General features: G+C 65.9%; 205 protein-coding genes, 1 tRNA gene and 3 pseudogenes (2 of these 209 cut by a window edge). 107 read left to right on the top strand and 102 right to left on the bottom strand.

The genetic code is table 11. The features are described from left to right. Window positions 1-1,049 carry the 5' portion of a tyrosine-type recombinase/integrase gene (locus ACZK5G_RS06460; protein ID WP_478465719.1) on the bottom strand. Its footprint begins 682 nt before the window's first position, so only the first 1,049 of its 1,731 coding nucleotides appear in the window; the start codon lies at window positions 1,047-1,049; the stop codon falls past the left edge of the window. A gap of 177 nt (window positions 1,050-1,226) precedes the next feature. Between ACZK5G_RS06460 and mutS the strand changes: the two genes are divergently transcribed. The 3 genes from mutS to ACZK5G_RS06445 all read left to right on the top strand — a co-directional run bounded on the left by mutS (window position 1,227) and on the right by ACZK5G_RS06445 (window position 6,398). Beyond that, window positions 1,227-3,842 carry a DNA mismatch repair protein MutS gene (gene mutS, locus ACZK5G_RS06455; protein ID WP_478465717.1) on the top strand — a complete coding sequence of 872 codons (2,616 nt, stop codon included), beginning with the start codon at window positions 1,227-1,229 and terminating at the stop codon, window positions 3,840-3,842. 195 nt (window positions 3,843-4,037) lie between these two features. Then, the gene (locus ACZK5G_RS06450) at window positions 4,038-5,681 is read left to right on the top strand and encodes a catalase (protein ID WP_049399631.1); all 1,644 of its coding nucleotides are present in this window, start codon (window positions 4,038-4,040) and stop codon (window positions 5,679-5,681) included. A 108-nt stretch (window positions 5,682-5,789) separates the two neighbouring features. Further along, on the top strand, window positions 5,790-6,398 hold the full coding sequence (locus tag ACZK5G_RS06445; RefSeq protein WP_478465715.1) for a DUF937 domain-containing protein: 609 nt from the start codon (window positions 5,790-5,792) through the stop codon (window positions 6,396-6,398). Between the two features lie 72 nt (window positions 6,399-6,470). Here ACZK5G_RS06445 and ACZK5G_RS06440 read toward each other — a convergent pair whose 3' ends face one another. The 3 genes from ACZK5G_RS06440 to ACZK5G_RS06430 all read right to left on the bottom strand — a co-directional run bounded on the left by ACZK5G_RS06440 (window position 6,471) and on the right by ACZK5G_RS06430 (window position 8,428). Beyond that, the gene (locus tag ACZK5G_RS06440; RefSeq protein WP_478465714.1) at window positions 6,471-7,658 is read right to left on the bottom strand and encodes a glycoside hydrolase family 5 protein; all 1,188 of its coding nucleotides are present in this window, start codon (window positions 7,656-7,658) and stop codon (window positions 6,471-6,473) included. 113 nt (window positions 7,659-7,771) lie between these two features. Continuing rightward, window positions 7,772-8,179, bottom strand: coding sequence for an RNA-binding S4 domain-containing protein (locus ACZK5G_RS06435; RefSeq protein ID WP_004149153.1), 408 nt, complete (start codon window positions 8,177-8,179; stop codon window positions 7,772-7,774). A 9-nt stretch (window positions 8,180-8,188) separates the two neighbouring features. Then, window positions 8,189-8,428: a hypothetical protein gene (locus ACZK5G_RS06430; protein ID WP_478465712.1), complete on the bottom strand. Its 240-nt coding sequence runs from the start codon at window positions 8,426-8,428 to the stop codon at window positions 8,189-8,191. A 62-nt stretch (window positions 8,429-8,490) separates the two neighbouring features. Here ACZK5G_RS06430 and ACZK5G_RS06425 point away from each other — a divergent pair, with 62 nt between their 5' ends. Then, window positions 8,491-9,951 (top strand): MATE family efflux transporter, encoded by a 1,461-nt coding sequence (locus ACZK5G_RS06425; protein WP_478465710.1) that lies wholly within the window; start codon window positions 8,491-8,493, stop codon window positions 9,949-9,951. A gap of 107 nt (window positions 9,952-10,058) precedes the next feature. Further along, complete coding sequence (locus ACZK5G_RS06420; RefSeq protein WP_478465708.1) at window positions 10,059-10,817, top strand: hypothetical protein; 759 nt, start codon at window positions 10,059-10,061, stop codon at window positions 10,815-10,817. 177 nt (window positions 10,818-10,994) lie between these two features. Here ACZK5G_RS06420 and ACZK5G_RS06415 read toward each other — a convergent pair whose 3' ends face one another. From ACZK5G_RS06415 to ffh, 10 genes are all read right to left on the bottom strand, one after another. Then, on the bottom strand, window positions 10,995-11,405 hold the full coding sequence (locus ACZK5G_RS06415) for a DUF1801 domain-containing protein (RefSeq protein ID WP_478465707.1): 411 nt from the start codon (window positions 11,403-11,405) through the stop codon (window positions 10,995-10,997). Window positions 11,406-11,443: 38 nt separating this feature from the next. Next, a complete protein-coding gene (locus tag ACZK5G_RS06410; protein ID WP_478465706.1) occupies window positions 11,444-11,878 on the bottom strand; it encodes a DUF1801 domain-containing protein in 435 nt (144 codons plus the stop codon). Between the two features lie 79 nt (window positions 11,879-11,957). Further along, window positions 11,958-12,338, bottom strand: coding sequence for a DUF6404 family protein (locus ACZK5G_RS06405; protein WP_125894521.1), 381 nt, complete (start codon window positions 12,336-12,338; stop codon window positions 11,958-11,960). Between the two features lie 82 nt (window positions 12,339-12,420). Beyond that, window positions 12,421-12,822 carry a 50S ribosomal protein L19 gene (gene rplS / locus ACZK5G_RS06400; protein WP_005408597.1) on the bottom strand — a complete coding sequence of 134 codons (402 nt, stop codon included), beginning with the start codon at window positions 12,820-12,822 and terminating at the stop codon, window positions 12,421-12,423. 154 nt (window positions 12,823-12,976) lie between these two features. Then, complete coding sequence (trmD, locus tag ACZK5G_RS06395) at window positions 12,977-13,735, bottom strand: tRNA (guanosine(37)-N1)-methyltransferase TrmD (protein ID WP_049462346.1); 759 nt, start codon at window positions 13,733-13,735, stop codon at window positions 12,977-12,979. 8 nt (window positions 13,736-13,743) lie between these two features. After that, complete coding sequence (gene rimM, locus ACZK5G_RS06390) at window positions 13,744-14,256, bottom strand: ribosome maturation factor RimM (RefSeq protein ID WP_010483256.1); 513 nt, start codon at window positions 14,254-14,256, stop codon at window positions 13,744-13,746. Between the two features lie 44 nt (window positions 14,257-14,300). Further along, window positions 14,301-14,561: a 30S ribosomal protein S16 gene (gene rpsP, locus ACZK5G_RS06385; RefSeq protein ID WP_005415733.1), complete on the bottom strand. Its 261-nt coding sequence runs from the start codon at window positions 14,559-14,561 to the stop codon at window positions 14,301-14,303. A 131-nt stretch (window positions 14,562-14,692) separates the two neighbouring features. Then, complete coding sequence (locus ACZK5G_RS06380) at window positions 14,693-15,475, bottom strand: aminotransferase class IV family protein (RefSeq protein ID WP_478465704.1); 783 nt, start codon at window positions 15,473-15,475, stop codon at window positions 14,693-14,695. After that, window positions 15,472-16,554 (bottom strand): NAD(P)H-dependent flavin oxidoreductase, encoded by a 1,083-nt coding sequence (locus tag ACZK5G_RS06375; protein ID WP_478465702.1) that lies wholly within the window; start codon window positions 16,552-16,554, stop codon window positions 15,472-15,474. Before ACZK5G_RS06375 ends, ACZK5G_RS06380 begins: the two co-directional genes overlap by 4 nt. A 148-nt stretch (window positions 16,555-16,702) precedes the next feature. Next, a complete protein-coding gene (gene ffh / locus ACZK5G_RS06370) occupies window positions 16,703-18,079 on the bottom strand; it encodes a signal recognition particle protein (RefSeq protein WP_005408591.1) in 1,377 nt (458 codons plus the stop codon). Window positions 18,080-18,201: 122 nt separating this feature from the next. Here ffh and ACZK5G_RS06365 point away from each other — a divergent pair, with 122 nt between their 5' ends. Further along, complete coding sequence (locus tag ACZK5G_RS06365) at window positions 18,202-18,996, top strand: cytochrome C assembly family protein (RefSeq protein ID WP_032127560.1); 795 nt, start codon at window positions 18,202-18,204, stop codon at window positions 18,994-18,996. A 90-nt stretch (window positions 18,997-19,086) separates the two neighbouring features. On the opposite strand, the gene ACZK5G_RS06360 is transcribed toward ACZK5G_RS06365, so the two are convergent. The 4 genes from ACZK5G_RS06360 to radA form a co-directional block, all read right to left on the bottom strand. Continuing rightward, complete coding sequence (locus ACZK5G_RS06360) at window positions 19,087-19,551, bottom strand: YqhG/Tai3 family protein (RefSeq protein ID WP_125894531.1); 465 nt, start codon at window positions 19,549-19,551, stop codon at window positions 19,087-19,089. Between the two features lie 92 nt (window positions 19,552-19,643). Further along, window positions 19,644-21,950 carry a tetratricopeptide repeat protein gene (locus ACZK5G_RS06355; protein ID WP_478465700.1) on the bottom strand — a complete coding sequence of 769 codons (2,307 nt, stop codon included), beginning with the start codon at window positions 21,948-21,950 and terminating at the stop codon, window positions 19,644-19,646. A 48-nt stretch (window positions 21,951-21,998) separates the two neighbouring features. After that, window positions 21,999-23,855, bottom strand: coding sequence for an ATP-binding protein (locus tag ACZK5G_RS06350; protein WP_329893048.1), 1,857 nt, complete (start codon window positions 23,853-23,855; stop codon window positions 21,999-22,001). 144 nt (window positions 23,856-23,999) lie between these two features. Next, window positions 24,000-25,376 (bottom strand): DNA repair protein RadA, encoded by a 1,377-nt coding sequence (gene radA / locus ACZK5G_RS06345; protein WP_014646395.1) that lies wholly within the window; start codon window positions 25,374-25,376, stop codon window positions 24,000-24,002. 149 nt (window positions 25,377-25,525) lie between these two features. On the opposite strand from radA, the gene ACZK5G_RS06340 reads away from it, so the two are divergent. Next, the gene (locus tag ACZK5G_RS06340) at window positions 25,526-27,586 is read left to right on the top strand and encodes a putative bifunctional diguanylate cyclase/phosphodiesterase (RefSeq protein ID WP_478465698.1); all 2,061 of its coding nucleotides are present in this window, start codon (window positions 25,526-25,528) and stop codon (window positions 27,584-27,586) included. A gap of 119 nt (window positions 27,587-27,705) precedes the next feature. Here the strand turns inward: ACZK5G_RS06340 and cyoD are convergent, their stop codons facing one another. From cyoD to cyoA, 4 genes are read right to left on the bottom strand one after another with little or no spacing between them, the layout of a single operon-like run. Next, window positions 27,706-28,047 carry a cytochrome o ubiquinol oxidase subunit IV gene (gene cyoD / locus ACZK5G_RS06335; RefSeq protein ID WP_005408584.1) on the bottom strand — a complete coding sequence of 114 codons (342 nt, stop codon included), beginning with the start codon at window positions 28,045-28,047 and terminating at the stop codon, window positions 27,706-27,708. Continuing rightward, on the bottom strand, window positions 28,047-28,685 hold the full coding sequence (gene cyoC / locus ACZK5G_RS06330; protein WP_012510428.1) for a cytochrome o ubiquinol oxidase subunit III: 639 nt from the start codon (window positions 28,683-28,685) through the stop codon (window positions 28,047-28,049). The genes cyoD and cyoC overlap by 1 nt, the downstream gene beginning before the upstream one ends. Then, a complete protein-coding gene (gene cyoB / locus ACZK5G_RS06325; RefSeq protein WP_049462341.1) occupies window positions 28,682-30,679 on the bottom strand; it encodes a cytochrome o ubiquinol oxidase subunit I in 1,998 nt (665 codons plus the stop codon). The genes cyoC and cyoB overlap by 4 nt, the downstream gene beginning before the upstream one ends. A 2-nt stretch (window positions 30,680-30,681) precedes the next feature. Then, window positions 30,682-31,722, bottom strand: a complete 1,041-nt coding sequence (gene cyoA / locus ACZK5G_RS06320) for a ubiquinol oxidase subunit II (protein WP_032127566.1) — start codon at window positions 31,720-31,722, stop codon at window positions 30,682-30,684. Window positions 31,723-32,073: 351 nt separating this feature from the next. On the opposite strand from cyoA, the gene ACZK5G_RS06315 reads away from it, so the two are divergent. Beyond that, entirely contained in the window at window positions 32,074-32,694 is a 621-nt protein-coding gene (locus ACZK5G_RS06315) for a GyrI-like domain-containing protein (RefSeq protein WP_478465696.1), read from the top strand. 28 nt (window positions 32,695-32,722) lie between these two features. Beyond that, window positions 32,723-33,055, top strand: coding sequence for a hypothetical protein (locus tag ACZK5G_RS06310; protein ID WP_049398952.1), 333 nt, complete (start codon window positions 32,723-32,725; stop codon window positions 33,053-33,055). 96 nt (window positions 33,056-33,151) lie between these two features. Here the strand turns inward: ACZK5G_RS06310 and ACZK5G_RS06305 are convergent. Together ACZK5G_RS06305 and ACZK5G_RS06300 are read right to left on the bottom strand one after the other, a co-directional pair. Further along, a tRNA-Thr gene (locus ACZK5G_RS06305) sits at window positions 33,152-33,227 on the bottom strand. 498 nt (window positions 33,228-33,725) lie between these two features. Then, window positions 33,726-34,882, bottom strand: a protein-coding gene (locus ACZK5G_RS06300; protein WP_430369994.1) for an IS3 family transposase whose coding sequence is annotated in 2 segments (ribosomal slippage) — window positions 33,726-34,642 and window positions 34,642-34,882 — 1,158 coding nt in all. Because the reading frame shifts where the segments join, the coding sequence is not laid out codon by codon here. Between the two features lie 77 nt (window positions 34,883-34,959). On the opposite strand from ACZK5G_RS06300, the gene ACZK5G_RS06295 reads away from it, so the two are divergent. From ACZK5G_RS06295 to ACZK5G_RS06280, 4 genes are all read left to right on the top strand, one after another. Further along, a complete protein-coding gene (locus ACZK5G_RS06295; protein WP_478465694.1) occupies window positions 34,960-35,442 on the top strand; it encodes a hypothetical protein in 483 nt (160 codons plus the stop codon). 61 nt (window positions 35,443-35,503) lie between these two features. Continuing rightward, window positions 35,504-35,989, top strand: a complete 486-nt coding sequence (locus tag ACZK5G_RS06290; RefSeq protein ID WP_478465692.1) for a hypothetical protein — start codon at window positions 35,504-35,506, stop codon at window positions 35,987-35,989. A gap of 309 nt (window positions 35,990-36,298) precedes the next feature. Continuing rightward, window positions 36,299-37,516, top strand: a complete 1,218-nt coding sequence (locus tag ACZK5G_RS06285; protein WP_065427824.1) for a chymotrypsin family serine protease — start codon at window positions 36,299-36,301, stop codon at window positions 37,514-37,516. A gap of 97 nt (window positions 37,517-37,613) precedes the next feature. After that, on the top strand, window positions 37,614-37,916 hold the full coding sequence (locus ACZK5G_RS06280; RefSeq protein WP_478465690.1) for an OB-fold protein: 303 nt from the start codon (window positions 37,614-37,616) through the stop codon (window positions 37,914-37,916). A 133-nt stretch (window positions 37,917-38,049) separates the two neighbouring features. On the opposite strand, the pseudogene ACZK5G_RS06275 reads toward ACZK5G_RS06280, so the two are convergent. The 3 genes and pseudogenes from ACZK5G_RS06275 to ACZK5G_RS06265 all read right to left on the bottom strand — a co-directional run. Then, window positions 38,050-38,729 (bottom strand): annotated as a pseudogene (locus ACZK5G_RS06275) (integrase core domain-containing protein); the annotation flags it as partial. A 413-nt stretch (window positions 38,730-39,142) separates the two neighbouring features. Further along, window positions 39,143-40,147: a 2-hydroxyacid dehydrogenase gene (locus ACZK5G_RS06270; RefSeq protein ID WP_478465689.1), complete on the bottom strand. Its 1,005-nt coding sequence runs from the start codon at window positions 40,145-40,147 to the stop codon at window positions 39,143-39,145. Window positions 40,148-40,244: 97 nt separating this feature from the next. Then, entirely contained in the window at window positions 40,245-43,118 is a 2,874-nt protein-coding gene (locus ACZK5G_RS06265) for an autotransporter domain-containing protein (protein WP_478465688.1), read from the bottom strand. 286 nt (window positions 43,119-43,404) lie between these two features. Here ACZK5G_RS06265 and ACZK5G_RS06260 point away from each other — a divergent pair, with 286 nt between their 5' ends. The 5 genes and pseudogenes from ACZK5G_RS06260 to ACZK5G_RS06240 all read left to right on the top strand — a co-directional run bounded on the left by ACZK5G_RS06260 (window position 43,405) and on the right by ACZK5G_RS06240 (window position 49,377). Then, window positions 43,405-43,884: an RNA polymerase sigma factor gene (locus tag ACZK5G_RS06260; protein ID WP_229301228.1), complete on the top strand. Its 480-nt coding sequence runs from the start codon at window positions 43,405-43,407 to the stop codon at window positions 43,882-43,884. After that, a pseudogene (locus ACZK5G_RS06255) lies at window positions 43,881-44,848 on the top strand (FecR family protein). Before ACZK5G_RS06260 ends, ACZK5G_RS06255 begins: the two are co-directional and overlap by 4 nt. A gap of 11 nt (window positions 44,849-44,859) precedes the next feature. Then, window positions 44,860-47,658, top strand: a complete 2,799-nt coding sequence (locus ACZK5G_RS06250) for a TonB-dependent receptor plug domain-containing protein (RefSeq protein ID WP_478465686.1) — start codon at window positions 44,860-44,862, stop codon at window positions 47,656-47,658. Between the two features lie 46 nt (window positions 47,659-47,704). Further along, window positions 47,705-48,661 carry a hypothetical protein gene (locus tag ACZK5G_RS06245; protein ID WP_478465685.1) on the top strand — a complete coding sequence of 319 codons (957 nt, stop codon included), beginning with the start codon at window positions 47,705-47,707 and terminating at the stop codon, window positions 48,659-48,661. Beyond that, complete coding sequence (locus ACZK5G_RS06240; RefSeq protein WP_032127576.1) at window positions 48,658-49,377, top strand: hypothetical protein; 720 nt, start codon at window positions 48,658-48,660, stop codon at window positions 49,375-49,377. Before ACZK5G_RS06245 ends, ACZK5G_RS06240 begins: the two co-directional genes overlap by 4 nt. 83 nt (window positions 49,378-49,460) lie before the next feature. On the opposite strand, the gene ACZK5G_RS06235 is transcribed toward ACZK5G_RS06240, so the two are convergent. The 7 genes from ACZK5G_RS06235 to murJ all read right to left on the bottom strand — a co-directional run bounded on the left by ACZK5G_RS06235 (window position 49,461) and on the right by murJ (window position 59,165). Next, the gene (locus tag ACZK5G_RS06235) at window positions 49,461-50,126 is read right to left on the bottom strand and encodes a lysoplasmalogenase (protein ID WP_478465684.1); all 666 of its coding nucleotides are present in this window, start codon (window positions 50,124-50,126) and stop codon (window positions 49,461-49,463) included. Next, window positions 50,123-52,006 (bottom strand): M61 family metallopeptidase, encoded by a 1,884-nt coding sequence (locus ACZK5G_RS06230; protein WP_478465683.1) that lies wholly within the window; start codon window positions 52,004-52,006, stop codon window positions 50,123-50,125. Before ACZK5G_RS06230 ends, ACZK5G_RS06235 begins: the two co-directional genes overlap by 4 nt. A gap of 201 nt (window positions 52,007-52,207) precedes the next feature. After that, entirely contained in the window at window positions 52,208-53,158 is a 951-nt protein-coding gene (gene ispH / locus ACZK5G_RS06225; protein ID WP_049428543.1) for a 4-hydroxy-3-methylbut-2-enyl diphosphate reductase, read from the bottom strand. 27 nt (window positions 53,159-53,185) lie between these two features. After that, window positions 53,186-53,710, bottom strand: coding sequence for a signal peptidase II (gene lspA / locus ACZK5G_RS06220; protein ID WP_032127580.1), 525 nt, complete (start codon window positions 53,708-53,710; stop codon window positions 53,186-53,188). Next, window positions 53,710-56,541, bottom strand: a complete 2,832-nt coding sequence (gene ileS, locus ACZK5G_RS06215) for an isoleucine--tRNA ligase (RefSeq protein ID WP_478465681.1) — start codon at window positions 56,539-56,541, stop codon at window positions 53,710-53,712. Before ileS ends, lspA begins: the two co-directional genes overlap by 1 nt. Beyond that, complete coding sequence (locus ACZK5G_RS06210) at window positions 56,538-57,485, bottom strand: bifunctional riboflavin kinase/FAD synthetase (RefSeq protein WP_032127582.1); 948 nt, start codon at window positions 57,483-57,485, stop codon at window positions 56,538-56,540. The genes ileS and ACZK5G_RS06210 overlap by 4 nt, the downstream gene beginning before the upstream one ends. Window positions 57,486-57,560: 75 nt before the next feature. Further along, window positions 57,561-59,165, bottom strand: coding sequence for a murein biosynthesis integral membrane protein MurJ (gene murJ, locus ACZK5G_RS06205; protein WP_478466493.1), 1,605 nt, complete (start codon window positions 59,163-59,165; stop codon window positions 57,561-57,563). Between the two features lie 117 nt (window positions 59,166-59,282). Here murJ and rpsT point away from each other — a divergent pair, with 117 nt between their 5' ends. Next, complete coding sequence (rpsT, locus tag ACZK5G_RS06200) at window positions 59,283-59,552, top strand: 30S ribosomal protein S20 (RefSeq protein WP_005408560.1); 270 nt, start codon at window positions 59,283-59,285, stop codon at window positions 59,550-59,552. A gap of 206 nt (window positions 59,553-59,758) precedes the next feature. Here the strand turns inward: rpsT and cgtA are convergent, their stop codons facing one another. The 3 genes from cgtA to rplU all read right to left on the bottom strand — a co-directional run bounded on the left by cgtA (window position 59,759) and on the right by rplU (window position 61,579). Continuing rightward, window positions 59,759-60,811: an Obg family GTPase CgtA gene (gene cgtA, locus ACZK5G_RS06195; RefSeq protein WP_032127584.1), complete on the bottom strand. Its 1,053-nt coding sequence runs from the start codon at window positions 60,809-60,811 to the stop codon at window positions 59,759-59,761. A gap of 177 nt (window positions 60,812-60,988) precedes the next feature. Further along, window positions 60,989-61,252 (bottom strand): 50S ribosomal protein L27, encoded by a 264-nt coding sequence (gene rpmA / locus ACZK5G_RS06190; RefSeq protein ID WP_005415704.1) that lies wholly within the window; start codon window positions 61,250-61,252, stop codon window positions 60,989-60,991. Window positions 61,253-61,270: 18 nt separating this feature from the next. Continuing rightward, on the bottom strand, window positions 61,271-61,579 hold the full coding sequence (gene rplU / locus ACZK5G_RS06185) for a 50S ribosomal protein L21 (RefSeq protein ID WP_005408557.1): 309 nt from the start codon (window positions 61,577-61,579) through the stop codon (window positions 61,271-61,273). Between the two features lie 317 nt (window positions 61,580-61,896). On the opposite strand from rplU, the gene uvrA reads away from it, so the two are divergent. The 3 genes from uvrA to ACZK5G_RS06170 all read left to right on the top strand — a co-directional run bounded on the left by uvrA (window position 61,897) and on the right by ACZK5G_RS06170 (window position 66,130). After that, entirely contained in the window at window positions 61,897-64,899 is a 3,003-nt protein-coding gene (gene uvrA, locus ACZK5G_RS06180; protein WP_121503917.1) for an excinuclease ABC subunit UvrA, read from the top strand. Next, window positions 64,899-65,306, top strand: coding sequence for an acyl-CoA thioesterase (locus tag ACZK5G_RS06175; protein WP_006424673.1), 408 nt, complete (start codon window positions 64,899-64,901; stop codon window positions 65,304-65,306). The genes uvrA and ACZK5G_RS06175 overlap by 1 nt, the downstream gene beginning before the upstream one ends. 98 nt (window positions 65,307-65,404) lie before the next feature. Beyond that, entirely contained in the window at window positions 65,405-66,130 is a 726-nt protein-coding gene (locus tag ACZK5G_RS06170) for an enolase (RefSeq protein WP_478465679.1), read from the top strand. A 373-nt stretch (window positions 66,131-66,503) separates the two neighbouring features. On the opposite strand, the gene ACZK5G_RS06165 is transcribed toward ACZK5G_RS06170, so the two are convergent. Beyond that, window positions 66,504-66,950 (bottom strand): copper chaperone PCu(A)C, encoded by a 447-nt coding sequence (locus ACZK5G_RS06165; RefSeq protein ID WP_478465678.1) that lies wholly within the window; start codon window positions 66,948-66,950, stop codon window positions 66,504-66,506. A gap of 34 nt (window positions 66,951-66,984) precedes the next feature. Between ACZK5G_RS06165 and ACZK5G_RS06160 the strand changes: the two genes are divergently transcribed. The 4 genes from ACZK5G_RS06160 (at window position 66,985) to ACZK5G_RS06145 (ending at window position 70,747) form a co-directional block, all read left to right on the top strand. Further along, window positions 66,985-67,761 carry an enoyl-CoA hydratase/isomerase family protein gene (locus ACZK5G_RS06160; RefSeq protein ID WP_049462328.1) on the top strand — a complete coding sequence of 259 codons (777 nt, stop codon included), beginning with the start codon at window positions 66,985-66,987 and terminating at the stop codon, window positions 67,759-67,761. Between the two features lie 127 nt (window positions 67,762-67,888). Beyond that, a complete protein-coding gene (tesB, locus tag ACZK5G_RS06155) occupies window positions 67,889-68,809 on the top strand; it encodes an acyl-CoA thioesterase II (protein WP_004148214.1) in 921 nt (306 codons plus the stop codon). A gap of 4 nt (window positions 68,810-68,813) precedes the next feature. Beyond that, on the top strand, window positions 68,814-69,323 hold the full coding sequence (locus ACZK5G_RS06150; protein WP_478465677.1) for a pathogenicity-like protein: 510 nt from the start codon (window positions 68,814-68,816) through the stop codon (window positions 69,321-69,323). 206 nt (window positions 69,324-69,529) lie between these two features. Then, a complete protein-coding gene (locus tag ACZK5G_RS06145; protein WP_478465675.1) occupies window positions 69,530-70,747 on the top strand; it encodes an RNA polymerase sigma factor in 1,218 nt (405 codons plus the stop codon). A gap of 51 nt (window positions 70,748-70,798) precedes the next feature. Here ACZK5G_RS06145 and ACZK5G_RS06140 read toward each other — a convergent pair whose 3' ends face one another. Further along, window positions 70,799-71,362 carry an EF-hand domain-containing protein gene (locus ACZK5G_RS06140; protein WP_012510406.1) on the bottom strand — a complete coding sequence of 188 codons (564 nt, stop codon included), beginning with the start codon at window positions 71,360-71,362 and terminating at the stop codon, window positions 70,799-70,801. 156 nt (window positions 71,363-71,518) lie between these two features. Between ACZK5G_RS06140 and ACZK5G_RS06135 the strand changes: the two genes are divergently transcribed. After that, window positions 71,519-72,274, top strand: coding sequence for an arginyltransferase (locus ACZK5G_RS06135; RefSeq protein WP_279913048.1), 756 nt, complete (start codon window positions 71,519-71,521; stop codon window positions 72,272-72,274). A 38-nt stretch (window positions 72,275-72,312) separates the two neighbouring features. Further along, the gene (locus tag ACZK5G_RS06130; protein ID WP_478465673.1) at window positions 72,313-73,518 is read left to right on the top strand and encodes an endonuclease/exonuclease/phosphatase family protein; all 1,206 of its coding nucleotides are present in this window, start codon (window positions 72,313-72,315) and stop codon (window positions 73,516-73,518) included. Between the two features lie 71 nt (window positions 73,519-73,589). Here the strand turns inward: ACZK5G_RS06130 and purT are convergent, their stop codons facing one another. Next, on the bottom strand, window positions 73,590-74,777 hold the full coding sequence (gene purT / locus ACZK5G_RS06125; protein WP_478465672.1) for a formate-dependent phosphoribosylglycinamide formyltransferase: 1,188 nt from the start codon (window positions 74,775-74,777) through the stop codon (window positions 73,590-73,592). 137 nt (window positions 74,778-74,914) lie between these two features. Here purT and ACZK5G_RS06120 point away from each other — a divergent pair, with 137 nt between their 5' ends. Genes ACZK5G_RS06120 through ACZK5G_RS06095 form a run of 6 tightly spaced genes read left to right on the top strand, consistent with a single transcriptional unit; the run spans window position 74,915 to window position 77,937 of the window. Then, a complete protein-coding gene (locus ACZK5G_RS06120) occupies window positions 74,915-75,796 on the top strand; it encodes an SPFH domain-containing protein (RefSeq protein WP_100437534.1) in 882 nt (293 codons plus the stop codon). A gap of 45 nt (window positions 75,797-75,841) precedes the next feature. After that, entirely contained in the window at window positions 75,842-76,021 is a 180-nt protein-coding gene (locus ACZK5G_RS06115) for a type II toxin-antitoxin system antitoxin (RefSeq protein WP_004148134.1), read from the top strand. Beyond that, the gene (locus tag ACZK5G_RS06110; RefSeq protein WP_032127598.1) at window positions 76,018-76,197 is read left to right on the top strand and encodes a DUF4177 domain-containing protein; all 180 of its coding nucleotides are present in this window, start codon (window positions 76,018-76,020) and stop codon (window positions 76,195-76,197) included. Before ACZK5G_RS06115 ends, ACZK5G_RS06110 begins: the two co-directional genes overlap by 4 nt. A gap of 3 nt (window positions 76,198-76,200) precedes the next feature. After that, window positions 76,201-76,794 (top strand): PH domain-containing protein, encoded by a 594-nt coding sequence (locus ACZK5G_RS06105; protein WP_478465670.1) that lies wholly within the window; start codon window positions 76,201-76,203, stop codon window positions 76,792-76,794. 9 nt (window positions 76,795-76,803) lie between these two features. Then, entirely contained in the window at window positions 76,804-77,613 is an 810-nt protein-coding gene (locus ACZK5G_RS06100; protein ID WP_478465668.1) for a M15 family metallopeptidase, read from the top strand. Window positions 77,614-77,643: 30 nt separating this feature from the next. Continuing rightward, window positions 77,644-77,937 carry a hypothetical protein gene (locus ACZK5G_RS06095; protein ID WP_478465667.1) on the top strand — a complete coding sequence of 98 codons (294 nt, stop codon included), beginning with the start codon at window positions 77,644-77,646 and terminating at the stop codon, window positions 77,935-77,937. A gap of 57 nt (window positions 77,938-77,994) precedes the next feature. Here ACZK5G_RS06095 and ACZK5G_RS06090 read toward each other — a convergent pair whose 3' ends face one another. From ACZK5G_RS06090 to ACZK5G_RS06075, 4 genes are all read right to left on the bottom strand, one after another. Then, window positions 77,995-78,366: a DUF423 domain-containing protein gene (locus tag ACZK5G_RS06090; protein WP_478465665.1), complete on the bottom strand. Its 372-nt coding sequence runs from the start codon at window positions 78,364-78,366 to the stop codon at window positions 77,995-77,997. 103 nt (window positions 78,367-78,469) lie between these two features. Then, window positions 78,470-79,543, bottom strand: a complete 1,074-nt coding sequence (locus tag ACZK5G_RS06085) for a polyketide cyclase (protein WP_032127602.1) — start codon at window positions 79,541-79,543, stop codon at window positions 78,470-78,472. 234 nt (window positions 79,544-79,777) lie between these two features. Continuing rightward, the gene (locus tag ACZK5G_RS06080; protein ID WP_006424175.1) at window positions 79,778-80,419 is read right to left on the bottom strand and encodes a response regulator; all 642 of its coding nucleotides are present in this window, start codon (window positions 80,417-80,419) and stop codon (window positions 79,778-79,780) included. Next, on the bottom strand, window positions 80,419-81,627 hold the full coding sequence (locus ACZK5G_RS06075) for a sensor histidine kinase (RefSeq protein WP_478465663.1): 1,209 nt from the start codon (window positions 81,625-81,627) through the stop codon (window positions 80,419-80,421). The genes ACZK5G_RS06080 and ACZK5G_RS06075 overlap by 1 nt, the downstream gene beginning before the upstream one ends. A 151-nt stretch (window positions 81,628-81,778) precedes the next feature. Between ACZK5G_RS06075 and ACZK5G_RS06070 the strand changes: the two genes are divergently transcribed. From ACZK5G_RS06070 to ACZK5G_RS06050, 5 genes are read left to right on the top strand one after another with little or no spacing between them, the layout of a single operon-like run. Further along, window positions 81,779-82,375 (top strand): GNAT family N-acetyltransferase, encoded by a 597-nt coding sequence (locus ACZK5G_RS06070; RefSeq protein ID WP_032127604.1) that lies wholly within the window; start codon window positions 81,779-81,781, stop codon window positions 82,373-82,375. Next, on the top strand, window positions 82,321-83,169 hold the full coding sequence (gene minC / locus ACZK5G_RS06065; protein ID WP_050509775.1) for a septum site-determining protein MinC: 849 nt from the start codon (window positions 82,321-82,323) through the stop codon (window positions 83,167-83,169). Before ACZK5G_RS06070 ends, minC begins: the two co-directional genes overlap by 55 nt. A 35-nt stretch (window positions 83,170-83,204) precedes the next feature. Next, complete coding sequence (gene minD / locus ACZK5G_RS06060) at window positions 83,205-84,014, top strand: septum site-determining protein MinD (RefSeq protein WP_010483375.1); 810 nt, start codon at window positions 83,205-83,207, stop codon at window positions 84,012-84,014. A gap of 2 nt (window positions 84,015-84,016) precedes the next feature. Next, window positions 84,017-84,277 carry a cell division topological specificity factor MinE gene (gene minE, locus ACZK5G_RS06055; protein WP_004148073.1) on the top strand — a complete coding sequence of 87 codons (261 nt, stop codon included), beginning with the start codon at window positions 84,017-84,019 and terminating at the stop codon, window positions 84,275-84,277. A 46-nt stretch (window positions 84,278-84,323) separates the two neighbouring features. Continuing rightward, window positions 84,324-84,803 carry a hypothetical protein gene (locus ACZK5G_RS06050; protein ID WP_197615745.1) on the top strand — a complete coding sequence of 160 codons (480 nt, stop codon included), beginning with the start codon at window positions 84,324-84,326 and terminating at the stop codon, window positions 84,801-84,803. An 87-nt stretch (window positions 84,804-84,890) separates the two neighbouring features. Here ACZK5G_RS06050 and ACZK5G_RS06045 read toward each other — a convergent pair whose 3' ends face one another. The 3 genes from ACZK5G_RS06045 to ACZK5G_RS06035 form a co-directional block, all read right to left on the bottom strand. Beyond that, complete coding sequence (locus ACZK5G_RS06045) at window positions 84,891-86,135, bottom strand: DUF819 family protein (RefSeq protein ID WP_478465661.1); 1,245 nt, start codon at window positions 86,133-86,135, stop codon at window positions 84,891-84,893. 141 nt (window positions 86,136-86,276) lie between these two features. Further along, window positions 86,277-88,355, bottom strand: a complete 2,079-nt coding sequence (locus tag ACZK5G_RS06040) for a S9 family peptidase (protein ID WP_478465659.1) — start codon at window positions 88,353-88,355, stop codon at window positions 86,277-86,279. Between the two features lie 214 nt (window positions 88,356-88,569). Next, window positions 88,570-90,534 carry an OPT family oligopeptide transporter gene (locus ACZK5G_RS06035; RefSeq protein ID WP_125893769.1) on the bottom strand — a complete coding sequence of 655 codons (1,965 nt, stop codon included), beginning with the start codon at window positions 90,532-90,534 and terminating at the stop codon, window positions 88,570-88,572. Window positions 90,535-90,842: 308 nt separating this feature from the next. On the opposite strand from ACZK5G_RS06035, the gene ACZK5G_RS06030 reads away from it, so the two are divergent. The 3 genes from ACZK5G_RS06030 to ACZK5G_RS06020 all read left to right on the top strand — a co-directional run bounded on the left by ACZK5G_RS06030 (window position 90,843) and on the right by ACZK5G_RS06020 (window position 94,394). After that, a complete protein-coding gene (locus ACZK5G_RS06030) occupies window positions 90,843-91,358 on the top strand; it encodes a hypothetical protein (protein ID WP_478465658.1) in 516 nt (171 codons plus the stop codon). A gap of 110 nt (window positions 91,359-91,468) precedes the next feature. Next, window positions 91,469-92,560 carry an acetyltransferase domain-containing protein gene (locus ACZK5G_RS06025; protein WP_478466491.1) on the top strand — a complete coding sequence of 364 codons (1,092 nt, stop codon included), beginning with the start codon at window positions 91,469-91,471 and terminating at the stop codon, window positions 92,558-92,560. 79 nt (window positions 92,561-92,639) lie between these two features. Further along, window positions 92,640-94,394: a peptide MFS transporter gene (locus tag ACZK5G_RS06020; RefSeq protein ID WP_032127610.1), complete on the top strand. Its 1,755-nt coding sequence runs from the start codon at window positions 92,640-92,642 to the stop codon at window positions 94,392-94,394. A gap of 58 nt (window positions 94,395-94,452) precedes the next feature. Here the strand turns inward: ACZK5G_RS06020 and ACZK5G_RS06015 are convergent, their stop codons facing one another. Both ACZK5G_RS06015 and ACZK5G_RS06010 read right to left on the bottom strand, forming a co-directional pair. Beyond that, window positions 94,453-96,435 (bottom strand): alpha/beta hydrolase family protein, encoded by a 1,983-nt coding sequence (locus tag ACZK5G_RS06015; RefSeq protein WP_478465657.1) that lies wholly within the window; start codon window positions 96,433-96,435, stop codon window positions 94,453-94,455. 167 nt (window positions 96,436-96,602) lie between these two features. Beyond that, a complete protein-coding gene (locus ACZK5G_RS06010) occupies window positions 96,603-97,238 on the bottom strand; it encodes a LysE/ArgO family amino acid transporter (protein WP_005408523.1) in 636 nt (211 codons plus the stop codon). A 138-nt stretch (window positions 97,239-97,376) separates the two neighbouring features. Between ACZK5G_RS06010 and ACZK5G_RS06005 the strand changes: the two genes are divergently transcribed. The 13 genes from ACZK5G_RS06005 to ACZK5G_RS05945 all read left to right on the top strand — a co-directional run bounded on the left by ACZK5G_RS06005 (window position 97,377) and on the right by ACZK5G_RS05945 (window position 111,828). Next, the gene (locus tag ACZK5G_RS06005) at window positions 97,377-98,282 is read left to right on the top strand and encodes a LysR family transcriptional regulator ArgP (RefSeq protein WP_010483397.1); all 906 of its coding nucleotides are present in this window, start codon (window positions 97,377-97,379) and stop codon (window positions 98,280-98,282) included. Window positions 98,283-98,465: 183 nt separating this feature from the next. Next, window positions 98,466-98,912: a GNAT family N-acetyltransferase gene (locus ACZK5G_RS06000; protein WP_285303398.1), complete on the top strand. Its 447-nt coding sequence runs from the start codon at window positions 98,466-98,468 to the stop codon at window positions 98,910-98,912. Between the two features lie 228 nt (window positions 98,913-99,140). Beyond that, a complete protein-coding gene (mqo, locus tag ACZK5G_RS05995; RefSeq protein WP_032127613.1) occupies window positions 99,141-100,841 on the top strand; it encodes a malate dehydrogenase (quinone) in 1,701 nt (566 codons plus the stop codon). Between the two features lie 268 nt (window positions 100,842-101,109). After that, a complete protein-coding gene (locus ACZK5G_RS05990) occupies window positions 101,110-103,317 on the top strand; it encodes a TonB-dependent siderophore receptor (RefSeq protein ID WP_478465656.1) in 2,208 nt (735 codons plus the stop codon). Between the two features lie 222 nt (window positions 103,318-103,539). Beyond that, on the top strand, window positions 103,540-105,183 hold the full coding sequence (mdcA, locus tag ACZK5G_RS05985) for a malonate decarboxylase subunit alpha (RefSeq protein ID WP_478465655.1): 1,644 nt from the start codon (window positions 103,540-103,542) through the stop codon (window positions 105,181-105,183). Window positions 105,184-105,193: 10 nt separating this feature from the next. Beyond that, the gene (gene mdcC, locus ACZK5G_RS05980; protein ID WP_049398883.1) at window positions 105,194-105,514 is read left to right on the top strand and encodes a malonate decarboxylase acyl carrier protein; all 321 of its coding nucleotides are present in this window, start codon (window positions 105,194-105,196) and stop codon (window positions 105,512-105,514) included. Continuing rightward, the gene (locus tag ACZK5G_RS05975) at window positions 105,511-106,419 is read left to right on the top strand and encodes a biotin-independent malonate decarboxylase subunit beta (protein WP_478465653.1); all 909 of its coding nucleotides are present in this window, start codon (window positions 105,511-105,513) and stop codon (window positions 106,417-106,419) included. Before mdcC ends, ACZK5G_RS05975 begins: the two co-directional genes overlap by 4 nt. Before the next feature lie 2 nt (window positions 106,420-106,421). Continuing rightward, entirely contained in the window at window positions 106,422-107,126 is a 705-nt protein-coding gene (gene mdcE, locus ACZK5G_RS05970; RefSeq protein WP_478466489.1) for a biotin-independent malonate decarboxylase subunit gamma, read from the top strand. Then, the gene (gene mdcG / locus ACZK5G_RS05965; RefSeq protein ID WP_478465652.1) at window positions 107,119-107,760 is read left to right on the top strand and encodes a malonate decarboxylase holo-[acyl-carrier-protein] synthase; all 642 of its coding nucleotides are present in this window, start codon (window positions 107,119-107,121) and stop codon (window positions 107,758-107,760) included. Before mdcE ends, mdcG begins: the two co-directional genes overlap by 8 nt. After that, window positions 107,757-108,614 (top strand): triphosphoribosyl-dephospho-CoA synthase MdcB, encoded by an 858-nt coding sequence (mdcB, locus tag ACZK5G_RS05960; RefSeq protein ID WP_478465651.1) that lies wholly within the window; start codon window positions 107,757-107,759, stop codon window positions 108,612-108,614. Before mdcG ends, mdcB begins: the two co-directional genes overlap by 4 nt. Further along, the gene (gene mdcH, locus ACZK5G_RS05955; RefSeq protein ID WP_478465649.1) at window positions 108,611-109,531 is read left to right on the top strand and encodes a malonate decarboxylase subunit epsilon; all 921 of its coding nucleotides are present in this window, start codon (window positions 108,611-108,613) and stop codon (window positions 109,529-109,531) included. The genes mdcB and mdcH overlap by 4 nt, the downstream gene beginning before the upstream one ends. 104 nt (window positions 109,532-109,635) lie before the next feature. Continuing rightward, on the top strand, window positions 109,636-111,003 hold the full coding sequence (locus ACZK5G_RS05950; RefSeq protein WP_032127621.1) for an SLC13 family permease: 1,368 nt from the start codon (window positions 109,636-109,638) through the stop codon (window positions 111,001-111,003). A 105-nt stretch (window positions 111,004-111,108) separates the two neighbouring features. Continuing rightward, complete coding sequence (locus tag ACZK5G_RS05945; protein ID WP_012510388.1) at window positions 111,109-111,828, top strand: GntR family transcriptional regulator; 720 nt, start codon at window positions 111,109-111,111, stop codon at window positions 111,826-111,828. A gap of 216 nt (window positions 111,829-112,044) precedes the next feature. On the opposite strand, the gene ACZK5G_RS05940 is transcribed toward ACZK5G_RS05945, so the two are convergent. After that, window positions 112,045-112,371, bottom strand: coding sequence for a hypothetical protein (locus ACZK5G_RS05940; protein ID WP_478465648.1), 327 nt, complete (start codon window positions 112,369-112,371; stop codon window positions 112,045-112,047). Window positions 112,372-112,522: 151 nt separating this feature from the next. Between ACZK5G_RS05940 and ACZK5G_RS05935 the strand changes: the two genes are divergently transcribed. Further along, window positions 112,523-113,470: a nucleoside hydrolase gene (locus ACZK5G_RS05935; protein ID WP_478465646.1), complete on the top strand. Its 948-nt coding sequence runs from the start codon at window positions 112,523-112,525 to the stop codon at window positions 113,468-113,470. A 4-nt stretch (window positions 113,471-113,474) separates the two neighbouring features. Here ACZK5G_RS05935 and ACZK5G_RS05930 read toward each other — a convergent pair whose 3' ends face one another. The 4 genes from ACZK5G_RS05930 to ACZK5G_RS05915 form a co-directional block, all read right to left on the bottom strand. Beyond that, window positions 113,475-114,734 (bottom strand): MFS transporter, encoded by a 1,260-nt coding sequence (locus ACZK5G_RS05930; RefSeq protein ID WP_478465644.1) that lies wholly within the window; start codon window positions 114,732-114,734, stop codon window positions 113,475-113,477. A gap of 77 nt (window positions 114,735-114,811) precedes the next feature. Then, entirely contained in the window at window positions 114,812-115,825 is a 1,014-nt protein-coding gene (locus ACZK5G_RS05925; RefSeq protein WP_478465642.1) for a hypothetical protein, read from the bottom strand. A 92-nt stretch (window positions 115,826-115,917) separates the two neighbouring features. Continuing rightward, window positions 115,918-116,328 (bottom strand): hypothetical protein, encoded by a 411-nt coding sequence (locus ACZK5G_RS05920; protein WP_478465641.1) that lies wholly within the window; start codon window positions 116,326-116,328, stop codon window positions 115,918-115,920. Window positions 116,329-116,355: 27 nt separating this feature from the next. Then, window positions 116,356-117,492 (bottom strand): metallophosphoesterase, encoded by a 1,137-nt coding sequence (locus tag ACZK5G_RS05915; RefSeq protein WP_478465640.1) that lies wholly within the window; start codon window positions 117,490-117,492, stop codon window positions 116,356-116,358. Between the two features lie 322 nt (window positions 117,493-117,814). On the opposite strand from ACZK5G_RS05915, the gene ACZK5G_RS05910 reads away from it, so the two are divergent. Then, on the top strand, window positions 117,815-118,777 hold the full coding sequence (locus tag ACZK5G_RS05910) for an IS110 family transposase (protein WP_132808894.1): 963 nt from the start codon (window positions 117,815-117,817) through the stop codon (window positions 118,775-118,777). 22 nt (window positions 118,778-118,799) lie between these two features. On the opposite strand, the gene ACZK5G_RS05905 is transcribed toward ACZK5G_RS05910, so the two are convergent. The 7 genes from ACZK5G_RS05905 to ACZK5G_RS05875 form a co-directional block, all read right to left on the bottom strand. Further along, window positions 118,800-120,338, bottom strand: coding sequence for a TerC family protein (locus ACZK5G_RS05905; RefSeq protein WP_478465638.1), 1,539 nt, complete (start codon window positions 120,336-120,338; stop codon window positions 118,800-118,802). Between the two features lie 43 nt (window positions 120,339-120,381). Continuing rightward, window positions 120,382-120,606 carry a helix-turn-helix domain-containing protein gene (locus ACZK5G_RS05900; protein ID WP_032127628.1) on the bottom strand — a complete coding sequence of 75 codons (225 nt, stop codon included), beginning with the start codon at window positions 120,604-120,606 and terminating at the stop codon, window positions 120,382-120,384. Further along, window positions 120,606-121,073 carry a DUF2975 domain-containing protein gene (locus ACZK5G_RS05895; RefSeq protein ID WP_032127655.1) on the bottom strand — a complete coding sequence of 156 codons (468 nt, stop codon included), beginning with the start codon at window positions 121,071-121,073 and terminating at the stop codon, window positions 120,606-120,608. The genes ACZK5G_RS05900 and ACZK5G_RS05895 overlap by 1 nt, the downstream gene beginning before the upstream one ends. Window positions 121,074-121,255: 182 nt before the next feature. Further along, window positions 121,256-121,837 carry an NMCC_0638 family (lipo)protein gene (locus ACZK5G_RS05890; RefSeq protein ID WP_032127629.1) on the bottom strand — a complete coding sequence of 194 codons (582 nt, stop codon included), beginning with the start codon at window positions 121,835-121,837 and terminating at the stop codon, window positions 121,256-121,258. 128 nt (window positions 121,838-121,965) lie between these two features. Next, window positions 121,966-122,469, bottom strand: coding sequence for a GNAT family N-acetyltransferase (locus ACZK5G_RS05885; RefSeq protein WP_134950924.1), 504 nt, complete (start codon window positions 122,467-122,469; stop codon window positions 121,966-121,968). A gap of 14 nt (window positions 122,470-122,483) precedes the next feature. Next, window positions 122,484-122,921, bottom strand: coding sequence for a hypothetical protein (locus ACZK5G_RS05880; RefSeq protein ID WP_032127634.1), 438 nt, complete (start codon window positions 122,919-122,921; stop codon window positions 122,484-122,486). A gap of 72 nt (window positions 122,922-122,993) precedes the next feature. After that, entirely contained in the window at window positions 122,994-124,652 is a 1,659-nt protein-coding gene (locus ACZK5G_RS05875; protein WP_478465637.1) for a GGDEF domain-containing protein, read from the bottom strand. Between ACZK5G_RS05875 and ACZK5G_RS05870 the strand changes: the two genes are divergently transcribed. Continuing rightward, complete coding sequence (locus ACZK5G_RS05870) at window positions 124,645-124,812, top strand: hypothetical protein (RefSeq protein ID WP_478465635.1); 168 nt, start codon at window positions 124,645-124,647, stop codon at window positions 124,810-124,812. The genes ACZK5G_RS05875 and ACZK5G_RS05870 overlap by 8 nt on opposite strands. A gap of 85 nt (window positions 124,813-124,897) precedes the next feature. Here ACZK5G_RS05870 and ACZK5G_RS05865 read toward each other — a convergent pair whose 3' ends face one another. Then, entirely contained in the window at window positions 124,898-125,923 is a 1,026-nt protein-coding gene (locus ACZK5G_RS05865) for an AI-2E family transporter (RefSeq protein WP_012510371.1), read from the bottom strand. 135 nt (window positions 125,924-126,058) lie between these two features. Beyond that, window positions 126,059-126,907 (bottom strand): isocitrate lyase/PEP mutase family protein, encoded by an 849-nt coding sequence (locus tag ACZK5G_RS05860; protein ID WP_478465634.1) that lies wholly within the window; start codon window positions 126,905-126,907, stop codon window positions 126,059-126,061. 108 nt (window positions 126,908-127,015) lie between these two features. On the opposite strand from ACZK5G_RS05860, the gene ACZK5G_RS05855 reads away from it, so the two are divergent. Further along, window positions 127,016-127,912 carry a LysR family transcriptional regulator gene (locus tag ACZK5G_RS05855; protein ID WP_478465633.1) on the top strand — a complete coding sequence of 299 codons (897 nt, stop codon included), beginning with the start codon at window positions 127,016-127,018 and terminating at the stop codon, window positions 127,910-127,912. On the opposite strand, the gene ACZK5G_RS05850 is transcribed toward ACZK5G_RS05855, so the two are convergent. Both ACZK5G_RS05850 and ACZK5G_RS05845 read right to left on the bottom strand, forming a co-directional pair. Next, window positions 127,900-128,952, bottom strand: a complete 1,053-nt coding sequence (locus ACZK5G_RS05850; protein ID WP_032127639.1) for a sensor domain-containing diguanylate cyclase — start codon at window positions 128,950-128,952, stop codon at window positions 127,900-127,902. The two genes, ACZK5G_RS05855 and ACZK5G_RS05850, sit on opposite strands and share 13 nt — an antisense overlap. Window positions 128,953-129,056: 104 nt before the next feature. Further along, window positions 129,057-130,064, bottom strand: coding sequence for a LacI family DNA-binding transcriptional regulator (locus ACZK5G_RS05845; protein WP_478465632.1), 1,008 nt, complete (start codon window positions 130,062-130,064; stop codon window positions 129,057-129,059). Window positions 130,065-130,159: 95 nt separating this feature from the next. On the opposite strand from ACZK5G_RS05845, the gene ACZK5G_RS05840 reads away from it, so the two are divergent. The 5 genes from ACZK5G_RS05840 to ACZK5G_RS05820 are packed head-to-tail and all read left to right on the top strand — an operon-like array spanning window position 130,160 to window position 134,792. Beyond that, on the top strand, window positions 130,160-131,212 hold the full coding sequence (locus ACZK5G_RS05840; RefSeq protein ID WP_478465630.1) for a sugar phosphate isomerase/epimerase family protein: 1,053 nt from the start codon (window positions 130,160-130,162) through the stop codon (window positions 131,210-131,212). A 27-nt stretch (window positions 131,213-131,239) separates the two neighbouring features. Continuing rightward, a complete protein-coding gene (locus tag ACZK5G_RS05835) occupies window positions 131,240-132,457 on the top strand; it encodes a nucleoside permease (RefSeq protein ID WP_478465629.1) in 1,218 nt (405 codons plus the stop codon). 12 nt (window positions 132,458-132,469) lie between these two features. Beyond that, window positions 132,470-133,594: a Gfo/Idh/MocA family protein gene (locus ACZK5G_RS05830; RefSeq protein WP_478465628.1), complete on the top strand. Its 1,125-nt coding sequence runs from the start codon at window positions 132,470-132,472 to the stop codon at window positions 133,592-133,594. 19 nt (window positions 133,595-133,613) lie between these two features. After that, a complete protein-coding gene (locus ACZK5G_RS05825; RefSeq protein ID WP_478465626.1) occupies window positions 133,614-134,477 on the top strand; it encodes a sugar phosphate isomerase/epimerase family protein in 864 nt (287 codons plus the stop codon). An 18-nt stretch (window positions 134,478-134,495) separates the two neighbouring features. Continuing rightward, window positions 134,496-134,792: a c-type cytochrome gene (locus tag ACZK5G_RS05820; protein ID WP_478465624.1), complete on the top strand. Its 297-nt coding sequence runs from the start codon at window positions 134,496-134,498 to the stop codon at window positions 134,790-134,792. Between the two features lie 30 nt (window positions 134,793-134,822). On the opposite strand, the gene ACZK5G_RS05815 is transcribed toward ACZK5G_RS05820, so the two are convergent. The 6 genes from ACZK5G_RS05815 to ACZK5G_RS05790 form a co-directional block, all read right to left on the bottom strand. Then, window positions 134,823-135,566: a 3-keto-disaccharide hydrolase gene (locus ACZK5G_RS05815; protein WP_478465622.1), complete on the bottom strand. Its 744-nt coding sequence runs from the start codon at window positions 135,564-135,566 to the stop codon at window positions 134,823-134,825. Window positions 135,567-135,580: 14 nt separating this feature from the next. Continuing rightward, the gene (locus ACZK5G_RS05810) at window positions 135,581-136,156 is read right to left on the bottom strand and encodes a gluconate 2-dehydrogenase subunit 3 family protein (RefSeq protein ID WP_032127647.1); all 576 of its coding nucleotides are present in this window, start codon (window positions 136,154-136,156) and stop codon (window positions 135,581-135,583) included. Further along, a complete protein-coding gene (locus tag ACZK5G_RS05805) occupies window positions 136,156-137,841 on the bottom strand; it encodes a GMC oxidoreductase (protein ID WP_478465620.1) in 1,686 nt (561 codons plus the stop codon). The genes ACZK5G_RS05810 and ACZK5G_RS05805 overlap by 1 nt, the downstream gene beginning before the upstream one ends. A 27-nt stretch (window positions 137,842-137,868) precedes the next feature. Beyond that, window positions 137,869-138,765 carry a hydroxypyruvate isomerase family protein gene (locus ACZK5G_RS05800; RefSeq protein ID WP_478465619.1) on the bottom strand — a complete coding sequence of 299 codons (897 nt, stop codon included), beginning with the start codon at window positions 138,763-138,765 and terminating at the stop codon, window positions 137,869-137,871. Window positions 138,766-138,966: 201 nt separating this feature from the next. Continuing rightward, complete coding sequence (locus tag ACZK5G_RS05795) at window positions 138,967-139,536, bottom strand: single-stranded DNA-binding protein (RefSeq protein ID WP_369353423.1); 570 nt, start codon at window positions 139,534-139,536, stop codon at window positions 138,967-138,969. Window positions 139,537-139,706: 170 nt separating this feature from the next. Further along, a complete protein-coding gene (locus ACZK5G_RS05790) occupies window positions 139,707-140,102 on the bottom strand; it encodes a hypothetical protein (RefSeq protein WP_478465617.1) in 396 nt (131 codons plus the stop codon). 138 nt (window positions 140,103-140,240) lie between these two features. On the opposite strand from ACZK5G_RS05790, the gene ACZK5G_RS05785 reads away from it, so the two are divergent. From ACZK5G_RS05785 to ACZK5G_RS05775, 3 genes are all read left to right on the top strand, one after another. Further along, window positions 140,241-141,272: a substrate-binding domain-containing protein gene (locus tag ACZK5G_RS05785; RefSeq protein ID WP_279912121.1), complete on the top strand. Its 1,032-nt coding sequence runs from the start codon at window positions 140,241-140,243 to the stop codon at window positions 141,270-141,272. A gap of 132 nt (window positions 141,273-141,404) precedes the next feature. Then, on the top strand, window positions 141,405-142,307 hold the full coding sequence (locus ACZK5G_RS05780; RefSeq protein ID WP_134950937.1) for an ABC transporter ATP-binding protein: 903 nt from the start codon (window positions 141,405-141,407) through the stop codon (window positions 142,305-142,307). A 12-nt stretch (window positions 142,308-142,319) separates the two neighbouring features. Continuing rightward, window positions 142,320-145,904, top strand: a complete 3,585-nt coding sequence (locus ACZK5G_RS05775) for an ABC transporter permease/M1 family aminopeptidase (RefSeq protein ID WP_478465614.1) — start codon at window positions 142,320-142,322, stop codon at window positions 145,902-145,904. 115 nt (window positions 145,905-146,019) lie between these two features. Here ACZK5G_RS05775 and ACZK5G_RS05770 read toward each other — a convergent pair whose 3' ends face one another. Continuing rightward, window positions 146,020-146,307 carry a hypothetical protein gene (locus ACZK5G_RS05770; protein ID WP_478465613.1) on the bottom strand — a complete coding sequence of 96 codons (288 nt, stop codon included), beginning with the start codon at window positions 146,305-146,307 and terminating at the stop codon, window positions 146,020-146,022. A 236-nt stretch (window positions 146,308-146,543) separates the two neighbouring features. Between ACZK5G_RS05770 and ACZK5G_RS05765 the strand changes: the two genes are divergently transcribed. Both ACZK5G_RS05765 and ACZK5G_RS05760 read left to right on the top strand, forming a co-directional pair. Further along, window positions 146,544-147,443 carry a hypothetical protein gene (locus ACZK5G_RS05765; protein ID WP_152905240.1) on the top strand — a complete coding sequence of 300 codons (900 nt, stop codon included), beginning with the start codon at window positions 146,544-146,546 and terminating at the stop codon, window positions 147,441-147,443. A gap of 10 nt (window positions 147,444-147,453) precedes the next feature. After that, a complete protein-coding gene (locus tag ACZK5G_RS05760) occupies window positions 147,454-147,828 on the top strand; it encodes a hypothetical protein (protein WP_049422733.1) in 375 nt (124 codons plus the stop codon). Window positions 147,829-147,923: 95 nt separating this feature from the next. On the opposite strand, the gene ACZK5G_RS05755 is transcribed toward ACZK5G_RS05760, so the two are convergent. The 5 genes from ACZK5G_RS05755 to ACZK5G_RS05735 all read right to left on the bottom strand — a co-directional run bounded on the left by ACZK5G_RS05755 (window position 147,924) and on the right by ACZK5G_RS05735 (window position 154,462). Further along, a complete protein-coding gene (locus ACZK5G_RS05755) occupies window positions 147,924-148,415 on the bottom strand; it encodes a GNAT family N-acetyltransferase (RefSeq protein ID WP_478465611.1) in 492 nt (163 codons plus the stop codon). Between the two features lie 115 nt (window positions 148,416-148,530). Further along, window positions 148,531-148,917 carry an SseB family protein gene (locus tag ACZK5G_RS05750; RefSeq protein ID WP_071227802.1) on the bottom strand — a complete coding sequence of 129 codons (387 nt, stop codon included), beginning with the start codon at window positions 148,915-148,917 and terminating at the stop codon, window positions 148,531-148,533. 141 nt (window positions 148,918-149,058) lie between these two features. Then, window positions 149,059-150,774 carry an alpha-amylase family glycosyl hydrolase gene (locus tag ACZK5G_RS05745; protein WP_478465608.1) on the bottom strand — a complete coding sequence of 572 codons (1,716 nt, stop codon included), beginning with the start codon at window positions 150,772-150,774 and terminating at the stop codon, window positions 149,059-149,061. Beyond that, window positions 150,774-152,261, bottom strand: coding sequence for an MFS transporter (locus ACZK5G_RS05740; protein ID WP_478465607.1), 1,488 nt, complete (start codon window positions 152,259-152,261; stop codon window positions 150,774-150,776). The genes ACZK5G_RS05745 and ACZK5G_RS05740 overlap by 1 nt, the downstream gene beginning before the upstream one ends. Next, window positions 152,258-154,462 carry a glucosidase family protein gene (locus ACZK5G_RS05735; protein ID WP_478465605.1) on the bottom strand — a complete coding sequence of 735 codons (2,205 nt, stop codon included), beginning with the start codon at window positions 154,460-154,462 and terminating at the stop codon, window positions 152,258-152,260. The genes ACZK5G_RS05740 and ACZK5G_RS05735 overlap by 4 nt, the downstream gene beginning before the upstream one ends. A 237-nt stretch (window positions 154,463-154,699) precedes the next feature. On the opposite strand from ACZK5G_RS05735, the gene ACZK5G_RS05730 reads away from it, so the two are divergent. Further along, on the top strand, window positions 154,700-156,751 hold the full coding sequence (locus ACZK5G_RS05730) for a glycoside hydrolase family 97 protein (protein WP_478465603.1): 2,052 nt from the start codon (window positions 154,700-154,702) through the stop codon (window positions 156,749-156,751). Window positions 156,752-157,002: 251 nt separating this feature from the next. Beyond that, a complete protein-coding gene (locus ACZK5G_RS05725) occupies window positions 157,003-159,771 on the top strand; it encodes a TonB-dependent receptor (protein ID WP_478465602.1) in 2,769 nt (922 codons plus the stop codon). A 211-nt stretch (window positions 159,772-159,982) separates the two neighbouring features. Here ACZK5G_RS05725 and ACZK5G_RS05720 read toward each other — a convergent pair whose 3' ends face one another. Beyond that, window positions 159,983-161,596 carry an alpha-glucosidase family protein gene (locus ACZK5G_RS05720; RefSeq protein ID WP_478465601.1) on the bottom strand — a complete coding sequence of 538 codons (1,614 nt, stop codon included), beginning with the start codon at window positions 161,594-161,596 and terminating at the stop codon, window positions 159,983-159,985. Window positions 161,597-161,810: 214 nt separating this feature from the next. Between ACZK5G_RS05720 and ACZK5G_RS05715 the strand changes: the two genes are divergently transcribed. Continuing rightward, complete coding sequence (locus ACZK5G_RS05715; protein WP_478465600.1) at window positions 161,811-162,809, top strand: polyprenyl synthetase family protein; 999 nt, start codon at window positions 161,811-161,813, stop codon at window positions 162,807-162,809. Between the two features lie 203 nt (window positions 162,810-163,012). On the opposite strand, the gene ACZK5G_RS05710 is transcribed toward ACZK5G_RS05715, so the two are convergent. Then, complete coding sequence (locus tag ACZK5G_RS05710) at window positions 163,013-163,804, bottom strand: dienelactone hydrolase family protein (RefSeq protein ID WP_478465598.1); 792 nt, start codon at window positions 163,802-163,804, stop codon at window positions 163,013-163,015. Between the two features lie 133 nt (window positions 163,805-163,937). Here ACZK5G_RS05710 and ACZK5G_RS05705 point away from each other — a divergent pair, with 133 nt between their 5' ends. Further along, window positions 163,938-164,525 carry an SMI1/KNR4 family protein gene (locus ACZK5G_RS05705; protein ID WP_285302803.1) on the top strand — a complete coding sequence of 196 codons (588 nt, stop codon included), beginning with the start codon at window positions 163,938-163,940 and terminating at the stop codon, window positions 164,523-164,525. 60 nt (window positions 164,526-164,585) lie between these two features. Here the strand turns inward: ACZK5G_RS05705 and murD are convergent, their stop codons facing one another. The 3 genes from murD to ACZK5G_RS05690 all read right to left on the bottom strand — a co-directional run bounded on the left by murD (window position 164,586) and on the right by ACZK5G_RS05690 (window position 169,999). After that, complete coding sequence (gene murD, locus ACZK5G_RS05700; protein WP_478465597.1) at window positions 164,586-165,995, bottom strand: UDP-N-acetylmuramoyl-L-alanine--D-glutamate ligase; 1,410 nt, start codon at window positions 165,993-165,995, stop codon at window positions 164,586-164,588. After that, window positions 165,976-167,328 (bottom strand): UDP-N-acetyl-alpha-D-muramoyl-L-alanyl-L-glutamate epimerase, encoded by a 1,353-nt coding sequence (gene murL, locus ACZK5G_RS05695; protein ID WP_478465596.1) that lies wholly within the window; start codon window positions 167,326-167,328, stop codon window positions 165,976-165,978. The genes murD and murL overlap by 20 nt, the downstream gene beginning before the upstream one ends. Window positions 167,329-167,404: 76 nt before the next feature. Further along, window positions 167,405-169,999 carry a bifunctional aspartate kinase/diaminopimelate decarboxylase gene (locus ACZK5G_RS05690; protein WP_478465594.1) on the bottom strand — a complete coding sequence of 865 codons (2,595 nt, stop codon included), beginning with the start codon at window positions 169,997-169,999 and terminating at the stop codon, window positions 167,405-167,407. A 75-nt stretch (window positions 170,000-170,074) separates the two neighbouring features. Here ACZK5G_RS05690 and ACZK5G_RS05685 point away from each other — a divergent pair, with 75 nt between their 5' ends. After that, complete coding sequence (locus ACZK5G_RS05685) at window positions 170,075-170,947, top strand: PhzF family phenazine biosynthesis protein (protein ID WP_478465593.1); 873 nt, start codon at window positions 170,075-170,077, stop codon at window positions 170,945-170,947. A 131-nt stretch (window positions 170,948-171,078) separates the two neighbouring features. Then, window positions 171,079-171,957 carry a PhzF family phenazine biosynthesis protein gene (locus ACZK5G_RS05680; RefSeq protein ID WP_180838142.1) on the top strand — a complete coding sequence of 293 codons (879 nt, stop codon included), beginning with the start codon at window positions 171,079-171,081 and terminating at the stop codon, window positions 171,955-171,957. Window positions 171,958-172,119: 162 nt separating this feature from the next. Here the strand turns inward: ACZK5G_RS05680 and ACZK5G_RS05675 are convergent, their stop codons facing one another. Next, a complete protein-coding gene (locus tag ACZK5G_RS05675; protein ID WP_005408443.1) occupies window positions 172,120-172,551 on the bottom strand; it encodes an OsmC family protein in 432 nt (143 codons plus the stop codon). 371 nt (window positions 172,552-172,922) lie between these two features. On the opposite strand from ACZK5G_RS05675, the gene ACZK5G_RS05670 reads away from it, so the two are divergent. The 4 genes from ACZK5G_RS05670 to ACZK5G_RS05655 all read left to right on the top strand — a co-directional run bounded on the left by ACZK5G_RS05670 (window position 172,923) and on the right by ACZK5G_RS05655 (window position 175,166). After that, window positions 172,923-173,321 (top strand): HU family DNA-binding protein, encoded by a 399-nt coding sequence (locus ACZK5G_RS05670; RefSeq protein ID WP_010483539.1) that lies wholly within the window; start codon window positions 172,923-172,925, stop codon window positions 173,319-173,321. Window positions 173,322-173,575: 254 nt separating this feature from the next. After that, a complete protein-coding gene (locus ACZK5G_RS05665) occupies window positions 173,576-173,884 on the top strand; it encodes a DUF3861 family protein (RefSeq protein WP_032129232.1) in 309 nt (102 codons plus the stop codon). A 55-nt stretch (window positions 173,885-173,939) separates the two neighbouring features. Then, window positions 173,940-174,488 carry a hypothetical protein gene (locus ACZK5G_RS05660; protein WP_478465591.1) on the top strand — a complete coding sequence of 183 codons (549 nt, stop codon included), beginning with the start codon at window positions 173,940-173,942 and terminating at the stop codon, window positions 174,486-174,488. An 81-nt stretch (window positions 174,489-174,569) separates the two neighbouring features. Continuing rightward, window positions 174,570-175,166, top strand: a complete 597-nt coding sequence (locus tag ACZK5G_RS05655) for a YceB family lipoprotein (RefSeq protein WP_012510326.1) — start codon at window positions 174,570-174,572, stop codon at window positions 175,164-175,166. A gap of 72 nt (window positions 175,167-175,238) precedes the next feature. Here ACZK5G_RS05655 and ACZK5G_RS05650 read toward each other — a convergent pair whose 3' ends face one another. Then, window positions 175,239-175,706 (bottom strand): SET domain-containing protein, encoded by a 468-nt coding sequence (locus ACZK5G_RS05650; RefSeq protein WP_012479369.1) that lies wholly within the window; start codon window positions 175,704-175,706, stop codon window positions 175,239-175,241. A gap of 209 nt (window positions 175,707-175,915) precedes the next feature. Between ACZK5G_RS05650 and ACZK5G_RS05645 the strand changes: the two genes are divergently transcribed. The 5 genes from ACZK5G_RS05645 to ACZK5G_RS05625 all read left to right on the top strand — a co-directional run bounded on the left by ACZK5G_RS05645 (window position 175,916) and on the right by ACZK5G_RS05625 (window position 181,218). Then, entirely contained in the window at window positions 175,916-176,371 is a 456-nt protein-coding gene (locus ACZK5G_RS05645) for an SUF system Fe-S cluster assembly regulator (RefSeq protein WP_005408436.1), read from the top strand. Window positions 176,372-176,388: 17 nt separating this feature from the next. Continuing rightward, window positions 176,389-177,864 (top strand): Fe-S cluster assembly protein SufB, encoded by a 1,476-nt coding sequence (gene sufB, locus ACZK5G_RS05640; RefSeq protein ID WP_043396952.1) that lies wholly within the window; start codon window positions 176,389-176,391, stop codon window positions 177,862-177,864. A 74-nt stretch (window positions 177,865-177,938) separates the two neighbouring features. Next, window positions 177,939-178,703: a Fe-S cluster assembly ATPase SufC gene (gene sufC / locus ACZK5G_RS05635; protein ID WP_019337095.1), complete on the top strand. Its 765-nt coding sequence runs from the start codon at window positions 177,939-177,941 to the stop codon at window positions 178,701-178,703. Further along, window positions 178,703-179,965 carry a Fe-S cluster assembly protein SufD gene (sufD, locus tag ACZK5G_RS05630; RefSeq protein WP_478465590.1) on the top strand — a complete coding sequence of 421 codons (1,263 nt, stop codon included), beginning with the start codon at window positions 178,703-178,705 and terminating at the stop codon, window positions 179,963-179,965. The genes sufC and sufD overlap by 1 nt, the downstream gene beginning before the upstream one ends. Further along, window positions 179,962-181,218 carry a cysteine desulfurase gene (locus ACZK5G_RS05625; RefSeq protein ID WP_005408431.1) on the top strand — a complete coding sequence of 419 codons (1,257 nt, stop codon included), beginning with the start codon at window positions 179,962-179,964 and terminating at the stop codon, window positions 181,216-181,218. The genes sufD and ACZK5G_RS05625 overlap by 4 nt, the downstream gene beginning before the upstream one ends. Window positions 181,219-181,767: 549 nt before the next feature. Here the strand turns inward: ACZK5G_RS05625 and ACZK5G_RS05620 are convergent. From ACZK5G_RS05620 to ACZK5G_RS05610, 3 genes are all read right to left on the bottom strand, one after another. Continuing rightward, complete coding sequence (locus ACZK5G_RS05620; RefSeq protein WP_478465588.1) at window positions 181,768-182,301, bottom strand: hypothetical protein; 534 nt, start codon at window positions 182,299-182,301, stop codon at window positions 181,768-181,770. Between the two features lie 17 nt (window positions 182,302-182,318). Continuing rightward, window positions 182,319-182,582, bottom strand: a complete 264-nt coding sequence (locus ACZK5G_RS05615) for a hypothetical protein (protein ID WP_478465586.1) — start codon at window positions 182,580-182,582, stop codon at window positions 182,319-182,321. Window positions 182,583-182,890: 308 nt separating this feature from the next. Next, window positions 182,891-183,559, bottom strand: a complete 669-nt coding sequence (locus ACZK5G_RS05610; RefSeq protein ID WP_478465584.1) for a hypothetical protein — start codon at window positions 183,557-183,559, stop codon at window positions 182,891-182,893. A 1,174-nt stretch (window positions 183,560-184,733) separates the two neighbouring features. Between ACZK5G_RS05610 and ACZK5G_RS05605 the strand changes: the two are divergent. Beyond that, a pseudogene (locus tag ACZK5G_RS05605) lies at window positions 184,734-185,702 on the top strand (IS5 family transposase). A gap of 207 nt (window positions 185,703-185,909) precedes the next feature. On the opposite strand, the gene ACZK5G_RS05600 reads toward ACZK5G_RS05605, so the two are convergent. The 6 genes from ACZK5G_RS05600 to ACZK5G_RS05575 all read right to left on the bottom strand — a co-directional run bounded on the left by ACZK5G_RS05600 (window position 185,910) and on the right by ACZK5G_RS05575 (window position 195,262). Next, window positions 185,910-186,365 (bottom strand): hypothetical protein, encoded by a 456-nt coding sequence (locus ACZK5G_RS05600; RefSeq protein WP_478465582.1) that lies wholly within the window; start codon window positions 186,363-186,365, stop codon window positions 185,910-185,912. Between the two features lie 62 nt (window positions 186,366-186,427). Then, the gene (locus ACZK5G_RS05595) at window positions 186,428-187,276 is read right to left on the bottom strand and encodes an RHS repeat-associated core domain-containing protein (RefSeq protein ID WP_478465581.1); all 849 of its coding nucleotides are present in this window, start codon (window positions 187,274-187,276) and stop codon (window positions 186,428-186,430) included. A gap of 3 nt (window positions 187,277-187,279) precedes the next feature. After that, window positions 187,280-187,840, bottom strand: coding sequence for a hypothetical protein (locus tag ACZK5G_RS05590; protein WP_478465580.1), 561 nt, complete (start codon window positions 187,838-187,840; stop codon window positions 187,280-187,282). A gap of 607 nt (window positions 187,841-188,447) precedes the next feature. After that, a complete protein-coding gene (locus tag ACZK5G_RS05585) occupies window positions 188,448-188,783 on the bottom strand; it encodes a hypothetical protein (protein ID WP_197616834.1) in 336 nt (111 codons plus the stop codon). A 143-nt stretch (window positions 188,784-188,926) separates the two neighbouring features. After that, on the bottom strand, window positions 188,927-189,940 hold the full coding sequence (locus ACZK5G_RS05580) for an RHS repeat domain-containing protein (protein WP_478465578.1): 1,014 nt from the start codon (window positions 189,938-189,940) through the stop codon (window positions 188,927-188,929). A gap of 3 nt (window positions 189,941-189,943) precedes the next feature. Further along, complete coding sequence (locus tag ACZK5G_RS05575) at window positions 189,944-195,262, bottom strand: wall-associated protein (RefSeq protein ID WP_478465577.1); 5,319 nt, start codon at window positions 195,260-195,262, stop codon at window positions 189,944-189,946. Window positions 195,263-195,503: 241 nt separating this feature from the next. On the opposite strand from ACZK5G_RS05575, the gene ACZK5G_RS05570 reads away from it, so the two are divergent. From ACZK5G_RS05570 to ACZK5G_RS05520, 11 genes are all read left to right on the top strand, one after another. Beyond that, window positions 195,504-196,043: a GNAT family N-acetyltransferase gene (locus ACZK5G_RS05570; RefSeq protein WP_478465575.1), complete on the top strand. Its 540-nt coding sequence runs from the start codon at window positions 195,504-195,506 to the stop codon at window positions 196,041-196,043. After that, on the top strand, window positions 196,040-196,372 hold the full coding sequence (locus ACZK5G_RS05565; protein ID WP_100437470.1) for a non-heme iron oxygenase ferredoxin subunit: 333 nt from the start codon (window positions 196,040-196,042) through the stop codon (window positions 196,370-196,372). Before ACZK5G_RS05570 ends, ACZK5G_RS05565 begins: the two co-directional genes overlap by 4 nt. 708 nt (window positions 196,373-197,080) lie before the next feature. Beyond that, window positions 197,081-199,405: a catecholate siderophore receptor Fiu gene (locus ACZK5G_RS05560; protein ID WP_478465573.1), complete on the top strand. Its 2,325-nt coding sequence runs from the start codon at window positions 197,081-197,083 to the stop codon at window positions 199,403-199,405. Window positions 199,406-199,453: 48 nt separating this feature from the next. Further along, window positions 199,454-200,131, top strand: coding sequence for a Fe2+-dependent dioxygenase (locus ACZK5G_RS05555; protein WP_478465571.1), 678 nt, complete (start codon window positions 199,454-199,456; stop codon window positions 200,129-200,131). A 164-nt stretch (window positions 200,132-200,295) separates the two neighbouring features. Further along, on the top strand, window positions 200,296-200,697 hold the full coding sequence (locus tag ACZK5G_RS05550) for a hypothetical protein (protein WP_049463139.1): 402 nt from the start codon (window positions 200,296-200,298) through the stop codon (window positions 200,695-200,697). A 146-nt stretch (window positions 200,698-200,843) separates the two neighbouring features. Next, the gene (locus ACZK5G_RS05545) at window positions 200,844-203,264 is read left to right on the top strand and encodes a TonB-dependent receptor domain-containing protein (protein ID WP_329914004.1); all 2,421 of its coding nucleotides are present in this window, start codon (window positions 200,844-200,846) and stop codon (window positions 203,262-203,264) included. A 209-nt stretch (window positions 203,265-203,473) separates the two neighbouring features. Beyond that, window positions 203,474-204,112 (top strand): PepSY-associated TM helix domain-containing protein, encoded by a 639-nt coding sequence (locus tag ACZK5G_RS05540; protein WP_071228079.1) that lies wholly within the window; start codon window positions 203,474-203,476, stop codon window positions 204,110-204,112. 26 nt (window positions 204,113-204,138) lie between these two features. Beyond that, window positions 204,139-204,657, top strand: a complete 519-nt coding sequence (locus ACZK5G_RS05535; protein WP_004147429.1) for a DUF2271 domain-containing protein — start codon at window positions 204,139-204,141, stop codon at window positions 204,655-204,657. A gap of 76 nt (window positions 204,658-204,733) precedes the next feature. Next, a complete protein-coding gene (locus ACZK5G_RS05530; protein ID WP_049398797.1) occupies window positions 204,734-205,537 on the top strand; it encodes a DUF4198 domain-containing protein in 804 nt (267 codons plus the stop codon). A gap of 55 nt (window positions 205,538-205,592) precedes the next feature. Beyond that, entirely contained in the window at window positions 205,593-206,564 is a 972-nt protein-coding gene (locus ACZK5G_RS05525; RefSeq protein ID WP_478465569.1) for an FAD:protein FMN transferase, read from the top strand. Next, entirely contained in the window at window positions 206,561-208,165 is a 1,605-nt protein-coding gene (locus ACZK5G_RS05520; protein ID WP_478465567.1) for a sulfite reductase subunit alpha, read from the top strand. Before ACZK5G_RS05525 ends, ACZK5G_RS05520 begins: the two co-directional genes overlap by 4 nt. 210 nt (window positions 208,166-208,375) lie before the next feature. Here the strand turns inward: ACZK5G_RS05520 and ACZK5G_RS05515 are convergent, their stop codons facing one another. From ACZK5G_RS05515 to ACZK5G_RS05500, 4 genes are all read right to left on the bottom strand, one after another. After that, window positions 208,376-208,984 (bottom strand): HutD/Ves family protein, encoded by a 609-nt coding sequence (locus ACZK5G_RS05515; RefSeq protein ID WP_478465566.1) that lies wholly within the window; start codon window positions 208,982-208,984, stop codon window positions 208,376-208,378. 34 nt (window positions 208,985-209,018) lie between these two features. Beyond that, window positions 209,019-209,744, bottom strand: coding sequence for a murein L,D-transpeptidase catalytic domain family protein (locus ACZK5G_RS05510; RefSeq protein ID WP_004147404.1), 726 nt, complete (start codon window positions 209,742-209,744; stop codon window positions 209,019-209,021). Between the two features lie 17 nt (window positions 209,745-209,761). After that, a complete protein-coding gene (locus ACZK5G_RS05505) occupies window positions 209,762-210,847 on the bottom strand; it encodes a L,D-transpeptidase (protein ID WP_478465564.1) in 1,086 nt (361 codons plus the stop codon). A 352-nt stretch (window positions 210,848-211,199) separates the two neighbouring features. Continuing rightward, a complete protein-coding gene (locus ACZK5G_RS05500) occupies window positions 211,200-211,526 on the bottom strand; it encodes a ComEA family DNA-binding protein (protein WP_012510302.1) in 327 nt (108 codons plus the stop codon). A 199-nt stretch (window positions 211,527-211,725) separates the two neighbouring features. On the opposite strand from ACZK5G_RS05500, the gene ACZK5G_RS05495 reads away from it, so the two are divergent. The 4 genes from ACZK5G_RS05495 (at window position 211,726) to murU (ending at window position 215,356) form a co-directional block, all read left to right on the top strand. Continuing rightward, a complete protein-coding gene (locus tag ACZK5G_RS05495) occupies window positions 211,726-213,219 on the top strand; it encodes a M20 family metallopeptidase (RefSeq protein WP_010483606.1) in 1,494 nt (497 codons plus the stop codon). Window positions 213,220-213,289: 70 nt separating this feature from the next. After that, complete coding sequence (locus ACZK5G_RS05490) at window positions 213,290-213,559, top strand: GlsB/YeaQ/YmgE family stress response membrane protein (RefSeq protein WP_049398791.1); 270 nt, start codon at window positions 213,290-213,292, stop codon at window positions 213,557-213,559. Between the two features lie 64 nt (window positions 213,560-213,623). Next, on the top strand, window positions 213,624-214,649 hold the full coding sequence (locus ACZK5G_RS05485; RefSeq protein ID WP_478465562.1) for an aminoglycoside phosphotransferase family protein: 1,026 nt from the start codon (window positions 213,624-213,626) through the stop codon (window positions 214,647-214,649). After that, entirely contained in the window at window positions 214,646-215,356 is a 711-nt protein-coding gene (gene murU, locus ACZK5G_RS05480) for an N-acetylmuramate alpha-1-phosphate uridylyltransferase MurU (protein WP_478465561.1), read from the top strand. Before ACZK5G_RS05485 ends, murU begins: the two co-directional genes overlap by 4 nt. Before the next feature lie 644 nt (window positions 215,357-216,000). On the opposite strand, the gene hda is transcribed toward murU, so the two are convergent. The 3 genes from hda to ACZK5G_RS05465 are packed head-to-tail and all read right to left on the bottom strand — an operon-like array spanning window position 216,001 to window position 219,013. Then, window positions 216,001-216,708 carry a DnaA regulatory inactivator Hda gene (gene hda / locus ACZK5G_RS05475; RefSeq protein ID WP_032130359.1) on the bottom strand — a complete coding sequence of 236 codons (708 nt, stop codon included), beginning with the start codon at window positions 216,706-216,708 and terminating at the stop codon, window positions 216,001-216,003. After that, window positions 216,708-217,877 (bottom strand): AI-2E family transporter, encoded by a 1,170-nt coding sequence (locus tag ACZK5G_RS05470; protein ID WP_032130360.1) that lies wholly within the window; start codon window positions 217,875-217,877, stop codon window positions 216,708-216,710. Before ACZK5G_RS05470 ends, hda begins: the two co-directional genes overlap by 1 nt. Next, entirely contained in the window at window positions 217,874-219,013 is a 1,140-nt protein-coding gene (locus ACZK5G_RS05465; protein WP_032130361.1) for a DUF2066 domain-containing protein, read from the bottom strand. The genes ACZK5G_RS05470 and ACZK5G_RS05465 overlap by 4 nt, the downstream gene beginning before the upstream one ends. Before the next feature lie 99 nt (window positions 219,014-219,112). On the opposite strand from ACZK5G_RS05465, the gene purM reads away from it, so the two are divergent. The 7 genes from purM (at window position 219,113) to ACZK5G_RS05430 (ending at window position 224,039) form a co-directional block, all read left to right on the top strand. Further along, window positions 219,113-220,171, top strand: coding sequence for a phosphoribosylformylglycinamidine cyclo-ligase (purM, locus tag ACZK5G_RS05460; protein ID WP_478465560.1), 1,059 nt, complete (start codon window positions 219,113-219,115; stop codon window positions 220,169-220,171). 22 nt (window positions 220,172-220,193) lie between these two features. Beyond that, window positions 220,194-220,682 (top strand): hypothetical protein, encoded by a 489-nt coding sequence (locus ACZK5G_RS05455; RefSeq protein ID WP_478465559.1) that lies wholly within the window; start codon window positions 220,194-220,196, stop codon window positions 220,680-220,682. Next, complete coding sequence (locus ACZK5G_RS05450; RefSeq protein WP_032130364.1) at window positions 220,679-221,101, top strand: hypothetical protein; 423 nt, start codon at window positions 220,679-220,681, stop codon at window positions 221,099-221,101. Before ACZK5G_RS05455 ends, ACZK5G_RS05450 begins: the two co-directional genes overlap by 4 nt. Window positions 221,102-221,142: 41 nt before the next feature. Continuing rightward, on the top strand, window positions 221,143-221,805 hold the full coding sequence (locus tag ACZK5G_RS05445; RefSeq protein ID WP_049398166.1) for a DUF2238 domain-containing protein: 663 nt from the start codon (window positions 221,143-221,145) through the stop codon (window positions 221,803-221,805). After that, window positions 221,802-222,461, top strand: a complete 660-nt coding sequence (gene purN, locus ACZK5G_RS05440; protein WP_049398165.1) for a phosphoribosylglycinamide formyltransferase — start codon at window positions 221,802-221,804, stop codon at window positions 222,459-222,461. Before ACZK5G_RS05445 ends, purN begins: the two co-directional genes overlap by 4 nt. Before the next feature lie 67 nt (window positions 222,462-222,528). Further along, window positions 222,529-223,353 (top strand): DUF3108 domain-containing protein, encoded by an 825-nt coding sequence (locus tag ACZK5G_RS05435; RefSeq protein WP_049462886.1) that lies wholly within the window; start codon window positions 222,529-222,531, stop codon window positions 223,351-223,353. Between the two features lie 2 nt (window positions 223,354-223,355). After that, window positions 223,356-224,039 carry a DUF3108 domain-containing protein gene (locus ACZK5G_RS05430; RefSeq protein WP_010483632.1) on the top strand — a complete coding sequence of 228 codons (684 nt, stop codon included), beginning with the start codon at window positions 223,356-223,358 and terminating at the stop codon, window positions 224,037-224,039. Window positions 224,040-224,161: 122 nt separating this feature from the next. Here the strand turns inward: ACZK5G_RS05430 and ACZK5G_RS05425 are convergent, their stop codons facing one another. Then, on the bottom strand, window positions 224,162-224,491 hold the full coding sequence (locus ACZK5G_RS05425) for a hypothetical protein (protein WP_032130368.1): 330 nt from the start codon (window positions 224,489-224,491) through the stop codon (window positions 224,162-224,164). Next, on the bottom strand, window positions 224,488-224,696 hold the 3' end of the coding sequence (murA, locus tag ACZK5G_RS05420; RefSeq protein WP_032130369.1) for a UDP-N-acetylglucosamine 1-carboxyvinyltransferase. 1,063 nt of this gene lie beyond the right edge of the window; 209 of the gene's 1,272 nt are visible here — the last part of the coding sequence; the start codon falls outside the window, past its right edge; it ends in the stop codon at window positions 224,488-224,490. The genes ACZK5G_RS05425 and murA overlap by 4 nt, the downstream gene beginning before the upstream one ends.

Raw genomic sequence — 224,696 nt, 5'->3', positions numbered from 1 at the left:
AAGAGCGTTGAGAGCAGGTAATAGACTCCGCTCTCGTTCTGGCCTCGCTGAGCCAAGCGCCGGCTCCAGAGGTAGTCAATAGCTGCGCCGAGTGTTCCATCCGCCTCGCCCAACGGATTGCGAACGCGAGCTTTAACGTAGTAGCTGTGAAGCGCCCTGGCATCCCGCATTCGCCCCTCTTCCCACAGGACCTGGAAATCATTTCCAAAAATAATTGGATTGCGCCCAGCCTTTTTAGCCTGCCGCTTCTCTTTGTCGATCACGTAGCGAACAGCGCGCGATGCAGCTGCAAAGGTCTGTTCTGCGGCGCTTACGCCTGCCGCCTTAATTCGAACCCTCATGGCTTCGCTAGTGATACCAAGCCTATCAAGCTCTTCCTTGGTCAAATTGACCCGCCCCACGCTCTCCATAAAGGTTTTAATTTCGGGCGTGAGCCTATTTGAGTGCAAGGCTGCGGAGAGCCAGGTTGCATTAAAAGCCTTTAGAACATCCTCTTCTGTGATGTGCCTTATTTGCTTGGTTCCAAAATTGACCTCATCACGATCTAGGCGCGCAATTGTATTATTGAGCATCTTGATGGTGCCCTCAGCCGCAGGCGGCGTGCGCCTGATAAGCATGTCGCGATAGAGCGTAATTGCTCCATTGACTGTCAGCTGCCTCATTTCCTCAATTGAGGTCTCTGCGCGCTCATTGACCTTGGGGTGAGCACCCGTTTCCTTTGACTCCTGGAACTTGTGGCGGGCCAGCCTATGGGCTTCTTCAAGTGACAGATCCCGCGTGTCACCCACTGTGAAGCGCATCACCTTGCCGTTAATTTTGCGCTGAACCTCGTAGCTGGCCTTTGTCTTGCCCACATAGACACCAAAGCCCGTGGGAGCCTCCTTGGTTGCGTCGAGGAACCTCCAGGCCTTCCCGTCAGGATTGGGTTCAAGAACGGCGTAGCCGCCTCTGGTGGAGGCTACGGGACTACCGCTCTTGTCTAGCGCTGGGCGCACAGTGCTGCGAAGCTGTCGCAGTTGCTCTTCATTGAACTTCAAGCGAAGCGCCATCTAGTGTTCCTCCTGGATCTGGCTACCGCTGGAGCCCCGCACGGCCCCGGTAGCCAAATTCTGCCACCTTTTTGTGCCCTGCAGTGTTTTGGCTACCCTCTGGCTACCTTTTGCGCTGTCAAAGCCTTCCACAGCGTTCCACTTGCTCGCACTCCCGCATCTGCAGAACCGCTATAAATGACTGATATTGTTGCAAAACCCAAGAAGTCAAAGGCATCCGAAGACCACACACCTTTGATGAAGCAGTTCTTCGCGGCCAAGTCCGATTACCCGGACCTGCTGCTGTTCTTCCGCATGGGTGACTTCTACGAACTGTTCTATGACGACGCCCGCAAGGCGGCGCGCCTGCTCGACATCACCCTGACCCAGCGCGGCAGCTCCGGCGGCGCACCGATCCCGATGGCCGGCGTGCCGGTACATGCCTATGAAGGCTACCTGGCACGGCTGGTGGCGCTGGGCGAGTCGGTGGCGATCTGCGAGCAGATCGGTGACCCGGCGCTGGCCAAGGGCCTGGTCGAGCGCAAGGTGGTGCGCATCGTCACCCCCGGCACGGTCACCGACGAGGCGCTGCTGGATGAACGCCGCGACACCCTGCTGATGGCCCTGTCGCGCAGCAAGCAGGGCTACGGCCTGGCCTGGGCCGACCTGGCCGGTGGCCGCTTCCTCGTCAACGAAGTCGAGACCGACGACGCGCTGGAAGCCGAACTGGCCCGACTGGAGCCGGCCGAGCTGCTGGTGCCCGACGAGGAGAACTGGCCCGACTTCCTGCGCCAGCGCACCGGCGTGCGCCGCCGTGCGCCGTGGCTGTTCGACGCCGACAGCGGCCGCCGCCAGCTGCTGAACTTCTTCAAGCTGCATGACCTGAGCGGCTTCGGCATCGATGACAAGCCGCGTGCAACCGCTGCCGCGGGTGCCCTGCTCGGCTATGTCGAGGAAACCCAGAAGCAGCGCCTGCCGCACCTGACCTCGATCGCGATGGAAACCGCCGGCGAGGCGATCGCGATGAACGCCGCCACCCGCCGCCACCTGGAACTGGATACGCGCGTCGACGGCGACACCCGCAATACCCTGCTGGGCGTGCTCGACAGCACGGTTACACCGATGGGGGGGCGCCTGCTGCGGCGCTGGCTGCACCGCCCGCTGCGTCTGCGCGAGGTGCTGGTACAGCGCCACCATGCGGTGGAAACCCTGATCGACCGCGGCAGCGACGCCGACATCCGCGAACAGTTCCGCCGTCTCGGTGACCTGGAACGCATTCTCACCCGCGTCGCGCTGCGTTCGGCGCGGCCGCGCGATTTCTCCACCCTGCGCGACGGCCTGGGCCTGCTGCCGGCGGTGCGCGAGGTGCTGGCACCACTGGATTCGCCGCGCCTGCAGACGCTGCATGCGGCGCTGGGCGAACACGACGAGTGCGCGCAGCTGCTGGCCAGCGCCATCGCCGAAATGCCGCCGCTGAAACTGAGCGACGGCGGCGTGCTGGCCGATGGCTTCGATGAAGAGCTGGACGAACTGCGCCGCCTGTCCACCCACGCCGACCAGTTCCTGGTCGACCTGGAACAGCGCGAGCGCGAAAGCAGCGGCATTCCCACCCTGAAGGTGGGCTACAACCGCGTGCACGGCTACTACATCGAAATCAGCAAGGGCCAGTCCGACCGCGCGCCGGTGCACTACACCCGCCGCCAGACGCTGACCAATGCCGAGCGCTACATCACCGAGGAACTGAAGGCGTTCGAGGACAAGGTGCTGTCCGCGCGCGACCGTTCGCTGTCGCGCGAGAAGTACCTGTACGAGCAGCTGCTGGACACCCTCGGCGGCCAACTGGAACCGCTGAAGCAATGCGCCGCCGCGCTGAGCGAACTGGACGTACTGGCGGCCTTCGCCGAACGCGCGCAGGCGCTGGACTGGGCGCGCCCGGAGCTGCAGGCCGAGCCGTGCCTGAAGATCGAGCGTGGCCGCCACCCGGTGGTCGAGGCGGTGCGCGAGCAGCCGTTCGAACCCAATGATCTGGATCTGCATCCGGACCGTCGCATGCTGGTCATCACCGGCCCGAACATGGGCGGTAAATCGACCTACATGCGGCAGAACGCGCTGATCGTACTGCTGGCCCACATCGGCAGCTTCGTGCCGGCCAGCCGTGCGCTGATCGGCCCGATCGACCGCATCCTGACCCGCATCGGCGCCGGCGACGACCTTGCCCGCGGGCAGTCGACCTTCATGGTCGAGATGGCCGAAACCAGCTACATCCTGCATCACGCCACCGCCCATTCGCTGGTGCTGATGGACGAGATCGGCCGTGGCACCTCCACCTACGATGGCCTGGCGCTGGCCGACGCGGTGGCCCGTCACCTGGCCTACCAGAACCGCTGCTACACGCTGTTCGCCACCCACTACTTCGAGCTGACCGCGCTGGCCGACGAGCAGCACGAGGGTGGCCGCAGCGGCATCGCCAACGTGCACCTGGATGCCGTCGAGCACGGTGAGGCGCTGGTGTTCATGCACGCGGTAAAGGATGGCCCGGCGAACCGCAGCTTCGGCCTGCAGGTGGCGGCACTGGCCGGCCTGCCGCGCGCCACCGTGGCACAGGCACGGCGTCGCCTGGCCGAGCTGGAACAGCGCGGTGGTGAGAGCCATGCCGCCGAGTTGGCGCCGCAGGCGTTGGTTGCACCGCAGCAGTTCGGCCTGTTCGCGGCACCGTCGAGCAAGGCACAGGACGCGCTGGCTGCAATCGACCCGGACGAACTGACGCCGAAGCAGGCGCTGGAAGCCCTGTACCGATTGAAGGCACTGCTGTAGCCGCAGCGCACGCCCATGGCCTCCCGCTCGCCTTGCGGGAGGCCTATTGAAAGACTGTGCAAATCCGATTCTGCGTTTCAATTGACAGAATCTATCAACCTGAATGGATCATTCGATTATTCATTTCATCTGGCCATAGCTAAAGTCGAGTGAAGATGTTTCTCCCACGTCTTCACCGCCACCAGGAGCCAGCCGATGAGCCAGTCCGACAACAACAACGCCAAGTGCCCGTATCACACCGCCCCGTCGCCGGAGCAGGGCGCCGAGCAGCAGCGCGAGCTCAGCACCACGCCCAAGCAGAAGCATGGCGATGATCCGGTCACGCCGATGACCACGGCCTTCGGCGCACCGGTGGTGGACAACCAGAACAGCAAGACCGCCGGCCCGCGTGGCCCGCTGCTGATGGAAGACGTCTGGCTGCTGGAAAAGCTGGCCAACCTCAACCGCGAGATCATTCCCGAGCGCCGCATGCACGCGAAGGGCTCGGGCGCGTTCGGCACCTTCACCGTCACCCACGACATCAGCAAGTACACCCGCGCCAAGCTGTTCGAAAAGGTCGGCAAGCAGACCGAGATGTTCGCCCGCTTCACCACGGTGGCCGGCGAGCGTGGCGCCGCCGACGCCGAGCGTGACATCCGCGGCTTCGCGCTGAAGTTCTACACCGAAGAAGGCAACTGGGACCTGGTCGGCAACAACACCCCGGTGTTCTTCCTGCGCGACCCGCGCAAGTTCGCCGACCTCAACAAGGCCGTGAAGCGCGACCCGCATACCAACCTGCGCAGCGCGCGCAACAACTGGGATTTCTGGACCCTGCTGCCCGAAGCCCTGCTGCAGGTGACCGTGGTGATGAGCGACCGCGGCATTCCGCGCAGCTTCCGCCACATGCACGGCTTCGGCTCGCATACCTACAGCTTCACCAATGCCGACAGCGAACGCTTCTGGGTGAAGTTCCACTTCGTCAGCCAGCAGGGCATCGAATCGCTGACCGACGCGCAGGCGCAGATCCTGGTCGGCCATGACCGCGAAAGCCACGGCCGCGACCTGTTCGCCGCGATCGAGAAGGGCGACTTCCCGAAGTGGAAGCTGTTCATCCAGGTCATGCCGGAGCTGGACGCGGAAACCTACCGCGTGCATCCGTTCGACCTGACCAAGGTGTGGCCGAAGAGCGACTACCCGCTGATCGAAGTGGGCCAGTTCGAACTGAACCGCAATCCGGTCAACTGGTACCAGGACGTGGAGCAGTCGGCGTTCGCGCCGAGCAACCTGGTGCCGGGCATCGGCCCATCGCCGGACAAGATGCTGCAGGCGCGCCTGTTCGCCTATTCCGATGCGCAGCGCTACCGCCTGGGCGTGAACCATCACCAGATTCCGGTGAACGCAGCGCGCTGCCCGGTGCACAGCAACCACCGCGATGGTGCGATGCGCGTGGACGGCAACTACGGCGGCCTGCCGCACTACGAGCCGAACAGCTACGGCCAGTGGCAGGAGCAGCCGCAGTACCGCGAGCCGCCGATGAAGATCCGCGGCGACGCCGACTTCTGGAATTTCCGCGAGGACGACGCCGACTATTTCAGCCAGCCCGGTGCGCTGTTCCGCAGCTATAACCAGGCACAGAAGGACCGCCTGTTCGCCAACACCGCCCGCGCCCTGGGCGATGCGCCGGACTTCATCAAGCAGCGCCACATCGACAACTGCAGCAAGGCCGACCCGGCCTACGGTGCCGGTGTTGCCGCGGCGCTGAAGGCGCTGGCCAGCCAGCCGTCGGATCCGTTCAAGCCGGCGCAGCCGGAAGCGGACTTCCCCACCGCCACCCCGGGCGCCGAAGACATCGAGCTCTGATCGCCCTCCCCCGTGAACGGCACGCCGCCTCCCCGTGAGGCGGCGTCGCCGTTTTAACGGTCCGCGTCGTACCTTCTGCACGCCCAACCCCAATCAAGGATTCCGCAGATGAGCCTGACCGATGAACTTCTCGCCAAATTGCAGGGCGCCCCGCTGCAGCAGGTGTCGCAGCAGCTCGGCATCAGCGATACCCAGGCTTCCGGCGCGATCAGTGCCGCGCTGCCGGTACTGATGGGCGCGCTGGGCAACAACGCCTCGCAGCCACAGGGCGCGCAGGCACTGCTCGGCGCCTTGCAGAACAACCACAGCGGCCTGGACCTGGGCGGCGTGCTCGGTTCGGTGCTGGGCGGCGGTGGCGCCAGCGGTGGCGCTGCCAGCGATGGCGCCGGCATCCTCGGCCACATCTTCGGCGGCAGCCAGCAGAAGGTGGAAACCGGCCTGGCCCAGGCCACCCAACTCGACAGCGGCCGCACCAGCCAGCTACTGCAGATCCTCGCGCCGATCGTGATGGCCTTCCTCGCCCAGCGCCTGGGTGGCGGCCAGGCCGATGCCAGCTCGCTCAGCCAGGCCCTCGGCCAGGAAAAGCAGCAGGTGCAGCAGCAGGGCGGTCTTGCCGGTGGCCTGCTCGGCAGCCTGCTGGACCAGGATGGTGATGGTCAGCTGGGCGTGGGCGATCTGCTCAAGCTGGGCGGCAATCTGCTCGGCGACAAGCGCTGAGGGAAAGCCTGGCCGGACATGGGCCGGCGCTACCGGCATCACCATGGGTAGCGCCGGGCCAGGCCCGGCGGCTTACCGGTTGCCCGCCTTCAAACGCTGCAGGATCGGTGCGAACAAGGGCGCCTGCATCGAGCGCGGCGGCTCGACATGGCCGCCCTTTTCCTGCGCCTGCCAGTACGACCACGGCAGCGGCTTGTCGCCCAGTTCGTAGTCCATGCCGTCCCAGCCATCCTCGCGGAAGGCGTAGAAGGCCCAGTGCACCTTGTCCTGCTCAAGCACCTGCAGCACATCCTGCAGGTAGCGGCTGCAGTCCGGCCACCGCCGCATGCAGCCGAATTCGGCCACCACCATGCGGTTGGCACCGACGCCATGCGAGGCGGCCCACGTCATCGGCTGCTGCAGGTAACGGCGTACACGCGCCGCATCCCAATGCTCGTTGCCTGCACCGAACGGCACCTGCGCCGGATAGCGCCAGGGTTTGGCACGCGTCTGGTTCGGTGCACTGGTTGCTGCATACGGCTCGTACATGTGCACGCTGTACAGCAGCTTCGAATCCGCCAGCGGTGCCGGCCAGTAGTTGAAACCGTCGGCGGCGGCATACCAGCCCGCATCCAGCATCAGCGGCATCGCGGTGTCGACCTCGCGGATGCTGGCGATCAGTTCCGAGTAGAAGCGGCGCAGATCGCGTGGGCCGTCCTGCACACCGGCATACCACCGCTGCATCGCCTCAGTGGACGCATGCTCGGCCAGGCCTGCACCGTACTCGGGCACCGGCTCATTGATGAGGTTGTAGGCGGCCAAGGCAGGATGACCCTTCAGCGCCGTGGCCAGCTCATGCCAGAAGCGACGGGCCGGCACATGGTTGTCGAAGGACTGCCACAGGCGCTGGTCGACCACATCGCCGTTGTGCTGCTTCCAGCGCAGCAACGGCAGCGACAGCGGCGTCAGCACCACTTTCAGTCCGGCCGCATCGGCGTCATCCAGCACCCGCCGCAGCGTGGCCAGGTCGGCCGGAACCAGTCCGCGATAGTCATCGGCGTTGCCGATCAGGAAGTCACGACCGCCCTGCCCCTTCCACTTGTCCGGCACCAGCCGCACCCAGGTCGCACCGGTCGCACGCAGCGCCTCGAAGTATTTCCGGTCCGGAGGCGACATGTTCATGCTGTTGCCACCGCGTTGCGGAACGTCCCAGAAGGTGATGTCGGCAGCGTGCAGTGGCGCAGCAGCAAGCAGGGACAGGCATAACAGCAGACGACGCATGGGCAGGCCTTCGATAGGTGAAAAACCAGCCTGCCCAGCGCAATCCGAACGCACCGTGACCGGCGCTTTGTTTCGCACCGCGATAGGAACAATCCGTTGGAATCAGGATTTCGCTAGAGCGCGTCGATGTCACCCAAGGCCCGGATCAAACGCCGCGCGCGCTTGTCCGGCTTGTGTTCCGGCGGCTGGAAGCCATCGCGTGCGGCAATGCGCAGTGCACGCTGTTCGGCACGGCGCGCCTTCGAAGCCTCGCTCTCGGCATACAGCTGCTGTGCCGTTGGCGCCGGCCCGCGCTGGTCGCTCAGGCCCAGCACCTGGATCTCGAAATGCTCCTCGCCACGATCCACCTGCAGCTGCTCACCCACGCGCACCGCGCGCGAGGACTTCGGGCGCTGCCCGGCGACGCTGACCTTGCCGGTTTCGATGGCCTGCTTGGCCAGGCTGCGGGTCTTGAAGAAACGGGCCGCCCACAACCAGATGTCCAGGCGGACACTGGGCGACAGCGGGGAAAGCTCGGGCATTGGTGCGTGCTACTCCGGTGGCTTGTTCAGGGGGCGCGGGTTATCGGGGTCGGTGCGGCAACCGCTGCCCCCGATCAGGGTGGGAACGCCGGCGGAAAGATCCTGGCGCTGGCTGCCGACCAGGCACTCGGGGCGGTCGGTTGGCCGCACCTGGGTATCGCCCAGCCGGTCACCTGTCGAACATGCGGCCAGTGCGGCGCCGATCAAGGCCATCGCCAGGCTCCATTTCACCTGCAGTCGTTGATGCATTGCCACATCCTGCAAACCGGCTTGGTGCTAGTGTGCGCCTCCCGGGAATCGATCACCACTCCATGGCCAAAGCGCCGCTTGACCTGACCTCCGGCCCGATCGGCCGCAACCTTCTGCTGTTCTCCCTGCCGATCCTGGCGGGCAACATCGCGCAGTCGCTGAACGGTTCGGTGAATGCGGTCTGGGTGGGGCGCTTCCTCGGCGAGGCGGCATTGACCGCCACCGCGAACGCCAACAACATCATGTTCTTCCTGATCGGCTCGGTGTTCGGCTTCGGCATGGCCTCGACCATCCTGATCGGCCAGGCGATCGGTGCGCGCGACATCGCGCAGGCACGGCGCGTGGTCGGTACCAGCGCCACCTTCTTCATCGGCCTGTCGGTGATCATCGCCATCGCCGGCTGGTTCATGGCCCATCCGCTGCTGGCGGCGATGGGCACGCCGGCCGCCTCGCTGCCGTTGGCCGAGGCCTACCTGCAGATCATCTTCCTGGCGATGCCGACGCTGTACGCGTTCGCCTTCCTCACCGCCGCGCTGCGCGGTGCCGGTGATTCACGCACGCCGTTCCGTTTCCTGATGGTGTCGGTGGCGCTGGACATCGTGCTGAACCCGGTGCTGATCTTCGGCATGGGGCCGTTCCCGGTGCTGGGCATTGCCGGTTCGGCCTGGGCCACGCTGGTCGCGCAGACGCTGTCGCTGGCCGGCCTGCTGCTGTACATGCGGCACAAGCGCCACACCCTGTGGCTGGGCCGCGCCGACATGCGCCTGTTCAAGCTCGACCTGACCATCCTCAAGGCGCTGGTCATCAAGGGCGTGCCGATGGGCCTGCAGATGGTGCTGATCTCGCTGTCGGTGATCCTGCTGATGACCATGGTCAACCAGTACGGCACCGACACCGGCGCCGGTTACGGCGCTGCCCTGCAGCTGTGGAACTACCTGCAGATGCCGGCGATGGCGATCGGTGCGGCGTGTTCTTCGATGGCGGCACAGAACGTCGGTGCGCAGCGCTGGGATCGCGTGCGCGGCACCGCGCGCCAGGGCGTGCTGTTCAACTTCCTGTTGACCGGCGCGCCGATCCTGCCGCTGGTGGTGTTCGATCGCCAGCTGCTGGCACTGTTCCTGCCACCGGCCAGCCAGGCGCTGGACATCGCCCGCCATCTCAACCACGTGGTGATCGGCTCGTTCCTGTTCTTCGGCGTCAGCTTCGTGATCTCCGGCGTGGTGCGCTCCACCGGCGCAGTGATTCCGCCGCTGCTGATCCTGGCCGGTTCGCTGTGGGGCGTACGCGTGCCGTTCGCCGAACTGCTGCAGCCGTACTGGGGCGCCGACGCGATCTGGTGGAGCTTCCCGGTCAGCTCGCTGGTGTCGATGCTGCTGTCGCTGGCCTATTACCGCTGGGGCGGCTGGCGCAAGGCGAAGATGATGGGCAAGCCCTCGCACGCCGAGGAACTGGCCACGCCGTCGGAGATTCCGGCCTGCCCGCCGTCGCCAGTGGCCGACCCGGATGCCGCGCCACTGCGGTAGTGCCGGCCGCTGGCCGGCAACCTCAAGCCCCTCCGGAAGCATCGCGCAACAGCCGGCCAGCGGCCGGCTCTACCGCTTCTTCTTCGCCGCCGGTCATTACCACGGTAGTGCCGGCCGCTGGCCGGCAACCTCAAACCCCTCCGGGGGCATCGCAAAACAGCCGGCCAGCGGCCGGCTCTACCGCTTCTTCTTCGCCGCCGGTCATTACCACGGGTAGTGCCGGCCGCTGGCCGGCAACCTCAAACCCCTCCGGAAGCATCGCGCAACAGCCGGCCAGCGGCCGGCTCTACCGCTTCTTCTTCGCCGCCGGTGATTATCACGGTAGTGCCGGCCGCTGGCCGGCAACCTCAAACTCCTCCGGAAGCATCGCGCAACAGCCGGCCAGCGGCCGGCTCTACCGTTTCTTCTTCGCCGCCGGTCATTACCACGGTAGTGCCGGCCGCTGGCCGGCAACCTCAAACCCCTCCGGGGGCATCGCAAAACAGCCGGCCAGCGGCCGGCTCTACCGCTTCTTCTTCGCCGCCGGTCATTACCACGGTAGTGCCGGCCGCTGGCCGGCAACCTCAAGCCCCTCCGGAAGCATCGCGCAACAGCCGGCCAGCGGCCGGCTCTACCGCTTCTTCTTCGCCGCCGGTGATTATCACGGTAGTGCCGGCCGCTGGCCGGCAACCTCAAACTCCTCCGGAAGCATCGCGCAACAGCCGGCCAGCGGCCGGCTCTACCGTTTCTTCTTCGCCGCCGGTCATTACCACGGTAGTGCCGGCCGCTGGCCGGCAACCTCAAACCCCTCCGGGGGCATCGCGCAACAGCCGGCCAGCGGCCGGCTCTACCGCTTCTTCTTCGCCGCCGGTCATTACCACGGGTAGTGCCGGCCGCTGGCCGGCAACCTCAAACCCCTCCGGAAGCATCGCGCAACAGCCGGCCAGCGGCCGGCTCTACCGCTTCTTCTTCGCCGCCGGTGATTATCACGGTAGTGCCGGCCGCTGGCCGGCAACCTCAAACTCCTCCGGAAGCATCGCGCAACAGCCGGCCAGCGGCCGGCTCTACCGTTTCTTCTTTTTGGCAGCGTTGAACGTGGCCGCCGCGCGCAGCAGTGCCTTCAACGCCGCGGCATCCGGCATCGCGCCTTCATGGATGTCGATCGCACGTCGCGTGTTGCCTTCCAGGCTGGCGTTGAACAGGCCCTTCGGGTCCGCCAGCGCGGCACCGTTGGCAAAGGTCAGCTTCACCGCCTGCTTGTAGGTCTCACCGGTGCACAGGATGCCGTTGTGCTCCCACACCGGTGTACCGCGCCACTTCCAGGTTTCCTGCACGTCCGGCAGCGCCTCATGGATCAGCGCGCGCACGTGTGCCAGCGCTTCGCCACGCCAATCCCCCAGCTCGGCGATGCGTGCATCGATCAGTTCAGCGGCCGGGGTTCCGGCATCGGCAGGGTTCGGTGCATGCGTGGCCATCAGCGGTTCTCGTCGGCAGGGAGATCGGAACGATGCACTTACATGCGCTCGCCGGGCAATGCCGCGGCCTGGCACACCCAGTCGAGGAACTGCGCCTCATCCAACGCACCCTCCTGCTGGATGTGCAGGTAGCGCGTATCAGCACTCTTCGACGGCTCCGGCGGCACCGGCTTCAGCGCAGCGCCACGGAAGAACGCCACCTTGATGTAGCGGGTGAAGCAGTGGAAGCTGAGAAACCAGCCTTCGCCCGGCGCAACCGCATACATCGGCGAATTCCACTTCACTGCCTTGTGCACACCGGGTACAGCCTGTTCGATCAGCGCGTCCAGCTGTGCTCCGATCGGCCGCTTCCAGTCCGGCATCGCCGCGATATAGGCCTGCACCGGCGCATCGCCCTCGCCCTTGGCGATCTGCGGGTTGCCGCCTGACAACAGCGCGGGCGCGGTGGAAGGTGCGGTTCGCTTGGCAGGCATCGCACAGCACGTCCATCGGGATGAAACCGCAGCCTAGCGCGGCCTGTCCCCAACGGTCACGGCGCAGTGCGCCATCGGCTCAGTCCGCTTGCCGCGCCCGGAACTGCTGCCAGTCCGGCAGCTTGCGGTGGCGGCGCAGCGAGCGCATCAAGGCCGCCATCACCACGCCGAACAGCGCCCCGGCCACCAGGCCGGCCGCCAGCAGCAGGGCCAGCGGGCGTTCACTGCCCTGCCACAGCATCAGCCACATCAGCGCGGTCCAGAACAGCCCGAACAGCAGGCCCTGCACCAGCGCATTGGTGCCGAAGCCGGCCAGGATCGGCGGTGGCAGTGCGATGCCCATGCGCCACAGCACACGATGCAGCAGCGGTGCCGACTGCACGCGCGCCAGCCCTTTTCCGTCGAGGAAGCGCAGCGCCGACTGGATCACGGCGGGGTAGCGCGGGTTGATGTCGTTCATCACCTGATCGTGGCCGATGCGATACCGGAAACGCAAACGGCCACCCGAAGGTGGCCGTCGCGGCAACAACCGAAGTTGTTTATCAGGCCTTTTCGGCCAGACGGGCAGCCTTGGCGGCAGCAGCGGCAGCCAGGTCTTCCTTGATGCGGGCAGCCTTGCCTTCCAGGCCACGCAGGTAGTACAGCTTGCCGGCGCGGACCTTACCACGACGCTTCACTTCGACCGAGTCGATGATGGCGCTGTGGGTCTGGAAAACGCGCTCGACGCCGTAGCCGTGCGAGATCTTGCGGACGGTGAACGAGGAGTTCAGGCCGGCGTTCTTGGTGGCGATGACAACGCCTTCGTAGGCCTGCACGCGCTCGCGGCTGCCTTCCTTCACCTTCACGTTGACGACAACGGTGTCGCCCTGGCTGAACTTCGGCAGTTCACGGGTGATCTGGGCGGATTCGAATTCCGCGACGATGGACTTGTTCAGCTTGCTCATGGGTTACACCGATTCTTGTTCGGGTGGGCGTGTCGTATCGACAACGTAGGCTCATGCAGTCACCGGACTGTGCTGCACGTTTGTTTTGGGTACTGCGCGCGCCGGCCGGGGCCGACGGGAATTGGCCATGATAGCCGATAACGCCAGACCTGCGCTAGGGGCTGGCCTTGTGTTTCTGGGCCTGACGGGCCTGCTCCAGCAGCTTGCGGTCGGCCTTGCCCAGCGCCTGTTCATCCAACAGGTCCGGGCGCCGCTGGGCGGTACGGACCAGCGACTGCTGGCGGCGCCAGGCCGCGATGGCCGCGTGGTTGCCCGAGCGCAGCACGTCCGGCACGTCACCCAGCGGGTGCTGGGCCGGCTGGCTGTAATGCGGGCAGTCGAGCAGGCCGAGGTCGCCCTCGAAGCTGTCCTGCGCCGCCGATTCCGCGTCGTTCAGGGCACCGTCCTGCAGGCGGGCCACGGCGTCGATGATCACCGCCGCGCCCAGCTCGCCACCGGACAGCACGTAGTCGCCGAGGGAAATCTCCTCGTCGACATTGGCCTCCAGGAAACGCTCGTCGATGCCTTCGTAGCGGCCACAGAGCAGGACCATGCGCGGCAGCGCCGCCAGTTCCCGCACCTTGGCCTGGGTCAACGGCGCCCCCTGCGGGCTGAGATGGATCACCCGCGCCGGGGTCGGATCAGCATCACGGATCGCCTGCAGGCAGGCCTGCAGCGGCTCGATCAGCATCACCATGCCCGGGCCACCACCGAACGGGCGGTCGTCCACCCGGCGGTAGTTGCCTTCGGCGTAATCACGGGGATTCCAGCCATGCAGGCTGAACAGTCCCTTCTCCTGCGCGCGCCCGACCACGCCCAGTCCAGCGGACTGGGCGAGGAACTCGGGGAACAGGGTGATGACGTCGAAACGCATGCTCACACTCAGAACTCGGGATCCCAGTCGACCACGACCAGGTTGGCCTCGAAGTCGACCGACTTGACGAAGTCCGGCTGCACGAACGGAATCATCCGTTCGCGGTCACCACGGACCACCACCACGTCGTTGGCGCCGGTGCTGAACAGGTGCGAGACCTGGCCCAGGGCAACGCCCTCGGTGGTCTTCACGTCCAGGCCTTCCAGGTCCACCCAGTAATACTCGTCGGGCTTCGGCGGCGGCAATGCACTGCGGGCCACGTAGATCTCGGTGCCGTGCATCGCTTCAACGGTATCGCGGTCCTCGACGCCGGGGAAACGGGCGACCAGGTGCTTGCCGCTGTCGCGGCCGCGTACACCTTCAATCGTAGTTTCCACGCCGGACGGGCTGCGCACGATCCACGGCTGGTAACGGAAAATGGCGGAACGTGGCTCGGTCCAGGACTCGAGCTTGATCTCGCCGCGCACACCAAAAGCGCCGACAACCCTGCCCAGCAGGATGCGGCGCTCGATATCTTTCATCTGCTTCAACCAAGAGGGCCACGCCGAAGCGTGGCCCGTCAGGATCAGGCCGCAGCGGCCTGGGACTTGGTCGCTTCCTTGATCAGGTTGCGGACCTTGTCGGTCGGCTGGGCGCCGTTCTTGACCCAATGGTCAACGCGGGCCAGGTCCAGCTCGATGCGCTTCTCGGCGCCCTGGGCGACCGGGTTGTAGAAGCCAACGCGCTCGATGTTGCGGCCGTCGCGCGCGCTGCGCACGTCGGTGACGATGATGTGGTAGAACGGACGCTTCTTGGCGCCGCCGCGGGTCAGTCGAATCTTGACCATGGTGTTTTTCCTATTGCCCAGTCGCCAGGATGGCGAGGTAAGCGGGCGATTATAGCGGCAGAGCCCGGCCGAGCCAACCCCAAGGGTGGCCTACCTTCACGGTAGCGCCGGGCCATGCCCGGCGGGGGTTTTCACCCCAATCTGTCCCAAGCCACCGCCGCCAGCACTGCCCTGCCCTGTTCAGCCAGTGCCTGCGAACCCGGCAGGACATGCCCGTCGATGGCGTCCAGCGCCCATAGGCCGCTGGCGTTGCAGGCAAAAGCGGCCTTCACGCTATCCAGTTCAGCCAGTGCCAACGGCCGCGTCAGCTGTGCCCCCGGCCGATGCTGCTTCAACAACGTCTCGGCAGTACCGCGCAGGGCCGGCGCCTGTGGCCAAAGCAGGCGCTCACCATCGTGCATGGCCAGGTTCCAGGTGCTGCCTTCACTCATCTCGCCATCGGCGGTCACGAACAGCACATCGTCGAACCCTTCCGCCATCGCCGCACGGCGCTCGGCAAACAGGCCGAAGGTGCCGACGTGCTTGATCTGCGGCAGCTCGCGCTGCCACACCACGCTGCGCACCCGCTTCGGTGCGGTCAGCGCCACCGGCGCGGACACCGCCACCAGCACGTCCACCGGTACGGCCGCCAGCGGATTGCGGAAATCGAAGCGGCGCGAGTACACCGTCACCCGCAGCGAGGCATCGGCCAGGCCGGCCTGCTGCAGCGCCTGCGCCATCCAGCCCCGCACCTGCGCCGCGTCCAGTTCGCTGCCGAACAGTTCGCGCGTGGCCTGCGACAGCCGCGCCAGATGCAGGTCCAGTCCCTGCACGGCGTGACCGCGCACCTGCAGCGAGGTGAAGTGGCCATAGTTGACCAGCGCAGGCAGCAGATCCTCCACCTGCACCGGTTGGCCGTTGCAGGTCACGGTCATCGCAGCAGCGCCTGCGCCTGTTCCCACATGCCGCGCAATACGTCGGCGGCCGGCTGTGCCGGGGCCATCCACGCCGACTGCCCGGCCCAGGCCTGCATCGCCGCCAGACGATTTTCCTGCACGGCCTGCCTGCGCATCGGCGCGGTCAGGCCGCGCTGCACCGGGTACGGGCGTGGCGCCGGTGCGCCTTCCGCAGCGGCGGCGCGCACATAGGGGGTCGCCAGGCCACGGCCCAGGCGGCCGCTGAAGGCGCGGGTCGGCCAGGTATCTTCGGGTTCGCTGGCCGCCAATCCATCGGCCCACGCTGAAGCGATCGCCGCTTCGGGCGTTCGCAGGAAGGCGGTACCGATCTGCACAGCGCTGGCGCCCAGGGTGAGTGCGGCAGCAATGCCACGGCCGTCGGCGATACCGCCGGCGGCGATCACCGGAATCTGCAGGTGATCGGCCAGGCGTGGCAACAACGCAAACAGGCCAACCAGCTGGCGCTCGGCCATCGCCGGATCGAACGCGCCGCGATGGCCACCGGCTTCCACGCCCTGTGCCACCACCGCGTCGGCACCGGCGTCCTGTGCCGCACGCGCTTCGGACAAGGTGGTCGCACAGGCGATCCAGGCAATGCCGGCATCCTTCAACTGCTGTACATGGCGCGGCAGCAGCACGCCCATGATGGTCGAGGCCACCGCCGGGCGCGCCGCCAGCAGTGCGGCGAACTGTTCTTCGAAGTCGGCGGGCGTGGCATCGGCGGCGCTGGCCGGCACGTCCGGCCCCCACTGCGCGAGGAAGGCGCGGCTGGCGGCTTCAGCGGCGACATCACGGGTCGGTGCCGGGTCCGGCACCCACAGGTTCACCTGTGCGGGGCCGGTGGAGGTCGCGCGGAAGTCTTCCATCCAGTGACCGATATCAGCCGACGACGACAGCACCGCGCCCATCGCCCCCATGCTGCCGGCATTGGCCAGCGCAGCCGACAACGGCACCGGGCAGGCGCCGGCCATCGGGGCCAGCAGGATCGGAACGGATACGCCAAAGCGCCGGCAGAACGCGTCGACGCGGGAAGATACAGATACAGCGGAACTCTGCATGACGGCCCATCGTTTCGGACAGGCCCCCATGGTGCGCGCAGGACGGGGGTAGAGTCGAGCTTGCTCGACTGGACCACCAACAGCAGTCGAGCAAGCTCGACGCTACGCAGGCCGCGCCGACCACAGCGCGCGCCCACGCATCAACGCATCAACGGAACGGCATGCCGCGGCCGCCCATGGCGCCCATCATGCCCTTCATGCTGCGCAACATGCCCTTCATGCCGCCGCCGGCCATCTTGCTCATCATCTTTTCCATCTGCATGTACTGCTTCATCAGCTTGTTGACGTCGGCGGGGGTCACGCCCGAGCCCTTGGCGATGCGCGCGCGGCGCGAGCCGTTGAGCAGGTTCGGGTTGCGCCGTTCCTTCTTGGTCATCGAGCTGATGATGGCGATCATGCGCGGCACTTCCTTGCCCTGGCTGACCTGCTGCTTCAGATGGTCGGGGATGTTGCCCAGGCCCGGCAGCTTGTCCATCAGGCCGCCGATGCCGCCCATGTTCTGCATCTGCTCCAGCTGGTCACGCATGTCGTTCAGGTCGAACTTCTTGCCCTTGGCGACCTTCTCGGCCAGCTTGGCGGCCTTGTCCTTGTCGACCTGCTGCTCGACCTGCTCGACCAGCGACAGCACGTCGCCCATGTCGAGGATGCGGCTGGCGATACGATCCGGGTGGAATACGTCCAGGCCTTCCGGCTTCTCGCTGACACCGACGAACTTGATCGGCTTGCCGGTGATGTAGCGCACGCTCAGTGCGGCACCGCCACGGGCGTCACCGTCGGTCTTGGTCAGCACCACGCCGGTCAGCGGCAGGGCGTCGCCGAAGGCCTTGGCGGTGTTGGCCGCGTCCTGGCCGGTCATGGCGTCGACCACGAACAGGGTTTCGGCCGGATTCACCGCCGCGTGCAGGGCCTTGATCTCGGCCATCATTGCTTCGTCGATGGCCAGGCGGCCGGCGGTATCGACCAGCAGCACGTCGACGAACGACTTGCGTGCATCGTCGATGGCGGCGCGGACGATGGCTTCCGGCTTCTGGTCGGCGCTGGACGGGAAGAACAGCACGCCGACCTGCTCGGCCAGGGTCTTCAGCTGCTCGATCGCGGCCGGGCGGTAGACGTCGGCCGAGACCACCATCACCTTCTTCTTGCGCTTTTCCTTCAGGTGCTTGGCCAGCTTGCCCACCGTGGTGGTCTTGCCGGCGCCCTGCAGGCCCGCCATCAGGATGATGGCCGGAGCGGGCACATTGAGGTTCAGGTCGCTGGCTTCGGCGCCCATCACCGCGGTCAGCTCGTCGCGCACGACCTTGATCAGGGCCTGGCCCGGGGTCAGCGACTTCAGCACTTCCTGGCCGACCGCGCGCACCTTGATGCGCTCGATCAGGGCCTGCACCACCGGCAGCGCAACGTCGGCTTCGAGCAGCGCGATGCGGACCTCACGGGTGGCCTCGCGGATGTTCTCCTCGGTCAGGCGGCCGCGGCCACGCAGGCGCTCGATGGTGCCGGAAAGGCGCTGGGTCAGTGACTCGAACATGCGGCGCAACCTGTCTGAAAGCGGGGGACAATAAGGCAGACAGTATAACGGGTCCGCTCCCCTCCCCGGACTGCGACCACAGGGCCGTCGCCACCACCGCAGGGGTATGCGAAACTGCAACGATGTTAATCGTTCTCATCGCCGCCCTGCTCTACCTGGCCGCCAGCGCCCTGCTGGTGCGTGCGCTTGGCCGCGATGAAAGCACCGGCTCCCCCGCCTGGCTGTGGCCCGCCCTGCCGGCGATGCTGCTGCACGGCGGCTACCACGTGATGGTGGCGATGCGCACCAACGGCGGGCCGGACATGCACTTCTTCGCCGCGCTGTCGCTGGTCGGCCTGGGCATGGCCTGGCTGACCTCGCTGGTCGGCGCGCGCGGGCGCATGTCGGCACTGGGCGTGGTGGTGTTCCCGCTGGCCGCGGTACTGCTGCTGGCCTACCACGGCTACGGCCACGAACCGAGCAAGGTGCTGGGCTGGCGCCTGGCCAGCCACGCCTGGCTGGCGCTGCTGGCCTACGCCACGCTGAGCATCGCCGCACTGCTGGCGATCATGCTGTGGCTGCAGGAACGCGCCCTGCGCCGCCGCGAGTTCCGGCCGTGGCTGCGCGCCCTGCCGCCGCTGGCGGATCTGGAATCGCTGCTGTTCCGGGTGATCACCGTCGGTTTCGCCCTGCTGACCCTGACCCTGGTCACCGGCGTGCTGTTCGTCGACGACCTGCTGGCGCAGAAGCTGGTGCACAAGACCGTGCTGAGCGTGCTGTCGTGGATCGTGTTCGGCGTGCTGCTGATCGGCCGTCGCCGCTACGGCTGGCGCGGCATGAAGGCGGTGCACTGGACGCTGGCGGCAATGCTGTTGCTGCTGCTGGCCTTCTTCGGCAGCCAGTTCGTGATCGAACTGGTGTTCGGGCATTCGCGATAGCGGTGTGCCGGCCAACGGTCGGCACCCACCCGGGTAGTGCCGGCCGCTGGCCGGCAACAGGACCGCACCCTGCGTGGATGCCGCAGACGGTCAAGGCAGCGGCTGGGCCAGGATCTTCCGTACCGAGCGACCGCTGTTGGTGAGGATGTCATCCACCTGCCAGCAGCCCTGCCCCTGGCGCACCATCGGCAACCGGGTCACGTAGGCCTTCTTCCATACCGAATAGCGCATCTCGACCTGGCCGGACGTCGCCGAGACCTCTTTCCAGATGTAGCGCACCGGACTCTCGATGTCGCCATCCTGCGCATCCAGCCACGGGTCCGAATCGATGGTGCAGATGCCTTCCTCGCGCGTCTGGCAGGCGCGCTCGCCACGCAGGGCCTTGCCGAAGGCCGGGCTGACCAGCGCCGGCGGCGGTTCCAGCAGATCGCCATTGCCGGTGGTTGCCTCATAGAAGGCACGGGCGACAGCCACTGGTTCCTGGCAGGCCGGTGCGGCCTGCACGGCGGGGGCCAGCAGCAGCCCGGCGATCATGAACATCCCTGTCTTCCGCATGTATTTCTCCTTGAGGTAGTGCCGGCCGCTGGCCGGCAACACAGGATATCCCGGCGCTGCCGGCCAGCGGCCGGCACTACCCGATACCAGGCTTACAAGCCGTAACGCTCGATCACGTCCAGGTGCGGCTGGCGATCCTGGTCGCAGGCTTCGGCCAGCCGCAGCCAGCAATGCGGATGCTGCCACTTCGCGGTTTCCTGCTGCAGGAAGCGGTGCAGCGCCAGCGGTGCATGGTCCTGCGGCTGGGCGACGGTGAACAGCAGGCCCGGCAGCGTGCCCTCCTCCTCGTCCGGATCGGTCACGGTGTAGTCCGGGCGGCTGTGCGACCACACCTGCCAGCCCTGCGCCTCGGCCGCTGCGACAAAGGCATTCCACGCGTCTTCGCCCGGGTGCGCGCCGTCGATCAGCCAGCTGCGGGCGAAGCCGCCGCGCTCCAGGACATGCACCTGCGCATAGGTGGGGATGAAATGCTCGCGCGCTTCCTCCTCCTCCGGCGCCGGGTGCACCAGCGCAGCATCGAACACCACCCAGTCGCCCACCTGCTGGGCACGGTTGGCCGGTGCGTTCTCGACGATACGTGCGGTGACCGGGCCACTGCGGCGCGCGTAGTACTCCATCGGCTCGCCGTTCTCTTCGCTGCGGATGATCACCCAGCCCCACGGCTCCTCGACCACGCCGTCCTGGCTGGACAGCTCCATGCCGATCGCCGCCGCCGAGCGGCGCACCGCATCCCAGTCGCGTGCCGCGCTGGCCGCGCTCATGTGGTCCCAGTGTGCGGCGTTGGGTTCTTCCAGCAGCTCCACCAGCTGCGCATAGCAGGCCTGCGCCTCGCTGAAGCGACCGGTTTCCATGTACATCCGCGCCAGCGTACCGCGTGCGCCATGCGAGCCCGGCGAGGCCGCCAGCAGCGCCTGCGCGGCCTGCTCCAGTGCCGGCCAGTCGGACACGCGACGGGCGCGCTGCACCTCGCACCAGTGCGCGAACACCGGCACGCTGCCACGATAGAGATCAGCCAACTGGCGCAGGCCTGCATCGTCGCCCTGCTCGGTCAGCCAGCGCATCAGCGTGTAGGCGGCCGGGCCATCATCCTGCGCATGTGCGCGCACGAAGCGCCACAGCAATGCGCGCGCTTCCGTCTGCGCCCCACAGGCGCTCAGCGCGGAGGCAGCCATCTCGGCCAGCGCCTCGTCATCTGGCAGCTGCGCCTGTGCCTGCAGCAGCCACTGCGCCTCACGTTCGGGATCGCGCGACTGGTTCTGCTCTCCCTGCTCGTTCAGCCAAACCAGTAGTTCAGCGGCTGGCACCGGCAGCGGCGCCACATCCGGCAATGCATCGATGCGTGCCGCCAGGCCGGCCACCAGCGCAGCCGCACCCCGGTCCTGGCGCAGCTGTGCCAGATGGGTACGCGCCAGTTCCAGCTGGCGCAGCGCCACCCAGCGTGCGCCACGCTGCAGGGCCAGCTCCAGGCTCAGCGCAGCGACTTCGATCAGCAGGCGGTGCGAGCCAACCTCGGCAAAGTGTTCGATGATGGTGTTGAAGCGCGTACCCAGGTCCCAGGTATTGCGTGCGGGATCACGCCGGCACAGCGCTGCGGCGGTGTTCGCCCACAGCCGCCAGTAGGTAGGCGTCAGCTCGCTCCACGGCACCAGCTGCTGCAAGGCCTCTTCGTCGCGGTCCAGCTGGGCCAGCGCCCACGCCTTGGACAGGCGGCGCGGCACCGTGCAGTTGGCCGGCTCGTACTCGCCGGACGCGGCCACTTCGGCCTCGCGCTTCTCGATCAGCAGCAGCGCTTCTTCGGCGCGGCCCATGCCCAGCAGGATCTTGATCTGCATCTCCGGGAAGCTGTCGAACACTTCCTTGCCGCAGGCCTCGATCGCATCCGACTGCACCTGCAGGTAATCCAGTGCCTCCTGGCCGCGGCCATCATCAAGCAGTGCATCGGCCTTCTCGCAGCTCAGGCACTGGAAGCAGGCCCAGCTCGGGTCAATGCGGCCCAGCGTCTCGTCGCACACCTCGATGCGCTCCGGCACCCAGCCGGGGCCATCGATGTTGCCGTAGCAGGCGGCAAGATCCTGGGTCACGCAGATCGACTGCGGGCATTCCAGGGTGTCCTCGCGATGCGCACGCTCGAACAGCGCCACGGCTTCGCCCAGCGCGCTCTCGCCTTCGACGCGGTTGCCGACGCGGTTGCGCAGCGCCCAGTGGCCGACGTAGACGTCGACCCACGGGTTGTCCAGCGCCTTGCCCAGCGCTCGCGCTTCGGGCAGCAGCGCGTCAACGCGGTCGACACGCAGTTCGCTCACCTCGTCGGCGAGGCGGTTCAGCAGGTGCGCATTCTGCGCCTGGCCGGCCTGGCGCAGGTCACCCTGCAGTTTTTCGACCCAGTTCCAGATGTCCATGGGGTAAGTACTCCTGTCTAGCGAAGGCTGGATGAGAGGATGCGGTGCTCAGCGCAGCATCTGCTGCAGGGCACCGGCGATATCGGTGAAGGCGCCGTTGAGATCCGGGCCGGGCGTGGCGGTCGCGCGGGCCAGTGGACGGCCCTGCGCGGCGACGATGATCTTCAGTGAGCGCAGCAGGCGCGCTGCGGCTTCGGCCTGCGGGTGGCCCTCGCGCTGGGCGCGCAGCAGCGCCTGCACCGCGGGGTTGTCGAGGTTGAGGTACAGCCGCGATGGCGCACGCGATTCGATGCGCGCGGTGAACTGACGCGCCAGCCGCAGCGCCGCCATTGAAACGCGCTTGTCGTTCTCATCGTCTTCCAGGCGCTGCTTCAGCTCGGCTTCGCGGTCGGGCACCACCACCACCGGCAGCGACTCGGGACTGAAGCGTGCCGGCAGCAATTGTTCGCCGTCACCCAGCTGCTCGCGCAGCCATGCCAGCTGCGCCTCGTCGAGGCTGTCATCGCTGCGGAACAGCGCACGGTTGCCCTGTTCGGTGCCCAGTTCAACCAAGCGCAGGCCCTTGGCCTGGGCCCAGCGCCGCAGGAACGGCACTACTGCATAGCGATGACCATGCGCGACCGGCACGCCCATCGCACGGAACAGCATTTCCTCGAAGCCGCCACCGTTGTCGAGGATCACATGCACGGCACCGCGTGCGGGCAGCGCACTGGCAGGCAGATCGCCCTGCGAGGTCGGCACGCGCACGTGCTCCAGCAACAGGTCGAACAGGCGGTCATCGCACAGCGCCGCGCCCAGCAGCGCCTCGTTGTGGCGGCTCAATACACGTCGCCACGCTTCCGGCTGCTGCCGCGCGACGTCGGCCAGGCCATCAATCAGCGCCTCCAGCAACGCATGCTGCACGGCGCGGTACTGGTCATCGCGCTGCAGGTCTTCGCGGCTGGCGGTGGGCGTGAGCCGCGAGGATTCGATCACCCCGCCGATGAAGCCCGCCCACGGCGGCAGCAGGTCACGCGCATCGTCGTCCAGCAGCATGCCGCGCACGAACACCGACAGGTTGCGGTTGTCACTGGTGCCGTAGGTGGCACCGTCCTGCACCCACAGCAGGCCGGTGGCATCACTGCTGCCATCAGCGCGCAACGGCACGGTGACGATCGGCTCGAAATCATGTTCGAAACGCGCCGCGAACTGCAGCGCCTGGCGGCGCGCCTGCACCGGATGCAGGGCCACATCGCTCTGGCCGCGCCACGGCGGCGGCTCGGGGTTGAGCGCCTCGCCTGCAGCACCGATGAAGATCGGCTCGGACAGCAGCGCGCAGTAGCGACCCAGCACTTCGTGCAGGCGCGCCTCGTTGGCCAGCGGCAGGAAGTCCGGATGCAGCTCCAGTTCCACCTCGGTGCCGACCGCGCGTGCCGGCACTTCGCTGACGGTGTACTGCTCGGCGTTGCTGGACACGTACAGATGGCCCAGTTCCGGCGTCTGGTACGAGGTGGTGCGCACGCTGACCCGGCGCGCCAGCACGAAGGCCGACAGGAAGCCGAGGCCGAACATGCCGATCAGGCCCTCATCGTCCTCGCCACCCTGGCGCAGGCCGCGGGTGTAGCCGACGCCGACGGTCGCCAGGTAGTCATGGATCTCCTGGCGGGTCAGGCCGGCGCCGGTATCGATGATGCGCAGCACGCCGGCAGCGGCATCGACCTGCACCGAGATGCGCGATGGCACTTCGATGCCGGGCTGTTCGATGCGGCGGCGGATGATCGAGTCGTGCGCGTTCTGCACCAGCTCACGCAGTGCCACCACCGGGGTGGAATAGAGGTGCTTGCCCAGCACCGTCATCAGTCCATTGAGATCGACCCCGGCGCGACGGATTTCGGCGTTGGGGGCGGTGAGCGCGGTGTCCTGCATGTAATCGTTTACTCCTGGGCACGGAAAGACGCCAGAGGGCGCCTTCGTCGAGCGGGAAAAACTAGCACAGGGAGGCTGACCGTTACCGTGTCGGCCGCCGTATTCCACGTGCGCGGTGGTGACGCCGGGCCATGCCCGGCGCGATCACGCCGCGTCGATAGCCTCGGACAGGCGCTCCACCGCGATCACTTCCATGCCCTTCACCGAGCCGCCCTTGGGCGCATTGGCCTTGGGCACGATGGCGCGCTTGAAACCATGGGTGGCGGCCTCGCGCAGGCGGTCTTCGCCATTGGGCACCGGGCGGATCTCGCCGGACAGGCCAACCTCGCCAAACGCAATCGTCTTTTCCGCCAGCGGCCGGTCCTGCAGCGAGGACAGCACCGCCAGCAGCACCGGCAGGTCGGCAGCGGTCTCCTGCACGCGAATGCCACCGACCACGTTGACGAACACGTCCTGGTCGCCGACCAGCACGCCGCCGTGGCGATGCAGCACCGCCAGCAGCATGGCCAGGCGGTTCTGCTCCAGGCCGACTGCGACACGGCGCGGGTTCGACAGCGGCGAGGCATCCACCAGCGCCTGCACTTCAACCAGCAGCGGCCGGGTACCCTCGCGCGTGACCATCACGCAGCTGCCCGGTTGGTGGGTGCTGCCGCCGGACAGGAAGATCGCCGACGGATTGGAGACTTCCTTCAGGCCCTTGTCGCCCATCGCGAACACGCCCAGCTCGTTGACCGCACCGAAGCGGTTCTTGAACGCGCGCAGCAGGCGGAAGCGGCTGCCACTCTCGCCTTCGAAGTACAGCACCGCATCGACCATGTGTTCGAGCACGCGCGGGCCGGCGATACCGCCCTCCTTGGTCACGTGGCCGACCAGGAACACGGCGGTGCCGGTCTCCTTGGCGAAACGCACCAGCCGCGCCGCGCTCTCGCGCACCTGGCTGACCGAGCCGGGCGCGGCGGTCAGGCTCTCGGTCCACAGGGTCTGTACGGAGTCGGCCACGATCAGCCGCGGGCCGGCCTTGGACGCATGCTGCAGGATCGACTCGACGCCGGTCTCGGCCAGCGCGTTGACACCATCCAGCGGCAATTCCAGCCGGTGTGCGCGGCCGGCCACCTGGGCCAGCGACTCCTCGCCGGTGACGTACAGCACCGGCAGCTCGGCCGCCATCTTCGCCACCGCCTGCAGCAGCAGGGTCGACTTGCCGATGCCCGGGTCGCCACCAACCAGTACCACCGCGCCCTCGACCAGGCCACCGCCCAGCACGCGATCGAACTCGCCGATGCCGGTCGAGACACGGCGATGCTCGGTCTGCTCCACGTCCTTCAGGGCGGTGATCTTCGGCGGGTCGATCTTGCCGGCCCAGCCGGCCCGGCGCGACGCGGGTGCCTTGGCCGCCGCCGCGCTCTCCAGCACGATTTCCGACAGCGAGTTCCAGGCGTTGCACTCGGTGCACTGGCCCTGCCACTTGCTGAATTCGGCGCCGCATTCATTGCAGACGTAGGCGGTGCGGGCTTTTGCCATCGGATGATTTCCAGCAACGGGAACAGGCGTGGCAGGATAGCCGAGCCGGGTCGCAGGTGCTGCGACCGCTCAAGTCCCGCCCACCCGCGCCGATAGCTGTCGCGGGCGTGCGCCTTGCGGGCGCCCCTCCCTCCCCCTCTGGATTCAACATGACTGGCAGTTACAGTCAGAGCCTGGTCGCCATCTCCCTGCTGGTGGCCATTCTTGCTTCGTACACGGCGCTGGACATGGCCGGCCGCCTGGCCACGGCCGAGGGCCGCGTGGCCCGCTGGTGGCTGGCCGGCGGCGCGGCGGCGATGGGCCTGGGTATCTGGTCGATGCATTTCATCGGCATGCTGGCCTTCGACCTGCCGATCCCGGTCGGCTACGACCTCGGCATCACCCTGTATTCGCTTGCAGTGTCGATCGGCGCTTCGGCCTATGCGCTGTGGCTGGTGTCACGACCCAGCCTGCCGTGGCGACGGTTGCTGGCCGGCGCCGTGCTGATGGGCCTGGGCATTGCCACCATGCACTACCTCGGCATGGCCGCGATGCGCATGCAGCCAGGTATCGACTATCACCCGGGCTGGTTCGCCGCCTCCATTGCAGTAGCCATCGGTGCCGCCGGCGCCGCGCTGTGGATCGCCTTCCGCCTGCGTACCGAGCAGCGCCACACCATGCGCCTGCGCGCACTGGCCTCGCTGGTGATGGGCCTGGCCATCGTCGGCATGCATTACACCGGCATGGCCGCCGCACGCTTCCCCGAAGGCAGCATCTGCGGCGCGGTCGGCAGCGGCGGCATCGACACGCGCTGGCTGGCAGTGCTGGTGATCGTCACCACCGTGGCCACGCTGGGCATCGCCCTGGTCGCCTCGCTGTTCGATCGGCAGATGCGCGTGCGTACCGGGTTGCTGGCCGATTCACTGGCACACGCCAACGACAAGCTGATCCAGGCCGCCCTGCATGACCCGCTGACCCAGCTGCCCAACCGCATGCTGCTGCAGGACCGCATCGAGCAGGCCATCGAAAAAGCGCGCCGCCGCGGCCGCGCAGTGGCGGTGATGTTCTGCGACCTGGACGGCTTCAAGGCGGTCAACGATGCCTACGGCCACCAATTGGGCGACCGCCTGCTGGTGGCGGTGGCACAGCGCATCGGCGGCCTGCTGCGGCCGCAGGACACGTTCGCGCGCCTCGGCGGCGACGAGTTCGTGATCGTGCTGGCCATCGACACCCCGGACGATGCGGTGGTGGTGGCCGAACGCATCATCGCCGCCGCCGGCGAACCATTCACCCTGGATGCCGCCGAACTGCAGGTCAGCGCCAGTCTCGGCATCGCCCTGTACCCGGATGACGCCAGCAACGAGCGCGAACTGATGGCGCACGCCGACGCGGCGATGTACCACACCAAGGAAACCGGCCGGAACGGCTATACCTTCTTCACCCCGTCGATGCAGCTCAGCGCCAACCGCCAGCTGCGCCTGCTGCAGGACCTGCGCAAGGCGATCGCGCGTGACGAGCTGCTGCTGCACTACCAGCCGAAGTTCCCGGCCGCTGGCGCACCAGCTACCGGCGCCGAGGCCCTGCTGCGCTGGCAGCACCCGGAACTGGGCCTGCTGGCGCCGGATGTGTTCATTCCCATCGCCGAGCGCAGTGGCCTGATCCTGCCGATCGGTGACTGGGTACTGGACCGTGCCTGTGCACAGCTGCGTGCATGGCACGAGGCCGGGCATACCGGATGGTCGATGGCGGTGAACCTGTCGCCGCTGCAGTTCGCCTCGCCGGCGCTGCTGGACAGCGTGCGCGAGGTGCTGCGGCGGCACCGGATCGAGCCGGCACGGCTGACCCTGGAGATCACCGAGACCACGGCGATGAAGGATGTCGACGCCAGCCTGGCGATCCTCAACGACCTGACGGCGATGGGCGTGCATATCGCCATCGACGATTTCGGCACCGGCTACTCCAGCCTGCTGTACCTGAAGCGGATGCCGGCCACCGAACTGAAGATCGACCGCGCGTTCGTGCATGACCTGGAACGCAACGACGAAGACGCCGCCATCGTGTCGTCGATCATTGCGCTGGGACGCACCCTGCAGCTGCAGGTGGTGGCCGAAGGCGTGGAGACGCAGGCGCAGCGCGAATACCTGAGCGAACTGGGCTGCGACCAGCTGCAGGGCTATCACCTGGGCCGGCCTATGGATGCCGAAGAGTTCCTGCGCCGGGTGGCGGGGTAGAGCCGGCCGCCGGCCGGCTTCCCGCGATTGCCGGCCAGCGGCCGGCACTACCCATATCCGCAGACAAACAAAAAGGCCGCCCGAAGGCGGCCTTTCTGCGTGGCAACGTCGCGTGGACGTCAGTGCATCATGTGCACGTTCATGTTGTGCATGACCCACAGGGTACCGACCACGATGATGCCGATCACCACCACGGTGAAGGCCGCAGCGTTGACGTTCCAGCGGCTTTCCGAAGAGCGGTCCAGGTGCAGGAAGAACACCAGGTGGACCAGCATCTGCAGCACCGCGGTGATCGCGATCACCACACCGTTGACAGTGCGCGAGAAGTCGCCCGACATCACCATCCAGAACGGGATGACGGTCAGCACCACCGCCAGCACGAAGCCGATCAGGTACGACTTCACGGTGCCATGGCTTTCGCCGCCGGTGCCGTGGTCGTGTGCATGGTTGTCATGTGCCATTACAGGGCTCCATTGAGGTAGACGACGGAGAACACGCCGATCCAGATCAGGTCCAGGAAGTGCCAGAACAGGCTCAGGCACGCCATGCGGGTCTTGTTGGTCGGGGTCAGGCCGTACTTCTTCAGCTGCACGAACATCACCAGCAGCCACAGCAGGCCGGCGCTGACGTGCAGGCCGTGGGTACCGACCAGGGCGAAGAACGCCGACAGGAAGGCACTGCGGTCCGGACCATAGCCCTGATGGATCAGGTGCTGGAACTCCCACACTTCCATGCACATGAAGCCGAAGCCCAGCAGCCAGGTGATGCCCAGCCACAGGTACATCTGGCCCATCTGCTTGCGGTGCATGGCAATCATGCCCAGGCCGAAGGTCAGCGAGGAGGTCAGCAGCAGCGCGGTTTCCCATGCAACGAACGGCAGTTCGAACAGGTCCTTCGCGGTCGGGCCACCATCGGTACCGCCGGCCAGCACCACGTAGGTGGCGAACAGCGAGGCGAAGATGAGGCAGTCGCTCATCAGGTACACCCAGAAACCGAAGACGGTGTTGCCGCCGGTGTCGTGGTGCTCGTGGTCGTCATGGCCATGGGCCGCCGCTTGCGCGGCGTGCCCGTGGCTCAGGGTCGAGGTATTGGTGCTCATGCCTTCAGCTCCGACTTCACCAGGCCCTGGTTTTCCAGGTGCTTGCGGTGTTCGTTCTCGATGCGTTCCACCTCGGCGGCCGGGACCCAGTAGTCCACGTCCTGGTCGAAGGTGCGGTAGATGAACGTGGCGATCATGCCGACGAAGCCGACGATGGCCAGCCACCAGATGTGCCAGATCATCGCGAAGCCGAACACCAGGCTGAAGGCACCGATGACAACGCCCGTGCCGGTGTTGCGCGGCATGTGGATGTCGGTGTACTTGGCCGGCTTCGGCCAGGCTTCACCACGCTGCTTGCGCTCCCAGAAATCGTCCAGCTCGGTGACTTCCGGCAGGCTGCCGAAGTTGTAGAAGGCCGGCGGCGAAGAGGTTTCCCACTCCAGCGTACGGGCATCCCACGGGTCGCCGGTCAGGTCGGCGGTCTTCTTGCGGTCGCGGATCGACACGGCCACCTGGATGATCTGGCACAGGATGCCGGCACCCACGATGAAGGCACCTGCGGCAGCGACCAGCAGCAGCGGCTCGTAGGCCGGGTTGACGGTGCTCTGCAGACGACGGGTCATGCCCATGAAGCCCAGCACGTACATCGGCATGAAGGTCACGTAGAAGCCGATGAACCAGCACCAGAACGCGCACTTGCCCCAGAACTCATTGAGGCGGAAGCCGAACATCTTCGGCCACCAGTAGGTGATGCCGGCGAACATGCCGAACACCACGCCACCGATGATGACGTTGTGGAAGTGGGCGATCAGGAACAGGCTGTTGTGCAGCACGAAGTCGATGGCCGGGATCGCCAGCATCACGCCGGTCATGCCGCCGATGGTGAAGGTGACCATGAAGCCGATGGTCCACAGCACGGGCGTGGTGAACTGCACGCGACCGCGGAACATGGTGAACAGCCAGTTGAAGATCTTCACGCCGGTCGGGATCGAGATGATCATCGTCGTGATGCCGAAGAAGGCATTGACGTTGGCACCCGAGCCCATGGTGAAGAAGTGGTGCAGCCACACGATGAACGACAGCACGCCGATGCAGGCGGTGGCGTAGACCATGCCCTTGTAGCCGAACAGCGCCTTGCGCGAGAAGGTCGCGATGACTTCGGAGAACACACCGAACGCCGGCAGGACCAGGATGTACACCTCCGGGTGACCCCAGATCCAGATCAGGTTGATGTACAGCATGGCGTTGCCGCCACCGTCATTGGTGAAGAAGTGCGTACCCAGGTAACGGTCCAGGGTCAGCAGAACCAGGGTGATGGTCAGCACCGGGAAGGCAGCGACGATCAGCACGTTGGTCACCAGGGCGGTCCAGGTGAACACCGGCATCTGCATCAGCTTCATGCTGGGGGTTCGCATCTTCAGGATGGTGATGAAGAAGTTGATACCGCTCAGCGTGGTACCCAGGCCTGCGACCTGTAGACCCCAGATGTAGTAGTCCATGCCGACGCTTGGACTGTATTCGATGCCTGACAACGGCGGGAACGCCAGCCAGCCGGTGGCAGCGAACTCACCGATCCACAGCGACAGCATGATCAGCACCGCACCGGAAACGAACAGCCAGAAGCTGAGCGAGTTGACGAACGGGAACGCGACGTCGCGCGCACCGATCTGCAGCGGCACGGCCAGGTTCATCAGGCCGGTGATCAGCGGCATCGCCACGAAGAAGATCATGATCACGCCGTGGGCGGTGAAGATCTGGTCGTAGTGGTGCGGCGGCAGGTAACCCTCGGACCCGCCGACGGCGAGCGCCTGCTGGGTACGCATCATGATGGCGTCGGAGAAACCGCGCAGCAGCATGACGAAGGCGACGATGAGGTACATCACGCCGATCTTCTTGTGATCCACCGAGGTGAACCACTCCTTCCACAGATAGCCCCACAGCTTGAACTTGGTGATCAGGGCCATGACGCCCAGGCCACCCAGCACCGCGCCGACCAGGGTGGTCAGCACGATCGGATCGTGGGGGATCGACTCAATTGAGAGTTTACCCAACATGTTCATTCTCCCGAGCCCGCATGGCCGGCGTGGCCTGCGTGTTCGTGTTCGTTGGCATCCAGGTTTTCACCCGATTCCTTGGAATCATGCGCGTCACTGGGGGCATGGCCCTCGTGCGCTTCATGGCTGGCGGCATCGGCAGCGGCGGCACCGGCGTGTTCGTGCTTCATGCCGTAATGCTTGTTGTCGCCCATGTGCTTGGCGATGACCCAGTCGAACAGGCCTTCTTCGGTCTTGCCGAAGTAGGTGACCGGATACCACTCGGCGTTGCGTGCTTCACCCAGCGCCTTGAACGAGGCCTTGTCCAGGGTCTGCTCGCCGGCGCGGACCTGGTCCAGCCACTGGCGGTATTCGGCATCGGTGACCGAGTAGGCGGTGAAGTGCATCTTGGCGAAGCCCGCGCCGCTGTAGTGCGAGGACATGCCCGGGAATTCACCGGTCTCGTTGGCGATCAGATGGAGCTTGGTCTCCATCGCAGCCATCGAGTAGATCATGCTGCCCAGGTGCGGGATGAAGAACGCATTCATCACCGAATCGGACGTGATCTTGAAGTTCAGCGGCGTGTTGACCGGGAACTTGATTTCGTTGACGACCGCCACCTTCTCTTCCGGATAGATGAACAGCCACTTCCAGTCCAGCGAGATCGCCTCGATGGTGACCGGCTTGACGTCCGAATCCAGCGGCTTGTACGGGTCCAGTGCGTGCGACGAACGCCAGGTCAGGACCGCCAGCACCAGCACGATCATGCAGGGAATGGACCACACCACCACCTCGATCGCCGTCGAGTGGGACCACTTCGGCTCGTAGCGGGCCTTGGTGTTGGAGGCGCGATACTTCCACGCGAAGGTCAGGGTCATGATGATGACCGGGATGACGACCAGCAGCATGAGCACGGTGGCCGTGATCAGCAGGGTCTTCTCATCCTGGCCGATCTGGCCCTTCGGACTGAGGATGGCCACCGCATCGCAGCCGGTGAGCATCACCAGCAACGACAGCAGCAGGCCCGGGCGCAACCAGCGCCCAAGGGTTTTCAACGGAATCATCGGTCGATCCAATTGCGAGGGAATGCCGTTCCCCGTCCTGCCTGTTCCGGCCAAAGCCGGTCCCACCTGTCCGGAAGACAGGCAGGGAGGTGGGGTCGAGTCAGCCTTTCAATTTTAGGCCGTCACCCACCATTTAAGAAAGGCATTGACAATGATCGAGCGCAGGAAAGGCCCGTTTCTGGCTGCGACACGTTGTCGCACCGCGCAACCGCGGCGGGCAGAACACCCGGGGGCGGCATCCTGGCATCGGGCGATGGCGGCTGCTCCGTCCGTGTTCGGCAAAGTCGCCTGAACATGTTCAGGCATGCCCGCGCGGGCAATGCATGGGATGCTCGGTGCCGGAGGAGCCCCATGGACAAGATCGATTTCAAGAAGCGCGATCGCGCGTTGTACCAGCCCCCGGGGGGCCGGTTCGTGACAGTGGACGTACCGCCCCTGCCCTACGTGATGGTCGACGGCCACGGTGATCCGAATATCGCCCCCGCCTACCTGCAGTCCGTGCAGTGGCTGTACGCGGTGAGCTATGCACTGAAGTTCGCGCTGAAGTCCGGGGGCCAGGACTACGTGGTGCCACCGCTGGAAGCCCTGTGGACCGCCGAGGATCCGTCGAGCTTTGTGGCTCGCCGCAAGGATGAGTGGAGGTGGACGGTGATGATCCGCACGCCGGACGGGATCAGTCCAGCGCAGTTGGAGGCTGCCATCGCCAAGTCGGCGAAGAAACTGGGCGAGGTCCCGGCCAGCCTTCGCCATGAAATTCTTGAAGAAGGCCTCTGCCTGCAGACCCTGCATGTAGGCGCTTACGATGACGAGGGTCCGGCCCTGGCCCATCTGCACAACGAACTGATGCCTTCGCTGGGCTACGCCTTCGCCGGCCCCCATCATGAGATCTACCTGAGCGACCCGCGCAGGATCGACGCGGCGCGGTTGAAGACCGTGCTTCGGCAGCCGGTGCGGCCGATTGAACCTGATTGAGGTTCGCGCTCATGACACAAGGAATGCCATGCGCCTGATCAGCCGACTGCTGCACTGGACCACCCTGCCCGCCGGGCGCCGGCTATTGGCCACGCTTGGGGCTGCGCTGGTGATCGTGCTGGCCTGCAATCCGGCGCTGTCGCCGTTGCTGCCGGTGGTGGATGCGCTTGGGCTGGACGTGCTGATGCTGTTGCTGGGTGCGCAGGTGGTGGCGGTACTGCCTTGGGTGCGGGAGCGAGCCGCGCGCGGGACCAGAGTGCTCGCACGCCTGCTGATCGGCGCATCGGCGGGAGCAGCAGGTGGCTATCTCCGGCAGCTCGCGTGGTGGCTGGCACGAGGCGCAGGGATGACGAGGCGTTGATGAAGGCTTGCAGCCTTCGGTGAGGTGGTAATCCAATGATCACCGGCGGGCGCAAACAAAAAGGCCCCGACCAAGGCCGGGGCTTTTCATTACAACTGGTGCCGGAAACAGGAGTCGAACCTGCGACCTACGCATTACGAATGCGCCGCTCTACCAACTGAGCTATTCCGGCGGAGCTAGTCATTCTAGTAGGTGCCCGGCACTTTGGTCAATTGCCGGATTGCAAGGCCATGGGGATCTACTGCCCCTCAAGACTTCTGCGGCGATCGAGCCGAACGCCGGCAACGCTCCCGAACCCGCAAGCCGAACAAGCATCGACCGCGCACTGCACAAGGCGCTCCAATGGACATCAGCGTTGACCTTCAAAGGACACGCCCTCGTGAATCACCACTGGGTCCTCCCTTTCCAAGGGGACGACCGGATCTGCAACGCTGACGCCACGCATGACGCCAAACCACGGAGCGATGGGATCATTCGTCGGATGAAACACGGCCCTCAGGCGCACAGTTTTGTACCACTTGCCATTCAACCGAGACAGATCTCCCTCAAGAGCGACGGCGTTGACTACTACATCATTGAGATATGACTGCTCATTCTGAAATTACTTACAAAAGTTGGTGGCCGCGACAAATTAGAAAGGGCCGGTGCATGCACCGGCCTTATCTGGGTTCTACCCCGATATCACGGACGGTTCTAAAAGAGCTGCAACCTTCTGATCCTGCCTGGCGACCCTTCGCCGCATCCTTGGGTTGTGGCGTCGCTCGATGTAGTCAAACACATCCGCTCTTGCTGCATCCAGTGTCGGGTAGCTCGTTCGATAGACTCGCTCACGCTTGAGCAGCCCAAAAAAGCCTTCGCAGGCGGCGTTGTCGCCGCAATGTCCAACGGCGCTCATTGAGCAGATCAGCCCGTTAGCCGCGAGATATCCTTGGTAGTCACCGCTGCGGAACTGACTGCCACGATCCGAATGCAGGATCACCTCATCGCTGCCTTGACGCTGCCAGACCGCCATCTGCACCGCCCGGATCACCATCTGGCGATCCTGTCGATCGTGCATTGACCAGCCCACAATGCGCTGGTCGTAAAGATCCAGCACGATGCACAGATACAGCTTGCCCTGCTGGGTCTTGATCTCGGTGATGTCCGTGACCCACTTGGTTTCCGGCTCCAGCGCGAGAAAATCGCGTTCAAGCAGGTTGACCACGCCCGGCGGCGTTACGGACGGGCTGCCACGCTTCCCGCGACGCTTCCGCCGGGGCCAGCCCTGCAGGCCGTCGGCCGCCATCAGGCGCGCGACCCGGTTCAGGCTGGCGATCTCGCCTTCCTCAGCCAAGTCTTCGCGCATGCGGCCAGCTCCCAGAGTACCCCGGCTGTCTTCATGCAGTTCGCGCATCCTTACCACCAGGCGCTCATTGTCGACCTGCCGGGCGCTCGCAGGGCGCTTACTCCACTCGTAGTAGCCGCTGGCCGATACCTTCAGGCACCGGCACATCAGCCGGATCGGAAACTCATCGCGGCAACGTTCGATCACCTGATACCTCAGGATGATCCCTTTGCAAAGAACGTCGCCGCTTCTCGCAAAAAATCCCGTTCCTTCTTCACCCGCGCCAATTCACGCTTGAGTCGAGCCAACTCTTCGTCCCGTGGCGTTCCGGCGCCGCCGAAAGCGGCCGCTTCTGGATTCTGCGCCTCGCGCTTCCAGCGGGTTAGCAGGCTGTCGCGAATTCCCAGCTCCCGGGCCACCTGGGCGCAGCTGATGCCGGGCTGGCTCGCCTGCTCAACCGCACCGCGCTTGAACTCGGCACTGAACTTCCTACGCTTTGACATGAACACTCCTCATGGCCTGAATCGGCCTTCTTGTAAGTGTCCGTGAAAACGGGGTAGAACCCGACCGTGGAATGAGCATGGAAGACCTGACGGACCGGCAGTTGCTGGAACTCCATTGCACGGTCATGGAGACGCTGCGGGAACGAGGCGTTGTGCGCACTTCTAACAACCCCGTGGCGGACTATACAGAGACGCTGGTGGCCCGCGCCCTCAACGCCACTCTGGCTGTGGGCTCCCAGGCTGGTTTTGATGCAGTTGGACAAGACGGCACGCGCTACCAAATCAAGGGACGACGGCTTACCGCAGCCAACAAAAGCACGCAGTTGAGCGCACTGCGGAACTTGGCGTCCAACCCTTTCGATCAACTTGCTGCCGTCGTCTACAACAGCACTCTGAATATTGAGTACGCCGCCCTCATTCCGCTGGACGTGGTGGTGCATTTTGGTCGTTACCGTGCCCACACAAATGCACACATTATGAATTTTCGACGCAGCCTATTGAACGAAGACGGCGTTATCGACATCACGAAGCTCATCGCTCAAACGGCGGCCGAGGAATAGAAATGACCACCATCTACCCCTTAGATCACGAAGCCAACGTCAATAGGACTTCGCACAGATCATGAAACACAGATTCACAAAGATCATCGAAAACAAGGCCCGATCGAAACAGCCGGAACTGCGCGACTACAGGCCTGTCAACACCATCCATATCACGTACAAAGACAGCAACACCCCGACGCCAGCGTATTTTGTCTTCGTATGTTTCCTAAACGCCGCAACGATGAGCGACGCCGCAGCAGAAGCAAGCGAACTCAACTTATCTGTACTCCAAGTATTGCTGCCCGTGTTCGATGCGATGTATCAAGACACCACCTACCGCCCGGCAGCCATGGTCAACGCCATCTTGTACAACATGGAAACGGGGATGGATCTGTATGAGGACTCAATTGAATTTGAGACCATCCCGAGCGATGCGCGCCGCACTGGCTTCATGGGCGCTTGCTATGGCAGAGAGTACATTCACATCATCTACAAATTGTTGCATACAGAAATCGAACGAATTCCCTCAACAGTCGTGGTAAGTGAGCTTCAAGGGCTGAGTTAGACCCGTATCTACAACCAAACCTAACGACTTCGTGGGCGGGCGCCACTCAGCCAGCGGATATGATGACGGTCAGCTGACCCCCAAAAAGGGTATTTCCCGACAGATACCGACTCCACAAATGAGCATTAAGCTTCGCAAGTACTGACACTCTTTACTCAAATCTCAAACCGAAAATCACCCTACAAGTTTTGGCACCAGCGCTCACCAGTTGTGCATCCCGTCTCGTTGTGCATGGGGAGACAATGGTAGTCTCTCAGATCGAGGCAAGTGAACGCCTCGATAGCTTGTTACAAACTCAGGAGATGTCGCATGAAACGGAAGGTTCTAGGATGCTCCGCAGCACTTCTTGTATCCACCTGTGCTTTGGCGCAAGTGCCGAACGCTGACACGCAGGAAGGCAAGGAGATGCAGATTCAGGTTCACAGCTATATGAGTGAACACCCCTCGGTCTCGATAGATGACGCAATCACGCGCCTAGCGGTTCAAGGTGAGGTGATGTCGGATATTGAAGCGTTGCGTATCGAGTTCGCAGATCGTCTAACGGAACTGTCGATCAAAGACGCGCCAGATCAACACATCCTGGTGCAACTCAAAGGGCCCGATCCAGTCGCGGGTCGAACGATCACCACCGAGAGCGGGACGACCCGTGTGGTGTTCGAGGTTGGTCACAAGTACACCCAAGACGAGTTTTACGCGCTGCTTGCTCAGCACAGACCTCTTCTTCATAGCGCCATACCAGGCATCACCGGGACGACTGGATTCCCAGGCGAAGACCGGGTGCTGATCGACATAAAAGGAGACAGCGGCCAAGCAGAAGAGTTGAAGGATACAATCAAGAAGCTTGAAAGAGTCACCGGTCTCAAGATTGAAGTCCGGCCCAACATGCCGAAGTCAGTCAATGCGGAGTATGTTGTTGGCGGCGCCCCCCTCCAATCCAATAATAGCTACTGCACCTCAGGATTTCCGGTTATTCATAAGGCCACCGGACGAAGGGGTATCACCACCGCGGCGCATTGCCCCGACAATCTGATTTACGGAAACTACGCAACCGGCGCAGGGAAGTACACCGTGCCGCTGACATTCGTGGACCAGATCAATGATGCGAGCCACGACGTTCAGTGGCATACGGTGGGGTCACACACACCGCTCAGGGAGGTGTATGCCACCTCCACTTCGGATTACAGTAGGCGCCGCATCATGTACATGTGGACCAACGCTACTCAAGGCCAGAGCATGTGCTTCAGAGGCGTCACCAGCCAATACACCTGCGGAACTGTCGTGAGCATCAAGCACAATCCCGAGCTCGCATGCGGTCCAACCGGAAACCTTCCCTGCGCGAACGCGTGGATACGCATCGAAGGATCGTCGTTGGCGTGCGGATATGGAGATAGCGGTGCCGCTATCTTCTTCGGAGACAATGGATACGGCATTGTCGCTAAGGCAAGCCTGCAAGGGGGAAGCTGCAAGGGAGTCTCCGCAATGCCTTGGGGCGCAGTCAGCGCATTAGGGCTGGAGGCGGGCGGTTAGTCTCTCCGACGAAATGTCCGGCTGAGGACGCAGAGCCAGCATGCTCGGCCGGACGCCAACGGGCAGATCCTGAACACATGGGATTGCTGTGGGCTCTATGGTCCTGCTGACGGCCTACACCCGTGACGCTGCCGCTGCCGACAGGCGCTACAAGGACCAACGGCTGTGGGTCACTGGGGTGGTTGCCGAAGAACCCGCCTTGTACCGCCGCTCACCTTCCCTGGCCTTTGAGGGCACAGGGATCCACGACCGGCCAGTGCCGGTGCTGGATCCGGCACGCAAGGCCGAACTGGCCGGTTTGCGCAGTGGGCAGTCTGTGACGCTCGATTGCCAGGGCAATGGGCACGTCTCCGGCACGCCGATGCTCAAAAGTTGCACGCTGGTTCAGCCAGCTCCCTGACCACTGCCGCTTGGGTTGTGGGTTGGGCACAGACCATAGACTTTGTGGTGGTTCTGACCCACCCCCAATTCCCGGTGCATTTCAAAGTAGAAAATCCGGCGTTCCAGGGCACCCTGGAGTTCGCATGGGACCCGTGTTTCAGGGCGAATTCCTCCGGGGTTTTCCATCCTAGTGCACTGCGGGGACGTTCCTCGTTATAGAAGCGCCGCCACCCTTCGATCTTGCTCCGTGCGTCGGCCAGTGACAAGAACCAATGCTCATTCAGGCACTCCTGCCGAAGGCGACCGTTGAAGCTTTCTACAAGCGCGTTGTCTGTCGGCGTGCCGCGTCGGGAAAAATCCAGCTCCCCCCTGTTTTCATAAGCCCAACAATCCATGACCTTCCCGGCGAACTCGCTGCCGTTGTCCACCTTGATTGCGCCCGGCGATCCTCGCTGAGCTGCCAACCTTTTCATTGCCTCCGCCACATGCTTCCCGCGTAGCGACTGGTCCACGACGATAGCAAGACACTCATGCGTGCCGACCCAGGTGCGTCGCTGGGCAGGCCTCAGAGCTTTTCTGTGACCACCTCCTGCAACATGGCTTTGTCCAGGCTGAGATCAGCAACCAATTGCTTGAGCTTTCGGTTTTCCTCTTCCAGCAGCCTTAAACGTTTCAATTCCGAAAGGCCAAGCCCACCATACTTCTTTCGCCATACGTAGAAAGAGGCCTCGGCAATACCCATTTTCCTGCAGCTCTCGCCTACTGCCGTTCCCAGCTCCGCCCGCTTCTGCACGTAGGCAATCTGCTCCTCGGTGAAACGCGACTTCTTCATGCCTGAATCCTCGTTTGTCACGAGGCCCAATGCTGCCGACGTCTCTACTTTAGCCTGCACCAGTTTTCTGGGGGTGGATCATGTCCGGATCCGCTTGTTGTACTCCGTGTGGGGAGTCAGAGGACTACTTGCGCAGGCCGACCACGCGACGCCAACCAGTACTGCCCCCAACAACAACTGCTGCTGCCAGTTACGCATGGAACATCCCTTTGTCCAAATGCGTCGGCAATCACCAGACGTCCGGCAAGCCACCGACGTGTGCTGGCGTCATGTTCCGGCCGGAAAACAGCCGCGCCGTCCCTTGCGCCCCGTGTACCACCGAGGGCACAAGCCCGCTCGCGACAGCATCATATGATGTTCACCCAAAGTAAATATCTCTGGCAGGCTGGATGGGGTCCACGCTCGCAGCGTACCTACGCCGCTTCTACCCGGTTGGCGCACACCCGCCCGGCCACGAAATCCTGCAGGTTCCCCAGCGTGATCGCCGAGATCTCCTGCAGCGCCTCCACGGTGAAGAAGCCCTGGTGGCCGGTCACCAGCACATTCGGGAAGGTCATCAGGCGCTGGAAGGCCTCGTCGTCGATGATCTCGCCAGACAGGTCCTGGAAGAACAGCGCGCTTTCCTGCTCGTACACGTCGATGGCCAGATGACCCAGCCGGCGTGACTTCAGCGCGCGGATCACCGCATGGGTATCGACCAGCCCGCCACGCGAGGTGTTGACCAGCATCGCGCCCGGCTTCATCCGCGCCAGTGATGCATCATTGATCAGGTGATGGGTCTCAGGCGTCAGCGGGCAATGCAGCGACACGATGTCGGCACGCGCCAGCAGTTCATCCAGCCCGACCATTTCGCCGATACCGCCGAACGCGGGTGACGGATAAGGATCGTGCCCCAGCACGGTGCAGCCCATGCCGTTGAAGATGCGCGCGGTGGCCAGCCCGATCTTGCCGGTGCCGACGATGCCGACCGTGCGCCCATGCAAAGTGCGCCCGAGCAGGCCATCCAGCATGAAGTTGCCCTCGCGCACGCGGTTGTAGGCGCGATGGGTCTGCCGGTTGAGGGTCATCACCAGCGCCAACGCATGCTCGGCCACCGCCTCCGGGGAATAGGCCGGTACGCGTGCGACGAACAGATCCAGCGCTTTCGCGGCTGCCAGGTCCACATTGTTGAAGCCGGCGCAGCGCAGCAGTACGGCGCGCACGCCCAACGCATGCAGGGCGTGCAGCACCGGCGCATCCAGGCGGTCGTTGACGAACACGCATACGGCTGCGCAATCCTGCGCCAGCGCGGCCGTGTGCACGTCCAGCGCCACATCGAAGTACACGAACGCAAAGCCGTCCCCAGCCGCATCGCGCTGGTTCGCCTCATCAAGGAAACGACGGTCGTAGGGACGGGCACTGAAGACGGCGATCTGCATGGACGGGCCTGGGTGGAATGGCAGACCGACCATACCGCAGCAGCACCCGCGTTGGGATGGCACCGGCGATGCCGTCATCGCCGGTGCCGGGTGCCACTTAGAACTTGTAGCCCAGGCCCAGCATCACGCCGTTCTGGATCTGCCCGTCGCGGCGCTCACCCACGTAATCGGCCATGATCGACAGCCGCTCGCTGGCACGGCTGGTCACACCCAGGTTCCAGGCCAGCACCTGCTCGCCCACCGCCTGGCTGCTGGCGCCGAACACCAGATCCGGTGCCGCGGCGAAGCCGGTGCTGTAGCGGGCCTGCGAATCGCCCAGTTCCTTCTGCCAGACCACCCGCGCGCGCGGGGTGATGCGCTCGCCGTTGTTGCCTTCGAAGGTCTTGAACAGCTGCAGGCCCGCACCCACGCGGATGCTCTCCAGGCTGCCGCTGCGGCCAACCAGCGCACCGGCGCCCTGCCCTTCGTTGAAGCGGGTGGCCGAGGTGCGCGCGTAGTCCACCACCGGCAGCAACGGCTGGATCACCAGGCCCTTGCCGGTGGTGAAGGAGAACGCATGTTCCACCCGTGCGGAGATCGCATCGTTGCTGTACTTGGCGCGCAGCGGCTGCTGCAGGCCATCGATGCCGTTGATGCTGCGACGCGTATCGTGGCGCAGATCGGTGTAGCGCACGGCCGCCGACAGATAGCCGCGCGCGTACGTCGCGTCGAGGTAGCCGCCCACGTCCAGCGCACGCACGTCACCAGTGAAACCAGAGCCATCGCTGGCCTTGGTCGACATGTCCGCCGCGGCCACGCTGACGCCCAGGGTCACGCGGTCATCGGCCACGCGGGTATCGGCACCGACCACGATGCCACCGATGGTGTGGCTCAGGCCGGCCACGCCACCGTCGGCATCGATGCGACCATGGCTGGCGAAACCACGTGCCCAGATGCCGTGGCTGCGTCCAGCATCACCGCTGCCCGCAACGCTGCCCGACGCCGGCTCGACCAGGTGCATCGCCAGCTGGTTGAACAGGCTGCCATGGCGCATGCCCGGCTGGGAGGAGACCGACTGCGCCACCTGCGAGGCCAGGCCATCGGCATCACCGCCGCTGCGCATGGCCGACTGGTGCTGCTGCACGACGTTGCCGATACTGCCCACCAGCGCGGTGTCGGCCAGTCGCAGGCTGGCGTGCGCATCACCGCGCAGGGCACCGGCCTGTTGTGCGATCACATCGCGGTCGGCGAACTGCAGTGCGCCCAGCAGCGATCTCAGTCCCTTGTCCTGGCGATCGGAGGCGGTCGCCAGCGCGCGGCCCAGGCCGTCGCCGGACGTGCCATTGGCAAACAGGCCCAGCTGGTCGAAGCCCGGGTTGGCGGTCAGCCACAGGCCATCGGCCGTCTGCTTCACGTTGAAGCTGAGCAGTGAATTGTGGCGCGGGCGGAACACTTCACCGGCAGTGATGCTGGCACTGTATCCGGCGTCCCCCAGCCGCACGACATCCTGGAAGCCCCCCTGGTAGATCGGCCCTTCCACCAGATCGCGGCGGTAGGCACCGGCATAGAAGCCCTGGGCCACATTCAACGCAAGGTGTGCGCCCTGCGCGATCACCAGCGCGCCCTCCTCGGCGCCGCCGTCGTAGAAGCTGTCGACGCGCAGGCGGCCACTGCCGGTACCACCGGTTTCGGTAACATCGAACAGCACCTGCCCGCCGGGCATGATGTTGACGTAGCCGTGGGTCACCAGATCCCCACCGCGCGGCATCAGCGTGCCGAACACGCGCAGGCGGTTGAAGCCATCTTCGCGGTAGGACGGGCCGGTGCCATCCAGCAGCGCATCGCTGTCGGTGCCGACCGATGCGATATCACCGTGGCCAACCACGATGCTGCCCGGCATCACCCGCAGCTCGGGGGTGCGCAGCGCACCACCCTCCAGTGCGATGGTGCCGTTGTCCACCAGAATGAAATCGGCGCCGGTGGTTTCAGCGGTGCGCCAGGTGGCGCCATTGCTGACACGGATCACGCCGGCGGAGTTGGCCAGGGTCGAGGCATCCAGATCGGCCAGCCGCAGCTGGCCGCGCAGTTCATCCTGGAGGTCGGGGTCGGCGAGCAGCTGCTGCAACGACTGCGCGCCGATACCGTTCGCCCCCCGCGTGGAGAAGTTGTACAGACTCACCGCATAGTTGATGTAGGTGCTGGCCCAGTCGGTATTCCAGCGCGCGAAATCGTCGTCGACGAAGGCCTGCAGCTGGCGCGCGGTGCGCAGGTAGCCCGGGTTGATGTCGCCGCTGACGTTGCTGGTGACACGAAGGGTGTCACCCGGATCGCGATAGCCCGCCGTGTTGATGATGCTGTTGCTGCGGATGTCCTGGCCCGGGAATGACTCCAGCTTGCTCCCACTGCCATCCGGATCGAAGGTAACCGACGTACCCGTGGTACGCGCCGGGTCGCGGAATACCAGCAGGCCATTGGGCTGCACCACTTCATACATGGCCTTGTGCAACAGGCCCGCATCCATGCCACCGCCGTAGTTGCCTGTGTAGATCTGGGTCATGCGCGGCGACGGCGCATAGGTGATCCTGCCACCACTGCTGGCGGCATGGATCTGCACCGAGTCGACCAGCGGCAGATCGCCGCCGAGGTAACGGTTGACGCCACCGGACTGCATGATCGAGCAGGACGAAATGCAGTGGCCGGACACGATGGTGTCCAGGCCCTGGGTACGGATCACCGCCTGCAGCCACTCGCCGGCAATCAGCGCGCCACCGTTGGACGTTCGCAGCACGACTTCGCGGATCGGACGGCCTTCAGCCTGCGCCTTGGCCAGCAGTGCGGGCAGCGCCACCACATCGGCGACGGTGACGCCGCCGCTGAGGAAGACGCGATCGTCCTGCACGTGATAACTCATTGCCATGACGTCATCAGCTGCCGCGATGGCGCCAACGCCCATCAGCCCGGCCAGGGCCAGGCTCAACTTCGAATACTTCATGCGTTCTCTCTCTCCACCCGCAACACGCGGGTAGAACGATCAACGCCGCAGCGGGGCGATCTCCCCCAGTGGAACGGATCCTGAAAAATGAATACATTCACAATGAGAATCCGATCGATGCACACTCTTCCCCATCCGGTCATCGTCGCGTAAAACTCGATGACGCATTCGCCACCGACAGTCGAGGCCAGCCCTGTCCACCCCGTCTCCCCTGATCCATCGCGCGCCGGAGCCGCCCGCACCTGCGGATGCCTTCATCGCGTTCGTACGCGAAGAGCGCGCACCGCTGTGCGCGTTCCTGCGCACGCGGGGGGTCGGGCCTGAGGATGCGGAGGATATCGCGCAGGACTGCATGGAGCGGCTGATCCGCTATCGCGCACAGGGCCCGGACGAACTGCGCCTGCTGCTGTATCGTATCGCCCGCAACCGCCTGGCAGACCGCGGACGCTCGCCGCAGTCGCGGCCGCATCTGCCGCTGGCCGAACACGATGGCAGCGACGAACCGTCCAGTTCCTCGCCCGATCCATTGCGCCAGGCCGAGTCAGGGCAGATGCTGTCCCTGCTGCGGCAGGCCCTGTTCAAGCTGCCCGAACGCGCACGCGAGGTCTATCTGCTCAACCGCATCACCGGCATGAGCTACACCCAGATCGCGCGGCATTGTGGAATTACTGCCAAGACCGTGGAAAAACATATCGCCCGGGCCCTGCAGGGCCTGCGTCAGGAGTTGGGATCGGATCCGCTGCACAACGACAGGGACGGCCAATGAGTGGCACCCCGCACAGGGATGATGCACAGCTGTTTGAACGCGCCAGCGCCTGGGTAGCCCGCCTGGAAGCCCCGGACTGCACATCGGCCGAACGCGAAACGTTCGAGGACTGGCTGGCCGAAGATCCGGCCCACGTCAAAGCCTGGGTGCAGGCCGAAACCCTGTTCCAGCAGGGTGCGGAGCTTGCGGCTGACCCCTGGCTGCGCACCGCCGCGGCACGGGCGGCGCGTCCGCCGCGCCGGCGCTGGTTGCCGGGCGTGGCCGCTGCCGCCGGTGTCTGCATGGCGATCGGCATCGGCTGGATGGTTGCCGTCGACGGCAACCCGACGCCACAGGTCTACGCCAATGATTCGCACCAGGCACAGCAGCAGACGCTGGCCGATGGCAGCGTCGCCATGCTGGATGCCGGCACCACCCTCCGCGCCCGCTTCGGCTGGCGTCATCGTGATCTGGTGCTGGAGCGGGGTCGGCTGCAACTGCAGGTCGCTCCGTCGAACAAGGCGCTGCAGCTGCACGCCGGCGACAGTACGATCCGCGACATCGGCACGACCTTCCAGGTGGAACGCCTGCGCGACGGCCTGGTCGAGGTCGCGCTGCTGGAAGGTGCCGTGGAAGTCAGCAACGGCGCAGCGCAGCACACGCTGGCACCCGGCCAACAGCTGCAGGTATGCCCTCCGGCCGTATCCAGCCGGGCCCTGCCCTCTCGTCCAACGCAGCCGCTGAAGGCTGGCTGCGTGGGCAACTGGTGTTCGATGCCACGCCACTGTCGATCGTGGTCGAGCGCATGAACCGTTATGGCCGCACGCCACTGGTGATCGTCGATCCGGAGATCACCGACCTGGCTGTAAGCGGCACCTTCCGCGCCGGTGATGCACAGGAGCTGCTGTCGGCGCTGGAACTGGGTTGGTCCGTGGCTGGCCAGACGCGTCCGGATGGCGCGCTGGAACTGCGCCGCACCTACTGAGGAGACCGGCAGTGAAGGCAGGTCCGGGTGCGCTGCAGTGGGGGCTGCTCCGCGCCCTGCTATGCCTTGCACTGGGTGTTGCCGCACTACCGATGGCCGATGCCGGCGAGCCCGCCGGCACGCTGGAGATCGACGTGGGCGCCGGCCCACTGGTGCCGGCACTGCAGCAATGGGCCCGGCAGAGTGGCACCGCCCTGCTGTTCGACGCACGTGAACTGGATGATCTGCGCACCGGCGGCAGCCATGACCAACGCGATACCGGGGCCTCCCTGAAGCAGCTGGTCGCCGGCCTGCCGGTGAACATCCTGCGCACTTCATCCGGTGCCTTTGTCGTGCGGCGCGTCCATCCCGAGCCCCCTGCCACGCCGCCGAAAGCGGTCGCAGCCCCGCGCCTGCCGCGCCCGGCTCCCAAGTCCGCCGACACGCCACACCAGGTGGAACTGGCGCCCATCCATGTCACCGGCAGCCGGCTGCCGCGCTCTTCGGTGCAGACCACACTGCCGGTCACCACCATCGATCGCGACGATATCCTGCGCAGCGGCTACGGCAATCTGTTCGACCTGCTGCGGCACCTGCCCGGCATGAACGGCCATCCGGCCATGAGCACCTCGCGCGGCGGCGATTCGCAGTACCTGCCGGTGGGCGCAGCGGCCACCACCAGCCTCGACGGCATGGGCCCGCGGGCGACGCTGTTCCTGGTCAACGGCCGGCGCCTGCCGCGCTATCCGATGGTGTCGCTGGAACAGGGCGGGCTCACCGACCTCGGCGGCATTCCGCTGAGCTTCGTCGACCGCATCGAACTGGTACGCGGTGGTGCCTCGGCCATCTATGGCGCCGACGCCATGTCCGGCGTGGTCAACATCATCCTGCGTGACCAGGCCGATGGGCCCGAAGCCATGCTGCAGACCGGCCTGAGCAGCCGCGGCGATGCGGGCCAGTACCGCCTGCAGGCCGCCACGGGCGGCGCGCGTGGCAACGGGGACCGCTGGTTTGCCGGACTCGATCTGCACCGTGTCGAACATGTCGCCGGTGACCAGCGTGACTGGCACGCGGAAACCTCGCTGTATCCGATCGGCGCGATCTTCGGCAACTGGTACGTGCCCGCCCGGCGCTGCGAGCCGCCCCTGAAGCGGCGCGAGGATGGCTGCTGGTTTGACAGCGCGCGGCCGCGGTCGCTGCAGCCCGCCTCGGATACCGCGTCGGCCTTCCTGCACTACCGGCATGAACGTGGTGAGGGACGCTATGCCTATGTCGAGGCGCGGGCCAGTCACAACCGCCAGCGCTTCGATCTGGGCCCGACCGCCGTTGCGGTGGTCTCGCGCGGAATCACCTTCAACAGTGTGCTGCGTGAGGCCGGCAACGTGCGCCCCAGCGTCCGCGCCACCGATGCCGACCTTACCTTCGGCATCGGCCGCGACCAGGGCCGGCGCAGCTGGGAGGCGGGCATCAGCGCGCAGCGCAGCGACGTGACCTTGTCCACTGCAGGCACCGTGCGCACGACACGCCTGCTTGAAGCAACGCAGGCGCGCAGGTTCACTCCCGGTTTCGACGCGCCGCCGGCGGCCGAGGCGGACACGCTGTTTCCGTCCATCCGCAACCGCGGCAGCACCGCACAATGGCAGGGCTGGTGGGGCGTGCAGCGTGAGCTGATGGCAATGCCCGGCGGCAATGCGCAGCTGGCCACCGGCATCGACCTGCGCCATGAACGCTGGACCTCGCGTCCGGACGCACTGCTGAGCCAGGGCGACCTTGCGCTGGGCCTGCCACAGCAGCGACGCCGCCTGTCGCGACAAAGCAGTGGCGTCTACGCCGAGCTGGGCCTGCCGCTGGCCCCCACGCTGCGCGCGGACCTGGCTGCACGCTGGGACCGCGACGGCGGCTTCATGGCGTTCTCGCCTCGTGCCGGGCTGCGCTGGAGCCCCACGCCGCACTGGTCGTTCCTGCTGGCCAGCGGGCGCGGCTATCGTGCACCGAGCCTGTTCGAGCAACGGCGGCCTCCCGGCTACTTCGGCTCGATCACGCTTCCGGTGTCCAGTGCCCTTCCGGAATGTGCGATCGCCACGCGTGGTGGCGGCTGCAGCGTCACGGCCAACGTGGTTGAGAACGATGCACTGAAGGCCGAGCGATCACGCAGCCATTCGCTGGCAGCCACGTGGACGCCCAACGACACATTCTCGCTGTCGCTGACCCACAACATCGTGGAACTGCGCAACGAGATCCTCGCCCTGCAGCCGAGCGATGCGGTGTGGAACCGCAGCACGTGGGAACTGGATGAAGACGGCCACCTGGGCAGCCTGCGCCTGTCGTTCGACAACATCGGCCGCACCACCTCCCGCAACTGGGTGCTGCGTGGCGAGTACCGCATCGACAGCGGCAGCAACGGCCAATGGTTGTTTTCGCTCGATGCGCTGAAGCAGCAGGAACTGCTTCGCCGCCGTGACCATGAGGCCGCCGTGGACCTGCGTGGCCATGTGACACCCGAGCTGGCTGCGGTGTTGAACGTGCAATGGCAGAACAGCAACTGGGACATCGCGCTGCGCGGCAACCAGATCGGGCGCACGCGTGCCTGGCTGCCAGGGGCGGAGTGCCCGCAGAAGCAGGTCGACCGGAACCACTGCATGAACCCACGGCAGCTGCGCTGGAACCTGCACCTCGCACGCCGACTGGGGCCGCGCATCGTTGCAGCGCTGGACGTGCACAACGTGCTGGACACGCAACCGGTGAACTATCTGGTCGGCAACGGCGGGCAGATGCCCGGGCTGGACGATCCGCTCGGCCGCTACTACCTGCTTACCCTGCAGTTCCGCTGAAGCGTAGTAATCTACGCGCCCTGTTCCACCGCGGTCCCCTTCCCCCATGAAAGCCTATCTCTGGTTCTGGGGCGCGTTCCTGCTGTTCTTCGCGTTGCCTTTTCCCTGCATTCTCTATTTCGGCACTTCGTGGCCGGTAGCGCTGGTCGACCGCAGCGCACCGTGGCTGGCACTGTTGCTGCTCGCACTGTCGATGGTCCTGTGGCTGATGCTGCTGTTCGCCTTCCTGCACTACCTGTTGCTGGGGCCGCCACGCGCACTGCACCGGGTGCAGTCGATCCTGGCCGACGGTGAACCGCGCAGTGCGCTGATCGAGCAGGCCGAACAGACCGGCGTGCAGGTACGTGGGTTCGCGCAATGGAAACTGCAGTTGTCCTTCAAGAACCTGTCCGGTACGCCGGTCCGCGAACAGATGCTGGTGGTCGACAGCAAACCCCAGCTGCATCGCTTCGAGGCCGGCAGGCACATTGATGCACGCCTGGGCCGGACGCCCGGGGCATTCCCCAACATCGTGCTGGACGGTGCCCAGCCCGAACTGAATGTCGCCAGCCTGTGGCGGCGCGGCATCGGTGCAGCACTCGGCATCGCCATCGTTGCCGCTGCCTATGTGTGGGCCTACCAGCTGCAGAGCGAGGGGCTGGGCTGGACCTTCCTGTCGTTCGGTCACCCGCTGCTGGTGTGCCCGCTGGTGCTGTGTGGCTATGCGCTGGGCCTGCGCCTGCTCGGCCGCCTGCTGCACGCCGATGCCCGCGGCGATGCGCTGAAGTATCGCGGTATCGGCGTGGAGGCCAGGGTGTTGAAGGTGCGTCAGACCGGTACCTACCTCAACGAACAGCCGCAGGTGGAGTTCCAGCTGGAATACATCGACCGCGAAGGCAAGATGCAGCAGGCCCGCGTGCGCCGCTTCATCCCGCTGATTGAACTGGCCAACATCCCGCGCGAGCATGTGACGCTGCTGTACGACCCGGATGACCACAGCAACGTGCGCCTGGAGGGAGTATGAAACAGCCGCCCTCAACCCGCACAGTATTCCTGGTACTGCTGCTGGTTCTGGCGGGCGTGGCCGTTGCCGGAGGCGCCCTGCAGACCATCAGCGAAACGCTGGGGCATTCGGTACAGCCGGACCGGTTGCCCGCGTCCGTCTCGTCCCAGTCGCCGCGCGAACAATCCGCATCGCTTGTGCCGTCCCCGGCGCCCTTCCCCGCCGCGAGCACCGCTGGAGCGCCCGAGCGCAACAACCGCCTGTTCGATGCGGACTACCTGCTGGCTGCCCGTCAGGCACTGGAGCAGATGCCAGCGCTGGCCGGCCAGCGGCTGACGGTCTTCCACAGCATCCACTTCTACGACGATGGCCGCATCAACCTCGATCTGGTCGATCCGCAACAGCCGGGCCACGTCGACAGCTATCACTTTGAACGTGGCCAATGGCGCAAGGGCAATCCGGTGAACCCGCAGCAGTTCGCGCCGACCATCAGCCTGCAGCGCAGCAGCACATCCCTGGCCAGCATCGATTTCGAGGCTGTTCCGCGCGTGGCGCAGGCGCTGCAGGAACAGCGCAATGCGCTGCAGAACCCCGCATCTGAAGTCGGCCACGTCTACGTGATCGTGCGCAAAGCCGGCAAGCTGGTATGGCTGCCGGACGAAGTCGCCGGTGACCGCGAATCCGTGCGCCTGCAGTTCGATGCGCAGGGCGCCCTGCGCGGCGTGAGCCGCCGGTAGGCCACACAAAAAAGGGGACGGAGGGGATTAAGTCGCAAACCGCTCCAAGGCACATACGACTTAATCCCCTCCGTCCCCTTTTTCTATTTCACCGAGCGCGCGATGGCGTACTGCGCGGCGTAGTACGTGGACAGCACCAGCAGGCTGGCCAGCGGCAGGCCACCGGCGAAGCGGTCCCAGGCCAACAGTGAATCGCTGGCGACGAACAGCACGGCACCGGCAGCGGCCCAACGGGCACTGGCGGCCTCCATGGCGTCAGGCTGCGGGCGGCGCCACTGCCGTGCCAGCGCCAGCACCGCCATCGATGCCAGCACCACCACGTACGCCAGCACCGGAATACGCATCGGTGCGGGCAGGTGTGGCCACAGGCCCAGCACGTTGAGCACGGCAAACGCACCGAGCAGGACGCTGGCGCCGACCAGCCCACGCCCGGCACGCAGGCCTCCGCGGAAGGCGATGATGTAGCAGACATGCGCTAGCAGGAATGCGACCAGCCCCGGTACGAACGCATCCATTGGCAACATCAGCGCGATGTCACCCACGCACGAGAGCAGCATGCCGGCCAGCACCGCGCGGCGGTAGAACGGCTGCACCGGATCATGCACGCGCCAGACGATGGCAGCGATCAGCAGCGTGGTGGCCGGCTTGGCCAGCCAGTGCAGCCAACGCCCGTCACCGTGCAGGAACGCGCCGATGATGGCGAGGACCGCCATCAGCAGGATCACGCCATCGCAGGCACGCGGTTTCATCGCGCCTTCCACAGGTCCGCCAGGCGGTCAGGCTTGCCGGCGATGCGCTCCAGCACCGGGTACTGCAGGCCACCGTGGTAGGCGATGCTCATCGTTTCAATGCGATCGAACTGCTTCACCAGCAACACGATCGGCGCCTTGTCCTTTGCTGCGGCGGCGACTGCATCCTTCAAGCGCTGGCTGCTGTATTCACGGCCGCCAACCGCGATCACCTTCATGCCCGGTGCAAGACCGGCGTTGAACGCCGGACTGTCCCAGATCACGTCACCGACCGTGCCGTTGTCGAGCACGGTCGCACCCAGTGAGTACGCCAGCAACGCGGCCTTGGCGCGCTTTTCCTGCGCCTTGTAGGCGTCGTTCGGGGTATCGCGGTAAACCAGCTTCCAGCCCGCCAGTTCCAGGCCACCGGTCAACGAACCATGGCCATCCAGGCGCCCGCGCAGGAACGTCGCCCAGTCGTACGGCGCGATACCGTTCAAGGTCGCGACCACGTCATCAAAGTTGTACGGATTGACGTCCCAGTCGCCATTGCCGACGCCGAAGAACGCACGCGCGAAGTCGTCCAGACTGCGACGGTTGCCACTCAGCTCGCGCAGCTTGCCCTCCACTTCCAGCCACAGCATCTGGCCGCCGGAGTAGTAGTCCTCGCTCATCTGGTAGTTGCGGTAAGGCAGCGTGCGGCGCTGCGCGATGGTCGGGTCGTTGGTGGTGTCCTGTAGCGGCCGCCAGGCCAGGCCCGGGCGACCACGGTCATAGGTCGCGGCCACGTTGGCCAGCATGTCGCGCGCCTGCGCCGTCGACCACAGGCCTGAGCGCGCGGCTAGCACCTGGCCCCAGAACTGGGTCTGGCCCTCATACACCCACAGCAGGCTGTCGCCCATCGGCACGTTGAAGTTGGCGGTGGCCAGATCGGCGCCGCGACGGTACTTCCCGTTCCACGAATGGGTGTACTCATGCGGCAGCAGGTCGCGCATCCACGCGTTGCTGTCCCACTCTGTGAAGTAGCCTGGATCGGCACTGTTCTCGCTGGAGCGGTGGTGCTCCAGACCAATGCCGCCGAGGCGGTCGGTCAACGCCAGCAGGAATTCATAGTGGTTGTAGTGGCGCGCACCGTAGAGCTTGTCGGCCTGCTGCACCAGCGCACGATGCGCGGTGATCTGCGCGTCGGTCGGCTTCAGCGACTTTGCGTCGTCGGCGAACACATTGAGGTGCACCGGCACCTTCGCACCCGGGTCGAGATCGATGCGCTGGTAGTGCTCGCCGGCGAACAACGGCGAATCGACCAGATGGTCATACGAGATCGGCTTGAAGACGACGGTATCGCCATCGCGTCGCGCGGCTTCCAGGGCAGTGGCGAACGACCAGCCCTTGGGCAGGGTCACGCTGGCCTGCGCCTGCAGGTTGCGCGCATCGACGCCGGCCGGATACAGCGAATTGGCATTCCACTGCAGATTGAGCATTTCCGGGGTCATCACCACCCGGCCCTGGCTGCCGCCCTGCGAGGACAGGAAATCGAAGTGGGCGACGATCTCGCTCACGCCCTCGGGCACGTTCACCTTGAACGCATAGACGTTGAACTGGTCGCGCTGCCAGGCCAGCGGCTTGCCGTTGGCAGTCACGCGCAGCCCGGCCAGCTTGTCGATCGGGCCGGTGGGCGAATGGTTGCCGGGAATCCACTGCGGGTACAGCAGGGTCATCGGGCCGGGCTTGGCCGGCACCGTGGCGGTCACCTTGAAGATGCGCCGGGCCAGGTCACGCGCGTCCACGTCAATGCGCAGCAGGCCAGGGGCCGCGGCATCACCCGGCGGCGAGGTCTGCGCCAGCGCGGGCGTGGCCGCCAGCGCGAACAGCAATGACATGGCCAGGGCTCGGGTCTTCATCGGGCAGGTTCCAACAACGGAGAATCTTCCGATGCTAGGCCTGTGCGATGCAGGGCCCCATGGCCAAAGGTCATGGGCGCGCGCCCATCCGTGCATGCCCAGAAGCGTGCGAACCAAGGTTCGCACCCACCTTGTGCTGGTTTGCACCCACCAGAGCGGTTTCAGTAGATCCACGCCATGCGTGGATGAGGCGCTTCCCGGTCAGTCGACCAGGCGCAGGCGCAGTTCCTTCGGCAGCGCGAACACCATCGATTCCGGCTCGCCATCCAGCTCGCCCACGCCGCTGGCGCCCAGCTCGGCCAGGCGTGCCAGCACGCCATCGACCAGTACCTGCGGTGCCGAGGCACCGGCAGTGACGCCGATGTGCTGCTTGCCCACCACCCACGCCGGGTCGATCTCGTGCGCACCGTCGATCAGGTAAGACTCCACGCCTTCTCGGCGGGCCAGCTCGCTCAAACGGTTGGAGTTGGAGCTGTTCGGCGAACCGACCACCAGCACCAGGTCGCAGCGCTTGGCCAGATCGCGCACGGCGTCCTGGCGGTTCTGCGTGGCGTAGCAGATGTCGTCGTTCTTCGGGCCCTGCATTGCCGGGAAACGCTCACGCAATGCATCGATGATGCCGCGCGTATCGTCCACCGACAGCGTGGTCTGGGTGGTATAGGCGAAGTTTTCCGGCTGGTTGATGTGCAGCGTGGCAACCTGCTCGACATCCTCGACCAGATAGATCTGGCCGGTGCCGGCTTCGCGGTTCCACTGGCCCATGGTGCCCTCCACTTCCGGGTGACCGGCGTGGCCGATCAGCACCACGTCACGGCCGGCACGGCAGTGGCGGGCCACTTCGAAGTGGACCTTGGTCACCAGCGGACAGGTGGCGTCGAACACCTTCAGGCCACGACGCTCGGCCTCCTGGCGCACGGCCTGGGACACGCCATGCGCGCTGAAAATGACCGTGTTGTTGTCCGGCACTTCATCGAGTTCCTCGACGAAGATCGCACCGCGCTGCTTCAGGTCGTCGACCACGAAGCGGTTGTGCACCACTTCATGGCGGACATAGATGGGCGCGCCCAGCGTTTCGATCGCGCGCTTGACGATCTCGATCGCACGATCGACGCCGGCACAGAATCCACGCGGGTTGGCGAGCAGCACATCCATCAGTTCAGTCTCCCGGCAGCGGCCGGCTTACGGTTTCGGGTTGGCATTATCCGCCTTTTTGGCGGACTTGCCGTCGAACAGGCCAAACAGGGCGATGCCGATGGCACCCACCACGATGGCCGAATCGGCGATGTTGAACGAGGGCCAGGTGTAGCTGCCCACGTACCACTGGATGAAGTCGACCACGTGGCCATGCACCTGGCGGTCGATCACGTTGCCGATGGCGCCGCCGATGATCAGCGCGTACGGCACCGCGGCCTTCCAGTTGCCGCGGGCAGTGCTACGCAGCCACCAGGCCATCAGGCCGCTGATGACGATCGCCAACACGGTGAAGAAGTGTTTCTGCCAGCCACCGGCGTCGCTCAGGAAACTGAACGCGGCACCAGTGTTGTAGGTGCGGTACCAGTTCCAGAAGCCGTCGATGACCACCACCGGCTGGAACTCCGGCAGGCTCGACAACACCCAGGCCTTGGACCACTGGTCCAGGCCGATGATGGCCACCGACAGCAGCAGCCAGACCAGGGCGTTCGGATGCGGACGGGGCGCGGCCATCAGAACCAGCTCCGCAGTTCGCCGGCACCGGTGATGTTGCTCACGCAGCGGCCGCACAGTTCCGGGTGGTCGGCGTTGCTGCCGACGTCGGCGCGGTGGTGCCAGCAGCGCACGCACTTGGCCTTGGTGGTCGGCTGGGCGCTGACGAACACCTCGTCGGTGGTCGCCGAGCGCACCTGCACGTCGCCACTGATGAACAGGAAACGCAGTTCATCGGCCAGCGGCTGCCAGCGCGCGGCCTGCTCTTCGCTGGCGGCGATGGTGATTTCCGCTTCCAGCGCGGCACCGATCGCGCCGTTGGCACGCATCGGCTCGAGCACCTTGGCCACCTGCTCGCGCACGGCCAGCAGCTGGTCGAAGTCGGCGGCGTTGAGCTGGGCATCGGCCGGCAGCGGCGCCAGGCCGTCGTACCAGGTGGTGAACAGCACATGGCCAGCATGCTCGCCCGGCAGATAGCCCCACAGCTCGTCAGCGGTGAAGGTCAGGATCGGCGCCACCCAGCGGGTGAACGCTTCGGCGATGTGGTACATCGCGCTCTGTGCCGAACGGCGACCGTGCGAATCGGTCGGCATCGTGTACAGGCGGTCCTTGGTCACGTCCAGGTACAGCGAGCCCAGGTCCACGCTGCAGAAGTTCAGCAGCAGCTGCACGATCTCGGCCATGTTGTAGCCGTCGTAGGCCGCCTTGATCTTCTCCTGCAGCTCCCACGCGCGATGCACGATCCAGCGGTCCAGCGCAACCATCTGGTCGAGCGGCTGCAGGTGCTGGGCCGGATCGAAACCGTCCAGGTTGCCGAGCAGGAAGCGTGCGGTGTTGCGCAGGCGACGGTAGGCGTCGGCGTTGCGCTTGAGGATCTCCTGCGACAGCGACATCTCGTTGCTGTAGTCGGCCGAGGCGATCCACAGGCGCAGGATGTCCGCGCCCAGCTTGTTCATGATGTCCTGCGGCTCGATGCCGTTGCCCAGCGACTTGGACATCTTGCGGCCGTGCTCGTCCACGGTGAAGCCGTGGGTCAGGCACTGCTTGTACGGCGCGCGCTTGTCGATCGCCACGCCGGTCAGCAGCGAGGACTGGAACCAGCCGCGGTGCTGGTCGGAACCTTCCAGGTACAGGTCGGCCGGCTTGCCGAAGCCACGCGCCGCAAGCACGCCTTCATGGGTCACGCCCGAGTCGAACCAGACGTCGAGGATGTCGGTGACCTTCTCGTAGTCGGCCGCTTCGGCGCCCAGCAGTTCAGCAGCATCCAGCGAATACCACACGTCGATGCCCTCGGCCTCGACGCGGTCGGCGACCTGCTGCATCAGCTCCACCGAACGCGGGTGGATCTCGCCGGTCTGGCGATGGGTGAACAGTGCGATCGGCACGCCCCAGGTGCGCTGGCGCGAGATGGTCCAGTCCGGACGACCGTCGACCATGCTCTGGATGCGCGCCTTGCCCCAGGTCGGGAACCAGCCGACGGTATCGATGGCGGCCAGCGCATCGTTGCGCAGGTTGGCCTTGTCCATCGAGATGAACCACTGCGGGGTGGCGCGGAACACCACCGGCGTCTTGTGGCGCCAGCAGTGCGGGTAGCTGTGGCGGATCGGATGGAAGGCCAGCAGCGAACCGTTGTCGCGCAGCACACCGACGATGGCCTCCTGCGCCTTCCACAGGTGCTGGCCAGCCAGCACCACGTCACCGGCCGGCGGGGTCGATTCCAGGTACACGCCACGGCCGTCGATCGGGGTCACCTGACCGGCGTTGTACTTGTCCAGCAGGCCGTACTTCTGGCTGACCACGAAGTCTTCCTGGCCGTGGCCGGGGGCGGTGTGCACCGCACCGGTACCGTCCTCGTCGGAGACGTGCTCGCCGTTGAGCACCAGGATCTCGCGCTCCGGGTAGAACGGGTGCGCCAGCAGCTGGTTCTCCAGCGCGGCACCGGTGGTTTCACCGTGCAGCACCACGTTTTCGACGCCATAGCGCTGCAGCGCGCGCTCGGCCAGGGCCGCGGCCAGCACCAGCCAACGGCGCTTGCCGTTGTGCGCCGGGCCTTCGGCCAGCACGTAGTTGATCTCCGCGCCCAGCGACACCGCCAGCGAAGCCGGCAGCGTCCACGGGGTGGTGGTCCAGATCGGCACGGCCACTTCCACATCGGCCGGCACGCTCACGCCGAACGCCTGGCCGATGGCCTGCGCATCGCGCGCGGCGTAGGCCACGTCGATCGCCGGCGATTCCTTTTCCTGGTACTCGATCTCGGCCTCGGCCAGCGCCGAGCCACAGTCGAAGCACCAGTACACCGGCTTGGCGCCACGCACCAGGTGGCCGTTGGCCACGACCTTGGCCAGCGCACGGATTTCGTTGGCTTCGAAGTCGAAGCTCAGGGTCTTGTACGGGTTGTCCCAGTCACCGGTCACGCCCAGGCGCTTGAAGTCCACGCGCTGGATGTTGATCTGCTCTTCAGCGAACTCGCGGCACTTCTGGCGGAATTCGACGGCGTCGAGCTTGGTGCCGACCTTGCCCCACTTCTTCTCGACCGCGATCTCGATCGGCAGGCCGTGGCAGTCCCAGCCCGGCACGTAGGGCGCATCGAAGCCGGCCAGGTAGCGCGACTTGACGATGATGTCCTTCAGGATCTTGTTGACCGCGTGGCCGAGGTGGATGCGGCCGTTGGCGTACGGCGGGCCGTCGTGCAGCACGAACAGCGGGCGGCCGGCGGCGTTGTCGCGCAGCTGCTGGTAGAGCCCCTGCTCTTCCCACCGCGCCAGAATGCCCGGCTCGCGCTTGGGCAGGTCGCCGCGCATCGGGAATTCGGTGGCTGGCAGGTTCAGGGTGGTCTTGTAGTCCTGGCTCACGCAGTGGCTCGCAATCTATGTTCGGAAAGGATGGCGCGCGCCTGTTCGGCATCGCGGTGCATCTGGTCGGTCAGCGCCGCCAGATCATTGAATTTCTCTTCGTCGCGCAGCTTGGCGACGAACTCTACGTCGATGTGGCGCCCGTACAGGTCGCCCTGGAAATCAAACAGGTGCGCTTCCAGCAGCGGCTCCACGCCGTCCACCGTCGGCCGCGTGCCGAAGCTGGACACCGACGGCCACGGCTGGTCGAACACGCCGTGCACCCAGGTCGCGTAGATGCCCGACAGCGCCGGGGTCTTCGGGAACCGCAGGTTGGCGGTGGGGAAGCCCAGCGTGCGGCCGAGCTGGCGCCCGCGCACCACCCGCCCGCTGATCGCGTAGGGACGGCCGAGCAGATCGCCGGCACGGGCGAAATCGCCGTCCTGCAGCAGCTGGCGGATGCGGGTGCTGGAGATGCGCTCGCCGTGCAGATCCACCGCTTCGATCTCGCCGGCGCTGAAGCCGAGCTCGGCGCCGAGCTGCTGCAGCAGGGCCAGGTCGCCGCGGCGGCGGTTGCCGAAGCAGAACTCCGGCCCGATCCAGACCTCACGCGCACTCAGGCGATTGACCAGCAACTGGCGCACGAAGGTCTCGGCCGGCATCGCCGCCATCGCCGCGTCGAAACGCAGCAGGCCGATCGCATCGACACCCAGCTCGCGCAGGATCTCGACCTTGCTGCGCGCCAGGGTCAGCCGCGGCGGCGGCGTGCCCTGGGCGAAGAATTCACGCGGCAGCGGCTCGAACGCCACGGCCACCGCGGCCACGCCCAAGGCGCGCGCGCGGGCAACCGCGTGGCGGACCAGCGCACGATGGCCCAGGTGGAGGCCGTCGAATGCACCGATACAGACCACGCTTCCGTTGGGGAACAGCTCCCCGCCCTCGACGCTTCTGAACAGCCTGCTCATCAACTCTCGTTCCGGCCCGACCGGGGCCGCTGCTTCAATGGTGTAACCCTGAAGTATAGCCGCCACGGGCCGCGATCAATGCCCACGCAGGTCGCGCGGGCGGAAGCCCATCGCCAGCATGGCCACCGCATAGGTCGCGCCACCGCCGCCGACCAGCAGCATCAGGCCACCGATACGGTGCCATTTGTCCATGACGGTGAAGTCGGGAACCCAATGCAGCAGGGCCAACAGCACGCCGGCCATGGCCGCACAGGCCAGCAGCAGCCGCACCAGATAGCCGCCCCAGCCCGGCCGGCGCTGGTAGACATCGGTCTTGCCCAGCCAGTACCAGAGCAGGCCCAGGTTCAGGTAACTGGACAGTGCGCTGGCGATGCCCAGCGCCAGGTGCAGGCCCGGCTGCTTGCCGATGGCCGCCATCACGCCCTGCGCCTTCAGCTCGTCCGGCACCATGACCTGGTAGAGCACGGCCAGCAGGGCGAAGTTGAACACCATGTTGGCCACCAGCGCGGCCACACCGGCACGGACCGGGGTCTTGGTGTCCTGGCGGGCATAGAACGCCGGCAGCACCACCTTCAGCAGGGCGAACGCCGGCAGGCCGAAACTCAGGCCGTACACCGACAGCGCGGTCATGCGGGTATCGAAGGCGGTGAACTGGCGGTACTGGAACAGAGTGGCGATCAGCGGCTCGGCCAGCAGCAGCAGGCCCAGCATGGCCGGCACCGAGATCAGCAGGGTCATCCGCAGGCCCCAGTCCAGCGAGCGCGAGAAACCCTCGCGGTCGGTGCTGACGTGATGGCGGGCCAGCGCCGGCAGGATCACCGTGCCCAGCGCCACGCCGAACACACCCAGCGGCAGCTCCAGGAAGCGATCGGCCAGCGACAGCCACGACTGCGAGCCGTCGGTCAGCTTGGCCGCGATGAGGGTATCCAGCAGCAGGTTGATCTGCGCCACCGACGAACCGAACAGGGTCGGCACCATCAGCGTCAGTACCTTGCGCACGCCCGGATGGCGCCAGCCCCAGCGCGGCAGGGTCAGCAGGTTGATGCCCTTCAGCGAGGGCAGCTGGAACAGCAGCTGCAGGATGCCGGCGGCGAGTACCGCCCAGCCCAGCGCCAGGATCTGTTTTTCCGGGGTGCCACCGAGCCGCGGCGCCAGCCATAGCGCACCGGCGATCATGCACAGGTTGAGGATGACCGGGGTCAGCGCCGGCATCGCGAAACGCTGGAAGCTGTTCAGCGCGCCACCGGCCAGCGCGGTCAACGAGACGAACAACAGGAACGGGAAGGTCAGGCGGAACAGGTCGACCAGCAGGGTCTGCTTGACCGGGTCGGTATCAGCACCACTCGAGAATGCGACCGCCAGCTGCGGCGCGAAGATCAGCGCCAGCGCGGTGACCAGCATCAGCACCCCACCCAGGGTGCCGGCGGTGCGGGCCATCAGTTCACGCAGCTCGGCATGGCTGCGGGTTTCCTTCACTTCCGTGAACACCGGCACGAAAGCGGTGGCGAAAGAGCCTTCGGCGAACAACCGGCGCAGGAAATTGGGTACCCTGAAGGCAACCCAGAACGCATCGGTAACCGCATTGGTGCCGAACGTGGTGGTGATCACCTGGTCACGGACAAGTCCGAGCACCCGCGAGACCATGGTCATGCTGCTGAACGACAGCAGGCCTCGCAACATCTTCGGTGAACTCACTCAGCGTCCCTCTTGACAATCGACTTGACGTGCATTTCTCGGGCCATCATACTAGCTAGCTTGCTGTTCCCATAACACCGATTTTTTCAGGAAACCACCACCGTGGCCAATATCAAGTCCGCCAAGAAGCGCGCCAAGCAGACCGTCGTGCGCAACGCGCGCAACGTGGCTCAGCGCTCGATGCTGCGCACCGCTGTCAAGAAAGTGATCAAGGCGCTGGACGCCAACGATGCCGCCGGCGCCGAAGCCGCCTTCGCCGTTGCCCAGCCGATCCTGGATCGCTTCAGCGCGCGTGGCCTGATCCACAAGAACAAGGCTGCTCGCCACAAGAGCCGCCTGAACGACCGCATCAAGGCCCTCAAGGCCGCCTGATCCGGCGTTGCCGCCCTGCCCCTTCGGGGGTCGGGCAGCAGACAAGAACCCGGCCCCGGCCGGGTTTTTTGTTGCCTGCGATCCACGCGATCCGGTAGTGCCGGCCGCTGGCCGGCAACCCCGAGGAATGCCGGCCAGCGGCCAGCACTAATGGAAAATGAAAAACCCGGCCGAAGCCGGGTTTTTCGCATGGAACCACAACAGCATTACTGCGCGTTGCGAGCTTCCAGCTCGTCTTCCTTCTGGCGATCGAAGAAGGCCATGATCCGGCTCATGATCGGGAAGGTACCTTCGCGGCCCAGCGCGGAAACCAGGAACCACGGCTCCTTCCAGCCCAGCTCGGCAACGATCTGTTCGGCCGCAGCCTTCGCTTCGTCTTCGAACATCAGGTCGGCCTTGTTCAGCACCAGCCAGCGCGGCTTCTGCAGCAGCTCCGGATCGTGCTTTTCCAGTTCGCGCTCGATCGCACGCACCTGCTCGACCGGGGAAATGCCTTCCACACCGCCTTCCATCGGCGAGATGTCCACCAGGTGCAGCAGCAGGCGGGTGCGCTGCAGGTGGCGCAGGAACTGCGCACCCAGGCCGGCACCGTCGGCAGCGCCTTCGATCAGGCCGGGAATGTCGGCAATCACGAAGCTGCGGTAGTTCTCCACCTTCACCACACCCAGGTTCGGGTACAGCGTGGTGAACGGGTAATCGGCCACCTTCGGCGTTGCCGCCGAAACGGCACGGATCAGGGTGCTCTTGCCAGCGTTGGGGAAGCCCAGCAGGCCGACGTCGGCCAGCAGCTTCAGCTCCAGCTTCAGCGTGCGCTCTTCGCCCGGCTCGCCCGGCAGCGCCTGGCGCGGCGAGCGGTTGGTCGAGCTCTTGAAGTGCATGTTGCCGAGGCCACCACGACCGCCCTGCGCCACCAGCAGGCGATCACCATGCTGGGTCAGGTCGCCGATGATTTCATCGGTGGCGACGTTGATCACCACGGTGCCGACCGGCACGGTGATGGTCAGGTCTTCGCCGCCCTTGCCATAGGCCTGGCGGCCCATGCCGTTCTCGCCACGCTGCGCCTTGAAGATGCGGTCATGGCGGAAGTCGACCAGGGTGTTCAGGTTTTCGTCGGCGCGGATGTACACGCTGCCGCCCGCACCGCCGTCGCCGCCGTCCGGGCCGCCGAGCGGAATGAACTTCTCGCGACGGAAGCCAATGCAGCCGTTGCCGCCGTTGCCGGCGAACACTTCGATTTCTGCTTCGTCTACCAGTTTCATTGTTTCGATGCCTGCGATGGGCGCGGCCTGCCTGCCGTCGCCTTGAATGTTATGCCAGCCACTGGCCGGCACCCCGGCCTGGCCGGTCTTGCTTTCACTCTAACGAAAAGCCCCGCCGAAGCGGGGCTCTTCATGCAGCACCCCCATGCCGAGGCACGGGTGCCGGCGATGCCTGGATCAGGCGTCGGCCGAGACGATGCTGACGGTGCGACGCTTCTTGGCGCCCTTGACCGAGAACTCCACCTTGCCGTCCACGAGGGCGAACAGGGTGTGGTCACGGCCCAGGCCAACGCCCGAACCCGGGTGGAACTGGGTGCCGCGCTGACGCACGATGATGTTGCCGGCTTCGATGGCCTGGCCGCCGAAGATCTTGACGCCCAGGTACTTCGGGTTGGAGTCGCGACCGTTGCGCGAGGAGCCTACGCCCTTTTTATGTGCCATGACTGCTTCTCCTGATGCTTAGCCGGCGATGCCGGTGATCTCGATTTCGGTGTAGTACTGACGGTGACCCTGACGCTTCATGTGGTGCTTGCGGCGACGGAACTTGATGATCCGGACCTTGTCAGCACGACCCTGGGACAGGACCTTGGCGGTGACGGCAGCGCCCTTCAGCGCATCGCCCAGCTTCACGCCGTCGCTGTCACCCAGCATCAGGATGTTGTCAAACTTGATCTCGCTGCCGACTTCGACTTCGAGCTTTTCAATGCGGAGCTTTTCGCCCTGCGCCACGCGGTATTGCTTACCGCCGGTGACCAGTACTGCGTACATGACCAGGCCTTCCTCTGTAGTTATTGTGGTCTGAGCTGCCGCCATCGAGGGCGGACAGGAGCGGAATTGTACGCAGATCAGCGGGCGCGGGTCAAGTCAACCCCTGAACGGCCCGGGGGCCCGGCCAGAAACGGGGTCAGATCCCTTTTCACGTTGTGAAAAGGGATCTGACCCCTGCCTGTCGACCTGTCTCATCAGGTGAGACATCGGGCTGGCATTGTCGCCCATTGCCCCCATCTGGTCACCTCGGTAGGCTGACCGATTGCCGTTCCCTGCTGGCCCGGCACCCAGCCAACGCCCCCACAACCGGATCCCCCATGGCGATGGATTTCATCCGCATCCGCGGCGCGCGGACGCACAATCTGAAGAACCTCGACCTCGACCTGCCCCGCGACAAGCTGATCGTGATCACCGGCCTGTCCGGTTCGGGCAAGTCCTCGCTGGCGTTCGACACCATCTATGCAGAAGGCCAGCGCCGCTACGTCGAGTCGCTGTCGGCCTATGCGCGCCAGTTCCTGAGCGTGATGGAAAAGCCGGACCTCGACCACATCGAAGGCCTGTCCCCGGCCATCTCGATCGAGCAGAAGTCGACCTCGCACAACCCGCGTTCGACGGTCGGCACCATCACCGAGATCTACGACTACCTGCGCCTGCTGTACGCCCGCGTCGGCACCCCGCGCTGCCCGGACCACGGCTACCCGCTGGAAGCGCAGACGGTCAGCCAGATGGTCGACCAGGTACTGACGCTGGACCCGGAACAGCGCTACATGCTGCTGGCGCCGGTCATCCGCGACCGCAAGGGCGAACACGCACAGGTGTTCGACCAGCTGCGTGCGCAGGGCTTCGTGCGTGTGCGCGTGGACGGCGAGCTGTATGAAATCGATGCGGTGCCGCCGCTGGCGCTGCGCCAGAAGCACACCATCGAGGCGGTGATCGACCGCTTCCGCCCGCGCGAGGACATCAAGCAGCGCCTGGCCGAGAGCTTCGAGACCGCACTGAAGCTGGGCGATGGCATGGCCTCGGTGCAGAGCCTGGACACCGCCGACGCCACGCCGGCGCTGTTCTCCTCCAAGTACTCCTGCCCGGTGTGCGACTACTCGCTGCCGGAGCTGGAACCGCGCCTGTTCTCGTTCAACGCACCGATGGGCGCCTGCCCCGGCTGCGATGGCCTGGGCATCGCCGAGTTCTTCGACCCTTCGCGCGTGGTGGTGCATCCGGAGCTGTCGCTGGCCGCCGGTGCGGTGCGCGGCTGGGACCGCCGCAACGCCTACTATTTCCAGCTGATCGCTTCGCTGGCCAAGCACTACAAGTTCGACGTGGACGCCGCCTGGAACTCGCTGCCGGCCAAGGTGCAGCAAGCCGTGCTGTACGGCAGCGGCGACGAAACGATCACCTTCACCTACTTCACCGAAGCTGGCGGCCGCACCCAGCGCAAGCACCGCTTCGAGGGCATCATTCCCAACCTCGAACGCCGCTATAAGGAAACCGAGTCGCCGGCGGTGCGCGAGGAGCTGTCCAAGTACATCAGCGAACAGCCGTGCCCGGAATGCAATGGCGCGCGCCTGAACAAGGCAGCACGCAACGTGTTCGTGGCCGATCGCCCGCTGCCGGAGCTGGTGGTGCTGCCGATCGACGAGGCACTGAAGTTCTTCAGTGAACTGAGCCTGCCGGGCTGGCGTGGCGAGATCGCCGCGAAGATCGTCAAGGAGATCGGCGAACGCCTCGGCTTCCTGGTCGATGTCGGCCTGGATTACCTGACCCTGGAGCGCAAGGCCGACACCCTGTCTGGTGGCGAGGCACAGCGCATCCGCCTGGCCAGCCAGATCGGCGCCGGCCTGGTCGGCGTGATGTACGTGCTCGACGAGCCGTCGATCGGCCTGCACCAGCGCGACAACGAACGCCTGCTCGGCACCCTCACCCGCCTGCGTGACCTGGGCAATACGGTGATCGTGGTCGAACATGACGAGGATGCGATCCGGCTGGCCGACTACGTGCTGGACATCGGCCCGGGCGCGGGCGTGCACGGCGGCGAGATCGTCGGCCAGGGCACCCTGCAGGACATCCTGGAGGCACCGCGTTCGCTGACCGGCCAGTACCTGTCGGGCAAGCGCGCGATCGAGATTCCGGCGCGCCGGCACACGCCGAACCCGAAGATGACCCTGCACCTGCGCGGGGCGACCGGCAACAACCTGAAGGGCGTGGACCTGGCGATTCCGTCGGGCCTGCTGACCTGCGTGACCGGCGTGTCCGGCTCGGGCAAGTCGACCCTGATCAACGACACCCTGTTCTCGCTGGCCGCCAACGAGATCAACGGCGCCTCGCACCCGATCGCTCCGTACAAGGAAATCGATGGCCTGGACCTGTTCGACAAGGTGGTGGACATCGACCAGTCGCCGATCGGCCGCACCCCGCGTTCGAACCCGGCTACCTACACCGGCCTGTTCACGCCGCTGCGCGAACTGTTCGCACAGGTGCCCGAAGCGCGTGCGCGCGGCTATTCGCCGGGCCGTTTCAGCTTCAACGTGCGCGGCGGCCGCTGCGAAGCCTGCCAGGGTGACGGCCTGATCAAGGTCGAGATGCACTTCCTGCCGGACGTGTACGTGCCCTGCGACGTCTGCCATGGCAAGCGCTACAACCGCGAGACGCTGGAGATCCTGTACAAGGGCTTCAACATCAACGACGTGCTGGAAATGACCGTCGAGGATGCGCTGAAGCTGTTCGAACCGGTGCCGTCGATCGCGCGCAAGCTGGAAACGCTGGTCGACGTCGGCCTGAGCTACATCAAGCTGGGCCAGAGCGCGACCACGCTGTCTGGTGGTGAAGCGCAGCGCGTGAAGCTGTCCAAGGAACTGTCGCGCCGCGATACCGGCCGCACCCTGTACATCCTCGACGAGCCGACCACCGGCCTGCACTTCCACGACATCGAAGCGCTGCTGGGTGTGCTGCACAAGCTGCGCGACGAAGGCAACACGGTGGTCGTGATCGAGCACAACCTGGACGTGATCAAGACCGCCGACTGGATCGTTGATCTGGGTCCGGAAGGCGGCCATCGCGGTGGCACCATCCTGGTCACCGGCACGCCGGAAGACGTGGCGGCCTGCCCGCAGTCGTACACCGGCCAGTTCCTTGCACGCATGCTGCCGTCCACCAGCGCACGCCCCGAGCAGCCGGCCGCGGTCGCCAACAAGCCCGACGCCCGCCCGCCGCGCAAGGTGAAGCCTGAGAAGGCCGAGAAGCCGGCGAAGAAGGCCGTGGCCGCCAAGAGCACCGGCAAGACCAGCAAGACCGCAACTGCCAGCAAGAAGAAAAAGGACGCCTGATGAGCAGCGAACACAAGATCCTGGCCCGCATCCCGATCAGCGTGCGCTGGCGTGACATGGACAGCATGGGCCATGTGAACAACGCCAAGTACATCTCCTACCTGGAAGAAGCGCGCGTGCGCTGGATGCTGGGCGTGGACGGTGTGTCGATGACCGACCGCATCGCACCGGTGGTGGCCGCGACCAACGTCAACTACCGGCTGCCCATCGTGTGGCCCAACGACATCCTGGTCGAGCTGTTCGTCGAGCGCCTGGGCAACAGCAGCGTGACCATCGGCCACCGCATCGTCGACCAGCAGGACGAATCGAAGCTCTATTCGGACGGCAACGTGGTGGTGGTGTGGATGGATACGCAGACCGGCAAGAGTGCACCGTTGCCGGAGGCGATCCGCAGCGCGTCGACCTGACGCGCCTGTGGTAGTGCCGGCCGCTGGCCGGCAACCTCCAGATGTATCGCGGATGCCGGCCAGCGGCCGGCACTACCGATCCAATTCAAAGGACTGACATGATCCACCAGACTGAGCTGCGCGACCTGCTGCCCGGCATGGTCGCCTTCCCCACCGGTGTCTTCCCCGCCGACCAAGCCTGGCTCGGCCAGCACCTGCTGCCGCTGCTGAAGATCGACCTCGGCGTGCTGCGCCCGGAACTGGCCGGCCAGGTGGCAACGATGCTGTGCCCGATCGAGCCGTATGACGGCTGCATCGGCGAGACCACAGAAGAACACCACAACGATTTCACCGGCACCAACTGGATCGCCTTCGAACTGACCGCCGGCAACGAGATGCGCTTCCTCGGCAACGCGGGCTATTTCATCGGTGATGCGGTGCAGGACAAGGATGCGCAGGAACACATCGCGCAGATGCGCGAGAGCTACGCCAAGGCCCGCGATTACCATGCCACGCATGGCCGTCTCGCCTGCTACTCGCGCTACGGCAAGGGTGAGGCCAGCGAGCGCGATTATCTGGATACGCTGGGTGGACAGATTTCCTGCGGCAACTGGATCGAGACGGCTGACATCCCGAACGCCTTCACCCTGGAATTCACCGACGCCGCCAACGACCGGCATGCACCGGACGATGCGGAACTGGCAATCATCCGCCGCGATGGCAACGCGTTCTTCGCGGTGGCCGAAGTGGCCGGCTACAACTGGTGCGCCACCGGCGCCGATGCGATCGTGATGCTGTACGAGCCGGAAAGCCGCACGGTGCTGTTCTCGTACGACTGGTCGTAAGCCCCCTGGTAGTGCCGGCCGCTGGCCGGCTTTCACCACGCTGCCGGCCAGCGGCCGGCACTACCGGATATTCCGGTCTCGCCGAGCGTCCTCGACGCTACGACAGCCATCCCAATCGTCGCTTCATCCGTAGAGTCGAGCTTGCTCGACTGCCGCTGGCCGGCTTTCACCACGCTGCCTGCCAGCGGCCGGCACTACCGGATATTCCGTTCGCGCCCAGCGCCCTCGACGCTACGGCAGCCATCCCAATCGTCGCTTCATCCGTAGAGTCGAGCTTGCTCGACTGCTGCTGGCCGGGGCCGTCGAGCAAGCTCGACGCTACGACGGCCATCCTAACTCCTTGCTTCAGCAGCAGCGTGCCGTTTCCCCGCGCTTACGGCGCGGCCTTGCGCACCACCAACGTCGCGCTCGCTTCGCCACCGCCTTCCAGCTGCAGCCGCAACGGCAGCGCCTGGCCTTCCTTCAACGCGCCCTTGCCCTGCATCAGCATCAGGTGCAGGCCACCGGGCTTGAGCTCGGCGCGCGCGCCCGGCGCCAGCGGCAGACGCTCGATCGCGCGCATCCGGCTGACCCCATCCGTGATCGTGGTTTCGTGCAGCGACACATCATTGAAGCTGCTGCTGGTCGCGCCAGTGATCGCCACCGCCTTGCTGCAGCCGTTGTGGATCACGCCGTAGCCGGCGGTCATCGGCATCGCCGGATTCGGTGGCAACCGCGCCCAGCCCTGCTCCACCGTGACGCACGCCGGTTCCGCCGCCGACGCCGATGCTGCGGCCGCACACAGAACCAACAGTACGCCAACGAATGGTTTGGTTATCATCGCCCAGGTTCCTTCTTCGCAACGAGACCGCAGCATGACGACGCTCATCGAGGTGATCAACCATGGCCCCATCCGCGAACTGCGCCTGGCGCGGCCGCCGGTCAACGCACTGGACACCGAACTGTGCCGGCAGTTGATCCATGCCATCGAGCTGGCCATGGCCGAAGACGCGCACGGCATCGTGCTGTCGGGCAGCGAGCGCATCTTCACCGGTGGCATGGACGTGCCGCACCTGCTCTCGCATGGCGATGACAAGCACAAGTTGTTGGACACCTGGAACGCCTTCTTTGGCGCCGTGCGCACGCTGGCCGAGAGCCGGATCCCGGTGGTCGCGGCGATCACCGGCCACGCACCGGCGGGCGGCTGCGTGCTGGCCCTGTGCTGCGACTACCGGGTGATGGCGCGCAGCGCCGATCCGTCGCGGCCGTATGCCATCGGCCTGAACGAAGTGCAGGTGGGCCTGATCGCGCCGGAGGGCATCCAGCGCCTGCTGCGCCGCGCGGTGGGCGTACACCGCGCCGGCGTCCTGCTGACCACCGGTTCGCTGGTGCCGGCCGAACAGGCGCTGCAGATCGGCCTGGTCGATGAACTGGCCGAAGGCGACCTGGTGGTGGCGCGCGCCATCGCCTGGCTGCAGAACCTGCTCAAGCAGCCACGCCAGCCGATGCTGCTGACCCGCGCCATCGCCCGTGCCGACCTGCACGTGGCGCTGCAGCCGGACCTGATCCAGCTCGACCGCTTCGTCGAGGCCTGGTTCGCCCCGGATGCGCAGAATGCCCTGCAGGCGCTGGTCGCCCGGCTGGGCAAGTAACCGGTAGTGCCGGCCGCTGGCCGGCAACCGCAGGTGCCCCAGGAGGATCATGATGTTGCCGGCCAGCGGCCGGCACTACCAATGATGGACGGGCCTGCAACGGTATAATCGGGGCCTCTTCATTGCTGTGGCCGCCCCCTTGAACGACACGCCCGAACCCGTCGTCTCCGAGCTGATCGACCTGCTCACCCTGGAGCGACTGGAGGACAACCTGTTCCGCGGGCAGAGCCGCGACATCGGCACCAAGTACGTGTTCGGCGGCCAGGTGCTGGGCCAGGCGCTGGCTGCGGCGCAGGCCACGGTCGACAACGGGCGCCACGTGCACTCGCTGCACGCCTACTTCCTGCGCGCCGGCAACATCGACCACCCCATCGTCTACGACGTGGACCGTACCCGCGACGGCGGCAGTTTCTCGGTGCGCCGGGTTACCGCAATCCAGCACGGCAAGGTGATCTTCTTCTGCGCGGCCTCGTTCCAGCAGGCCGAAACCGGTGCCGAGCACCAGCACAAGATGCCCGAAGTGCCGCAGCCGGAAGACATCGAACCGAACCGCCCGCTGCCGGCCGAAGTGCTGGAGCGGCTGCCGATCAAGGTGCAGCGCTGGCTGTCGCGCGGCGGCCCGTTCGAGTTCCGCCACGTCTACCCGCGTGACGAACTCAATCCACCCAAGCGCCCGCCGTACCACCAGGTGTGGCTGCGCCTGAGCGAGCCGGTCGGCGATGCCCCGGAGCTGCACCAGGCGCTGCTGGCCTACGCCTCCGACTTCCACCTGCTGGGCACCGCCACGTTCCCGCACGGCATCAGCTACTACCACCCGCACGTGCAGATGGCCTCGCTCGACCACGCGATCTGGTTCCACCGGCCGTTCCGTGCCGACGACTGGCTGCTGTACTCGCTGGACAGCCCCAGCGCGCAGGATTCGCGCGGTCTGGCCCGCGGCCAGTTCTTCACCCGCAATGGCGTGCTGGTGGCCAGCACCGCGCAGGAAGGCCTGATCCGCGTGGTTCCCGACCAGGCCGCGGCCGCCGCCGTGCCGGCCAAGGACTGATCCGATGCGCCAGATCTTCAGCAGCCAGCGTGTGGAAACCGTTGAAGGCGTCGCCGAGCTCCTGCGCGGGCATGGCATCGACGTCAAGGTGACCAATGGGCGCTCGTACAAGACCCGCCGCCGTGGTCAGTTCAGCTATACCGACCTGGGCAACGCCAACGCCTACCCGGCGGTGTGGATCGTGCGCGCCGACGACCAGCCGCGCGCGCGTGAAATCCTGCGCGAGGCGCGGCTGCTCGACACCACCCGCCGCGACCATCCGACCGCCGAATTCGCCTTCCGCGACACCGCAGAGACGACCGGCGGCGGCCGTGGCTGGGCCTGGCGCATCCGCATCGCCCTGCTGGTGGTGATCACCGGCGTGGCGCTGGTGATCGGCCTGCGCCATCGCGGCGCCCCGGCGCCGGTCGCACCGGCCCCGGCTCCACAAGCCCAGCCGCAGCAGGCGCAACCGGCTCCGCAGGCCACACCGGAAGAGGAAGAAGTCCGGGTCCGTATCCAGCCCTCGAAGTGACGCACGGGTAGTGCCGGCCGCTGGCCGGCAGCCGAAAAGGGGACGGAGGGGATTAAGTCGTTTGAGGCACAAACGACTTAATCCCCTCCGTCCCCTTTTTTGTCATGAGGTTGCCGGCCAGCGGCCGGCACTACCGTGCAGAAGACCGGTCACATTCGGCGCGCGGCTCCGTCTTGGGACACAATCCCAGCAGGAGAGCCGCCGCCATGACGACGTTCGCCGCATCGATCGACCAGACCCTGGAACGCGAACTGCCTGCCGCCGCCAGCGGTTGCCAGCACGCCTATGGCCGCATCGTGCTGGCCTGCCAGAACACGGTTACCGCCATCGCACTGGCCATCACCCGCGATCGTCAGGCCAGCGAGGACATCGCCCAGGAGGCCTTCGTGAAGGGCTGGCAGCAGCTGCACCAGCTGCGCAGCTCGACCAGTTTCCTGCCCTGGCTGCGGCAGATCACCCGCAACCTGGCCCGCGACTGGCTGCGCGCACAGCGCGGCCGGCCGCTGACCGGCGAGGCCGCCGAGGTGGCACTGGGCATGGCCGCCGATCCAACCCCGGGGGCCGCCGACCGCCTGCAACGGGTGGAAGAGGAAATCGCCGCCGAGGACATCATTTCCGCGTTGCCGGCCGACAGCCGCGAAGTACTGTTGCTGTACTACCGCGAAGGCCAGCGCTCGCAGCAGGTGGCCGACCTGCTTGGGCTCAGTGACGCCGCCGTGCGCAAGCGCCTGTCGCGTGCCCGCGCTCTGGTGCGCGACGGCCTGCTGCAACGCTTCGGCGAGTTCGCGCGCAGCAGCGCACCCAGTGCCGCGTTCGCTACGGCGGTGGTTTCGATGGTACTGGTGGCTGCGCCCGGCACGGCCAGTGCTGCGGTGCTGCTCGGCACCGGTGTCGGCATCGGCGGCAGCAAGCTTGGCCTCGGCGGTGCCAGCGCTGCGGGCGGCACCGCGATGGGCTCGCTGACTGCCACGCTGGGCCAGCTGCACGTGCTGCCGGCCGAAAGCTGGGGGGCGGTGATCGGCGGCGTGGTCGGTGGTGCGATCGGCAGCTATCTCGGCGGCCGCTTCCTGATGTCGTACACCGAAACGGCGTCCGAGCGCCGCGACGTGCGCCGCTTCCTCTACCTCAACATCATCACCGGCATGTTCTGGTGCCTGGCGATCCTGCTGGCTGTGATGCTGCAGGCGCCGGTCTGGGCGCAGCTGACGGTGCTGGCGGTAGGCCTGGGCGTGGTCAACTACCAGTGCTTGGTGCCGCTGCAGCGGGTGATGGCACCGATGATCGCGCGCGATTCGGACCGCCGCGGACGCACCGGCATCAACTGGAAGTTCGAATCGATGTACGGCCGCACCGGCATCATCGCCATGAACCTGATGGTCATCGCGCTGGTGGTGTACTCACTGATGCGCAGCGGCCGCCTGTAACGGACAACGCCGGCAGTGCGCCGGCGTTGTCGTCATTCACTGCGTTGAACCTCAGCGCTGCGGCTTCGGCGCCGCGCCATCGCGCGGACCGCCGTGGCGCGGGCCACCGTGCATCGGGCCCTTGGCCGCGTCGAACTCGGCCTTGCTCAGCTGGCCATCCTTGTTGGTGTCAGCGGCAGCGAACCAGGCGTCACGGCGCTGCTTCATGCGCAGCTCGCGGTCGGCCTTGTCCAGGTAGCCATCCTTGTTGAGATCGAGCTGGTCGAAGCGCGCGGCCAGGCGCGGGTCGGCCTTGGCTTCCTCGCGGCTGATGCGGCCGTCCTTGTTGACGTCCAGCTTGGCCCAGCGCTCACCGCCGTGGCCACCACGGCGACCGTGCTGCCAGCGCGGCAGCTCATCGCGCGAGAGCTTGCCGTCCTTGTTCTTGTCCAGCTCGTCGAACTTCGCGGCCAGGCGCGGGTTGGCAGCGGCTTCGCTGCGGTCGATGACGCCGTCGCCGTTGGTGTCCAGCTTGGCCGGGCGCTGCGCCGGCGCAGTCGGGGCATCGGCGGCCAGCGCGATACCGGTAGCGGAAGTGCCGAGCAGCAGGGCCAGCAGCAGGGGGGTACGGATCATGGGGTCACTCCTGGGGATGGGGATTGCGTCGGGGTGATCACTTCACCCTCGGGAGACAACAACGCCCGGGCGCGACATCGGTTGACGCCGCTGCCGGTTCCATTCATCCGGCGGACAGTCGCCGCCACTGCGACAGCCTGGGGCTATGCTGTGCCCATGGCGATACACGGCGACAGAGACGACGAACTGCGGCTTTTCCAGACCGGCGAGCACCCCTGCGGGTACTGGTCGGACCGGGTGGCGCGCGACCTGGTGCTGGACCCGCACGACCGCCGCCTTGGCGGCCTGTACCCGCTGGCACTGAGCTGGGGCTTCCGCCGCAGCGGCGACCTGGTCTACCGGCCGCATTGCGCGCACTGCCAGGCCTGCGTAGCAGTGCGCATCCCGGTGGCGCGCTTCGCTCCGGACCGCAGCCAGCGCCGCTGTGCCGCCCGCAATGAAGACCTGGAAGTACGCATCACCGCCGCCACCGCCCGCGATGACCTGTTCGCGCTGTATCACCGCTACCTGACCCACCGCCATGCCAACGGCGGCATGGATGACCACGGCCCGCACGAGTTCGAGCAGTTCCTGATCGGCAGCTGGTCGCACACCCGCTTCATGGAGATGCGCCTGCCCGGCCACGACGGCCAGCCCAGCCAGCTGCTGGGTGTGGCGGTGACCGACGTCACCGAGCACGGCCTGTCGGCGGTCTACACCTTCTTCGACCCGGAGCACGCCGCGCGCGGGCTGGGCACCTTCGCGATCCTGCAGCAGATTGAATGGGCGCGCCGCGAGGGCCTGCCGCACGTATACCTGGGCTACTGGATCCGCGGGCATCAGAAGATGGACTACAAACGGCGCTATCGACCGCTGGAAGCCTATGACGGCCGCCGCTGGCACGATTTCGACGACGAACTGGACGGACGCTGACAAACCACTGACACCGGGCCGGGTGCACAATACGGCGCATGAACCTCCGACCCCAGATCCTCGCCCTGGCCCTGCTCTGCGGCGCCACCGCCCCCGCCTTCGCCACGTCCCCTGCGATGACCGAAAAGCCGTCCGCTGCGCTGCGCCTGGCCACCTACAACACCTCGCTGTACTCCGATGAGACCGGTGGCCTGATCAAGGAACTGGAAGGTGACAGCGAGCACGCGCGCAAGATCGCCGCGGTGCTGCAGCAGGCGCGCCCGGACCTGGTGCTGCTGAACGAATTCGATTTCGACGACGCCCACCGCGCCGCCGACCTGTTCCAGAAGCGCTACCTGGAAGTGGCCCAGCCCGGCGGCGGCAAGCCGCTGCACTTCGCCTACCGCTACCTGGCCCCGGTCAACACTGGCGTGCCCAGCGGCCTGGACCTGGACAACAACGGCGTGGTCGGCGGCGAAGGCCGCAGCCGCGGCAACGATGCCTGGGGCTACGGCCTGCACCCGGGCCAGTACGGCATGCTGGTGCTGTCGCGCTACCCGATCGATGAAGCCAAGGTGCGCAGCTTCCAGCTGCTGAAGTGGAGCGCGATGCCGGGCGCGATCCGTCCGGTCGACCCGCGCACCGGCAAGAGCTTCTACAACGACCATGTGTGGTCGCAGCTGCGGCTGTCGTCGAAGTCACATTGGGACGTGCCGGTGAAGACCCCGGCCGGCGTGGTCCACGCTCTGGTCTCGCACCCGACCCCGCCAGTGTTCGATGGCCCGGAAAAGCGCAACGCCGCGCGCAACCACGACGAACTGCGCCTGTGGCAGGAATACCTGTCCAAGGGTGACAAGCCGTGGCTGTGCGACGACAAGGGCCAGTGCGGTGGCCTGGCGCAGGACGCGCGCTTCGTGATCCTTGGCGACCTCAACAACGACCCGATCGATGGTGATGGCCGCCATGAGGCGATCGTCGAACTGATCGAGAACGCCCGCGTGTTGCGCTACCCCACCCCGCGCAGCGTTGGTGGCGAGCAGACCAGCCTGGCCTATGCGGCCAAGGGCATCGAGCGCAAGGGCGCACCGTTCCACGCCACCGGCGATTTCGGCCCGAAGTCCGGCACCATGCGCCTGGACTACGTGCTGCCCTCGACCGGTTTCGAGTACATCGGCAGCGGCGTGTTCTGGCCGGCCAATGAAAGCCCGGAAGCGAAGATCGCCGATGGCAGCGACCATCACCTGGTGTGGGTGGATGTGAAATAACAGAAAGGGGACGGAGGGGATTAAGTCGTTTGTGCCACAAACGACTTAATCCCCTCCGTCCCCTTTTTGCTTTACGGGCGCAGTTCGACGCCGATCGCTTCGGCGGCATCACGCGCGATGGCGCGCGCTTCGTCGATGGTTTCCGCGCGCGCCAGGGTCACGCCCACGCGGCGGTGGCCATGCACGCTCGGCTTGCCGAACAGGCGCACGGCGGTGTCCGGCACCTGCAGTGCGGCGGCGACGTTGTTGAAGTACGGCACGCCCTCACCGTGTGCCAGCAGCGCACACGAGGCCGACGGGCCGCTCTGGCGGATCACCGGGATCGGCAGGCCGAGGATGGCGCGCGCGTGCAGCGCGAACTCACTCAGCTCCTGCGAAACAAGCGTCACCAGGCCGGTGTCGTGCGGGCGCGGCGACACTTCGCTGAACCACACCTCGTCGCCCTTCACGAACAGCTCCACGCCGAACAGGCCCCAGCCACCAAGGTCATCGGTGATCGCACGCGAGATCTCTTCGGCACGCGCCAGCGCCCTGCTCGACATCGGCTGCGGCTGCCAGCTTTCGCGGTAATCGCCGTCCTTTTGCAGATGGCCGATCGGCGCGCAGAACGAGGTGCCACCGGCATGGCGCACGGTCAGCAGGGTGATCTCGTAGTCGAAGTCGATGAAGCCCTCGACGATGCAGCGGCCGGCACCGGCGCGGCCACCGGTCTGTGCGTACTCCCACGCCGGGGCGATGTCCGCCTCGCTGCGCAGAGTGCTCTGGCCCTTGCCCGAGGACGACATCACCGGCTTGACCACGCACGGCAGGCCGATGGCAGCCACTGCGGCGCGGTACTCGGCTTCGGTATCGACGAAGCGGTACGGCGAGGTCGGCAGGCCCAGGGTCTCGGCGGCCAGGCGGCGGATGCCCTCGCGGTCCATGGTCAGGCGTGCGGCACGCGCGGTCGGGATCACCCGCAGGCCCTGCTCCTGTTCCAGCTGGACCAGGGTTTCAGTGTGGATGGCCTCGATCTCCGGCACCACCAGGTGCGGCTGCTCCCGGGCGATCAGGGCACGCAGCGCCATCGCATCGAGCATGTCTATCACGTGCGAGCGGTGCGCGACCTGCATGGCCGGGGCATCGGCATAGCGGTCAGCGGCGATCACTTCCACGCCCAGCCGCTGCAGCTCGATGGCCACCTCCTTGCCGAGTTCGCCCGAGCCCAGCAGCAGCACGCGGGTGGCGGAGGGGGACAACGGAGTTCCAAGCTTGGCCATGGCGGTTCCAGCAGCGATGTGAAGGCGGGTGGGCATTCTAGCTGGCCGACCGTCCCGGCCACGGCATCCGACGAACGGTAGTCGACAAGTGATATCACTTTGATATCTTCATTCCGAACCCTCAAGGACGTACTGCCATGAAAGAGAAGTCGCTGTCTTCCCTCAACGGCCTCGGCACGCTGGCCGGCGCCCTGCTTGTCGCCCTCGCCGGCGGCGCCCTGTTCGTACTGGGGGTAGCAGCCAAGGCCAGCACCGGCTCGCCCAACCTGCTGCTGATGTTGGCAGGCATCCTGATGGCGGCGCTGGCGATCTTCGCCCTGGCCGGCCTGTACACGGTCCAGCCCAACCAGGCGGCGGTGCTGAGCCTGTTCGGCAAATACGTGGGCACCGTGAAGGACAACGGCCTGCGCTGGAACAACCCCTTCTACGCCAAGCGCCGGGTCAGCCAGCGCGTGCGCAACTTCGAGAGCGGCAAGCTGAAGGTCAACGAGCTGGACGGCAGCCCGATCGAGATCGCCGCGGTCATCGTCTGGCAGGTGGTCGATGCCTCCGAGGCGGTCTACAACGTGGACGACTACGAGAGCTTCGTGCACATCCAGTCCGAATCGGCGCTGCGCGCGATGGCCACCAGCTACCCCTACGACCAGCATGAGGATGGCCAGCTGGCCCTGCGCAGTCATGCCAGCGAGATTTCCCAGCACCTGAAGAACGAACTGGCCGAGCGCCTGGCCGACGCCGGCGTGCAGGTGATCGATGCGCGCATCAGCCATCTCGCCTACGCCGCCGAAATCGCCCAGGCGATGCTGCAGCGCCAGCAGGCCAATGCGGTGATCGCCGCACGCACGCGCATCGTTGCCGGTGCGGTCGGCATGGTCGAGATGGCCCTGGCCGAACTGCAGAAGAACGGCGTGGTGCAGCTGGACGAGGAACGCAAGGCGCACATGGTCAGCAACCTGCTGACCGTGCTGTGCTCGGACCGCGGCACCCAGCCGATCGTCAATGCAGGCTCGCTGTACTGAGCCACCCTCGCAACGGGGCGCCCCACCGCCCCGCCAGGAGCCCCCATGAGTGAGAAGAAAGCCTATCCGCTGCGCATCAATGCCGAGGTCCTGGCCGCGGCGCAGCGCTGGGCTGATGACGAACTGCGCAGCCTCAACGCGCAGATCGAATACGTGCTGCGCGACGCGCTGCGCAAGGCAGGACGCCTGCCCAAACCCAAGGCATCGCCGGAGGACAAGGAATGAGCAAGCGCTGGAGCTACCAGACGATCGAGGTCAAGACCTCCATGATGGGCGTACTCAAGGCCGAGGATGTCCAGGCCGAGCTGAGCCGGCAGGGCCAGCTGGGCTGGGAGCTGGTCAACATCATCATCCCGGCGCCGATGCGCCCGGCGATGCTGGTGTTCAAGAAGGAGGCCTGAACCATGGGCGGCAGTGACCCGAAACCCTTTGACGTGGTCGAGAGTTCGCCGCTGCGCGTGCTGTGGATCGTGCTGCCGCTGCTGGCTGCCTTCGTGGCCTGCCTGTATGCGCAGCTGTACAAGGCACCGGCGAACGCACCCTGGATCGAAGTTACGCTGTCGCCGCCCTGGTTCCGGATGGGCGGCAGTGCGGCATGGAGCCTGATCGTCATCGCTGTACTCGCTGTCGGGCTGGGGGCCGCATTCTTCCGCCGCCGGGTGGAGCTGGCCGGCGATGTGCTGGACGTGCGCTCGACGATGTATCGGCGGCGGGTGCCGGTGGCGCAGTTGCGGCTGGACCAGGCCGAGGTGGTCGACCTGCAGCGTGACCGCCGCTATGGCATCCGTGTCAAAACCAATGGCTATTCAATGCCGGGCTTCTACTCGGGCCACTTCCGCCTGCAGGGAGGCGGCAAGGGCTTCGCCCTCGTCACCGACCGTGCGCGTGTCCTCGCCCTGCCGGTCAGTGATGGCAGCACGCTGCTGCTCAGCGTGGACCGGCCGCAGGCGCTGCTCGATGCGCTGCGCAAGGTGGCCGCGTCGGCACCACGGCAGTAAGCTGAGGCGATGCAACGACGCCCGCCCCTGCTGATCAATACCGAGGCCATCGAGCTGTGGCCCGCCCACCTGTTGCGCGCACGCAGCAACCTGGATGCACGCCTGCTGTCACAGGCGCGTTGGGTGCTGCGACGCAAGCGCGATAGCCGCTATCTGGCGGCGGTACTGGCGCAGGGTGTGCACGCCATGGTGCCGCACCTGCCGCGCGAACCCGGGGTCGAGGAAGCATTGGCGCTGCTGGATGCCGCGGCTGCACGGCCCTTCGGCGCCGGACTGGAAGATCAGTGGCTGCCGCTGACGGGGCTACAGCAGCGCCTGCAGCAGCTTGGCCTGGATGCACAGCGCTATGCCGACCACAGCGGCCTGCCGCTGGAACCCGAACCCTGCCTGCTGCACTTCGCCGGCCGTGATCGTTTCGCCCGCCCGCTGTGGCTGCGCCGTGGCGCCGCGCAGGGCTGGCGACGGATGCGACTGCATGCGGCACAGGATGGCATTGCGCTGGACGCCATCTCCGGCTTCCGTAGCCATGCCTACCAGTTGGGCATCTTCGAACGGAAGCTGGCGCGCGGCCTGAGCGTGGCGGAGATCCTGAAGGTGAATGCCGCACCGGGTTTCAGTGAACACCACAGCGGCCACGCGCTGGACATCGGTACACCGGGCGACGCCCCGGCTGAAGAATCGTTCGAAGCCACCGACGCGTTTGCGTGGCTGCAGGCGAATGCCGGTGGGCATGGCTTCCAGCTGAGCTACCCGCGCGACAACCCGCATGGCATCGTCTACGAACCGTGGCACTGGTGCTGGAGACCGGCCAACGGCTGAGCCCCTCGTGGCGGCAGCAGGGCGAAATTCATGGAGCTGTCCGGGCGGATTCCGCGCGCGCCCACCACGAAATGGGACAAGAAGGCAAAGGCAAAGCTCGAAGCCCCTGTAACGGATCAGCGCGCAGCTGTTGGGTCCGCCTTCAAGCGAGCCGAGCACCGCAGGTCCGACGAGGGCGAAGAGGTGCGGGTGTCTGAGCGCAGCGAGTTCCCGCACCGTCCCTCGACGGGCCGAGGAGCACAGGGGACCGGTGCGCAGCACCGGCTCGCGGCCGGCGGCGCGTTTCTTTTGGTTACTTTTCTTTTCGCGCGAAAAGAAAAGTAACGCCCATGAACCCTTAGGATCGCATCGGCATGGATCGAAGCGACAGCCCTGCGACCGTCACCGCCTCAACGTATTGATCGCCAGCAACACCCAGCCAGCCATCATGCTGGTGCCACCGATCGGTGCCATCCGCGTCGGCCACTGCCACAACGCACCGCCCACCAGGCTGCCGGAAAACAGCAGCACGCCCAGCAGCAGCACGTACAACGCCAGGTGCGCGATCGCGCCCTGCGCGCGCGGCCCGAGCGCCACCAGTACCGCGCCATGCGCGAACGCATAGAGCGCCGCCATGTTCAGATGCTGCTGCGCCAGCGGGTCGGCCACAGCGTGCGAGGCATAGGCCGACAGGCCGATAGAGGCGGCGGCCAGCAGCGCCCCCAGGCAGGCCAGCAGTGATGGCTTACGTGCGCGACGTTCGAGATTGAACATGTGGGCTCCTTGCGCAGCGCCCTTGCCGGGCGCCAGATGAAAAAAAACGCGCCGCAATGAGCGGCGCGTTTTCGTGTCCAACACTACATGGGTCAGCCGAGGCTTACTTGACGGCCCAGTAGATGTCGTAGGTCGCTTCCGGGGTGAACGACTTGTCCAGACCGTCCTTCCAGGTTTCGTACGGGCGATCGACCACTTCCGAACCGTTGGTCACAGCCCAGGCACGCAGGCCGTTGCGGGCCACGTCCAGACCCGCCATGTGGCCGGTGTAGGCGGCATGCGCCGAACGGTGCGGGGCCACGTGCACGTACTTGACCGGAGCGCCGCCGTCGATCTTGACGGTCAGCTCTTCAGCGGTGGCACCTTCAGCACCCTTCTTCTTCACCGGCTGGGCGATGTCGAAGGCGTACTTCTCCTGACCGAAATCGGTGGTGATGATGCGGAACGGACCGGCGGCTTCAAGGCCATTGGCCTCCATCACGCGCTTGATCCACTCCTGGTTGTCCTTGATGGACTTGGTGATCGTGTCCTGACCGCGGTCCACGTTACCGGCGTTGACGACCAGCAGGTCTTCAGCCGGCACATTGACGATGGCCAGATCGGTCAGCGGGGCTTCCGGGGTGCGGTAGTCCACGTTCGGGACGCTGGCCAGCATGTTGGCCATACGCGACAGACCCATCTTGATGTCGTCGCCGATCTGGCGGCTGACATACAGGCCTGCATAACGACCGAACAGGTCGAAGCCGTACTTCACCGAGTAGTCCTGGGTGATCTTGACGTTGCGGCCACCCTTGCCGGTCGGCTCCAGCGTGAAGGTGGTGATCTTGTCGTGACCCTTGGTGGCGTCATCGATGGCGATCGCAACACGCTTGTTCTCTTCGGCTTCGGTGATCTTCCAGGAACCGGTGCCCAGGTCCTTGGAGGTGAAGTCGAGGGTGGCACCGACGCCGGAGGCCGGGCCGGACAGCTTCAGTTCAACGGCGGGATCGCGCAGTACCAGCGGGTTCCAGTCCTTGAAGCGGCGCAGGCTGCTGACCGTGTCGTACACGATCGTCATCTTGCGGTTGGTCTCGATGCTTTCGGTGATGTGACGCTCGCCCGGCAGACATACGCCAATGATGACGAACAGGCCAGCCACGATCCCCAAGGCGATCAGGAACTCGATAATACGGGTCATTCAGAGAGTCTCCGGGGCCGATCCCACGGCCGGGTTGATTGAAGCGAAGCGCCAATCCTAGCAGGCTTCGCGGGCATTGTTTATCGGGATTGGCGCACCGGTTTCCCTGCCGGCTGCGTATTTGTATGGACAAAGAATTCGAAGGGTACCGCATACCGATACCCGTGAAGTAGGGGGCAACCCCACCCGAGGGCCATGACTGGACCTCAAGTCATTGTCCTGAAAAGGTTTTCCTCAGACCAGCTGGAGTTCGAACGCCTTCAGTACGGCGCGCGTACGGTCGCGCACGCCCAGCTTGGACAGGATGTTGGACACGTGGTTCTTGATGGTGCCTTCGGCCACACCCAGCGAGTTGGCGATCTCCTTGTTGGAGAAGCCACTGGCCATCAGGCGCAGGATCTCGGTCTCGCGGTCGGTCAACGGGTCCGGGCGGTCCAGGCTGACGAACTCGTTTCGCATGTGCTCCAGGCCGGACAGCAGGCGCTGGGTCACGGCCGGCTGCACCAGCGAACCGCCGTCGGCCACGGTGCGGATGGCACCGACCAGCTGCGCCAGGGTCACGTCCTTGAGCAGGTAGCCCTTGGCTCCGGCCTTGAGCCCGGCCAGCACCAGCTGGTCGTCATCGAAGGTGGTGAGGATGATGGTCGGTGGCAGCTGCTCCTGGCGCGACAGCACCTGCAGCGCCTCCAGCCCGGACATCACCGGCATGCGCATGTCCATCAGCACCACGTCGGGGCGCACCTGCGGTATCAGCTCGACCGCCTGCCGGCCATCGCCGGCCTCGGCCACCACCTCGATACCGTCGTCGAGCGCCAGCAGGGAGCGGATTCCCTGCCGCACCAGGGTTTGGTCGTCGACCAGGCAGACGCGAATCATCAACGCACTCCTTCAGGAACCTTGGTAAGGGCGGCCACCAGCACCGTTGCCGGCACCGTCGCCCGCAGGCGGAAGCCTTCGCCGGGACGGGTCTCGACCTGCAGCTGGCCACCACATTGTTGCAGGCGCTCGCGCATGCCGCGCAAGCCATTGCCGACATTGACCATTTCCGCGCCGACACCGTCGTCGCGGGCCTCGATCACGACCCGGTCGGGGGCTTCACGGTACACCTTGATCCACAGATGGCGCGCACCGGCATGGCGCACGGCGTTGGTGATGATCTCCTGGGTGCAGCGCAGCAGCACGTGGGCCCGCTGCGGGTCCTCCACGTTCAGCGAGTCCTCGATCTCCAGCTGGATGTCCAGCGAGGGCACGTTCTCGGTCAGCGGCCGCAGCGCGGCAGCCAGGTCGATGGCACCGGTCTCGCGCAGCTGGCTGACCACCTCGCGGACGTTGCCCAGCAGCAGTTTGGCCAGGCCATGCGAACGCTTTACATGCTCCAGGGCCTGGCCCTCGGCCAGGTGGCTGGCCACTTCCAGGTTCAGGGTCAGCGCGGTCAGCTGGTGGCCCAGCAGGTCATGCAGCTCGCGCGAGATGCGCGTGCGCTCATTGACCCGGGCGCTCTCGGCCAGCAGGGCGCGGGTGGCACGCAGTTCCGAGTTGAGCCGGCGCTGTTCGTCGCGGGCCTCGGCCTGGCGACGGGCCACCAGCGCGATCACGAACACGAAGCTGGAGAAGCCCATGTAGCCCACCGCCTGCAGCACGGCGATGAACGGCGGGAAGCCCAGCGGCTGGATGTAGACCGGCAACACCGCCAGGTTGCTGGCCACCAGCCAGACCACGCCGATGCGCGGCCCCAGCAGCCATGGCAGCAGGCCGGCCACCACCATCAGCAGGATGCTGCCCAGCGCGGTACCGGAAAAATAGCTCACGCCGATCGCGCAGGCGGTCAGCAGGATCAGCGCCGCGTGGTCGAAGAAGCCCGGACGGCCCTCGCCCAGCGAGCGGGTCAGCGCCCAGTACACGATGCCGAAAGCCAGGTAGGCCGAGGCCCAAGGAATGATGCGGAAGCCGGCTTCGCCGTCCAGCGTCTCCAGCGTCAGCGAGACAGGATCGATCAGGTAGATCGCGAGCCAAAGGCCGACGGTGCCCCAGGTGAACAACCCGGAGTAGCGCAGCATCGCATTGTGGTTCAGTCGGGCCAGCATCCCTCATCGTAGCCCGTGCACGGCCGCTCCCAAGCGCCGAAAGTCATGCTCGGGCATATCCCCTGTTCATGCCGCAGCCCACCCCGGGCATGCAATAATCGTGCGCAGGGTCCAATTTGACGGACCAACCGCGTTACCCCACGGAGTCACAATGTCGATTGTCATCCGCGACGTGCGCGAGCACGAGCTCGATTCCGTCCTGGCTTTGAACAACAACGCTGGCCTGGCCATCCTTCCCCTGGATGCGGCCCGCCTGCGCCTGTTCTACGAAACCGCTGAATATTTCCGCGTCGCCGAGCGCGACGGCAACCTGGCCGGCTTCCTGATCGGCTTCGGCAGCGACAGCCAGCACGACAGCAGCAACTTCGCCTGGTTCAAGCAGCAGCTGGACACCCCGTTCTTCTATATCGACCGCATCGTGGTCGCCAGCCGCCGTCGTGGCGGTGGCGTCGGCCGTGCGTTCTATGCCGACGCGCAGAGCTTTGCCGAGCTGCGCTACCCGCAGATGACCTGCGAAGTCTTCCTCGACCATGGCGCCGATGCCGCCCTGCTCTTCCACGGCAGCTTCGGCTTCCGCGAGCTGGGCCAGAACACCATGCCACAGGTCGACGTGCGCGCCAGCATGCTGGCCAAGGAACTGTGCAGCTACCCGTGGGTCCAGGAGACCTACGGCGGCAAGCTGCCGGATGTGGCATGGACACGTGCCCGGCATCTGCCGGCGCAGGCACAGCGGCCGACGGGGACCTGAGCGTGGCGGTGAATTTCGATTACGAACAGGCCGGTGAACTGAAGATCGGCCAGGTGGGCATCGCCAACCTGCGCATCCGTACCCTTGATGTCGAACGCCTCGTGCAGGAAATGCGCGAACGCGTCACCCGTGCGCCGAAACTGTTCGGCCGCGCCGCGGTGATCCTCGACTTCGGCGGCCTGAGCCAGGTGCCGGACGTGGCCACCGCGCAGGCGCTGGTCGATGGCCTGCGCAGTGCCGGCGTGCTGCCGGTGGCGCTGGCCTATGGCACCAGCGCGGTCGACCTGCTCTCGCAGCAGCTCGGGCTGCCACTGCTGGCCAAGTTCCGCGCCCAGTACGAGCGTGCCGAGGCCGAGCCGGCCCCGCCGCCGCCGCCCGCGCCGGAACCGCGTCGCGCAGCCCGTGCCGAACCGAAGCCGGCACCGGCCACGCCGGTGGCCAAGGTTGCCGACGCCGCCGCACCGCAGCCGGGCCGCATGCAGCTGGGCAACGTGCGTTCGGGCCAGCAGCTGTACGCTGAAAACTGCGACCTGACCGTGATGGCCACCGTCGGCGCCGGCGCCGAGGTCATCGCCGATGGCAGCATCCACATCTACGGCACCCTGCGCGGCCGCGCGCTGGCAGGGGCACAGGGCAACACCGCGGCACGCATCTTCTGCCGTGATTTCCATGCGGAACTGGTCGCCATTGCAGGCCACTACAAGGTACTGGACGATGTCCCGGACTCCCTGCGCGGCAAGGCCGTGCAGGTGTGGCTGGAACAGGACCAGATCAAGATCGCTGCGCTGGACTGACGCAGCACCCAAACAGAATCATCAGGAGAAGTCCTTTGGCTGAAATCATCGTAGTCACCTCCGGCAAGGGCGGCGTCGGCAAGACCACTTCCAGCGCGAGCCTGGCCTGCGGCCTGGCACGGCGCGGCAAGAAGGTGGCGGTGATCGACTTCGACGTCGGCCTGCGCAACCTCGACCTGATCATGGGCTGCGAACGCCGCGTGGTGTACGACTTCGTCAACGTCGTGCACGGCGAAGCGACCCTCAAGCAGGCCCTGATCAAGGACAAGCGCTTCGAGAACCTGTACGTGCTGGCCGCCTCGCAGACCCGCGACAAGGACGCACTGACCCAGGAGGGCGTGGGCAAGGTCCTGAAGGACCTGGCCGCCGACGGCTTCGACTACATCATCTGCGACTCCCCGGCCGGCATCGAGAAGGGCGCCTTCCTGGCGATGTACTTCGCCGACCGTGCGGTGGTGGTGGTGAACCCGGAAGTGTCGTCGGTGCGCGACTCGGACCGCATCATCGGCCTGCTCGACTCGAAGACCCACAAGGCCGAGTCCGGCCAGGACGTGCCGGCCTTCCTGCTGCTGACCCGCTACACCCCGCTGCGCGTGGAAAGCGGCGAGATGCTCAGCATCGCCGACGTCGAGGAAGTGCTCGGCCTGAAGGCGATCGGCGTGATCCCCGAGTCGGGTGACGTGCTCAACGCCTCCAACAAGGGCGAGCCGGTCATCCTGGATGTCGAGTCCGCAGCCGGCCAGGCCTACGACGACGCCGTCGCGCGCATCCTCGGCGAAGAACGCCCGATGCGCTTCACCAACGTCGAGAAGAAGGGCTTCTTCAGCAAGCTGTTCGGAGGGTAAGCATGGGCCTGTTTGATTTCCTCAAAGCGAAGAAGACCACCGCCGAAACCGCCAAGAACCGCCTGCAGATCATCATCGCGCAGGAGCGCAGCAACCGCGGCGGCCCCGATTACCTGCCGCTGCTGCAGCGCGAGCTGCTGGAAGTGATCAAGAAGTACGTGAACATCGACGTCGATGCAGTGAAGGTCGACCTGGTGAAGGATGGCCAGCACGATGTGCTGGACATCTCCGTGGCGCTGCCTGAAGGCCCGGACAAACCCTGAAGCTCTGCCCCGCCCGTGCCTGCACGGGCGGGGCTGCCTGACCCGCATGACCGATACAACAACCGCCGTGGACATTACCTGCGTGGGCGACATCGCCTTCGCTGATGCGCAGCGCCTGCTCGCCGCGCATGGCCTGCAGCTGCACCACGTCGCGGCCGGTGAACCGATTCCCGGCAGCTACTGGGGCGAGCCCGAGGCCGGCATCATCGCCAGCAACGTGTACGTGCGCGATGACACGCCCGTGCACTCGATGCTGCACGAAGCCTGCCATCTGATCGTGCTGCCGCCGGAGCGGCGTGCGCAGGTGCATACCGACGCCACCGACTCGGTGGCCGAGGAAGATGCCACCTGCTACCTGCAGATCGTGCTGGCCGGGCAGCTGCCTGGCGTTGGCAGTGCGCGGTTGATGGCCGACATGGATGCCTGGGGGTATACGTATCGGCTGGGGTCGACACAGGCGTGGTTCGAGCAGGACGCCGAAGACGCGAAGGCGTGGTTGATCGAACGCGGATTGCCGGTGGCGTAACGCATCGGTAGTGCCGGCCGTTGGCCGGCAACCTCATGAACCCGTGCAGCATTACCTGGTTGCCGGCCAGCGGCCGGCACTACCCCATCAGCCCTGCCCTGCCAGCGCGCGCAGGGTAATGCCGACGATGTAGGCCAGGTAGGTGCCGGTGGCGTAGCCCATCGTGCCCAGCAACACGCCCACCGGCGCCAGGGCCGGATGGAACGCTGCAGCCACCACCGGCGCCGAAGCCGGGCCACCGATGTTCGACTGCGAACCGATCGCGAAATAGAAGAACGGCACCTTCAGCAGCTTGCCCAGGCACCACAGCAGCGCGATGTGCACGGCAATCCAGATCAGGCCGAGCAGGAACAGCCACGGGCGGTCCAGCAGCGCCAGCAGATCCATCTGCATGCCGATGCAGGCAATCAGGAAGTACAGCAGCAACGAACCCAGCCGCGAGGCGCCCGCACCTTCCAGCGTGCGTGCACGGGTGAAGCTCAGGCTCAGGCCCAGCGTGGTCGACAGCACCACCACCCACACGAACGGCGCATCCAGGCTGAACTGCGGGGCCCAGCTGACATTGGCCTTGAACCATGCTGCCAGCGGCGCACCGATCGCGTGTGACAGACCCACGCCGCCGAAGGCCACTGCCACGATCAGCATCAGGTCGGTGAGGCTGGGAACGCGCTCATGCTCGGCCTGGAAGCGCGCGATGCGCTCCTTCAGCTCATCGATGGCCGACGTGTCGGCACCGCTGCGCGCGTCGATCTTCGCTGCGCGCCCGGCCAGGAAGATCAGCGCGGCCATCCACACGTAACCGACACCGACATCGACCACCGCGAACTGGCCGAACGTGGTGGCGTTGACGTCGAACACTTCGCGCATCGCCAGCATGTTGGCCCCGCCACCGATCCAGCTGCCGGCCAGTGCGGCCATGCCGGCCCAGGTGTCACCGGCCACCGTTTCCGGATGCAGCGCGCGCATCACCAGGAAAGCCACCACCGCACCCAGCATGATGCTGGCTGACGCACCCAGGTACATCAGCACCAGCTTCGGGCCGAGCCGCAGGATGCCTTTGATGTCCACCGCCAGGGTCAGCAGGATCAACGCTGCCGGCAGCAGGATGTCGCGTGCGATCGGGTTGTAGAGCCTGGTGTTCTGGCCGTCGATCAGGCCGACGGTGTTGTAGATGCCGGGAATCAGGTAGCACAGCAGCAGTGCCGGCACGAAGGTGTAGAAGCGTTTCCACAGGCCCTGCTCGCGCGAGGCGGTCCAGAACACGGCGCCCAGGGTGGCGGCGATCAAACCGAAGACGACGATGTCGTTCTGGATCAGGGCGGTCGAGGGCATGCAGGCGCTCTGGGTAGAGCCGGCCGCTGGCCGGCTGCTGTTGGCGGCAGATCAGGAAGGTGTGCCGACCAACGGTCGGCACCCACCGGTACAGCAGATGGTGAAACAAAAGCGCCGCCCCGAGGGGCGGCGCTGCAGTCATCAGTTGCCGATGTGCTGCTTCAACCAGGCATTGACGGTGTCATGCCACAGGATGCTGTTGTTCGGCTTCAGCACCCAGTGGTTTTCATCCGGGAAGTACAGGAACTTCGATTCGATACCCTGGCGCTGGGCGGCGGTGAACGCGGCCAGGCCCTGCTCGACCGGAATACGGAAGTCCTGCTGGCCGTGGATGACCAGGATCGGCTTCTTCCAGTCCGCCACGTGGTTGACCGGGTTGAACTTCTCGTAGTTCGCCGCCTTCTGGTACGGCGTACCGCCCTGCTCCCACTCGGTGAACCACAGTTCTTCGGTGGCGTAGCCCATCATGCGCTGGTCGAACACGCCGTCATGGTTGACCAGGCACTTGAACGGGCCGTTCCAGTTGCCGGCGATCCAGTTGACCATGAAGCCGCCGTAGCTCGCGCCCAGCGCACAGGCCTTGTCACCGTTGAGGAAGGAATACTTCTTCAGCGCCGCATCCCAGCCCTTCTGCAGGTCTTCCAGCGGGCGGTCGCCCCAATGCTGGCTGATCGCATCGGTGAAGGCCTGGCCGTAGCCGGTGGAGCCATGGAAGTCGATCATCACCACCGCGTAGCCCTGGCCCGCATAGGTCTGCGGATTCCAGCGGTAGCTCCAGCCATTGCCGAAGCTGCCCTGCGGGCCGCCGTGGATCAGGAACGCGACCGGGTACGACTTGCCTTCCTGGTAGTTGTGCGGCTTGACCACATAGCCGTGCACGGTGTCGTTGTTCCAGCCCTTGAACTCGAACTGTTCGTAGTCACCGAAGCTGACGTCCTTGAGCACGTCGCCAGCGGCCGGGGTCAGCGCGCGCAGCTCGCCGATGGCTTCGCCGGCGGCCGGCAGCAGGCCGACCAGCACCTGGTCGTTGCTCTTCAGGCTGTTGCGGGTGATCGCCACGCTGTTGCCGGCCACGTCCACCGAGGTCACGCTGCCGTCGCCGATCAGCTTGGTGGCCTTGCCGCTGGCCACGTCGATCTGGAACAGCGGGTGCTCGCCGAGGTCATCGGCAGTGGTGTAGATGCTGCTGCCATCCGCGGACAGGGTGATGCCGCCCGCCGAACGATCCCATTGCGGCGCGATCTCACGGCTCTTGCCGCTGGCCAGGTCCATCGCCATCAGGCCGAAACGGTCGGCCTCGAAGCCCGGGCGCTTCATCGCACGGTAGAACAGGGTCTTGCCGTCGGCACTGAACACCGGGCCGGCATCCCAGGCGGGGTTGGAGGCGGTCAGGTTGACCGGCGCCTGCTTGCCCGCAGCGTCGAAGCGGTACAGGTCGAAGTTGGTCGACCACGGCTCCTGCTTGCCGGCCACGCGGATGCTGGCCACCACGCTGGCGCCATCCGGCGACCACGCGAAATCGTCATTGCCACCGAACGGCTTGGACGGTGCATCGCCGTCGATGGTCGCGCTCAGCGCCGAGGCGCCCTTGACCGCCCCGGCCTTGCCTGCCGGCAGCGGTGCCACGAACAGGGTGTTGCGGCGGCCGTCGTTCCAGGTATCCCAGTGGCGCACGAACAGCGAATCCCACACCTGGCCGCTGGCCTTGGCGTCCTTCTTTTCCTTCAGCTTCTTCTCGGTGCATGCCAGGTCCGAGGCACAGGCCTGGAACACGCCGGCGCTGAACAGCACGCGGTCGTCCTGCGGTGACACGTGGTAGCTGTCCACGTCCACCGGGAAGTCGGTCAGCTGGCGCGGGGTGCCGCCGTTGATCGGCTGCGCGTACAGCTGCTGGCTGCCGTTCTTGGCACTGAGGAAATAAACGGTCTGGCCATCGGCCGACAGCGACGCGGAATTGACGCTCCAGCCAGCCGGGGTGATCTGCTTCGGCGGAGCGGCGTCACGCGTGCGCAGGTTGCGCGCGAACAGCGCGGTGGAGGCCTTCAGGTTGGCGTCCACGCTGCGCTTGGCGAACACCACAGTGCCACCGTCCGTGGTCAGTACCGGCGCGGAGACGCGGTCCATGGCCACCATGTCGCGGACTTCCAGGCCACGGGCAGCGGCAACGCTGGGCAGGGCAGCCAGCAGGCTCAGTGGCAGCAGGGCATGACGCAGTTTCATCGGGGTCTCCGCAGGACGGCAAAAAACCGATGGTAGGCCCGTGCGGCCGGGGCTGCCAAGGCCATCGGTCATGGCTGCCCGCGGGGTTGGCCCCGCCGCCAGAAAAAGCAAACCGCGCCGTAGCGCGGTTTGCGGTAGTGCCGGCCGCTGGCCGGCAACCAGGGGTATCACGGGATTCCGGGATTGCCGGCCAGCGGCCGGCACTACCCGTCCCTTACGCCTTGGTGTACTTGCCGGTGCGGTAAATCAGCCAGCCCACCAGGAACAGCACGGCCAGGCCGATCCACTGCGCGCCCGGCAGGTGGAACGGCACGGCCAGCACGTCGGCGCGGCTGCTGACCACGATCGGAATCGCGATGGCGATGCCCATCAGTGCCTCACCGGTGATCAGGCCCGCAGCGAACAGCACACCCGGCTTGTGCACGCGGTCGCGGCCTTCTTCGTCATCGGCGCGCACCTTGTGGAAGCGCTCGACCAGGTGGGCGATCAGGCCGCCGAGGAAGATCGGCACCATCAGCTCCAGCGGCAGGTAGATGCCGATGGCGGCGGCCAGCACCGGCACGCGGAAGCGTGCGTTGCGCGACTTCAGCCAGCTGTCGAAGGCAATGATGGCGGCACCGACCACGGCACCGATGCCGATGAAGGTCCACGGCAGTTCGCCACCGAACAGGCCCTTGGCCACCGAGGCCATCAGGTTTGCCTGCGGCGCAGCCAGCGCGTTCGGGTGCAGCTCGGACTTCACGCCGATGCCGTAGGCGGTGGCCAACAGGTTCAGCACCGGGGCCATGATCAGCGCGCACGAGAAGGCACCGATGCCCAGCATCAGCTGCTGCTTCCACGGGGTGGCACCTACGATATAGCCGGCCTTGAGGTCCTGCAGGTTGTCACCGCCAACGGCTGCGGCGCAGCACACCACCGCGCCGATCATGATCGCCGCCACCGCGCCCAGCGGCGCACCGCCGGCACCGACCGGCTTGAGGCCATCGGCGCCCAGCAGCACCACCAGCACGGCCGAGGCGAACAGGATGGTGGAGATGGTGATGCCCGACACCGGGTTGTTGGACGAACCGATCAAGCCGGCCAGGTAGGCCGAGACCGACACGAACAGGAAGCCGGCAACGATCATGATGATGGTCATCGGGATCGACACGTGCCACTGGCCCACGATGGCCTGGTACAGGGCCAGCAGCGGCAGCACGAAGACCACCAGGGCCACCAGCATCCACTTCATCGGCAGGTCACGCTCGGTGTGCGCCAGCACCGGGCCACCGCTCTTGCGGGCGGCGGCAAAGCCGCTCTTGACGCCATTGAGCAGCGACTTGCGCAGCGAGATCAGGGTCCAGATGCCGCCGATCAGCATTGCGCCGACACCCAGGTAACGCATCTTCGCGCCCCAGATGGCGAACGCCGCCTCGGTGGAGGATGCGGTAGCGACCGAGGCGGCCAGGCCCGGATCGGTGTTCATGAAGAACGCCTGGTAGATCGGGATGGCGATGTGCCAGGTCAGGATCGAGCCGGACACGACCACGATGCCGACGTTGAGGCCGACGATGTAGCCCACGCCCAGCAGTGCCGGCGACAGGTTGGTACCGATGAAGGCGGTGACCTTGGAGCTGCCGACGTAGGCCGAGGTGGCCCAGGCGTCGGGAATCAGGCGCATGCCGCTTTCCGCGGCCAGCTTGACGAAGGCACCGATGACTGCCGACAGGCCGAGGATCTTCAGGCCCGGGCCCGGGTTCTCACCGGCCTTGAGCACTTCGGCCGCAGCCTTGCCTTCCGGGAACGGAAGCGGGTCTTCAACGATCATCGAACGGCGCAGCGGCACCGAGAACAGCACGCCCAGCAGGCCACCGAGGCCGGCGATGCCCAGCACCCACCAGTACTTGAAGTCCGGCCAGTAGCCCATGATCACCAGCGCCGGGATGGTGAAGATCACACCGGCGGCGATCGACGAACCGGCCGAGGCGCCGGTCTGCACGATGTTGTTTTCAAGGATGGAGCCACCGCCCAGCAGGCGCAGCACGCCCATGGAAATCACCGCGGCGGGAATGGCGGTGGCGATGGTCAGGCCTGCGAACAGACCGAGGTAGGCGTTTGCGGCCGACAGCACCACCGCCAGCACGATGGCCAGGGCCACTGCGCGGAAGGTGAGCTGCTTGGGCGCAGCGTCGTGGTTCATGGAAGCCCCTGCTGGCAAAAAATCCCTGCCACGCTAGCGTTCAGGGGGCGGCAAGTCCAGTGCGGTTGGTCCCGGCCGACGGGCCTTTTCCAGCTCCGCCCCGCACCTGACCCCTTCGCCCCTTCAGATGCGTCGTGTTTGACCATGATCGGCACAGCGAACAAGCCGCACAGGATTGGGCCTTTCGCCCAGCAACTCCCAGCCCCCGTGCCCTGCGCTGCGTCTGAGCGGATTTCCAGCTCGGCACTGGCTTGAGTGGACACGCAGTATCCCCCACCGTGCGCAGTCACCAGCGAGGAAGCGACTCAATGACAGCACTCCCATTGACCCGGATGAAGCGGGCGCCCGCAATTGCCAAAGCCGCAGCGCTCTGTGCGCTGGTGGGGATCAGTGACGCCAGCGCCTTCAGCGGATTCGGCACCGCCGTTGTCGAGGACAGGGATGGGAAGCCGTGCTTCGGCCTGCCGACCAGGACATTCGAATCGCTCCGCTCGCCTCGTCCGCTGCAGGCGCTGACAGTGCATCGCAACGTCAACGATGAGGCCTGGTCGTTCAGCTATCACCCGAGCCCAGCAGTACTTCTCAGGCCGGGGCAATGCATTGTGTACGGGGAGCTTCCTGTCTCGGCTACGTCGCCCGCCGCTCCGCAGCCGCTGGTTCCTGGAGCGCTGTATGAGGTCTACCTCAACGCTCCCACCAGTGGCCTGATCAGAGGCTACTACGCGAAGTTCTGCCTGAAGACCTTACCCGACGGATCTACCCGCGTGATCCCTGTCCGCTATGACGAACGCAAAGGATGGACCGCAGAGGTCTGTAAGCCCTGAGGAGCTGCAGGCAATAACGTTATGTTATATCCTATCACGCCACCCTTGGGCTTTGCGTGGCTGCAGCCTCCCCCCGCCTGATCTCCATCGACCAGCTGCGCGGCACCGTGATGCTGTTGATGTTGCTGGACCACGTGCGCGAGACCTTCTTCCTGCAGCATCAGGTAAGCGACCCGATGGACGCATCGACGGTCTCCCCTGCGCTGTTCGCCTGCCGTCTGCTGGCCCACCTGTGCGCACCCGTGTTCGTCCTGTTGACCGGGCTGTCGGCCTGGCTGTACGGCCAGCGCCAGCCGGATCCGCGCCGGGCCACGGCCGCCTTCCTGCTCAAGCGCGGGCTGTTCCTGGTCGTGCTGGAACTGACCCTGGTGAATTTCGCCTGGACCTTCCAGCTGCCGCCGGAAACGCTGTACCTGCAGGTGATCTGGGCCATCGGGCTGAGCATGATCGCGCTGGCCGGCCTTCTGTGGCTGCCGCGCCTGGCCCTGCTGGTGCTGGCAGTCGCGGTGGTGACCGGGCACAACCTGTTGGACGGCGTGCGAGTGGAAGGCCACGGTCTGCTGGCGATGCTGTGGAAAGTGCTGCACCAGCGCGACTGGATCGAGACCGGCGCGCTGCGCCTGCGCACTTCCTACCCGGTGCTGCCGTGGATCGGGGTGATCGCGCTGGGCTACCTGATGGGGCCGTGGTTCGCCCGCGACCGCGACCCGGCGCAACGCCAGCGCTGGCTGCTGTGCGCAGGCGTCGGCGCGCTGGCCCTGTTCGCCCTGCTGCGGTTCGCCAACCAGTACGGGGATGCACCGTGGCAGTACCAGACCAGCACGCTGCGCACCTGGATGAGCGTCTTCAACATCACCAAGTACCCGCCGTCTCTGCAGTTCCTGCTGTTGACGCTGGGCGTGGGCCTGTTGCTGTTGCGACTGTACGAATGGCCGCCACTGGCGCGTGCGCTGCGCCCGCTGGCCGATGTCGGCGCCGCGCCGATGTTCTTCTACCTGCTGCACCTGTATGTGCTGAAGGGGCTGTACCTGGCCGCGCTGGCGATCTGGGGGCCGACACACGGTGATCTGTACGCACTGGATTCTGTGGCCGGCCTGCTGCTGGTGGCCTGTGCGCTGGCGGTGGTGCTGTACCCGCCGACGCGGGCGTTCGCGCGGTTCAAGGCGCGACGGCGCGATCTGGCGTGGTTGCGGTACCTGTGATCGCCCAGGCCAGTCCGGCAATCCACGCATGGCGTGGATCTACTGAAAGCGGATCGGGCCACAGGCCTATAATTCCGCGATGAATTCCACCGCTATCGCTTCCGACGATTTCCTGGGCCATCCCAAGGGCGTCTACGTCTGCTTCTTCACCGAAATGTGGGAGCGCTTCTCCTTCTATGGCATGAAGGCGCTGCTGCTGCTGTACCTGACCAAGTACCACCTGTTCGGCGACAAGGCCGGCCTGGACCTGCTCGGTGCCTATGGCGGCCTGGTGTACTGCATCCCGGTGTTCGGCGGCATGCTGGCCGACCGCTGGCTGGGCATGCGCCGGGCGGTGCTGTTCGGCGGCATCCTGCTGGTACTCGGCCACCTCGGCATGGCATTCGAAGGTCACGCGGCCTACCGGGTCAACGGTGAAGTGGTGCGCGACACCTCGGCACTGGCGGTGACCTACCTGTCGCTGGCGCTGATCATCATGGGCGTCGGCTTCCTCAAGCCGAACATCTCCACCATCGTCGGCAAGCTGTACGCCAAGGACGACCCGCGCCGCGATTCGGGCTTCTCGCTGTTCTACGCCGGCATCAACCTCGGCGCGCTGTTCTCGTCGCTGGTGTGCGGCTTCCTCGGCGAGGCCTATGGCTGGAAGTACGGTTTCGGTGCGGCCGGCATCGGCATGCTGGCCGGCCTGGCGATGTTCCTGTGGGGCCAGAAGTACCTGCAGGGCCACGCCGAGCCGCCACAGCCGGCCGCGCTGAAGCAGAAGGTGCTGGGCCTGCCGCGCGAATGGCTCATCTATCTGTGCGCGATGCTCGGTGTATTGCCGGTGGCGTGGCTGATGTGGGCGGCCGGCAACGGCGCGTTCGCGCTGGGCGGTGAAATCAGCCTGGCACTGATGCTGATGCTGGTGGTGCTGGGCGGCGTGCTGGTCTGGTTCGCCTGGTTCACCGGCAGCAAGTGCACGCCGGTGCAGCGCCAGCAGATGGTCGCGCTGATGGTGTTGATCTTCATGGCACTGGTGTTCTTCACGATGTACGAGCAGTCGTATGGCTCCTGGGTGACCTTCACCGACCGCCTGCTGACCAAGGACATCGTGCCCTCGCTGGTGATCACCGGCGGTACCCCGCTGCCCTGGTCGATCATCTCGCTGCTGCTGGCACCGCTGGGCTTCGTGGTCAGCGCGCGGCTGTCCGAGCGCCGTCCGGGCTCATCTGCGCCGCGAACGTTCTTCGCCGCTATCGTCGTGCTGATGCTGGTGCTGCTGGTGCGCGACTGCCTGGTGATTCCGCAGACCGCCGGCTCGCTGACCTACCTCGGCGGCCTGTTCCTGGTGCTGCTGGCGCCGGCCTTCGCCGCACTGTGGACGTGGATGGACCGCCGCGGCTGGGAACCGGGCAAGCCGGTCAAATCGGCCTGGGGCCTGGTGATCGGCGCGCTGTCGTTCGTGCCGCTGGCATTGGCCGCACAGCAGGTCGGCGCCACCGGCGAGATGGCCAGCGTGTGGTGGCTGGTGCTGGCCTACTTCCTGCTGGCCAGCGGTGAGATGTGCCTGTCGCCGGTCGGCCTGTCGGCGGTGACCCAGCTGGCCGTGCCGCGGGTGATGAGCCTGATGATGGGCACCTGGTTCCTGGCCACCGCGTTCTCGGAAACGCTGGCGGCGCTGTTCGGCAAGCTGGCCGCGATCGAAGTGCCCGAAGGCGAATCGCTGGACATGGTGGCCGCGGCCGGTGCCTATGCGCACCTGTTCTGGCTGCTGATGTGGATCGGCCTGGGCTGTGCGCTGGCCGCTTTCATCGCCGCGCCGCTGCTGAAGAAGATGATGCACGGGGTCAAGTAAGCCCGATGCAGGCGAACTCCGGGGGCGGCGGATCGATCATCCGCCGCCCCCGGCTTGTTCAGGGCGCGCTGCTCTTCTCCGCAGGTGCGGCCTGCCCGGCCACCTGGCCGCCCAGGCTGCGCGAGAGGAAGGCCAGCAACCTGCTGTAGTACGCACGTTGGTTGGCAGGGGAATAGAAACCATGCCCTTCATTCTTGACGTACAGGGTTTCCACCGGCGAGCCGGCCTTCTTCAACGCAGCTTCCATGCGTTCGCTGTGCACGATCGGCGCACGTTGATCCTGGCCACCCGCGGCCAGGAATACCGGCACCCGCACCTGCGCGGCCAGATTCACCGGGGAACGCTCTGCCAGATCCTTGGGCGATCCCAGCCAGTTCCGCAGGTAGGCCAGGCCTGACTCGTCGCTCTGGATGTCTCCGCGGGCGTACATCAACGGCAGGTCGTAGATGCCGACGTAGCCGGCCGCGCACTGGTACAGGCCCGGTTCGCGCACCGCCCCCATCATCGCCGCATAGGCACCGTAACTGGCCCCATAGATGCAGATGCGGTTCTTGTCGGCCACGCCCTGTTCGATCGCCCAGCGCGTGGCATCGGTGACGTCATCCTGCATCGACAGCCCCCATTGCTTTCGCGCAGCCTGCATGTGGGCGCGGCCATAGCCGGAAGAGCCGCGGAAATTCACCTGCAGTACCGCGTAACCTGCCGCCGCCAGCATCTGTGTCTCGGTGTCATAGGCGCCCTGGTCGGCGACACCGATCGGACCTCCGTGCGGCACCACCACCATCGGCAGCGCACGGGCCTCGCGGCCATGCGGAACGGTAAGGAAGCCATGCAGCGGACGCCCATCACGCGCCGTCAGGCTGATCGGACGCACCTCCGCCGCCAGCGCGGGGTCGATCCAGTCGCTGCGGCTGATCAGGTGCCGTGCACTCTTGCCAACCGTGTCATAGAGATAGAAATCGCCCGGATTGCTGCCTGACCAGGTTTCCACCAGCACCGTCTTGCCATCGCGCGTGCTGGAGGTGATGTAGACCGCTCCGCCAAGGCCGGCTTCGAGGCTGCGGTACAGGCGAGCGTCGTCCGAGGCGTCATCGAAGAATGCCGTTCGCGGCGCACTGCCAAGGAACAGGGCCCCGACCGGCACGCGGCTGCCGGGGCGCCGGATGATGCGCGCCGGGTCGGCACTCCCATCGCGCAGCACGGTGCGTCGTTCATTGCTCTGGGGGTCCCAGCTGACAATGGCATCAGGTCCATCTGCCTGCTCGACCTGCAGGTACGCCAGGCGACCATCGGCCGAAAAGCCGAGCGGCGCCTCGATGCGCTTGCTCAGGGATTCATCATTGAGCAGGACCCAGTCGCTGTTGCTGCCCGTGCGGTAGTAGAGCTTCTGCGTGCCATCGGTAACGACAGCGCGTGCGAAACGCACCTCGCCCTGCTCATCGGTCGTGAAGTCCGCATCGGGAATGGGAGCGCGCGCCACGGCGTTGCGGCGACCGGTGATCACGTCCATGCGCTCGACCTGCGCATGCGAACTGCCGACCAGCGGGATCACCGTCACCAGCGCGTTGCGGTCATCGTCCTTGAGCTCATCACTGAGGTAGGCGGCCACCAGGCCTGCCGGCTTGACCTTGATGTTGGTGCCCAGGCTCTGGTCGGCAACCCGGTACCCCACCAGCAGCTCGCCGCCCTTGCCGTTGGCATTGATACCGAACAGTTCGCCAGTCGGCGTCGGCCGGTCCAGCACGCCGAACTTCTGTGCCATGCCCACCAGCAGCCGCTCGTTGCTGACCCAGTCGAAGGTGTGGGCGTGATCGTTGCGGGGCGGGCGGAAGCTGCCGACCATTTTCATGTCGGCAATGCGGTAGATCGCCAATGCGGTTCCCGCCTCCAGCGGAACCGTCGCGGCGATGTACTCGCCCCCTGGTGAAATCTTGATGTCGGTAAACGACTCCTGCCGCAGATAGCGATCCAGGTCCAGCGTTGCGGCCGATGCCCCACCCACAACCGCGCCCAACAGTACAGCCAGCACAATCCTGCGCATCCTTCCCCCATGGAAAACCGGACACCCTGTCCGGATGCACGATTCTAGGCACGTGACCGTTTGCCGCGCCACATCGGCAGAAAAAACGACGGCACCGTTGCCGGTGCCGTCGTTACCACTACCTTGGAGAGAGAGTCAGGACGTGGGTTCGGGGGGCGTGCGCCGGGTCAGTGGACCCCGCGCACCGCCAACGTAAGGGCCAGGATGCTGAGGATGACGGCGATGGTGCCGTCGAGCACGCGCCAGGTACTGGGCTTGGTGAACAGCGGCGCCAGCAGGCGTGCGCCCAGGCCCTGCGCGGTCAGCCACAGGCAGCTGGCAGTCACCACACCGGCGGCAAAGGCCATGCGGGCGTTGCCGAAGTTCTCGGCGATCGAGCCGATCACCATCATGTCCAGCCAGAAGTGCGGGTTGATCAGCGAGAAGCCGACCGCAGCCATCAGCACCGCGCGGCGGCTGCCGTCGTCGCTGTCAGCCTCGCCCATGCCGCCGCCACCGGCAATCGCACGGCGTGCCGACTTCATGGCGTACCAGGCCAGGAACGCCACGCCCGTCCACAGCACGGCGGTGGTCAGCCACGGCAGCGCCGAAGTGAGCGTGCGCAGGCCAGCCACGCTGGCAAAGATGAAGATCGCATCGATGGCCGCACAGGTGGCAACCACCGGCACGATGTGCTTGCGCAGGATGCCCTGGCGCAGAATGAAGGCGCTCTGGGCCCCGACCACGGCGAACAGGCCGATGCCGGTAGCTGCACCAGAGAACCAGGCACCGAGGCCGGTGCTGGCGGAGATGACCGAGAACATGGGATTCACTGCCTTTACTTGCTTGGGGGGACGGTGCCTCGCGAAGGCGGACAGCACCGGAACGGGCGCCATTGTCGCGCCGCAACATGAAAAAGACGAGCTAAACTTCCTAAACCAACATTAGCGGAACTTAATTCGATGCGTATCGACCATGCCCAGCTGCGCGCCCTCGCCGCAGTGATCCGCGAAGGCAGCTTCGACCGCGCCGCGCAGTCGCTGAATGTCACGCCCTCGGCCATCTCGCAGCGGGTCAAGGCACTGGAGGATCGGGTCGGTCGCCTGTTGGTCAAGCGCGGCACCCCGGCCACCGCCACCGCCGAGGGCCAGGTGCTGGTGCAGCTGGCCGAGCAGACCGCCCTGCTCGAGCACGACGCCCTGCACCGGATGGGCCTGGCTGACGAAGACCTGCCGCAGGCCAGCATCCCGGTGGCGGTGAACCACGACAGCCTGGAAACCTGGTTCCCGCAGGCCGCCTCGCAGTTCGCACAGAGCACCGGCACCACCCTGGACCTGCGCGTGGAGGACCAGGACCACACCGTCGAACTGCTGCGCCAGGGCACCGTGCTGGGCGCGGTGACCACCCTGGACGAGCCGGTGCAGGGCTGCCAGATCCACGCGCTGGGCAGCATCCGCTACGCCGCCACCTGTACCCCCGAATTCCGCGAACGCCATTTTGCCAAGGGCGTGACCGCGCAGGCGCTGGCGCAGGCACCGGTGCTGGTGTTCAACCGCAAGGACGAAATGCAGTCGCGCTTTGCCCGGCGCATGGCCGGCGACGACCTGCCCAGCACCGCGCCGACCTGGTGGATTCCCTCCACCCGCGCCTTTGTGCAGGCCAACCTGGGCGGCATGGGCTGGACCATGAATCCCCTGCCCTTGGTCAAGCGGCATCTGGACGCCGGCCGCCTGGTCTACGTACGCCAGCGCGCGTGGGAAGACGTGCCGCTGTACTGGCAGCACTGGAAGGGTGACGTCCAGACCATGGCCCTGCTGACCCGCGCCGTGCTGGATGCCTCCTCAGCGCTGGTGCGGCGCAAGCGCTGAGGCAGCCCCGCAAAAAAGGGGACGGAGGGGATTAAGTCGTTTAAGGCCCATACGACATTCTGGGCAAAGACGACTTAATCCCCTCCGTCCCCTTTTTGCTCCATCCAATCTCCACGAAGTCTCCACACCGGGTCCATGCGAGATGCGGATACTGGTCGGCCGATCACTGCAAAGATGCCCTGCATGCCTGTATTCGTCCGCGATGCGCGCCCCGAAGATGCCGCCGCCTGCATCGACCTGCGCGGGCGCACCCGCGAGAACGCCTTCAGTGCCGCGCAGTTGGCGGAGCTGGGCATCACGCCGGAAAGCTGGGCGGCCGGCATCGCCCAGGGCGATTCGATCGGCCGCGTTGCCTGGGAAGGCGAACGCATGGCCGGCTACTGCTTCGCCGACCGCGACACCGGCGAAGTGCTGGTGCTGGCCCTGCTGCCGGAGTACGAGGGCCGTGGCATCGGCCGCCAACTGCTGCAGGAGGTGGTGAGCCTGACCCGCGATGTTGGCCATACCCGGCTGTTCCTGGCCTGCTCGGCCGACCCGCGTTCGCGCTCGCATGGCTTCTACCGGCGCCTGGGCTGGCGCCCGACCGGTGAGATCGATGAGGCCGGTGACGAGATTCTGGAGCTGGTCTGATTGAGGGCGTCGCCAGGCATGGCCTGGCGCTACTGGGGCTACGATCGCCAGGCTTGGGCCCGCCGCTCACGTGACGGGGCCGCGAAACGTCGGATGCTGCGTTGCATCAAAAACGGACCGGATCCGGTTAGAATCGCGGATGGATGGCGCAAGGCGTTGTTTCTTCACGCCCTTTCCCTGCCCCACGCGCATCCTGACCCCTTCCCCTCCGCCAACGATCCCGCCCCCATGAAGAAATTTGGCAAGGCCCTGCTCGCCCTGCTCGTGCTGCTGTTGCTGGCCGCCGCGCTGTTCCTGTACTGGCCGCTGACCCAGCGCTCGGTGCCCGCCGCCAGCAACGACAAGCCCGTCGACGTTGTGCTGGTCGGCGCCGGCATCATGAGCATCACCCTGGCCACCTACCTGCAGGAACTGCAGCCGGACTGGAACATCCAGGTCTACGAACGCCTCGACGGCGTCGCCGGTGAAAGCTCCGACGGCTGGAACAACGCCGGCACCGGCCACTCGGCCTTCGCCGAACTGAACTACACCCCCGAACTGCCCGACGGCAGCATCGAGACCAAGCGCGCGGTCGGCATCGCCGAATCGTTCGAGGTCTCGCGCCAGTTCTGGTCGCACCAGGTGAAGGAAGGCCGCCTGAGCCAGCCCAGCGACTTCATCAACCCGACCCCGCACATGAGCTTCGTCTGGGGCGATGACAACATCGCCTACCTGCACAAGCGCCAGCAGGCCCTGGTGAAGAACCCGCTGTTCTACGGCATGCAGTACTCCGAGGATCCGGCACAGATCAAGCAGTGGGCGCCGCTGCTGATGGAAGGCCGTGACCCGAAGCAGAAGGTCGCCGCGACCTGGATGCCGCTGGGCACCGACGTCAACTTCGGTGTGATCACCCGCCAGCTGACCACCGGCCTGCAGCGCAGCCCGAACTTCAGCCTGCACCTCAACCACGAAGTGAGCGCGCTGCGGCAGAACGCCGACAAGAGCTGGAACGTGACGGTGAAGGACCTCAAGGCCGGAACCGAGTCCACCACCCACGCCCGCTTCGTGTTCATCGGTGCCGGCGGCGCCGCGCTGAAGCTGCTGCAGATGTCCGGCATTCCGGAATCGAAGGACTACGCCGGCTTCCCGGTCGGTGGCCAGTTCCTCGCCTTCCAGGGCCAGGACGTGACCTCGCGCCATGGCGTGAAGGCCTACGGCATGGCCGAAACCGGTTCGCCGCCGATGTCGGTGCCGCACCTGGATGCGCGCAAGCTGGACGGCAAGCCGGTGGTCCTGTTCGGGCCGTTCGCGCTGTACAGCACCAAGTTCCTCAAGCACGGCTCGTGGTGGGACCTGTACTCCTCGGTCACCCACAACAACGTTGGCCCGATGCTGGAAGTGGGCAAGGACAACCTGGACCTGGTGCAGTACCTGATGGCCCAGGCACGCCTGAACGATGCCGATCGCCAGGCCGAACTGGTCAAGTACTTCCCCAATGCCAAGCCGGGCGACTGGAAGCTGGTCACCGCCGGCCAGCGCGTGCAGATCATCAAGCGTGATCCGCTGAAGGGCCCGGTGCTGCAGTTCGGTACCGAGATCGTGACCGACAAGGACCACACCATCGCCGCCCTGCTCGGTGCCTCGCCGGGTGCATCGACCTCGCCGCCGATCATGCTGGACCTGATGGCCAAGGCCTTCCCGGACCAGATGAAGGCCGGCTGGGAAACCCGCCTGCGCGAGATCGTGCCGTCGTACGGGCGCAAGCTCAACGACAACGCCGCGCTGGTCAACGAGATCCGCACGCTGACCAGCCAGACCCTGCGCCTGCCGTACCTGGAGGTGCCGGTGGACGCCAATGCGGCGGCTCCGGCCCCTGCGGTGGTGCCGGCAGCGGTTCCGGCACCAGCCAAGGAAAAGCGCAACGCCAACGAGGAACTGCAGGCGCTGTAAGCCTGGCAGATTCCCTGCAGCAGACACGGACGGCCACCTTCGGGTGGCCGTTCGCGTTTGGGCCGCTCCCTGCTGCAGAAAGCGATGCCCGGCGCCGGGAATCCTATGCACAATGACGCGAATTGTAATGTTGTTAAGAATTATTTACATTTGCGTCCTGCGCAGTGACCGCGCCCCTCCCAGATGGATCTGATGTGCCCGAAGCCGCCGCCCCGGGTGCTGGACGACTGTTGCCGCCCCCTTCCCGTCTCCGAGCTTCGAACCCACCATGTCCCTGACGTTCCGTAACCGCCTGCCCCGCCGTGCGCTGCTGCCGGCTGCCCTGCTCTCTTCGCTCGCGCTGGTCGCGTCTCCGGCGTTCGCCGAGGCCGCCGCCGATGCATCCGACGCCAAGACCCTGGACCGGGTCAGCGTCCGTGCCGAGCAGTCCGCTCCGCCATCCAGCACCACCCGCCTGCCGATCACACTGCAGGAAACCCCGCAGTCGGCCACTGCGATCAGCCTGAAGCGCCTGCAGGACGAATCGCTGTTCAGCATCAACGACGTGATGCGCAACGTCACCGGCGTCAGCGTGTCCTTCTATGACACCCAGCGCCCGCTGTACTACGCACGCGGCTTCGCCATCACTGACTTCCAGGTCGACGGCATCCCGACCTACAGCGGTTCGACCAACCAGGAATACGACACCGCCTTCTACGACCGCATCGAAGTGATCCGCGGTGCCAACGGCCTGCTCAGCGGCGCCGGCGTGCCGTCGGCCACCGTCAATCTGCTGCGCAAGCGGCCGGGCAAGGAGTTCGATGCCTCGTTCGCGGTCAGCGCCGGCAGCTGGGACTATCGGCGCATGGAGGCGGACGTGACCGCGCCGCTGACCGATGACGGCCGTTTCCGCAGCCGCGTGGTCGCCGCCTATACCGATCGTGGCCTGTATTACGACCGCTACGACGAGAACAAGATGGCCGGCATGGCGGTGCTGGAAGGCGACGTCACCGACAGCACCACGATCACCCTCGGTTACCAGAGCCAGGACAACAATCCGACCGGCTCGACCTGGGGCACCGTGCCGTTCTTCGACAACCAGGGCAATTTCGCGCACCTGCCGCGCTCGACCAACCTGTCGCCGAAGTGGAGCTACTGGAAGCGCGAGAGCAACACTGCCTTCGCCAACCTGGAACAGCGCTTCGGCGACAACTGGCTGCTGAAGATCAACACCGCCTACACCCGCGGCAACGTGCAGAATGTGCGCCTGTACGGCACTGGCGAGCCGGACCCGGTGACCGGCTCGGGCATCTTCCTGCGTGCGGCCGCCGGTGATTCGAAGGACACCCGGCGCAACGTCGATGCCTACCTGACAGGAAGCTTCGACCTGTTCGGCCGTGAGCACGACCTCACTGTGGGGGCCCAGTGGTCGGACCTGGAAGGCACGACGAATACCCTGGCACTGAACTTCCCGGCCGACTGGGCAACGTGTGTCAGCGCCACGGGTGCACGCGAACGCTGCTACTACATTCCCAACGTGTACAGCTGGAACGGCGATATCTCCGAGGTCACCTACCGCCGTACCGGCGCGCGCCGCGTGGCCAAGACCACGCAGAGTGGCATCTACCTGGCCACCCGCCTGCGCCTGGCCGATCCGCTGTCGCTGATTGCCGGCGCACGCCTGAGCCGCTGGGAAACCCTCAGCCGCTCCTACAACGCCGCAGGCGCCTACACCGGCACCAGCGGTGCATACAAGGTGAGTGATGAAGTCACCCCGTACGTGGGCCTGGTCTACGACATCACGCCGAACGTCTCGGCGTACGCCAGCTACACCGAGATCTTCAACCCGCAGAACTTCAAGGACCGCAACGAGAACCTGCTGGCGCCAGTACAGGGCTCGAACCTGGAAGCGGGCATCAAGACGCAGTGGTTCGATGGCCGCCTGACCGCCAATGCCGCCGTGTTCGAAGCCAAGCAGGACAACTACGCGGTGCGTGACATGGGCGTGCCGGAGGGTTCGCTGAGCGATGGCACCTCCGCCTACGTCGGCGTCAACGGCACCAAGGCGCGCGGTTGGGAGATGGACGTCAATGGCGAGATCCTGCCGGGCTGGACGGTCAATGCCGGCTACACCCACGTCAAGGTCACCCGCGCCGCCACCGATCTGCTGTACGCCAACCCGCCGGAGGATCTGTTGCAGCTCAACACCCAGCTGCAGCTGCGCGGTGCGCTGGAACGCCTGAGCGTTGGCGGTGGCGTGCAGTGGCAGAGCAAGGTGCAGGGCTACAACATCGCCTACCCGCTGGGCGGCACGGTGACGGTGAACCAGCCGGCCTACATGCTGGTGCAGTTCAACGCCAACTACCGCATCAGCGACAACTGGACGGCAACGCTGAGCGTGCGCAACGCACTGGACAAGACCTACTGGGCGAATCTGGACTACAACAACTACGGCGAACCGCGCTTCGTGGCGGCCAGCCTGCGCTGGAAGTTCTGAGCCACCAGAAACGGTAGTGCCGGCCGCTGGCCGGCTCCAAGCGATGCATCGATGACGCGGAGCCGGCCAGCGGCCGGCACTACCCCGATCGATGCGGGTCATCCTCCATTTCAATCTGAATGGGCCCGCCTTCGCGCGGGCCCTTCTTTTTGCTGCAGTGCGGGTTGCATGCCCGACTGTAATTATGCCGTAATTACGTCGACACCAATCGGAAGCCGGTCGATGAACCCGAGCTGGGATACGTTGGAACGCAGCCGCCAGGCCCGCCTGCAACGTGCCGCGCCGTGGGCCCGGGGACGTGAGGTCGCCGCCACCGACGTGGGCGAGCTGCTGCACGCACTGCTGGAGCCAGGCGACAAGGTCTGCCTGGAGGGCAACAACCAGAAACAGGCCGATTTCCTCGCCCAGGCCCTGGCCGACCTTGACCCGGCCCGGGTGCACGACCTGCACATGGTGCAGTCGGTGCTGTCTCTGCCGTCGCACCTGGATGTATTCGAGCGTGGCATCGCCTCGAAGCTGGACTTCTCGTTCTCCGGCCCGCAATCGGTGCGGCTGGCCAACCTGGTGGCCGAAGGGCGCATCCAGATCGGTGCCATCCACACCTACCTGGAACTGTTCGGCCGCTACTTCATCGACCTCACGCCCCGCGTAGCGCTGGTCGCCGCGCAGGCGGCCGACCGCCACGGCAACCTCTATACCGGCCCCAACACCGAAGACACCCCGGTCATCGTCGAGGCCACCGCGTTCGGTGGCGGCATCGTCATCGCCCAGGTCAACGAGATCGTCGACACCCTCCCCCGCGTCGACATCCCTGCTGACTGGGTCAACTTCGTGGTGCAGGCGCCGAAGCCGAACCACATCGAGCCGCTGTTCACCCGCGACCCGGCGCAGATCTCCGAGATCCAGGTGCTGATGGCGATGATGGCGATCAAGGGCATCTACGCCGAGTACGGCGTGAACCGCCTCAACCATGGCATCGGCTTCGACACCGCGGCCATCGAGCTGCTGCTGCCGACCTACGCCGAATCGCTCGGGCTGAAGGGAAAGATCTGCCAGCACTGGGCGCTCAATCCACACCCCGCACTGATTCCGGCGATCGAATCGGGCTTCGTCAAATCGGTGCATTCGTTCGGTTCCGAACTGGGCATGGAGAAGTACATCGCCGCACGCAGCGATGTGTTCTTCACCGGTGCCGACGGCTCGATGCGCTCCAACCGCGCGCTCTCGCAGACCGCCGGCCTGTATGCCTGCGACATGTTCATCGGTTCGACATTGCAGATCGACCTGCAGGGCAACAGCTCCACTGCCACCCGCGACCGCATCGCCGGCTTCGGTGGCGCACCGAACATGGGCTCCGATGCACGTGGCCGCCGCCATGCCAGCGAGGCCTGGATCAAGGCCGGCCAGCAGGCCGCACGCCCCGGTGAGATGCCGCGTGGCCGCAAGCTGGTGGTGCAGATGGTGGAAACCTTCCGCGAACACATGGCACCGGCCTTCGTCGATCGGCTGGACGCCTGGGAGCTGGCCGAGCGCGCGGACATGCCGCTGCCACCGGTGATGATCTATGGCGACGACGTCAGCCATGTGCTGACCGAGGAAGGCATCGCCAACCTGCTGCTGTGCCGCACTCCTGAGGAACGCGAACAAGCGATCCGCGGCGTGTCCGGCTATACCGCCGTGGGCATGGGGCGCGACCGCGCGATGGTGGAGAACCTGCGCGACCGCGGCGTGATCCGCCGTCCCGATGACCTCGGCATCTCCGTGCGCCATGCCAGCCGTGACCTGCTTGCGGCGCGTTCGGTGAAGGACCTGGTGCGCTGGTCCGGCGGCCTGTACGACCCGCCCAAGCGATTCCGCAACTGGTAAGGGGCTGAGCATGGAAACCCTCGACTATCGATTCGAAGGACACACGGCGGTGCAGTTTCCGCGCGATGCAGTGCTGGTCGGCGTACTGGCCTCGGGCAACCTGGAAATCCTGCTGGAACCGGCCGCACTGGACGGCGCGATGACGGTGCGCATCATCACCGCCGCGCAGGGCTTTGGCCGCGTCTGGGAGGCGGTGATCGGTGATTTCGCACAGCGCCATCCACTGCGCGATGTACGCGTCTCGATCAACGATGCCGGTGCGACCCCGGCGGTGGTCAGCCTGCGCCTGGACCAGGCAGTGGAAACCCTGCTTGCTGGAGATCCACGATGAGCCGGAAGCAGCGCCACAGTTACTACGAAGCCGATGCACGCGAGCGCATCGCCGGGCTGCTCGACGCCGGCTCGTTCCGTGAGTTCCTCGGCCCGGCGCGGCGGATGATGAGCCCGCACCTGGCACAGCTCGACCAGCCCGCGGCGTTCGACGACGGCATCGTCGTCGGCGAAGCCACACTGCGCGGCCGACGCGTGCTGCTGGCCGCACAACAGGGTGAATTCATGGGCGGCGGCGTGGGCGAGGTGCACGGCGCCAAGTTGACCGGGCTGCTGTACCGTGCAGCGGAAACCCGACCTGACGGTGTGCTGCTGCTGCTCGATACCGGTGGCGTGCGCCTGCACGAAGCCAATGCAGGGCTCATCGCCATTTCCGAGATCATGCGCGCCACGCTGGATGCGCGCGCTGCAGGCGTCCCCGTGGTCGCGCTGATCGGCAGCGGCAACGGCGCATTCGGTGGCATGGGCATCGTCGCCCGCTGCTGCAGCACGGTAGTCATGTCCGAGGAAGGCCGGCTGTCACTGTCCGGGCCGGAAGTAATCGAGACCGTGCGTGGTGTGGAAGAGTTCGATTCCCGCGATCGCGCGCTGGTCTGGCGCGTAACGGGAGGCAAGCACCGCTACCTGATCGACCAGGCACAGGTGCTGGTGCCGGATGCCATCGAGGCGTTCGCGCAGGCTGCCAGCAATGCGCTGCAGCCCGATACCAGCAGCACCGATCCAGATACTGCACTGGCCGCGCTGCAGGAACGCCATGCGGCACTGAAGGCGCGCGTGCAGGCCTGGGGCGATTGCCGCGATGGCCTGGAGATCTGGGCGCGACTGGGTATCACTGCCCCCGAGCGACTGCCGCTGCTCGACACCGATGCGTTCCTCATCGCCACCGCCGACCGGAGCCTGCCATGAGCATGCCGCTGCAGACCCTGCTCGATGCGCTGTTCCCGCATGGGCATGCTATTGCCGTGAACGATTCGGTGCTGACCGGCAGCGCCACCACCGAGGATGGCGAGGTGACCGTGATCGGTACCGCCGACAAACTCGAAGTCGGCGTGGACCACGCATTGGCACTGGCCGAAACCGTGCTTGCCAGCACCGCCGCGCTTCCACAGCGACCGATCGTGATGCTGGTGGACACCGCTGGCCAGCGCCTGGCGCGGCGTGACGAACTGCTTGGCATCAACGGCTGTTTCGCTCACTTGGCGCAGACGCTGGATCTGGCACGCCGACGCGGTGCGCGGCTGGTGACCCTGGTCTATGGCGAGTCGGTCAGCGGCGGCTTTCTGTCGTTCGGCCTGATGGCCGACCACATCCACGCCCTGCCCGATGCACAGGTGCGGGTGATGGACCTGCGCGCGATGGCGCGGGTGACCAAGCAACCGCTGGAGAAACTGCAGGCACTCAGCCAGAGCTCGCCGGTGTTCGCGCCGGGCGTGGAGAACTACGTGGCGATGGGTGCGGTGGAATCGCTGTGGGAGGGCGATCTTGCCCAGCACCTGCTGCAGGCGCTGCGCACGCCCGCCGAAGGCGACCTGCGTGCCGCACGCGGCGCACATCGCGGCGGTCGTGCCCTGGCGGCAGGGGTTTCATCTGCGGTGGCCCACGGCGATGCCTGAGCGGCCCGCCCGCCACACGCTGGCCTGGCTGTCGGCCGATGCCGACTGGCGGGCTGACGTGACTGCACAGGAACCACGCCTGGCAGCGTGGTTCGCGCAGGGCCTGCCGGCCATGGTGGCGCGCTGTGCGGCGGACGACCCCGACCCTCGGCTGCGCCTGGGGGTACCGCTACCGCCAAGCGAAGGCAAGCAACGGCTGGCGCTGCGCGTGGCCCTGCAGGACGTCCAGCAGCTGCAGCCTCCCCCTGCCTTGGATCACGTTCTCGCCGGCGGCGTTCCGGCGGATTGGCAGGCGGCGTTGCAGGCAATGCTGCGGCTTGCACCAGCCCGCGTATTCGGCGCCTTCGCATGGCAGCACCTCACCGGACTGCCCTATGTGCACCCGCGCTCGGACATCGACCTGCTGTGGCAGGTGGATGACGCGCGCCAGGCCGGCCTGCTGGTCGAACGCCTGCAGCACTGGGAAAGCGCCTATGGGCATCGCGTGGATGGCGAACTGTGCCTGGTGGATGGTGGCGCGGTGAACTGGCGCGAATACGCCGGTCGCAGCCGCGAAGTACTGGTCAAACGCATTGATGGTGCCGCTCTGGAACTGCGCGAGGCCTTGTTCAACGCCACTGGAGTTGTCGCATGAACGCCGTCGTGAAGCGCGTCGCCCGGTCCACCCCGGCGGTGGACAGCGCGCGCCTGGGGCGCCTTGCCATCGCCAGCCTGCACGCCGAACTGGCCCTTGCCCCCAAACCGGGACTGGTTACACCGTTCGATCGCGGCAGCCACCACGACATGGATGCCGGCACCTTCCTGCGCAGCCTGTTCGCGTTGCGCCACTATTTCATCGCCGTGGCCGACGCCGGTGCCAGCGCGGCGCCGTTCCAGACGCTGCGCCAGCATGGCATCGCGGCCGAGATATCGATGCTGCACGCCACTGCGGGCATCAACACCCATCGCGGCGCGATCTTCAGCCTTGGCCTGCTGGTGGCCGCATCCGCTGCCTGCTGGGGCCGCACGGGCCGTGTCGCCGCAGCCGAGCAGGTCTGCCAGGAAGTGCGCCGTTGGGCGCCCGAGCTCGCCGACGCGCCTCTGGATGCGAACAGCCCTGGCCAGCGCGCGCGTGCACGGCACGGCGTGCAAGGTGTGCGCGAACAAGCGGCCGCCGGCTACCCGCTGCTGCGCGAAGTGGCACTGCCTGCCCTGCGCCACGCACTGGCCAGCGGCCTGCCACGCGAGGCCGCGATGTGCCAGACCCTGATGCAGCTGATCGCGTGCTTGGATGACCTCAACCTGCTGCACCGCGGCGGCGCCGACGGCCTGCGCTGGGCCCAGCGGCAGGCACGCACCTTCCTGGACGCCGGTGGCACCTTCGCGCCGGACTGGCAGGTACATCTGCGTCGCATCGGTGACGCCTTCGTCGCGCGTCGGCTGAGCCCGGGCGGCAGCGCAGACCTGTTGGCCTGCAGCGTGTTCCTGCTGCAGCAGGAGCAGGCATGAGCCTGGCCCTGCTCTGCCCTGGCCAAGGCGCGCAGCACGCGGCGATGTTCGATCGCGTGCGCGATCTGGCTGCCGCGCGGCCGGTGCTCGATGCCACGAGCGAACTGCTCGGCCGCGATGCATTCGCCGCTGCGGCGGCCGACGATCGCTTCGACAATGTGCGGGCGCAACCACTGCTGTGCGCAGCAAGCCTGGCGCATTGGCAGGGCCTTCGCGAGATATTGCCAACGCCGACGGTGATCGCGGGTTACAGCATCGGCGAGCTGGCCGCACATGCCATCGCCGGCAGCGTCGATGCGGCCACCTGCCTTGCCCTGGCTGCGCAGCGCGCGCTGTTGATGGACAGTGCCAGCCCCGCCGATGCAGGCCTGCAGGCAGTGCTTGGCCTGGAACGCCATGTACTGCAGCCGCTGTGCGATCTGCACGGAGCGCACGTGGCCATCGCCAACGGGCAGGACCATTTCATCGTGGGCGGCACGCACGCCTCATTGCAGCGGCTGGCCGATGCCGCGCGGCCGCAGGGTGCGGACATCCGTCCACTGCCGGTGCACGTACCTGCACACACACCGTTGCTGGCAGCGGCGGTCGCACCGTTCGCTGCCGCACTCGACGCCTCGCCACTGCAGGCCCCACGCCTGCCGCTGCTGGCCGGCATCGATGCGCGACCGGTGCGGGATCGCGCAACGGCAGTCCACACGCTGTCGGCGCAGCTCGCGCAGACCATCGAATGGACGCAGGTGATGCGCCAGGCCTTCGAGCGTGGCGCGCGGGTATTCCTGCAGCTGGGCCCGGGCAACGCATTGGCGCGCATGGTCGCGCCGGCCTATCCGTGCTGCGAGGTGCGCGCGGTGGAAGAGTTCCAGAGCCTTGAAGGCGCCGCGGCCTGGGTCCGCAGCGCGCTGGAGCGGCTGCAGTAACGGGTTCGAGCAGTACGTATAACGCAACACGCAGTACGTCGCCTTACCCCGGGATGGCGGGTCTCCATCCGCGCTGTACGTGAGTCACGTGTCTGGGAGGGCGCATGAGTCCACAAATCGCAACGATCATCGGTCTGGTGATCATGTTCATCGTCGCCACCGCGATGCCGATCAACATGGGTGCCGTCGCCTTCGCGCTGGCCTTCATCATCGGCGGACTGTGGGTCGACATGGGCGGCAAAGAGGTGCTGGCCGGCTTCCCCGGCGATCTGTTCCTGACCCTGGTCGGCATCACCTATCTGTTCGCCATCGCGCAGAAGAACGGCACCATCGACCTGCTGGTGCACTGGGCAGTGAAAGCCGTGCGCGGCCATATCGTGGCCATTCCCTGGGTGATGTTCGTGATCACCGCGGTCCTCACTGCGTTCGGTGCACTGGGCCCGGCGGCGGTCGCGATCATCGGCCCGGTCGCGCTGCGCTTTGCCAAGCAGTACAACATCAATCCACTGATGATGGGCCTGCTGGTCATCCATGGTGCGCAGGCGGGCGGCTTCTCGCCGATCAGCGTGTACGGCAGCATCACCAATGGCGTGGTGCAGAAAGCCGGGCTGGAAGTGACCGAGATGGCGGTGTTCCTGACCAGTCTGGGCTTCAACTTCATGATGGCGACGATCTGCTTCTTCGCCTTTGGTGGCATCGCCCTGCTGCGCCGTGGCTCGATCACCGCAGCAGGAACACTCGGCAATGCCGAGCTGGCGATGGCCGGTGGCCCGCAGGCGTCGTCGCGACAGTTCGCGATCGAAGGTCATGGCGCGCTGGTCGCGGCAGGCGGCGGCACGCTCAGCAATGATCCGGTGGCACTGGATGCGGTGAACCTGACCCGCGAGCGGTTGTTCACCCTGATCGGCCTGCTCGGCCTGGGCGTGGCCGCGCTGATCTACAACCTCAACGTCGGCCTGGTCTCGATCACCGTGGCGGTGGCGCTGGCGCTGTTGTCCCCGCAGAGCCAGAAGGGTGCGGTCGATGGCATCAGCTGGTCCACCGTGCTGCTGATCTGCGGCGTGGTGACCTACATCGGCGTGCTGGAACATGCCGGCGCGGTGGACTTCATCGGCAACGGTGTGTCCGACATCGGCATCCCGCTGCTCGGTGCGCTGCTGGTCTGCTACGTCGGCGGCATCGTCTCCGCATTCGCTTCGTCGGCAGCGGTACTCGGCGCGACGATCCCATTGGCGGTGCCGTTCCTGATGCAGGGCCACCTCAGCGCCGCCGGCGTGATCTGCGCGCTGGCGGTGTCATCCACCATTGTCGATGTCAGCCCGTTCTCGACCAATGGCGCACTGGTGGTGGCCTCGGCAGCGAAGGAAGAGCGCGAGACCCTGTTCCGCCGCTTCCTGGTCTACAGCGGACTGGTGGTGGCCCTGGGGCCGCTGCTGGCCTGGCTGGTGTTCGTGGTGCCGGGCTGGATGTAATCACCCAACGGTAGTGCCGACCGCTGGCCGGCAATCTCATGAAGCCATCCAGCGATCATGGGTTGCCGGCCAGCGGCCGGCACTACCTGGCGGTACACTTCCTCCATGGCTATTGCCCCTGCCCCGCGGTCACCGAAGAAGCGCGCGCCTCTGTACGAAGAGGTGGCCGAACACGTGCGCGAGCGCATCTACGATTACCGGCTGCCGCCGGGAGAATGGATCGACGAGCCCGCGCTGTGCGAGGAACTGGGCATCAGCCGCACACCGCTGCGCGAGGCGCTGAAGCTGCTGGCCGCCGAAGGCCTGGTGCAGATCGATGCGGGTCGTGGCAGCCGGGTCACGCGACTGACGCTGGAAGACCTCAACCAGCTGTTCCCGGTGATGGCGATGCTGGAAGGCCGCTGCGCGCATGAGGCGGTGAAGCACATCGACGATGCCGGCGTGCAGCAGCTCGAAGACCTGCATGCAGCGATGGAAGCGGCTGCGGCAGAGGGCAACATCGCCGAGTACTACCGCAACAACTACCTGATCCACGAAACCGTGCAGCATTACGCGGGCAACCCCTGGCTGATCCGCATCACCCACGACCTGCACCGCATCCTGAAGATGCATCGTGGCCGTCAGCTGCTGACCCCGGGTCGCACCGCGCAGTCGCTGGCCGAACACCGCGAGCTGATGGAATGCTTCCGCCGCCGCGACGCGCAGGCTGCCGAACGCACCATGGAACGCCATCTGCTGAGCCAGGGCCAGGCACTGGCCGCCTATGTGGCGGCGGGCGGGCTGTTGAACGTGCCGGCGCCGTTGCCGACCGAAGGCGGCGGCTGAGCTGTTGAGGTTGCCGGCCAGCGGCCGGCACTACCGGGACGTGACCTTGGCCGGCACCCCGGGACGTCTCATCAATCGCCGCCACCGCAGCTGCCGCCGTCACCCCCACCACCATCACTGCTGCAGTCGGAGCTGCTGCGGCTGAGCTGTTGGGGTTGCCGGCCAGCGGCCGGCACTACCAAGACGTGACCTTGGCCGGCACCCTGGGACGTCTCATCAATCGCCGCCACCGCAGCTGCCGCCGTCACCCCCACCACCATCACTGCTGCAGTCGGAGCTGCTGTGGCTGTGATGGCTGTGGTTGTCACCGGAATAACCACCTGAGCTGTCGTAGCTTGCGCCGCCATCCCCCCGGCTTCCCGAGCCATCGGCCGTGGCCACTGCCATGCACAGGATCGCACCGACCAGCGGCAGCAGCCAGACCAGCAGCAACTGCACCGTCCGGCCGCCCACCGACAGGCCATCACGCCTGACGATCACCACGGTAGCCACCACGTTCAGGCCCAGCACCAGCAGGACCAGCAGAAGGGCAACGATCAGCATTCGGCGACTCCGTGCCTGGACTGGGGGCATTATGGCCTGCCACCCCGGCAATGGCCCTGCCTGTCATGAAGATGGGACAATGTAGGGCGCGCCGGCCTGCCCCGTGGCCGCCGGCGCCCCCCGCACCACACGGAAGAAGAAGAACAACAACATGCTGAAAGTCATTTTCGATACCGACCCGGGCGTCGACGACGCCCTGGCCCTGCTGTACCTGCACAAGCACGCCCAGATCGACCTGATCGGCGTCACCACCACCTTCGGCAATGCCTCGGTGGAGTCGACCACGCACAACGCGCTGTACCTGAAGCAGGCCTGGGGCTTTGCCGCCCCGGTCGCGCGCGGTGCCGGCGGCCCGCTGCAGCCCGAAGCTACCCCGGAAGCCTGGCCGGTGCACATCCATGGCCACAACGGCCTGGGCAACCACCCGGTGCCGGCGAGCCTGGACGTGGCCGTCGACGCGCGCCCGGCGGCCCAGCTGATCATCGATCTGGTCCGCGCCCATCCGGGCGAGGTGACCCTGGTCGCGGTCGGCCGCATGACCAACCTGGCCCTGGCCCTGCAGCAGGCCCCGGACATCGCCGGCCTGGTGCGCGGCGTGGTGATCATGGGTGGCGCTTTCCACGTCAACGGCAACATCACCCCGGCCGCCGAGGCCAACATCTGGGGCGATGCCGAAGCCGCCGACGTGGTGTTCACCGCCAGCTGGCCGGTTACTGCGATCGGTCTGGACGTGACCACCCGCGTGGAAATGGACCGTGACGGCCTGGACACGCTGGCTGCCATCGGCGGTGCCGACGCCGAGCTGGTCCGTGCGCTGTCGCAGGACTACGTGGACTTCTACCTGCAGGCCGGCCACAAGGGCATGGTCGTGCACGACTGCTGCGCGTGCATCGCGCTGACCCGCCCGGAGCTGTTCCAGTTCGAGCGCGCCAGCGTGCGCGTGGCCACCGACGGTGTCGCCCGCGGCATGACCATTCCCAAGCCGGAAGGCCTGGCGTTCGGTCCCAGCGTGTGGGATGGCCACGTGGTGCAGTCGATTGCCATCGGCGTGGATGCGGCCGCCGTACTGGCCGACATCGAGCAGACCCTGAAGGTCTGACCCGCTAGCGCTTGGCCCTGCCCGGGACCGTCTCGGGCAGGGTCCACAGCACCGGCAGCACCAGCACCGCCACCAGCGCGATCATCGCGCCCGGCGCCGCTGCCCAGCCGCTGCGTTCCACCCACCATTGCGCCAGCCAGGGTGTTGCGCCGCCGAAGAAGGCGGTGGCCATGGTCACCCCCAGTGCCAGCCCGCTGACCCGGCCTTCGCCGGGGAACTGCTCGGCCGTGGCCGGGGCTGCCACCGCGCTCACGCCACCGGCCACGCAGGCCAGCAGCACCGCCGCCAGCGCGATGCCCAGCGCCGTCGCCTCCGCCATCCACGCGAACAAGGACAACGGCAGCAGCGCTGCCAGCACGGTCAGGCCCAACAGCATCGGCCGTCGTCCGACGCGGTCGGACAATGCGCCGCACAGCGGCGTGATCGCAATGACCGCCACTGCCGCAATCGTCGACAGCCACAGTGCATCGCCTTCGTCATGACCCTGCGCATGCAGGAATGCCGGCACATAGGTGATGCCGACGTAATAAGTGATCGAGCCCAGCGCCGAGATCGCAAACGTGCGCGCTACCGCCAGCGGGTGGTTACGCAATACGTGGCGAAGCGGCGTAGCCGGAATACTGCCCTCGCGACGCTGGCGTTCGAACTCCGGCGACTCGTGCATGCCCGAGCGCGCAACCAGGATCACCAGTGCCAGCGCGGCACCGAAGAAGAACGGAATGCGCCAGCCCCAGCTGTCCAGCTGCGCGGTGGGCAACAGCGCCACGGTCAGCGCGGAGATCGCTACCGCCAGTAGCGCGCCCACTTCACTGGCCGCCGATGCCAGCGAGGTCACCAGGCCACGTCGCCGCACCGGCGCGCTTTCCAGTAGATACGCCACCACACCGGTGTACTCACCACCTACCGAAAACGCCATCACGCACCGCAGTACCAACAGCAGCACGCCCGCCGTAGTGCCCGCCGTGGCCGCTGTCGGCAGCAGCGCAGTGGCCAGCATCGCCGCCGCCATCAAGGCCATCGATGCCAGCAGCATCCAGCGCCGGCCCAGCCGGTCACCCAGGTGGCCGAAGCACAGCGCACCCAATGGACGCATCAAGTAGGACACCGCGAACCCGGCCAGGGTCACCAGCATCGCCTGCTTGCCGCCGCCGAAGAACACCCGCGACAGCACCGTGGCGAAGTACAGATACAAGGTGAAGTCGTACCACTCCACCACCGTGGACAGGCCGGCCACCCACATCGAGCGCTGCCGCGCGGCAGTCATTGCGTGTTCGCCTTCAACAGCCTCGATCCCGGTTGCGCAGGTTCGGGGAGGATGTCACGGCCGGGGTGAAATACCGGTCATCGGCCGTCCGTCGCCTGCATGTACTGGGTTTCATGGCCGGTGAATCGCTCACCGTCAAAGCCGAAGCAGAAGCGTCCTTCCTCGAAAACGCGGTAGACCAGCAACGCACCATCAAGGCAGAACTGTTGCTGGTCCACACCCGTTTCCAGGGTCCCGTAGCCGGTGGCGTCTCCGCCCTTCCCTGCCGGGCCGGTGAAGGCATCGATCGGCAATGGCGTGGCGCGTCCGGTGCGGGTGTCGACCAGCACCAGCGTGCGCTGGAAGTACTCGGGACGATCATCGACCTGTACCAGCAGATAGTGCTGGTTGAAATTGGGCTTCTGATGCTGGAGAGCTTCTTCAATGGCGGCCCGGTGCCGCGCATCGCAGAAGTCGACCGGGCTGTAACGGTAGCTGCAACCGTCGTGGTCGTAGGGCAGGTTCATGCCGGAATAGCTGATGCTCCCCTCGCTGTCCACGTCGTGGCCCAGTTCCGGGGTGCTGCACAGCAGCCACGAACGCTGCGCATCTTCAGGATCGGCCATCAGCTTCGGTTCGCGGCCCTGCTCGTAAGACGCGCCGCCCGGAAATTCCTGCCCGAAGCGCTGGCGGACGATGGGACGTGCCTTCTCCAGCGGCAGGCCGATCTTCACGCCACGGAACGAGACGAAGGTCATCGTCGGCAGGATCACCTCCTCCACCGGCAGTCCCTTCCACTGCCCCTGTACGCAGAACGTGGCGATCTCGCTCTCTTCGTCCACCTTGCAGGGCTTCGGCGCATTCGTGGCCAGCCAGGGATGTGCCGGACGCTCGGTCTGCTGATCGATGTACCAACCGTCCAGCGCACAGGTCAGCAGGGCATCGAGCAGAGGCGAGATGTCTGTTGTTGTGATCGGCGCGGCAAGTGGCGTGTCAGCAGCGGGCGCGTCGGCCGGTACGTCTGGTGTGCGCTGGCAGGCCGCCAGCAGCAGTGCACCTGCCAACAGCGCGACACGGCGTGGACCTCCGATTGGATGAGGCATTCCCTGCATTGTGTGCTCCCTGATTCCGCATGGACCGTGCAGATGATCGCCGATCCGGAGTCCGCGGCGGGAAAGAGACGACCTCCACGCATGGCGTGGAGTTACTGGGAGCGCCGGCTTCCCGCCCGGTAGGCAGCGTAGGCATCGAGGATCTTCTGCATCCGGGCCTGCTGCTTCGCGCCCATCGGCACCCGCTGCACGCGCTTCAGCAGCGTCTTCCACATGTATCCGGAACGGAAGAAGTAGGGCCGCACCTCAAGGAAGGTCAGCACGACATCCACCGTATCTGGATCGCGTTCGGCAAGTTGCTTCAGCGCGTTGGCGTAGCCACCCGGGAACGCAAGCTGTTCATAGCGCTGGCTGTATTCCGCGCAGGCTGCCGCGTGCTGCTGCATTTCTTCCGGGCCACGCCAGCGCGCGCCAGCGGCTTCGCGGATGGCTTGGCGCAGCCGATTGATCTCGTCCGCATTGGCGCGGATCAGACGTTCCATGGGTGCGCGGGGATGGGACATGGTTCCTTCTCTGTGGTTTGTCAGGGGTCACGGGGCGCGGCGCAGGGTGATCAGGGTGATCTCCGAAGGAACGCCGATGCGTGCCGGGAAACCGGCCCACAGGCCAGCACCATTGCTCACGTACAGTGTCATGCCATCCACCTCGTAACGCCCGGACACATAACCGCCATTGGCGCGCTTCACCAGCTGGTCCATGCCAATGATCTGGCCGCCATGTGTATGCCCGGACAGCTGCAGCTTCACCCCGCGTGCGGCAGCCTCGCGCGCATTACGAGGGCGATGATCGAGCAGGATCACCGGTGCGGACGGATCAGCGCCTTCCAGTGCAGCCTGGAGATCCGGCAACGGCAGGCCGTAGCGTGCCGCCACCTGGTCGGTGACACCGGCGATGGTCAGCGCCGCGTCACCGCGTCGTACCTGCAGATGACTGTTCTCCAGCACCTGCATGTGCAGCGCGCGGAACGCCTGCATCCAGTCCTGGTACTGCGCGTAGTACTCGTGGTTGCCGGTGATGGCAATGACGCCATCCGGCGCCTGCAGGTCGGCCAACGGACGCGCGTCGTCGCGACGGGCCTCGACGCTGCCGTCGATCAGATCGCCAGTGATCACGATCAGGTCCGGCTTCAGTGCGTTGCTCTCCTCCACCACCCTGCGCACCCAGTCGCCGGTCAGCAGGCGGCTGGCATGGATGTCGGTCAGCTGCAGCACGCGATAGCCGTCGAACCCGGCCGGCAACCCGGCGATGCTCACCTCGATCTGCCTGGGCTTGGGCACCGCCATTCCCTGGCTGACGCCATAGGCGCTGACCAGCAGCGCCAGTACACCCGCCGCCGGGCGCAGCTTCGGCGCGCGCAACGCCGATACAGCACGTGGCCTGCGCAGGATGCGCGACACCAACAGGCCGGCGTCCAGCACCAGCAGGAACAGCGCCAGCAGCAGTACAGCAGTCGAACCCGTGGCCAACGAGGCGATGGCCAGCTTCGGGATTTCCGGCGAGGCCATCGTGCCCCAGAACATGGCGACGATGCGCAGCTGCACGGCAACGCTCACCAGCAGCAGCGACAGCACGACCTTCATCCAGATGGGCATGCGCAGTGGCCAGAACAGGCGCCAGGCCACGTACAGGCCCATCAACAAACCGATCGTACTCAGCACTGCAACCATCCTGGAAAGAAAGCGGGCCCGCCATGGTGACGGTTGCCGGCAGTGTTGTGTAGAGCCGGGCCCGTACCCGGCTGCTCAGGAAGCAGTCGAGCATGGCTTGTATGTTCCTCCCGGCTCCTACGCGGTATGTAGGAGCCAGGGTGGAGGGACCGTCAAGCATGCATCTGCGGATACTAGCCGACAGACGAGTCGAGCGATCCCCATCCCGCACACGAACGTCGATAAAGGATCGTACGGCCCCCAAAGGGGATCGTCGATGTAGGCAAGCTAACGTCGGTGCGGTACCACCCCAGCCCCTTAAAGATAGCTGGGAGCCGTACAAATGTCTGATTCTCTCGATATTGGCGTGGACGTGGACTCCAAGGAGTTCGTACCGGCAGTGGCCGACCGCAAGGCCGGCGACAGGATCGCCAACACCCGGGCCGGCATAGCCCAGTGGCTCAACACCTTGCCCCAGCGATGCCGGATTGGCATGGAGGCGACGGGGCGGTACTACGAGTTGTTGGCTCGGATGGCTGGCCAGGCAGGCCACGTTGTCTATGTGATCAATCCACGTCTGATCAAGCACTACGGCCGGGCGACGGGCTCGCGTGGCAAGACGGACGCCATGGACGCCGAAGCGATCGCCCGGTACGTGAAGAAGGAGAACGATCGCCTGCGTGAATACGTACCGCGTACCGACGAGCAGCAGCAGATGCACGATTTGCTGCGCAAGCGGCAGACGCTGGTAAAGACACGCGCGCGCCTGGAGCAATCCTTCGGGGTAAGCAAAAGTGCCCCCGGGGAGCTGTCAGATCTGTTCTGCGCTCTGGCTGGGACGCTGTCCGAGCTGGAAAGCGAACTGCAGCGCTTGGGTCGCGATGGAGAGCATGGCACGCTCTACAAGCGCCTGTTGACCATCCCTGGTATCGGCCCCGCCGTCGCCGCTCACCTGATTTACTACATGACGCGCTGGCCGTTGGCCAACGCCAACGCGTGGATCGCCTGCACCGGCCTGGATCCCCGGCCCAACGAGTCTGGCGGCAGAACGGGACGGCGTCGGCTGTCCAAACAGGGCGCGCCAGTGCTGCGCCAGATGCTCTACATGGCCGCCATGGGGCTCAAGCGGTGTCGTCGGGGGCAACCGCTCTACGACGAGCTGTCAAAACGCGGTCACCCCAGCACCGCCGTCTTCAACATCCTGGCCAGAAAGCTGGCCAGGATCGCCTGGGGTGTCTTCAAAAGCGGCCGGGACTTCGATCCGGCGATGCTGAAGGTGGGTCAAGCCTGCTTCCAGCAGGCTTGACCACGAACATAGGATCTCGACTCTACGAAAGCCCGATGCGTTCCACCCGCAGGCGGGCGATGCGACGCTTCTCCATTGCCAGTACGGTGATGCGTACATCCGCAATCTCCACCGTGTCACCGATGTCCGGCAGGCGCCCCAGACGCTCCAGCACCAGCCCGGAGATGGTCATGTAGTCGGCACTGCGCGGCAGCGACACGCCGGCCAGGCGCTGCAGGTCGTCCAGGGTCAGCGCACCGTCGGCCTCCCACTGGTTCTCGCCCTGCGCCTCCACGCCATAGCGCTCGTCCTGGGTGTCGACCAGGTCACCGGCAATGGCCGCCAGCAGATCGTTGGCGGTCACCAGGCCTTCCACACTGCCGTACTCGTCCACCGCTACCGCCAACGGCACCGGGTGCTGGCGGATCAGTTCCAGCGCCTGCAGTGCGCTGGCGCTGGACAGCACGTACTGCGGCTCGCGCAGGTTGCCCTCCAGCTGCAGCGGCTTGCCCTGCAGCAGGTCGGCCAGCAGGTCGCGGCTCTGTACCACGCCGCGCAGGCTGTCCAGATCGCCATCGCCCACCAGCAAGCGAGTGTGCGGCGACGCCACCAGGCGGGCCACCACATCCTCCTGCCCACGTGCCAGGTCGATCCACTGAACGTCGGCACGCACGGTCATCACGCTCGACACCGGGCGATCAGCCAGGCCCAGCACGCTGCGGATCATCTCGTGCTCGGCCGGCTGCAACCGCTCTTCGGCATCGACGTGTTCGTCAGCGTTTTCGTCGTCGTGGCCATTGGCCGGGCGCGCGCCCAGCATGCGCAGCACGGCATCGGCGGTACGCTGGCGGAACGGCTGGCGGCGCTCGTTGCGCTCGCGATTGAAGCGCACCCACTGGTTGAAGGCTTCAACCAGGATCGAGAAGGCGATCGCCGCGTACAGATAACCCTTCGGGATCTTGTAGCCCAGGCCTTCGGCCACCAGGCTGAAACCGATCATCAGCAGGAAGCCCAGGCACAGCACCACCACCGTGGGATGCTTGTTGACGAAACGGGTCAGCGGCTTGCTGGCCACCAGCATCAGCGCCATCGCGATGGTCACCGCGGCGTACATCACGCCCAGGTTGTCGACCATGCCGACCGCGGTGATCACCGAGTCCAGCGAGAACACCGCGTCGAGCACCACGATCTGAGCCACCACCATCGCGAAGCTGGCGTAGACCTTCTTGCCATCCTCGTGATGCTCCCGGCCCTCCAACCGCTCGTGCAGTTCCATCGTGCCCTTGAACAGCAGGAACAGACCACCGCCCAGCAGGATCAGGTCACGCCCGGAGAAGCTGTGGTCGAACAGCGTGAGCAGCGGTTCGGTCAACTTCATGATCCATGCCAGCGCGGCCAGCAGCACCAGCCGCATCAGCAGGGCCAGCGCCAGGCCGATCACCCGCGCGCGGTCACGCTGGTGCGGCGGCAGTTTGTCGGCCAGGATCGCGATGAACACCAGGTTGTCGATGCCGAGAACGATCTCCAGCACGACCAGGGTTGCAAGGCCCATCCATATCGAGGGGTCAGCCAACCATTCCATTTCAGGTCCGTTTCGTCAGTAGGTAAGGGAAAAGGGGAAACACTCAGTCAGCCTCCTGCGCCTGCGCCGGGTCATGCCCGAGCAGGTCACCGGGCGTGCACTGCAGCTCACGGCAGATCGCATCAAGTGTGGAAAAGCGGATGGCGCGTGCCTTGCCGGTTTTGAGGATCGACAGGTTGGCCAGGGTGATGTCGATGCGCCCGGCCAGCTCGGACAGGGTCATGCCCCGTTCCTGCAGCATGCGGTCCAGGGTGATGACAATCGCCATCAGATGACACCGTCGAGGTCATCGCGCATTGCCGCACCCACGGCAAACACGCGTGCCAGCACGAACAGCATCAGCACCGCGACCAGGCCGGTGATCGACATGCCGCCGCCCACCTCCATCCAGGTGAAGTCCGGGCCCATCCAGGCGGCGTAGGCGCCGATCAGGATCGACAGCACCTCCATCGACAGCATCAGCCAGGCCATGCGCTGCAGGCGCTGTGCATTGGCGTGGGTGAACGGCCGCTCGCGCGCCGCCGACTTCAACAGCCGCAGCAGGTGGCGCAGGAACATCAGGCACAGCACCAGCAGCGCGACGATCGCGCCCAGGCCCAGGCAGAAATGCAGGAACAGGTCGCTGCCATGCACGGCAGCGGCATCAGCGTCGTGGATGCTGTCGAGCAGCCAGCTGCGGTCGTGGGCGACCAGCGGCACGGCCAGCAGTGCGGCCAGGATGCCCAGCCAGCACATCGCCCGCACCGCCTGTACGGCGGCCTGGGCCAGGGTGAACAAGCCTCGCGCGGGTCTGGCGCGGGCGGGACGAGCGGTCAAGCGGCCTCCGGCATTGGGGTGGCCTCGCCGCCCCGGGTGAATTTATCGATAAACGATATACCACTTGCCGCGTGAAAGGCTGAATCGCGAGCGTGGGCCCTTCAGGGCCCAGGCGCGCCCTGCGCCAGCATCGCTTCGCCCGGGGCCGCCGAGGCCATCGCCTGCACGCCGGCTTCGGCCGCCTGCCGTGTGACCAGGCGGAATCGCACCTGCAGCTTGCCCTGCCCCGGCGTGGCCCAGCCGTACTGGATGGCTACCTGATCAGCCGACAGCGGCCCACGCCCTGGCAGCGACCGCACCTGCAACGGCTTCGGTGCGGCCTGCACCAACCGGGCGAATCCCTTCTGCACGACCGCCGCGTCGGCCTTTTCGGCGTAGACCGTACACGTGCCATCGTCAGCCCAGCTCACCGCATAGCGGCCACTGGCCAGAGGCACCATCCAGGCCACGCCCGATTGCCCCTGCAACAGCGTCGCGGCTTCGGCGGGCTGCAACGGCGACAGCCCATTGGATTCCATCAGCGACTGCAACCGCGCCGGGGCACCGATGTGCTGCATGCAGGCGGTGTCGAACAGCTCGCTGAAGGGATCCTGCGCTGGGGCCTTGGCCTTTGCAGTACGCGCAGGTTGCGCGACCGCCAGGGTGGGCAGCAGGGCCAAAGCCAGCCAGAACGCAGGACGCATCGGGATTCCACGCTACGGAAAACAGCAGGGAGGATGGCAAAGCCCGGGCGCCACGCGCAATGGGTCATGGCTTGACAGGCGTGGATGACGCCCCCGGGTGCACCGATGATGCCGGCCAGCGGCCGGCACTACCGGGTGCTGTAGCGGTAGACCAGATCATCCGCATCGCTGCGCGCGGCGTTCGCATCCAGCACCCCGCCCAGGCGCCGCGCGACGGCCTGCGATGCCAGGTTGTCCAGCGCCATGTAGCTGACCAGCGTCGGCAGCCGCGCCACCACGAACGCCCAATCGCGTAGTGCACCGGCCGCTTCAGTGGCAAAGCCCTGCCCTTCATGGCCGTCGTACAGCAACCAGCCCAGCTCCTTTTCAGGAAACAGTGGGCCATGATTGATCCCGACCTGGCCGATGCAGGCTCCCGTATCGGCACGCTCGATCATCAACGCGCCATGGCCGAACAGATGCCAGCTGGCGAGGTCATGGCAGAACTGCCCCCACGCCGCCACCTCACCGAACGGCCCGCCCATGCCCCGCGCACGCGGCGAGGCCAGGAACGCGGCATAGACGCCGAAGTCATCCAGCTGCTGTGGACGCAGCCGCAGGCGCACGGTGTGCAGGGTTGGAATCTCAAGCACGACGGCGCACAGGATCAGTACACGGCCAGGTGGCCACAACCGCGGCGCTGCGGCTGCCCTTCCATCGTCACCTGCACGCTGGCCAGGGTGTCCACACCTTCGGCAGTGCGGCACGACTCTCGCTTGATCTCGACGATGGCGGGCTGCTGGCCAAGCTCGCCGTTGAGCACGATCAGCGAGCTCGGTGCATCGGCCGGCTGCCCCGGATAGCGCAGCGTGCCCTTGTGGGTACGGCCGTCAGCGCTGAGGCTGGCATCGTGGTTGCCCTGGCCGGTGGAGGCGATCTCGATGCTCCAACCCGCACCGCCGCCGGTGAAAGCCGGCACCGGGCTCAGGTCGGCGGCAACCGAGGGGTGGCGTGGCGCATCCGCAGCGGTCTGCGACGAAGTGGAGGTACAGCCGGCCAGCATCCCGGCCAGCAGCGCTGCAGCAACGACGGGGCGAACGGTCATGATGCGCTCCTGCCAGATGGTCGAAGGTCCAGTCTAGGCAGCCATGCGTGCGCCAGCGATGAACATGATGTTTCAGCGTGGAATGCGCCCACCACCGGCGACCCGCACGCGGTCGCGGCCCTGCGCCTTGGCCTGGTACATGGCCGCATCGGCGGCACGCAGCAGGGTCCGCCAGCCCAAGGCGTCGGTAGCACCGCGGGCCACGCCGAAGCTGGCGGTCACCCGCAGCACGGTACCGCCGGCCACCACGATGTCCAGCTGCTGCAGCGCAAGCCGCAGCGATTCGGCCAGCTGTCGGCCAGCGGCCAGGTCACCGTCGGCCAGCAGCACCAGGAACTCCTCGCCACCATAGCGGGAAATGCTGTCGCTGCGGCGAAGATGGCGCTGCAGCAGTTGCGCCACCTGTACCAGCACTTCATCACCCGCATCGTGGCCATGACCATCATTGATCGATTTGAAGCGATCAACGTCCAGCAGGATCACCACTGCGCTCATCCGCCCCTCGTCGTGGCGCTGCTGCACCAGTTCCTCCAGCGCGCGACGGTTCAGCAGTCCGGTCAATTCATCGGTGCCGGCCAGCTGGCGCAGCTCGCTGGTCAGCGCCGAGCGTTCGCGCGACTTCTCGCGCAGCACTTCAATCGCATCGAACAGGCGCTGCATCTCGGCCAGCGGATGGGTGACATGCTGCTCGGGCCCAGGCGCTTCGGAGGCAATCTGGATCACCTGCCGTTGTGCCTGCAGCAGAGGTCGCAGGATCTGCAGATGCGCGATACGCAGCGCCACACCCAGTACCACCAGGGTTCCCAGCGCGGTGGCCAGAAGTACCGCCAGCCGCGTGGCCTCCCGGTTGCGGGTGTGCTCGAACCTGGCGATGGACACACTCAGGTAACCGTCACGCAGCGCCTCAAGCGACTGCAGGGTCGGCACGTAGCGCGTGGTGAACTCGGCAGCGGTCCACGGCGGCTGCAGGCCACGCCGTCCGTCGTCGATCAGCTGTTCGATCATCGGCAGTGACTCGCCGAAGAACTGCCGGCGCGCCATATCCCAATGCCAGGACAGCATCGGATCACTGCGGAACACCGATTCGTGGCTGCCGGCCAGCCGCCACAGTTCCAGCAGGCGGCCCTCGGTCTGCAGCGCCGCGCGCACCTGTTCGTTGCGCCAGGCACCGGGTACCGCCACCGGCGCCATCACGTTGGAGGCCAGACGCCCGCCGTGCTCGCGCAGGTCGATCAGCACCTGGCCCTGCATGGCTGGAATCGCCGCTTCGCGGTCGGCCCGGACCAGTACGTTGATCTGTGCCGAGGTCAGCAGGTGCAGGCGGTCGACCACGGCAAACATGCCGCTGATCGCGCGCTCCACGTCTTCGACGCGTCGTTCGTCGCGCGGCTGCGCTGCCACCCGGTCCACGCCCGCGCGTGCCGACTGCAGGCGACGTTGCGCGTCTGCCAGCATCCCATGCTCATCCACCACGCCCGGATCAGCCGTGAACACGGCACCCAGCTGCTGCAGCGCGGTGTCCACACGCCTGCGCACCACCGCCAGCTGCAGCGTAAGCCGCGCATGCTCGCTGGCATCGGCCGGGTCGGCACCGAGCAGGCTGTTGGCCGGGCCGCGTTCGGCCGAGACCAGGTTGGCCAGGTCGAAGGTCTGGCGCAGCTGGCGCAGGCTGACCAGGTTGTCCTCGGCAGCGCTGTAGCGCAGCGTGCCCTGGACCAGCGCGATGGCCATCAACGGCAGCGTACAGACCACGAACAACCCCGCCAGGATCCAGACCCAGGTCCGCAACCCGATGGGCGATGCCTTGCCGGCCATGCAAATTTCCCCTGAAGTGCGGATCACTGTAGCCGCCGGTCCCGGCAGCGCCAAGCCAGTGCCGCGCGAACCGTGACCACGGGTATACCGCAGCTACCGCGAACGCGCCGGCAAGGTCTTACCAAGCGCCTGGGCGGGCGAATGCGTCACACCCTGCCGTACTAGATCCAGCGCTGGTCGACCAGTTCGCGCTTCACATAGGCGTAGAACACCGGCGCGGCGACCAGGCCCGGCAGGCCGAACGCTGCTTCCATCACCAGCATCGCCAGCAGCAGTTCCCAGGCGCGGGCCTGGATCTCACCGCCGACGATGCGCGCGTTGAGGAAGTACTCCAGCTTGTGGATCACGATCAGGTACAGCAGCGCCGCCACCGCCACATAGAACGAAACCGACAGCGCGACGATGGTGATGATGGTGTTGGAGATGATGTTGCCCACCACCGGCAGCAGGCCGGCGATGAAGGTGATCAGTACCAGGGTCTTGGACAGTGGCAGGTGCACGCCGAACAACGGCAGCACGCCCAGCAGGAAGATGGCGGTGAACACGGTGTTGAGCAGCGAGATCTTCACCTGCGCGAACACCACCTGGCGGAACGCAGTGGCCAGGCGGCTGGTGCGGCCGATCAGCTCCTGCGCCAGCGGGCCCATCTTCGGCAGCGGCAGTTCGTCATACAGCGCGATCATCGCGCCCAGCACCATACCGATCAGTACGCGTACGCCCACCTGCACCACCGAGGTACCGGCCACGCCCAGCTGGCGCTGATGCTCGGCGGCCCAGTCGTTCAGTGCCGTGCGCAGCGCCGGCATGTCCTCGGGGATGTACGGCTGCAGCAGCGCCGGCACCTGGTGCCGCGACGAATTGAGGATCTCCATCAGCCGCGCCAGCAATGCGTCCGGTCCACCGGTCTCGTTGCGGAAAAATGACGCCACGCCGATCCCGGCCAGCACCAGCGCGCTGATGATCACCGCTGACAGCACGATCACCGCGATCGCCCGCGCCCGGCCTGGCGGCAGCTTGCCCTCCACGGTGGAGGCCAGCAGGTGGGTCAGCTGGAACACCAGCAGGCCCGACAGCAGGGTCACCACCAGGCCCAGCTTCAACGCCAGCCACATGCCCAGCAGCATCATCAGCCAGGCCGCGATCCTCGGGACGGGGGGCTTGGGCTGGGCAACGAGGGCGTCTTGCATGGGCGGCACGTCCGGGCAGGGTGGCCCATGGTAGAGGATTGGCGGCGATGATTCCGGGTGCAGGATGAACAGGCAATACACGCGGATTCCGCCGCCCCTTCTCCGTCCATCGGCACGTCCGCAATCACGCCCGGATCACACCCGGTCCAGTGCCAGATACCGCGCCGTGCGCACGATCGTCTCACGCTCGCCGAAGCTGGCCAGCTCGCCGGCAACACGCCCGCTGTCGCCAGTCGCTGCGATCTCCTGCAGGGTGCGCTGCATGGCCCGGATCGCAGCGCGCTGCAGGTCCGAGGGAATGATCACCAGCCGGTAATCAAGTTCGGTCAGCCGCGCCACCGGCACCAGCGGCGTCTTGCCGCTGTGGAACATGTTGATCAGCTTCGGCCCGGGAACCTGCTGCGAAATCACCTCGATCTGCTCCAGCGTTTCCGGTGCCTCGACGAAGATCATGTCCGCGCCCGCGTCCACATAGGCCTGCGCCCGTTCGATCGCCGCATCCAGGCCTTCGCAGGCGATGGCATCGGTACGCGCGATGATCATCAACTCCGGGTCGATCCGCGACTGGCAGGCGACACGGATCTTCGTGCACATCTCGCCCGCGTCGACCAGCGTCTTGTCATCCAGGTGTCCGCAGCGCTTGGGGAAGGCCTGGTCCTCGATATGCAGGGCGGCAACGCCTGCCCTTTCGAACGCGCGCACGGTGCGTTCAACATTCGCGGTGCCGCCGAAGCCGGTGTCAGCGTCGGCGATCACCGGCAGATCGCAGGCATCGACGATCCGTTCAACCTGCGCAAGCACTTCGCTGAGGCCGAGCAGGCCGATGTCCGGCACGCCGGCCGAACGTGCGATGGCGCCGCCGCTGGCATAGACCGCATCGAAGCCGGCCAGCTCCACCAGGCGTGCCGACAATCCATCGAATGCACCTGGCGCAATCACGCTGCCCTGGCGGAGCAGATCGCGCAGCCGACGTGTCTTTTTCATGGGGTCTCCCTTGTCGTTGGACATCTGCCGTGGGATACCGATGATGTTGCCGCCAGCGGCGACCGTCCAATACCGTGTTCGTACAGCACCAGAACGTTTGAGGTTCCAATGGAACTGCGGCACCTGCGCTACTTCGTCATGACTGCCCAGCTGCAGAGCTTCACCAAGGCCGCCGAGGCCCTGCATATCGCCCAGCCGCCGCTCGGGCAGCAGATCCGCGCCCTGGAGGAAGAGATCGGCACACCGCTGTTCCACCGGCAGGGACGCGGCATCGTGCTCAGCGATGCTGGCCAGGTATTCTGGAAAGCCGCGGAGGACATCCTCGCGCGCGTCGACCAGGCCAAGGAGGAGGCGCTGCGCGCCGCACGCGGCGAGGTCGGCACGTTGACATTGGGGCTGACCGAATCGGCGACCTACAACGAGGCGGTCACCGCGCTGATGCGCAGCTTCCAGCGGGCGCATCCGGCAGTGCAGGTGCGGCTGGTAGAAGATGGCAGTGAATCGCTGGTCCGGCGCCTCGATGATGGCGAACTCGATGCAGTAATCGTGCGCCCGCCGTTTTCCGATACCGGTGAACGGATGACACAGCAACTCAGTGCCGAACCACTGGTGGCAGTACTGCCGGCCGATCACCCGTTGGCGAGCCGGACAAGCATTGCGCTGGCCGAGCTGCGCGACGAGCGCTTCATCCTGTTCTCGCGGAAATCGGGCCAGGGCCTGAGTGCAGACGTGGTCGCCGCCTGCCGCAGCCAGGGGTTCACTCCGGCCATCCAGCAGGAAGCGCCGCAGGTGGCTTCAGCAATCAACCTTGCCGCTGCCGGCCTGGGTATCGCCATCGTGCCGGCCTCGATGCAGAGCATGCACCGCAGCGGCCTGGCTTTTGTTGCGCTGGAACTGGGCATGCCGACCACCACGCTGCAGTTGGCGGCGCGCTGCAAGCCTCCGGCAACGGCCGCCCAGCTGCTTGCCTGCGCCAGAGACGTGTCGACACCTCATTCGCCATAGCTGGCGTTGTTCTTGCCCTGGCGCTTGGCGTGGTACAGCGCGCGGTCGGCCAGTGCCAGCCAGTCCTCGACGCTGCCACCGCGCGGCGTCGCCGCGATTCCGATGCTGACGCTGAACTCGATGCCCGGGGTTGCCTGCCGTGCTGCCTCCAGAAGTTGCAGCCGAACCCGCTCTGCCACATGCATCGCATCGACGGGCGCACAGTCCTGCAGCAGCACGACGAACTCGTCGCCTCCCAGCCGCGCAGGGGTATCGCCAGGCCGGGCGAAGGCGCGCAAGGTGGAGGCGATATGGCGCAGCACTTCGTCCCCGGCGCGATGACCGTGCGAGTCATTGATGCGCTTGAAGTCATCCACATCAAGCATCAGCAGGCAGGCAAAACCACCCTGCCCCTGCGCCTTGTCCAGTGCCTGCTGCGCACGGACGATCAGGAAGCCGCGGTTGGCCAGCTCCACCAGCGGGTCCATGCGGCTCAGCCGCTTCAACTGGCGGTTCTGCGATTTCACCCGCCGCGCCAGCTGCCAGCTGAGGATGCTGAGGCCGATGCCGTAGACGAACAGGAACGGCACGCTGAGCACGATCGTGCGCTGCGATGACACCGGCTGGTAAGGAAACCCGAGGCCCCACCAGGTGAGCGCGAATCCCGCTACCAGTGCCAGTGTGGCCCGTACCGCCAGCTTCACCCCACCGGCGGCGATCTTGTCGGCGACCAGCAGCGCGGCGAACAACGCACTGGGTACCACGCTGAGCCCCATGAAGGCGATCCAGCCACCGCCAAAGAAGGAATCAACCACCATGCAACGGAACTGGACCACCGCAGGCTGCCGTGAGCGCTGGGTCAGCACCAGCGCGAGCGCCGGCCAGGCCAGCGCGTTGAGCAGCAGCAACACCCAGGCCCACGGGCCGTCCTGACGTTCAAGAATGATCGAGGCGATGGGAATCGCGCCCAGCCCATTGCCCACGAAGCGCATCCAGCCGATGCGACGTGCCGCGCCGATGCCTTCGACCGCGACTTCCGTCGAGTCCGTCAAGAACGGCATTGCCGACCCCCTTGCACGATCGCACGCCCTTGCCGGGCGGCCTCTGGTGAGTCTGACAGCTCTGCGTCAATTCGGGATCAAGGATTCACGGCGGTTACCCTGCCTCACCCACGCCTGGGTGGCGCCGTTGAACCCCGCAGCATCAGGCTGAAATCCAGCGTCTGCTGCAGCGGCACATCCATGTGCTCGATGATGGCAAGCAGCAGGTTGACCGCGCGCTCACCGATCTCCCGCATCGGTTGCCGGATGGTGGTCAACGGCGGCGTGAGGTAGCGGGAAGATGCCAGATCATCGAAGCCGACGATGGACAGGTCCTCCGGCACGCGGATGCCCAGATCGCGGCAGGCCGCCAGGGTGCCCAGCGCCATCTGATCGCTGAAACAGAAGATCGCCGTTGGCGCAGACATGCCGTCCAGCAGCGCCATGGCAGCCGCATGGCCGGATTCGACCGAAAAGTCACCCGGCACCATGTTCAGCTGGCGCAGGCGTCCACGCGCCTTGCCGGCCGCCCGCACCCCTTCCAGCCGTTGCTGGTGCAGCGGATTGTCCGGCGGTCCGCCGACCACGGCGATCCGCTCGTGTCCCAGCCCATACAGATGTTCCATCACCACGCGCGCGGCCGCGGCGTTATCGATATGGACGCTGGGAATGCCCAGTGCGGGGTCGAACTCGCAGCCGTTGATCACCGGCGCGGCGGCACCGCGCTGCTGGACGATCTCGCGCGCCGTCGGCGGCAGGCGGTGCCCCAGCACGATCATGCCGTCGGCCTCGTTGCGCCGGAGCATCTGCGCATAGCGCTCCTCGCGGTCGGGTTGATGCTGGGTATCGCCGAGCAGAACCGCATAGCCGACCGCCTGTGCGGCGTCCTCCGCCCCCTGCAGGATCTGCGCGAAGAACGGATTGGCGATGTCCGGGACGGTGACCAGGATCTTGCCGCTGCGCTGGGTCTTGAGCGTGCGGGCCACCGTGTTGGGCACATAGCCCAGTGCGGCGGCGGCCTGCTCGATGCGCGCGCGCGTGGCCGGCAGCACTTTGTCCGGCCGGGAAAGCGCCCGCGACACCGTGCCTGCCGAGACGCCGACGTGCTTCGCGATGTCGTAGATGGTGGCCATGGCGTTAGTTCTCCTGTCTGCTGTGCAGTGCACAACAGGTCCTGCGTGAGCCCCTGCCAGGATAATGCAATCGATTGCATCGAGGGCGAATCACGTTGAAGACGCTCAAGGGTCCAGCGCTGTTCCTGGCGCAGTTCATCGGCGACACAGCTCCTTTTGATCGGCTGGACACGCTGGCCGGATGGGCCGCGGGTCTGGGCTATTCTGGCGTACAAGTCCCCACCAGCGCGCCCCACCTGTTCGATCTGGCCGAGGCGGCGCGCAGCCAGGCGTACTGCGACGACGTCGCCGGCATGCTGGCCGGGCACGGCCTGCAGATCACCGAACTGTCGACCCACCTGCAGGGGCAGCTGGTCGCGGTGCATCCTGCCTACGACAGCCTGTTCGACGGATTCGCGCCGCCGGACAAACGCGGTGATCCGGCCGCCCGCCAGGCCTGGGCGGTGGAGCAGCTTCTGCTGGCCGCCAAAGCCAGCCAGCGCCTGGGGCTGACCGCGCATGCCACGTTCTCCGGCGCATTGGCCTGGCCCTATTTCTATCCCTGGCCGCAGCGTCCACCGGGACTGGTGGAGGAAGCCTTCGCCGAACTCGGCCGCCGCTGGCGCCCGATCCTGGATGCGTTCGACGCCTGCGGCGTGGACCTGTGCTTCGAGATCCACCCGGGTGAGGACCTGCACGACGGCGCGACCTTTGAACGCTTCCTCGATGTGGTGGACCATCACCCCCGCGCGAAGATCCTGTACGACCCCAGCCACCTGCTGCTGCAGCAGATGGACTACCTGGGCTTCATTGACCGCTACCACGCGCGCATCGGCATCTTCCACGTCAAGGACGCGGAATATCGCGCCAGCGCGAGCAGCGGCGTGTATGGCGGCTACCAGGACTGGATCGATCGTCCGGGCCGGTTCCGTTCGCCCGGTGACGGCCAGATCGACTTCAAGGCGATCTTCTCCAAGTTCGCCCAGTACGACTTCCCCGGATGGGCGGTACTGGAATGGGAGTGCTGCCTGAAGCACCCGGAGGACGGCGCACGCGAAGGTGCCGCCTTCATCCGCGACCACATCATCCGGGTGACCGAGCGCGCCTTCGATGACTTTGCCGACAGTGGCACGGACGCCGCATCACTGCACCACATGCTGGGAATCTGAGCCATTACCGCCCCGGGAGGGCAAGCCATGTCGCACGCAATGTCGCGCCTGGGCGCGATGATGTTTCTGCAGTTCTTCATCTGGGGAGCGTGGTTCGTGACCCTCGGGACGTACCTGGTGCAGGGCCCGCTGCAGGCCAGCGCCAGCCAGGTGGCCACCGCCTTCCTCAGCCAGTCGATCGGCGCGATCGTGGCGCCGTTCCTGGTCGGCCTGATCGCTGATCGCTACTTCGCCGCGCAGCGCATCCTCGCGGTGCTGCACCTGGCCGGCGCGGTACTGATGTGGCTGGCGTCCACCGCCACCAGCTTCAGTGTGTTCTCGGCCTGCGTGATGGGCTACATGCTGCTGTTCATGCCGACGCTGGCACTGGCCAACAGCGTAGCGATGCGGCACATGCAGTCGCCCGAGAAACAGTTCCCGCTGGTACGCGTGGCCGGCAGCATCGGCTGGATCGTCGCAGGCGTGCTGATCGGCTGGCTGGGCTGGGAGCAGGCCCATCGGCTTGAACTGACCTTCCGCATGGCGGCGCTGGCATCGCTGGTACTGGGCCTGTATGCGTTCACCCTGCCGCACACGCCGCCACTGGCACAGCAGCGCGATGCCGGGCTGGGGCAGATCCTCGGGCTGGATTCATTGCGGCTGCTGAAGTCGCGTGCCTACCTGGTGTTCTTCCTGGCGTCCATCGCCATCTGCATCCCGCTGTCGTTCTACTACAACTTCACCAATCCGTATCTCAACGACCTGGGCGTGCGCGGCGCCGCGGGCCTGCAGTCGCTGGGCCAGGTTTCCGAGGTGCTGCTGATGCTGGCCATGCCGTTCCTGTTCGTTCGCCTTGGCGTCAAGACGATGCTGGCGGTCGGCATGGCCGCCTGGGTGGTGCGCTACGCCATGTTCGCCTTCGGCGATGCGGGCAGCGGCTTCTCGCTGCTGGTGATCGGCATCGTGCTGCACGGCATCTGCTACGACTTCTTCTTCGTCACCGGCCAGATCTACACCGATGCGCATGCCGGCCCCGCCGCGCGCAGCAGCGCTCAGGGCTTCATCACCCTGGCTACCTACGGCGTGGGCATGCTGATCGGCACCTTCCTGTCCGGCGCGGTGGTGGAGCACTTCACCACCGAGGCCGGCCCCGACTGGCAGCAGATCTGGCTGTTCCCGGCCGGCGTTGCACTGGTGGTGCTGATCGCCTTCCTGCTGCTGTTCCGCGACCGGCCCGCCGTGGCCGCCGCATCTTCCACACCCTGAGGATTCGAGCCGATGCCAACGCTTGGAATCGCCATCGTCGGCGCCGGCATGATCGGCGCCGTGCACCGCCGTGCGGCCTTGCTCGCCGGTGCCGAGGTACGCGGCGTTGCCGCTTCGTCAGCGCAGCGCGCGCGTGAGATGGCGCAGCTGTGGAATGTCCCGCGCGCCTATCGGGACATCGAGGAGGTGATCGCCGATCCGCAGGTGCAGGTCGTGCACGTCTGCACGCCCAACCATCTGCACCGCGCAATGGCGCAGGCCGCGCTGGAAGCCGGCAAGCACGTGATCTGCGAGAAACCGCTGGCGACCACGCTGGACGATGCGCAGGCGCTGGCGGCGTTGGCCGCCTCGACCGGCTTGGTTGCCACGGTCCCCTTCGTCTACCGCTACCACCCGGTGGTGCGCGAGGCGCGCGCACGCATAGCACAGGGTGATCTGGGGCCGCTGCACCTGATCCACGGCAGCTACCTGCAGGACTGGCTGCTGGACCCGGCCAGCAACAACTGGCGCGTGGACCCGGCGCTGGGTGGCGCATCGCGCGTATTCGCCGACATCGGCTCGCACTGGTGCGACCTGGTGGAATGGGTCAGCGGCGAACGCTTCGCCGAGGTCAGCGCGGCGTTCTCTACGGTCATCGCCGAGCGCGGCGCCGTCAGCGGGCATAGCTTCAGCACGCCAACCGCAGCCAGCGCAATGCAGGAGGTAACGAGCGAGGACGTGGCTGCGGCGATGTTCAGGACCGGTGCCGGTACGCTGGCATCTCTGACGGTCAGCCAGGTCTCGGCCGGACGCCACAACCGCCTCTGGTTCGAGATCGACGGTGCCAAGGCCAGCGTGGCTTTCAACCAGGAAGACGCCGAGCGGCTGTGGATCGGCCTGCCCGACCAACGCGAGGAGATCTTCGTGCGCGGACCAGGCGCCGGCAGTGCCGATCAACGCCGCCTTTCCGTGCTGCCGGCCGGACACGCGCAGGGCTACGCCCAGTGCTTCGAAGCGTTTGTCGCCGACACCTATCGCGCCATCGAGGGCGAGCGACCGCAGGGCCTGCCCACCTTCGAGGACGGCCTGCGCTCGGCGCGGATCGTCGATCGTGTCATTGCATCGGCCAGGTCGCGCGCCTGGACTGCCATCGGTTGAAACCCGGGAGGATCTGTTGATGAAAGCCCTTGTCCATGGAACTGCAAGCCTCATTCTGCTGCTCGCTGCCCTGCCCGCTTTTGCAGTCGAAGCCACCAGCACGCAGAAGCCGATCGCGGTACAGATGTACACCCTGCGCGATGCCGGCTCGCTCGAGCAGCAGCTGAAGATCGTCCACGACGCTGGCGTCCATGCGGTGGAAACGGTCGGCACGCAGAACACCAGCGCCGCCGAGCTCAAGCAGCTGCTGGACCGGTATTCGATCAAGGCAATTTCATCGCATGTGCCGCTGGCCGAGCTGCGCAGCAACCTGGATGGGGTGGTGACCTTCAACCGGTCGATCGGCAACACGACACTGGTGGTGCCGTACCTGGACAAGAAGGATCGCCCGGGCGATGCCGCCGGCTGGACCGCCCTGGGCCAGGAACTGGGCCGCATCGCAAAGCAGGTGCGCGGCAAGGGCATGCGCCTGGCCTACCACAACCACGACTTCGAACTGGCCGACTTCGACGGCAGGACCGGACTGGAGCTGCTGTTCGCAGCCGCCGGTCCAGACCTGCAGACCGAGCTGGACCTGGCCTGGGTCGCGCGTGCAGGCCTGGACCCGGCCGTGATGCTGGCAAAGTTCCGCGGCCACGTATTCGCGGTGCACGCCAAGGACAATGCACCGAAGGGCCAGGCCCAGGACGAAGGCGGATTCGCCGCGGTGGGCCAGGGCGTGCTGGACTGGAGCGCGATCCTGCCTGCTGCGGCAGCCGCCGGCGTGCATTGGTACATCATCGAGCACGACCAGCCACGCGATCCGGCCAGGATCATCCAGACCGGTGCGGACTACCTGCGTGAACACCTGACCACCAACGTGCCCGCCCGTGCGCGGCGCTGACGCATCAAGGAGCCCCACATGAAAATGATCCTGGCAACGGCGGTGGCCCTGGGTGGCATGAGCGTTGCGACGGCCGCCTGGTGCAAGGACGATCCGGCTGCGGGTGCAAAGCTCTACACCGCGAACTGCGTGGCCTGCCACGGCGCCGATCGTGCGGGCATGCTGGGCGCGTTCCCGGCGCTCACCGACATCGGCAAGCGCATGGCACCCGCACAGATCAAGGAAAAGATCAGCAAGGGCGGTGGGCTGATGCCGCCCTTCTCCCAGCTGTCACAGCAGGAGATCAACGACATCGCCAGCTACCTGGCGAAGTAAGCGGCCGGCGACCACGCTGGCCGCGTGCCCCTACAGCTCGCGCACCCAGATGTTGCGGTAGCTGACCCTGGAGTCATGTTCCTGCAGATAGAGCGGCGCACACGCATGCGGCGCGTAGGAAGGCGCGCCGATGTACTCGGTCTTGCCCGCCAGCACAGTGTCGTCCTGCACCAGCACGCCGTTGTGCAGCACCGTGATGCGCGCGGGCGACACAAGCCCGCCGCCCGCCGAGAAGCGGGGTGCTTTCCAGAGGATGTCGTAGGCCTGCCACTCACCCGGTGCGCGCGAGGCGTTCACCAAAGGCATGGCCTGCTTGTAGATCGAGCCCGCCTGGCCATTGGCATAGGTCGGGTTGTTGTAGCTGTCGAGCACCTGCAGTTCATACAGCTCCTGCAGGAAGATGCCGCTGTTGCCGCGGTTCTGTCCGTCGAAGCCCTTCGTGTCGGTGGGCGTGCGCCACTCGACATGCAGCTGGACGTCGCAGAAGCGTTGCCTGGTGCGAATGCCCTTGCTGCCGGGCACGACGGTCATGGCGCCATCGGCAACCTTCCAGGGCACGCCTCCGCCCTGCTCCGACTCCCACGCGGAGACATCCTTGCCATCGAACAGCACGATTGCGTCGGACGGGGCCCTGCCTGGCGGCGTGGCAACGGTCGCAGGCACCGGCGTCCACACCTCGGTCTTCTTCGGATCGCGCGCAGCGCCGGCACTTTCCTGCGCGAAGGCAGGTGCAGCAACCAGCATGGTCGCCGCAATCAGCAGCGGCTTGATCATCCTGTTGCACTCCATCAGCTGGTCCCCCAGGCGGGCGTGCCGGGAACATAGGCAAGATCGCCGTCGTAGCGCCCCGGCACGGCGACGTACTGCAGCACCCCGGTGGCGCCGACCTTGGAGGTGAAGAAGCCGAAGATGGCCAGCTGCTTGAGCATCGTGAAGTAATGCGGCATCGCCTCGCCCTCTTCAGGCGTACCGGTTTCGGTCACATCGGCATGGCGTGCCTTGGCTTCGGCGTCCAACGTGCGCAGCAATTCGGTGCGGGCTTCCGGTGTGAGCGACGCGAAGCGGCCGCCGGCGCGTTTGTCGATGTCGGCCAGCCCTGCGCGGAACGTCGCCTGCTGCCGGGCGGTATAGCAGTCGCTGACGAACGTCGCCATGAACAGGCCGGCACCGGCATCCTTCGCCCCTGGCGTCCGGGTCCGCGGCAGGATGGTCTCGGCGATCTCGTCCAGCGTGGCGACGTCGGTATCGGAGAAATGAATCTTGGTGGCGCCCGCCGGCGCCTGCCCCTGCACCAGCGCAGGCAGGCCAACCATGGCCGCACCGGTGGCGGCGACGATCATCTTCAGCAGTTCGCGGCGATCCATCAGAGGTTCCCCGCTTTCAGTTCGCGCACAGCGTGGTCCGCCGCACGCGCGGTCAGTGCCATGTAGGTCAGCGAGGGATTCACGCAGGCGCTGGAGGTCATGCAGGCTCCGTCGGTTACATAGACGTTGGGCGCATCCCAGACCTGATTGTGCTGGTTCAGCACCGAGCTCTTCCGATCACGTCCCATGCGCGCGGTCCCCATTTCGTGGATGCCCTTGCCCGGTGCGTAATCGTTGTCGTGCATCTTCACGTCCTTGACGCCGGCCGCCTCCAGCATCTCGGCGGCATCGGCGGCCATGTCCTTTCGCATCGCCAGTTCGTTGGCACGCATGGCAACGTCCATCGCCAGCACTGGCAGCCCCCACTTGTCCTTGCGGTCGCGGTCCAGGCGGATCGTGTTGTCGTGGTGCGGCAGCATTTCGCCGAACCCGGTCATGCCGATGCGCCAGTCACCGGGCACGGTCAGCGCCTCCTTCAGATCGGCACCGATGTTCAACTCGGCGATCTCGCGCGACCAGCCGGTGCGGCTGGCACCGCCCTGGTAGCCGAAGCCGCGCAGGTAGCCGCGCTTGTCGGTCGCGACGTTGCGGAAACGCGGAATGTAGAAGCCGCAGGGACGACGACCGAAGTAGTACTTGTCTTCGTAGCCCTCGACCCGACCCGAGGCACCTGCACCGAAATGATGATCCATCACGTTGTGCCCGAGCTCGCCCGACGATGAGCCCAGCCCGCCGTCCCAGACGTCGGTAGCCGAATTCATCAGCAGCCACGTCGAGTTGAACGACGACGCGTTGAGGAAGATGACCTTGGCCGTGTACTGGTAGGTCTGGCCGGTTTCGGCATCGATGACCTCCACACCGCGGGCACGCTTGCGGTCCTTGTCGTAGAGCACTTCCTTGACGATCGAGAACGGCCGCAAGGTCAGGTTGCCGGTCTTCATCGCCGCTGGCAGCGTCGCCGCCTGGGTCGAGAAGTAGGCACCAAAGGGGCAGCCCAGGATGCACTTGTTGCGGTACTGGCAGTTGACGCGGCCCTGTTCGGGCATGGGCTTTGTGATGTTGGCGGTGCGCGAGTGGATCATGTGCCGGGTGCCGCCGAACGCCTTTTTGATCCGTGCGGCCACGTCCTTCTCGACGATGTTCAACGGGATCGGCGGCAGGAACTCACCATCCGGCAACACGTCCAGCCCTTCGCGCGTACCAGCGATACCTGCGAATTTCTCCACATGGTCGTACCACGGCGCGATATCGGCGTAGCGGATGGGCCAATCGGCTGCGATGCCGTCCTTGAGATTCGCCTCGAAATCCAGATCGGAGAAGCGATAGCTCTGCCGTCCCCACAGCAGCGAGCGGCCGCCCACGTGGTAGCCACGGAACCAGTCGAAACGTTTGGTCTCGATGTAGGGCGAGTCCTGTTCGTTGGCCCACATCCCTTCCAGGTTCTCGGCCAGTCCGTAGTCGCGCATCAGCACCGGGAACTCGGCCTTCATCGCCTGCGTTGGCCGGTTGCGGTGCGGGAAGTCCCACGCTTCCCTCATCGCATTGACGTAGTCCTTGACGTGCTCGATGTTGCGCCCGCGCTCCAGCATCAGGACCTTCAGGCCCTTTTCGGTCAGCTCCTTCGCCGCCCAACCGCCACTGATTCCCGAGCCAACAACAATGGCGTCGTAGTGATTATCTGCCATGGGTTTCTCACCTGGGTGGATATCGTTTCAGACGTCGCAGAGGCGGATCGCCTCGCGCAATGAGGCAACGGGATCGGGCGCTGCAGGCGTGAACTCCTGCGCCAGATACCCCTTGAAACCGGTGTCGCGGATCGCGCGGCAGATGGCCGGATAGTGGAGCTCCTGCTGGTCTCCTATCTCATTCCGGCCAGGCACGCCTGCGGTGTGGTAATGCTTGAAGCAGGCGTGATGCTTGCCGATGGTGGCGATGATGTCGCCCTCCATGATCTGCATGTGGTAGATGTCGTAGAGCAGGCCGAAGTTGTCCGAGCCGAGCCGCTGGCACAGCTCCACACCCCATGCGGAGTGGTCGCACAGGTAGTCACGATGATCGACCTTGGAATTCAGCAGTTCCATCACCAGCACCACCCCGCGCTTCTCGGCGTGCCCGAGGATGCGCTTGAGGCCGGCCTCGGCATTGGCCATGCCTTCGGCGGGGTCCATGCCGTTGCGATTACCGGAGAAGCAGATCAGATTGCGATAGCCGGCATTGGCCACCAGATCGATGTGCCGCGTGTAGCGTTCCACCAGCTGGTCGTGGAACTCACGGCCGGCAAAGCCCTTGGTCAGGCCCAGTTCCGCGCCGTTGCACATCGAGCTGTACACGCCATTCGCCTTCAGCGTGGACCAGTCTTCCGGGCCGACCAGGTCGATCGCGGCAAAGCCGATGTCCTTCACCGTCGCGCAGAGCTGGGCGACGGACAGCTGCGGGAAGGTCCAGCGGGCAACGGAATGCTTCAGGTTGCCCTTCAGCGGTGCGGTGGCGGCGAATGCAGGCAACGCTCCCGCAGTACCCAGAGCTACGCCTCCAGCAACCGCCATGCGCAACGCATCGCGCCGCGTGAGGCCCGCCGCCGGGGCCGGTCTGATCGAATGGATGGACATCCACCTGCCGGCCTCCCAACCGGTATCAAACGCAACGATTCACAGCAATGCAATCGATTGCACCATAGGGGAGGAAATTGTCTGTTTGCAAGTCGCGGTGCACGAAAACCGATGCTGCGGGGCACAACTCCGAAGGGATTCCGGATAAAGAAAAGCCCCGCATGAGCGGGGCTTTCTTTTCTGCTGCGAACGAGCGTTCGATCAGAACGGAATATCGTCGTCAGCGAAGTCGTCCATCGGCGGCGCCTGCTGCGGCTGCGGGCGCTGGTTGCCACCCTGGTTGCCGTAACCGCCGCCCTGATTGCCGCCCTGGTTGCCATAGCCACCGCCCTGGCCGCCGCGCTGGCCACCGCCACCGCCGCCGCCGTACTCCTGGCGCGGCGCCTGCTGGCGCTGCGGGCGATCGCCGCCGTAGTTGCCGCCACCGCCGCCTTCACCACGGCCGCCCAGCATCTGCATTTCATCGGCAACGATGTCGGTGGAGTACTTCTCCACGCCGTCCTGGCCGGTGTACTTGTCGTAGCGCAGGCTGCCTTCGACGTAGACCGAGCTCCCCTTGCGCAGGTACTCGCCGGCGATCTCGCCGAGCTTGCCGAAGAACACCACGCGGTGCCATTCGGTACGTTCCTGCTGGTTGCCATCCTTGTCCTTGCGGACGCTGGTGGTGGCCAGGCTGATGCGGGTGATCGCCATGCCGCTCTGGGTGTACTTCACGTCCGGGTCGTTGCCGAGGTTGCCGACCAGGATGACTTTGTTGATGCCGCGCGCCATAGATGGATTCTTCCGTTGTCCGGGGCTGGACCAGTGATAGCACACCCGACGGGGTGCCGATACGCTGGACCTCCCACGGTTGCGAATGGGGGATATCGGAACGAGGCATCTTACCATTCCCTTCGCCCCCGGCCCGTCGGGAATCCGGCCGATACGGGTCGGAACCGGCCTCAACGAAGCAGGGGGCGATCCAGCAGCAGGCCGGTGACCCGCGTAACCTCCCCCACCGCCACCACCTTGGGCCCTTCATGGCAGTGGAAGCGCACGCCCGGCCGGATACGCTCCCGGTGCAGCCCCGCCCTCAGCACCTCATTGACCACGGTCAGGCCGGCCAACAGGGACTCTCCCACCGGCAGCGGCAGCTCAGTCGCCCAGCTGTCGCCCTCAGCGTGCCGGAAGTCGGGCCAGATCATGAACAGCTCGGGTGTCCCGGCGTCATCGGCGTAGGCGAAGTCCCAGCGGATACCGTTCCGGGCCGGGCTGCGTCGCCCGCCCTCCTCCGGCGCGAGGATACGGATCCGCGCCTCGAAATCATCCGGAACATCCGGGTACAGGCGAAAGGACACCGCTTGGCTCCATCAGGCTGTGGCACTGACCGTCGCACACCCGCGACCTTGACCACAAGCGGCGTCGGCCAGGACGACCGGCAGCCACCGCATGGCATCATGCCCAGGCACCTTCCGCCTGCCCCCTTCCGCGTTCCCATGACGATCAAAGGCAAAGCCACCTCCCTGGACATCGCCCACCTGGCCGGGGTCTCCCAGCCGACCGTGTCGCGGGCGCTCCGTGGCAGCCCGATGGTCAACGCCGAGACCCGCGAGCGCATCCTGCGCATCGCCCGCGAGCTGAACTACAAGGTCGACAAGAACGCCTCCAGCCTGCGCCTGCGCAACGCCGGCACCCTGGCCCTGCTGTTCTTCGAGGACCCGACCAACGACGACTCGCTGATCAACCCGTTCTTCCACTCGATGCTGGGCTCGATCACCCGCGCCTGCGCCCTGCACGGGCAGGACCTGCTGGTCTCGTTCCAGCAGTTGTCCACCGACTGGCAGGCCGATTACGAGGACAGCAACAAGGCCGACGGCATCATCCTGCTCGGCTACGGCGACTACCACGAATCGCGCGACCGCCTGCAGCGGCTGGTCGAACAGGGCACGCACTTCGTGCGCTGGGGCGCCGCCCTGCCCGGCCAGCCCGGCGTGTCGATCGGCAGCGACAATTTCCAGGGTGGGCATGACATCACCAACCACCTGTTGCACCAGGGCTGCCGCCGCATCGCCTTCCTCGGCCATGCCTCCAGCCATTACCCCGAATTCCAGGAGCGCTACCGCGGCCATGTCGCGGCCCTGCAGGACCACGGCCTGGCTGCGGAGCCGGCGCTGCAGCACGATGCGATCACCACCGAGGCTTCCGGCCAGGAGGCCTGCCAGGTGCTGCTGGCGCGCGGTGAACCGATCGATGCGATCTGCGCCGCCAGCGACCTGATCGCCATCGGTGCGATGCGCGCGCTCCGCGAGGCTGGCCTGCGGGTGCCACAGGACGTGGCGGTGACCGGCTTCGACGACATCCCACTGGCGGCCTCGGTATCCCCGGCGCTGACCACCGTGCAGCAGGACACCAAGCAGGCCGGACAGCTGCTGGTGGAGCGCCTGCTGGCACTGATCGGCCGGCAACCGGTGGAGAGCCAGAGCATCCCGGTGAAGCTGGTGGTGCGGGAATCTTCGCTGCGCGGGTAAGCGCTGCCAGGCCACCGCCCCACGCCCCAACGTGCGACGGCGGAATTCTCCCCCCATGACCAACGGCGGATGCGCACGGAGGCTGATGCGCGGATAACGCGCAGACATCGCCCATTGAAAGGTGTACGTCGCATGCTGAAGATCGATTCGCTGTCCAAGACGTACGCCAACGGCGTGCATGCCCTCAACAACGTCAACCTGGACATCCCGCGCGGCATGTTCGGCCTGCTCGGCCCGAACGGCGCCGGCAAGTCGTCGCTGATGCGCACGCTGTCCACCCTGCAGGAGGCCGACAGCGGCACGGCCGTGCTCACCATCCCCGGCGAGACACCGATCGACGTGCTGCGCGACAAGGACGCGGTGCGCCGCCGGCTCGGCTACCTGCCGCAGGATTTCGGCGTGTACCCGAAAGTCAGCGCGCTGGACCTGCTGGAGCATTTCGCGGTGCTCAAGGGCCTGACCCAGCGCGCGCAGCGCCGCGAGGTGGTCGATGGACTGCTGCAGCAGGTGAACCTGTGGGACGCCCGCAAGCGCAAGCTGGGCACCTACTCCGGCGGCATGCGCCAGCGCTTCGGTATTGCCCAGGCGTTGCTGGGTGACCCGCGGCTGGTGATCGTCGATGAACCCACCGCCGGCCTCGACCCGGAAGAACGCAACCGCTTCCTCAACCTGCTGGCCGCCATCGGCGAGAACGTGGCGGTGATCCTGTCCACCCACATCGTCGAGGACGTGACCGATCTGTGCCCGACGATGGCGATCATGAACAAGGGCCAGGTGCTGCTGACCGGCCGTCCTGCCGAGGCCATCGACGCCCTGCAGCACCAGGTCTGGCGCAAGCAGGTCGATCCTTCTGAACTGGCCGACCACGAAGCGCGCTATGTGGTGCTGTCGACCCGCCTGGTCGGTGGCCGCCCGGTGATCCACGTGCACAGCGCCAACGACCCCGGCGACGGCTTTGCGGCCGTAGCTCCCGACCTCGAGGACGTGTACTTCCAGCGCCTGCGCCTGCAGGCCCGTGCCCGCGCGGCAGCCTGAGCGGAGCACGCCATGATCCTCAACTTCTTCCGCTTCGAGCTGCGCGAGCAGCTGCGTTCCCCGCTGCTGTGGCTGCTGGCCGGGCTGTTCGCCCTGCTCGCCTTCGCCGCCGCCTCCAGCGACGCCGTGCAGATCGGTGGCGGCACTGGCAACGTGCACAGCAACGCGCCCACCGTGATCGCGCAGATGCTGGGCATCTTCACCCTGCTTGGCATGCTGGTCACCGCACTGTTCGTCAGCAATGCGCTGTTGCGTGACTTCGAACTCGGCACCGCCGAACTGATCTTCGCCAGTCCGGTGAAGCGCCGCGACTACCTGGCCGGACGCATCGCCGCCGCCTTGGCGGCCGGGCTGCTGGTCTACGTCCTGATCGCGTTCGGCCTGTGGCTGGCGCCGTTCATGCCGTGGGTCGATCCCGAGCGCATGGGCCCGATCAGCTGGCAGGGCTATGCGTGGACGTTCGCGGTCATCGTCATTCCGAACCTGCTGTTCACCACCGCGCTGCTGTCGCTGCTGGCGGCGCTGACGCGCTCGATCCTGTGGGTCTACATCGGCCTGGTGGCCTACCTGGTCTTGTACGGCGCCAGCGCGGCCCTGCTGCGCGACATCGACAACACGTGGATCGCGGTGCTGAGCGAACCGCTGGGCATGCGCGCACTGGGCCGCACGATCCGCTACTGGTCCACCGCCGAACGCAACAACGGGATTCCCGAGCTCGCCGGTTACCTGCTGGTCAATCGCGCCCTGTGGTTGGGCGTGGCTGCCGCGCTGTTCGCCGCCACCTTCGCGCTGTTCCGCACCGAACGCAGTGGCAGTGGCCGTCGGCGCTGGGGCCGCAGGCAGGCGCAACCGGTTGCCGATGCCAGCGTGGTCCGTCCCACCCGCGCGACGCTGCCGCGCGTGGTACCGGCGTTCACTGCCACCACGGCGTGGCAGCAGTTCCTGCGCCAGGTGCGCTTCGATACACGCGGCGTCCTGCGCAGCGTGCCGTTCATCGTGCTGCTGGTGCTCGGCCTGGCCAACTTCCTGCCCAGCGCGCTGTTCCGGCAGACCCTGTACGGCACCTCGATCTGGCCGGTCACCTCGCAGATGATCATGGGCTTGCAGGGCGCCTTCAGCTGGCTGCTGGTGATCATCGTGCTGTTCTTCGCCGGCGAGCTGGTCTGGAAGGAACGCAGCGCGCGCATCAACGAAGTGACGGACGCCATGCCGGTGCCGAACTGGGTACCGCTGCTGGCCAAGTTCACCGCGCTGCTGGCGGTGATCGTCTGCTTCCAGGCCGCCGGTGCGATGGCGGCGATGGGCGTGCAGCTGGCCAAGGGCTACACGCATCTTGAGCCGCTGCTGTACCTGCGCAGCCTGGCGCTGGATTCGGTGGTCTACATCCTGATGGGGGGCCTGGCGCTGGTGCTGCAGGTGCTCACCAACAACAAGTTCGTCGGTTATGCGCTGCTGATCGTGGTGATGATCGGCCAGGGCGTGCTCGGCCTGCTCGACTACACGCAGAACCTGTACAACTTCGGCAGCTGGCCCAACGCGCCCTATTCGGACATGAACGGCTACGGCCACTTCCTGACCGGGCAGCTGGCGTTCCAGGGCTACTGGGCCCTGTTCCTGCTGACGTTGATGTGCCTGGCATCGGCATTCTGGGTGCGTGGCGTCAGCCAAGGGCTGCGCCAGCGACTGGCCCTGGCCGGCCACCGCCTGCGCGGTCCGACCGGCGTCTTCGCTGGAGTAGCGGCCTTGGCCTTCATCGGCGTGGGCGGCTGGCTCTACTGGAGCACCAACATCCGCAACGAGTTCATCTCGCCCGACCAGCAGCTGGATCTGCAGGCCCGCTACGAGCGCGAGCTGTCGAAGTACCGCACTTTGCCGCAGCCTCGCATCGTGGCGGTGGACAACCGCGTGGACCTGTTCCCCGAATCGCAGTCGATGGTGATCGATGCGAACTGGACGGTGCGCAACACGCATGCCGTGCCGATCCAGGACGTGCATGTCTCGATGGGCGACGACAAGCAGCTGGTCGCGGCTGACCTGGGTGGGCAGACCTTGTCGATGCACGACGCCGACCTTGGCTACCGCATCTACCGCCTGGCCGCGCCACTGCAACCGGGTGAAAGCCGCAACGTCCACTTCCGGGTGGTGCAGAAACCCAACGGCATCACCGCCGGCCAGGCGCCGAGCAACATCGTGGACAACGGCACGTTCTTCAACAGCCGCGTACTGCCGTCGTTCGGCTACAACGAAGGCGCCGAGATCAGCGACCGCAACGAGCGGCGCAAGCGCGGCCTGGGTGAGCCGCGGCGCATGCCCAAGCTGGAAGACGAAGCCGCGCGCGCCAACACCTACATTTCCAACGACGCCGACTGGCTCGATTTCCGCACCACGGTCTGCACCGCACCGGACCAGGTGGCGCTGGCCCCGGGCTACCTGCAGAAGGAGACCACGGTGAATGGCCGCCGCTGCTTCAGCTACGCCATGGATCGGCCGATGCTGAACTTCTACGCCTATCTGTCGGCACGCTGGGAGGTGCGCAAGGCGAAGTACAAGGACATCCCGATCGAGGTCTACTTCGACCCGGCGCACGGCTACAACGTGGACCGGATGATCGAAGCGGTGCAGAAGTCGCTGGCCTACTACGAAGCGAACTTCACGCCCTACCAGCACCGCCAGGTACGCATCATCGAGTTCCCGGGCTATGCGCGCTTCGCGCAGTCGTTCGCCAATACCATCCCCTACTCCGAGGCCATCGGTTTCATCGCCGACCTGCGTGACCCGGACAAGGTGGACTACGTGTTCTACGTAACCGCGCACGAGATCGCGCACCAATGGTGGGCGCACCAGGTGATCGGTGCCAACGTGCAGGGCGCGACGGTGCTGTCCGAATCGCTTTCGCAGTATTCTGCACTGATGGTGATGGAGCAGGAGTACGGCCGCCAGCACATGCGCCAGTTCCTCAAGCGCGAACTGGACGGCTACCTGTCCGGCCGCGGCGGCGAGGCCATCGAGGAACAGCCGCTGGAACGTGTGGAGAACCAGCAGTACATCCACTACCAGAAGGGTTCGCTGGTGTTCTACCGGTTGCGCGAGGAAATCGGCGAGCAGGCGCTGAACCGGGCGTTGAAGCGCTTCCTGCTGGACAAGGGCTATCAGCAACCGCCGTACACCACCTCACGCGAACTGCTGGACTACATCCGCGCCGAGACCCCGGTCGACCGCCAGCAGCTGGTCACCGACCTGTTCGAGAAGATCAGCTTCTACGACAACCGGGTGATGGCCGCCAGCGCCCGCAAGCGTGCTGACGGTCGCTACGACGTAACCCTGGACCTGCACGCCGCCAAGCAGTACGCCGATGGCAAGGGCAAGGAGAGCGACGGCACGATGGATGACTGGGTCGAGATCGGCGTGTTCGCCAACGGGCCTTCGGGCAAGGAACGCGACCAGAAGGTGCTGTATCTGCAGCGCCACCACATCACCAGCGCCGCGCCGAAGATCACGGTGACGGTGGATGAAAAGCCGGATGAAGCAGGCTTCGACCCGTACAACAAGCTGATCGACCGGGTGAGCGATGACAACCGGCGCAAGGTGACGATGTGAGGCAACGGGGCGCCGGCCTGTCCGCCGGCGCTCCACGCAACAGCTGCGGGCTTGGCTCGGCCTTACTGTAGTGCCGAGCCATGCTCGGCATACTGCCCACGGTGACCGCGAAGCTTCAGCGCACCGGGGCTTTCGGCCCCAGCAACGCCAGCAGCACATAGACCACGATCGAGGCGACGGTGCCGAGCGCCGCCGGCAACCCGAATGCCCACGCCGAACGGCCCTGCTGGCACGCCCACTGGGCCAGATGCCAGGCCGCGCCCAGATTGATCAGCCAGGCAATGACGAACACCGGCCACAGCACCATGCCCAGGGCGCGCAGCAGGGGCATGGAGACCAACGCGGCAACGATCGCCGCGATCAGGAAGATCAGGGCGGAGCGGGAATGGCGGGGTACAGCCATGGTCACGTTATCAGCCATTAGAAGATGAAGTCCGCTTCCAGAATAACGCTGACTGACATTGGGTGCAGCAGGGGTCAGATTGGATGCCTGACATCAAGATCCTCGGATCTCTGACGAACCGCACGGCGGATACCGATACGCGGCAGTCGCCACGAAGCGCAAGGTGAATGCGTGGGAACACCGTGGATCAGGAAGGTGTACCCGCAGGTACACCCACTCGTCCAAGGAGCCACTTTGTGAAAATGATCTCTGCAGCCACCTTGATTCTCGCAGGCTCCGTGCTTTCCCCGTTCGAGGCACACGCGGTCCAGGTAGTCACCTGTGGCAACTGCACTCAATCCTGGCAATACGAATCCGCTGGCGAGATGGCTCATGGGTTCCGTCGTGGCTGGGAGGCCTACCTCGTGGTCAACCCCAACACCGCCCAAGCGCTTTACGTCACCGTCAACTACATTCCTCCTGGCGAGGTTCCCAGACGCCTCCACCAGGCCCCTTCCCAGGGCGATCTGGGAGTCGCTGCCGACATCAACGTTCCAAGCTGGCGCCTACCGAGCCAACCGGTGCTGACCCGGTATGGGCAAGGTGACTTCGATAGCAGTTCACAGGGCCTGGCAGACGGCGAACGACTTCAGCTTGAAGCGATCGTCCGCATGTCGAAAGAATGGGTGTTCATAAAACCCGTAAACGACAGCGGCTACTTCTCAAGCCTGCATGTCGCAAACCAGTTCATCCCCGCAGTGGACGATGCTATCCGAATCGCGCACACCGCAAACAATCCAGCCTGGCAACACGGGCAGATCAATGGAAACCTCATTGGCTCACTCTTCCGGTCGCTCGAGTACTTCTTCGGGAGAGGCGTTGGCGGCTGCCTGCTGATGGACAACGGCGACACCGCTTGCTGGCAGATCAATCCAATGGCAAGAGGGGCGGCTCGACTGATCAAAGACACCGCCAGGGATGTTTTTGGCCAGGCATTGCCTGAATCAGACACCATCAGGAATGGGGGACAGATTGATATTGATATCGACAAGGGGGATTGGCCACGTGAGATCCGCTACAACTTTAGTGGCGGCTATTACCGATGCGGATCGATAAACGGAAAGCTGGACCGCTGCGAATGGGTCCGTCCCCGCTAGGAGTTCCGTCATGAAGATATGGTTGCAGTTGGGATCGCATTCCCTGGTCGCCATTGCGTTCTCGCTTCTGGGAGCCTTTCACATCACCCATGGACTACCCAGTCTGAAGCAGCAGTACAGCGATGATCTTGCGATGTCCATCCACATGCTTTTCGACGAGGATGGTGAAGCAAGATCCCAGGCTGAACTGCAGTCCAGAATCTCATCCCACATCGTTAACATGCTGTTGCTCTCAGCCAGCTCATCGGCAAAATCGGATGCGGACAATGAGCGTTTGGCAACAATCAGCAAACGCGTTCTCGCACAGGACCTCCTGCGATACATCGAGCGTGACGATGTACGACACAACGCTGTCCTCGTCGCGGGCAACCTGGCTGCCGATTGAGCATGCGATGTCCGAAGTCTCCAAGCCCTGAGGTCGCCCCTTTTCCGACAGCAGTGAGCCGGAGCTCCCAAGCTCATTCAACCGGCACATCCAGCTCACCGCCTGGACGAAGCACCAGGGCACTTCTCCTGTAGCGAACGCACCATCACCAGCACACGGTGGCTGCGGTTGTCGGCTTCCTGCAGCGGCTTCCAGCCCAGCCGCGCGTACAGGCCGCCATCCAACGATTCGGTCTGCAGGTACAGTTCGGAAACGCCCATCCGCACCGCCTGCGCCGCGGCCTGTTCGACCAGCGCGCCAGCCAGCCCACGCCCGCGATGACTATCGGCCACGAACACGCTGCCCAGCCAATGCTCGTACTGCGGGAAGGCCTGCATTTCCCGGCGCTTGAGCTGCACGGCACCGACCACCTGGTCGCCATCGAAGGCGGCGATCAGGTGCGGGAAACCCTCGGCGTCCTGAGGTGTGTTCAGCCGCTGCAGTTCCTGTTCCAGCGACAGGCCGGCGTCGCGGCCCCATTCGGCGTGGTACCACCGGGCCAACTGCTGCCGTTCCGGTGCATCGGCGGGTAATACCCTGAATTCCATGGCAATGCCTCGATGGGGAAGCGTTCTGTAGAGTCGAGCCATGCTCGACTGATCTGGCACTGTGCGAAAGGCAGTCGAGCATGGCTCGACTTTACAAATATAGCGCGGTGGCGGTTCAGCCCTGGGCGAAGTCCTTCAGGATCTCGCCCACGCCGCTCGGCGAAATCTCAAAGCCCAGCGAAGTGCCCGGATTGATCACCACGCCATAGCCACCCGGCACGCGGCGCAGCACGTCCAGCATCAGCCAGCGGATCTGGTGATCGGCCTGCTGGCTGTAGATGCCCACCCGCGACGGGTCGGTGAACACGGCCACGTGCAGGGTGCCCTGCTTGTCGAACAGCAGCGGGTCGAAGCCGCTGCCGTCGGGAGTGACCAGGCTGCCGGTCAGCAGCACCACTTCGGAGGCGACGAAGGCCTCCATGAAGGCGCGGATCGGCACCGCCCCGTCCATCGCCGCCTTCAGCAGGGTTTCGATCGGGGTCTGCGGGGCGAGGTCGGTCATGGCGGTACGGCGGGGCGTGAGGGGTGCCTATTGTAGAGTCGAGCTTGCTCGACTGCTCGAAAAGCGTGCCAACCAAGGTTGGCACCCACCAGAGCGGTAGGCAGGAGCCAGGAATCCGGGGTTGCCAGCCAGCGGCCGGCACTACCGCCCCAGCCGCTGATCCCGCGCCTTCTGGTCGGCCATCGCCTTGTCCAGCTCAGCCTGCAATGCCGGCTGCTGCACGGCGGCGTCCAGCACGTAGACCTTCACGCCGTGCGCGGGCACGTCGGCCTTCAGGGAGGCATCCACCTGCAACGAACCGCCGTCCAGCGCATCGCGCCAGCGGCCCGCCTGCACGTAACGCGACACAGTGAGGGTCCTGGTCCGGTCGCCCTTGTTCAGCAGCACCAGCGCGGTCTGCGCCACGTCGCCATGCTGCAGCACGCGGAAGAACACCGCCTCATCACCCTGCAGGCGCTCGTTCACCTGCAGGCCACGCTGCAGCGCCGGCGTGGCTTCGCGCAATCGCGCGATACGCTGCAGCGGCGCGAAGATCGGACTTTCCGGTGCGGCGTCCACGCGCGGCTGGCCAAAGTAGGCACGATTGCCGGCATGCTCGGCGCGGCCGCGCATGAAGCCGGTTTCCGAGCCGTAATAGACCACCGGAATGCCGCGTGCGGTGAACAACCAGTTGTGCGCATCGATGAAGCCGCTGTCGCTGGCCTGCAGGCGCGGCATGTCGTGGTTGTCGTAGAAGCTCATCAGCTCATACGGGTTGGCGTACGGGCCACCGCTCAGGTGCAGCGGCTCGGCCAGGGTCTCGAAGCCCTTTCCGGCGGTGCCGAAGGTCTGCTCCAGTGCGCCGCGCAGCGGGAAGTCGAGCACGCTGACATTGGCGTTGGCCGGCCAGGTGTGTTCGGCGATGCTCGCGGCGTTGTAGTCGAACGCTTCGCCGAACATGAACATGCCCGGATGCTCGGCGCGGATGCGCTTCACGAAGGCATGCCACCACGGGTGCGGCAGCCAGCCGATGGTATCGATGCGCAGCGCATCCACGCCTTGTGCGGTCCACTGCAGGTAGGCGCCCACCAGATAATCCATCACCGCCGGATTGTCCTGGTTGAAGTCGGACAGCTCGGCAAGGTTGCCGTCGAAGATCGAGCCGTCCTTGCTGTCGACCGGACCGATGTTGTTGTAGAACGCGTGCAGCGGGTTGTGCTTCGGGTCCAGCTCCTGCGGCGGCAGGTTCTGGTGGTCGGCAATCAGTTTGCCGTCCTTGTCGAAGATCTGGCCGAACTGCGGCTGCCGTGTCGGCATGGTCCAGGCCGGCGAGCCGTGGTTGCCGACGATGTCCAGCACCACCTTCAGGCCTGCGCCATGCAGGCCCTTGGTCAACCCCGCGAAGTCCAGGTCCTTGCTGGGCAGGTGCTCATCGAGCTTGTAGAAGTTGATGCCCCAGTAGCCGTGGTAGCCGGTCTTGCCGCGATCGGTCAGCGTGCTGGTACAGCTGATCGCCTTGCTGCCGGTGAACGCCTCGTCCGGGTTGTCGATGATTGGCGTGATCCATACCGCGCCGAAGCCGAGGTTGCGGATGTACTGCGCATTGTCGAGCACGCCGCGGAAGTCGCCACCTAGGTAGCCGATATTGCCGTCCACCTTGTCCGGGCACGGCACCAGGATATCGAAGGTGCGGTGCTTGCCGCCCTGGTCGCGATGGTCGTTGGACGGGTCGCCGTTGACGAAGCGGTCGGTGACCACGAAGTACACCGCATCGCTAGCGAACGGCTCAGTGGTGCCGACGTAGTCCGGGCGCGGCGCGGCCGCCGCATGGCCGGCCAGCAGCACCAGGGAAACAGCAACAGACAGCGCACCACGCATCACACCACCTCCGGACGGGACGGAACCCGCAGCACGCACAGGCCGGCGACGAACAGGCTGCAGCCGCCCAGCACCAGCACATGCATCGGCTGGCCACCCAGCCAGGCGCGCAGGGCAAAGCCGAGGGCACTGGCCGCGACCAGCTGCGGGATCACGATGAAGAAATTGAAGATGCCCATGTACACGCCCATCTTCGATGCCGGCACGCTGTCGGACAGCAGCGCATAGGGCAGCGAAAGAATGGACGCCCAGGCGAAGCCGACGCCGACCATCGACAGCAGCAGCCAGTGCGGGTCGCGGATGAACATCAGCGAGACCAGGCCGGCGCCGCCCAGCCACAGGTTGACCAGGTGGCTCCAGCGCAGGCCGATCGCACGCACCATCGGCGGGATCAGTACTGCGGCCAGCGCAGCGAAGCCGTTGTAGGCACCAAACAGCACGCCCACCCAGTTGGCGCCCTCGTTGTAGGCCGCCGACTGCGGATCGGTCGAGCCGAAGTGGGTACCCGCCACCGCGGCGGTGGTGTAGATCCACATCGCGAACAGCGCGAACCACGAGAAGAACTGCACCCACGCCAAACGACGCATGGTCACCGGCATCGCGCGCAGGTCGCCGACGATGGCGGCCAGCATATGCGTGGCAGGCAAGGCACGCGCGGCCGCCAGCAGCAGGCCGTAGCCGGCGCACAGTCCTGCCAGCACATACAGCATCCTGTCGCCCTGCCGCCAGGCGATCAACAGCGCCAGCACCACGCCGAGCCCCAGCCACAGCGCCACCTGCGTCCACGGTGCGGGGCCACTGATCGCAGCCCCTGCGTGGTGCGCCGGCGGCTCGGCATCGTCAAACCCGGCCAGCTCCGCTGGCGAGTACTCGCGGGTGCTGACCACCGTCCAGGTGATCGCCGCCAGCAGCACCACCGCGCCGAAGTAGAACGCATAGCGCACGGTATCGGGCACTTCTCCGGCAGCTGCGGTATTGGCAACACCGAAGTGGGCCAGGATGAACGGCAGGAAGCTGGCGACGATGGCGCCCACGCCGATGAAGAAGCTCTGCATCGCGTAGCCGGCCGGCCGCTGGCGTGGTGCCAGCTGATCACCGACGAAGGCGCGGAACGGTTCCATCGACACGTTGATGGAGGCGTCCAGCACCCACAAGGTACCGGCGGCGATCCACAGCGTCGGCGAATTCGGCATCACCAGCAGCGCCAGCGTGGTCAGTACCGCACCGATCATGAAGAACGGGCGGCGACGGCCCCAGCGCGTCCAGGTGCGATCAGACAGGTAACCGATCACCGGCTGCACCAGCAGGCCAGTCAATGGCGCCGCGATCCACAGCCCGGGCACCGCGTCCATGTCCGCGCCCAGGGTCTCGAAGATGCGGCTGGCGTTGGCGTTCTGCAGGGCGAACCCGAACTGGATGCCGAGGAAGCCGAAACACATGTTCCAGATCTGCCAGAACGACAGCTGCGGTTTGGCGGGACGACTCATCGTGCGCCCTCTTCCATCGCCACCGGCGCCACCTTCAGCGCCTGCACCTGGGCCTGGTTGAGCACACCATCGCGCCCCCCCTTGCCGCCGGTGTAGTGCGCGAAGTGCTGCAGCGCGCTCATGTTGAAGCCCTCTTCAAGCGCGACCGTGCATTGCCCCTTGGGCACCGTGAATGTCGCCGAGGTCGAGTCCTGCATCGCCACGCTGTGCGGCAGGGTGACCGTATGCTGCTGCAACGGCTGGCCCGGGCACTGCAGCACCAGCTGCTTGACCGCAGCGGTGACGCCAGTGTTGATCGGCCCGTTCGGGTTACGGTACTGCAGGCGCAGGCGCACCTGCCCGGCCCTGGCCGAGGTGAACTGCCAGCGATCATCGCCCTTCAGCACCTGCTGCGGACCGACGCAGAGCGTCGGGCTGTGCAGTGATTCCAATGCACCCACGCGCCGGGTCAGGCTGAGGCAGTGCTGCAGGCCATCGTCGCTGATGTGCGCCGGGCCATTGCTGGCGGCGACATGCCTGCCGTCCTTCCATAGCGTCTGGTCAGCCGCAACCGGGACGCTCCAGCCAGTGCCTTTGCGGGTGGCCTGCGGCGCAGTCGGTGTAGCTGGCGCACGCGCGTTGGCATCCGCAGTCGTGGCAGAAAAACCGGTTGCGGCCGGGGCGGCGACCAGCTCCACCGTGGTGATCGTGCCACGCGTGGTGGTGCTGCCGGCCACCAGCAGGCCATCGCCCACGTTCTGCGGGCGCTCCAGCACATAGCGCTTGCCGTTGGCTTCCAGGGTGATGCGGGGGCGCGTGCCGAACAGCTCCGGCACCAGCACGGCCGGCAGCTTGGGCTGCACGCGGCCATCGTCCTGCACACCGAACACACCTTCAAGCACCATCGACAGGTAGCCGGCCACCGACCACAACTGGCGTTCGGAGTTGACCACCGGGCCGCTCAGCGCACCTTCCTCGACATGCACGGCCTGGCTGACCAGTTCGTAGTTTTCCATGTTGGAACCGGCCAGCGCCGCGCCCTGCATCAGCGAACGGATCTCAGCGGCGATGCGCGGTGCATCATCCAGCTGCCGTGCCGCACGCAGCGAGTAGGCACTGACGAACGGCCAGATCGCGCGGTTGTGGTAGATCGGCTGCTGCACCTCCTGCGGCCACACCACCGGGCTGCCGGCTGGCCCCATCGGGTAGGCAGCCAGTGCACGGCGCGCGCGCTCCGGCGGCAGCACCTCGGCGAGGATGCCCAGCGACAGGCCAAGCAGATCGACCTTGACGTAGGGCACCGGGTGCGCGGCTTCGCCGATGTAGCTCATGTACTGGCCCATGTCCTCGCGCCAGAAGCGCGCATCGATCTGCTGCGCCAGCGCATCGGCCCAGGCCTTGTAGTCGGCCGCGCGGGCATCACCATGTTGGCCGGCCAGGCGTTCGGCCAGGCGCAGTGCCTGGTAGTGCAGCACGTTGGTGGACAGTGCGTAGGAATCACCGATGAAGCGCACGTCCTCGCGGGTCCAGTCCGGATAGGTCTGCTCGCGCCAGTCCAGGAACGAGGTCTCGCCACGGTACAGGCCCATCTGCGCGTCGAACACCATCGCGCGGTCCTGCGCCAGCGTGCCCTGCAGCGCCTGCCAGACCTCGTCGGCAAACGCGCGATCCTCCAACAGGTGACGTGCCGCCAGGAACCACACCACGCGGTCGCTGCTGATCGGCCAGCTGCCGCCGGAACCGGTGTCCTGCGCCACGAACAGGCCGGGCGTATGGCCATCGCGCGCTGCCGAGAGCTTGAACTGCAGCGACTGCCGGGTGCGCTGCGGGTCCAGCCGCGCCAGCGCCAGATCGGCGGCGAAGCTGACATCGCGGGTCCACACGTAGGGCCAGCGCGCGCCGGTCTGGAAGCACTCGCATGGCACCGGCCGGCCTTCGTCGAACGCGGGATCGCGGATCGCATCCACGCGGTCCTGGTCCATCTCCTGCTGGGCCAGCGCGAACAGTGCATCGAACATCACGCTGCCGGTCTGGCTGCGCATCGGCATGGGCGCGATACGCACCTCACCGCGTCCCTCCGGTGTGCGCGCATGCAGCACATAGCTGCCGTTGGCAGCGGCTTCGGCGCGCGCATGGCGGCCGTCGAATTGCAGGTCGGCCGCCTGCGCGGTCGATCCCAGCGCTGCCCCCAGGGCAGCGGTCAGGCAAATGATCTTCAGCATCGAAGCGGCGGACCGGCTTGCGCCCGTCGGCCTCCCTCCCTCTCTGCACGCGTTGTAGGTCCGCACCGTCGTTGCCGGCGGGCGGGCGCGGCCCCTCCCTCAAGGTGCCTTGGCCCCATGGTAGACGCGGGGCTGTCGGCTGCGTCCAACTGCATACGTATTCATGGCGTTGCGCGGTAGCGGGCCTGCCGCGCTGGCTTATGGTCCGGGTCTGCCAACGGCGCCTTGGGAGGGGAAATGCCGATGTCACCCACTGCTGTACGCGCGGTGTTCGCGCACCTGCTCGGTCTGGCTCTGCTGGGCCTGGCCACGCTGGCGCAGGCCGCGCCGCAGGTGGCCAGCGTCGAATCACCGGGAAAGGTACTCAAGGTCAGCCTGGTGCTGGACGGTGGCACCGCGCGCTATCGCGTCGAGCGTTTCGGCGAGACCGTGGTGGAAGATTCGAAGCTGGGCTTTGCCTTGCGCGATGGCCGCCTGGACCGCGATTTCGCCCTGCTCGGCCAACAGCAACGCAGCGTCGATGACCGCTGGGAACAGCCCTGGGGCGAGCGCCGGATTACCCGCAACCGTTTCAATGAGCTGACCGTGCATCTGGCCGAGACCACCGGCAGCAAGCGCCGGCTCGATGTGGTGTTCCGCATCTACGACGATGGCCTCGGCTTCCGCTACGTATTCCCCGAGCAGCCGAACCTGCGCGAAGCCATCATCGATGACGAGCTGACCGAGTTCGCCATCGCACAGGATTCCACCGCGTGGTGGATCCCTGCCGGCGAACCGATCCACTACGAGTACCTGTACCAGCGCACGCCGTTGAATGAGGTGCCGTTGGTGCATACGCCAATGACCCTGCGCAGCCGCGATGGGCTGCACGTGGCGATCCACGAGGCCGCGCTGGTGGACTATGCCGGCATGTGGCTGCGGCGAACCGAGGGCCAGCGCCTGCGCGCGCAGCTCTCGCCCTCGGCCGAAGGCTGGAAGGTGCGCCGTGCCCTGCCCTTCGCCACACCGTGGCGCACGCTGCAGATTGCCGACCGTGCAGGTGGCCTGGTCGAATCAGACCTCATCCTCAACCTCAACGAGCCCAATGCACTGGGCGATGTGAGCTGGGTGAAGCCGGCCAAGTACCTGGGGGTGTGGTGGTCGATGCACCTGGACAACGAGAGCTGGGCGACCGGGCCGAAGCATGCGGCCACCACCGCCAAGACGAAGAAGGTGATCGACTTCGCCGCCGCGCACGGCTTCCGTGGCGTGCTGGTGGAAGGCTGGAATCCGGGCTGGGACGGCATGTGGGTGGGCAATGGCTACGACTTCGATTTCACCCGTGCCACGCCCGATTTCGACATTGAAGCGCTGTCAGCGTATGGCCTGAAGAAGGACGTGCATCTGATCGGCCACCACGAAACCGGCTGTGCCATCGAGCATTACGAGGACCAGCTGGGTACCGCACTGGACCTGTATGCGCGGCTGGGCGTGGACCAGTTCAAGACCGGTTACGTCTGCGACGACGGCCAGGTCGACCGCCGCAATCCCTCGGGCGGCCCGCTGTGGCGTGAGTGGCATGACGGGCAGTTCATGGCGCGCCACCATCTGACGGTGGTGCAGGAAGCAGCGCGCCGCCATCTGTCAGTGAACCCGCATGAGCCGATCAAGGACACCGGCCTGCGCCGCACCTATCCCAACTGGATCTCGCGCGAAGGCGCACGTGGCATGGAGTACAACGCCTGGGGCCAGCCGCCGAACCCGCCGGAACATGAGGTCAACCTGGTGTTCACCCGCATGCTGGCCGGGCCGATGGATTACACCCCCGGCATCCTCAGCCTGAAGGGCCGCCACGGCCAGGCCATTCCCAGCACGCTGGCACGCCAGCTGGCGCTGTACGTGGTGCTGTACAGCCCGATCCAGATGGCCGCCGACCTGCCCGAGCACTACCTGCAGCATCGCCAGGCATTCCGCTTCATCGAAGACGTCGCGGTGGACTGGGAGCAGAGCCGCGTGCTCGATGGCGAAGTGGGCGACTACGTGACGATCGTGCGCCGCGACCGCAACAGCCGCGACTGGTTCCTCGGCAGCATCACCGACGAGCACGGCCGTGTGCTGCCGGTGTCGCTGGGCTTCCTGGAACCGGGCGTGCGCTACCGCGCCGAGATCTACCGCGATGGCGAGGGCGCGGATTTCCGCAGCAATCCCTTCGCATTCGCGCGCGAAACCCGAGAGGTGACCAGCGCCGACGCACTGACGCTGGTGCTTGCGCCGGGTGGCGGGCAGGCCATCCGTTTCACGCCGCTTTGAATGCCCCGGTAGTGCCGGCCGCTGGCCGGCAACCCGGTGAACGCGATTGCCGGCCAGCGGCCGGCACTACCGCAAACAGAACCTGAAAGCGATTACATCCCTGCAAACGCCATTGAATACGTATGCAGGGTGATTCCCGCGAAGAACGCGCTGCCTACCATAGCGGCGACGACAGCGGCCACCGCGTCGCACGTCCACGGTCACTCCGGGACGTTCACGAATCGATCTGCAACATTGCCTGGGAGGGGAAAATGTTGAACCACAAGCGCAGCGCGCTGAGCATCGCGCTGGCCGTTGTCCTGGCGCCGACGCTGGCGTCGGCACAGTCCACGCAGAGCACCACCACGCCGGCCGCCACCGCCGCCACCAACCTGGATACGGTGCAGGTCACCGGCATCCGCCGCGGCATCGAGAACGCAATCGCGATCAAGCAGGACGCCACCTCGGTGGTCGAAGCGATCTCCGCCGAAGACATCGGCAAACTGCCCGACGTCAGCATCGCCGAATCCATCTCGCGCCTGCCCGGCCTGGCTGCCCAGCGCGTGGCCGGCCGTGCGCAGGTGATCAGTGTGCGTGGCCTGTCGCCCGACTTCGCCACCACCCTGCTCAATGGCCGTGAAGTGGTCAGCACCGGCGACAACCGCGGTGTCGAGTTCGACCAGTACCCGTCCGAGCTGGTCAACGGCGTGACCGTGTACAAGACCCCGGACGCGGCGCTGGTCGGCCAGGGCCTGTCGGGCACCATCGACATGCAGACCGCACGCCCGCTCAGCTTCGGCGAGCGCGTGATCGCGGTCAGCGGCCGCTACCAGAAGAGCTCCCTGGGCCGCGCTGCCAACATCGACCCGTATGGCAACCGTTTCAGCGCCAGCTACATCGACCAGTTCTTCGACAACACCCTGGGCATCGCCATTGGTTATGCGCACAGCGACATGCCGATCCAGGAGAACCAGGTCGGCCTGTACGAGCCCTGGACCACCGAACACACTGACAAGGGCGAGCGTCGCGGAATCGCACCTGGCACCTACTTCACCGATGGCATCAAGGCCCTGCGCCGCACCGGCAACAACAAGCGCGACGGCGTGATGGCAACGATCCAGTTCCGCCCCAGCAACAGCTGGACCAGCACCTTCGATGCGTTCCATACCGAAGCCGAGCAGATCGACACCGCCAACCAGTTCGAGCTGAGCCTCAGCGGCAACGGCGAGGACAGCAACAATCCCAACGCGATCCTGCCGGTGTTCAGCAATGTCGGCCGCAATGCCGATGGCAGCTTCACCGGTGGCACGATCAACAATGCGTACCCGCTGGTGCGCGGCATGTACAACAAGCGCAAGGACAAGATCGATGCGTTCGGCTGGAACAACGAGTTCAACGTCGGTGGCGTGAAGCTGGTCGCCGACCTGAACTATTCGAAGGCAACCCGCCGCGAGATCAACCTGGAGAACAACCTGCAGCTGGTGCCGCGCCCGCAGTTCGACACGATCGGCCTGGTGGTGAACAACAACAGCTTCTCGCAGATCACGCCGGGGCGCGACTATTCCAATCCGGACAGCCTGTTCCTGACCAACACGATCTATGGTTCCGGCTACGGCAAGGTGCCGGAGGTCGAAGACCGCTTGAAGGGCGCCAAGCTGGCGGCGACGCTGCCGGTTCCCGAGGCCATGTCCAGCTGGTTCTCGGATGTGGACGTGGGCGTGAACTATGCCGACCGTCGCAAGCAGAAGGCTCAGGCCGAAGGCAACATCCTGCTCGGCGCCCAAGGCGAATCCACCATCGCACCGGACCTGCAGTACCGCCCGGTCAACCTCGGTTTCGCCGGCATCGGCACCATCCCGTCGTGGAATGTGCCGGCAGCCGTCGGTCGTTACATGACCTTCAACCCGGTCGACAACCTGGACTACCTGATTCCAAAATCCTGGACGGTCGAGGAGAAGATCACCACGGCGTGGGCACGCCTGAACATCAACACCGACATCGGCGTGGTCGGCGTGCGCGGCAACATCGGCGTGCAGATGCAGCACACCGACCAGAGCTCGGATTCGCGCTACTGGGACAGCTCGCAGCCGGCGGGCAGCAACATCCAGCCCTTCTCTGCCGGCAAGACCTACAAGGATTGGCTGCCAAGCTTGAACCTGGTGTTCATGTTCCCGCACCAGCAGACGCTGCGCTTCGCCGCCGCCAAGCAGGTCGCGCGCCCGCGCGTGGACCAGATGCGTGCCGGCCTGGAATTCGGCGTGGATACCAACAACGGCCGCCCCGGTGGCAGCGGTGGCAATCCGCTGCTCGATCCGTGGCGCGCCACCGCGCTGGATCTGTCCTATGAGAAGTACTTCGGCGAGAAGGCCTACGTGGCTGCGGCGATCTTCTACAAGGACCTGAAGAGCTACGTCTACACGCAGTCGGTGGACAACTACGACTTCAGCGGCCTGCTCGGCAACTACGTGCCACCGCCGGGCATGACCGCACCGGTGCTGACCACCGGCACCTTCTCCACGCCGCAGAACGGCAAGGGCGGCACGTTGAAGGGGCTGGAGCTGACCGGGTCGTTCCCGCTGGAGATGCTGACCGACAGCCTGCGCGGCTTCGGCGTGCAGGCCAGCGCGACCTTCAACAAGAGCGACATCACCATCCTGGATCCGGAGAGTGCCTCCAGTGTGGGCACCGACCCGATCAGCCTGCCGGGCCTGTCCAAGCGCGTGTACAACTTCACCGCCTACTACGAGCGCAGTGGCTTTGAAGCACGCGTGAGCCAGCGCCGCCGCTCGGACTTCATCGGTGAGATCGGCAACTTCAACGGCAACCGCACGCTGCGTTACGTGGTGGGCGAGAACGTGACCGATGCACAGGTCAGCTACACCTTCAGCGACAGCAGCAGCCTGCGCGGGCTGACCCTGCTGCTGCAGGGCAGCAACCTGACCAACGAGCCGTACCGCACCTACGCCGGCAGCAAGGACCGCCCGCTGGAATACATCGAATGGGGCCGCACCTACATGCTGGGCGTGAACTACAAGTTCTGACCACGACCGGGTAGTGCCGGCCGCTGGCCGGCAGGGACTCATCGGAAACCCGCTGCGCAGGCAGCGGGTTTTCTTTTGCGCGGATGCCGGCCGTTGGTCGGCAAGGCCCATCCACGCATGGCGTGGATGCCTTTCGCCGGAAGCCCACCCACAAAAAAGGGACGGGGCGCTTCGGCCCCGTCCCCGCAAGTACCGCCACCGGAGAAAACGGTCAGCTGCGTCGGGCGCAATACACCGCACGCGGCGGCAGCTGGAGTTCATCACCCTGCACCGTGCCCGCATCCGGGCCCGGTACCGCCACCTGCTGCCAGTTGCCCGGCGGCAGCGGATGGCTCACCGCCTCGGCCGACAGGTTGAAGGCCAGCAGCAGGGTTTCATCTGCAAGCATACGCTCGAACAGCAGCACTGGCTCGGCGCTTTCGATGAATCGGATGCTGCCATGCAGGAGCGCCGGCTGGCTATGCCGCCAGGCCAGGAACCCCCGGAATGCGGCCAGGACCGAATCCGGGTCGCGCTCCTGCACCGTCACCGCCGCGGCGCGGTGCTCGGCCGGGATCGGCAGCCACGGCTGGCCCGTGGTGAAACCCGCCAGCGGCGCATCGGTCCACGGCAACGGGGTGCGACAGCCATCACGGCCCTTGAAGTTCGGCCAGAAGGTGATGCCATACGGGTCCTGCAGGGCCTCGAACGGCACCTCGGCCTCGGCCAGGCCCAGCTCCTCGCCCTGGTACAGGCAGACCGAGCCGCGCAGCGAGCACAGCATCGCCACCAGCATCCGCGCCAGGCGCGGGTCGGCCGGGTGGCCGCCCCAGCGGCTGACCGCCCGCTCCACGTCGTGATTCGAAACCGCCCAGCACGGCCAGCCTTCGGTCATCGCCGCTTCCAGCCGCGAGACCGTGTCGCGGATATAGGCCGCGCTGTAGTCGTCCACCAGCAGCTCGAAGCTGTAGCCCATGTGCAGGCGGCCATCGCGGGTGTACTCGGCGGTGGTGGCCAGCGAGTCCTCCGAGGAGATCTCGCCCAGGCTGACCGCCCCCGGGTACTCGTCCAGCAGCGCGCGCAGCCGCTCCAGGAACGGCAGGTTCTCCGGCTGGGTATTGTTGTAATAGTGGTACTGGTAGGCGTACGGGTTGTCCGGGCTGAAGCCGCGACCGAAGCGCTTCTCCGCCGGCTTGGCCGGGTTGTCGCGCAGCTGCGCGTCATGGAAGCAGAAGTTGATCGCATCCAGGCGGAAGCCATCCACGCCGCGGTCCAGCCAGAAGCGCACGTTGTCCAGGGTCGCCTGCTGCGCGTCCGGGTGATGGAAGTTCAGGTCCGGCTGGTCGACCAGGAAGTTGTGCAGGTAGTACTGCTCGCGGCGCGGCTCCCACTGCCAGGCGCAGCCGCCGAACAGCGACAGCCAGTTGTTGGGCGGCGTGCCGTCCTCGCGCGGGTCGGCCCAGACGTACCAGTCCGCCTTCGGGTTGCTACGATCCTGGCGGCTCTCGCGGAACCAGGCGTGCTCGATCGAAGTATGGCTCAGCACCTGGTCGATCATCACCTTCAGGCCCAGGCCGTGCGCCTTGGCCAGCAGGCGGTCGAAGTCGTCCAGGCTGCCGAACAGCGGGTCGACGTCGCGGTAGTCGGCGATGTCGTAGCCGAAGTCGGCCATCGGCGATTTGAAGAACGGCGAGATCCAGATCGCGTCCACGCCCAGCGTTGCGATGTGGTCCAGGCGCTGGATGATGCCCGGCAGGTCGCCTACCCCGTCGCCGTTGGCGTCAAGGAAACTGCGCGGGTAGATCTGGTAGATGACGGCTCCGCGCCACCATGGATAGTGCGACATCGACAGCCCCCCTCCGGGCGTGCGGGACCCGCCGGGAGCGGGCCGAAATCCTGATGCCGCAAGCTTAGCGGTGGCCTCACGGGCATGGCGCAACCTGCATACGTATTCACGCAGGCGGCATCCGCGGCCGGGCCGCGGACGCCGGCCTGCCCGGTTTGCGCCCGAATTCACAGGCAACGCCTATAATCAGCGATGAGCCTGAAAGCCTGATCGCATGACCATCACCGAAGACACCCGTCCCGCCCTGGGCCTGCCCCAGATCCAGTCGCTTGCCGCGGCCGACATGGCCGCCGTCGACGCCCTGATCCGGCGCCGCCTGTCCTCGGACGTCGTGCTGATCAACCAGATCGCCGACCACATCATTTCCGCCGGCGGCAAGCGCCTGCGCCCGATGCTGGTGATGCTGGCCGGCCATGCGGTCGGCCAGGCCGGCCCGGACCACCACCAGCTGGCGGCGATCATCGAGTTCATCCACACCTCCACCCTGCTGCACGACGACGTGGTGGACGAATCCAGCCTGCGCCGTGGCCGCAGCACCGCCAACGCCCTGTGGGGCAACGCGCCCAGCGTGCTGGTCGGCGACTTCCTGTACTCGCGCAGCTTCCAGCTGATGGTCGAGCTGGAGCGCATGTCGGTGATGCAGATCCTGGCCGATGCCACCAACCGCATCGCCGAGGGTGAAGTACTGCAGCTGCTGCACGTGCACAACCCGGATACCGACGAAGCCGCCTACCTGCGCGTGATCGAGCGCAAGACCGCGGTGCTGTTCGCCGCCGGCACCCGCCTGGGCGCGCTGGCCAGCGGCGTGGATGAAGCTACCCAGCAGGCCCTGTTCGACTACGGCATGCACCTGGGCTACGCGTTCCAGATTGCCGACGACGTGCTGGACTATTCGGCCAATGCCGAGGAGCTGGGCAAGAACCTGGGTGACGACCTCGCCGAGGGCAAGGCGACGCTGCCCCTGATCCACGCGATGGCCCACTCCGACAACGCCACCCGCGAGCGCCTGCGCACCATCGTGCAGGACGGCGACGCCTCGGCGATGCCGGAAGTGCTGGCCGCGATCCGCGCCACCGGCGGCCTCGAGTACAGCCGCGCGCGTGCCGAGGAATATGCCGAAGCCGCCGAGCGCGCGCTTGATGGCCTGGCCGACAATGATGCCGTGGCGGCCCTGCGCGGCCTGGCCCGCTACGCGGTGCAGCGTTCGCATTGATGGGTTGAGGCGTGCCGACCAACGGTCGGCACCCACTAAACCGGCATTCCGGTGGGTGCCGACCGTTGGTCGGCACGGAAACATCGGTGGCTGCCGACCGTTCGCATTGACCGCATTGTAGTGCCGGCCGCTGGCCGGCAACCTCATGATGCTGCGGATGTCACGGGAATGCCGGCCAGCGGCCGGCACTACCGCTGCACGGTTCAACGTTTCTCGAAGCGCTCCTCGAAGAACTCATCCAGCGCCTTCCACGCACGCTTCGCCGCGCGCTCGTTGTACTGGCAGCCCGGCGGGCTGTTGGCATCGCGCTCGGCAAAGCAGTGCACCGCGCCGCTGTAGTTGGTGAATTCCCAATCGACCTTGGCCGCGTTCATTTCTTTCTGGAAGCTGCCGATGTCCTCGGCGGTCACGCTGGTGTCGTCGGCGCCATTGAGCACCAGCACCGACGGGTGGCTGCCACCAGCCTGTGCCGGCAGCGGCGAACCCAGCCCGCCGTGCAGGCTGACCACCCCTGCCAGCGGCGCACCGGCACGGGCCAGCTCCAGCACCGTGGTGCCACCGAAACAGAAGCCCACCGCACCGATCCGGCTGGCATCCAGCGGTGCCTTGCCGGCCTGGGCCTTGAGCACGTTCACCGCCTCCAGCGCACGCGCACGCAGCAGCGGCCGGTCGTTGCGGAGCTTGGTCGCCACCGGCCCGGCCTCGGCATCGGTCTTCGGCCGCACGCTCTTGCCGTAGACATCGGCCACCAGCACCACATAGTCATCGCCAGCCAGCTGCTTGGCCTTCTCGATGGCCGACTCGTTCACGCCTTTCCAGTTCGGCACCATCACCAGCCCGGGGCGCTTATCGTTGTCGCCGTCGTCATAGACCAGCACGCCGCTGAAAGTCGTGCCCTGGTGCTTCCACTCCACCGGCTGCGTCTTCATCGCCGCCCACGCCGGCATCGCCGCCAGCCCCAGAACCACCGCCACACCGCATCGCCAACGATTCATGCGCCTGCTCCGCAAGAAAAAGGGGACGGAGGGGATTAAGCCGTATTCGCCCCTCCCGCGTCGCATTCTGCATTGGCGACGTGACGCAGGTGTGGTTGGATACGACTTAATCCCCTCCGTCCCCTTTTTTCGCATGAATCTTGTTGATCGCTTCCTGTCTGGCCTTGTTCCGCGTCTGCCTGCCGACGATGCCGCCCAGTGGGCTTGGGTCCAGGGCGCCAGCGCCGAAGACCTGCAGCGCCTGCGTGCGCAGTGGCCGCAGGTGCCGGACAGCCTGGCGGAACTGTTGTCCCGCGTGGATGGCACCCATTTCCGCGAGTACCCCGGCGGCGAGGTCTGCGTGCTGATGCTGGGTTCAGATGTGGGCGATTACCCCTACTACCTGCGCTCGGTCGCGCAGATCTTCGAGGACCAGCAGCAGTGGGACGACAGCATCCGTTCCATCTACGAAGAGTGGCTGGATGACGAGCCGGAGATCCTGGGTGAGGGCATCGACGCCGATCTGCCGATGAACCGCCGCCTGTGCTTCTCGCACTGCATGAACAACGGCGGCACCTCGATGCTGTACCTGGATTTTGATCCCGCGCCGGGCGGTGCGGTCGGCCAGGTGGTGCGCTACCTGCACGATCCGGACAGCTATGCGGTGATCGCGCCCAGCTTCGATGCGTACCTGCAGCAGCTGATCGAAGGCGGCTACGCGTTCATCGATGAGGAGCAGTAGATCCACGCCATGCGTGGATGAATTTCTCCGGAGGTTGCCGGCCAGCGGCCGGCACTACCTTCAAGCGATACCCAGCCCGGGAATCGCGCTGATGCTCTCCGGGTCAAACCCAGCCAGCTCAGCGAAATGACGGCCACGCGCCACGTAATCCCGGTAGGCACCAAAGCTCGGCGCGCCCGGCGACAGCAATACCACCCCGCCTTCAGAACCCAACGCGGCACGTGCCAGCGCCATTGCCTCGGGCAGATCCGCCGCCGCGTGCAGGCCGAAGCGACCAGCATCGGCCTGCGGCTGCAGCATGGCGTGGATGCGCGGGCCGTTGCTGCCCATGGTCACGATCTCCACCGGCGGCACGTCGTGCGCCATGTGCTGCATGAAATCGGTCCAGTCCAGGCCACGATCATGGCCGCCCACCAGCAGCGCGATGCGCTGGCCGGCGAAACACTCCAGCGCGGCCAGGCTGGCATGCGGCGTGGTGCTGATCGAATCGTTGACGTAGGTCAGGCCATCGGCCACGCCGATGCGCTGCAGGCGGTTCGGCAACGGGCGGAAATCCTGCACCGCCGGCGCCAGCGCCACCGCGTCCAATCCCAGCGCTTCCAGCGCTGCCAGCACCGCGCACAGGTTTCCGCGATTGTGGCGACCCGGCAGCGGGGTGTTGCGGGTATCGAACACCGCCTGCTCACCGCGATGCACGATGTCACCGCGCATGTGCCAACCCTGCGGCTGGTTGAACCAGACCACCTCGCTATCGGGCAGTGACAGCACGGCCAGGTGCGGATCGGCGGCATTGAGCACGGCAATGCGCGGCGCGGCTTCAGTCACCAGCCGCAGCTTGTCGTCGATGTAACGCTGCTCGCTGCCGTGCCAGTCCAGGTGCTCCGGGAACAGGTTCAGCACCACCGCTACCTGCGGATGGGCGCCACTGCGCGCCACTTCGCCGGTCTGGTAGCTGGACAGTTCCACCGCCCAGTACGCGGGTACGGGCTGCGGGTCCAGCACTTCCAGTAGCGGCAGGCCGATGTTGCCGACCAGGCCGGTGCGGTGGCCGGCGGCACGCAGCAGGTGCGCGACCAGCGCGGTGGTGGTGCTCTTGCCCTTGGTGCCGGTCACGCACACGGTGTCGTGCACGATGCCATCAGCACCTGCATGTTCGGCGAACCACAGCGCGGTGCCACCGATGAAGGTGGTGCCCTGCCCCGCCGCCGCCAGCGCGACCGGCTGGTATGGGCTGATGCCGGGCGACTTGATCACCACGTCGAACGCGGCCAGCGCTTCAGCAGAAGGCTCGCCACGCACGTCCAGCACGCCCTGTGTTTCCGCACGCGCGGCCTCCACTTCGGCCGCCGGGCAGAACAGGCTCAGCGGCAGCATGGGCAGGCGCTCGCGCAGTACCGCAAACGCGGCGCGGCCCTCACGGCCCCAGCCCCACAGCGCGACGCGCTTTCCTTCAAGCTTCGAAATCTTCACGCACCCGTTCCCACAGCGCAGCCGGAACGCGGTGCTCGCCCTGCAGCTGCAGCAGCGGTGCCAGTTCCAGTTCGGCGGCATCCAGCTGCGGCTGGATCTCGTTGCAGAAGCGCTTCACCAGCACGTCTTCCTTCCACTCCGGGCGCTGCGCCAGGGTCGCCATCGCCGCACGCGATTCGCGGCCTTCGCCCACGCACTCGAACGGCTTGTGGTCCTGGAATTCCAGCAGCGCATCGAAGCCACCGGCCTGCTCGGCATCATCCAGCAGGTTGCGGCCGAAGATGCGCACCAGGCGCGTCTTGGGCATGAACGGGGCCAGCGCCAGGAACACGAAATGGCACTTCGGGCAGACACCGCACCAGCGGTTCACCGGGCGCTCGCCAAGGATGTGGAAGTTACGGTTGCAGCTGGAGAAATGCGCGTCGTAGAAATCGGTCTTGGCGAACTGGCGGGCCACTGCCAGCTCCGACATCGGGCGCAGCAGCGAGTAGTACTGCAGGTCCGCCGCTACGTGCGTCTGCACATGGCTGCCGAACGCCTGCTCGAATGCCCAGCCCTTGGACCACTGGTGGTTCACTTCGCCGGTGCCCGGAATCTGGCTGCCGTAGCTGGCCGAACGTTCGTTGGAGAACACCACCTGGTCCACGCCCTGCAGCAGCGCGGCCAGCACCATGATCGCCGAGTTCACCGCAGTGACCGGGATATGCCCGTTCCACGCACCCTGGCGGTTCAGCTCGAACAGTTCCGGCGCCAGCGCGCGGCCCAGGTTCAAGGTGGGCAGGCCGGTACGCTCGGCACAGGCGCGGATCAGCTGCGAGCCACCAATCCAGGTCACGGTCTCGTCCACGCCGGCACGGCGCAGCGCTTCGATGCTGACCAGCGAATCCTTGCCGCCACCGATCGCCACCAGCGCGTGCGGCTGCAGGCCCAGCACCGGCGCCTGCACCGCGTCGCCCTGCACCGGCAGGCGGAAGCGCCCGCGCAGGTTCAGGCCGTTGCGGTAGGCGAACTCGCCCAGACCGTTGAGGTAGACCGTCTCCACCAGCGCAGCGGTATCGGCATCGATGGCGTAGCTGTCGATGCTGACCGTCTCCGGCACGCCCGCCTTGTAGTAGCTGACACCGGCGATCAGGTGCAGCAGCTGCAGCGCGCGCTGCACAGCGGCGGTACGCGCTTCGTCCAGCACGAACGGGGCGCCCGGCACGGTGATGGTTTCCACCATCTCCGGGCCGTCATCAAAGGCGTAGACCAGCTTGGCCACGCCGGTGTCCGCGGCGAATTCGCAGCGGACGAAGCGGAAGCGGGAAACCTGGTGTTTATCGAAAGCAGTCATGGTGTATCCGGTCAGGCACGGGCCCGCGCAGCTGCGCGGGGCGTGTCGGTGGGCGGGTGCAGGGCGCGCGCGGTGGTCATTCGATCACGTCTTCGCGCGGCAGCATCCGCTGGTTGTAGGTGTTGGCCATCGAATAGCCGTAGGCGCCGGCATCGGCGATCAGCATCACGTCGTCCGGCGCGGTCGACACCGGCAGCTTGCGGCGCTTGCCGAACACATCGCTGGATTCGCAGATCGGGCCGACCACATCGAACGCCGCTTCGGCATAACCGCCCTGGCGGCTGAGGTTCTCGATGTCGTGCCAGGCGTCGTACAGGGCCGGCCGCATCAGTGCGTTCATGCCGGCATCCAGGCCAACACGGCGCACGCCGTCCTTCTCCACCACCTGGGTGACATGGGTCAGCAGTACGCCGGATTCGGCCACCAGGTAGCGGCCCGGCTCGATCGCCAGGCGGAATGCCGGATGCAGCGCCTTGACCTCGGCCAAGCCGGCGGCCCAGGCGTCCAGGTCGAACGGCTCGTCTTCGTCGCTGTACGGAATCGGCAGGCCACCGCCAATGTCGATGGTCTGCACGCTGCCGATGCGACGGGCGAAACCGGCCAGCTCATCGCACATCAAGCGCCAGTGCTGTGCGGTTTCCACGCCGCTGCCCAGATGCGCATGCAGGCCGACCACGCGGCTGCCCAGATCGGTGGCCGCGCGCACGAACTCATCGACGCGGGCGATCGGCAGGCCGAACTTGGAGTCCTTGCCGCCGGTACGGACCTTGGCATGGTGGCCTTCGCCACGGCCCAGATCCACGCGCAGCCACAGCTCACGGTTGCGGAACAGGTCCGGCCAGCGCTGCAGCGCTTCGACGTTGTCGACGGTGACGGTCACGCCCAGCGCGAACGCGGCTTCGTACTCGCTGCGCGGGCAGAAGCTGGGAGTGAACAGCACACGCTTGGGCGACAGTTCCGGCAGGTGCTGGAACACGTGCTTCAGTTCGCCGTGCGATACACACTCAAGGCCGAAGCCCTCGGCTTCCAGCAGCTGCAGGATGGCCGGGTGGCTGTTGGCCTTGATCGCGTAGTAGCGCTGGTCGATCGGCTTGATCGCGGCCAGCGCGCGGGCACGGGCGCGCACGGTCGGCAGGTGGTAGACATAGCGCGGCGTACCGGCGTCGGCCAGCTGCAGCAGGTGCGCCCGCTGGCCCCGCCACCACGGCGTGCCACGCGGACGCACGGTGCCGGCGATCTCGCGCCAGCGTGGGCCGAACACCTCAGTCTCTTCCACCGGCATCGCGCCGCTGTCGATCAGCTCGGCATGCAGGATCGGCAGCAGGCCATCGGCATCGGCTTCGTCGATGACGAAGGTCAGGTTCAGGTCGTTGGACGACTGCGAGATCATGTGCACGCGCTCGCGGCCGAACGTGGCCCACACGTCCGACAGCTTGTGCAGCAGCGAACGCATGCCGCGGCCAACCAGGGTGATCGCCGCGCACGGCACGATCACCTTCACCTTGCAGATCTGCGACAGGTCGGCCGACAGCGCGGCCAGCACATCGGTGTTGACCAGGTTCTCGGACGGATCCAGCGACACGGTGACGTTGGTTTCGGCCGAACCGATCAGGTCCACCGACAGGCCATGCTTCTTGAACAGGTTGAACACATCGGCCAGGAAGCCGACCTGCTGCCACATGCCGATGCCTTCCATCGACACCAGCACGATGCCGTTGCGGCGGCTGATCGCCTTCACGCCCGGCACCGGTGCAGCGCTGCCATCGATGCTGGTGCCCGGCAGTTCCGGGCGCTCGGTATCGAGGATGGCCATTGGCACGCCAGCATCGCGGCACGGCTTGATCGAGCGCGGGTGCAACACCTTGGCGCCAGTGGTGGCGATTTCCTGCGCTTCGTAATAGTCCAGGCGGGTCAGCAGGCGCGCGTCCGGCACGTCCTTCGGGTTGGCACTGAACATGCCCGGCACATCGGTCCAGATCTCCACGCGGCTGGCACCGAGCAGCGCACCGAAGTACGCCGCCGAGGTATCCGAGCCACCGCGGCCGAGGATGGCAGTACCACCATCGGCATGCCGCGAAATGAAGCCCTGGGTGACCAGCAGGCGGGTCGGCTGCGCGCGGAAGCGCTGCATCCACTCCGCATCGGCACGCCACTGGCAGTTCACCGACAGCCGCTGCGACCAGTCGCTCTGGTTCGGCTGCGGCGGCATCGCGTCCAGCCACTGGCGGGCATCCATCCAGCCCATGTCCAGGCCCGAGGCGTGCAGGTAGGCCGCGCCCAGGGTGGAGGACAGCAGTTCGCCCTGGCCCAGCACTTCGGCCTGCCACTGCAGCGGCCGGGTGGCCGCGCGCGCGTCGTCGAGCAGCCCCTGCAGCGCCGCCAGGCGCTCGGCCAGCACCTCGCGACCCAGGCCGAGTTCAACCAGGAAGGCCTCGTGGCGTTCGACCAGCGCCGCCACGCGATCACGGCTGTCCGGCGCGCCATCGGCGATCGCGGTCAGTTCGTTGGTGACCCCGGACAGCGCCGACACCACCACCAGCACGCGCGAGCCGGTCTCTTCCGCGCGTTTTTTCGCCAGCTTCCCGATCGTGTCCCAGCGGTGACGACGCGACACCGAAGTGCCGCCGAACTTCAGTACGATCCAACGATCGACAAGGGGGGAAGCTGACATGGATTGGCTATGTAGAATGTGGGGAAGCCGCCCTCAGGGGCGGAACCTTTGATTCTAAGCGCAATATCCCCGTAGATGGCCGTCCTTCGTTACCTGCAGCTCGATGTCTTCGCCCCCCGCCCCGGCACTGGCAATCCGCTGGGCGCCCTCCTGGATGCCGACGACCTCTCCGGCGAGCAGATGCAGGCCCTGGCCGCCTGGCTGAACCTGTCCGAGACGGTGTTCTTCCTGCGCCCCAGTGCGCCGGGCGCCGACTACCACATCCGCATCTTCACCCCGACCCGCGAGCTGGCATTTGCCGGCCACCCCAGCGTCGGCGCCGCCTGGGCGGCGGTGACCTGCGGGCTGGCGCAACCACGCGACGGTGCCCTGCTGCAGCAATGCGCGGCGGGGTTGCTACCGGTACGGGTGAGCGGCCCGGCCGAGGCACTGCAGATCCAACTGACCAGCCCACCGGCGCAGCAACTGGACACAGCGGCGGACGGAGCGCCGGAAGCGCTGCTGGCGCTTGCTGCCAGCGGGCACGTACCCGAACTCTGGGACAACGGCGCTCGCTGGTGGCTGCTGCCGCTGCGCGACGCCTCCGCCGTACGCAACCTGGTGCCGGACATGGCCGCACTGGCCGACTGGAGCCTCGCCACTGATGCCACCGGCCTGGCCGTGTTCGCCGACGAAGCTGGCAGCGACCACACCCGTGTGGTGCGCGCCTTCTGCCCCGCTGATGCGGCCGCCGTACCGGAGGACCCGGTGACCGGCAGCGCCAATGCCCTGATCGGTGCCTGGCTGCGGCAGCGCGATGCCCTGCCCGGCCGCGAGGGCCACTACGTGGCCAGCCAGGGCCGCGAAGTCGGCCGCGACGGCCGCGTACAGGTCGAGGTCGATGCGCAGGGCACGGTCTGGATCGGCGGCCAGGTGCAGCCGGTCATCGACGGCCACATCCGCTGGTAGCCCACGGAAAAAAGGGGACGGAGGGAATTAAGTCGCTTATGGCACATGGGGCAAAAGCGACTTAATTCCCTCCGTCCCCTTTTTGGTGCCCCGCGCTACGCTATGCGGCCTGTTTACTGGAGTGCCGCCTGATGTCCACCCGCCGTTTCCTGCAGCTGGATGTGTTCTCCCCGCGCGCCGGCGCCGGCAATCCGCTGGCCGTGGTGCTCGATGCCGAGGGCCTGGACGACGCCAGCATGCAGGCCATCGCGCGCTGGACGCGCCTGCCCGAGACCACCTTCGTGTTCCCGCCGCAGGTCGCCGGTGCCAGTTACCGGCTGCGCATGTTCAGCCCGCAGAAGGAAGTTCCGTTTGCCGGCCACCCCAGCGTCGGCACCGCGCATGCGGTGCTGCAGGCCGGCCTGGCCGCAGCGGTCGATGGTGTGCTGGTGCAGGACGGCATTGCCGGTGCCCTGCCGCTGCGCGTCAGCGGTGAAGGTGCGCAGCAGCGCATCGCCATCCGCACGCCGCGCGCGCAGCTGGCCGAGACTGCCGAGGCGACCGATCCACGCCTGCAGGCCGCACTGAAGGACTGGCCGCTGGGCACGCTGCCGCCGGCGCGGATGCAGGGCGGACGCAGCTGGTGGGTGGTGCAGGTGGCCGATGAGGCCGCATTGCGCGCATTGCAGCCGGACTGGGATGCGGTGGCCGCACTGGCCGAGTCCACCGACAGCATGGGCGTGTTTGCCTATGCCTTCAGCGATGGCGGTGAGGGCTTCGATCTGGCGGTACGTGCCTTCGTCGGCAATGGACGCCGCTTCGAGGACGCCGCCTCCGGTGCCGCCAATGCGGTGCTGGCCGCATGGCTGGACCTGCGCGATGCGCTGCCCCGTGGTCGCGCACCGTTCGAAGTCAGCCAGGGCCGCGAAGTCGGCCACGACGCGCGCCTGACCCTTTTCGTCGATGAAGACGGGGAAGTCTGGTCCGGTGGCCAGGTGCAGACGGTGATTACCGGCACCCTTGATTGGTGATTGTGATGGGGGGTGGTAGAGCCGAAGGCAGCGGCAGGAGCCGCTGCCAACGTCGGACGCGACGGCCCGGAGGGTGGCGGCCAGGAAGTCCGCCATAACGCTGGCCGGCTGTTACCTGGACCTCGACATCATGCGATTGCCGGCCAGCGGCCGGCACTACCCTCAGCCCAGCTCGGCTTCCAGGCTGATCGGCACCGCGCTCAGCGCCTTGGATACCGGGCAGTTCTGCTTGGCGTCATCGGCAATCGCACGGAACTGCGTCGCGTCGATGCCCGGCACCACCGCCTTCACCTTCAGCCGGATCTGCGACAGCTGCGGGCCGCCTTCCAGCGACAGATCGACCTTGGCTTCGGTATCCAGCGAAGTCGGGGTGAAGCCGGCCTCGCCGAGCTTGGCCGACAGCGCCATGGTGAAACAGCCGGCGTGCGCGGCAGCGATCAGCTCTTCCGGATTGGTGCCCTTTTCGTCGCCGAAGCGGCTGTTGAAGCCGTAGCGGGTCTTGTCCAGCAGCCCACTCTGCGGCGTGCTCAACTGCCCCTTGCCCGACTTCAGATCGCCTTCCCAGTGCGCGGTGGCGTGTCGCGAGATTCCCATGTGCTGCTCCTGCGTGACGGTGATGAACGGTCACCCTCGCACGGGAGGCGTTAGCCCTGCGTCGCTCCGCCGCACGCCACAGGTCCACCGGAAACCGGACAACTGGTCACTTCTTCGCCAGACCGGCGCGCATTTTTCCCTTGTTTTCAGTGGTTTCGCGCATTCCTCCGATGGGCGGGCGCGGACCATCGCGCGCGCTGCCACACCCCCTTCCCCCACTGCCGGCCATGTACTGAATCGGCCTGGATATGAAAAAACATGCACTTTCCGCGCTTCGGGCTATTGGCGGCGCCCGAGAGTTGCCCTACATTGCGCTTGCCGACGGGGTTCGGCGCCGACCAAACAACCAACCGTTCACGGAACAGGAAACCATGGCAAAGACCGCTAAGAAGGCTGCCCCGAAGAAGGCAGTGAAGAAAGTCGCGACGAAGGCAGCCGCCAAGCCGGCCGCTCCGAAGCCGATCAAGGAAGTGCTGACCAAGTCCGGCCTGGTTGCACACATCGCTGAAGCCTCCGGCGTCATCGCCAAGGACGTCCGCGCTGTGCTGGCCTCGCTTGAAAGCGCCGTCGCCTCCTCGGTGCACAAGAAGGGCGCTGGCTCCTTCACCCTGCCGGGCCTGCTGAAGATCACCACCGTCAATGTGCCGGCCAAGCCGAAGCGCAAGGGCATCAACCCGTTCACCAAGGAAGAGCAGTGGTTCGCTGCCAAGCCGGCCACCACCAAGCTGAAGGTGCGTCCGCTGAAGAAGCTGAAGGACGCCGCGCTGTAAGCGCGCGCCCCAACGCGGATTCCGACGGGACGGCTCTGGCCGTCCCGTTTTTTTTGTCCCAACCACAGCCCGCAACACAGCGTTGCCGCATCCCCGGGAATGCGCGTACAGGCCCGTCGCCATTGGCTGGGCGTGGTCCGTTGCGGCCCCGGAACGTACCGGGTGGAACACTGCGTGCAGCCCCGGCCATCGCCGCCGGGCACGGCCTTGCCTAAGGTGGGCACATCCTTCACAGCTACGGCGAGCACACCCTCATGGCCAGCCCCTCCACCCGCTACCGGATCTCGGTGACCCCCATCGAAAAGGACGGGTTGCAGTGCACCGGGCGCTGCACCATCGAACTGGAACATCGCGCAAGCCGCGACCTGATGCGCCTGCTGGAAGCGGCACCGCGCACCGCTGGTATCAGCGGCGACGAGCGCGCGACGCTGGTGATCGCCACCCAGCTGCTGCGCGACATCGTGCAGCGCCACGCCGACACCGAAGGGCATGCCCTGGCCGCCATCGCCACGCAGGTGCTGCCGGCGCTGGATGCACTGGAACAGCTGCCCTCCTCCCGCTGATCGCGGAACAGCCGATACACTGCCTCCTTCCGTTCGCCTCGGGGAGGAGGCAGACATGCGCAGGTTCCTGATACTGCTCGCACCGCTGGTGCTGCTGGCCTGTTCCCGGCCGCCATCGCAACCTCATCCAGCGGATGCCACACCGTCGGTCACGGCCGAGGCAGCTGCCCGCACGAAGTCACAGGCCGCCGCAGAAGGCGATGCACCGGCCGTGCAGGCCATCGATGTCGATCCCCTGTTTGCCGCCGTCGCGGCCGAGGCCGAGCTGCCGGCGGGAATGCTCAATGCCTATGTCATGGCCCTGCTCAATCGCGATCGCAAGGCCGTCGACGCCGCGTGGACATTCCCGCCCAGCGATGCACGACGCGCCGACGATGCCGCATTGCGCCAGCTCACGGACGTGCGCAGCCTGCGCCTGACCAGCGAACTACCGATCGCGCGCGACGGTCACCAGCCGCCGCAGCTGCTGGAGGTTCCGGTGCAGATCCGCGCAGTGACCCCTGAGGGCACCTTCCGCTTCGGTGGCTGGTACCGGGTGCAACCCCGTGCCGATGGCCGCGCCTGGCAGATCCAGTCGGCGCAACTGAGGCCAACGCTGGACTGAACCGTTGCAGCGGCATGCACGCGCGATTCAGCCGCCACGGCTACTCTTTGATTCGTCCATTCATATCCACCGGTCACCGCCATGCGCCTGCGTTCCCTGATGACCCGCCTCGCGGCCTCCACCGTGCTGATCGCCGCTGCGATCGGCGCCCAGGCCGCCCCTTCCATCTCCGGCCGCGAACTGTCGGTCGGCGCCAGCGACGTGCAGCAGTACCTCGATGGCAGCTTCCCGCGCACCCAGGACGCCCTCGGCGGCCTGATCGCGCTGACCATGAGTCACCCGCAACTGAGTCTTCCGGCCGGCGAGCGGCTGAACCTGGGCATGGATGTGGCACTGGCCACCGCCGGTGGCAACCCGGCCAAGCTGGGCACGGTGAAGCTCAGCAGTGGCCTGCGCTATGACGCGCAGACCCAGGGCTTCCACCTGCAGCAACCGAGCGTGGATGACTTCACCCCGGCCAACCAGGGCGGTCGCCTCGATTCGCGCACCCGCGGCCTGCTCAATGCCTGGCTGAGCGACTACGCCCAGCGCGAACCGATCTACAAGCTGGACCCGGCCGTGGCCGGCCTGCTCGGCGCGCTGCAGGTGCAGTCGGCGCAGGTGAAGAACGGCAAGCTGGTGGTCACCTTCAACCAGAACCTGGGCAACCTGGTGCCGGCAGGCGTGCTGGGTAAGTAAGGTAGTGCCGGCCGCTGGCCGGCACGCTTTTCACATGTGTGCCGGCCAGCGGCCGGCACTACCCGCTGCGGGTCAGCGCTTGGGCTGCAGCATGGTGCCGGTGCACTTGGGCGAGCCGCAGCGGCACTCCCAGATCTTCTTCAGCTTGGCGGTGTGGCGCTCAGCCAGGGTGATGCCGTAGTTGTAGGTCAACTCTTCGCCGGCCTTGATGTCACGCAGCGCCTCGATGAACACCTTGTCGCCGCGACTGTCGCCGTCCTCGTCTTCCTCGATCACCGCCTCGCAGTTCGGGTCGCAGCTGTGGTTGATCCAGCGCGCGTCATTGCCCTTGTAGTTGGCATCGATCACCCAGTCGTCGTTGAGGGTGAACAGGAAGGTATGGCCACTTTCGACGTCGCCGCTGTCATCGGCATCAACGTCGCCGTGGCTGCGCAGCAGGCCCTTGTACTGGATCACGCGCTCGCCCTGCTTGATCGGGGCCACGGCGAACACGCCGTTGCCATGGATGGCGGACTTGCGGGCTTGGATCTTCTTCGGCATCGGCACGGGCTGTTTGCAGCGAATGGAACAGGGATTCTCGCCCATTCCGGGTGATTGCGAAAATCACCCCGTTGGCGCAGCATTGCGCCCTGGCAACGGCCCCGGTGTGTCCTCACGGCCCGGCCCCAGCGCCGGCTGAATGCCCGGGTTGGATGGCGGCGAATAAAAGCGTACAATTTCAGTCCGCTTTAAGAACCACTCGCATCCCCATGTTGCGCGTCACCAAACTCACCGATTACGCCACCGTCGTGCTGACCGTGCTCGCCGCCCGTCCGGGCGAGGTGCTCAGTGCCACCGAGCTGGCCGAATTCACCGGTCTGGAGCCGCCCACCGTCAGCAAGGTGCTCAAGCCGCTGGCCCAGGCCGGCCTGGTTGAAGGCCTGCGCGGCGTGCGTGGCGGCTACCGCCTGACCCGCCCGGCCATCGAGATCTCGCTGTTCGAAGTGGTCGAAGCGATGGAAGGGCCACTGGCCCTGACCGAATGCAGCCACGACCACCACCAGTGCGGCATGGCGCCCAAGTGCGGCGCGCGCAGCAGCTGGCGGCTGATCAACGACGTGGTTTCCGAGGCCCTGCGCGATGTCACCCTTGCGCAGATCCTGCCCCCTCTCCCCCTTGCCGATGACGAACAGCGCCGCACCATCGCTGTCGACGTCGTCTCCTGATCCGTAGGCAGCCCCCCATGGCCACCGAAACCATCGAAAACGTCGCCCACGACGACACCCCCAACCGCGAGATCCACGAGCAGCTCGGCCGCAAGTATTCGGCCGGCTTCATCACCGAGATCGAATCGGACTCCCTGCCGCCAGGCCTGGACGAGGACACCATCCGTGCCCTGTCGGCCAAGAAGGAAGAGCCGGAGTGGATGACGCAGTGGCGCCTGGACGCCTACCGCCACTTCCTGACCATGCCGATGCCCGACTGGGCCAAGCTGGAGATCGCGCCGATCGACCTGCAGGCGCTCAGCTACTACTCCGCGCCGAAGGGCCCGAAGTACGCCTCGCTGGATGACGTGCCGAAGGAACTGCTCGACACCTACGACAAGCTGGGCGTGCCGCTGCACGAGCGTGCCAAGCTGGCCGGCGTGGCGGTGGACGCGGTGTTCGACTCGGTGTCCGTCGGCACCACGTTCCGCAAGGAACTGGCCGAGAAGGGCATCATTTTCTGCTCGATGTCCGAGGCCATCAAGGAACACCCGGAACTGGTCCGCCAGTACCTGGGCACCGTGGTGCCGGTGGGCGACAACTACTTCGCCGCGCTCAATTCGGCGGTGTTCTCCGATGGCAGCTTCGTGTTCATTCCCAAGGGCGTTCGCTGCCCGATGGAACTGAGCACCTACTTCCGCATCAATGCCGGCCACACCGGCCAGTTCGAGCGCACCCTGATCGTGTGCGAGGACAAGGCCTACGTGTCCTACCTGGAAGGCTGCACCGCGCCGATGCGCGACGAGAACCAGCTGCACGCTGCGGTGGTCGAGCTGGTCGCGCTGGAAGACGCGGAGATCAAGTACTCCACCGTGCAGAACTGGTACCCGGGCGACGAGAACGGCGTCGGCGGCATCTACAACTTCGTCACCAAGCGTGCCGAATGCCGTGGTGCGCGCAGCAAGGTCACCTGGACCCAGGTTGAAACCGGCTCGGCGATCACCTGGAAGTACCCGTCCTGCGTGCTGCTGGGCGACGACTCGGTCGGTGAGTTCCACTCCGTGGCGCTGACCCATCACCGCCAGCAGGCCGACACCGGCACCAAGATGATCCACGTCGGCAAGCGCACCAAGAGCAAGATCGTCAGCAAGGGCATCAGTGCCGGCCGCGGCCAGAACACCTACCGCGGCCTGGTGCGTGTGGACCGCAATGCCGATGGCGCGCGCAACTACACCCAGTGCGATTCCCTGCTGATCGGCAAGCAGTGCGGCGCGCACACCTTCCCCTACATCGAGGTGAAGAACCCGGGCGCCACCGTCGAGCACGAGGCCACCACCTCCAAGATTTCCGACGACCAGCTGTTCTACTGCCGCGCCCGTGGCATCAGCCAGGAAGACGCGGTGTCGATGATCGTCGACGGCTTCTGCAAGCAGGTGTTCCGCGAACTGCCGATGGAGTTCGCGGTGGAAGCCAAGAAGCTGCTGGAAGTCTCGCTGGAAGGTTCGGTGGGCTGACCGCCCGCCCCTGCCCCTCGCAAACGCATTCTCTTTACCGGCGGGCCGCGGCCCGCCCCACGGAAACCCCCACCATGCTGAAGATCGAAAACCTCCACGCCCGCATCGGCGACAAGGAAATCCTCAAGGGCCTGTCGCTGGACGTCCAGCCCGGCCAGGTGCACGCCATCATGGGGCCGAACGGCGCCGGCAAGTCCACCCTGGGCAATGTCCTGGCCGGCCGCGACGGCTACGAAGTGACCGAAGGCAGCGTGCAGTTCGACGGCGTCGACCTGCTGGAGCAGGACCCGGAAGCGCGCGCCGCCGCCGGCCTGTTCCTGGCGTTCCAGTACCCGGTGGAAATCCCGGGCGTGAACAACACCTACTTCCTGCGCGCGGCACTGAACGCCCAGCGCAAGGCGCGCGGTGAGGAAGAACTCGATTCCATGCAGTTCCTCAAGCTGGTGCGCCAGAAGCTGGCCGTGCTGCACCTGAAGGACGAACTGCTGCACCGTGGCGTCAACGAAGGCTTCTCCGGTGGCGAGAAGAAGCGCAACGAGATCTTCCAGCTGGCCGTGCTCGAACCGAAGCTGGCGATCCTGGACGAAACCGACTCGGGCCTGGACATCGACGCGCTGAAGAGCGTGGCCGATGGTGTCAACGCACTCCGCGCCGCCGACCGCTCGTTCCTGGTCATCACCCACTACCAGCGCCTGCTGGACTACATCAAGCCGGACGTGGTGCACGTGCTGGCCGATGGCCGCATCGTCAAGAGTGGCGGCCCGGAGCTGGCACTGGAACTGGAAGCGCACGGCTATGACTTCCTGAAGGACCGGGTCGTGCCCGAGGCGGCGGTCTGATGAGCGCCCTGCTTGATTCGATGGCCCAGGCCTTCTGCGGCAGCGATGCGCGCCGCGAAGTGCTGGATGCGGCCCTGCGCGACGGCCTGCCGGCCGCCCGCAACGAAGCCTGGAAGTACACCTCGCTGCGCCAGCTTGAACGCCGTGCGTTCGCTGCGGCACCGCTGCAGGGCCCGGCGCTGGACGCCACGCTGCTGGACGACATCCCGGCGCCGCGCCTGGTGTTCGTCAACGGCCGCCTGGATGCCGCGCTGAGCGACGTGCAGGCCCTGCCGGCCGGCGTGCAGCTGCAGCCGCTGTCGGCCGCACTGGCCTCCGGCGAAGACGCCGCGCGTTTCCTCGGCCGCCGCTACGAGCGCAGCGAGGAGATCTTCGCCCGCCTGAATGCCGCGCTGGCCGATGAAGGCGTGGTGCTGCGCGTGGACGAAGGCGTGCAGGTCGAAACGCCGCTGCAGCTGGTATTCGCCAGCGTCGCCGGCGACACCGATCTGGCCTGGCACCACCGTCACCTGATCGAACTGCGTGCCGGCGCCAGCCTGGGCGTGGTCGAGCACCGCTTCAGCGTGGGTGACTCCGCCCACCTGGACAACACCGTGCTGCATGCCCACGTCGCCCGTGATGCCGTGCTCAAGCACGCCCGCGTGCAGGCCGGCAGCGCGCGCCAGACCAGCTTCCTGCGCACCGACGCGGTGCTGGCCCGCGACGCGCAGTACCACCGCGTCGACCTGGAACTGGGCGCCGCGCTCAGCCGCCATGAACTGAACGTGCGCCTGGAAGGCGACAATGCCCAGCTGACCGCCAACGGCGTGCTGCTTGGCAATGGCCGCCGCCACGTCGAAACCCGCCTGGGCATCGACCACATCGCACGCGATACCGCCTGCGAACTGCTGTGGCGCGGCGTCGCCGCCAACCGCAGCCGCGTGGTGTTCCATGGTGGCATCCAGATCCGCGAAGGCGCCGATGGCACCGACGCGAACCTGTCAAACAAGAACCTGCTGCTGTCGGCCGATGCCGAGATCGACACCCAGCCGACGCTGGTGATCGATGCCGATGAAGTGAAGGCCGCACACGGCGCGACCGTCGGCCAGCTCGATGCCAATGCGCTGTTCTACCTGCGCTCGCGCGGCCTGCCGCAGGCACAGGCGCAGGCACTGCTGAGCGCCGCGTTCTGCCACGAGCCGCTGAAGATCCTGCCCGACGCGCTGCGTGCGCAGCTGGCACGCCGGCTGGACAAGGCCCTCGCCGAGGCGGGTGTGGCATGAACCTGTCCACGCCGCGACCGATCGAAGAACGCACCGGCGCCCCCGACTGGGACCGCGTCCGCCTCGACTTCCCGCTGCTGATGCGTGAAGTGCACGGCAAGCCGCTGGTCTATTTCGACAACGCCAACACCGGCCAGAAGCCGGTGCAGGTGATCGGCGCGGTGGACGAGTTCTACCGCCGCTACAACGCCAACGTCAGCCGCGCGGTGCATGCACTGGGCAGCGAAGCCACCGATGCCTACGAAGGCGCACGCAACAAGCTGGCGCGCTTCCTCAACGTGCGGCCCAGCGACCTGGTGCTGTGCAGTGGCACCACCTTCGCCATCAACCTGGTGGCCTATTCGTGGGCGCTGCCGCGGCTGAAGGCCGGTGACGTGATCCTGATCACGCGCATGGAGCACCACGCCAACATCGTGCCGTGGCAGCTGGTCGCGCAGCGTACCGGCGCCACCATCCGCGTCGCCGAGATCACGCCTGACGGCGCACTCGATCTGGATGCGCTGCGCGCGGCAATGACCCCCGAGGTCAAGCTGCTGGCGGTTACTCATGTCTCCAACGTGCTGGGCACGGTCAACCCGGTGCGCGAGATCTGCCGCGAAGCGCGCAAGCGCGGCATCATCACCGTGGTCGATGGCTCGCAGGCGGTACCGCACCGCAAGGTCGATGTCGCCGCGATCGGCTGCGATTTCTACGCCATTACCGGCCACAAGATGTGCGGCCCGACCGGCACCGGTGCGCTGTGGGCCCGTCGCGAGCACTTGGACGCGATGCCGCCGTTCCTCGGCGGCGGCGAGATGATCAAGGAAGTCAGCTTCGACGGCACCGTGTTCAACGATGCCCCGCACAAGTTCGAAGCCGGCACCCCGAACATCGCCGGTTTCATCGGCCTGGGTGTGGCTGCCGACTACCTGCAGCAGCTTGGCCAGGAGAACGTGGAAGCCCGCGAAGCCGAACTGCTGGCGCACTTCACCGAAGAGCTGCGCCGCGTTGACGGCCTGCGTATCATCGGCGAAGCGCCGGAGAAGGCTGCGGTGGTCTCTTTCCTGATCGATGGCGCGCATGCGCACGACCTGGCGACCCTGCTCGACCTGGAAGGCGTGGCCGTGCGCTCGGGCCAACACTGCGCACACCCGCTGCTGCAGTACTTTGGCGTTGCCGCGACCTGCCGTGCCTCGCTGGCGTTCTACAACACGCATGCCGAGATCGAGCGGTTCATGACGGCATTGACGAAGGTGCGAAAGCTGCTGGGCTGAGGATTCGCCAGAATCGGGGAAGTATGAGAGCGCCGCAGGAAACTGCGGCGTTTTTTTATTGCGCGCTGGACGAAAGCAAGCAGAGGCGTGACCGGGAAACACCGAGTGATGCCAGGAACGGGCAATCTCACCGTAATGCCGATCCATCCACCATCAACGGCCTTGAGGCGCCGTCTTTTACATGCCAACAAGCATGGATACCCCGGAGGCAATCAGGAAGACGTACATCATCACGACGCCCCTCAACACCCACCGTTCCCCCTGACGGAGCGTCTGCCCTTTGGAAGTAAGGGCAAGCACTGCAATACCGCGCAAGCACCTAAGCCACCAATCAACCTTGATGATTCCGACTGCAGCGAGTACTTCCGGCCGTTCACGCTCGATTTTAAGCAACATCCTGTGAGCCGCAAATGCGTTTATCCACATGGCACCTAGAATAATGGAAGCCAAAATGGGAAAGCTTTCAACAAACCCTGGCACTCAGCTCCTCCTTTTGAGGCTACTCCATCACATAGCACCTGCACACCCAATCTTCTACGCAGCAATCAGCTATGGAGTCGATGCGCTCAATGGCGCAAGAAGACCCTTGACGTACCCACCGAGGCCAACTACGTCCTCAGCTGTGCCAATCAGGTCCCGTCGCATCATCTTCTCGACATGCTCTACACCACCAAGTCGCGCGACAACATTCGCAAGGAAAGTGACATCTCCCGCAAACAACGTCACGTCCTGATCCAGCTTTACAACCCAGCGACTATTACGCGAGAACAAAAAATGATCACGCATGAAGTTCCCATCTGCCAGCCAGTACGAGCGCAGGCCATCCAGACCTCGCTCAATTTCCACGGGGCTTCCCCCGTCGGAGCACTCTGAACATCGAACCGCGCACATCGCGATATCTGCAAAGTGCTCCGAAAGTGCGCTCAGCCACGCCACCCAAACATCATTCGGAGCAAAATCCTCATACAGGTTGCGATCAAACGCCATCCCCGCCCAGTCTTCCCGGAGAAGAGGGAGATCCGGAGGGGTAGCATCCGAGAGGGATGCCGCAATGAAGTCTGGCAAGCAACATTTATTGTTCATGGCTTCTCTGACTGCACTCAAGCCCACTCATCAATACTCTGCCTAACGGCCAACACCTGTGCTTCGGCATAGCGGGGATCGCGAATACGGATATCGGCGTCATCAAGATAGTGCCATATCACGTGAGGAACCCCGATTTCATACGAAATTGACCGAAGCACGTCCTTGATAAAGTCCGCCCTCTGGTACCAGCCAGACGCCTGTTCCACTGAAGCAGGCTCGGATTCAAACAGTCTCCGCAGACAGGCTAAAACGAGATTCTTTTCATCGACAGCGCTCAATTCGAAACCTCATATTCATCAACCAAGGGGAAATTCCCCCAAAGCCTATCGACGTGATCGATCAGTTCGCAATGACACAGACGCAACCGCGCAACTTGGAGAACTGAACAGCCCAGGAGTGCTATGACCTACCGTGACATCTGCGACTCTGCAAGCCATCGAGATTGTGCCCGAGCCCCTTTGTGACAAGTGTCAACCCTAACATGGGGACCATGCGATCACATGTTTGGCGCGCCTGTGGATCATCCCGCCTTTCTGCCACGGAGGCAGAAATGAAAGCACATAACGCCATTTCCGCAACCTATCACTCACTTCAGATCTTCAAGATTGACGAGCACATCTCCAAATCTCGCACGTGGCACGGGACCAGGGATTCGTAGGGAGCGAACTTCAAGGGGGGCGTGAATTTCGCCAAGCAGCAGGTCACCTGTCGAATTGTCACTCTCTCTTATCCTGAACACCCCAATTATCGAAACCCATGAATACGCGTATTCGTCAAATACGCTTTGCTGCAGATCTATTGGCCCTCTAATTCGAACTTGGGTCTCCTCAGTCACTCCGGCCTCAAACAGCTCCTTGCTTGAATTCAGTACAAAAAGCTCCCGGCTCACCCCGAGATAGCCCTCCATCCGCACCAACTTTCCATCGAATAGCCGGGGCGTAGCAGCTAGTTCCCGGAAGCTGACTCGGCAAGCGGAGCTGCCCTCGACCCCACAGGTCTTTCCAGACGGTGCGCCCCCACCTTCTTGATACCTGCAACCAGCCCCATAGAAAATAAAAACAATAACCATGAAAAACCGGAAATCAACATTCACACCCATACCTCGCGTCGCCATCCAGCGCCATGGATACCCGCTCACTTTCTTCGCTCCGCACCCACAAACCCAAGCCCCCCCCCTGTCAGCCGAAAAATTCACTGAATCATTGATAGCCAAGCTCATCAACAAAAGCCCTGCTGTTGGAATCCCAATCGACATGAAATGACTTCAGCTCATCGGACTGCAGTTCCCATTGTCCGAACGATTCATTACTACATATCCGCGCCGCCCTCTCACTGCCCCTCAGTAGCGGTGCCGTATACATCCCATCCGACCGCCGCGACGCCTTATACGGGCCACGCGCACCAATACCGCGAGTGCCGTCCGAATCAGTGGGGAGCCAGCCCTTTTTCCAGCCGACAGCTCACCCTCGACCTCTCGGCAATAGTCATCACGCACTCATTCATAGGAAGCCCACAGGTGTCCGCCGACCTGACGACACCTTGATGATCGGCCAAGACGAAATATACCCTCACCCTTTCGCTTCCAGCCTGATCAAATGATTTCCTGACATCAATTAAATGTACCCTGCATATTTTCGCTTCCGGCACGCTCCCGGAAGAACTAAAAACTGACTCGAGCGCAAGTGCGTAGTTATTAGCCGCTGCGTTTCCCGGCTCATGATTCATGACCACACCCAAACCTTCATCTCTTCCGCCACAGGCTGTAAGCCCCAACAAGCAAAGCGCCGCTACAATAATATCGACAAGCCGCCCAAAGCGATCAAGCACTTGGGAATTTTTCACTGAAATACCTCCCAAAACTTAGCGCACCCGCAATCTACATCCTTTCACAGAACCCGATCATTCGCTTCAAAATGACCGAGGCACACTGGTCTTCGTCAATACCGCAAGTCCCCGCAGTCAAGAACTTCCCGCCGCCATCAGTCAATACATAGAAGATCCTTCTATTTCTCTGACCCTCCCGAGAGAGTTCGAGCTGCGATACCACCAACTCTGCATTCACTTCCCGCGCCCCATCCACAGGGCGCGAATGTATTACCTCATCCATATCAGCATGAATCTTCTGAGATGAGGAGCTGTCGTGGTCTTGGTTGGCCACCCGAAGAAGACAACCGCGGTTCTGTACACAGGAGGCAAGAAGCGGCATCGATAAGGCAGCAGATAGGAAAATTATGATCTTCATCGAAACCGAACCCAGTCAATTCCCCGAGAGTTGCTTATCAAGACGCTTTGCGTCAAGCCGCCCTTCGACCCTGAAGAACACGCTGAAATCGCTAAGGAAGGTCTGAACAAATCTGTACGAGATCCGATGGAAGTACCGGCCCCTGTCCGGCAAGCTTGAGGTCCATCAGACCACGTTGAAGGCCCCGATGCAGCCGACATTCGGTGATGCCGAAGGCCTGTGCCAGCGCAAGAAGACACGCCGCGAGCTATTCCTCAACTAGATGGATCAGGTGGTGCCTTGGAAGCGACTGCTGGCGCTGATCGAGCCACACGACCCACTGACAGGCAGGCGAGGCCGTCAGCCCTACGCGCTGGCCCCCATGCTTCGCATCCACTTCCCGCAGCAGTGGTATGCGCTGAGCGACCCGTCGATGGAAGAAGTGCTGTACGACACGGCGGTGATGCGCCGATTTGCTGGCATCAACAGCCTGGACCACATTCCTGATGAGATCACGATACTAAACTTCCGTTGGTTGCTGGAGCCCCATGGACTGGGCGCGAAGATGCTTGAGGCGGTCAATGCACACCTGCAGTATCAAGGCCTGAGCCTGCGTGCAGGCACAATCGTGGCTTGCCAGGATCATTCAGGCGCCCAGTTCCACTAAGAATGCTGACAAGGCGCGCGCGATCCTGAGATGCACCAGACTAGGAAAGGCAATCAGTGGTACTTCGGCATGAAGGCGCACATCGGCGTGGATGAGTTTTACGGCCTTGTGCACCACGTGAAATGCGCCGCTGCAAGTGTTGGCGATGTCACGGTAACGCACGAACTTCTGCACGGGAAAGAGGACTGCATGGGAGGACAGCGGCTATGCCGGGGCAGATTGGCGGCCGGAGCTTCAGGATCGCAAAGCTGCCTTCTTCATCGCCAAGAAACCAGGAAAAGTGAAGGCGATCAAGAACGCGCGCGGCCGTCGGCAGCACGAGCGTTGGGAGAGCGTCAAAGCGAGCATACGCGCGAAGGTGGAGCCTCCGTTCTGAGTGGTCAAGCGCCAGTTTGGTTACACCAAGTGCGCTATCGCGGCCCGGCCAAGAACAGCGCGCAGGTGTTGACCCTGTTTGCGCTGTCCAATCTGTGGATGACCCGGCGGCAGCTCGTGCCGATGCAGGGATAAATCCGCCCGGAGGTGCCCAACGGTGCCTCAAAAACCTCACTTTCGTCGAAATCCACGGGAGCAGCTGCTCTTGGCACGCGCTCAGCTCATGAATCAAGCAGTGCGAGTGATCTTCTCAGACCTTCCCTAACGGTTGATCGACGAACGAGCCCCCAACCACCATCATCCGACACTGCCTTCTTCAAAGCGAAAAATGAAATGCGGGCGTCAAGAAATTAATGATGAATCAACAGACACATCATCGTAATCAATAGATGCAAACTCAGAAACCGACATCTTTCCCTGAATGCGCAGCAAGCCTATGTAGGCTGCCTTCGCCAGGAGCGACTCATAATCATTCAAACCGAGCACCGCCCTGAGCCATTCCTCGATTGAAGCTGCATCAAGCCTCCCCCGAAGCACTGCGGAAACAAGCGATTCAACCATAAGCCTCCGATTATCATCAACAGGCTCCTGCCCCACCGTAATAATTCCTATAAAAGAACCAAGAATCAGTGGATCTGCCCAGCGCAACCCGCCGATGAAAATGGCCCTCTCTCGGATCTCCGGATCACAATGAAACAACGACCTCGACACCAACATGTAGCTTGGGGAATCGGGGTCATCTGTGAGAATCCCGGAAATTTTGTAAAGCCTATCAAGCAGCAAGCTATCTTCCACCACCAAGCGTCTCCTTCATCTTCGCTATGTTTTCATCCGCCTTGTCAAGCGTTCGCTGGATCCTATCACGCTGCCCCCCTCGAAAGACTTGGATTATTCAAGCTCCCCCTCAAACTTTTTGCGGCAGAGCTCAGCCCCTTCAATGAATTTTGCATCTCGGTCACATGATCAAAGCCGGTCTCAATTCCGCGAAGCTCTTTTGCAACCCCATCAAAGTCGTGAGGCTTTGCATTATTATCAACAATATTATTTATCTTCTTAATTGCCTGCTGCTGAGATCGAGTGAGCGACGCAACGCGACTGGCAATATTGATAAATGCATTCTTCGCACCACCAATCACAGCTGCAGTCGCCGCCGGAATACGACTGGCAGCTAGAACTGAAACTCCCGCAACGGCTCCAGCCGCTCTTGCCTCCTGGCGAGACCGGCGTTCATCCAGCCCCATCTCGCCATTTATTACAGCCAGATCATCCCTCATCATCTGGCATGTGGATACGCTCTCACACCGGCCGTCCGGGTCTACATGACCGTACGGATTTCCAAGGGCATATTTATAACGATTAAAGTTGGATGACGTATGCCCATTGGCCTCAACCGGATCCGCACTTATGAAGGATCCAATAGCCGGGTCATAGTACCGCTGCTGCATGTAGCTCAGCCCGGTCCCCGAGTCCGTCACATGCCCCGTAAATCCCGGACCATCCTTCAACGGCCGATTCACCACCGCCCCATACGGCTCATACACCGTACGCTCGATGACGCTTCCGCTGGCATCGGTGATCGCCACCGGTGAACCCAGTGCATCAGTGTGGATGTACTCGACCACTTCCTGGGCAACCGCCGGAGCCACACAGGCCACCAGCACCCCCACCGCGAGTACCGCCCGAATCAACAGCAAAGAGAGTCCATTCATGGCTTAGTCCCAGCTCAGTACGCCGCGGGTGACGGGGAAGTCTGCAGACCATGCCGAACAGCCGCCGGCGTTGCAGGCCCTGACAATGTAGAGACTGGCGCAGTAGGTCCCGCCGTTCGACTGCACGTAGGTATTGGGGCCGGTGTACAGGCGCCGTCCAGCTCCGGAAGGCTCCAGCTGATGTTCCGTTGCCCCCGGAACCGCGCGCCAGCCAACGCTGCACTGCACCTGATAGGGCGCCTTGCGCGTGCTGAGCCACTCCGCCACGTAGATCTGAGTGGCTGCAGGAGGAAGCACGACGGAGACACTGGCGATACCCGAGTAGGGGCTGCACCCCGCGAAATTGCATGCCCTCACCCGGTAGGCATAGCTGCCATTGCCACGGCTGGCACCAAAGCTGTTCCCGCCGCCGTTATGCACCACCGTCCAGCCACCACCGTTGGCACTCTCCTCCAGCACGAAGCTCTCGCTGTTGGCCGGCACCGACCAGCTCAGGCTGTACTGCGGCACGTTCACCAGGCCCGGCGCGCTGATCACCGGCTCGATCGTCGGCGGCCCGATCATCCCTCCTGTAGCAGCCAGGCCAGGAAAACGCGGAAGCACGCGAGGTGGAACTACTGGCGCACTTCACCGAAGAGCTGCGCCGACTCGCCGGCCTGCGGATTATCGGGGAGGTGCAGGGAAGGCCGCCGCGGTCTCGCCCGTGATCAGCGGCGAGCATGTCCATGAACAACTGGTGATCCTGCACAATCTGAAAGAATGAAAGTGCGATAGGGCCCGCACTACGCCCGCCCGCTGATGCAGCACTTCAGCGTCGCGGCCACCTGCCGTACCTCCTAGCGTCCTACATGGCGCACGCCAAGATCGAACCGTTCATGACGGCGTTGGCGACGGCGCGGAAGTTACTGGGGTGTGTTTTGAGTAGCAGCGAGCAAGACGAGAATGCCGCGGGAGACTGCGGCCTTTCCGTTCCCAACAATTGCCCAGATCGACCCCCTGGATGTCGAGCATAAACGTCGACTTGCGCAGGAAAGAACGCAAGCGCCAACCAATGCAACTCTGCATAGAACGCCCACGAGGCGAGCACTTCCATCATGCACCAAACGAGCAACGACAAGCTGTGCCGACAACGCTCGCCAAGCGCCTGTCACCAACCCACTCGACTCATTCGCTATAAACCCAAATGAACGCCTTCCATCACCCCCATTCGATCTACATCCACTGGAGCACTTGGGGGCCTGGGGGCACCATCGCGATTCCAGCGAAACGTGCCGGTCACCCGCAGGAATTTCTCCTCCCCACTCTCAACCGAAGGAATCTCTCGAAAGGCCTCCGGGCTTGATTCTGGATAGGCCACCAATGAACTGAATGAGTTCCTTGCGTCCAGTTCATCACGCGAGGGAAAGAGCAAGATCACACCGTTGACCTGATCTATCCATGCATAGAAAGAAACCAATCGCCCGTCAAATTTTTCTGGCTGAGACAACAGCGCAGACATCGTGGTCATGCACGTTTCATACCCTAATTCATTGCCTCGAAATTTACAGACGCTTGGAGCCCCCGCCGCGCCCCCTTCCTGACTGGATGAAGAACAAGCGCCAAGGGTGAAAACCAGCGTAACAACTGCAAACCACCGACGTCCGAGATCCATCATTTCACCTTAAAGAAGTAGTCTTCGGCCGCGATGTACGCGCCAGGGTTCGTTCTAGCATTGACCGCTCCATTCATACCCCTGAAGTCGAATCCCATGACGGAACCACTAGGAGTGGCCACATAGCTGTTAACACCTGCAGATCTTGCTCTCTCCAGATCACCTCGGTAGAGACTCCCCTCCCATCGACCACCGCAGAAACAGGATCCCTTCCAGTAGCTGAATGCTGTATTCACTGGGTGTGTATGAGCAATGGCTACCCTGACACCTGGGCCTGCGTAGTTGTTTTGCCCTTGAACGACGCTACCTGCTCCAGCGCCCGCAGTCGCATCGCCCAAAGCAAAATTGACTGCTGTGTAAGACTGATCAGAAAGTTGCGCGATATCAGCCCCTACTTCCAAGTTGGTCGCAATCGTTACAGGCCGGGCAACTTCCGAAAAATATCTGGCAGATCCCGCCTCCGAACTTTGTCGATTGGGAATACTGTTCGCCCTGTCAATGTACGCTTGCGGATCCCTCTTGATTGCCGCCAGCTGCCCGCGAGATAGACTTTTTCCGCCTGCATGCTCGGTCATTCTGCAGTCCCAGTCCTTCCCGCACGCTCGCCGTCCATCCGGGTCGATTAGGCTATATGGGTTTGCATTTGCATACCGATACCGGCCAAAAGCATTCACCGAGCTCTGGAAAGCCGAAACCGGATCAACGCTCAGGAACGATGAAGTCGTCGAATCATAGTACCGCTGCTGCATGTAACTCAGCCCCGTGCCCGAGTCCGTCACATGCCCCGTATACCCCGGCCCATCCTTTAACGGCCGGTTGACCACCGCCCCATACGGCTCATACACCGTACGCTCGATGACGTTCCCGCTGGCATCGGTGATCGCCACCGGTGAACCCAGTGCATCAGTGTGGATGTACTCGACCACTTCCTGGGCGACTGCCGGAGCCACGCAGGCCGCCAGCACCACCACCGCGAGTACCGCCCGAATCAACAGCGAAGAGAGTCCATTCATGGCTTAGTCCCAGCTCAGTACACCTTGGGTGACCGGCCGTTCGGCCGACCATGGGGAGCAACCGCCTGCATTACAGGCACGCACGCGATACTCATACGCGCAGTAGGTCCCGCCATTCGACTGCACGTAGGTCTTGGGGCCCGTGTAAAGACGCTTGCCACCGCCACCGCTTTCAAGCTGATACTCGGTTGCGTCTGCCACCAGACTCCATCCTGCAGAGCACTGGACCTGATAGGGCGGCCTGCGGGTCGTCAACCACTCTGCTAGATAGAGACTCGTCGCCCCCGGCGGCAGCACCACCGCGACAGTCACGACTCCCGAGTACGGACTGCACCCCGCGAAATTGCACGCCCTCACGCGATAGGCGTAGCTGCCTTTGCCACGGCTGGCACCAAAGCTGTTCCCGCCGCCGTTATGCACCACCGTCCAGCCACCACCGTTGGCACTCTCCTCCAGCACGAAGCTCTCGCTGTTGGTCGGCACCGACCAGCTCAGGCTGTACTGCGGCACGTTCACCAGGCCCGGCGCGCTGATCACCGGCTCGATCGTCGGCGGCCCGATCACCGCTACCGTCGACGTGGCCGACCACGGCCCGCAGCCTGCGCCATTGCAGGCGGCAACCCGATAGCCATAGCTGCCCACACCACGCACAGCGGTGGCATAGGAACCCGCGTTGCCGTCGAACAGCGTGACCCATCCGCCACCATTGCTACTCTCCTGCAAGGTGTAACGCGTGGCACCAGCCACCCCGTTCCAGCCAATACCAATACTGCCCGGCGCAGCGCGTGCCGGCGCAGAGAGTCCGGGCGCAGTGGCAGGCGGATATACGACCGTCACCGCAGCCGTGGCGCTGTATCCCGTGCACCCTACCGGGTTACATGCGCGAACCCGGTAGTTGTAGCTTCCCGCTGCCTTGCCACTGAAGGCCTTGGACTGACCGATGGCGTTGTGCACCTGGGCCCAAGCGCCACCATTGGCGCTTTCCTCCAGCTCATAGCGCTCGGCACCGGAAGCCGCAGACCAAGCTACGTTGTAGCTGCCGTTGAAGGCTGTGGCAGGCACGTTCAGGGTCGGCACGGTGGATGGCGCCAATGCCACGGCCACTGACGCGACGTTGCTCCATCCGCCACACACCGCACGACAGCCGCGCACGCGGAACTGATAGGTCCCCGTGACCAGGCCTGTGCTGGTGAACGATTGCGCCGCGCCATCGAAGACTGTGCTCCAGGTGCCCGCAAGGGCACGCTGCAACTCATAGCGGTTGGCACCGCCGGCCGGGCTCCAGGTCAGGTTCACGCTGCCCTGGGTGATGTAGCCCGGCGCACTCAGCGCGGGAACGCTGGGTGCCGCTTCGCCATGCACCTGGGAAACCAAACTGCCTGACAGGTAGAGATAGTCGGTCTGCTTGCCGGTACGTTCGTTGCGCTGGAATCGCAGCACGCCGCCGTTGTCGTAGAACGAGTAGATTGCCCCCTTGCCACTGGCGCTGGCCTTCACCCGACGACCGTGGGCGTCGTACTCGTAGCTCTCTGCTGTTCCGGCCGCGCGCAGCCGGTTGCCGTAGTCAAACGCGAAAGTCTGACCATTGCGCACCGAAAGATTGCCCTGCACGTCATAGCCAAGACCGGTCACGGTTGCGCCGGTTCCGGTTTCAATCACGTTGACCAGTCGATTGGTCGGATCGAAGTAGTGCGTACGATCGCGGCTGCCGACCTTGGCACGGCGCAGGTTGTCCAACGCGTCATACTCATACAAGGCGTTGCCGAAGCCCGGCGCAGTGACCGTCCGCAACCGGTCCAGGCCGTCATAGGTCATGTCCCGGTTGCCGGGCGCCCCGGGCAGACCATCGGAAATGGCCATCACGTTGCCACCAGCATCGTAGTCATAGCTGTCATCCAGCACTGCGGCCGCTGCAGTGGCATCGCGGCTGCGATCGGGCAGCCCGCGGGCATTCTGGGTCAACGTGTGCACGATCCCATTGCCATATACGAAGCGGGCCAACGCGCCGTTGGCAAAGTAACTGGCCTCCTTCGCATAGCCGCCAACCGTCGTCGCCCGACCCAGTGCGTCCGGCGCATAGCTGACGACACGCCCACCCGGATAGGTATTGCTGGCCAGCGTGCCGTTGGCATCGTAGCCATAGGCCAGGCTCAGATTACCCATATCCGGATGCTGCAGGGTTTCGCCGCTGAGCAGGCGGCGGCGGTTGTACTGGTAGCGGTTGACGACCATCGGCCGGGCCGGATCGTTCTGCGTGCTGATCTCGGCCGGCAGACCATCAGGCGCGTAGGACCAGTTCTGATTTCCGCGCCCATCCGGGAAGATCAGGGACGACAAGCGGTTGGCAGCATCGTAACTACGCTTCACCGCACGTCCGCTGGCCAGGGCTTCACTGCGGTTGCAGTCGGTGGTGCTGGTCAAACCCGTGCCGGCCGCCGACCACAGCACGTTGCCTGCCGCGTCGTAGTCCTGCACGGTCGCACCGGTTTCCGGCTCGATGGTCTTGCACAGCTGCTGGTAGCCGTCATAGACGTAGCGGCGGGTAAGCGACTGGCTGCCGTCTGCATTGCGGCGGGTGATCGCCAGCGGCTTGCCCAGCGTGTCGCGCTGGATCTCGGTCACCACGCCTTCCGGGTGCTGCAGCGTCAGCGGCATCTCGTAGCTGGGCTGGTCGTAGGCAAGGTGACGAGTGGTCGTGGCCTGGCCGCGGGGGGTGGTCACCTTCACCGACAGGTTGCCCACGTACTCGGTGCGGGTAACCAGTGCCCCAAGCTCGGACGATTGACTGACCACGGTGGGGCGGCCCAACGCGTCGTACTGCGTCGTGGTGCCGGTCAGGGCGGCATTGATATCGGAGAGCTGCCGCGTGGGATACGAGGCAAACACGGTCTTGCCGCTGGTGTCGTAGCGGGTCACCACGGCGCTGTCCAGCACGTTGTTGGCGTTCTCGGTCACCAGCACCGGGCGGAACATCGCATCCAGGTAGGTATCCGTGCGCCGCCCGCCCTGCGTGCGCGAGTGCTTCCATGCGCCGGCGGGCACCCCCAACTGCGCGCCACCCAGTCGCTGCAGGTCCATGGTTACGCCATTCCAGTTCACGCTGTCGCCGCCGGGGAACTGCTGGCTGCGCAGCCTGCCCATGCTGTCGTAGCTGAAGCTGGTGGTTGCGCCGGTTTCGTCGGTCAGCGAGGTGATCCAACCGTTGTCGTCCACGGCAACCGTGCGCACCGCACCATTGGGCGCTTCGGGCGTGGCCGGCAGGCGGAGCTGCTGCGGAACACCACGCTTCCATCCCGACAGATGGCTTGTATTTCCGCGGCCATCGGCCACCGATGCAACCGTGCCGTCGGCTGCGTAGGTCACCTGCTGCGCCAGGCGGCCAAATGCGTAGGCGCGCAGCGGCAGTGCTTTGGCCGTATCGAATTCGGTGCGGGACTGTTCGATGCCATTGAGCACACTGCGCGCCGTCTGGCCGTTCACCCATAGCGCGGGATTGTCGTAGTAGCTGGTGCTGGTGGTGCGACTCTGGCCTGCGGAATTCGCTTCAACGACGGTGACTTCGCGCGCAAATGCATCAAAGGCCTGCACGGTGCGGGTGAACTGCACGCCATCCTGTTCCACAACAGTGGATTGAACGGGGCGGTTGTAATGGGCCTTGAGATCGCTCGCACCGTACTTGAAGTCCTTGCCGGCCTCTTTCGGGAAGGGCGCCGCATCCAGCTGGGCATCCGGATAGTAATTGTTGCGGTCAACGCGCACGACCGAGCCACCCGCACGCGTTGTCGTGGACAGCAACAGGCCGTCGTTGTAGGCAACTTCCTTGCCGAACTCGTAGACGCGAACGACACCATCGGGCAACGTCTCGGTAGTGATCTTCGGCTCCGCCTGGCCTACCGGGATTACTGGACCGCCCAGGTCCTGAGCGTAGGCACCATTGAGATTGGTGTATTGATAGGTCCACTGTGCAGTAGGCATCCCCGGACCGCTGATGGTCTTGGCCACCAGCGACATTGCGTCACGGTAGACCGGCGTGTAGTTCCAGCCATCGGCAAACAGGTGATTGTCACCAGAGGTCTGGCAATCCAGCTTCACATTCTTGCGCCCATGGCGGAACGGACGGAACAGGAACGTTCCCAACGCACCCGACGGATGCTGGATACTCAGGGTGATCTCGCTGGCCACGATCTTGTTGACGCGCGAGCATGTGGCCGGGTAGTCCATGTACTCCCAGATGCCCTGCCCGATGTAGTCGGCGTACTTGTGGGTGACTGACAGCGGCGGCAGGTTGTAGACCCATTGGGTTCCGTCCGGCAGCGTTACTGTCCGCAGGATATCGGCCTCCGTGTACCCGTAAATCCAGGTGCGCCCTGCAGCGGTTGCGGATGCGATCAGTCCTTTCGCGTTGTAGGCCAGGCTGATCTCGCGGCCATCGTTGGCAACCATGCGCAACAGCCGGTCGCCGCTCCACTCGTAGCGCACCCAGTTGCCGAAGCGATCCACAACCTGCGATGGGTACAGGAACACAAGCTTTCGATTCAGCAGTGCATTGCTTTCAGGTCCGTAGGGTTGCAGCGTTGCACCGTTGTGGGGCTTGGCGACCATCCAGTCGAAGTAGTACTTAGTGCCGTCGGGAGCATGGCCAAGGAAGCCTTGTCCCGGCTGTCCACTCTTCAGGGCGGTCAGGCAACTGAACGTCCAGCCGCCCTTGGTATTCCAAGGCGCCGGTTCGCCAAACTGTGGCTGCGGCTGACGCGCATCACCGCTGCCTCCCAGGACCGGCTCACCGCCACCACCTGGCAGGGAGAGGCGCACGCCATCCCAGAAAGTATTGGGATAGAAATTTACGGTCTGGGTGCGGCGACGGTTCCAGACCTCCAGTGACGGAGGCGCCGCCACCGTACTGCAGCGCGCAGCGGGCGCCCAATAGCCGACAGCAGCGGTCTCCGGCAGATCGCCATAGACGCCGGACATGGACGGGATATCCAGATCCCAATCCGAGAATGGGCTCTCACTACTGCGATCGCCATCGCGATAGCTGCGGCCCAAGGTCATCGTCAGGCTGCCATTGCCCGGAATCGAAACATCCGTGGCCTTGAAGCTGATCGAGCCGTCATAGAGGTTGACCTGCTCGCCGAAGATCTCGCCCTTCAGCGGTTCGACAATGTCCCCGTACTTCAGCCGCTTGTCGTACTCCTGGCGCCAGGTGGGAACAATCTGGGCGGAAACGCCGACCGGTGCCAGCACGCACAGGGCAAAGACACCCAGAAGCAGACCCTTGGCAGCCGTTGCGGCGCGCGGATGAGAAATGAGGCCAGACTGCATGAAGATCCTCCCTGGATCGACGTCCCTGTATGCCCCACCCGCGCCGAACGGCAGTTGGCCTTCGACCAGGCGGCACCCACTCCGGCAGACAGCCACGCGTTGCTTCACGGTGGGCGGGTGCTGACCATGGATATGAACGAATAATGAAGACGACGTCAACCCTGCGTATTGGGCACACTCGGCAAAGTCGACCCAAGCGGCAGCCTCCCGCGCCCTTCCCCGCTCCACCTAGAATGTGCCCATGAGCACCCTGACCTTCCGCGCCGCCACGTCGGCCGACATCCCCGCCCTCATTGCCCTCGTCACCTCGGCCTACCGCGGCGACGCCAGCCGCGCCGGCTGGACCACCGAAGCCGACCTGCTGGACGGCGCCCGCATCGATGCCGAGGGCATCCAGGCCGACCTGGACCGCCCGCGCTCCACCATCCTACTGGCCGAACGCGGGAACCAACTTGTGGCCTGCGCCCACGTCGCCGATGTCGACGGCAAGGGCTACTTCGGCATGTTCTCGGTCGACCCGGCCCAGCAGGGTGGCGGCGTCGGCAAGCAGCTGATGGACGCCGCCGAAGCGCACGCCGCACGCGAATGGAAGGTGCCGGTGATGCAGATGACGGTGATCGACGTGCGCGACGAGCTGATCGCCTTCTACGAGCGCCGCGGCTATCTGCGCACCGGCATCAAGAAGCCGTTCCCATACGGCGACGAGCGTTTCGGCATTCCCAAGCGCGACGACCTGCGCTTCGAGGTCCTGGAAAAGCCGCTGGCCGGAGCCGCCGCGTGAGCGATACCTGGACCTTCGTCTGTGCCGGCACCGAGCTGCTGCCGGGTGAAATGAAGAGCGTGTTCGACGAAGTGACCGGCACGCCGATCGTGGTGTTCAACCTCGACGGTGAGTTGTACGCGCTGGAAGACCAGTGCACACATGAAGAGTTCGAGCTGTCCTCGGGCGAGTTCAACACCACCGAGGGCAGCGTGGAGTGCGTGCTGCACGGCGCGCGCTTCGACGTGCGTGACGGCCGCGCCCTGTGTGCCCCGGCCTACAGCCCTGTGCCCAAGTTTCCGGTGAAGCGCGAGCACGACGCTGTCTGGACCCGCGACGACCGGGATTGAGGCGGCGCTCGGCCCAGAGCCCCCCCCCCAGAGGGCGCCCCGCGGGAGAGCATCCACCCATGGGGTGGATCTACCGGAAGGCCATGAGGGCGCCCCCAGGCCGCTCCGGGGCGGCCCCAGCGGCCCGTCACGCCCCGCAGATGCGAATCATTATCGTTGATGTTATTCTACGTAACATCTTCGTAACGACTCCGCCCCCGCGCCATGGCTTCGCCCGCGCCCACCGCCACGCTGTGCCAGCTTGCCCGTCAAGGGTGGCCGCTGCTCGTGGCCGTGCTGCTGACGCTGGTGTTGGGCTGGTCTGCGTTGCATGAAGGCAGGCACACGGCGACCGCCGATGCGCCGACTCTGTATGCTCATGATGTGTCGCCCGCGTCCCCGCCACACGTGCTGCCGCACGAACAGGCGATGCACCCCGCTGAATCCGAACCCGATGGCAGTCGCGGCGACAAACCTCGTGCCCTGCGGCGACTCTGCCTGCAGCACCCTGACAATGCACCTGCAGACGCTCCGGCGCCGGTGACACCGACCCCTCCGGTGCTCGCACCGGGCCGGCGCCAGCCCCCATCCCACGCACCGCCCGCGCTGCTGGCCTGACGCTCTGCTGCGCCATGCGCAGCCGCATCCGCACGTCCCCCCTCGTTCTACGTACTGCTGCCGCGCGGCCCGCGCCGGCCGCCTCTCCCTGTTCCCCTTCTGCAGACGCCCATGAACCCGATCAAGAGCCGCAAGCACGCTTCGCCGCTTCGTACCCTGCCGCTGGCCACCGCCAGTCTTGCCGCCGGCCTCGGCCTGGCCACCCTGCCCGCGCTGGCCCACGCTGAAGCCACCGACAACGCCCGCACGCTGGACAAGATCGACGTGCACGCCACCCGGGGCTACAAAGCCGACAAGGTGGCCTCGCCGAAGTTCACCCAGCGCCTGCAGGACACGCCGCAAACCATCCAAGTGATTACCAGCGACCTGTTCAACCAGCAGGGTGCCACCACGCTGACCGAGGCGCTGCGCAACAGCCCGGGCGTGGGCACCTTCTATGCCGGCGAGAACGGCAACACGACCACCGGCGATGCGCTGTTCATGCGCGGCTTCGACACCTCCAACAGCTTGTATGTGGACGGTGTGCGCGACCTGGGCTCGATCTCGCGCGATGTGTTCAACATCGAACAGGTGGAAGTGACCAAGGGGCCGGCCGGCACCGACAATGGCCGTTCGGCGCCGACCGGCGCGATCAACCTTGTCAGCAAGCAGGCCAACCTGCAGGACGCGACGTCGGCCAGCATTTCGCTGGGCAGCGACCAGCAGCGCCGCGCCACCGCCGACTGGAACCAGTCGCTGGGCACCACCAGCGCGCTGCGCATCAACGGCATGTGGCAGGACAGCGACCAGCCCGGCCGCGACCACGTGCAGAACAAGCGCTGGGGCATCGCACCGTCGCTGGCCTTCGGTCTGGGTACCGCCACCCGCTACTACCTCAACCTGCTGTATGTGAAGCAGGACAACGTGCCCGATGGTGGCGTGCCCACCCTGGGCCTGCCGGGCTGGACGCCGCAGCCGACGCTGGAAGCGCTGGCCGGGCACCCGGTCGATCCGGAGAACTTCTACGGTACCCGCGCCGACCACGATGACGTGACCGCGAAGATGGCCACGTTCCGTTTCGAGCACGACTTCAACGACAGCGTGCGCCTGACCAACACCGCCCGCTGGGGTCGCACCGAACAGGATTACCTGCTCACCGCCTTCATGGGCACCGGCGTGCGCGGCGCAGGCGGCCGCCCGACCGGCAACATCACCTATGCCAACCCGGCCGACCTTTCCAGCTACGCCATCGCGCGCAGCCTGCCGACCTTCAAGGACCAGCGCAACACGATCCTCACCGATCAGCTGAACCTGCGCGCCGACTTCGCCACCGGCGCGGTCGGGCACGCATTGAGCGCTGGCCTGGAATTCACCCGTGAAGAACTGGACAGCTACGGCCAGGCCGCCGCTGCCGGCACCAGCTGGCCCGCTGCGAACCTGTACAACCCGGACTGGAACGTCAGCGGCCTGAACTGGGCGCACAACGGCGCCGATGCACATGGCAAGACCACCACCTCCTCGGTGTACCTGTTCGATACCCTGTCCTTCGGCGAAAGCTTCCTGTTGACCGCTGGCGTGCGTGCGGACCACTACAAGACCGAGTACGCCAGCGCGTCGGTGTGTGGTGGCCGCGGCGGCCCGGCGTGCGGCGGCAATCCTACCGGCACGGTGCTGCGCAACCCGACGCTGGACGCGTCCGATACGCTGCTGAACTGGAAGCTGGGCGCCCTCTACAAGGTCGGCGATGCCGTCAGCGTCTACGCCAACTACGCCATCTCGCAACAACCCCCGGGTGGTGCCAACTTCCAGCTGAGCAGCTCGGCCAGCAGTGCCGACAATCCCAAGCTGGATCCGCAGAAGGCCAAGACCTTCGAAGTGGGCAGCAAGTGGGCCTTCCTGGATGACGCTCTGGCAGTGAACCTTGCGTTGTTCCAGACGGACGTGGACAACGAGATCAACACCACCGTGCTCGACGATGCCGGCAACCCGACCCAGACCGGCAGCAAGCGGGTCAAGGGCGTGGAGCTCTCCGCAGTCGGCCGCCTGACCGACAACTGGTCGGTCAGCGCCGGATACAGCCACCTGGACACCGACGTAAGGGAAGGCGCGAAGGTGGCCGCCGATGGCACCACCAACCTGACCTATACCCCGGACGACACATTCACCGGCTGGACCAGCTACACCCTGCCCTACGGCATCACCGTGGGCGGCGGCGTACGCTATGCCGCCGGCATGCACCGCGGCACCGACGGCGCGGTGGGCACCCCGTCGTTCACCAAGTCCTACGTGGTGTATGACGCGGTCGTGTCCTGGGCAATCAATGAGACGATCTCGCTGCGCTTGAACGGCTACAACCTGTTCGACAAGCAGTACGTGGCCAGCATCAACAAGAGCGGCTACCGTTACACCCCGGGTGCCCCGCGCACCTTCCTGCTCAGCGCGGACATCCGCTTCTGATGCAGCACGCGGGGGAGCCCACTCCCCCGCGCCCCCAAAGGAACCGCCATGCTGCTGCACATTCCCGACGTGCTTTCACCCCAGGACGTGGCGCAGGCACGCAGGCGACTCGACGCTGCAGACTGGACCGACGGTCGCGAGACCGTCGGTGCACAGGGCGCGATGGTCAAGCACAATCTGCAGCTACCCGATGCATCTCCCCTGAAAGCGGAGCTGGGCAGGGACCTACTGGCCGCGCTGAGCCGCAGCCCCTTGTTCTTTGCTGCCGCGCTGCCCCTGAAGATCCTGCCACCACGCTTCAACCGCTACAGCGGCGGCGGCACCTACGGCTTCCATGTCGATGGCGCGGTGATGAACCTGGCCAACGGCGAGCAACTGCGCTCGGACATCTCCTGCACCCTGTTCCTGTCCGCGCCCGAGGAGTACGAGGGCGGCGAGCTGATCATCAGCGATACCTACGGCGAGCACGAGGTAAAGCTGCCGGCCGGCGACCTGATCGTGTATCCGTCCAGCAGCCTGCACCAGGTGCGGCCGGTCACCCGCGGTGCGCGCGTGGCCTCGTTCTTCTGGGTACAGAGCATGATCCGCGACGATGTGCAGCGCCGCCTGCTGTGGGAAATGGATGGCTCGATCGAGCGCCTGCGGCAGACCGGCGGTGACGCCGAGGCGGTGCTGCAGCTGACCGGCGTGTACCACAACCTGCTGCGACGCTGGAGCGAAGTCTGAGCCCCATCCGGTCGAACCGCGACAATTTGGCAATCATTCTCATTTGCAACAGCTAACAGCTCTCATTACAATCACGCCCCGTTGATGCCGGCCGCTGCCGGCAGACCCTTGGGGACCCCTGCTTGCTGCGCCCGCTTCGCCCTCGCCCACTCATCCATCGCAAGATGGGCACCGCCATGCGCGGCCAGCGTCCTGCGCTGGCCAGTCTGCTGGCGTGGGTTGCGATGCTGGCTTTGCTGCTGGGCACCCTGCCGCTGCTGCCACACGGCCAGGCCGGAATGGCCGTGCAGATGCCGCTGGAAGAGCGCGGTGGCGAAGCGTCCCCGCAGGAAGAAGCACCGGCCAAACTGCGCCGCTGTGCTGCCGCCCCGGTGAAATCGGCCGAGAAGGCGCGCCCGCCGTTGCTGCTGGCCAGCCAATGGCTGCGCACCGAGCTTGAACTCGTACCCGCCACGCCGGCCATGCCCGGCGTGCGCCCGGACTGGCCGCTGGCCGCTCCGGACACGCCCTGGGCCGACGCGCCCGGGCGCCGCCAGCAACGCGGCCAGGCGCCGCCGCTCGCCTGATTCACGGCCCCGCGTGACCGCCTGCGCGGTCGTGCCCGCACGCCGCTGCCTGCTTCATCCCTGCCGCCCCTGACCGGGCCTCCCCGTGCATGCCGCGCCGTTCGCGCCTGGCATTGCACCACCCTGCATCCTTCGAGGTTACTGCCATGGCCCAGCGCCATCGTGTCCGTTCGTCCCTGTCCCGTACCCTGCTGACCAGCGCCGTGCTGGCGGCCATGACCGCCCCGGCCTTCGCCCACGGTGACGCTTCCGGCGCGCCACAGACGCTGGACAAGGTGGTGGTCACCGCCTCCGGCTTTGAGCAGAAGGTGGTCGATGCACCCGCCAGCATCAGCGTGGTCAGCCGCGAAGAACTCAGCAAGCGCCCGTACACCAATCTGGTCGACGCGCTGCGCGACGTTGAAGGCATCGACGTCGGCCTGGAAGCCAGCGACAAGAACGGCCGTGCCACCATCTCGATGCGCGGCCTGCCCTCCGAGTACACCCTGGTGCTGATCGACGGCCGCCGCCAGAGCAATGTCGGCCAGCTGTATCCGAACAACTTCGGCGGTGGCCAGTTCGCCTACCTGCCGCCGTTGGATGCCATCGAGCGCATTGAAGTGGTGCGCGGCCCGATGTCCACGTTGTACGGCTCGGATGCAATGGGCGGCGTGATCAACATCATCACCCGTCGCAACCAGGACAGCTGGCACGGCGCGCTCACCCAGGGCTTCACCGTGCAGCAGGACGATCAGTTCGGCGATGCACGCACCACCGACGTCTACCTCAGCGGCCCGCTGGTCAAGGACCGCCTGAGCCTGGCAGTACGCGGCAGCTACTACGACGCCAAGGCCTCCAATCCGGAGTGGGATGCACTGACCCTGCCAGACGGCAGCCTGTGGGAGCGCAGCATCGGCTTCGGTGGCGGCGGCAAGTCGGTGGCCAACACCAACTGGAACACCGGTGTGCGGCTGAACTTCCACGTCAACGATGACCACGAACTGTGGCTCGACTACGACGTGTCGCGGCAGAAGTACGACAACAGCGAGGGCCAGACCGGCACCCTCGACAGCCTGGCCAGCCTGTGGCGCGTCGGCAATGCCGTCATCCCCAACCCGAACGGCAGCGGCACCGTCACCCGCCGCGTGGTGCAGCCGCGCGTGGGCTACACCGCCTACCAGCGATACGAGCGCGACCAGTTGTCGCTGACCCACCAGGGCCGTTACAGCTTCGGTACCTGGCAGACCTCGCTGACCCACAGCAAGAGCAGCAACCTGGGCCGCTCGCTGCCGCTGACCCTGGACGAACGCGCCAACCTGCAGACACTGTGGAACGACGTCTGCCGCCGCACCGGCGGCGCCAACAACTGCGCGGCCGGCCGCGGCAATGCACTGGCCGCCCTCAACCCAAGTGAAATGGCACGCCTGCAGGCATTCCTGCCGCGTCCGCTGCGCACCATGGAGCTGGAAGGCTACGTGCTCGACACCATGCTCGACCTCGACTTCGGCGCGCACAAGCTGACCGTCGGCGGCCAGTACAACGACACCGACATGATCGACGGCGTGTTCGGCATGGATGGCGCCGGCTACCGCAGCAACACCAAGCAGAAGCACCGCATGTGGGCGCTGTTCGCCGAGGACAACTGGTCGCTGACCGACACCCTCACCGCCACCTTCGGCCTGCGCTACGACGACCACAACGTGTTCGGCAGCCATGTCAGCCCGCGCGGCTACCTGGTGTGGAACGCCACTGACGCCTGGACCTTCAAGGGTGGCGTCAGCACCGGCTACAAGACGCCGCGTCCCGACCAGCTGTTCCCGGGCATCACCGGCTTCGGTGGCCAAGGCGTGCTGCCGCTGGTGGGTTCGCCGAACCTGAAGCCTGAAACCAGCACCAACTACGAGCTGGCCGCGTACTACGAAGGCCAGCGCTGGGGCTTCAATGTCACCGGCTTCTTCAACAAGTTCGAAGACAAGATCGCCAGCGGCGGCACGTTCCCGAACTGCGAAGTGGCCCGCGCCGGCAGCGGTTACTGCGTGGACATCGGCCCGGGCTGGGCAGCACTGGGCTACAGCACCTTCACCCAGAGCGTGAACATCGACAAGGCCGAGACCCGCGGTGCGGAACTGGCCGGCCACGTCGACCTGCTCGACAACCTGCAGCTGCGCGGCAACTACACCTGGACCAAGAGCGAACAGACCAGCGGCCCCGACAAAGGGCGCCCGATCTCTGGCACCACGCCGGCAAAGCACATGGCCAACGCCAGCCTCAACTGGCAGATCAACGAAGCGATCAGCCTGTCGCTGATCGGCGAAGGCCGCTACGACCGCTATCGCGACACCCTCATCGACAGTGCCGGCGCCCGCCACGTGCGCTACTACGAGGACTACACGATCTTCCATCTCGGTGGCAGCTGGAAGGCCACGCCGTGGCTGACGGTCAACGCACGGGTCAATAACCTGTTCGACAAGGACTTCGTTTCGCAGTCGTGCCTGCTGCTCAATCCCAGCGAGTTCAGCTGCGTGGACGACTACGCGACCAAGGACCAGCGCCGCAGCTACTGGATTTCGTTGAACGCGAAGTTCTGATCTCTGCGCCCTGCCCTGGTGGGTGCCGACCTTGGTCGGCACCGCTCCATCCACGCATGGCGTGGATCTACTGATCCGCGGGATTGCCGGCCAGTCGGTAGTGCCGGCCGCTGGCCGGCAATCCCCCAGGGATACAGAACGATACGCAATTGCGAGCTATTCTCATCAATGATGTAATGGGCAGTCCCCCGTCCGCCTCGAACCGTGCCGTGAGCCGTCCTGCCTCTTCCACCGTGCAGCAGCAACAGAACCGTGGCTTCTGGCTGCGGACGCTGCACCAGTGGCACTGGATCAGCTCGGCGGTCTGCCTGATCGGCATGCTGCTGTTTGCGGTGACCGGCCTGACCCTCAACCATGCCGCGAAGATCGAGGCCAAGCCCGAGGTGCAGAACCAGCATCTGGAACTGCCGGCCGCGCTGCTGGGCCAGCTGGGCACGCGCGAGGATGGCAACGCGCCGATCCCGCGCCCGGCACGGCAATGGCTGGACACGCAGCTGGGCATCGCCATCGGCGGGCGCCCGGCCGAGTGGTCGGCCGAAGAGATCTACCTGTCGCTGCCGCGCCCGGGTGGCGACGCCTGGCTGAGCATCGATCGCGCGACCGGCGCGGTGGAGTACGAATCCACCTCGCGCGGCGCGGTGTCCTACCTCAACGACCTGCACAAGGGCCGCAACGCGGGCCCGGCGTGGGGCTGGTTCCTGGACCTGTTCGCCGTGGCCTGCCTGGTGTTCTGCATCACCGGCCTGTTCCTGCTTCACCTGCATGCACGGCAGCGGCGCATGACCTGGCCGCTGGTCGGCCTCGGCCTGATGATCCCGCTGCTGATCGCCCTGCTGCTGATCCACTGACTTTCCTTCGTTTCCGGAGCCGCCCCATGCGCGTCACCCTGACCATCGCCCTCAGCGGCCTGCTGGCCACCTCGCCGGCCTATGCCACCACCCTCGACATCAACGTCGAAGTGCCCAAGCTCAACGTGGCCGAGTACCACCGCCCGTACGTGGCGGTGTGGCTGGAAGGCGCCGACCAGAAGGTCGCGGCCAACCTGTCGGTCTGGTACCAGCAGACCAGCAACAGCGAAGGCCACGGCACCAAGTGGCTGCCGGACCTGCGCCAGTGGTGGCGCAAGAGCGGCCGCACCCTGCAGGTGCCGGTGGACGGCGTGACCGGCCCGACCCGCCCGGCCGGCAAGCACGCGCTGTCGTTCAACGACAAGCAGCCGGCGCTGAAGCAGCTGGCTCCGGGCAACTACACCCTGGTGGTGGAAGCGGTGCGCGAAGTCGGCGGCCGTGAACTGCTGAAGATCCCCTTCACCTGGCCGGCCACCGCCGCGCAGAACGGCAAGGCGCAGGGCGCCACCGAACTGGGCCAGGTCACCCTCGCCGTCAAACCCTGAAAAGGGGACGGAGGGGATTAAGTCGTAATTCCCCTCCTCTCGCCGCACCACCCTGCATCCACCTGGAGTCTTCCGCATGAAGCGCACGCTCGTCCTCGCCGCCGCTCTGGCCGCTGCCCTTCCCTTCTCCGCCCTGGCCCACAAGGCCTGGCTGCTGCCCTCGCAGACCGTGATCGCCGGCAATGCGCCGTGGATCACCGTCGACGGTGCGGTCTCCAACGACCTGTTCTATTTCAACCACGTGCCGCTGCGCCTGGAGTCGGTGGTGATCACCGCGCCGGACGGCAGCACCGTGCAGCCGCAGAACGCGTCCACCGGCAAGTACCGCAGCGTGTTCGATGTCGAGCTGAAGCAGCCGGGCACCTACCGCATCGCGTCGGTCAATGACGGCCTGTTCGCCACCTACGAGCAGAACGGCGAGCGCAAGCGCTGGCGCGGCAGCGTCGCCACCTTCGGCGAACTGCCCAAGGATGCGAAGAAGCTGGAAGTGAGCCAGTCGGTCGGCCGCGTGGAGACCTTCGTCACCAACGGCGCCCCGAACGACACCGCGCTGAAGCCGACCAACCGTGGCATCGAGCTGGTCGCCGTCGGCCACCCGAACGATCTGTTCGCCGGCGAGGAAGCCACCTTCCGCGTGCTGGTCGACGGCAAGCCGACCGCCGGCCTGGAGTTCGAGATCGTGCGTGGCGCCACCCGCTACCGCAACGCGCAGGACGAGCTGAAGGTCACCAGCGATGCCAAGGGTGAGATCAAGGTGACCTGGCCGGAAGCCGGCATGTACTGGCTGGAGACCGGCACCGAAGACAACAAGACCTCGGTGAAGCAGGCCGCCAAGCGCCGCCTGAGCTACGTCGCCACGCTCGAAGTACTGCCGCAGTAATGACGTGGACCGCGATGCCGGGCACGCCCCGGCATCGCGCCTGCAGCACACCACCATGACCGATCCCCTGCTCGACATCGCCCGCCTCGGTGGCACCACCATGGGCACCACCTGGAGCGTGTCGCTGGTCGCGTCGCGCCAGCGCGACCTGCACCCGCTGCATGCTGGCATCCAGGCGCGGCTGGACGAGGTGGTCGCGCAGATGAGCACCTGGGAGCGTGGTTCGGATCTGAGTCGCTACAACCGCGCCAACGCCGGCCAATGGTGCGTGCTGCCGGCCGAAACCCGTCACGTTCTGGTCTGCGCACAGGCCATCGCTTCCGCCAGTGGCGGCGCCTTCGATCCCACCATCGGTCCGCTGGTTGCACTGTGGGGCTTCGGGGCACATGCCGGCGAACGCCGCCAGCCCGACGACGCTACCCTGCAGGCCACGCGTGATCGCTGCGGTTGGCAGCGCCTGCAGTGGCAGGACGATGCGCTGCTGCAACCGGGTGGACTGGAACTGGATCTCTCTGCGATCGCCAAGGGCTTCGGTGTCGATCACGTGGCCGCCTGGTTGCGTGGACAAGGCATCACTGCCGCGCTGATCGAAGTCGGCGGCGAACTGGCCGGCTACGGCCGCAAACCGGACGGCCAGCCGTGGCGCGTGCTGGTGGAATCCGCACCCGAAGAAGACGCCCACACCGATACCCCGCCACGGGTACTGGCGCTGGACGGCAAGGCGGTGGCCACCTCCGGCGATCGCTGGCACCAGTACCAGGCCGATGGCGAGGCCTACAGTCACAGCCTGGACCCGCGCTCGGGCAGACCGGTGCGGCAGGTTGCAGCGGCGGTCACGGTGGTAACCGACGACGCCATGCACGCCGATGCATGGGCCACCGCACTGACCGTACTCGGTCGCGAACAGGGCATGGCATTGGCCGAGCGCGAAGGACTGGCTGCGCGCTACCTGCAGCGTGCGGCAGACGGCCCGCAGGAATTTCTCAGCAGCGCCTTCCAGCGCCTGCTCGACGAGCAGGACGCATGAGCGCACGTCCATCGCGCGCCTGGCTCGGCAACGCACTGGTTCTGCTCCTGCTGGCAGCGATCGGCTGGGCACTGCTTCGCCTGCATCTCGGCGAAGCGTGGTGGCGGGGCGCACCTCCGGCGCGGCAGTCGCAGATCGCGGTGCTCGCCACGGTGCTGTATGCGCTGGCCTGCGCGGCCCTGTGGTGGCGTGGGCGCCCGCGCGACGACGCCGCAACCGGAGACACCGCGCCCATCCTGCTGGTCTGGTCCAGCCAGACCGGCTTCGCCCGCGAACTGGCCGAACGCAGCGCCGAGGCCCTGCGCGGTGCCAGCGTGCCAGTGCGCGTGCGCGGACTGCATGAGGTGGATGCAGCACTGCTGGCTTCCAGCCAGCGCGCGTTGTTCATTGCCAGCACCACCGGCGAAGGCGATCCACCCGACCACGCCCTGCCGTTCCTGCGCGGGGTGATGGCCACCCCGCCCCCGCTGCAGCACCTGCACTACGGGGTGCTCGCGCTGGGCGACCGCAGCTATGGCCACTTCTGCGGATTCGGCCACCAGCTGGACACTTGGCTGCGCCAACACGGCGCGCATCCGCTGTTCGACGCCATCGAGGTCGACAACGCCGATCCGGCAGCGTTGCGTCATTGGCAACAGTTGCTGGGACAACTCGGCGGTAACGCCAGCGAACTGCCCGACTGGAGTCCGGCCGAGTACCAGCCGTGGACGCTGCTGCAACGCGAGCATCTGAACCCGGGCAGCCCCGGTGGTCCGGTGTACTGGTTGCGCCTGCAGCCACCGGCCGATGCAAATGCGCAGTGGCAGGCCGGTGACATCGCCGAGATCGGCCCGCAGCACGCATCGCACACCGTGCGTGCCTGGCTGGATGCACAACGCTTCGACGCGGACACCGTGCTGGATGACGGGCAGACGTTGCTGGCACGCGTCGCGCGCTCGCACCTGCCCTCATTGGTTCCCCCGGGTGATCTGCCTGCCTTGCTGGCGACTCTGCAACCGCTGCCGCATCGCGAGTATTCCATCGCCTCGGTCATGGCCGACGGTGCGGTTGAGCTGCTGCTGCGCCGCCAGCTGCGCGCTGACGGTACACCCGGCATCGGCAGCGGCTGGCTGTGCGACCACGCTGCCATCGGCGAACCGGTACAGCTGCGTCTGCGCCGCAACGACAATTTCCATGGCTTGGCCGCCGACGTGCCGCTGCTGCTGATCGGCAACGGCACCGGCATCGCCGGCCTGCGCGCGCATCTGCACGAACGCGTACGCAGTGGCGCACGCCGCACCTGGCTGCTGTTCGGTGAGCGCACCGCCGCGCATGACTTCCACTTCGGTGAAGAACTGCAGGCGATGCTGGAAGACGGCACGCTGGCGCGGTTGGATGCGGTATTCAGCCGCGATGGCGGTGCGCACCGCTATGTGCAGGACCGGCTGCTGGCCGACGCGGCAACGCTGCGCCAATGGGTGGATGAAGGCGCCACGATCCTGGTCTGCGGCAGCCTGCAGGGCATGGCCCCGGCGGTGGATGCAGTGATCGAGCAGGTGCTGGGTACCGCGGGCAAGGAAGCGCTGTTGCTGGCCGGTCGTTACCGGCGCGATGTGTATTGAGGCCACCGCATCCTGGTGGGTGCGAACCGATTCCTGGTGGGTGCGAACCGATTCCTGGTGGGTGCGAACCTTGGTTCGCACCGTGACGCGGTGTCGGTGGCCCCATCCACGCATGGCGTGGATCTACTGAACGGTGTGTCCAGACATGGTGGCAACCGCACCCCAGTAGATCCACGCCATGCGTGGATAGTGCCAACCGGCGCCCAGGAATCATCCCGCCGCCGCACTGATCCGGATCGCCAGCAATTCGCCACCGCCCTGCACCGCATGACGCTGCCGTTCACCGGCCGCCAACCACGCAGTGTCTCCCGCCTGCAGCGCCGGCAAGCCGCTATCTGCACCGAACTCCGCCTGACCGGCCAGCAGATGCAGCGCCCAGGCCACACCCGGTTCGCAGAAGAAGAACATCGTGCCCACCAGCGGCCGGTGCAGCAGTTCGGCCTGCAGGAGCTCGCGCTTCCACATCAGGTTGAAGTCGTGGGTGGTGCCATCGACCAGTTCCCCGTGCAGTGTCTCCTCACCAGCAAACCGCACGCGCCCGTGTGGCGGCAGCACTTCCGCCACGCGTCCATCGTCGAAGCGCAGACGCACGCCATTGCCCTGCAGCAACACCAGTTCGCGCTCCACGCCGGGGAAGGCGGAGAACGCGGCATCCTGCTCGATCTCGGCCACCGACAGGCGTAGCGCCCAGTCATCACCCTGCGCCGGCAGTCGCAGGATCTCGCGGGTCCAGCCCAGGCCGTTGCGCCAGCGTTCGCGGCGATAGTCCAGGCTGGAGATTACCTGGCTCGGAGTGTGCAGCAGGGAGTCGATGTTCATCGGCGCATTGCATCATGCCGCGCGCCGTCGTGCATCACCGCGTGGCGAGCGTGCCCTGGCCACCGCACTCGCCGCCCAGCAGCTGCGAGTGCTTCAGCCAATCCTGGTCGGGGTAGTAGGCGAACACCATCGTGCCGCCACGCAATGCATCGATCAGTGGCTTGGCCACCGACAAGCGCACTGCCGGACAGCCCAGGCTGCGGCCGAGCCGCCCCTGCAGCTGCGCAGTCGCCGGATTCACATAGGGCGCGCCGTGGATGACGATGGCGCGTTCGCGCGCGCGGTCGTTGAAGCCCGGTTCCAGCCCGGCCAGGCGCAGCGAATAGCCGTTGCCGCCCATGTAGGTCTCCTGCGCGGTGAATGCGCCAAGACTGGACATGAAACTGCCATCGCGGTTGGAGAAGTGTTCGGTGCGGTTCTCACCGCTGTTGCGGCCATGCGCCACCCATTCCTCGAACAGCAGGCGCTGGTGAGCCAGATCGAACACCCACAGGCGCGGCTCGGTGGACGGCCGCGAATAGTCGATCACGCTGAGCCGATCACCATTGATGCCCAGCTCCGGCCGCTGCAACGCACAGCGCATGGCGTGCGCCGCCAGCTGCAACACGTGGCGGTCGGCCTTGGGCGCGCTGCGCGACAGCAGGGCAGCCAGATCATCGGCGCTGGTGGCGAGGGCGGGCGTCTGTGCCAGCGCCGGAGCGCTGGCCGAGGTCGCCAGCAGGCCGAACGCGGCCAGCCGGCACAGGCGGGATGCAGTCATGGGCACAACGAAGGGACTCAGTTGCCCTTGAGGGTGGACCCTGGCGGCTCGGATTCCAAGACCGGCTGCATTCCGGATTCAGCCGGGCTTGGGCGGACCGCCGGCAGCGAGGTCACCAGCAGGGTCGTGCCCGGTACCAGCACCTGGTACAGCTGGCGGGCGAAATCGGCCGGCAACGCCATCGGCAGCGAGGGCGTGGCCAGCAGGTCCGGCGTGGCCTGGGCACGGTCCTGGCCCAGCAGCGGATAGGCCGTCCACTGGTGCAGGCGCTGGTTCGCGTCCAGCGGGCTGGGCGTATCGCTGTAGCCCTGCCCCATCACGAACAGGGTGGTGCCCTGGAACGCCGGCAGGGCGTCGGCCTTCAGCGGCGACTCGCCGATCATCACGCCATCGCGCAGCACGTACAGGCGCTGGTCGTGCAGACTGACCAGGATGCCGACCTGCCCGGCCGGCGCCGCGGCGTCATCCCACCAGGCCTGCGCCGGGGCCCCACCCTCGGTCTCCGGCAAGGCCTGGCCACGCGCGTTGACCGGTGCCAGCACCGACGGATAGGCCAGGGTCATCGGCGAGCTCTTGGCATCGGCCACGACCACGGTGTCGCCACGCTGGGTTTCACTGAACAGCTTCTGCGCGAAGGCCTGCGGCAGCCGCACGCAGCCATGCGAGGCCGGATGACCAGGCAGGCTGCCGCCATGCAGGGCGATGCCGTCCCAGGTCAGCCGCTGCATGTAGGGCATCGGCGCGCTGTTGTAGAGGTTGGACTTGTGGTCCTTGTCCTTCTGCAGGATGGTGAACACGCCGGTCGGCGTCTCATGCCCAGCCTTGCCCGAGCTGATCGTGGTCAGGCCGATGGCAATGCCGTTGCGGTACACGTACGCGCGCTGCTCATCGAGGCTGACCACCAGCACGATCGGGCCGGTCGGTGAAATTTCCGGATGCCACAGGTATTCGCCCGGCTTGAGGTCGGTCGGTCCGCGCACTTCGGCGGTGCTGGCTGCGGCAGCGGCAGGCTTGGCGGCCGGCGTCGGCGCAGCGGCATGGCCCAGCAGCGGCAGGGCCAGTGCAAGGGCGAGCATCAGGGTGGTGGGGCGGTGCAGAAGCATCCAGCGGGGGTCCTTTCCATGCGGTGCGGCCACCGTACACCATCGACCCGTGGTGGCCGCAGCAAAACCAGGTGCCGGAAATGAAACTGCCCGGCGACACAGCCATGTGTCGTACCGGGCAATCGTTACGTCCTTGTCGGCCTGCTGCCGCCCCCTCGCATCCTGCGCTGTGGGGGTAGCGTTGCATCCTGCACGCGGCCGCGTCTGTCCTGTTTGTATCTCAGCCCCTTCCACAGGTCTGTGATGCCACCATCCTGGTGATTGGTGCCGCGTCCTGCGGCGGTCGGTGGTCACGGCCTTCCTGTCCGTGTCCGGTGAACCAGCCTCCTGCCGGTTCCGACGATTCCTGCTGTCAGCGCCTGGGTACGGTTCGCACCGGTACCGATCCGGGTACCGGATCCGCCGGCAACAACCTGTTGCCTACGGTGATCCGCTGTCGATTCCGTTCGACGATTGCTTTCCCTATCCCCTTCACCTGCGTCAGGTCCTCGACGCGATGAAACGGGCCGTGTCTGCGCCGGTGCTCGACGATCGCCTCGGCCTTGGCGGCTCCGACCATCGTCAATCCCTGCTGCAGCGCCTGGGCATCGGCGCGGTTGATGTCGATCGGTTCGGCGGCATGCGCCCCAGCGATCCACACGACCAGCACCAGTGCCCTCAACACGACACTCCAAGGCACGACGTGTATCTCCTTGTGATTCTGGCCGTCCCGACCGGCAATCCCGTCGGTAGGAACAGTGTCCGTCACCACATGCACACAGCCTATCGGTTTCCTGGATTTCTAAAAGCCAGCCAAATACCCGACGTGATGTAGGAAAAACCCTACCCGCGGCACAGGCGTAGAATGGCCGGATCAGCCCATGCAACCGGAGTTTCAGATGGACAGCGCCAAGCTCGGCCAATTCGTCAATGACAAGTGGGACAGCGAAATCGTCCCGCAGTTGGTCGACTACATCCGCATTCCCAACAAGTCGCCGATGTTCGACGCCAATTGGGTGCAGAACGGCTACATGGAACAGGCGGTCACCCTGATGGAGAACTGGGCCAAGGCCCAGCAGCTGCCCGGCCTGAAGGTTGAAGTGGTGCGCCTGGAAGGCCGTACCCCGCTGATCTTCCTGGAAATTCCGGCTACCGGCGCCGAAACCGGCGACGACACCATCCTGCTCTACGGCCACCTCGACAAGCAGCCGGAAATGACCGGCTGGGACGACGACCTCGGCCCGTGGACCCCGGTCCTGCGCGGCGACAAGCTGTATGGCCGCGGCGGTGCGGACGACGGCTACGCCATCTTCGGCTCGCTGGCCGCGGTGCTGGCGCTGCAGGCCCAGGGCCTGCCGCACGCCCGCTGCGTGGTGCTGATCGAAGCCTGTGAAGAGTCGGGCAGCTATGACCTGCCGGCCTACGTCGACCACCTCGCCGACCGCATCGGCAAGCCGTCGCTGGTGGTCTGCCTGGATTCGGGCTGCGCCAACTACGACCAGCTGTGGTGCACCACCTCGCTGCGCGGCCTGACCGGTGGCAACTTCACCGTGAAGGTGCTCAACGAAGGCGTGCACTCCGGCGATGCCTCCGGCGTGGTGCCGTCCAGCTTCCGCCTGCTGCGCCAGCTGCTGTCGCGCATCGAGGACCAGGACACCGGCCGCATCCTGATCGACGGCATGAACGTTGAGATCCCGGCCGAGCGCCAGGAACAGGCCAAGCGCGCCGCCGAAGTGGTCGATACCGAGATCTTCGAGAAGTTCCCGATGGTCGACGGCCTGCGTCCGATGAACGAGGACCTGACCGAGCTGGTGCTCAACCGCACCTGGCGCCCGGCACTGTCGGTCACCGGCGTCGGTGGCATGCCGGCGCTGGAATCGGCCGGCAACGTGCTGCGCCCGCAGACCTCGGTGAAGCTGTCGCTGCGCCTGCCGCCGACCGCCGATGGCAAGACCTGCGGTGAGCTGCTGAAGGAAGCGCTGCTGCGCGATCCGCCGAACGGCGCGCAGGTCACTCTGGATCTGGAAAAGGCCTCCACCGGCTGGAACGCCCCGGCCATGGCGCCGTGGCTGACCCAGGCCATCGACGACGCCAGCCAGGCCTTCTTCGGCAAGCCGGCGATGTACATGGGCGAAGGTGGCTCGATTCCGTTCATGGGCATGCTGGGTGAGAAGTTCCCGGGCGCCCAGTTCATGATCACCGGCGTGCTCGGTCCGCACTCCAATGCACACGGCCCGAACGAGTTCCTGCACATTCCGATGGGCAAGAAGGTCACCGCCTGCGTGTCCAAGGTGATCAGCGAGCACTACGCCGCCAGCCTGCGCGGCGAGACCAGCGGTTCGCCGGTGGCTGCCGACAGTGGCACCCGCCACGGCGACCACGGCTGCTGCTGAATCCGGCACACCGTGACGGACGCAGCCTGGCCTTGCTAGGCTGCGTCCACCCTTGGTGGAAATCGCGCGCATGAATGGTCTGTTCGGCAGCAGCAGCTGGCTCTACATCATCCTGGTCGGCTTCTTCGTCGGCCTGCTCGGGCGATTCTTCATGCCCGGCAACAACCGCATGGGCTGCCTGCTGACCATCGTGCTGGGCATCATCGGCGCGCTGCTGGCCGGGTGGTTCGGCCAGTACATGGGCTGGTACGCCCCCGGTGAGCCGGCCGGCTTCCTCGGTGCGGTGCTGGGCGCGGTGGCCGTGCTGGCCGTCCTGCGTCTGTTCAGCGGTCGCCGCTGATCCCGCACCCTCTTCCCTTCCTGTTCCCGACGTAGGCGCGCCCGGCGCGCCCGGATATGCCTGCATGACCGAACCCGCCTCCGATCCCCAGCGCAGCGCGCAGCGCCTGCAGTGGGCCCGTACCCAGCTCGATGATTCCAGTGCGGTGGTCGAACGCGCCTCGGTCGATGCCGGCATGCGCAGCTACTGGCGTACCACCAGCACGCGCGGCAGCCACATTGTGATGGACGCCCCGCCGGGGCTGGAAGATCCGCGCCCGTGGCTGCGCATGCGCGGCCTGCTGGATGACAACGGCCTGCGTGTGCCCGCGCTGCTGGCACAGAATCTGGATGCCGGCTTCCTGCTGCTGGAAGATCTCGGCGGCCCGACCCTGGCGAAGATCCTCGACGAGCGCAACGCGGACGAATGGTTCGGCCGCTCGATCGAACAGCTGCTGCGCCTGCAGGCGATCCCGGTGCCGGCCGACTTCGGCCAGTTCGGCGAAGCACTGCTGCAGCGCGATGCCGGCCTGTTCGACGAATGGTTCCTGCAGCGCCACCTGAACCTGGAACTGGACTGCGGCGAGATTGAAGGGCTGCAGCTGGTGCACCGCCGCTTGATGGACAACGCGCTGGGCCAGGCCCAGCTGATGACCCATCGCGACTACATGCCGCGCAATCTGATGCCGGTCGAGAATGGTCCGGCAGTGCTGGATTTCCAGGACCTGGTGCGCGGCCCGATCGCCTACGATGCGATGAGCCTGTTCAAGGACGCGTTCCTGAGCTGGCCGCTGCAGCGTGTGGACGAGTGGCTGGCGCAGTATCACGAGCGCGCCCGCAACGCCGGCCTGCCGGTGCCCGACCGTGCCACCTTCCTGCGCGATGCCGACTGGATGGGCATCCAGCGCCACGTGAAGATCCTCGGCCTGTTCTGCCGCCTGCGCTATCGCGACAACAAGGGCCATTACCTCGACGACGCGCCGCGCTTCATCACCTATCTGGATGAAGTGCTGCCGCGCTACCGCGAGCTGGCACCGCTGCAGCAGCTGCTGGAACACCGCATCAAGCCGGCGCTGGCCGAGTTGGCCGCACCGATGCGCGTGGCCCGATGAAGGCGCTGGTCTTTGCTGCCGGCCTCGGCGAGCGCATGCGCCCGCTGACCCTGCACACGCCCAAGCCGCTGCTGGACGTGGCCGGCAAACCGCTGATCGTCTGGCACCTGGAACGCCTGGCCGCACTCGGCGTGCGCGAGGTGGTGGTCAACACCGCATGGCTGGCCGAACAGTTTCCAGCGACGCTGGGCGATGGCAGCCAATGGGGCCTGCGCCTGCATTTCATGTACGAAGGGCAGACCCCGCTGGAAACCGGCGGCGGCATCCTCAACGCGTTGCCGGTGCTGGGCGACGCCCCGTTTCTGGTCGTGAACGGCGACATCTGGACCGATTTCGATTTCGCCACGCTGCCGCGCGAGCCGCAGGGCCAGGCGCATCTGGTGCTGGTCGACAATCCGCTTCAGCACCCGAACGGTGACTACCGCCTCGATGCGCAGGGGTTGCTGCACCACGACCGCGAAGGACCGTGCCTGACCTATGCCGGCATCGGCGTGTATCGCCCTTCCATCGTGGCCGACTGGCGCACGGTGATCGGTGATGCACCGGGCAGCGAGCGGCTGCCGCCGAAGTTCTCGGTGGTGCCGCTGCAGAAGCACTTCATGGCGCAGGGATTGATGACGGGGCAGCACCATCGCGGGCGCTGGACCGATGTCGGGACCGTGGATCGCCTGCGCGCGCTGGATGTTGAGTTGGCCGCGAACGGCTGAGCCCCTCGTGGCTGGGCGCGTAGAGCGGATCGCGTGTTTGGCCGGTCGGGTGGGCCATGCAGGGGACGCTGCAAGTCCCCCTCCGGGGCCCGGCCCAGCCGCTGGCGGCTGTGCGTTCAGGCGCTTGCGAAGCAGTGCTTCGCAAGCAAAGCGCCTTCACCCCTGTAAGCTCGATGGCGCCATCCATGGCGCCAACGCCCCTGCATGGCCCACCCGACCAGCCTCTGACAGTTTCCGTGGGCGTCCAGCCACGGAAGAAAGAAAGAAAAGCAAAAGCGGGTCGCTTCGCTGCGCTTGCTCTGATGACGACCAACGGTCGTCACCCACCACAAACAAGAGTCGCCCACCACAAGCAAGACACGTATCGACCAAGGTCGACACCCATCAACAGCAATGCAGTACGCAGTCCCGGCAGATCGCGGGAACCTGTCGAAGGCGGGGTGGCTCAGGTTGCGGGGGCGTGAGCGCCATGGATGGCGCGACCGAGGCTACATGGACGTACTTGCGCCGTCCCCCGCAACCTGAGCCCCCCCGCCATCCCTCAGGAAGCCAGCTTCTGCTGTTGCTTCGGCTCTTGCTGTTGCCGGCCAGCGGCCGGCACTACGGCGGGTGCAGGGCGCAGCCCTGCAAAGCAAACCCCAACCTCAGTAACGCGGCCGGCCTTCTTCCAGCACCTGGCGCAGGAACGGCACGGTGATCCGCCGCTTCGCCGCCAGCGACTCGCGGTCCAGCCAGTCCAGCAGGGTGATCAACCCACCCAGCTCGCGCCCGGTATGCGACAGCAGCCACTCGATCGAGGCCTCGTCGATCGCCAGCCCACGCCGCAGCGCGCGCTCACGCAGCACCGCTGCCCGCCCTTCCTCATCCAGCGGCTGCAGCAGCACACGCACGCACTGGCCCAGCCGCGAACGCAGATCGGGCAGTACCAGGCCCAGTTCTTCCGGCGCCTTTTGCGCCGTGTACAGCACGGTCACGCCCGCAGCGCGCGCGCGGTTGTGGAAATCGAACAGCGCGATCTCGTCCTCGCGGTTGCCGGCCACCTCGTCCAGGCCGTCCAGCGCCACCAGCTCGCGCGCCTCCAGCCCATCCAACGCCGCGCGTACGCGGCCGGCGGCGCTGGCCAGCGGTACGTAGGTCGGCAGTCGGCCGGCCTGCTCGGCGCTGGAGCACATCGCCAGTGCCTGGTGGGTCTTGCCCGTGCCCGCCGCACCTTCCAGATAAACCCAATCGTGGCTGGCACCCACCGCGATCGCGCGCAGCTGCGCCAGCGCGCCGTCCGGCGCGCCGATGAAGGTCTCCAGGCGCTGGTCCCGCGGGTAATGCAGGGCCAGCGGCAGTTGCGGCACACCCATCACTTCAGGTCGGGGCCCTTGTCGTTCGGAATGATGATATGGGGGGCATCGACCACGCCATCAAGCACGATCGCCGGCTTCTCACCCACGTACAGCTCGCTCTGGCGATAACGCTGGTGCGCGTAGCGCAGCAGCACGTTGGTCACCGCTGCCACCGGCAGCGCCAGCAGCATGCCGAGGAAGCCGAACAGCTGGCCGCCGGCCATCACCGCGAAGATCACTGCCACCGGGTGCAGGCCGATCTTGTCGCCGACAATCCGCGGGGTCAGCACGTAGCTTTCCAGCAGCTGGCCCACGGTGAACACCACGCCGACCAGGATCAGCAGCTTCAGGTCGAAGCCCTGTGCCTGCACCAGTGCGGCGACCACCGCCATCAGGATGCCGGTGGTCGCGCCCAGGTAGGGAATGAAGCTGATCAGGCCGGCAATCAGGCCGATCAGCAGACCCAGCTTGAGGCCGACCAGCGACAGGCCACCGGCATAGATCACGCCCAGTGCCAGCATCACCAGGAACTGACCGCGGATGAAGGCGCCCAGCACCTCGTTGGACTCACGCGCCAATGCGCTGATGGTGCCGATCTGGTTGCGCGGAATCACCGACGCCACGCGCTCGACCAGCTTGTCCCAGTCACGCAGGAAGTAGAACGCCAGGATCGGCAGCAGCAGGATGTTGACCACCCAGGTCACCATCGCAAAGCCCGAACGCGAGACGTAGCCCATGAACGTGGTGGCGAAGCCGCCGGCCTGCTGCCAGTGGCTGCGCACCCATTCGATCAGGCGGTCCGGGTCCAGCCACTGCATCACTTCCAGGCCGGTCTTCTGCTCGAACCAGGGAATGCCCTTTTCCATCAGCCACGCCTGTGCCTGCGGCGCGACCGCAATCAGGGTGGTGATCTGGCGCTCGATCATCGGCACCAGCACCAGCAGCAGCGCCACGATCACCAGCACCATCGCCGCGAATACCAGCACCACGCCGGTCATGCGCGAACGGCCGGTGGCCTCGATGCGGTCCACCAGCGGATCGCCCAGCCAGGCCAGCGCCAGCGCCAGCACGAACGGGGTCAGGATCGGCGCCAGCAACCACACCACCCAGCCGATCAGGCCGGCGAACAGGATGTACTTCAGGCGGCGCAGGAACTGCGCGATTTCCGCTTCCGGGGTCAGGTTCATCGCAGGCGGTACTCGTTGCTGACCGGCGCAGCGACCGGGGCACCGGTGGTGTCGTCGATCGGCGTCGGCAGGGCCGGCAGCGGTGCGCTCGGCACCAGCACGCCGTTGTCGCCCAGCATGCGGTTGAAGCCGGCCAGGCCGGTGGTCATCTCCAGGCTCAGCTCCAGCTGGCCGGCCGAAGCGTGCAGCGGGGTGACGTTGCGCACCACCGGCACCTCACGCAGGCCGGCAGCCAGGCGCAGGTAGTCGTCGGCACTGTTGATGCCGGTGACCACCACCCGATAGGTGCCGGCCTGGCCGACGGCCGCGCCGGCCTTGGCATAGCGCTTGACCAGCGCATCGGCGGCACCATCGGCACCGGCGGCCATCGCGCGCATGGCGTTGGCGTCCTTGCTGGTCCACTTGTTCAGCTCACGGCCGTTGTCGACGAACACCCAGTCCGCCTGCCAGCCGCCATTGGCGCGGTACAGCTTGCCGATCAGCTGCATCGGCGGCGAGTAGCGCGAAGAGGCACGGGCCACGGCGGCACTGTCCTGGCGCCAGATGGCACCGGCCAGCGCCTGTTCGGCGGCACCACCGCTGGGCAGGCCCAGCTTGTAGCCGCGTTCAATGGCGCGGTTCAGCAACGGGCGGGCGGCGTTGGCCTGCTGCACGCTGACCAGGCGCGGACCGCTGCCGTCATCGACGGCCAGCCACAGCACCGGCTTCGGTCGGGGCTGCGGCCACAGCGGCAGGCCCAGCGCCGACACCAGCGAATCGACATCGTCCTCGCGGAAGCGGGCCACCAGCAGGGTACGGAAGCTGGGGGCGCCACTGGCGCTCACGCTCTGGTCCTGCTTGTAGTCGTAGCTGGCCACGTAATCCTTGGCATTGCGCAGCGCCTGGGCCACGCCAGGGCGCGACATCACGCTGCGATCGCCGGACAACTTGCCCAGTACAACGCTCAAGGCGCGGGCCAGCGCACCGTTGCGGTCGGCTTCGGCCTGGCTGTTGACGGGCACTTCGGCCTCGTACGCGCCAGTGGCGGTGGCAACATCACCCTCGGTGCGCAGGCCGCTCTGGGCCATCGTGGCCACCGGCAGGCTCAGCGCAAGGAGCAGGGTCAGAATCAGGCTGCGGCGCATCAGGACATCCATTGGCTCGACGTATCCGGGGGAATTGTTGCCCGAATACGGCCTTTGCGCCAATGCGGCCTGTTAAAATCGCCCGTTCAACCCCTGCCAGCGCCGACGCCCGTGACCAACACCCCGTCTTCCGCCCCCTCCCCCCTCACCTACCGTGACGCGGGTGTCGACATCGACGCCGGCAACGAACTGGTCGAGCGGATCAAGCCCCTGGTCAAGCGCAGCTTCCGCCCGGAAGTGATGGGCGGCCTGGGCGGCTTCGGCGCCCTGTTCGACCTGTCCAACAAGTACCGCGAGCCGGTGCTGGTGTCGGGCACCGACGGCGTGGGCACCAAGCTGAAGCTGGCCCACCAGCTGAACCGCCACGATACGATCGGCATCGATCTGGTCGCCATGTGCGTGAACGACGTGCTGGTGCAGGGTGCCGAACCGCTGTTCTTCCTGGACTACTTCGCCACCGGCAAGCTGGACATCGACACCGCCGCGGCGGTCGTGGGCGGCATCGCCAACGGCTGCACCGAGGCCGGCTGCGCGCTGATCGGCGGCGAAACCGCTGAAATGCCCGACATGTATGCCCCGGGCGAGTACGACCTGGCCGGCTTCACCGTCGCCGCGGTCGAGAAGAGCGAGCTGAAGGATGGCGCCAGCGTGGCTGCCGGCGACGTGCTGATCGGCATCGCTTCGTCCGGCCCGCATTCCAACGGCTACTCGCTGGTGCGCCGCATCTACGACCGCGCCGGCCGCCCGGCCGAGCTGGAGCTGGAAGGCGGCGTGAAGCTGGTCGATGCGCTGATGGCGCCGACCCGCCTGTACGTCAAGCCGATCCTGTCGCTGCTGAAGTCACACGGCGAGGCCATTCACGGCATGGCCCACATCACCGGTGGCGGCCTGACCGAGAACATCATCCGCGTGGTGCCCGACGGCCTCGGCCTGGACATCCAGGCCTCGTCCTGGACCCTGCCGCCGGTGTTCCAGTGGCTGCAGAAGGAAGGCGCGGTCGCCGACAGCGAGATGTGGCGCACCTTCAACTGCGGTATCGGCTTCGTGCTGATCGTGGCGCCGGACCAGGTGGCCGCGGTATCCGATGCGGTCAAGGCGCAGGGCCTGGAGCACTGGACCATCGGCCAGGTGGTCACCGCCGAAGGCGCCGAGCGCGTCCACATCGCCTGATCCCGACAACCCAGGAGCCCGCATGGACGCAACGCCCCCCTTGTCGCCCGCCCCCGTGCCGCCGCCGCTGGCGACGGTACCGGTGTTCAACGCGCAGGATGCCGACCACCTGCGCATGCTGGCCATCGCGCACTACGTGGTCGGCGGCCTGATCGTGCTGTTCTCGCTGATCTTCATCATCCACATCGTGCTGGGCATCACCGCGCTCACCGGCAACCTGCCGATGAATTCCGGCGGCCAGCCGTCGTCGCCGGCCGAACAGCGCCTGTTCGGCTGGATGTTCACCCTCATCGGTTGCGTCGCCGTATTCGGTGGCGTCAGCCTGGGCGCGTTCGTCGCCTATGCCGGCCGCTGCCTGGCCCAGAGACGCCGCTACCTGCTGTGCCTGATCGCGGCCGGCCTGGCCTGCCTGTTCACCCCCATCGGCACGGTGCTGGGGGTATTCAGCCTGATCACCCTGCTGCGCCCGCAGGTGAAGGCCGCCTTCGACATTCCCGCCACGCCCGCATGACCGCCTCCGGCAATCCGCCGCCGCTGCCGCATCAGACCCTGGCGCAGCTGCAGCTGACCAGCCACCTGCAGACGCTGAAAGTGCTGTTCTACGCGTTGGCCGGCTTCCATTGGTTCGCCACAGTGGCGTTTCTTGGCCTCAGCGGATGGGTGGCCCACTCGCGCGGGCTGGACGATGCCTGGATGCTGACCACGGTCTATGCGTCCATCGCCGTGCTGGCGGCCGTGCTGGGGTTCGTGCAGTTGTATACCGCGCGCCAGCTGTCACATCGCACCGGGCTGGCCTGGTGCCGGCGCGCGGCCTGGCTGGGCGTACTGGCCGGCCCGCTGGGCATGGCCTTGGCCGCCTATGCCTGGGTGTTCCTGTCCAAACCTGACATGGCCGCGCTGTTCGACCGTGGCGACCACCTCAGTGTCTGAACCTGCCGGCAGACGCCCCGTCCTTTCCTGATCGATTTCCCATGTCCGCGCCTGCCCTCCCGACGTCCGCTTCGCCCACCACCCACCGTTTCTCGGGCCCCAAGAAGCTGGCCTTTGCCGCCGTGCTGGCGGTGTTCGCAATCAGCTGGGTCCACCCGCTGTGGCCTACCGAACAGGCCCTGCACAGCACCCTGACCGTGATCGGGCTGGCCGCGCTGCTGTGGGTCGACCGTCGCGGCGGCTGGCTGGGCAACGGCGCCTTCATCGCGATCTGCGGCTTCATCGCCCTGCACTGCGTGGCCGCGCGCTGGCTGTATTCCAACGTGCCCTACGACGCCTGGGCGCAGACGCTGAGCGGCTGGTCGCCGAATGCGGCCTTCGGCTGGCAGCGCAACCATTTCGATCGCCTCATCCACTTCCTGTTCGGCGTCTGCTTCACTCCTGCGCTGCTGCAGCTTGCCCGTCATGCGTGGCCGGCGCTGCGCCTGGGCCAGGCCTTCACCCTGGCGGTGATGACGGTGATGTGTGCCAGCCTGGTCTACGAATGGTTCGAGTGGGCCATCGCGCTGGCGCTGTCACCGGATGCTGCCGAGGCCTACAACGGGCAGCAGGGCGACATGTGGGACGCGCACGCCGACATGCTGATGGCCACCCTCGGCAGCCTGCTGATCTGGCCGCTGATCCGCCGGAGCGCCCAGCAGTGACCGCGACCACCCGCATTGCCGTGCTCGCCTCCGGCCGCGGCAGCAACCTGCAGGCCATCCTCGATGCCATTGCCGACGGCCGACTGCCCGCCGAGGTGGTCGGCGTGTTTTCCGACCGCCCCGCCGCAGAGGCCCTGCAGCGCGTCGCACCGAACCTGCGCTGGGCGCATGCACCGAAGTCCTTCAGCGACCGCGCCAGCTACGAGCAGGCGCTCGGCGATGCGCTGGCCGCAGTACAACCGGACTGGATTGTCTGCGCCGGCTACATGCGCATCCTCGGCGCGGCCTTCGTACAGCGCTTCAATGGCCGGCTGGTCAACATCCATCCATCGCTGCTGCCGCTGCACAAGGGCCTGGACACCCACGCACGGGCGCTGCAGGCGGGCGACGCCGAGCACGGTGCCAGCGTGCATCTGGTCGTGCCCGAGCTGGATGCGGGCGCCGTGCTGGCGCAGGTGCGGGTGCCGGTGCTGCCCGGCGATGACGCCGACAGCCTGGCCGCGCGCGTGCTGGCGGTGGAGCATCCGCTGCTGATCGCCACCCTGCAGCTGTTGTGCGCCGGCCGCCTGGCTGAACGGGAGGGCCAGCCGCAACTGGACGGTCACCCCCTGTTTAGCCCGTTGGCCCTAGATTCCGCCGGGAACCTGAACCGGTAGTCCCCATGCACACGCCCCGCTGACTGCGGGGCTGGCATCCTGCCCCCTCCTGCGGTCCCTGTCCTCCATGAAGACCACGACCCTGCTGTCCACTCCATTGCTGTTGTCGCTTGCCGTGTTCCCCGGCGTGGGCTGGGGCCAGGCACAGGCGCCCGCCACCCCGCCGGCACCCGTGCCCGCAGCGCAGCCGCCAGCCGATGCGCCGGCCGTACCGATGCCACCGGCACTGGCCTGGGAGCCACCGCCGCTGCAACCGTTCAGCGCCACCTACCAGGCCTTCTACAAGGGCAAGGAAGCGGGCGATGCCAGCATGCAGGTCACCCACACCGGCGGCAGCCAGTGGCGGGTGGACATGCAGGTGGTCGGCCGCCGCGGCTTTGCCAGCGTGCTGGGCCTGAACATCGAACAGAGCACGGTGTTCGAGGAGCGCAGCGGCGTGTATGCGCCGCTCAGCCAGAGCACGGTGCGCAAGGGCCTGTTCCTGGGCAAGAAGGCGGTCGGCACCTACAACTGGCAGGCCGGCACCGCGCAATGGACCGGTGACGTCAAGAAGGAACGCGCGCAACCGATCCCGCTGCAGGCAGGCGACCAGAGCGCGCTGCTGATCAACCTGGCGATCATGCGCGATGCGCGTCCAGGCGCCTCCATGCATTACCGCTACGTGGACATGGGCAAGGTCCGCGAACACGACTACCAGGCCGCGCCGCAGACCGAGAACGTCGAGGTCGGCGACCTGTCCTACAACGCACTGCGGGTCTACCGGACCAACGGTGGCAGAAACGAAACCATTCTCTGGATCGCCAACGGTGTCCCCACCCCGGTGCGCATCCTGCAACGCGAAGACGGCGAAGACCGCGTCGATCTGCGCCTGATCGAATACCAAGGAGTCTGAGCATGAATACCCTGACCCGCCCCCTCACCTGGATCGCAGCCGCTGCCCTGACCGTGGCCAGCCTGCCGGCCATGGCGCTGGAACCGTTCAAGGCCGATTACCTGGCCAGCTACATGGGCATGCAGGCCAACGGCACCATGACCCTGGCCAGCGAAGGCAGCAACAAGTGGCGCTACAGCCTGCAGGTGAAGAACCAGCTGGCCGACCTCAGCCAGAGCACGGTGTTCGAGGAAGTGCGTGGCCAGCTGCGCCCGCTCAGCAGCCAGGACCGTTCGGCGCTGCTGGTGAAGAAGCGCAACGTGCAGGCCAACTACAACTGGACCAGCAACCAGGCCACCTGGACCGGTGACATCAAGCCGGATCGCGCTGGCCCGATTGCGCTGAAAGCCGGTGACATGGATGCGCTGCTGATCAACCTGGCGATCGCCCGTGACCTGGCGGCGGGCAAGCCGCTGACCTATCGCATGGTCGACGAAGGCCGCATCAAGAACATGACGTACCGTGTGATCGGCAAGGAATCGATCACCGTGGGCGGCAAGAGCTACGAGGCCACCAAGGTCTCGCGCGCCGACGGCAACAAGGAGCTGATCGCCTGGATCGTGCCGGAATTCCCGGTACCGGCGCGCATGCTGCAGCGTGAGAGCGGCCGCGATGCGCTGGACCTGACCATCAAGGCGATGAACTGACGCGCGAACCGGTAGTGCCGGCCACTGCCCGGCATTCTCGCGATGCTCCACGAGGTTGATGGGGTTGCCGGCCAGCGGCCGGCACTACCGAAAAGAAAACGCCCGCTTTCGCGGGCGTTTTCTTATTTCTTCGCTTCAGCCGGTTTCTGTTCCTCGGCCGGCTTGAACTCGGTCCGGCAGTCCACGCGGATCTGCTCACCGGTGCTGCGCCAGACGAAGGTGCGGCAATGACGGTTGCCGTCCTGGCTGTCGTTCACTGCGACCGCATAGAACGACTCGATGATTTCATCACGCGAGACCGTGCCATCGCCGTTCCAGTCCATGTCCTTCTGCTCGATGCCCTGGGTGATGGCGATGTTGGCGTACCAGGCATAGCCCAGCCACGCCAGCACGATCAGCACCAGCGCCAGCAGCGCCTTGCGACGCGGGCTGAACTTGCCGCGCAGGATCATGGCACGCGCCGGATGGTGGCACCGAGCGAAGACAGCTTCTCTTCGATGTTCTCGTAGCCACGATCAAGGTGGTAGATGCGGTCGATGGTGGTCTCGCCGCTGGCCATCAGGCCGGCCAGGATCAGCGAGGCCGAGGCGCGCAGGTCGGTGGCCATCACCGGCGCGCCGCTCAGGTGCTCGTTGCCACGCACGATGGCGGTATGCC

The organism is Stenotrophomonas sp. 62841_Sma (assembly GCF_056482945.1).
Note: the sequence above shows the minus strand (reverse complement) of the source record. Positions and strands in the feature narration are given on the sequence as shown.

What these genes read in the sequence shown, in the direction of transcription:
- ACZK5G_RS05930 (WP_478465644.1), bottom strand. Translation starts at nt 114,734, where the DNA reads ATGACTGCCGCGCGGCAGCGCTCGATGTGGGTGGCCGGCCTGTCCACG.
- ACZK5G_RS06410 (WP_478465706.1), bottom strand. Translation starts at nt 11,878, where the DNA reads ATGCCTGCCAAGCGAACCGCACCTTCCACCGCGCCCGCGCTGTTGTCA.
- ACZK5G_RS05920 (WP_478465641.1), bottom strand. Translation starts at nt 116,328, where the DNA reads ATGTCCCATCCCCGCGCACCCATGGAACGTCTGATCCGCGCCAATGCG.
- murJ (WP_478466493.1), bottom strand. Translation starts at nt 59,165, where the DNA reads ATGTTGCGAGGCCTGCTGTCGTTCAGCAGCATGACCATGGTCTCGCGG.
- ACZK5G_RS05950 (WP_032127621.1), top strand. Translation starts at nt 109,636, where the DNA reads ATGAGTCCACAAATCGCAACGATCATCGGTCTGGTGATCATGTTCATC.
- ACZK5G_RS05760 (WP_049422733.1), top strand. Translation starts at nt 147,454, where the DNA reads ATGAAGATATGGTTGCAGTTGGGATCGCATTCCCTGGTCGCCATTGCG.
- ACZK5G_RS05650 (WP_012479369.1), bottom strand. Translation starts at nt 175,706, where the DNA reads ATGCCGAAGAAGATCCAAGCCCGCAAGTCCGCCATCCATGGCAACGGC.
- ACZK5G_RS06085 (WP_032127602.1), bottom strand. Translation starts at nt 79,543, where the DNA reads ATGACCCGTATTATCGAGTTCCTGATCGCCTTGGGGATCGTGGCTGGC.
- ACZK5G_RS06355 (WP_478465700.1), bottom strand. Translation starts at nt 21,950, where the DNA reads ATGGACATCTGGAACTGGGTCGAAAAACTGCAGGGTGACCTGCGCCAG.
- ACZK5G_RS06445 (WP_478465715.1), top strand. Translation starts at nt 5,790, where the DNA reads ATGAGCCTGACCGATGAACTTCTCGCCAAATTGCAGGGCGCCCCGCTG.
- ACZK5G_RS06165 (WP_478465678.1), bottom strand. Translation starts at nt 66,950, where the DNA reads ATGATAACCAAACCATTCGTTGGCGTACTGTTGGTTCTGTGTGCGGCC.
- ACZK5G_RS05510 (WP_004147404.1), bottom strand. Translation starts at nt 209,744, where the DNA reads ATGACTGCATCCCGCCTGTGCCGGCTGGCCGCGTTCGGCCTGCTGGCG.
- ACZK5G_RS06435 (WP_004149153.1), bottom strand. Translation starts at nt 8,179, where the DNA reads ATGCCCGAGCTTTCCCCGCTGTCGCCCAGTGTCCGCCTGGACATCTGG.
- ACZK5G_RS05450 (WP_032130364.1), top strand. Translation starts at nt 220,679, where the DNA reads ATGACCGCCTCCGGCAATCCGCCGCCGCTGCCGCATCAGACCCTGGCG.
- ACZK5G_RS06450 (WP_049399631.1), top strand. Translation starts at nt 4,038, where the DNA reads ATGAGCCAGTCCGACAACAACAACGCCAAGTGCCCGTATCACACCGCC.
- ACZK5G_RS06100 (WP_478465668.1), top strand. Translation starts at nt 76,804, where the DNA reads ATGCAACGACGCCCGCCCCTGCTGATCAATACCGAGGCCATCGAGCTG.
- cyoD (WP_005408584.1), bottom strand. Translation starts at nt 28,047, where the DNA reads ATGGCACATGACAACCATGCACACGACCACGGCACCGGCGGCGAAAGC.
- ACZK5G_RS06245 (WP_478465685.1), top strand. Translation starts at nt 47,705, where the DNA reads ATGAAAGCCTATCTCTGGTTCTGGGGCGCGTTCCTGCTGTTCTTCGCG.
- ACZK5G_RS05715 (WP_478465600.1), top strand. Translation starts at nt 161,811, where the DNA reads ATGACCATCACCGAAGACACCCGTCCCGCCCTGGGCCTGCCCCAGATC.
- ACZK5G_RS05495 (WP_010483606.1), top strand. Translation starts at nt 211,726, where the DNA reads ATGGACAGCGCCAAGCTCGGCCAATTCGTCAATGACAAGTGGGACAGC.
- ACZK5G_RS05520 (WP_478465567.1), top strand. Translation starts at nt 206,561, where the DNA reads ATGAGCGCACGTCCATCGCGCGCCTGGCTCGGCAACGCACTGGTTCTG.
- ACZK5G_RS06235 (WP_478465684.1), bottom strand. Translation starts at nt 50,126, where the DNA reads ATGAAACCGCGTGCCTGCGATGGCGTGATCCTGCTGATGGCGGTCCTC.
- mdcC (WP_049398883.1), top strand. Translation starts at nt 105,194, where the DNA reads ATGGAAACCCTCGACTATCGATTCGAAGGACACACGGCGGTGCAGTTT.
- ACZK5G_RS06175 (WP_006424673.1), top strand. Translation starts at nt 64,899, where the DNA reads ATGAGCAGCGAACACAAGATCCTGGCCCGCATCCCGATCAGCGTGCGC.
- ACZK5G_RS05725 (WP_478465602.1), top strand. Translation starts at nt 157,003, where the DNA reads ATGTTGAACCACAAGCGCAGCGCGCTGAGCATCGCGCTGGCCGTTGTC.
- ACZK5G_RS05455 (WP_478465559.1), top strand. Translation starts at nt 220,194, where the DNA reads ATGGACGCAACGCCCCCCTTGTCGCCCGCCCCCGTGCCGCCGCCGCTG.
- ACZK5G_RS06290 (WP_478465692.1), top strand. Translation starts at nt 35,504, where the DNA reads ATGAAACACAGATTCACAAAGATCATCGAAAACAAGGCCCGATCGAAA.
- ACZK5G_RS05525 (WP_478465569.1), top strand. Translation starts at nt 205,593, where the DNA reads ATGACCGATCCCCTGCTCGACATCGCCCGCCTCGGTGGCACCACCATG.
- ACZK5G_RS05820 (WP_478465624.1), top strand. Translation starts at nt 134,496, where the DNA reads ATGAAAATGATCCTGGCAACGGCGGTGGCCCTGGGTGGCATGAGCGTT.
- radA (WP_014646395.1), bottom strand. Translation starts at nt 25,376, where the DNA reads ATGGCAAAAGCCCGCACCGCCTACGTCTGCAATGAATGCGGCGCCGAA.
- rplU (WP_005408557.1), bottom strand. Translation starts at nt 61,579, where the DNA reads ATGTACGCAGTACTGGTCACCGGCGGTAAGCAATACCGCGTGGCGCAG.
- ACZK5G_RS05555 (WP_478465571.1), top strand. Translation starts at nt 199,454, where the DNA reads ATGCTGCTGCACATTCCCGACGTGCTTTCACCCCAGGACGTGGCGCAG.
- ACZK5G_RS05710 (WP_478465598.1), bottom strand. Translation starts at nt 163,804, where the DNA reads ATGAATCGTTGGCGATGCGGTGTGGCGGTGGTTCTGGGGCTGGCGGCG.
- ACZK5G_RS06440 (WP_478465714.1), bottom strand. Translation starts at nt 7,658, where the DNA reads ATGCGTCGTCTGCTGTTATGCCTGTCCCTGCTTGCTGCTGCGCCACTG.
- rimM (WP_010483256.1), bottom strand. Translation starts at nt 14,256, where the DNA reads ATGAAAGATATCGAGCGCCGCATCCTGCTGGGCAGGGTTGTCGGCGCT.
- ACZK5G_RS05735 (WP_478465605.1), bottom strand. Translation starts at nt 154,462, where the DNA reads ATGCTGAAGATCATTTGCCTGACCGCTGCCCTGGGGGCAGCGCTGGGA.
- cyoC (WP_012510428.1), bottom strand. Translation starts at nt 28,685, where the DNA reads ATGAGCACCAATACCTCGACCCTGAGCCACGGGCACGCCGCGCAAGCG.
- minE (WP_004148073.1), top strand. Translation starts at nt 84,017, where the DNA reads ATGGGCCTGTTTGATTTCCTCAAAGCGAAGAAGACCACCGCCGAAACC.
- ACZK5G_RS05575 (WP_478465577.1), bottom strand. Translation starts at nt 195,262, where the DNA reads ATGCAGTCTGGCCTCATTTCTCATCCGCGCGCCGCAACGGCTGCCAAG.
- minC (WP_050509775.1), top strand. Translation starts at nt 82,321, where the DNA reads ATGGACACGTGCCCGGCATCTGCCGGCGCAGGCACAGCGGCCGACGGG.
- uvrA (WP_121503917.1), top strand. Translation starts at nt 61,897, where the DNA reads ATGGCGATGGATTTCATCCGCATCCGCGGCGCGCGGACGCACAATCTG.
- ACZK5G_RS05610 (WP_478465584.1), bottom strand. Translation starts at nt 183,559, where the DNA reads ATGTCGATTGGGATTCCAACAGCAGGGCTTTTGTTGATGAGCTTGGCT.
- ACZK5G_RS06040 (WP_478465659.1), bottom strand. Translation starts at nt 88,355, where the DNA reads ATGAAACTGCGTCATGCCCTGCTGCCACTGAGCCTGCTGGCTGCCCTG.
- ACZK5G_RS06070 (WP_032127604.1), top strand. Translation starts at nt 81,779, where the DNA reads ATGTCGATTGTCATCCGCGACGTGCGCGAGCACGAGCTCGATTCCGTC.
- ACZK5G_RS06265 (WP_478465688.1), bottom strand. Translation starts at nt 43,118, where the DNA reads ATGAAGTATTCGAAGTTGAGCCTGGCCCTGGCCGGGCTGATGGGCGTT.
- mdcA (WP_478465655.1), top strand. Translation starts at nt 103,540, where the DNA reads ATGAACCCGAGCTGGGATACGTTGGAACGCAGCCGCCAGGCCCGCCTG.
- purT (WP_478465672.1), bottom strand. Translation starts at nt 74,777, where the DNA reads ATGGCCAAGCTTGGAACTCCGTTGTCCCCCTCCGCCACCCGCGTGCTG.
- ACZK5G_RS05800 (WP_478465619.1), bottom strand. Translation starts at nt 138,765, where the DNA reads ATGTCCATCCATTCGATCAGACCGGCCCCGGCGGCGGGCCTCACGCGG.
- ACZK5G_RS05515 (WP_478465566.1), bottom strand. Translation starts at nt 208,984, where the DNA reads ATGAACATCGACTCCCTGCTGCACACTCCGAGCCAGGTAATCTCCAGC.
- ACZK5G_RS06295 (WP_478465694.1), top strand. Translation starts at nt 34,960, where the DNA reads ATGGAAGACCTGACGGACCGGCAGTTGCTGGAACTCCATTGCACGGTC.
- ACZK5G_RS05425 (WP_032130368.1), bottom strand. Translation starts at nt 224,491, where the DNA reads ATGATCCTGCGCGGCAAGTTCAGCCCGCGTCGCAAGGCGCTGCTGGCG.
- ACZK5G_RS05580 (WP_478465578.1), bottom strand. Translation starts at nt 189,940, where the DNA reads ATGAATGGACTCTCTTCGCTGTTGATTCGGGCGGTACTCGCGGTGGTG.
- ACZK5G_RS05900 (WP_032127628.1), bottom strand. Translation starts at nt 120,606, where the DNA reads ATGGCGATTGTCATCACCCTGGACCGCATGCTGCAGGAACGGGGCATG.
- ACZK5G_RS05780 (WP_134950937.1), top strand. Translation starts at nt 141,405, where the DNA reads ATGCTGAAGATCGATTCGCTGTCCAAGACGTACGCCAACGGCGTGCAT.
- ACZK5G_RS05975 (WP_478465653.1), top strand. Translation starts at nt 105,511, where the DNA reads ATGAGCCGGAAGCAGCGCCACAGTTACTACGAAGCCGATGCACGCGAG.
- ACZK5G_RS05895 (WP_032127655.1), bottom strand. Translation starts at nt 121,073, where the DNA reads ATGTGCTGGCTGGGCATCCTGGCCGCACTGCTGGCCGTGCCGCTGGTC.
- ACZK5G_RS05740 (WP_478465607.1), bottom strand. Translation starts at nt 152,261, where the DNA reads ATGAGTCGTCCCGCCAAACCGCAGCTGTCGTTCTGGCAGATCTGGAAC.
- mdcH (WP_478465649.1), top strand. Translation starts at nt 108,611, where the DNA reads ATGAGCCTGGCCCTGCTCTGCCCTGGCCAAGGCGCGCAGCACGCGGCG.
- ACZK5G_RS05875 (WP_478465637.1), bottom strand. Translation starts at nt 124,652, where the DNA reads ATGGCCATCGCGCTGGTCCAGGGCACGCTGCGCTACAGCGCTGCCGAG.
- ACZK5G_RS05770 (WP_478465613.1), bottom strand. Translation starts at nt 146,307, where the DNA reads ATGGCTGTACCCCGCCATTCCCGCTCCGCCCTGATCTTCCTGATCGCG.
- ACZK5G_RS05590 (WP_478465580.1), bottom strand. Translation starts at nt 187,840, where the DNA reads ATGATCGGGCCGCCGACGATCGAGCCGGTGATCAGCGCGCCGGGCCTG.
- ACZK5G_RS05755 (WP_478465611.1), bottom strand. Translation starts at nt 148,415, where the DNA reads ATGGAATTCAGGGTATTACCCGCCGATGCACCGGAACGGCAGCAGTTG.
- ACZK5G_RS05470 (WP_032130360.1), bottom strand. Translation starts at nt 217,877, where the DNA reads ATGAACCTGACCCCGGAAGCGGAAATCGCGCAGTTCCTGCGCCGCCTG.
- ACZK5G_RS05625 (WP_005408431.1), top strand. Translation starts at nt 179,962, where the DNA reads ATGAACCTGTCCACGCCGCGACCGATCGAAGAACGCACCGGCGCCCCC.
- ACZK5G_RS06105 (WP_478465670.1), top strand. Translation starts at nt 76,201, where the DNA reads ATGGGCGGCAGTGACCCGAAACCCTTTGACGTGGTCGAGAGTTCGCCG.
- ACZK5G_RS06000 (WP_285303398.1), top strand. Translation starts at nt 98,466, where the DNA reads ATGCCTGTATTCGTCCGCGATGCGCGCCCCGAAGATGCCGCCGCCTGC.
- ACZK5G_RS05865 (WP_012510371.1), bottom strand. Translation starts at nt 125,923, where the DNA reads ATGCAAGACGCCCTCGTTGCCCAGCCCAAGCCCCCCGTCCCGAGGATC.
- ACZK5G_RS05505 (WP_478465564.1), bottom strand. Translation starts at nt 210,847, where the DNA reads ATGCTTCTGCACCGCCCCACCACCCTGATGCTCGCCCTTGCACTGGCC.
- murL (WP_478465596.1), bottom strand. Translation starts at nt 167,328, where the DNA reads ATGACTGCTTTCGATAAACACCAGGTTTCCCGCTTCCGCTTCGTCCGC.
- ACZK5G_RS05815 (WP_478465622.1), bottom strand. Translation starts at nt 135,566, where the DNA reads ATGATCAAGCCGCTGCTGATTGCGGCGACCATGCTGGTTGCTGCACCT.
- ACZK5G_RS06405 (WP_125894521.1), bottom strand. Translation starts at nt 12,338, where the DNA reads ATGAACGACATCAACCCGCGCTACCCCGCCGTGATCCAGTCGGCGCTG.
- ACZK5G_RS05990 (WP_478465656.1), top strand. Translation starts at nt 101,110, where the DNA reads ATGTCCCTGACGTTCCGTAACCGCCTGCCCCGCCGTGCGCTGCTGCCG.
- ACZK5G_RS05940 (WP_478465648.1), bottom strand. Translation starts at nt 112,371, where the DNA reads ATGCTGATCGTTGCCCTTCTGCTGGTCCTGCTGGTGCTGGGCCTGAAC.
- ACZK5G_RS05620 (WP_478465588.1), bottom strand. Translation starts at nt 182,301, where the DNA reads ATGAACAATAAATGTTGCTTGCCAGACTTCATTGCGGCATCCCTCTCG.
- ACZK5G_RS05485 (WP_478465562.1), top strand. Translation starts at nt 213,624, where the DNA reads ATGACCGAACCCGCCTCCGATCCCCAGCGCAGCGCGCAGCGCCTGCAG.
- mutS (WP_478465717.1), top strand. Translation starts at nt 1,227, where the DNA reads ATGACTGATATTGTTGCAAAACCCAAGAAGTCAAAGGCATCCGAAGAC.
- ACZK5G_RS05795 (WP_369353423.1), bottom strand. Translation starts at nt 139,536, where the DNA reads ATGGCGCGCGGCATCAACAAAGTCATCCTGGTCGGCAACCTCGGCAAC.
- ACZK5G_RS05845 (WP_478465632.1), bottom strand. Translation starts at nt 130,064, where the DNA reads ATGGCCACCATCTACGACATCGCGAAGCACGTCGGCGTCTCGGCAGGC.
- ACZK5G_RS05430 (WP_010483632.1), top strand. Translation starts at nt 223,356, where the DNA reads ATGAATACCCTGACCCGCCCCCTCACCTGGATCGCAGCCGCTGCCCTG.
- ACZK5G_RS05660 (WP_478465591.1), top strand. Translation starts at nt 173,940, where the DNA reads ATGCGCAGGTTCCTGATACTGCTCGCACCGCTGGTGCTGCTGGCCTGT.
- ACZK5G_RS05915 (WP_478465640.1), bottom strand. Translation starts at nt 117,492, where the DNA reads ATGGTTGCAGTGCTGAGTACGATCGGTTTGTTGATGGGCCTGTACGTG.
- ACZK5G_RS06130 (WP_478465673.1), top strand. Translation starts at nt 72,313, where the DNA reads ATGAACCTCCGACCCCAGATCCTCGCCCTGGCCCTGCTCTGCGGCGCC.
- ACZK5G_RS05705 (WP_285302803.1), top strand. Translation starts at nt 163,938, where the DNA reads ATGAATCTTGTTGATCGCTTCCTGTCTGGCCTTGTTCCGCGTCTGCCT.
- ACZK5G_RS05465 (WP_032130361.1), bottom strand. Translation starts at nt 219,013, where the DNA reads ATGGATGTCCTGATGCGCCGCAGCCTGATTCTGACCCTGCTCCTTGCG.
- ACZK5G_RS06310 (WP_049398952.1), top strand. Translation starts at nt 32,723, where the DNA reads ATGCGCCTGATCAGCCGACTGCTGCACTGGACCACCCTGCCCGCCGGG.
- ACZK5G_RS05685 (WP_478465593.1), top strand. Translation starts at nt 170,075, where the DNA reads ATGGCCGTCCTTCGTTACCTGCAGCTCGATGTCTTCGCCCCCCGCCCC.
- ACZK5G_RS05435 (WP_049462886.1), top strand. Translation starts at nt 222,529, where the DNA reads ATGAAGACCACGACCCTGCTGTCCACTCCATTGCTGTTGTCGCTTGCC.
- ACZK5G_RS05545 (WP_329914004.1), top strand. Translation starts at nt 200,844, where the DNA reads ATGGCCCAGCGCCATCGTGTCCGTTCGTCCCTGTCCCGTACCCTGCTG.
- ACZK5G_RS06170 (WP_478465679.1), top strand. Translation starts at nt 65,405, where the DNA reads ATGATCCACCAGACTGAGCTGCGCGACCTGCTGCCCGGCATGGTCGCC.
- ACZK5G_RS05835 (WP_478465629.1), top strand. Translation starts at nt 131,240, where the DNA reads ATGTCGCACGCAATGTCGCGCCTGGGCGCGATGATGTTTCTGCAGTTC.
- rplS (WP_005408597.1), bottom strand. Translation starts at nt 12,822, where the DNA reads ATGAGCAAGCTGAACAAGTCCATCGTCGCGGAATTCGAATCCGCCCAG.
- ffh (WP_005408591.1), bottom strand. Translation starts at nt 18,079, where the DNA reads ATGTTCGAGTCACTGACCCAGCGCCTTTCCGGCACCATCGAGCGCCTG.
- ACZK5G_RS05870 (WP_478465635.1), top strand. Translation starts at nt 124,645, where the DNA reads ATGGCCATCAACGGCAGCGTACAGACCACGAACAACCCCGCCAGGATC.
- ACZK5G_RS05810 (WP_032127647.1), bottom strand. Translation starts at nt 136,156, where the DNA reads ATGGATCGCCGCGAACTGCTGAAGATGATCGTCGCCGCCACCGGTGCG.
- rpmA (WP_005415704.1), bottom strand. Translation starts at nt 61,252, where the DNA reads ATGGCACATAAAAAGGGCGTAGGCTCCTCGCGCAACGGTCGCGACTCC.
- ACZK5G_RS05775 (WP_478465614.1), top strand. Translation starts at nt 142,320, where the DNA reads ATGATCCTCAACTTCTTCCGCTTCGAGCTGCGCGAGCAGCTGCGTTCC.
- ACZK5G_RS05670 (WP_010483539.1), top strand. Translation starts at nt 172,923, where the DNA reads ATGGCAAAGACCGCTAAGAAGGCTGCCCCGAAGAAGGCAGTGAAGAAA.
- mdcB (WP_478465651.1), top strand. Translation starts at nt 107,757, where the DNA reads ATGAACGCCGTCGTGAAGCGCGTCGCCCGGTCCACCCCGGCGGTGGAC.
- ACZK5G_RS05830 (WP_478465628.1), top strand. Translation starts at nt 132,470, where the DNA reads ATGCCAACGCTTGGAATCGCCATCGTCGGCGCCGGCATGATCGGCGCC.
- ACZK5G_RS05910 (WP_132808894.1), top strand. Translation starts at nt 117,815, where the DNA reads ATGTCTGATTCTCTCGATATTGGCGTGGACGTGGACTCCAAGGAGTTC.
- ACZK5G_RS05825 (WP_478465626.1), top strand. Translation starts at nt 133,614, where the DNA reads ATGAAAGCCCTTGTCCATGGAACTGCAAGCCTCATTCTGCTGCTCGCT.
- lspA (WP_032127580.1), bottom strand. Translation starts at nt 53,710, where the DNA reads ATGGCCGCGCCCCGTCCGCATCCGAACGCCCTGGTCTGGCTGCTGCTG.
- mqo (WP_032127613.1), top strand. Translation starts at nt 99,141, where the DNA reads ATGAAGAAATTTGGCAAGGCCCTGCTCGCCCTGCTCGTGCTGCTGTTG.
- ACZK5G_RS05680 (WP_180838142.1), top strand. Translation starts at nt 171,079, where the DNA reads ATGTCCACCCGCCGTTTCCTGCAGCTGGATGTGTTCTCCCCGCGCGCC.
- mdcE (WP_478466489.1), top strand. Translation starts at nt 106,422, where the DNA reads ATGCCGCTGCAGACCCTGCTCGATGCGCTGTTCCCGCATGGGCATGCT.
- rpsP (WP_005415733.1), bottom strand. Translation starts at nt 14,561, where the DNA reads ATGGTCAAGATTCGACTGACCCGCGGCGGCGCCAAGAAGCGTCCGTTC.
- ACZK5G_RS06415 (WP_478465707.1), bottom strand. Translation starts at nt 11,405, where the DNA reads ATGGCCACGCATGCACCGAACCCTGCCGATGCCGGAACCCCGGCCGCT.
- ACZK5G_RS06285 (WP_065427824.1), top strand. Translation starts at nt 36,299, where the DNA reads ATGAAACGGAAGGTTCTAGGATGCTCCGCAGCACTTCTTGTATCCACC.
- murU (WP_478465561.1), top strand. Translation starts at nt 214,646, where the DNA reads ATGAAGGCGCTGGTCTTTGCTGCCGGCCTCGGCGAGCGCATGCGCCCG.
- ACZK5G_RS06120 (WP_100437534.1), top strand. Translation starts at nt 74,915, where the DNA reads ATGAAAGAGAAGTCGCTGTCTTCCCTCAACGGCCTCGGCACGCTGGCC.
- ACZK5G_RS05805 (WP_478465620.1), bottom strand. Translation starts at nt 137,841, where the DNA reads ATGGCAGATAATCACTACGACGCCATTGTTGTTGGCTCGGGAATCAGT.
- ACZK5G_RS06045 (WP_478465661.1), bottom strand. Translation starts at nt 86,135, where the DNA reads ATGCCCTCGACCGCCCTGATCCAGAACGACATCGTCGTCTTCGGTTTG.
- ACZK5G_RS06360 (WP_125894531.1), bottom strand. Translation starts at nt 19,551, where the DNA reads ATGCGGAAGACAGGGATGTTCATGATCGCCGGGCTGCTGCTGGCCCCC.
- ACZK5G_RS05935 (WP_478465646.1), top strand. Translation starts at nt 112,523, where the DNA reads ATGCTGAAAGTCATTTTCGATACCGACCCGGGCGTCGACGACGCCCTG.
- ACZK5G_RS05675 (WP_005408443.1), bottom strand. Translation starts at nt 172,551, where the DNA reads ATGGGAATCTCGCGACACGCCACCGCGCACTGGGAAGGCGATCTGAAG.
- ACZK5G_RS06145 (WP_478465675.1), top strand. Translation starts at nt 69,530, where the DNA reads ATGACGACGTTCGCCGCATCGATCGACCAGACCCTGGAACGCGAACTG.
- ACZK5G_RS06280 (WP_478465690.1), top strand. Translation starts at nt 37,614, where the DNA reads ATGGTCCTGCTGACGGCCTACACCCGTGACGCTGCCGCTGCCGACAGG.
- cyoA (WP_032127566.1), bottom strand. Translation starts at nt 31,722, where the DNA reads ATGATTCCGTTGAAAACCCTTGGGCGCTGGTTGCGCCCGGGCCTGCTG.
- ACZK5G_RS06080 (WP_006424175.1), bottom strand. Translation starts at nt 80,419, where the DNA reads ATGATTCGCGTCTGCCTGGTCGACGACCAAACCCTGGTGCGGCAGGGA.
- ACZK5G_RS06035 (WP_125893769.1), bottom strand. Translation starts at nt 90,534, where the DNA reads ATGAACCACGACGCTGCGCCCAAGCAGCTCACCTTCCGCGCAGTGGCC.
- ACZK5G_RS05720 (WP_478465601.1), bottom strand. Translation starts at nt 161,596, where the DNA reads ATGTCGCACTATCCATGGTGGCGCGGAGCCGTCATCTACCAGATCTAC.
- ACZK5G_RS06315 (WP_478465696.1), top strand. Translation starts at nt 32,074, where the DNA reads ATGGACAAGATCGATTTCAAGAAGCGCGATCGCGCGTTGTACCAGCCC.
- ACZK5G_RS05905 (WP_478465638.1), bottom strand. Translation starts at nt 120,338, where the DNA reads ATGGAATGGTTGGCTGACCCCTCGATATGGATGGGCCTTGCAACCCTG.
- ACZK5G_RS06375 (WP_478465702.1), bottom strand. Translation starts at nt 16,554, where the DNA reads ATGCAGAGTTCCGCTGTATCTGTATCTTCCCGCGTCGACGCGTTCTGC.
- ACZK5G_RS05860 (WP_478465634.1), bottom strand. Translation starts at nt 126,907, where the DNA reads ATGAAAAAGACACGTCGGCTGCGCGATCTGCTCCGCCAGGGCAGCGTG.
- ACZK5G_RS06365 (WP_032127560.1), top strand. Translation starts at nt 18,202, where the DNA reads ATGTTAATCGTTCTCATCGCCGCCCTGCTCTACCTGGCCGCCAGCGCC.
- ACZK5G_RS06160 (WP_049462328.1), top strand. Translation starts at nt 66,985, where the DNA reads ATGACGACGCTCATCGAGGTGATCAACCATGGCCCCATCCGCGAACTG.
- ACZK5G_RS06010 (WP_005408523.1), bottom strand. Translation starts at nt 97,238, where the DNA reads ATGTTCTCGGTCATCTCCGCCAGCACCGGCCTCGGTGCCTGGTTCTCT.
- ACZK5G_RS06270 (WP_478465689.1), bottom strand. Translation starts at nt 40,147, where the DNA reads ATGCAGATCGCCGTCTTCAGTGCCCGTCCCTACGACCGTCGTTTCCTT.
- ACZK5G_RS05570 (WP_478465575.1), top strand. Translation starts at nt 195,504, where the DNA reads ATGAGCACCCTGACCTTCCGCGCCGCCACGTCGGCCGACATCCCCGCC.
- ACZK5G_RS05850 (WP_032127639.1), bottom strand. Translation starts at nt 128,952, where the DNA reads ATGCCGTTCTTGACGGACTCGACGGAAGTCGCGGTCGAAGGCATCGGC.
- ACZK5G_RS05530 (WP_049398797.1), top strand. Translation starts at nt 204,734, where the DNA reads ATGAAGCGCACGCTCGTCCTCGCCGCCGCTCTGGCCGCTGCCCTTCCC.
- cgtA (WP_032127584.1), bottom strand. Translation starts at nt 60,811, where the DNA reads ATGAAACTGGTAGACGAAGCAGAAATCGAAGTGTTCGCCGGCAACGGC.
- ACZK5G_RS05785 (WP_279912121.1), top strand. Translation starts at nt 140,241, where the DNA reads ATGACGATCAAAGGCAAAGCCACCTCCCTGGACATCGCCCACCTGGCC.
- ACZK5G_RS05595 (WP_478465581.1), bottom strand. Translation starts at nt 187,276, where the DNA reads ATGAATGGACTCTCTTTGCTGTTGATTCGGGCGGTACTCGCGGTGGGG.
- ACZK5G_RS05925 (WP_478465642.1), bottom strand. Translation starts at nt 115,825, where the DNA reads ATGCAGGGAATGCCTCATCCAATCGGAGGTCCACGCCGTGTCGCGCTG.
- ACZK5G_RS06340 (WP_478465698.1), top strand. Translation starts at nt 25,526, where the DNA reads ATGACTGGCAGTTACAGTCAGAGCCTGGTCGCCATCTCCCTGCTGGTG.
- ACZK5G_RS06005 (WP_010483397.1), top strand. Translation starts at nt 97,377, where the DNA reads ATGCGTATCGACCATGCCCAGCTGCGCGCCCTCGCCGCAGTGATCCGC.
- mdcG (WP_478465652.1), top strand. Translation starts at nt 107,119, where the DNA reads ATGCCTGAGCGGCCCGCCCGCCACACGCTGGCCTGGCTGTCGGCCGAT.
- ACZK5G_RS06240 (WP_032127576.1), top strand. Translation starts at nt 48,658, where the DNA reads ATGAAACAGCCGCCCTCAACCCGCACAGTATTCCTGGTACTGCTGCTG.
- ACZK5G_RS06015 (WP_478465657.1), bottom strand. Translation starts at nt 96,435, where the DNA reads ATGCGCAGGATTGTGCTGGCTGTACTGTTGGGCGCGGTTGTGGGTGGG.
- ACZK5G_RS05585 (WP_197616834.1), bottom strand. Translation starts at nt 188,783, where the DNA reads ATGACCACGATGTCTGCGCTGTTGTCTCAGCCAGAAAAATTTGACGGG.
- sufB (WP_043396952.1), top strand. Translation starts at nt 176,389, where the DNA reads ATGGCCACCGAAACCATCGAAAACGTCGCCCACGACGACACCCCCAAC.
- ACZK5G_RS05745 (WP_478465608.1), bottom strand. Translation starts at nt 150,774, where the DNA reads ATGCGTGGTGCGCTGTCTGTTGCTGTTTCCCTGGTGCTGCTGGCCGGC.
- ACZK5G_RS06110 (WP_032127598.1), top strand. Translation starts at nt 76,018, where the DNA reads ATGAGCAAGCGCTGGAGCTACCAGACGATCGAGGTCAAGACCTCCATG.
- ACZK5G_RS06140 (WP_012510406.1), bottom strand. Translation starts at nt 71,362, where the DNA reads ATGATCCGTACCCCCCTGCTGCTGGCCCTGCTGCTCGGCACTTCCGCT.
- ACZK5G_RS06430 (WP_478465712.1), bottom strand. Translation starts at nt 8,428, where the DNA reads ATGCATCAACGACTGCAGGTGAAATGGAGCCTGGCGATGGCCTTGATC.
- ACZK5G_RS06050 (WP_197615745.1), top strand. Translation starts at nt 84,324, where the DNA reads ATGACCGATACAACAACCGCCGTGGACATTACCTGCGTGGGCGACATC.
- ACZK5G_RS06030 (WP_478465658.1), top strand. Translation starts at nt 90,843, where the DNA reads ATGACAGCACTCCCATTGACCCGGATGAAGCGGGCGCCCGCAATTGCC.
- ACZK5G_RS05890 (WP_032127629.1), bottom strand. Translation starts at nt 121,837, where the DNA reads ATGCGTCCTGCGTTCTGGCTGGCTTTGGCCCTGCTGCCCACCCTGGCG.
- ACZK5G_RS06090 (WP_478465665.1), bottom strand. Translation starts at nt 78,366, where the DNA reads ATGTTCAATCTCGAACGTCGCGCACGTAAGCCATCACTGCTGGCCTGC.
- ACZK5G_RS05750 (WP_071227802.1), bottom strand. Translation starts at nt 148,917, where the DNA reads ATGACCGACCTCGCCCCGCAGACCCCGATCGAAACCCTGCTGAAGGCG.
- ACZK5G_RS05730 (WP_478465603.1), top strand. Translation starts at nt 154,700, where the DNA reads ATGCCGATGTCACCCACTGCTGTACGCGCGGTGTTCGCGCACCTGCTC.
- ACZK5G_RS06150 (WP_478465677.1), top strand. Translation starts at nt 68,814, where the DNA reads ATGCGCCAGATCTTCAGCAGCCAGCGTGTGGAAACCGTTGAAGGCGTC.
- ACZK5G_RS05945 (WP_012510388.1), top strand. Translation starts at nt 111,109, where the DNA reads ATGGCTATTGCCCCTGCCCCGCGGTCACCGAAGAAGCGCGCGCCTCTG.
- ACZK5G_RS06210 (WP_032127582.1), bottom strand. Translation starts at nt 57,485, where the DNA reads ATGAGCAGGCTGTTCAGAAGCGTCGAGGGCGGGGAGCTGTTCCCCAAC.
- trmD (WP_049462346.1), bottom strand. Translation starts at nt 13,735, where the DNA reads ATGCGTTTCGACGTCATCACCCTGTTCCCCGAGTTCCTCGCCCAGTCC.
- sufC (WP_019337095.1), top strand. Translation starts at nt 177,939, where the DNA reads ATGCTGAAGATCGAAAACCTCCACGCCCGCATCGGCGACAAGGAAATC.
- ACZK5G_RS05535 (WP_004147429.1), top strand. Translation starts at nt 204,139, where the DNA reads ATGCGCGTCACCCTGACCATCGCCCTCAGCGGCCTGCTGGCCACCTCG.
- ACZK5G_RS06380 (WP_478465704.1), bottom strand. Translation starts at nt 15,475, where the DNA reads ATGACCGTGACCTGCAACGGCCAACCGGTGCAGGTGGAGGATCTGCTG.
- ACZK5G_RS05445 (WP_049398166.1), top strand. Translation starts at nt 221,143, where the DNA reads ATGTCCGCGCCTGCCCTCCCGACGTCCGCTTCGCCCACCACCCACCGT.
- ACZK5G_RS06095 (WP_478465667.1), top strand. Translation starts at nt 77,644, where the DNA reads ATGGAGCTGTCCGGGCGGATTCCGCGCGCGCCCACCACGAAATGGGAC.
- ACZK5G_RS06020 (WP_032127610.1), top strand. Translation starts at nt 92,640, where the DNA reads ATGAATTCCACCGCTATCGCTTCCGACGATTTCCTGGGCCATCCCAAG.
- ACZK5G_RS05690 (WP_478465594.1), bottom strand. Translation starts at nt 169,999, where the DNA reads ATGTCAGCTTCCCCCCTTGTCGATCGTTGGATCGTACTGAAGTTCGGC.
- ACZK5G_RS06115 (WP_004148134.1), top strand. Translation starts at nt 75,842, where the DNA reads ATGAGTGAGAAGAAAGCCTATCCGCTGCGCATCAATGCCGAGGTCCTG.
- ACZK5G_RS06425 (WP_478465710.1), top strand. Translation starts at nt 8,491, where the DNA reads ATGGCCAAAGCGCCGCTTGACCTGACCTCCGGCCCGATCGGCCGCAAC.
- ACZK5G_RS06135 (WP_279913048.1), top strand. Translation starts at nt 71,519, where the DNA reads ATGGCGATACACGGCGACAGAGACGACGAACTGCGGCTTTTCCAGACC.
- ACZK5G_RS06075 (WP_478465663.1), bottom strand. Translation starts at nt 81,627, where the DNA reads ATGCTGGCCCGACTGAACCACAATGCGATGCTGCGCTACTCCGGGTTG.
- ACZK5G_RS05645 (WP_005408436.1), top strand. Translation starts at nt 175,916, where the DNA reads ATGTTGCGCGTCACCAAACTCACCGATTACGCCACCGTCGTGCTGACC.
- ACZK5G_RS05550 (WP_049463139.1), top strand. Translation starts at nt 200,296, where the DNA reads ATGGGCACCGCCATGCGCGGCCAGCGTCCTGCGCTGGCCAGTCTGCTG.
- hda (WP_032130359.1), bottom strand. Translation starts at nt 216,708, where the DNA reads ATGGGTGTGCCGCAACTGCCGCTGGCCCTGCATTACCCGCGGGACCAG.
- ispH (WP_049428543.1), bottom strand. Translation starts at nt 53,158, where the DNA reads ATGGATGTGCTGCTCGCCAACCCGCGTGGATTCTGTGCCGGCGTCGAT.
- cyoB (WP_049462341.1), bottom strand. Translation starts at nt 30,679, where the DNA reads ATGTTGGGTAAACTCTCAATTGAGTCGATCCCCCACGATCCGATCGTG.
- ACZK5G_RS05855 (WP_478465633.1), top strand. Translation starts at nt 127,016, where the DNA reads ATGGAACTGCGGCACCTGCGCTACTTCGTCATGACTGCCCAGCTGCAG.
- ACZK5G_RS06350 (WP_329893048.1), bottom strand. Translation starts at nt 23,855, where the DNA reads ATGCAGGACACCGCGCTCACCGCCCCCAACGCCGAAATCCGTCGCGCC.
- ACZK5G_RS05655 (WP_012510326.1), top strand. Translation starts at nt 174,570, where the DNA reads ATGCGCCTGCGTTCCCTGATGACCCGCCTCGCGGCCTCCACCGTGCTG.
- ACZK5G_RS05880 (WP_032127634.1), bottom strand. Translation starts at nt 122,921, where the DNA reads ATGACCGTTCGCCCCGTCGTTGCTGCAGCGCTGCTGGCCGGGATGCTG.
- ACZK5G_RS06025 (WP_478466491.1), top strand. Translation starts at nt 91,469, where the DNA reads ATGCTGTTGATGTTGCTGGACCACGTGCGCGAGACCTTCTTCCTGCAG.
- ACZK5G_RS06230 (WP_478465683.1), bottom strand. Translation starts at nt 52,006, where the DNA reads ATGAAGACCCGAGCCCTGGCCATGTCATTGCTGTTCGCGCTGGCGGCC.
- ACZK5G_RS05665 (WP_032129232.1), top strand. Translation starts at nt 173,576, where the DNA reads ATGGCCAGCCCCTCCACCCGCTACCGGATCTCGGTGACCCCCATCGAA.
- ACZK5G_RS05560 (WP_478465573.1), top strand. Translation starts at nt 197,081, where the DNA reads ATGAACCCGATCAAGAGCCGCAAGCACGCTTCGCCGCTTCGTACCCTG.
- sufD (WP_478465590.1), top strand. Translation starts at nt 178,703, where the DNA reads ATGAGCGCCCTGCTTGATTCGATGGCCCAGGCCTTCTGCGGCAGCGAT.
- ACZK5G_RS05490 (WP_049398791.1), top strand. Translation starts at nt 213,290, where the DNA reads ATGAATGGTCTGTTCGGCAGCAGCAGCTGGCTCTACATCATCCTGGTC.